The sequence below is a fragment of the Sphingobium sp. VMM genome, from assembly GCF_056790315.1.
Genome location: NZ_JBXGSI010000001.1, coordinates 281,585 through 506,579, shown reverse-complemented (window position 1 = coordinate 506,579; position 224,995 = coordinate 281,585). Strand labels below are relative to the sequence as shown.

General features: G+C 63.7%; 226 protein-coding genes and 5 tRNA genes (2 of these 231 cut by a window edge). 108 read left to right on the top strand and 123 right to left on the bottom strand.

Going from position 1 to position 224,995, the window contains the following annotated elements; all coding sequences use genetic code 11:
* From ahcY to ACUCV3_RS02525, 3 genes are all read right to left on the bottom strand, one after another.
* Positions 1–7 carry the start of an adenosylhomocysteinase gene (gene ahcY / locus ACUCV3_RS02535; protein ID WP_482240366.1) on the bottom strand. It extends 1,412 nt beyond the left edge of the window, so the window shows 7 of its 1,419 coding nt (coding positions 1–7); it begins with the start codon at positions 5–7; the stop codon falls past the left edge of the window.
* 119 nt (positions 8–126) lie between these two features.
* Positions 127–717, bottom strand: coding sequence for a hypothetical protein (locus tag ACUCV3_RS02530; RefSeq protein ID WP_235654749.1), 591 nt, complete (start codon positions 715–717; stop codon positions 127–129).
* 185 nt (positions 718–902) lie between these two features.
* Positions 903–1,463 carry a YqgE/AlgH family protein gene (locus ACUCV3_RS02525; protein WP_482240365.1) on the bottom strand — a complete coding sequence of 187 codons (561 nt, stop codon included), beginning with the start codon at positions 1,461–1,463 and terminating at the stop codon, positions 903–905.
* Between the two features lie 144 nt (positions 1,464–1,607).
* Between ACUCV3_RS02525 and ACUCV3_RS02520 the strand changes: the two genes are divergently transcribed.
* A complete protein-coding gene (locus ACUCV3_RS02520; protein WP_482240364.1) occupies positions 1,608–2,090 on the top strand; it encodes a redoxin family protein in 483 nt (160 codons plus the stop codon).
* A 93-nt stretch (positions 2,091–2,183) separates the two neighbouring features.
* Positions 2,184–3,638 carry an AMP nucleosidase gene (locus ACUCV3_RS02515; protein ID WP_010338771.1) on the top strand — a complete coding sequence of 485 codons (1,455 nt, stop codon included), beginning with the start codon at positions 2,184–2,186 and terminating at the stop codon, positions 3,636–3,638.
* Positions 3,639–3,675: 37 nt separating this feature from the next.
* Here ACUCV3_RS02515 and ACUCV3_RS02510 read toward each other — a convergent pair whose 3' ends face one another.
* From ACUCV3_RS02510 to ACUCV3_RS02445, 14 genes are all read right to left on the bottom strand, one after another.
* Entirely contained in the window at positions 3,676–4,824 is a 1,149-nt protein-coding gene (locus tag ACUCV3_RS02510) for a GGDEF domain-containing protein (RefSeq protein WP_482240363.1), read from the bottom strand.
* A 31-nt stretch (positions 4,825–4,855) separates the two neighbouring features.
* Positions 4,856–6,679, bottom strand: coding sequence for a M2 family metallopeptidase (locus tag ACUCV3_RS02505; RefSeq protein WP_482240362.1), 1,824 nt, complete (start codon positions 6,677–6,679; stop codon positions 4,856–4,858).
* A gap of 58 nt (positions 6,680–6,737) precedes the next feature.
* Complete coding sequence (locus ACUCV3_RS02500) at positions 6,738–7,499, bottom strand: alpha/beta fold hydrolase (protein ID WP_010338774.1); 762 nt, start codon at positions 7,497–7,499, stop codon at positions 6,738–6,740.
* Complete coding sequence (locus ACUCV3_RS02495) at positions 7,496–8,179, bottom strand: DUF2238 domain-containing protein (protein WP_279728892.1); 684 nt, start codon at positions 8,177–8,179, stop codon at positions 7,496–7,498. The genes ACUCV3_RS02500 and ACUCV3_RS02495 overlap by 4 nt, the downstream gene beginning before the upstream one ends.
* 8 nt (positions 8,180–8,187) lie before the next feature.
* Complete coding sequence (locus ACUCV3_RS02490; protein ID WP_004207185.1) at positions 8,188–9,213, bottom strand: aspartate-semialdehyde dehydrogenase; 1,026 nt, start codon at positions 9,211–9,213, stop codon at positions 8,188–8,190.
* 157 nt (positions 9,214–9,370) lie between these two features.
* Complete coding sequence (locus tag ACUCV3_RS02485; protein ID WP_482240361.1) at positions 9,371–11,590, bottom strand: S9 family peptidase; 2,220 nt, start codon at positions 11,588–11,590, stop codon at positions 9,371–9,373.
* A gap of 122 nt (positions 11,591–11,712) precedes the next feature.
* Complete coding sequence (locus tag ACUCV3_RS02480) at positions 11,713–12,669, bottom strand: alpha/beta hydrolase (RefSeq protein WP_279728894.1); 957 nt, start codon at positions 12,667–12,669, stop codon at positions 11,713–11,715.
* A gap of 12 nt (positions 12,670–12,681) precedes the next feature.
* Entirely contained in the window at positions 12,682–14,103 is a 1,422-nt protein-coding gene (locus tag ACUCV3_RS02475) for a BNR-4 repeat-containing protein (protein WP_279728895.1), read from the bottom strand.
* A 19-nt stretch (positions 14,104–14,122) separates the two neighbouring features.
* Complete coding sequence (locus ACUCV3_RS02470) at positions 14,123–15,358, bottom strand: MFS transporter (RefSeq protein WP_279728896.1); 1,236 nt, start codon at positions 15,356–15,358, stop codon at positions 14,123–14,125.
* Complete coding sequence (locus tag ACUCV3_RS02465; RefSeq protein WP_482240360.1) at positions 15,355–16,305, bottom strand: 2-dehydro-3-deoxygalactonokinase; 951 nt, start codon at positions 16,303–16,305, stop codon at positions 15,355–15,357. Before ACUCV3_RS02465 ends, ACUCV3_RS02470 begins: the two co-directional genes overlap by 4 nt.
* Positions 16,306–16,312: 7 nt before the next feature.
* Positions 16,313–18,958 carry a TonB-dependent receptor gene (locus tag ACUCV3_RS02460; protein WP_279728898.1) on the bottom strand — a complete coding sequence of 882 codons (2,646 nt, stop codon included), beginning with the start codon at positions 18,956–18,958 and terminating at the stop codon, positions 16,313–16,315.
* 169 nt (positions 18,959–19,127) lie between these two features.
* Positions 19,128–19,850 (bottom strand): IclR family transcriptional regulator, encoded by a 723-nt coding sequence (locus ACUCV3_RS02455; protein WP_004207194.1) that lies wholly within the window; start codon positions 19,848–19,850, stop codon positions 19,128–19,130.
* A 46-nt stretch (positions 19,851–19,896) separates the two neighbouring features.
* Positions 19,897–21,072 carry a mandelate racemase/muconate lactonizing enzyme family protein gene (locus ACUCV3_RS02450; protein ID WP_279728899.1) on the bottom strand — a complete coding sequence of 392 codons (1,176 nt, stop codon included), beginning with the start codon at positions 21,070–21,072 and terminating at the stop codon, positions 19,897–19,899.
* Between the two features lie 14 nt (positions 21,073–21,086).
* Entirely contained in the window at positions 21,087–21,992 is a 906-nt protein-coding gene (locus ACUCV3_RS02445) for a dihydrodipicolinate synthase family protein (RefSeq protein WP_279728900.1), read from the bottom strand.
* 136 nt (positions 21,993–22,128) lie between these two features.
* On the opposite strand from ACUCV3_RS02445, the gene ACUCV3_RS02440 reads away from it, so the two are divergent.
* Complete coding sequence (locus ACUCV3_RS02440) at positions 22,129–22,863, top strand: SDR family NAD(P)-dependent oxidoreductase (RefSeq protein WP_279728901.1); 735 nt, start codon at positions 22,129–22,131, stop codon at positions 22,861–22,863.
* Between the two features lie 57 nt (positions 22,864–22,920).
* On the opposite strand, the gene mqo is transcribed toward ACUCV3_RS02440, so the two are convergent.
* From mqo to ACUCV3_RS02425, 3 genes are all read right to left on the bottom strand, one after another.
* A complete protein-coding gene (mqo, locus tag ACUCV3_RS02435) occupies positions 22,921–24,645 on the bottom strand; it encodes a malate dehydrogenase (quinone) (protein ID WP_279728902.1) in 1,725 nt (574 codons plus the stop codon).
* Between the two features lie 97 nt (positions 24,646–24,742).
* Complete coding sequence (locus tag ACUCV3_RS02430; protein ID WP_482240359.1) at positions 24,743–26,224, bottom strand: alginate export family protein; 1,482 nt, start codon at positions 26,222–26,224, stop codon at positions 24,743–24,745.
* Between the two features lie 12 nt (positions 26,225–26,236).
* The gene (locus ACUCV3_RS02425) at positions 26,237–27,577 is read right to left on the bottom strand and encodes a dicarboxylate/amino acid:cation symporter (RefSeq protein WP_482240358.1); all 1,341 of its coding nucleotides are present in this window, start codon (positions 27,575–27,577) and stop codon (positions 26,237–26,239) included.
* Positions 27,578–27,833: 256 nt separating this feature from the next.
* On the opposite strand from ACUCV3_RS02425, the gene ACUCV3_RS02420 reads away from it, so the two are divergent.
* The 4 genes from ACUCV3_RS02420 to ACUCV3_RS02405 all read left to right on the top strand — a co-directional run bounded on the left by ACUCV3_RS02420 (position 27,834) and on the right by ACUCV3_RS02405 (position 33,649).
* Positions 27,834–29,591: a sensor histidine kinase gene (locus ACUCV3_RS02420; protein ID WP_482240357.1), complete on the top strand. Its 1,758-nt coding sequence runs from the start codon at positions 27,834–27,836 to the stop codon at positions 29,589–29,591.
* Positions 29,588–30,904 (top strand): sigma-54-dependent transcriptional regulator, encoded by a 1,317-nt coding sequence (locus ACUCV3_RS02415; RefSeq protein ID WP_482240356.1) that lies wholly within the window; start codon positions 29,588–29,590, stop codon positions 30,902–30,904. Before ACUCV3_RS02420 ends, ACUCV3_RS02415 begins: the two co-directional genes overlap by 4 nt.
* Positions 30,905–31,053: 149 nt before the next feature.
* Complete coding sequence (locus tag ACUCV3_RS02410) at positions 31,054–33,174, top strand: TonB-dependent receptor (RefSeq protein WP_482240355.1); 2,121 nt, start codon at positions 31,054–31,056, stop codon at positions 33,172–33,174.
* 19 nt (positions 33,175–33,193) lie between these two features.
* The gene (locus tag ACUCV3_RS02405; RefSeq protein ID WP_482240354.1) at positions 33,194–33,649 is read left to right on the top strand and encodes a hypothetical protein; all 456 of its coding nucleotides are present in this window, start codon (positions 33,194–33,196) and stop codon (positions 33,647–33,649) included.
* Here the strand turns inward: ACUCV3_RS02405 and ACUCV3_RS02400 are convergent.
* The gene (locus ACUCV3_RS02400; protein ID WP_279728910.1) at positions 33,636–35,444 is read right to left on the bottom strand and encodes a M14 family metallopeptidase; all 1,809 of its coding nucleotides are present in this window, start codon (positions 35,442–35,444) and stop codon (positions 33,636–33,638) included. The two genes, ACUCV3_RS02405 and ACUCV3_RS02400, sit on opposite strands and share 14 nt — an antisense overlap.
* A 17-nt stretch (positions 35,445–35,461) precedes the next feature.
* Positions 35,462–37,666, bottom strand: a complete 2,205-nt coding sequence (locus ACUCV3_RS02395) for a TonB-dependent siderophore receptor (RefSeq protein WP_279728911.1) — start codon at positions 37,664–37,666, stop codon at positions 35,462–35,464.
* A 153-nt stretch (positions 37,667–37,819) separates the two neighbouring features.
* Here ACUCV3_RS02395 and ACUCV3_RS02390 point away from each other — a divergent pair, with 153 nt between their 5' ends.
* From ACUCV3_RS02390 to ACUCV3_RS02380, 3 genes are read left to right on the top strand one after another with little or no spacing between them, the layout of a single operon-like run.
* Positions 37,820–38,557: an ABC transporter ATP-binding protein gene (locus ACUCV3_RS02390; protein ID WP_279728912.1), complete on the top strand. Its 738-nt coding sequence runs from the start codon at positions 37,820–37,822 to the stop codon at positions 38,555–38,557.
* Complete coding sequence (locus ACUCV3_RS02385; protein ID WP_482240353.1) at positions 38,554–39,996, top strand: ABC transporter permease; 1,443 nt, start codon at positions 38,554–38,556, stop codon at positions 39,994–39,996. The genes ACUCV3_RS02390 and ACUCV3_RS02385 overlap by 4 nt, the downstream gene beginning before the upstream one ends.
* Positions 39,993–41,246 carry a DUF3526 domain-containing protein gene (locus ACUCV3_RS02380; RefSeq protein WP_279728914.1) on the top strand — a complete coding sequence of 418 codons (1,254 nt, stop codon included), beginning with the start codon at positions 39,993–39,995 and terminating at the stop codon, positions 41,244–41,246. The genes ACUCV3_RS02385 and ACUCV3_RS02380 overlap by 4 nt, the downstream gene beginning before the upstream one ends.
* A gap of 173 nt (positions 41,247–41,419) precedes the next feature.
* Here the strand turns inward: ACUCV3_RS02380 and ACUCV3_RS02375 are convergent.
* Positions 41,420–41,494: transfer RNA gene (locus ACUCV3_RS02375), tRNA-Val, on the bottom strand.
* Positions 41,495–41,636: 142 nt separating this feature from the next.
* Here ACUCV3_RS02375 and ACUCV3_RS02370 point away from each other — a divergent pair.
* On the top strand, positions 41,637–41,765 hold the full coding sequence (locus tag ACUCV3_RS02370) for an entericidin A/B family lipoprotein (RefSeq protein WP_004207212.1): 129 nt from the start codon (positions 41,637–41,639) through the stop codon (positions 41,763–41,765).
* 34 nt (positions 41,766–41,799) lie between these two features.
* On the opposite strand, the gene ACUCV3_RS02365 is transcribed toward ACUCV3_RS02370, so the two are convergent.
* The gene (locus ACUCV3_RS02365; protein ID WP_004207213.1) at positions 41,800–41,985 is read right to left on the bottom strand and encodes a hypothetical protein; all 186 of its coding nucleotides are present in this window, start codon (positions 41,983–41,985) and stop codon (positions 41,800–41,802) included.
* Positions 41,986–42,168: 183 nt separating this feature from the next.
* On the opposite strand from ACUCV3_RS02365, the gene hslV reads away from it, so the two are divergent.
* The 4 genes from hslV to ACUCV3_RS02345 all read left to right on the top strand — a co-directional run bounded on the left by hslV (position 42,169) and on the right by ACUCV3_RS02345 (position 46,826).
* Positions 42,169–42,735: an ATP-dependent protease subunit HslV gene (gene hslV, locus ACUCV3_RS02360; RefSeq protein ID WP_004207214.1), complete on the top strand. Its 567-nt coding sequence runs from the start codon at positions 42,169–42,171 to the stop codon at positions 42,733–42,735.
* Between the two features lie 17 nt (positions 42,736–42,752).
* Positions 42,753–44,054, top strand: coding sequence for an ATP-dependent protease ATPase subunit HslU (gene hslU / locus ACUCV3_RS02355; RefSeq protein ID WP_037519699.1), 1,302 nt, complete (start codon positions 42,753–42,755; stop codon positions 44,052–44,054).
* A 112-nt stretch (positions 44,055–44,166) separates the two neighbouring features.
* Complete coding sequence (locus tag ACUCV3_RS02350) at positions 44,167–46,293, top strand: S9 family peptidase (protein WP_279728917.1); 2,127 nt, start codon at positions 44,167–44,169, stop codon at positions 46,291–46,293.
* Positions 46,290–46,826: a GIY-YIG nuclease family protein gene (locus tag ACUCV3_RS02345; protein WP_279728918.1), complete on the top strand. Its 537-nt coding sequence runs from the start codon at positions 46,290–46,292 to the stop codon at positions 46,824–46,826. Before ACUCV3_RS02350 ends, ACUCV3_RS02345 begins: the two co-directional genes overlap by 4 nt.
* A 30-nt stretch (positions 46,827–46,856) precedes the next feature.
* On the opposite strand, the gene proS is transcribed toward ACUCV3_RS02345, so the two are convergent.
* From proS to phaR, 3 genes are all read right to left on the bottom strand, one after another.
* Positions 46,857–48,383 carry a proline--tRNA ligase gene (proS, locus tag ACUCV3_RS02340; protein ID WP_279728919.1) on the bottom strand — a complete coding sequence of 509 codons (1,527 nt, stop codon included), beginning with the start codon at positions 48,381–48,383 and terminating at the stop codon, positions 46,857–46,859.
* Positions 48,384–48,472: 89 nt separating this feature from the next.
* Complete coding sequence (locus ACUCV3_RS02335) at positions 48,473–48,817, bottom strand: hypothetical protein (RefSeq protein ID WP_279728920.1); 345 nt, start codon at positions 48,815–48,817, stop codon at positions 48,473–48,475.
* Positions 48,818–48,823: 6 nt separating this feature from the next.
* On the bottom strand, positions 48,824–49,402 hold the full coding sequence (gene phaR, locus ACUCV3_RS02330; RefSeq protein ID WP_017502180.1) for a polyhydroxyalkanoate synthesis repressor PhaR: 579 nt from the start codon (positions 49,400–49,402) through the stop codon (positions 48,824–48,826).
* A gap of 124 nt (positions 49,403–49,526) precedes the next feature.
* On the opposite strand from phaR, the gene ACUCV3_RS02325 reads away from it, so the two are divergent.
* Together ACUCV3_RS02325 and ACUCV3_RS02320 are read left to right on the top strand one after the other, a co-directional pair.
* Positions 49,527–50,501, top strand: a complete 975-nt coding sequence (locus ACUCV3_RS02325) for an alpha/beta fold hydrolase (protein ID WP_279728921.1) — start codon at positions 49,527–49,529, stop codon at positions 50,499–50,501.
* Positions 50,502–50,551: 50 nt separating this feature from the next.
* Positions 50,552–51,724: an acetyl-CoA C-acetyltransferase gene (locus ACUCV3_RS02320; protein ID WP_004207221.1), complete on the top strand. Its 1,173-nt coding sequence runs from the start codon at positions 50,552–50,554 to the stop codon at positions 51,722–51,724.
* Between the two features lie 167 nt (positions 51,725–51,891).
* On the opposite strand, the gene alr is transcribed toward ACUCV3_RS02320, so the two are convergent.
* The 11 genes from alr to ACUCV3_RS02265 form a co-directional block, all read right to left on the bottom strand.
* Positions 51,892–52,935 (bottom strand): alanine racemase, encoded by a 1,044-nt coding sequence (alr, locus tag ACUCV3_RS02315; protein WP_279728922.1) that lies wholly within the window; start codon positions 52,933–52,935, stop codon positions 51,892–51,894.
* A 27-nt stretch (positions 52,936–52,962) separates the two neighbouring features.
* The gene (locus ACUCV3_RS02310; RefSeq protein ID WP_279728923.1) at positions 52,963–54,552 is read right to left on the bottom strand and encodes an MFS transporter; all 1,590 of its coding nucleotides are present in this window, start codon (positions 54,550–54,552) and stop codon (positions 52,963–52,965) included.
* A 134-nt stretch (positions 54,553–54,686) separates the two neighbouring features.
* On the bottom strand, positions 54,687–55,058 hold the full coding sequence (locus ACUCV3_RS02305) for a tRNA-binding protein (RefSeq protein ID WP_279728925.1): 372 nt from the start codon (positions 55,056–55,058) through the stop codon (positions 54,687–54,689).
* 117 nt (positions 55,059–55,175) lie between these two features.
* Positions 55,176–57,176 carry an ATP-binding protein gene (locus ACUCV3_RS02300; protein WP_279728926.1) on the bottom strand — a complete coding sequence of 667 codons (2,001 nt, stop codon included), beginning with the start codon at positions 57,174–57,176 and terminating at the stop codon, positions 55,176–55,178.
* Positions 57,177–57,713, bottom strand: coding sequence for a hypothetical protein (locus ACUCV3_RS02295; protein ID WP_097383353.1), 537 nt, complete (start codon positions 57,711–57,713; stop codon positions 57,177–57,179). It lies immediately after the preceding gene.
* On the bottom strand, positions 57,710–57,850 hold the full coding sequence (locus tag ACUCV3_RS02290; RefSeq protein ID WP_159078593.1) for a hypothetical protein: 141 nt from the start codon (positions 57,848–57,850) through the stop codon (positions 57,710–57,712). The genes ACUCV3_RS02295 and ACUCV3_RS02290 overlap by 4 nt, the downstream gene beginning before the upstream one ends.
* Positions 57,847–58,083, bottom strand: coding sequence for a hypothetical protein (locus tag ACUCV3_RS02285; protein ID WP_048937123.1), 237 nt, complete (start codon positions 58,081–58,083; stop codon positions 57,847–57,849). The genes ACUCV3_RS02290 and ACUCV3_RS02285 overlap by 4 nt, the downstream gene beginning before the upstream one ends.
* A complete protein-coding gene (gene bioB / locus ACUCV3_RS02280) occupies positions 58,080–59,093 on the bottom strand; it encodes a biotin synthase BioB (protein WP_279728929.1) in 1,014 nt (337 codons plus the stop codon). The genes ACUCV3_RS02285 and bioB overlap by 4 nt, the downstream gene beginning before the upstream one ends.
* A complete protein-coding gene (gene scpA / locus ACUCV3_RS02275) occupies positions 59,094–61,247 on the bottom strand; it encodes a methylmalonyl-CoA mutase (RefSeq protein WP_482240352.1) in 2,154 nt (717 codons plus the stop codon).
* A gap of 166 nt (positions 61,248–61,413) precedes the next feature.
* A complete protein-coding gene (mce, locus tag ACUCV3_RS02270; RefSeq protein WP_048937125.1) occupies positions 61,414–61,854 on the bottom strand; it encodes a methylmalonyl-CoA epimerase in 441 nt (146 codons plus the stop codon).
* 114 nt (positions 61,855–61,968) lie between these two features.
* Complete coding sequence (locus ACUCV3_RS02265; protein ID WP_279727974.1) at positions 61,969–63,501, bottom strand: acyl-CoA carboxylase subunit beta; 1,533 nt, start codon at positions 63,499–63,501, stop codon at positions 61,969–61,971.
* 140 nt (positions 63,502–63,641) lie between these two features.
* Between ACUCV3_RS02265 and ACUCV3_RS02260 the strand changes: the two genes are divergently transcribed.
* Both ACUCV3_RS02260 and ACUCV3_RS02255 read left to right on the top strand, forming a co-directional pair.
* Positions 63,642–65,057 carry a helix-turn-helix domain-containing protein gene (locus tag ACUCV3_RS02260; RefSeq protein WP_010338815.1) on the top strand — a complete coding sequence of 472 codons (1,416 nt, stop codon included), beginning with the start codon at positions 63,642–63,644 and terminating at the stop codon, positions 65,055–65,057.
* A gap of 245 nt (positions 65,058–65,302) precedes the next feature.
* Complete coding sequence (locus tag ACUCV3_RS02255; protein WP_482240351.1) at positions 65,303–67,759, top strand: TonB-dependent receptor; 2,457 nt, start codon at positions 65,303–65,305, stop codon at positions 67,757–67,759.
* Between the two features lie 36 nt (positions 67,760–67,795).
* Here the strand turns inward: ACUCV3_RS02255 and ACUCV3_RS02250 are convergent, their stop codons facing one another.
* Positions 67,796–68,692, bottom strand: a complete 897-nt coding sequence (locus ACUCV3_RS02250; protein WP_279727972.1) for a LysR family transcriptional regulator — start codon at positions 68,690–68,692, stop codon at positions 67,796–67,798.
* 101 nt (positions 68,693–68,793) lie between these two features.
* Here ACUCV3_RS02250 and ACUCV3_RS02245 point away from each other — a divergent pair, with 101 nt between their 5' ends.
* Positions 68,794–69,579, top strand: a complete 786-nt coding sequence (locus tag ACUCV3_RS02245; RefSeq protein WP_482240350.1) for an SDR family NAD(P)-dependent oxidoreductase — start codon at positions 68,794–68,796, stop codon at positions 69,577–69,579.
* A 167-nt stretch (positions 69,580–69,746) separates the two neighbouring features.
* On the top strand, positions 69,747–70,481 hold the full coding sequence (locus ACUCV3_RS02240) for a 2OG-Fe dioxygenase family protein (protein ID WP_279727970.1): 735 nt from the start codon (positions 69,747–69,749) through the stop codon (positions 70,479–70,481).
* Between the two features lie 83 nt (positions 70,482–70,564).
* Here the strand turns inward: ACUCV3_RS02240 and gor are convergent, their stop codons facing one another.
* The gene (gor, locus tag ACUCV3_RS02235; protein WP_010337904.1) at positions 70,565–71,911 is read right to left on the bottom strand and encodes a glutathione-disulfide reductase; all 1,347 of its coding nucleotides are present in this window, start codon (positions 71,909–71,911) and stop codon (positions 70,565–70,567) included.
* Positions 71,912–72,062: 151 nt separating this feature from the next.
* Entirely contained in the window at positions 72,063–73,562 is a 1,500-nt protein-coding gene (gene pgi, locus ACUCV3_RS02230) for a glucose-6-phosphate isomerase (RefSeq protein ID WP_279727968.1), read from the bottom strand.
* A gap of 189 nt (positions 73,563–73,751) precedes the next feature.
* On the opposite strand from pgi, the gene lepB reads away from it, so the two are divergent.
* The 4 genes from lepB to ACUCV3_RS02210 all read left to right on the top strand — a co-directional run bounded on the left by lepB (position 73,752) and on the right by ACUCV3_RS02210 (position 77,791).
* Positions 73,752–74,576, top strand: coding sequence for a signal peptidase I (lepB, locus tag ACUCV3_RS02225; protein ID WP_125985982.1), 825 nt, complete (start codon positions 73,752–73,754; stop codon positions 74,574–74,576).
* Entirely contained in the window at positions 74,576–75,256 is a 681-nt protein-coding gene (gene rnc, locus ACUCV3_RS02220; protein ID WP_279727967.1) for a ribonuclease III, read from the top strand. Before lepB ends, rnc begins: the two co-directional genes overlap by 1 nt.
* 73 nt (positions 75,257–75,329) lie before the next feature.
* Positions 75,330–76,238 (top strand): GTPase Era, encoded by a 909-nt coding sequence (era, locus tag ACUCV3_RS02215; RefSeq protein WP_017499591.1) that lies wholly within the window; start codon positions 75,330–75,332, stop codon positions 76,236–76,238.
* A 53-nt stretch (positions 76,239–76,291) separates the two neighbouring features.
* A complete protein-coding gene (locus ACUCV3_RS02210) occupies positions 76,292–77,791 on the top strand; it encodes an ABC1 kinase family protein (RefSeq protein WP_482240349.1) in 1,500 nt (499 codons plus the stop codon).
* A 31-nt stretch (positions 77,792–77,822) separates the two neighbouring features.
* Here the strand turns inward: ACUCV3_RS02210 and topA are convergent, their stop codons facing one another.
* The 5 genes from topA to ACUCV3_RS02185 form a co-directional block, all read right to left on the bottom strand.
* Complete coding sequence (topA, locus tag ACUCV3_RS02205; RefSeq protein ID WP_482240348.1) at positions 77,823–80,405, bottom strand: type I DNA topoisomerase; 2,583 nt, start codon at positions 80,403–80,405, stop codon at positions 77,823–77,825.
* 64 nt (positions 80,406–80,469) lie between these two features.
* Positions 80,470–81,114: a YoaK family protein gene (locus ACUCV3_RS02200; RefSeq protein ID WP_279727964.1), complete on the bottom strand. Its 645-nt coding sequence runs from the start codon at positions 81,112–81,114 to the stop codon at positions 80,470–80,472.
* 16 nt (positions 81,115–81,130) lie between these two features.
* The gene (gene dprA / locus ACUCV3_RS02195; RefSeq protein WP_482240347.1) at positions 81,131–82,213 is read right to left on the bottom strand and encodes a DNA-processing protein DprA; all 1,083 of its coding nucleotides are present in this window, start codon (positions 82,211–82,213) and stop codon (positions 81,131–81,133) included.
* Positions 82,210–82,824 (bottom strand): glycerol-3-phosphate 1-O-acyltransferase PlsY, encoded by a 615-nt coding sequence (gene plsY / locus ACUCV3_RS02190; protein ID WP_017499586.1) that lies wholly within the window; start codon positions 82,822–82,824, stop codon positions 82,210–82,212. The genes dprA and plsY overlap by 4 nt, the downstream gene beginning before the upstream one ends.
* Positions 82,825–82,992: 168 nt before the next feature.
* Positions 82,993–83,535 carry a sugar O-acetyltransferase gene (locus ACUCV3_RS02185; protein ID WP_482240346.1) on the bottom strand — a complete coding sequence of 181 codons (543 nt, stop codon included), beginning with the start codon at positions 83,533–83,535 and terminating at the stop codon, positions 82,993–82,995.
* A 99-nt stretch (positions 83,536–83,634) separates the two neighbouring features.
* Here ACUCV3_RS02185 and murI point away from each other — a divergent pair, with 99 nt between their 5' ends.
* A complete protein-coding gene (gene murI, locus ACUCV3_RS02180) occupies positions 83,635–84,438 on the top strand; it encodes a glutamate racemase (RefSeq protein WP_482240345.1) in 804 nt (267 codons plus the stop codon).
* Between the two features lie 182 nt (positions 84,439–84,620).
* Positions 84,621–85,847: a 5-aminolevulinate synthase gene (gene hemA, locus ACUCV3_RS02175; protein WP_004207255.1), complete on the top strand. Its 1,227-nt coding sequence runs from the start codon at positions 84,621–84,623 to the stop codon at positions 85,845–85,847.
* 191 nt (positions 85,848–86,038) lie between these two features.
* On the opposite strand, the gene ACUCV3_RS02170 is transcribed toward hemA, so the two are convergent.
* Positions 86,039–86,683 (bottom strand): class I SAM-dependent methyltransferase, encoded by a 645-nt coding sequence (locus ACUCV3_RS02170; protein WP_482240344.1) that lies wholly within the window; start codon positions 86,681–86,683, stop codon positions 86,039–86,041.
* Positions 86,680–87,903, bottom strand: coding sequence for a BtaA family protein (locus ACUCV3_RS02165; RefSeq protein ID WP_482240343.1), 1,224 nt, complete (start codon positions 87,901–87,903; stop codon positions 86,680–86,682). The genes ACUCV3_RS02170 and ACUCV3_RS02165 overlap by 4 nt, the downstream gene beginning before the upstream one ends.
* A gap of 132 nt (positions 87,904–88,035) precedes the next feature.
* Between ACUCV3_RS02165 and ACUCV3_RS02160 the strand changes: the two genes are divergently transcribed.
* The 7 genes from ACUCV3_RS02160 to ACUCV3_RS02130 all read left to right on the top strand — a co-directional run bounded on the left by ACUCV3_RS02160 (position 88,036) and on the right by ACUCV3_RS02130 (position 96,265).
* Positions 88,036–89,028, top strand: coding sequence for a ligase-associated DNA damage response exonuclease (locus tag ACUCV3_RS02160; RefSeq protein WP_482240342.1), 993 nt, complete (start codon positions 88,036–88,038; stop codon positions 89,026–89,028).
* A 124-nt stretch (positions 89,029–89,152) separates the two neighbouring features.
* On the top strand, positions 89,153–90,775 hold the full coding sequence (locus ACUCV3_RS02155; RefSeq protein ID WP_279727958.1) for a cisplatin damage response ATP-dependent DNA ligase: 1,623 nt from the start codon (positions 89,153–89,155) through the stop codon (positions 90,773–90,775).
* A gap of 27 nt (positions 90,776–90,802) precedes the next feature.
* Complete coding sequence (locus ACUCV3_RS02150) at positions 90,803–91,150, top strand: GFA family protein (RefSeq protein WP_279727957.1); 348 nt, start codon at positions 90,803–90,805, stop codon at positions 91,148–91,150.
* Between the two features lie 82 nt (positions 91,151–91,232).
* Positions 91,233–92,438 (top strand): saccharopine dehydrogenase family protein, encoded by a 1,206-nt coding sequence (locus ACUCV3_RS02145; protein ID WP_279727956.1) that lies wholly within the window; start codon positions 91,233–91,235, stop codon positions 92,436–92,438.
* 101 nt (positions 92,439–92,539) lie between these two features.
* Positions 92,540–93,631 carry an alpha/beta fold hydrolase gene (locus ACUCV3_RS02140; RefSeq protein ID WP_279727955.1) on the top strand — a complete coding sequence of 364 codons (1,092 nt, stop codon included), beginning with the start codon at positions 92,540–92,542 and terminating at the stop codon, positions 93,629–93,631.
* Positions 93,632–93,638: 7 nt separating this feature from the next.
* Complete coding sequence (locus tag ACUCV3_RS02135; RefSeq protein ID WP_279727954.1) at positions 93,639–94,811, top strand: carboxynorspermidine decarboxylase; 1,173 nt, start codon at positions 93,639–93,641, stop codon at positions 94,809–94,811.
* A gap of 260 nt (positions 94,812–95,071) precedes the next feature.
* Complete coding sequence (locus tag ACUCV3_RS02130; protein WP_004207266.1) at positions 95,072–96,265, top strand: type III PLP-dependent enzyme; 1,194 nt, start codon at positions 95,072–95,074, stop codon at positions 96,263–96,265.
* A gap of 163 nt (positions 96,266–96,428) precedes the next feature.
* Here ACUCV3_RS02130 and ACUCV3_RS02125 read toward each other — a convergent pair whose 3' ends face one another.
* Genes ACUCV3_RS02125 through ACUCV3_RS02095 form a run of 7 tightly spaced genes read right to left on the bottom strand, consistent with a single transcriptional unit; the run spans position 96,429 to position 104,316 of the window.
* Complete coding sequence (locus ACUCV3_RS02125) at positions 96,429–97,634, bottom strand: class I SAM-dependent RNA methyltransferase (protein WP_279727953.1); 1,206 nt, start codon at positions 97,632–97,634, stop codon at positions 96,429–96,431.
* The gene (locus ACUCV3_RS02120) at positions 97,631–99,022 is read right to left on the bottom strand and encodes an NAD(P)H-hydrate dehydratase (protein ID WP_279727952.1); all 1,392 of its coding nucleotides are present in this window, start codon (positions 99,020–99,022) and stop codon (positions 97,631–97,633) included. Before ACUCV3_RS02120 ends, ACUCV3_RS02125 begins: the two co-directional genes overlap by 4 nt.
* Positions 99,022–99,378: a hypothetical protein gene (locus ACUCV3_RS02115; RefSeq protein WP_279727951.1), complete on the bottom strand. Its 357-nt coding sequence runs from the start codon at positions 99,376–99,378 to the stop codon at positions 99,022–99,024. The genes ACUCV3_RS02120 and ACUCV3_RS02115 overlap by 1 nt, the downstream gene beginning before the upstream one ends.
* 52 nt (positions 99,379–99,430) lie before the next feature.
* Positions 99,431–100,147: an N-formylglutamate amidohydrolase gene (locus ACUCV3_RS02110; protein WP_279727950.1), complete on the bottom strand. Its 717-nt coding sequence runs from the start codon at positions 100,145–100,147 to the stop codon at positions 99,431–99,433.
* Entirely contained in the window at positions 100,144–101,022 is an 879-nt protein-coding gene (locus tag ACUCV3_RS02105; protein WP_482240378.1) for a 4-(cytidine 5'-diphospho)-2-C-methyl-D-erythritol kinase, read from the bottom strand. The genes ACUCV3_RS02110 and ACUCV3_RS02105 overlap by 4 nt, the downstream gene beginning before the upstream one ends.
* Positions 101,022–102,638 (bottom strand): tetratricopeptide repeat protein, encoded by a 1,617-nt coding sequence (locus ACUCV3_RS02100; protein ID WP_482240341.1) that lies wholly within the window; start codon positions 102,636–102,638, stop codon positions 101,022–101,024. Before ACUCV3_RS02100 ends, ACUCV3_RS02105 begins: the two co-directional genes overlap by 1 nt.
* 25 nt (positions 102,639–102,663) lie before the next feature.
* Positions 102,664–104,316: an electron transfer flavoprotein-ubiquinone oxidoreductase gene (locus ACUCV3_RS02095; protein WP_279727948.1), complete on the bottom strand. Its 1,653-nt coding sequence runs from the start codon at positions 104,314–104,316 to the stop codon at positions 102,664–102,666.
* An 81-nt stretch (positions 104,317–104,397) separates the two neighbouring features.
* Here ACUCV3_RS02095 and ACUCV3_RS02090 point away from each other — a divergent pair, with 81 nt between their 5' ends.
* The 3 genes from ACUCV3_RS02090 to moaB are packed head-to-tail and all read left to right on the top strand — an operon-like array spanning position 104,398 to position 107,491.
* A complete protein-coding gene (locus tag ACUCV3_RS02090; RefSeq protein WP_279727947.1) occupies positions 104,398–105,180 on the top strand; it encodes a uracil-DNA glycosylase family protein in 783 nt (260 codons plus the stop codon).
* A complete protein-coding gene (locus ACUCV3_RS02085; protein ID WP_279727946.1) occupies positions 105,177–106,964 on the top strand; it encodes a lytic transglycosylase domain-containing protein in 1,788 nt (595 codons plus the stop codon). The genes ACUCV3_RS02090 and ACUCV3_RS02085 overlap by 4 nt, the downstream gene beginning before the upstream one ends.
* The gene (moaB, locus tag ACUCV3_RS02080) at positions 106,964–107,491 is read left to right on the top strand and encodes a molybdenum cofactor biosynthesis protein B (protein WP_004207276.1); all 528 of its coding nucleotides are present in this window, start codon (positions 106,964–106,966) and stop codon (positions 107,489–107,491) included. The genes ACUCV3_RS02085 and moaB overlap by 1 nt, the downstream gene beginning before the upstream one ends.
* A 6-nt stretch (positions 107,492–107,497) precedes the next feature.
* On the opposite strand, the gene ACUCV3_RS02075 is transcribed toward moaB, so the two are convergent.
* Positions 107,498–108,007: a YbjN domain-containing protein gene (locus ACUCV3_RS02075; protein WP_279727945.1), complete on the bottom strand. Its 510-nt coding sequence runs from the start codon at positions 108,005–108,007 to the stop codon at positions 107,498–107,500.
* Between the two features lie 86 nt (positions 108,008–108,093).
* Between ACUCV3_RS02075 and ACUCV3_RS02070 the strand changes: the two genes are divergently transcribed.
* Positions 108,094–109,161: a PA0069 family radical SAM protein gene (locus ACUCV3_RS02070; protein ID WP_482240340.1), complete on the top strand. Its 1,068-nt coding sequence runs from the start codon at positions 108,094–108,096 to the stop codon at positions 109,159–109,161.
* 7 nt (positions 109,162–109,168) lie between these two features.
* Here ACUCV3_RS02070 and ACUCV3_RS02065 read toward each other — a convergent pair whose 3' ends face one another.
* The 8 genes from ACUCV3_RS02065 to ccmC all read right to left on the bottom strand — a co-directional run bounded on the left by ACUCV3_RS02065 (position 109,169) and on the right by ccmC (position 116,018).
* Positions 109,169–111,091 carry a potassium transporter Kup gene (locus tag ACUCV3_RS02065; protein WP_125985953.1) on the bottom strand — a complete coding sequence of 641 codons (1,923 nt, stop codon included), beginning with the start codon at positions 111,089–111,091 and terminating at the stop codon, positions 109,169–109,171.
* A gap of 133 nt (positions 111,092–111,224) precedes the next feature.
* Positions 111,225–111,866 carry a tetratricopeptide repeat protein gene (locus ACUCV3_RS02060; RefSeq protein ID WP_037506642.1) on the bottom strand — a complete coding sequence of 214 codons (642 nt, stop codon included), beginning with the start codon at positions 111,864–111,866 and terminating at the stop codon, positions 111,225–111,227.
* Positions 111,863–112,273 (bottom strand): cytochrome c-type biogenesis protein, encoded by a 411-nt coding sequence (locus tag ACUCV3_RS02055; protein ID WP_279727943.1) that lies wholly within the window; start codon positions 112,271–112,273, stop codon positions 111,863–111,865. The genes ACUCV3_RS02060 and ACUCV3_RS02055 overlap by 4 nt, the downstream gene beginning before the upstream one ends.
* A complete protein-coding gene (locus tag ACUCV3_RS02050; protein WP_279727942.1) occupies positions 112,270–112,797 on the bottom strand; it encodes a redoxin family protein in 528 nt (175 codons plus the stop codon). The genes ACUCV3_RS02055 and ACUCV3_RS02050 overlap by 4 nt, the downstream gene beginning before the upstream one ends.
* Positions 112,794–114,722 carry a heme lyase CcmF/NrfE family subunit gene (locus ACUCV3_RS02045; RefSeq protein WP_279727941.1) on the bottom strand — a complete coding sequence of 643 codons (1,929 nt, stop codon included), beginning with the start codon at positions 114,720–114,722 and terminating at the stop codon, positions 112,794–112,796. Before ACUCV3_RS02045 ends, ACUCV3_RS02050 begins: the two co-directional genes overlap by 4 nt.
* The gene (gene ccmE, locus ACUCV3_RS02040) at positions 114,719–115,165 is read right to left on the bottom strand and encodes a cytochrome c maturation protein CcmE (RefSeq protein ID WP_279727940.1); all 447 of its coding nucleotides are present in this window, start codon (positions 115,163–115,165) and stop codon (positions 114,719–114,721) included. The genes ACUCV3_RS02045 and ccmE overlap by 4 nt, the downstream gene beginning before the upstream one ends.
* Positions 115,162–115,293, bottom strand: a complete 132-nt coding sequence (ccmD, locus tag ACUCV3_RS02035) for a heme exporter protein CcmD (RefSeq protein WP_004207286.1) — start codon at positions 115,291–115,293, stop codon at positions 115,162–115,164. The genes ccmE and ccmD overlap by 4 nt, the downstream gene beginning before the upstream one ends.
* Positions 115,294–115,295: 2 nt before the next feature.
* Positions 115,296–116,018 carry a heme ABC transporter permease CcmC gene (ccmC, locus tag ACUCV3_RS02030; protein WP_279727939.1) on the bottom strand — a complete coding sequence of 241 codons (723 nt, stop codon included), beginning with the start codon at positions 116,016–116,018 and terminating at the stop codon, positions 115,296–115,298.
* Between the two features lie 202 nt (positions 116,019–116,220).
* Between ccmC and purF the strand changes: the two genes are divergently transcribed.
* Both purF and ACUCV3_RS02020 read left to right on the top strand, forming a co-directional pair.
* Entirely contained in the window at positions 116,221–117,681 is a 1,461-nt protein-coding gene (gene purF, locus ACUCV3_RS02025; RefSeq protein WP_017499557.1) for an amidophosphoribosyltransferase, read from the top strand.
* A 96-nt stretch (positions 117,682–117,777) separates the two neighbouring features.
* The gene (locus tag ACUCV3_RS02020) at positions 117,778–118,494 is read left to right on the top strand and encodes an SDR family NAD(P)-dependent oxidoreductase (RefSeq protein WP_037506635.1); all 717 of its coding nucleotides are present in this window, start codon (positions 117,778–117,780) and stop codon (positions 118,492–118,494) included.
* Here the strand turns inward: ACUCV3_RS02020 and ACUCV3_RS02015 are convergent.
* Together ACUCV3_RS02015 and ACUCV3_RS02010 are read right to left on the bottom strand one after the other, a co-directional pair.
* Complete coding sequence (locus ACUCV3_RS02015; protein ID WP_279727938.1) at positions 118,491–119,759, bottom strand: class I SAM-dependent methyltransferase; 1,269 nt, start codon at positions 119,757–119,759, stop codon at positions 118,491–118,493. The genes ACUCV3_RS02020 and ACUCV3_RS02015 overlap by 4 nt on opposite strands.
* 37 nt (positions 119,760–119,796) lie before the next feature.
* The gene (locus ACUCV3_RS02010; RefSeq protein ID WP_279727937.1) at positions 119,797–121,173 is read right to left on the bottom strand and encodes a cryptochrome/photolyase family protein; all 1,377 of its coding nucleotides are present in this window, start codon (positions 121,171–121,173) and stop codon (positions 119,797–119,799) included.
* Between the two features lie 189 nt (positions 121,174–121,362).
* On the opposite strand from ACUCV3_RS02010, the gene ACUCV3_RS02005 reads away from it, so the two are divergent.
* The 10 genes from ACUCV3_RS02005 to ACUCV3_RS01960 all read left to right on the top strand — a co-directional run bounded on the left by ACUCV3_RS02005 (position 121,363) and on the right by ACUCV3_RS01960 (position 131,372).
* Positions 121,363–121,848: an RNA pyrophosphohydrolase gene (locus tag ACUCV3_RS02005; RefSeq protein ID WP_026108839.1), complete on the top strand. Its 486-nt coding sequence runs from the start codon at positions 121,363–121,365 to the stop codon at positions 121,846–121,848.
* Between the two features lie 41 nt (positions 121,849–121,889).
* On the top strand, positions 121,890–122,789 hold the full coding sequence (locus ACUCV3_RS02000) for a DUF481 domain-containing protein (protein ID WP_279727936.1): 900 nt from the start codon (positions 121,890–121,892) through the stop codon (positions 122,787–122,789).
* Between the two features lie 41 nt (positions 122,790–122,830).
* A complete protein-coding gene (locus ACUCV3_RS01995) occupies positions 122,831–124,048 on the top strand; it encodes a hydrolase (RefSeq protein WP_279727935.1) in 1,218 nt (405 codons plus the stop codon).
* Between the two features lie 16 nt (positions 124,049–124,064).
* A complete protein-coding gene (locus tag ACUCV3_RS01990; protein WP_279727934.1) occupies positions 124,065–125,084 on the top strand; it encodes an arginine N-succinyltransferase in 1,020 nt (339 codons plus the stop codon).
* The gene (locus tag ACUCV3_RS01985; protein WP_279727933.1) at positions 125,081–126,340 is read left to right on the top strand and encodes an N-succinylarginine dihydrolase; all 1,260 of its coding nucleotides are present in this window, start codon (positions 125,081–125,083) and stop codon (positions 126,338–126,340) included. The genes ACUCV3_RS01990 and ACUCV3_RS01985 overlap by 4 nt, the downstream gene beginning before the upstream one ends.
* A 29-nt stretch (positions 126,341–126,369) precedes the next feature.
* Entirely contained in the window at positions 126,370–126,591 is a 222-nt protein-coding gene (locus tag ACUCV3_RS01980) for a hypothetical protein (RefSeq protein WP_029547748.1), read from the top strand.
* 123 nt (positions 126,592–126,714) lie between these two features.
* Complete coding sequence (locus tag ACUCV3_RS01975; protein WP_010337851.1) at positions 126,715–127,623, top strand: histidine kinase; 909 nt, start codon at positions 126,715–126,717, stop codon at positions 127,621–127,623.
* A gap of 166 nt (positions 127,624–127,789) precedes the next feature.
* Positions 127,790–128,236, top strand: a complete 447-nt coding sequence (locus ACUCV3_RS01970; RefSeq protein WP_279727932.1) for a TadE/TadG family type IV pilus assembly protein — start codon at positions 127,790–127,792, stop codon at positions 128,234–128,236.
* Complete coding sequence (locus ACUCV3_RS01965) at positions 128,233–129,876, top strand: TadG family pilus assembly protein (protein ID WP_122928063.1); 1,644 nt, start codon at positions 128,233–128,235, stop codon at positions 129,874–129,876. The genes ACUCV3_RS01970 and ACUCV3_RS01965 overlap by 4 nt, the downstream gene beginning before the upstream one ends.
* Positions 129,877–129,923: 47 nt before the next feature.
* Positions 129,924–131,372 (top strand): cobyric acid synthase, encoded by a 1,449-nt coding sequence (locus ACUCV3_RS01960; protein WP_279727931.1) that lies wholly within the window; start codon positions 129,924–129,926, stop codon positions 131,370–131,372.
* Between the two features lie 72 nt (positions 131,373–131,444).
* On the opposite strand, the gene ACUCV3_RS01955 is transcribed toward ACUCV3_RS01960, so the two are convergent.
* From ACUCV3_RS01955 to ACUCV3_RS01945, 3 genes are all read right to left on the bottom strand, one after another.
* Positions 131,445–131,521: transfer RNA gene (locus tag ACUCV3_RS01955), tRNA-Arg, on the bottom strand.
* A gap of 120 nt (positions 131,522–131,641) precedes the next feature.
* Positions 131,642–131,824, bottom strand: coding sequence for a hypothetical protein (locus ACUCV3_RS01950; RefSeq protein WP_099233491.1), 183 nt, complete (start codon positions 131,822–131,824; stop codon positions 131,642–131,644).
* Positions 131,825–132,202: 378 nt separating this feature from the next.
* Positions 132,203–132,279, bottom strand: a tRNA-Arg gene (locus tag ACUCV3_RS01945).
* 138 nt (positions 132,280–132,417) lie between these two features.
* Between ACUCV3_RS01945 and ACUCV3_RS01940 the strand changes: the two genes are divergently transcribed.
* Positions 132,418–132,909, top strand: coding sequence for a hypothetical protein (locus ACUCV3_RS01940; protein WP_037506625.1), 492 nt, complete (start codon positions 132,418–132,420; stop codon positions 132,907–132,909).
* 46 nt (positions 132,910–132,955) lie between these two features.
* On the opposite strand, the gene ppdK is transcribed toward ACUCV3_RS01940, so the two are convergent.
* The 3 genes from ppdK to ACUCV3_RS01925 all read right to left on the bottom strand — a co-directional run bounded on the left by ppdK (position 132,956) and on the right by ACUCV3_RS01925 (position 138,669).
* Positions 132,956–135,655: a pyruvate, phosphate dikinase gene (ppdK, locus tag ACUCV3_RS01935; protein WP_482240339.1), complete on the bottom strand. Its 2,700-nt coding sequence runs from the start codon at positions 135,653–135,655 to the stop codon at positions 132,956–132,958.
* Between the two features lie 138 nt (positions 135,656–135,793).
* Positions 135,794–137,797 carry a glycine--tRNA ligase subunit beta gene (gene glyS, locus ACUCV3_RS01930; RefSeq protein ID WP_482240338.1) on the bottom strand — a complete coding sequence of 668 codons (2,004 nt, stop codon included), beginning with the start codon at positions 137,795–137,797 and terminating at the stop codon, positions 135,794–135,796.
* Positions 137,797–138,669: a glycine--tRNA ligase subunit alpha gene (locus ACUCV3_RS01925; protein ID WP_004207307.1), complete on the bottom strand. Its 873-nt coding sequence runs from the start codon at positions 138,667–138,669 to the stop codon at positions 137,797–137,799. The genes glyS and ACUCV3_RS01925 overlap by 1 nt, the downstream gene beginning before the upstream one ends.
* A gap of 134 nt (positions 138,670–138,803) precedes the next feature.
* Between ACUCV3_RS01925 and ACUCV3_RS01920 the strand changes: the two genes are divergently transcribed.
* The 4 genes from ACUCV3_RS01920 to pth all read left to right on the top strand — a co-directional run bounded on the left by ACUCV3_RS01920 (position 138,804) and on the right by pth (position 142,009).
* On the top strand, positions 138,804–139,730 hold the full coding sequence (locus ACUCV3_RS01920) for a TraB/GumN family protein (protein WP_482240337.1): 927 nt from the start codon (positions 138,804–138,806) through the stop codon (positions 139,728–139,730).
* A 4-nt stretch (positions 139,731–139,734) separates the two neighbouring features.
* Positions 139,735–140,625 (top strand): TraB/GumN family protein, encoded by an 891-nt coding sequence (locus ACUCV3_RS01915; RefSeq protein ID WP_482240336.1) that lies wholly within the window; start codon positions 139,735–139,737, stop codon positions 140,623–140,625.
* A 115-nt stretch (positions 140,626–140,740) separates the two neighbouring features.
* Positions 140,741–141,352, top strand: a complete 612-nt coding sequence (locus ACUCV3_RS01910; protein WP_004207310.1) for a 50S ribosomal protein L25/general stress protein Ctc — start codon at positions 140,741–140,743, stop codon at positions 141,350–141,352.
* A gap of 87 nt (positions 141,353–141,439) precedes the next feature.
* Positions 141,440–142,009 carry an aminoacyl-tRNA hydrolase gene (gene pth / locus ACUCV3_RS01905; protein WP_279727926.1) on the top strand — a complete coding sequence of 190 codons (570 nt, stop codon included), beginning with the start codon at positions 141,440–141,442 and terminating at the stop codon, positions 142,007–142,009.
* 6 nt (positions 142,010–142,015) lie between these two features.
* Here pth and ACUCV3_RS01900 read toward each other — a convergent pair whose 3' ends face one another.
* Both ACUCV3_RS01900 and ACUCV3_RS01895 read right to left on the bottom strand, forming a co-directional pair.
* A complete protein-coding gene (locus tag ACUCV3_RS01900) occupies positions 142,016–142,822 on the bottom strand; it encodes a porin family protein (protein ID WP_279727925.1) in 807 nt (268 codons plus the stop codon).
* An 18-nt stretch (positions 142,823–142,840) separates the two neighbouring features.
* Complete coding sequence (locus ACUCV3_RS01895) at positions 142,841–143,896, bottom strand: linear amide C-N hydrolase (protein WP_099233473.1); 1,056 nt, start codon at positions 143,894–143,896, stop codon at positions 142,841–142,843.
* A 225-nt stretch (positions 143,897–144,121) separates the two neighbouring features.
* Here ACUCV3_RS01895 and ACUCV3_RS01890 point away from each other — a divergent pair, with 225 nt between their 5' ends.
* Together ACUCV3_RS01890 and ACUCV3_RS01885 are read left to right on the top strand one after the other, a co-directional pair.
* Positions 144,122–145,750, top strand: coding sequence for an alpha-D-glucose phosphate-specific phosphoglucomutase (locus tag ACUCV3_RS01890; RefSeq protein WP_482240335.1), 1,629 nt, complete (start codon positions 144,122–144,124; stop codon positions 145,748–145,750).
* Between the two features lie 66 nt (positions 145,751–145,816).
* Positions 145,817–146,542 carry a DUF2490 domain-containing protein gene (locus ACUCV3_RS01885; RefSeq protein ID WP_279727922.1) on the top strand — a complete coding sequence of 242 codons (726 nt, stop codon included), beginning with the start codon at positions 145,817–145,819 and terminating at the stop codon, positions 146,540–146,542.
* A gap of 9 nt (positions 146,543–146,551) precedes the next feature.
* Here ACUCV3_RS01885 and ACUCV3_RS01880 read toward each other — a convergent pair whose 3' ends face one another.
* Positions 146,552–147,787, bottom strand: a complete 1,236-nt coding sequence (locus ACUCV3_RS01880) for a hypothetical protein (RefSeq protein WP_279727921.1) — start codon at positions 147,785–147,787, stop codon at positions 146,552–146,554.
* Here ACUCV3_RS01880 and ACUCV3_RS01875 point away from each other — a divergent pair.
* Both ACUCV3_RS01875 and ychF read left to right on the top strand, forming a co-directional pair.
* Positions 147,782–148,141 (top strand): hypothetical protein, encoded by a 360-nt coding sequence (locus ACUCV3_RS01875; RefSeq protein ID WP_279727920.1) that lies wholly within the window; start codon positions 147,782–147,784, stop codon positions 148,139–148,141. The genes ACUCV3_RS01880 and ACUCV3_RS01875 overlap by 6 nt on opposite strands.
* Before the next feature lie 39 nt (positions 148,142–148,180).
* Positions 148,181–149,281: a redox-regulated ATPase YchF gene (gene ychF, locus ACUCV3_RS01870; RefSeq protein WP_007704566.1), complete on the top strand. Its 1,101-nt coding sequence runs from the start codon at positions 148,181–148,183 to the stop codon at positions 149,279–149,281.
* A 60-nt stretch (positions 149,282–149,341) separates the two neighbouring features.
* Here ychF and ACUCV3_RS01865 read toward each other — a convergent pair whose 3' ends face one another.
* Positions 149,342–150,349: a DUF2167 domain-containing protein gene (locus ACUCV3_RS01865; protein WP_279727919.1), complete on the bottom strand. Its 1,008-nt coding sequence runs from the start codon at positions 150,347–150,349 to the stop codon at positions 149,342–149,344.
* 51 nt (positions 150,350–150,400) lie between these two features.
* Here ACUCV3_RS01865 and ACUCV3_RS01860 point away from each other — a divergent pair, with 51 nt between their 5' ends.
* From ACUCV3_RS01860 to ACUCV3_RS01840, 5 genes are all read left to right on the top strand, one after another.
* On the top strand, positions 150,401–150,928 hold the full coding sequence (locus ACUCV3_RS01860; protein WP_482240334.1) for a DNA-deoxyinosine glycosylase: 528 nt from the start codon (positions 150,401–150,403) through the stop codon (positions 150,926–150,928).
* 74 nt (positions 150,929–151,002) lie between these two features.
* The gene (locus ACUCV3_RS01855; RefSeq protein ID WP_279727976.1) at positions 151,003–152,283 is read left to right on the top strand and encodes an alkaline phosphatase family protein; all 1,281 of its coding nucleotides are present in this window, start codon (positions 151,003–151,005) and stop codon (positions 152,281–152,283) included.
* 45 nt (positions 152,284–152,328) lie between these two features.
* Positions 152,329–153,879, top strand: coding sequence for an alkaline phosphatase D family protein (locus ACUCV3_RS01850; protein WP_482240333.1), 1,551 nt, complete (start codon positions 152,329–152,331; stop codon positions 153,877–153,879).
* Positions 153,880–153,995: 116 nt separating this feature from the next.
* Complete coding sequence (locus tag ACUCV3_RS01845; RefSeq protein ID WP_017499528.1) at positions 153,996–154,460, top strand: MaoC family dehydratase; 465 nt, start codon at positions 153,996–153,998, stop codon at positions 154,458–154,460.
* Between the two features lie 100 nt (positions 154,461–154,560).
* Positions 154,561–155,103 carry a LysE family translocator gene (locus ACUCV3_RS01840; protein WP_482240332.1) on the top strand — a complete coding sequence of 181 codons (543 nt, stop codon included), beginning with the start codon at positions 154,561–154,563 and terminating at the stop codon, positions 155,101–155,103.
* 13 nt (positions 155,104–155,116) lie between these two features.
* On the opposite strand, the gene ACUCV3_RS01835 is transcribed toward ACUCV3_RS01840, so the two are convergent.
* The gene (locus ACUCV3_RS01835) at positions 155,117–155,770 is read right to left on the bottom strand and encodes an MOSC domain-containing protein (protein ID WP_482240331.1); all 654 of its coding nucleotides are present in this window, start codon (positions 155,768–155,770) and stop codon (positions 155,117–155,119) included.
* 73 nt (positions 155,771–155,843) lie between these two features.
* A complete protein-coding gene (locus ACUCV3_RS01830; RefSeq protein WP_482240330.1) occupies positions 155,844–156,062 on the bottom strand; it encodes a hypervirulence associated TUDOR domain-containing protein in 219 nt (72 codons plus the stop codon).
* Positions 156,063–156,185: 123 nt separating this feature from the next.
* On the opposite strand from ACUCV3_RS01830, the gene ACUCV3_RS01825 reads away from it, so the two are divergent.
* The 7 genes from ACUCV3_RS01825 (at position 156,186) to ACUCV3_RS01795 (ending at position 160,761) form a co-directional block, all read left to right on the top strand.
* Positions 156,186–157,364 carry a glycosyltransferase family 4 protein gene (locus ACUCV3_RS01825; RefSeq protein ID WP_279727915.1) on the top strand — a complete coding sequence of 393 codons (1,179 nt, stop codon included), beginning with the start codon at positions 156,186–156,188 and terminating at the stop codon, positions 157,362–157,364.
* A 28-nt stretch (positions 157,365–157,392) separates the two neighbouring features.
* Positions 157,393–158,706, top strand: coding sequence for a replication-associated recombination protein A (locus ACUCV3_RS01820; RefSeq protein ID WP_279727914.1), 1,314 nt, complete (start codon positions 157,393–157,395; stop codon positions 158,704–158,706).
* A complete protein-coding gene (locus ACUCV3_RS01815; RefSeq protein WP_482240329.1) occupies positions 158,703–159,560 on the top strand; it encodes a hypothetical protein in 858 nt (285 codons plus the stop codon). The genes ACUCV3_RS01820 and ACUCV3_RS01815 overlap by 4 nt, the downstream gene beginning before the upstream one ends.
* Before the next feature lie 28 nt (positions 159,561–159,588).
* A tRNA-Thr gene (locus ACUCV3_RS01810) sits at positions 159,589–159,663 on the top strand.
* Positions 159,664–159,853: 190 nt separating this feature from the next.
* On the top strand, positions 159,854–160,231 hold the full coding sequence (locus tag ACUCV3_RS01805; protein ID WP_423300459.1) for a hypothetical protein: 378 nt from the start codon (positions 159,854–159,856) through the stop codon (positions 160,229–160,231).
* Positions 160,232–160,310: 79 nt separating this feature from the next.
* Complete coding sequence (locus ACUCV3_RS01800; protein ID WP_017502130.1) at positions 160,311–160,472, top strand: hypothetical protein; 162 nt, start codon at positions 160,311–160,313, stop codon at positions 160,470–160,472.
* Positions 160,473–160,632: 160 nt separating this feature from the next.
* Complete coding sequence (locus ACUCV3_RS01795) at positions 160,633–160,761, top strand: hypothetical protein (protein ID WP_268932917.1); 129 nt, start codon at positions 160,633–160,635, stop codon at positions 160,759–160,761.
* Between the two features lie 402 nt (positions 160,762–161,163).
* Here the strand turns inward: ACUCV3_RS01795 and ACUCV3_RS01790 are convergent, their stop codons facing one another.
* Genes ACUCV3_RS01790 through ACUCV3_RS01780 form a run of 3 tightly spaced genes read right to left on the bottom strand, consistent with a single transcriptional unit; the run spans position 161,164 to position 162,453 of the window.
* On the bottom strand, positions 161,164–161,493 hold the full coding sequence (locus tag ACUCV3_RS01790; RefSeq protein WP_482240328.1) for a hypothetical protein: 330 nt from the start codon (positions 161,491–161,493) through the stop codon (positions 161,164–161,166).
* Entirely contained in the window at positions 161,490–162,077 is a 588-nt protein-coding gene (locus ACUCV3_RS01785; protein ID WP_482240327.1) for a hypothetical protein, read from the bottom strand. Before ACUCV3_RS01785 ends, ACUCV3_RS01790 begins: the two co-directional genes overlap by 4 nt.
* 31 nt (positions 162,078–162,108) lie before the next feature.
* Positions 162,109–162,453 carry a lysozyme gene (locus ACUCV3_RS01780; protein WP_482240326.1) on the bottom strand — a complete coding sequence of 115 codons (345 nt, stop codon included), beginning with the start codon at positions 162,451–162,453 and terminating at the stop codon, positions 162,109–162,111.
* Between the two features lie 166 nt (positions 162,454–162,619).
* Between ACUCV3_RS01780 and ACUCV3_RS01775 the strand changes: the two genes are divergently transcribed.
* Positions 162,620–162,928 (top strand): hypothetical protein, encoded by a 309-nt coding sequence (locus ACUCV3_RS01775; RefSeq protein ID WP_482240325.1) that lies wholly within the window; start codon positions 162,620–162,622, stop codon positions 162,926–162,928.
* A 2-nt stretch (positions 162,929–162,930) separates the two neighbouring features.
* On the opposite strand, the gene ACUCV3_RS01770 is transcribed toward ACUCV3_RS01775, so the two are convergent.
* The 19 genes from ACUCV3_RS01770 to ACUCV3_RS01680 form a co-directional block, all read right to left on the bottom strand.
* Positions 162,931–163,173, bottom strand: a complete 243-nt coding sequence (locus tag ACUCV3_RS01770; RefSeq protein ID WP_482240324.1) for a hypothetical protein — start codon at positions 163,171–163,173, stop codon at positions 162,931–162,933.
* Complete coding sequence (locus ACUCV3_RS01765) at positions 163,170–163,346, bottom strand: hypothetical protein (RefSeq protein WP_482240323.1); 177 nt, start codon at positions 163,344–163,346, stop codon at positions 163,170–163,172. Before ACUCV3_RS01765 ends, ACUCV3_RS01770 begins: the two co-directional genes overlap by 4 nt.
* A complete protein-coding gene (locus ACUCV3_RS01760; protein ID WP_482240322.1) occupies positions 163,346–163,642 on the bottom strand; it encodes a hypothetical protein in 297 nt (98 codons plus the stop codon). The genes ACUCV3_RS01765 and ACUCV3_RS01760 overlap by 1 nt, the downstream gene beginning before the upstream one ends.
* An 11-nt stretch (positions 163,643–163,653) precedes the next feature.
* Entirely contained in the window at positions 163,654–170,328 is a 6,675-nt protein-coding gene (locus tag ACUCV3_RS01755) for a phage tail protein (RefSeq protein ID WP_482240321.1), read from the bottom strand.
* Positions 170,316–170,774 carry a DUF6950 family protein gene (locus tag ACUCV3_RS01750; protein WP_482240320.1) on the bottom strand — a complete coding sequence of 153 codons (459 nt, stop codon included), beginning with the start codon at positions 170,772–170,774 and terminating at the stop codon, positions 170,316–170,318. Before ACUCV3_RS01750 ends, ACUCV3_RS01755 begins: the two co-directional genes overlap by 13 nt.
* 21 nt (positions 170,775–170,795) lie before the next feature.
* Positions 170,796–171,449 carry a hypothetical protein gene (locus ACUCV3_RS01745; protein WP_278394867.1) on the bottom strand — a complete coding sequence of 218 codons (654 nt, stop codon included), beginning with the start codon at positions 171,447–171,449 and terminating at the stop codon, positions 170,796–170,798.
* Positions 171,446–172,066: a hypothetical protein gene (locus ACUCV3_RS01740; RefSeq protein WP_482240319.1), complete on the bottom strand. Its 621-nt coding sequence runs from the start codon at positions 172,064–172,066 to the stop codon at positions 171,446–171,448. The genes ACUCV3_RS01745 and ACUCV3_RS01740 overlap by 4 nt, the downstream gene beginning before the upstream one ends.
* A gap of 25 nt (positions 172,067–172,091) precedes the next feature.
* A complete protein-coding gene (locus tag ACUCV3_RS01735) occupies positions 172,092–174,455 on the bottom strand; it encodes a hypothetical protein (RefSeq protein ID WP_278394869.1) in 2,364 nt (787 codons plus the stop codon).
* 7 nt (positions 174,456–174,462) lie between these two features.
* Positions 174,463–174,720, bottom strand: coding sequence for a phage tail assembly protein T (locus ACUCV3_RS01730; RefSeq protein WP_278394871.1), 258 nt, complete (start codon positions 174,718–174,720; stop codon positions 174,463–174,465).
* 71 nt (positions 174,721–174,791) lie between these two features.
* Positions 174,792–175,199, bottom strand: coding sequence for a phage tail assembly chaperone (locus ACUCV3_RS01725; protein WP_278394873.1), 408 nt, complete (start codon positions 175,197–175,199; stop codon positions 174,792–174,794).
* Positions 175,199–175,615, bottom strand: coding sequence for a phage tail tube protein (locus ACUCV3_RS01720; protein ID WP_125988785.1), 417 nt, complete (start codon positions 175,613–175,615; stop codon positions 175,199–175,201). Before ACUCV3_RS01720 ends, ACUCV3_RS01725 begins: the two co-directional genes overlap by 1 nt.
* A gap of 85 nt (positions 175,616–175,700) precedes the next feature.
* On the bottom strand, positions 175,701–176,060 hold the full coding sequence (gene gp17, locus ACUCV3_RS01715) for a tail completion protein gp17 (protein WP_278394876.1): 360 nt from the start codon (positions 176,058–176,060) through the stop codon (positions 175,701–175,703).
* Positions 176,060–176,509: an HK97-gp10 family putative phage morphogenesis protein gene (locus tag ACUCV3_RS01710; protein ID WP_278394877.1), complete on the bottom strand. Its 450-nt coding sequence runs from the start codon at positions 176,507–176,509 to the stop codon at positions 176,060–176,062. The genes gp17 and ACUCV3_RS01710 overlap by 1 nt, the downstream gene beginning before the upstream one ends.
* Positions 176,506–176,829, bottom strand: coding sequence for a phage head closure protein (locus tag ACUCV3_RS01705; protein WP_278394879.1), 324 nt, complete (start codon positions 176,827–176,829; stop codon positions 176,506–176,508). Before ACUCV3_RS01705 ends, ACUCV3_RS01710 begins: the two co-directional genes overlap by 4 nt.
* 2 nt (positions 176,830–176,831) lie before the next feature.
* Positions 176,832–177,341 carry a head-tail connector protein gene (locus ACUCV3_RS01700; protein WP_278394881.1) on the bottom strand — a complete coding sequence of 170 codons (510 nt, stop codon included), beginning with the start codon at positions 177,339–177,341 and terminating at the stop codon, positions 176,832–176,834.
* A 74-nt stretch (positions 177,342–177,415) separates the two neighbouring features.
* Entirely contained in the window at positions 177,416–178,495 is a 1,080-nt protein-coding gene (locus tag ACUCV3_RS01695; RefSeq protein WP_482240318.1) for a phage major capsid protein, read from the bottom strand.
* On the bottom strand, positions 178,485–179,291 hold the full coding sequence (locus ACUCV3_RS01690; RefSeq protein WP_482240317.1) for an HK97 family phage prohead protease: 807 nt from the start codon (positions 179,289–179,291) through the stop codon (positions 178,485–178,487). Before ACUCV3_RS01690 ends, ACUCV3_RS01695 begins: the two co-directional genes overlap by 11 nt.
* Positions 179,292–179,299: 8 nt before the next feature.
* Entirely contained in the window at positions 179,300–180,523 is a 1,224-nt protein-coding gene (locus ACUCV3_RS01685; protein WP_482240316.1) for a phage portal protein, read from the bottom strand.
* Positions 180,524–180,534: 11 nt separating this feature from the next.
* Complete coding sequence (locus ACUCV3_RS01680; protein ID WP_482240315.1) at positions 180,535–182,211, bottom strand: terminase large subunit; 1,677 nt, start codon at positions 182,209–182,211, stop codon at positions 180,535–180,537.
* A 21-nt stretch (positions 182,212–182,232) separates the two neighbouring features.
* On the opposite strand from ACUCV3_RS01680, the gene ACUCV3_RS01675 reads away from it, so the two are divergent.
* Positions 182,233–182,607 (top strand): hypothetical protein, encoded by a 375-nt coding sequence (locus ACUCV3_RS01675; protein WP_125985901.1) that lies wholly within the window; start codon positions 182,233–182,235, stop codon positions 182,605–182,607.
* Here the strand turns inward: ACUCV3_RS01675 and ACUCV3_RS01670 are convergent.
* Both ACUCV3_RS01670 and ACUCV3_RS01665 read right to left on the bottom strand, forming a co-directional pair.
* Positions 182,591–182,998, bottom strand: coding sequence for a hypothetical protein (locus tag ACUCV3_RS01670; RefSeq protein WP_482240314.1), 408 nt, complete (start codon positions 182,996–182,998; stop codon positions 182,591–182,593). The two genes, ACUCV3_RS01675 and ACUCV3_RS01670, sit on opposite strands and share 17 nt — an antisense overlap.
* 15 nt (positions 182,999–183,013) lie before the next feature.
* Positions 183,014–183,403, bottom strand: coding sequence for a hypothetical protein (locus tag ACUCV3_RS01665; RefSeq protein WP_482240313.1), 390 nt, complete (start codon positions 183,401–183,403; stop codon positions 183,014–183,016).
* A gap of 332 nt (positions 183,404–183,735) precedes the next feature.
* On the opposite strand from ACUCV3_RS01665, the gene ACUCV3_RS01660 reads away from it, so the two are divergent.
* Positions 183,736–184,086: a hypothetical protein gene (locus ACUCV3_RS01660; protein ID WP_482240312.1), complete on the top strand. Its 351-nt coding sequence runs from the start codon at positions 183,736–183,738 to the stop codon at positions 184,084–184,086.
* Here ACUCV3_RS01660 and ACUCV3_RS01655 read toward each other — a convergent pair.
* The 4 genes from ACUCV3_RS01655 to ACUCV3_RS01640 all read right to left on the bottom strand — a co-directional run bounded on the left by ACUCV3_RS01655 (position 184,055) and on the right by ACUCV3_RS01640 (position 186,356).
* Complete coding sequence (locus ACUCV3_RS01655; protein ID WP_482240311.1) at positions 184,055–184,426, bottom strand: HNH endonuclease; 372 nt, start codon at positions 184,424–184,426, stop codon at positions 184,055–184,057. The genes ACUCV3_RS01660 and ACUCV3_RS01655 overlap by 32 nt on opposite strands.
* 399 nt (positions 184,427–184,825) lie before the next feature.
* Positions 184,826–185,125 (bottom strand): helix-turn-helix domain-containing protein, encoded by a 300-nt coding sequence (locus ACUCV3_RS01650; RefSeq protein WP_278394895.1) that lies wholly within the window; start codon positions 185,123–185,125, stop codon positions 184,826–184,828.
* 2 nt (positions 185,126–185,127) lie between these two features.
* Entirely contained in the window at positions 185,128–185,457 is a 330-nt protein-coding gene (locus ACUCV3_RS01645; RefSeq protein ID WP_278394897.1) for a type II toxin-antitoxin system RelE/ParE family toxin, read from the bottom strand.
* A 149-nt stretch (positions 185,458–185,606) separates the two neighbouring features.
* Complete coding sequence (locus tag ACUCV3_RS01640) at positions 185,607–186,356, bottom strand: Mom family adenine methylcarbamoylation protein (protein WP_482240310.1); 750 nt, start codon at positions 186,354–186,356, stop codon at positions 185,607–185,609.
* Positions 186,357–186,359: 3 nt separating this feature from the next.
* Between ACUCV3_RS01640 and ACUCV3_RS01635 the strand changes: the two genes are divergently transcribed.
* Together ACUCV3_RS01635 and ACUCV3_RS01630 are read left to right on the top strand one after the other, a co-directional pair.
* A complete protein-coding gene (locus ACUCV3_RS01635) occupies positions 186,360–186,533 on the top strand; it encodes a hypothetical protein (RefSeq protein ID WP_312250996.1) in 174 nt (57 codons plus the stop codon).
* Between the two features lie 2 nt (positions 186,534–186,535).
* Complete coding sequence (locus ACUCV3_RS01630; protein WP_278395082.1) at positions 186,536–187,294, top strand: hypothetical protein; 759 nt, start codon at positions 186,536–186,538, stop codon at positions 187,292–187,294.
* A 66-nt stretch (positions 187,295–187,360) separates the two neighbouring features.
* On the opposite strand, the gene ACUCV3_RS01625 is transcribed toward ACUCV3_RS01630, so the two are convergent.
* Complete coding sequence (locus tag ACUCV3_RS01625; protein WP_278395084.1) at positions 187,361–188,191, bottom strand: hypothetical protein; 831 nt, start codon at positions 188,189–188,191, stop codon at positions 187,361–187,363.
* 355 nt (positions 188,192–188,546) lie between these two features.
* Between ACUCV3_RS01625 and ACUCV3_RS01620 the strand changes: the two genes are divergently transcribed.
* The 13 genes from ACUCV3_RS01620 to ACUCV3_RS01560 all read left to right on the top strand — a co-directional run bounded on the left by ACUCV3_RS01620 (position 188,547) and on the right by ACUCV3_RS01560 (position 195,174).
* A complete protein-coding gene (locus ACUCV3_RS01620) occupies positions 188,547–189,014 on the top strand; it encodes a hypothetical protein (protein ID WP_482240309.1) in 468 nt (155 codons plus the stop codon).
* A 453-nt stretch (positions 189,015–189,467) separates the two neighbouring features.
* Positions 189,468–190,037, top strand: coding sequence for a hypothetical protein (locus ACUCV3_RS01615; RefSeq protein ID WP_137405488.1), 570 nt, complete (start codon positions 189,468–189,470; stop codon positions 190,035–190,037).
* Between the two features lie 99 nt (positions 190,038–190,136).
* A complete protein-coding gene (locus ACUCV3_RS01610) occupies positions 190,137–190,502 on the top strand; it encodes a hypothetical protein (protein WP_482240308.1) in 366 nt (121 codons plus the stop codon).
* Positions 190,492–190,716, top strand: coding sequence for a hypothetical protein (locus ACUCV3_RS01605; RefSeq protein WP_482240307.1), 225 nt, complete (start codon positions 190,492–190,494; stop codon positions 190,714–190,716). Before ACUCV3_RS01610 ends, ACUCV3_RS01605 begins: the two co-directional genes overlap by 11 nt.
* 137 nt (positions 190,717–190,853) lie before the next feature.
* Positions 190,854–191,051 carry a hypothetical protein gene (locus ACUCV3_RS01600; RefSeq protein WP_482240306.1) on the top strand — a complete coding sequence of 66 codons (198 nt, stop codon included), beginning with the start codon at positions 190,854–190,856 and terminating at the stop codon, positions 191,049–191,051.
* Positions 191,052–191,270: 219 nt separating this feature from the next.
* Entirely contained in the window at positions 191,271–192,809 is a 1,539-nt protein-coding gene (locus ACUCV3_RS01595; protein ID WP_482240305.1) for a hypothetical protein, read from the top strand.
* Positions 192,806–193,177, top strand: a complete 372-nt coding sequence (locus tag ACUCV3_RS01590) for a hypothetical protein (RefSeq protein ID WP_278395093.1) — start codon at positions 192,806–192,808, stop codon at positions 193,175–193,177. The genes ACUCV3_RS01595 and ACUCV3_RS01590 overlap by 4 nt, the downstream gene beginning before the upstream one ends.
* 156 nt (positions 193,178–193,333) lie before the next feature.
* Positions 193,334–193,735: an HNH endonuclease gene (locus ACUCV3_RS01585; protein ID WP_482240377.1), complete on the top strand. Its 402-nt coding sequence runs from the start codon at positions 193,334–193,336 to the stop codon at positions 193,733–193,735.
* A 13-nt stretch (positions 193,736–193,748) separates the two neighbouring features.
* On the top strand, positions 193,749–194,018 hold the full coding sequence (locus ACUCV3_RS01580) for a hypothetical protein (RefSeq protein ID WP_482240304.1): 270 nt from the start codon (positions 193,749–193,751) through the stop codon (positions 194,016–194,018).
* Positions 194,015–194,215, top strand: a complete 201-nt coding sequence (locus ACUCV3_RS01575) for a hypothetical protein (protein WP_482240303.1) — start codon at positions 194,015–194,017, stop codon at positions 194,213–194,215. The genes ACUCV3_RS01580 and ACUCV3_RS01575 overlap by 4 nt, the downstream gene beginning before the upstream one ends.
* Positions 194,212–194,577, top strand: a complete 366-nt coding sequence (locus tag ACUCV3_RS01570) for a hypothetical protein (RefSeq protein WP_482240302.1) — start codon at positions 194,212–194,214, stop codon at positions 194,575–194,577. Before ACUCV3_RS01575 ends, ACUCV3_RS01570 begins: the two co-directional genes overlap by 4 nt.
* Positions 194,574–194,879, top strand: a complete 306-nt coding sequence (locus tag ACUCV3_RS01565) for a hypothetical protein (protein ID WP_482240301.1) — start codon at positions 194,574–194,576, stop codon at positions 194,877–194,879. The genes ACUCV3_RS01570 and ACUCV3_RS01565 overlap by 4 nt, the downstream gene beginning before the upstream one ends.
* A gap of 115 nt (positions 194,880–194,994) precedes the next feature.
* The gene (locus ACUCV3_RS01560) at positions 194,995–195,174 is read left to right on the top strand and encodes a helix-turn-helix transcriptional regulator (RefSeq protein WP_081331813.1); all 180 of its coding nucleotides are present in this window, start codon (positions 194,995–194,997) and stop codon (positions 195,172–195,174) included.
* Here the strand turns inward: ACUCV3_RS01560 and ACUCV3_RS01555 are convergent.
* Positions 195,158–196,486 (bottom strand): tyrosine-type recombinase/integrase, encoded by a 1,329-nt coding sequence (locus tag ACUCV3_RS01555; protein ID WP_482240300.1) that lies wholly within the window; start codon positions 196,484–196,486, stop codon positions 195,158–195,160. The genes ACUCV3_RS01560 and ACUCV3_RS01555 overlap by 17 nt on opposite strands.
* Before the next feature lie 169 nt (positions 196,487–196,655).
* Here ACUCV3_RS01555 and ACUCV3_RS01550 point away from each other — a divergent pair.
* Both ACUCV3_RS01550 and ACUCV3_RS01545 read left to right on the top strand, forming a co-directional pair.
* Positions 196,656–196,735 (top strand) — tRNA-Thr (locus ACUCV3_RS01550).
* A 40-nt stretch (positions 196,736–196,775) separates the two neighbouring features.
* Complete coding sequence (locus ACUCV3_RS01545; protein WP_423283609.1) at positions 196,776–197,081, top strand: hypothetical protein; 306 nt, start codon at positions 196,776–196,778, stop codon at positions 197,079–197,081.
* 173 nt (positions 197,082–197,254) lie between these two features.
* On the opposite strand, the gene ACUCV3_RS01540 is transcribed toward ACUCV3_RS01545, so the two are convergent.
* Positions 197,255–197,692 (bottom strand): cupin domain-containing protein, encoded by a 438-nt coding sequence (locus ACUCV3_RS01540; RefSeq protein WP_482240299.1) that lies wholly within the window; start codon positions 197,690–197,692, stop codon positions 197,255–197,257.
* A gap of 121 nt (positions 197,693–197,813) precedes the next feature.
* Here ACUCV3_RS01540 and ACUCV3_RS01535 point away from each other — a divergent pair, with 121 nt between their 5' ends.
* Positions 197,814–198,116, top strand: a complete 303-nt coding sequence (locus tag ACUCV3_RS01535; protein WP_004207333.1) for a glycine zipper 2TM domain-containing protein — start codon at positions 197,814–197,816, stop codon at positions 198,114–198,116.
* Between the two features lie 77 nt (positions 198,117–198,193).
* Here the strand turns inward: ACUCV3_RS01535 and ACUCV3_RS01530 are convergent, their stop codons facing one another.
* Positions 198,194–198,484 carry a hypothetical protein gene (locus tag ACUCV3_RS01530; protein WP_010337758.1) on the bottom strand — a complete coding sequence of 97 codons (291 nt, stop codon included), beginning with the start codon at positions 198,482–198,484 and terminating at the stop codon, positions 198,194–198,196.
* A 149-nt stretch (positions 198,485–198,633) separates the two neighbouring features.
* A complete protein-coding gene (locus ACUCV3_RS01525; RefSeq protein WP_004207335.1) occupies positions 198,634–199,041 on the bottom strand; it encodes an EVE domain-containing protein in 408 nt (135 codons plus the stop codon).
* 98 nt (positions 199,042–199,139) lie between these two features.
* Here ACUCV3_RS01525 and ACUCV3_RS01520 point away from each other — a divergent pair, with 98 nt between their 5' ends.
* On the top strand, positions 199,140–200,087 hold the full coding sequence (locus ACUCV3_RS01520; protein WP_279776151.1) for an isopenicillin N synthase family dioxygenase: 948 nt from the start codon (positions 199,140–199,142) through the stop codon (positions 200,085–200,087).
* 62 nt (positions 200,088–200,149) lie between these two features.
* Here ACUCV3_RS01520 and ACUCV3_RS01515 read toward each other — a convergent pair whose 3' ends face one another.
* Positions 200,150–200,533 carry a dihydroneopterin aldolase gene (locus ACUCV3_RS01515; protein ID WP_004207337.1) on the bottom strand — a complete coding sequence of 128 codons (384 nt, stop codon included), beginning with the start codon at positions 200,531–200,533 and terminating at the stop codon, positions 200,150–200,152.
* 125 nt (positions 200,534–200,658) lie between these two features.
* Between ACUCV3_RS01515 and ACUCV3_RS01510 the strand changes: the two genes are divergently transcribed.
* From ACUCV3_RS01510 to ACUCV3_RS01495, 4 genes are read left to right on the top strand one after another with little or no spacing between them, the layout of a single operon-like run.
* Positions 200,659–201,177 (top strand): GNAT family N-acetyltransferase, encoded by a 519-nt coding sequence (locus ACUCV3_RS01510; RefSeq protein WP_482240298.1) that lies wholly within the window; start codon positions 200,659–200,661, stop codon positions 201,175–201,177.
* Between the two features lie 51 nt (positions 201,178–201,228).
* Positions 201,229–201,795, top strand: a complete 567-nt coding sequence (locus ACUCV3_RS01505) for a DUF1285 domain-containing protein (protein WP_279729143.1) — start codon at positions 201,229–201,231, stop codon at positions 201,793–201,795.
* Positions 201,792–202,403, top strand: a complete 612-nt coding sequence (locus tag ACUCV3_RS01500) for a CoA pyrophosphatase (protein WP_004207340.1) — start codon at positions 201,792–201,794, stop codon at positions 202,401–202,403. Before ACUCV3_RS01505 ends, ACUCV3_RS01500 begins: the two co-directional genes overlap by 4 nt.
* Positions 202,384–203,595, top strand: a complete 1,212-nt coding sequence (locus tag ACUCV3_RS01495; RefSeq protein ID WP_279729144.1) for a CCA tRNA nucleotidyltransferase — start codon at positions 202,384–202,386, stop codon at positions 203,593–203,595. Before ACUCV3_RS01500 ends, ACUCV3_RS01495 begins: the two co-directional genes overlap by 20 nt.
* Here ACUCV3_RS01495 and ACUCV3_RS01490 read toward each other — a convergent pair.
* From ACUCV3_RS01490 to ACUCV3_RS01470, 5 genes are all read right to left on the bottom strand, one after another.
* Positions 203,559–205,313 (bottom strand): putative bifunctional diguanylate cyclase/phosphodiesterase, encoded by a 1,755-nt coding sequence (locus ACUCV3_RS01490; protein ID WP_482240297.1) that lies wholly within the window; start codon positions 205,311–205,313, stop codon positions 203,559–203,561. The genes ACUCV3_RS01495 and ACUCV3_RS01490 overlap by 37 nt on opposite strands.
* A gap of 68 nt (positions 205,314–205,381) precedes the next feature.
* Positions 205,382–207,709, bottom strand: coding sequence for a DNA topoisomerase IV subunit A (gene parC, locus ACUCV3_RS01485; protein WP_279729146.1), 2,328 nt, complete (start codon positions 207,707–207,709; stop codon positions 205,382–205,384).
* Between the two features lie 45 nt (positions 207,710–207,754).
* Positions 207,755–208,054, bottom strand: a complete 300-nt coding sequence (locus ACUCV3_RS01480) for a CcdB family protein (RefSeq protein WP_279729147.1) — start codon at positions 208,052–208,054, stop codon at positions 207,755–207,757.
* A complete protein-coding gene (locus ACUCV3_RS01475) occupies positions 208,054–208,296 on the bottom strand; it encodes a type II toxin-antitoxin system CcdA family antitoxin (protein ID WP_279729148.1) in 243 nt (80 codons plus the stop codon). Before ACUCV3_RS01475 ends, ACUCV3_RS01480 begins: the two co-directional genes overlap by 1 nt.
* A gap of 47 nt (positions 208,297–208,343) precedes the next feature.
* Complete coding sequence (locus ACUCV3_RS01470; protein WP_482240296.1) at positions 208,344–209,264, bottom strand: LysR substrate-binding domain-containing protein; 921 nt, start codon at positions 209,262–209,264, stop codon at positions 208,344–208,346.
* Between the two features lie 131 nt (positions 209,265–209,395).
* On the opposite strand from ACUCV3_RS01470, the gene ACUCV3_RS01465 reads away from it, so the two are divergent.
* The 7 genes from ACUCV3_RS01465 (at position 209,396) to purC (ending at position 216,110) form a co-directional block, all read left to right on the top strand.
* Entirely contained in the window at positions 209,396–209,566 is a 171-nt protein-coding gene (locus ACUCV3_RS01465; RefSeq protein ID WP_004207346.1) for a hypothetical protein, read from the top strand.
* A gap of 61 nt (positions 209,567–209,627) precedes the next feature.
* Positions 209,628–210,392, top strand: coding sequence for a trehalose-phosphatase (gene otsB / locus ACUCV3_RS01460; RefSeq protein WP_279729150.1), 765 nt, complete (start codon positions 209,628–209,630; stop codon positions 210,390–210,392).
* 98 nt (positions 210,393–210,490) lie between these two features.
* Positions 210,491–212,260 carry a glycoside hydrolase family 15 protein gene (locus ACUCV3_RS01455; protein WP_268812420.1) on the top strand — a complete coding sequence of 590 codons (1,770 nt, stop codon included), beginning with the start codon at positions 210,491–210,493 and terminating at the stop codon, positions 212,258–212,260.
* Entirely contained in the window at positions 212,257–213,663 is a 1,407-nt protein-coding gene (gene otsA, locus ACUCV3_RS01450; protein WP_004207349.1) for an alpha,alpha-trehalose-phosphate synthase (UDP-forming), read from the top strand. The genes ACUCV3_RS01455 and otsA overlap by 4 nt, the downstream gene beginning before the upstream one ends.
* Positions 213,664–213,698: 35 nt before the next feature.
* Positions 213,699–213,833, top strand: coding sequence for a hypothetical protein (locus ACUCV3_RS01445; RefSeq protein WP_482240295.1), 135 nt, complete (start codon positions 213,699–213,701; stop codon positions 213,831–213,833).
* Between the two features lie 92 nt (positions 213,834–213,925).
* Complete coding sequence (locus ACUCV3_RS01440; RefSeq protein ID WP_482240294.1) at positions 213,926–215,200, top strand: aminotransferase class V-fold PLP-dependent enzyme; 1,275 nt, start codon at positions 213,926–213,928, stop codon at positions 215,198–215,200.
* A gap of 127 nt (positions 215,201–215,327) precedes the next feature.
* The gene (purC, locus tag ACUCV3_RS01435) at positions 215,328–216,110 is read left to right on the top strand and encodes a phosphoribosylaminoimidazolesuccinocarboxamide synthase (protein WP_004207352.1); all 783 of its coding nucleotides are present in this window, start codon (positions 215,328–215,330) and stop codon (positions 216,108–216,110) included.
* A 45-nt stretch (positions 216,111–216,155) separates the two neighbouring features.
* Here purC and ACUCV3_RS01430 read toward each other — a convergent pair whose 3' ends face one another.
* Positions 216,156–216,908 carry a sulfite exporter TauE/SafE family protein gene (locus tag ACUCV3_RS01430; protein WP_279729152.1) on the bottom strand — a complete coding sequence of 251 codons (753 nt, stop codon included), beginning with the start codon at positions 216,906–216,908 and terminating at the stop codon, positions 216,156–216,158.
* A 71-nt stretch (positions 216,909–216,979) separates the two neighbouring features.
* Positions 216,980–218,194, bottom strand: a complete 1,215-nt coding sequence (locus ACUCV3_RS01425) for an MFS transporter (protein ID WP_279729153.1) — start codon at positions 218,192–218,194, stop codon at positions 216,980–216,982.
* Between the two features lie 92 nt (positions 218,195–218,286).
* On the opposite strand from ACUCV3_RS01425, the gene ACUCV3_RS01420 reads away from it, so the two are divergent.
* Positions 218,287–219,057: an AraC family transcriptional regulator gene (locus ACUCV3_RS01420; protein WP_482240376.1), complete on the top strand. Its 771-nt coding sequence runs from the start codon at positions 218,287–218,289 to the stop codon at positions 219,055–219,057.
* A gap of 3 nt (positions 219,058–219,060) precedes the next feature.
* Here the strand turns inward: ACUCV3_RS01420 and ACUCV3_RS01415 are convergent, their stop codons facing one another.
* Entirely contained in the window at positions 219,061–219,213 is a 153-nt protein-coding gene (locus tag ACUCV3_RS01415; RefSeq protein ID WP_004207357.1) for a hypothetical protein, read from the bottom strand.
* 154 nt (positions 219,214–219,367) lie between these two features.
* Between ACUCV3_RS01415 and purS the strand changes: the two genes are divergently transcribed.
* The 3 genes from purS (at position 219,368) to ACUCV3_RS01400 (ending at position 220,959) form a co-directional block, all read left to right on the top strand.
* Complete coding sequence (purS, locus tag ACUCV3_RS01410; protein WP_004207358.1) at positions 219,368–219,601, top strand: phosphoribosylformylglycinamidine synthase subunit PurS; 234 nt, start codon at positions 219,368–219,370, stop codon at positions 219,599–219,601.
* A gap of 3 nt (positions 219,602–219,604) precedes the next feature.
* On the top strand, positions 219,605–220,279 hold the full coding sequence (gene purQ / locus ACUCV3_RS01405; RefSeq protein ID WP_279729155.1) for a phosphoribosylformylglycinamidine synthase subunit PurQ: 675 nt from the start codon (positions 219,605–219,607) through the stop codon (positions 220,277–220,279).
* Positions 220,280–220,428: 149 nt separating this feature from the next.
* Positions 220,429–220,959, top strand: a complete 531-nt coding sequence (locus tag ACUCV3_RS01400) for a hypothetical protein (protein WP_279729156.1) — start codon at positions 220,429–220,431, stop codon at positions 220,957–220,959.
* Positions 220,960–220,970: 11 nt separating this feature from the next.
* On the opposite strand, the gene ACUCV3_RS01395 is transcribed toward ACUCV3_RS01400, so the two are convergent.
* From ACUCV3_RS01395 to wecC, 3 genes are all read right to left on the bottom strand, one after another.
* Complete coding sequence (locus ACUCV3_RS01395; protein WP_279729157.1) at positions 220,971–223,115, bottom strand: GumC family protein; 2,145 nt, start codon at positions 223,113–223,115, stop codon at positions 220,971–220,973.
* A complete protein-coding gene (locus ACUCV3_RS01390) occupies positions 223,115–223,843 on the bottom strand; it encodes a polysaccharide biosynthesis/export family protein (RefSeq protein ID WP_010337739.1) in 729 nt (242 codons plus the stop codon). The genes ACUCV3_RS01395 and ACUCV3_RS01390 overlap by 1 nt, the downstream gene beginning before the upstream one ends.
* A gap of 117 nt (positions 223,844–223,960) precedes the next feature.
* Positions 223,961–224,995 carry the 3' portion of a UDP-N-acetyl-D-mannosamine dehydrogenase gene (wecC, locus tag ACUCV3_RS01385; protein WP_482240293.1) on the bottom strand. Its footprint extends 261 nt past the window's final position, so 1,035 of the gene's 1,296 nt are visible here — the last part of the coding sequence; its start codon lies off the right edge, out of view; its stop codon occupies positions 223,961–223,963.

The following is a 224,995-nucleotide window of genomic DNA, read 5'->3' as shown; positions in this document are numbered from 1 at the left end:
TGGCCACGAGCCTGTCTCCATCATTAGAAATTGACCGGCCGCCGGCATAAGGAAGGCGGCGGCGATGGTCGGGCTTTACCAATCGCCGCCAAGCATGGCAACTCAATATAAAGTTTTCTTTATGTGTTAATTGGCCGGACCCCGAACCTGTGCGGACGGCAGGCGCGCTGCCCCTTCGGCCATGGCGATGGATCGACCCGTCGAGCCGCCACTCACGCCTTCGTCGGCCAGCAGATCATTGGCGAGGGCGATCGCCATGTCGCACTGGGGCGCATCGATCCGCGGCGCGATGCCGGCAGATTCCGACAATTTCCAGATCGCAGCCCGATTGGCCGGGACCGCATTGGCCGCCGCCTGGATCGCCTGAAGATCCCGGCATTCCAGCCCGCCGGCACCCGCGCCATAGCTGTTCGCCAGCATGATCACATAATCATCATAGGCGTCGAGGCCGCCCTCCAGACCCGCAACGTCCGCGAAGTGGCTGCGCAGCGCGTCATTCACCTCGACCAGAGCCGTCCGCTTTTCACGCACGAACTGGTTATAGGCCGGCAGGAAATCATAGGCGCTGGTGTTGCAGCGAAGCGCCGACACCATCAGCATCATCTCGAAATTGCGGACCTGTGCCGCCTCGACATGATCCTTCTTCCAGCAGGTCGCTGCCGACGCCGGCGCGAGCGGCATCGCGGCGGCAAGCGCCGCACAGATAATCTTCTTCATGAAATAACCCCGCATATTCCCCAGAGATGGAGAATGGGCGGAACCAATTGCTGCAATCTATCGCGCTATGGTTAAGGCGAATTTACCCTAAACGGTTCAGTTACGATGTCAGAACAAGCGGCCAATGGCTGTTGTTGTTCTGCCCCTGAAACGGCCGAAAATCGACAGCGCAACGGATCGAAAAGTCAGGCCGACCCGCCGCCGCTCACCAGATGGGCCGAATCGACCCCCGCAGCCGCATAGGCGTCGCGCCATTTGCGGTGCGCAGGCGTGTCGAACAGCAGGGCGGCATCGCCCTCGGCCAGGAACCAGCTTTCGCCGGCCATTTCCCGTTCCAACTGGCCTGCGCCCCAGCCCGCATAGCCCAGCGCGACAAGATAGCGGCTTGGACCGCGCCCTTCGGCAATCGCCTTCAATATGTCGAGCGAGCCGGAAAGACCCCAGTCCGGCCCGGACTGCACCATATCCTTCCCGGCCCAATCGAGCGAATGCAGCACAAAGCCGCGCCGCGGCTCCACCGGTCCGCCTTTCAGGACGGGCTGGTCAGGAATGGCCGAAGCGTCGATATCGAAACTCTGGAGCAGGTCGCGCAAGCCGACCCCCTCGACCTCCTCGCTCAGGGAAATACCCAGCGCCCCATCCTCGTCATGCACGCATAGCGCAATCACGGAATGGTCGAAGCGCTCATCTTCCATGCCCGGCAATGCCAGTAGGAAGCGGCCGCCATAGAAGCACGGATCGGTCATGCTGCGGAATATAGGCAGAAACGCGCCAATGCCAATCGGCGACCGTCGCGACAAAGGGGCATCGTGCCATATTCCGCGCCCGCACCCTTGACAGCGAAGGCGCGAGCAACGAACTCCGCGACGCCACAGGCCAGGAGACAAGATATGACCATCGCCAAGGGTGACCGCCTTCCCAGCACGACCTTCACGAAGATGACCGAAAATGGACCCGAACAGGTTGTTTCGGACGAATATTTCGCGGGCCGCACCGTCGCCCTCTTCTCGGTGCCTGGCGCCTTCACGCCGACCTGCTCGGCCAAGCACCTGCCCGGCTTCATCGAAAAGGCCGACGCGCTCAAGGGCAAGGGCGTCGATGAGGTCGCCTGCACCGCCGTCAATGACGCCTTCGTCATGGGCGCATGGGGCAAGTCGGCCGGCGCCGATGACAAGGTGACGATGCTGGCAGACGGCAATGGCAGCTTCGCGCAGGCCGTGGGCCTGACCATGGACGGCAGCAAGTTCGGCCTTGGCGAGCGCGGCCAGCGCTTCTCGATGATCGTCAAGGACGGCGTCGTCGAGGAACTGAACGTCGAAGCACCGGGCGACTTCAAGGTCTCCTCGGCTGACTTCATGCTCGAACAGCTCTGAATTTTCTGGTCGCGCGCCCGGCCCGGTCGGTCGGGCGCGCGATTGTTTCGCTGGCATCTTCCTTCCGTCACACAAGTGCGGTAGCAAGAGGTGATGACACAGAGCATCGGCACAGCGATCGTCGCGCAACTCGACGCCATCTATCAGACATCCATCGAAAATCTGCGGGAGGCCATGCGTGCCTATGCCCGCGATGGCAGCATCCCGCCGCCCGAGGCTCGGGCCGATCGGCGCTTCTGCTACCCCGAACTGCGGGTCACCTATCAGGATGACAGCCAGGCGCCGCCGCCGGGCCGTTCGTTCGCGCGCCTGTCGAAGCCCGGCCGCTATGTGACCACGGTCACCCGGCCCGCCATGTTCGCCGATTATCTCGCCGAACAGATCGACCTTCTGGTCCGCGACTATGGCGTGGAGGTCGAAACCGGCCTGTCGGATCAGCAGATCCCCTTCCCCTATGTCCTCGACGGACTCGACATCAACGCGCTCGACGGCACGCCGCCGACCGAGTTGGCGCGCCACTTCCCGGCAACGGAACTGGCCGAGATCGGCGACGAGATCGCCGACGGACTGTTCACGCCGGATGCCGAAGGCGACCGCCCGCTCGCCCTGTTCGACGGGCTGCGAACCGACTTCTCGCTGGCGCGCCTGAAGCACTATACCGGCACCCCGGCCGAGCATGTGCAGCGCTATATCCTGTTCACCAACTATCATCGTTATGTCGACGAGTTCGTGGACTGGGCCTGCAAGGAACTGCAACGCCCCGACAGCCGCTTCACCGCGCTATCGGGTGCGGGTGGCGTCTTTGTTACGCCCGAAACCGCCGATCCCGCGCAGATGATCGCCGACAGCGCCTGGCGCAAGCACCAGATGCCGGCCTATCATCTGATCGCACCGGATCGCAGTGGCATCACGCTGGTGAACATCGGCGTCGGCCCGTCCAATGCGAAGACGATCTGCGACCATCTGGCGGTAGTGCGTCCCGAAGCCTGGCTAATGATCGGCCATTGCGGCGGCCTGCGCCCCAGCCAGCGGATCGGCGACTATGTGCTGGCCCACGCCTATCTGCGCGACGACCATGTCCTCGACGAGATGCTGCCGCCGGAAATCCCGGTGCCGGCGATCGCCGAGGTCCAGGTCGCGATGGCAAGCGCCGCCGAGGCGATATTGGGCGGCGGCAATCCGGAGGATTTCAAGCGCCGCCTGCGCACCGGCACGGTCGTCACCACCGACGATCGCAACTGGGAATTGCGCTATTCCAGTTCCGCCCTGCGCTTCAGCCTGTCGCGCGCGGTCGGCATCGACATGGAATCCGCCACCATCGCGGCGCAGGGTTATCGCTTCCGCGTCCCCTATGGGACGTTGCTCTGCGTATCGGACAAACCGATCCATGGCGAACTGAAGCTGCCCGGCCAGGCCAACCGCTTCTATGAGGAAGCCATTGCCGGCCATCTGCGCGTCGGCCTGATGGCCTGCGAACTGCTGCGTCAGGAAGGACCAAAGCTGCACAGCCGCAAGCTGCGCGCCTTCAACGAGCCGCCCTTCCGGTAAGGCCGGAATCTCCGCGTCGTTGCCCGATCCCGCTGGATCAGGCGGCGGCGCGGGCCACCGTGACCCGGTTCTTGCCCTCGCGCTTCGCGGCATAAAGCGCCGCATCCGCCCGCGCGACCAGATCGTCCAGTTCCCGATCATCCGGCCGCAAATCGGTAACGCCAAAGCTGGCGCGCAACAGCGCCTGGGGCGCCTCACCAAGGCGCAGGCAGCTGATTTCCGCCCGCACGCGCTCCATCGCATCGGCCGCGACCTCTGCACCGGTATCCACCATCAGCAGGCCGAACTCGTCGCCACCCAGGCGGCCGACCACATCACCGCGCCGCACCGCGTTGGTCAGCAGATGGGCAAAGCCGCGCAGCGCGGCGTCGCCCGCCATATGGCCATAGCCGTCATTCAGCCCCTTGAAGCCATCCAGGTCACAGATGACCAGCGCAACCGGTCGCCCCTGGCGCCGGGCGTTGGCGATCGCCCTTTCGGCGGCCTCCTCGATACCGCGACGGTTGAGGATGTTGGTCAGCGGATCATGCATCATCTGCTGCCGAAGCTGCTGGGCCAGGTCGCCCGCCACCACCAGCACGGCCGTGACCGCCGTGCCGACATAGACGGTCGGCATGAACAGTCCCAGGATCGCCCGATAGAGTTCCTTGCCCTCCTCCGGGCCGCGGATCAGGCCTGCGGATGTGGCCAGCGCCAGCTGGCCAAGGGCAAAGGCGAGCAGCGCGGCAAAGAAGGCCAGTTCTGGTGGCGTGAAGGAGCGATTGCGCGGCCAGAGCGACAGCGCACTGACCGCCATGAGCAGACCGACATAGGCGGGAATGATCATCCCCTGCATGATCTGACTGCCCACCGGCCCGATCGCAATCGCCATTGCCAGGCTCACCAGGACAGCCGGGACGGCAAAGGCAAGCAATTGCAAGGGGCGGCCCGACCGCTGACGGATGCCGATCCCCAGTAGCGACGCGCTGACAATGAGGCCGATGCCGGTCAGGATGAACAGCCAGCGGCTATGCAGGAAATAGCCACCTGCATTGGCGATCCATTGGAGGATGGCGACCGCATAGGATGCGGTCCAGGTCAGCACATGCCTCTGGCGGCCGAAATGCAGCCATGAAACACCCATGGCGATGGTCGTCACCAGGGCAGTACCGAAAAGCAGGGAAAGAATAACGGCCGGCGCGCTCATGCGCCGGCCATTTACCAATTTTTACGGCGACTTACCAGCCGCAGGACTTGCCCTTATTCTGCGTCTTCAACCATGTCTGAAGCGGCGCGAAATAATTGACCAGCGCCTTGCCCGACATCTCGCGGCTGCCGGTGAAGGCCTGCAGCGCATCGGGCCAGGGCTTGGATGCACCCATCTTCAACATGGCATCAAGTTTCTCGCCTACTGCCTTGTTTCCATAGAATGAGCAACGATGGAGCGGCCCCTTCCAGCCGGACTGGCGGCAGGCAGCCTCATAGAATTGGAACTGCAGCACGCGCGCCAGGAAATAGCGGGTATAGGGCGTATTGCCGGGGATATGGAATTTCGCGCCGGCATCGAATTTCGTCTCGTCACGGGACACCGGCGGGACGATGCCCTGATACTGACGGCGCAGGTCGGTCCAGGCCGACTCATATTTGGATTCCGGGATCGATCCGTCGAACACGCCCCAGCGCCATTTGTCGATCAGCAGGCCGAACGGAAGGAAGGCGACCTTGTCCATCGCCTGGCGCAGCAACAGGCCCAGATCCTTGTCGGTGCCCGGCACCTTGGCAGGATCGAGCAGGCCGATCTTCACCAGATAGTCCGGCGTGATCGACAGCGCGATGAAATCGCCGATCGCCTCGTGGAAGCCGTCATTGGCGCCGTCCAGATAAAGCGGCTTCTGGATATTATAGGCGCGCTGGTAATAATTATGGCCCAGTTCATGATGGATGGTGACGAAATCATCGCCATTCACCTTGGTACACATCTTGATCCGGATATCGTCCTTGTTATCCAGATCCCAGGCGGAAGCGTGGCAGATCACTTCGCGGTCGCGCGGCTTCACAATCTGCGAACGGTCCCAGAAGGTCTGCGGCAGCGGCGCAAAGCCGAGCGAGCTGTAGAAGCCCTCCCCCGTCTTCACCATCTTGATGGGATCGTAATTCTTGGCCGTCAGCAGGTCGGTGATGTCATAGCCCAGGTCGCCGGCACCGGCGGGCGCGACGATGTCATAGATATTGCCCCATTCCTGTGCCCACATATTGCCGAGCAGGTCCGCGCGGATCGGCCCGGTCTTGGACTGGACCGCATCGCCATATTTCTCGTTGAGCTTGGTACGAGTGTAGCAGTGCAGATCATCGTAGAGCGGTTTTACTTCGGCCCAGATCTTGTCGGTCAGCTTGGCGAAGTCATCGGCCGGCATGTCATATTTCGACCGCCACATCGCGCCGGTGTCGGCAAAGCCCAGTTCCTTGGCCCCCTGGTTGGCGATCGTCACCAGCTTGGCATAGTCGCCGCGCATCGGGGCGCCGACATTATCGTGCCAGCTGACCCACATTTCCTTGAGTTCGTCCGGATTGCGGTCCGTGCCCATCTTCTCTTCAATGTCGCTGCCGTTGATCGGCTGGCCGTTCAGCGTGCCCTTGCCCTTGCCATAGGTGGACTGGAGCTTGGTCGCGAGGTCATTCAGTTCCTGCGAGGCGCCCGGCGTGGTCGGCGCAGGCAGGGTCAGCGCGGTGCGCAACAGCGTCAGGCGACGCTTGGTCTCTTCGGTCAGGCCCGGCGCGGTAGCGAACTTGGCCGCCTCCAGCGCATAGTCGACCCGCATCGTCGTATCGATCGCGCCGAAATAGGAAGCGAGCGCGTCGGTATCGTCGGTGATGTAGGTTGCGTTGATCCAGGCGGCCCGGCTGCTGATCAGCGACTGATCGAACAGCGCCTTCTCCGCCTTGGTCAGGAAGGCTTCGGCCTCGGCCGCGGTCGGCTGCTGCGTGGTCGGCGTCTGCTGCGCCAGCACCGGCGACGCAACAAGGGCAGCCGCAAGCGCGGCGATCGAAATGGCGATTTTCATGGAACTTGGCCCCTCAGGTCTTCTTATGGAGCCAAGGTGGATTAGGCGGACGAGACAGTCAAGCGGTCAGGAAATCGACCATCGCCTGGCCCAGCTCCTTGCGGGTCACCGCGTTCATATGATTGCCCGGAATCTCGACATAGCGGCCATTGGGCAGCGCATCGACCAGCTCCTGCGCAATGCCGTTATCCTGATCGTCGGCGCCGCAAATCACCTCGGTCGGCTGCTGGAAGCCGGCAATCGTCGCCTCGTCCGTATCGACGAAGGTATTGAGGATGTGCAGCATTGCCACCGGATCGCCCTTGGTGGTCTTGAGGAACGCCTCGGTCATCCATTCCGACGTGCCGCGCTCGAACGTGCCGAGATTGGTCAGCACCTTCTTGTAATAGCCGCCCTTGTCGAGCGTCTTCGTGAGGCCGCGCAGGCCCATGCCGGCCAGGATCACCCGGCGCGGGGTCGCGCCGCGCGCCAGCATCCGCACGGTCGTGCGCGCGCCTAGCGAATAGCCGCCCAGATCATAATCGGTCAGCCCCATCTGCTCGACCAGCGCCAGATTGTCGTCGGTCAGCGCATCGGCCGGATAGGCCGCTGCGTCATGAGGCTTGCCGCTTTCGCCATGACCGCGCAGGTCCGGCATGATCAGGCGGAAACCCGCCTCCACCAGCTTGGCGGCATGACCGTAGCGGATCCAGTTGGTCCAGGCGTTGGAGAAATAGCCGTGGATCAGCACCAAATCGCGTCCCTGTCCCACGACATGCACCGCGATCGGCAGGCCGCCCAGGCCCTTGATATCATGGCGTTCGATCTGCAGGTCGGTCATTGTGCTGGTCCTTCGGGGCTTGGGGCCTCGCCGATAGGATCTCCGCCGCGCCCGCGCAAGAGCGCGATCAGGGCAAGGGCGCTGCCGATCTGGGCGGCGGCCATGTCCTTCTGCGGATCCCAGACATCGCCCTGCTGGCCGTTATAATAGTCCGCCGTCTCGCCGACGGCGATCACTGTCAGCAGCCATTCGAATATCTCGTAGAGCGCACTGCCGAGGCCGATCGCGGTAAAGGCGAAGGCCAGGCTCCAGCCATGGCATAGGCCGCCCCTGCGTCGCGCAATCTCCGCCACCGGTGCGGTCAGCAAAGCCCCAAAGGCGAAATGGACGAGCCGGTCATAAGCATTGCGCTGCAGCCCGAGGAGGCTGGAAATATCATGACCGCTGAGCATCCGAGCCCAGTCATCATAGGGCACATAGGAATAGATCCAGCGCGCGCCGAAGGTGTGGAGCAGCAGGAACAGCCAGATGCAGCCGACCGATCCGGTCGAGAGCGGCCAGCGCCGCAGCAGCCAGGGCGCCGTGAGCGTCAGCAGCAATGTCGGCCCATGCTGCAACGGGGCAAGGTCGGGAAAGGGCTGCGTGACATTGGCCAGCCCGATTGCCACCAGCAAGGCGGCGATCATCCGGCGCTGCGCGACAGGAAGAGCCTTCCACGTCGCGACAGCGCCGGAGATCATGTGCGGGCTCAGCCCTTCTTGAGGTGACGACGGCCCAGCAGTTCGGCGATCTGCACCGCGTTCAGCGCCGCGCCCTTGCGCAGATTGTCGCTGACGCACCACAGGTTGATGCCGTTCTCGATGGTCGAATCCTCGCGCACGCGGCTGATGAAGGTCGCGAAATCGCCGACGCATTCAATCGGCGTGATGTAGCCGCCATCCTCGCGCTTATCGACCAGCATGATGCCCGGCGCCTCACGCAGGATGTCCTGCGCTTCCTTGGCCGAAATCTCATTCTCGAACTCGATGTTGATCGCTTCGCTATGGCCGACGAACACTGGCACGCGCACGCAGGTCGCGGTCAGCTTGATCTTGGGATCCAGGATCTTCTTGGTTTCCGCGACCATCTTCCATTCTTCCTTGGTCGAACCATCGTCCAGGAAGACGTCGATGTGCGGAATCACGTTGAAGGCGATCTGCTTGGTGAACTTCTTCGGCTCGGCCGGATCGCCAACGAAGATGTTGCGCGACTGCTCGAACAGCTCGTCCATGCCTTCCTTGCCGGCGCCCGACACCGACTGGTAGGTGGCGACGACGACGCGCTTGATCTTGGCGGCATCATGCAGCGGCTTCAGCGCCACGACCATCTGCGCGGTCGAGCAGTTGGGGTTGGCGATGATGTTCTTCTTAACATAGCCGTCGATCGCGTCCGGGTTCACTTCGGGCACGATCAGCGGCACGTCCGGGTCCATGCGATAGAGCGACGAATTGTCGATCACGACGCAGCCGGCCGCCGCCGCCTTGGGCGCATATTCGGCGGTCGGACCGGAGCCTGCCGCGAACAGGGCGATGTCCCAGCCGGTGAAATCGAAATGTTCAATATTTTTGCATTTGAGTGTCTTGCCGGTGTCACCGAAATCAATTTCGGTGCCCTGCGACCGGGGCGATGCAACCGCCGCGATCTCGTCAATCGGGAATTCGCGTTCGGCGAGAATGGTCAGCATCTCGCGGCCCACATTACCGGTGGCACCAACGACGACGACCTTATAACCCATGACTTAACACTCCACTCCATGCAGTATTGCGGGGTGGCGCATAGCGCAGTGGCGCGATTTGTCCAGAAAGAAGGGCTATTGCCAGCGATAGTCACGGGGTGGGAGGTGGCGTCAGCACGGCCGACACCACCCATCCGTTACTCTCTACCCCCGGCCTTCACTTGGCCGGATCGACACCTTGATCGCGCAGGAAATTCTCAATCGTGGTCCAGAGGTGAACGCTGATCTTGGGACCGCCGACGCGGTGCGTCTGCCCCGGATAGACCATCAGTTCGAACGGCACGGCCGCCCCCTGCATCTTGGCCATCAGCGCGGTGGAATTGTCGAACACGACATTGTCGTCAGACATGCCGTGGATCAGCAGCAGCGGATCCTTGATCTTCACCGCATCATCGACCGCGTCCGAGCCGGGATAGGCGCTGGGCTTGTCCTGCGGCTGGCCCAGATAGCGTTCGGTGTAATGGGTGTCGTAAAACTCCCATTTCGTCACCGGCGCGCCCGAGACGATCGCGGCGAAGGTGCCCGGCGCCTTTTCCGCCAGCTTGAGCGACATATAGCCGCCATAGGACCAGCCATAGGTGGCGATCCGCTCGGGATCGACGAAGGGCTGGGCCTTCAGCCATTCGACGCCCATCAGCTGATCGTCGACCTCGACGGTGCCCATGGCGCGATGGATCTGGTCCTCGAACGCCTTGCCGCGATCGGGCGTGCCGCGATTGTCGATCGAGAAGACGATCCAGCCCTGGTCGACCAGATATTGGTTCAGCGCGCCACTCCATGTGTTGGTCACCTGGCGCCCGGCACCCGGACCGCCATAATGGATCATGAACACCGGATAGCGCTTGCCCGGCTGCATCGGCGGGGTCAGCATCTTGGTGTAGAGGGTGCTTCCATCGGCCGCCTTGACGGTGCCGAACACGGTCCTGGCGTGGCTCGCCAGATAGGGCGCGTAGGGATGATCGCCCTTCAGCGCATTTTCCGAAATCCACTGCAGCTGCTTGCCGCTGCTATCAGCCAGATAGACCTGCTTGGGCTGGTCGGCATTCTGGCGCGAGACGACGATCCGGCTCGCCGCACCATCCATCACCGCATCGTTCCACCAGCCTTTGGCAGTCAGCGCCTTGAGTGGACCGGCCTTGGCAAGCGACGCGACATAGAGCTGCTGTTCCAGCGGCGTGTCGCGATTGCCGGTGAAATAGACCAGGCCCTTACCCTCATCCACGCCGACAATGTCGCGCACCTCCCATTCCCCGCTGGTCAGCGCAGTCCATTTGCCGTCGCGCACATGATAGAGATGACCATGGCCGGTCTTTTCCGACCACCACAGGAAGCTGCCGTCGCTCAGCGGCGTGAAATTATTGCTGAGGTTGATCCAGCTTTTCGACGTTTCGGTGAGGACGATCTTTGCCTTGCCGGTCGCCGGATCGACCGCAAGCAGGTCAAGCCGCTGCTGGTCCCGGCTTTCGCGCTGGACATAGAGGGTCTTGCCATCCTTCGACCAGTCGACACGGGCGAGATAGACATTCTTGTCGGCGCCAAGGTCAACCTGCACCTGGCCGGAGCCGTCCGCCTTCATCACGAAGAGATCGACGATGGCGTTGGGCGTGCCGGCGGCGGGATAGCGCTGCTGATAGACCTTGGTGCCCTCCCCGCCAATCGCGGTGCGGGTGACGATCCCGACCGGACTTTCATCGACCCGCGCGACCGCGATCATCGCGTCGGTCGGCGACCACCAGTAACCGGTGCGCCGGTCCATTTCCTCCTGCGCGACGAATTCCGACACGCCCCAGCTGACCGTATCGCTGGCCCCCTGGGTCAATTGCTTCTCGCGGCCGTTCATCGGCTGCACGAACAGGTTACCGCCGCGCACGAAGGACACGAAGCCGCCCTTGGGGCTGACCACGCCGTTGAGCTCGCCGTCGGGCGTGTCGGTAAGCCGCGTGACCTTGCCGTCCAGTGCGGCGAGATACAGGTCGCCATCGACCGGCACCAGGATGGTCTTGCCATCAGGGGACCAGTCATAGCTGGTGATGCCGGTGCTGCCGGCGACCGAACGGTCGCGCTCGCGCTGCATCTTTTCCGCTTCGCTCAGTTCCGCGCCGCTGCCGGTCTTTTTCGAATCGACCAGCATGCGCTCGGCGCCGGTCGCGGTGTCGATCGCCCAGAGGTCGAGCCGCTCCTTCTCGTCAGCACGCGGCTTGAGCAGGGTCACCAGCTTGCCGTCGGGCGAGAGCTTGAGCGCACGCGGCTGCGGGCCGGCGAGGTCGGGGCTTGCGAACACGCGTTCCAGCGTCAGCTTTTCCTGCGCCTGCGCGGTGGTGACAGGAAGCAGCAGCAAGGCGCCCAACGCAGCGCCGGCCTTCAGATATGGGGACATGCTCATCCTTTCCGGGCAGCACCCGATCGGGCGCCACAATATCGGCCGGGCTTAGCGCGATGCGACGGAAAAGATCAATCGGTTGGAAGAATATGTCCTCCTCCCACGGGAACCCCTGACACTCAGACCAGCCCATTCCGCACCTGCCATTTGCGCGCGATCACCGGCCAGTCGGCAAAGGGCTGGGCCGGGTCGCCGCGCAGGCCGACGCCATGACTGCCTTCGTCGAACAGATGCATGTCGATCGCCCCCTGCGCCGCGCGCACCGCGCCGAACAGGGTGAGCGACTGGTCGACCGGCACGGTGCGGTCATGGACCGAATGGAACAGGATCATCGGCGGCGTGGTCGACGCCACGATCCTGTCCAGCGAATAGGCAGCTATTTGCGCGTCGGTCGGATTGTCGCCGATCAACGACCTTCGGCTGCCACCATTGGTGGCGCCGGCCATCGTCACCACCGGATAGAGCAGGATCGCCCCGTCCGGCCGGGCCGACAGATGGTCCGCGCTCTCCGCCATCGGATAGATGCGGTCATTGGGCCGCATGCACAGGCTGCCGGCCAGATGGCCGCCGGCCGATCCGCCCAGCACCAGCACGCGCTGCGGATCGACGGTCCAGCCGCCGCTGCGCCCGGCCCGGATCAGCCGCATCGCCCGCTGCGCATCCTGCAGCGCGACATCGGCCCCCGCCGCCCAGCGATCGGCCGGCAGGCGATAGCGCAGGACGAAGGCATGAATACCCATGTCAGCCATCCAGCGCGCGCATTCATAGCCTTCCCGATCGATGCCGACCCGCGAATAGCCGCCACCTGGTATGATCAGTACCGCCGCGCCCGTCGGCTTGGCCGCCGCGAACCAGGACAGGGTCGGCCGCGTCACATGGATGCCGACGCGGTAGCGATAGCCCAGCGTGTCGATCTGGTCGTCCACCACTTCGGTGATGGCCGGTATCTTGCCGCCCGGCACGCCATCGGGCCAGAGCGGGATGATCTGCGTCGGCTCGTCGGTGGCCGCGGAAAAGCGGCCGAACAACGGTGAACTTGCCACCGCCGCCAGAAATTCGCGTCGACTGCCGATCATCCCGTCTCCCTTTCAGTTCGTGACCTGCGTCAGATAGACGCTGCCGGTGGTGCTGTTCACATCGGTCGGCGCGGCGCCATAGATGATGTCGGTGTCGGCCGACAGCGGCACCGTGGCAAGCCGGGTTATCGCCTTGCCGGGCGCGAGGTCCGTGATGGTCCAGCCCGACGCCGTCGATGTCTTCAGCCCCTGGCGCAGCCCTTCGCCGGTGGTGGCGAAATAGACGCGGACCTGCGCCGCCGTGCGCGATATGCCCAGCGCCGCGGGCACATTGTTGCTGGCGGCGTAGATTTTTTCCCGGCTGGTCCAGCCGGTGCCGCTCCAGCGCACGCGCCACACATCGAAATTGGCGTCCCCGCTGCCATCGGTCGGGCGATAGCGATAGGCGATGGTCGGCTGGTTATAATCGTCGAGCGCCAGCTTGGCGCTCTGCAGCCCCTTGAGCGTCTGGTCGGTGGTGAAGACCTCGCCCGACTGGAGCGGCAGGAAGAAGAGCTTGGCATTGGCGAGGCCCACCGGCAGCATCGCCGCCGTGCCATCGGCATAGCTCCAGCCGCCGCCGGTCGGCGAGTAGCGCAGATAGCTGCCATAATGACGCAGCGACCGGGGCAGCGACTTGGCCCATTCCCACAGTAGATGGACGCTGCCGTCGCTGCCGAAATTCATGTCGTCGGGATAGACGACCGCATCATTGGCGGCGGCAAAGGTGCCAACATGGCTCCAACTGCCGCTGCTGCCAGACATAGCCCAGCGGAACAGCTCCCCCTCGCCATCATAGGTCGCCGCATCATAGCTGCGGATCATCAGATAGACGTCACCATTGGGCGCCCGCTTGGCGACCGGATAGGTATAGAGGCCGGTAGCGGGGATATCGGTCTGGCGGGTAAAGCTCATGCCACCGGGCGCATCGGCGCGGAAATAGCGCATGCCATCCGACAGATTATGCATGTCGGCCCAGACATGCAGCACGCCCGCGCCGTCGACCGCGATGGTTGGCTGCTTGTGGCCGATATCGTCCGCCTCGGTCCAGACCGTGCCATCGGGATTGCGCAGCACGGCGAAGGTCCAGATGCCGCTCGTGTCGCGCTTGCCGATCTTGATCTCGTGACTGCCGGCCGCGCCGGAGGCTGGCGGACTGTCGAAGGCGACATAGAGCGTGCCGTCGGGGGCCAGCGCGATCGGCACCCACCAGGCGGCCTGGTTGGAGGAGTCCGCGTCGCGCGGCACCCGTTCGACACTGATGCTGGCGGCGAGCGCGGCGGCCATGGGTTCTTCCGCCGTCGCCTGGAGCGGGCTGCCCAGGCTGACCCAGTTGGCGATAGCGCTGGTCGCTGCCGTACCCGTGCCCGTCGTTGTCGCATCGCTCAGCAGCAGCGCGGCCGACGCCGTTCCGGCAAGGGCCAGGCCCCCTGCCAGTCCATAGAAACGCTTCATCTTCCTCTCCCACTTGTTGTTATGCGTGGACGAGTTGGCCTTCCCCATTGGATCGGCGCGCACTGCGCAGCGCCAGGAAGGCAAGCAGAAAGGCGATCGGATGAAGCAGCGCCATCAGCAGGAAGCTGCGTTCGAACGCGCCGCCCGCGACAAGCTGGCCGACCAATTGGGTCGAGAGCAGCCCGCCAAGCCCGCTGCCCGCCGCGACCACGCCGAACACGGTGGCGACGATACGGGTGGGATAGAGATCGACGATCAGCGTGCTGATATTGATTTGGAATACCAGATGGGCGAAGGCCACGGCAGAGGCGAGCGCGAACAGGATCGGCAGGGCCGGATGGCTGGCCGCGATCGCGCCGAGCGGCGCCACCAGCGCAGCCGCACCCATCACGATGATGCGGCTGGTTGCCGGCGCCACACCGCGCGCGATCAACCGGCTGGAGAAGAAGCCCCCGCCGATGCTGCCAAGGTCGGCTGCGAGATAGACGATCCACGCCATGGAGGCGACCGCGATCAGGGTCAGGCCATAGATATCGGTCAGATATTTGGGAAACCAGAAGAGGTAGAAATACCAGACCGGATCGGCGACCGCGCGGGCACCGGCGAGCAGCCAGACCGACCGGTCGCGCAGGATACGGCCCCATAGCGCGCCCTCGCTGATCCGCTCCTCTTTCGGCTCCGGCGCGCTGCGCGGATAGACCATCAGCCAGACGACCAGCCAGACGAGGCCCGCCGCGCCAGTGGTGATGAACGCCGCGCGCCAGCCGAAATGCAGCGCGATGCCGGCGATCAGCGGCGGCGCCAGCGTCGCGCCGATCATCGCGCCGGCCGTATAGATGCCAAGCGCAATGCCGCGTTCCTTGGGCGGAAAATGTTCCGATACCGCCTTGGGGCCGGCGGTGTAGTTGCCGGCCTCCCCCAGCCCCAGCGCGAAGCGCGCCGCGCCCAGCTCCCCTGCCGACCGGACGAAGCCGGTCAGCAGGTTCGCCAGCGACCACCAGCCCACGAACAGCGCCAACGACAGACGCGTGCCCAGCCAGTCGGTCACCCGGCCGGCCATCAGATAGGCGAAGGTATAGGCAATGAGGAAAGCCTGGACGACGCGCGCATAGGCTATGTCGTCCATATGCAGGTCTTGCTGCACCGTCGTTGCCAGGATCGAGAGCGCCTGCCGGTCGAGATAGTTGATCACGGTCGAGGCGAACAGCATCGCCAGGATCGCCCATCTGATCTTGCGGGCCTTCCCCTCGATCATGCGGCGGCAGCCTCCATGCGCGCGGCGATCGCCGACAGACCGGCCAGCGCGGTGCCATCGCCCGCCGCCGTTTCGGTCGCGATCCCCAGCCGATCGCAGACCCGGCCATAGAGATCGACCAGCAGTTCCGCGCCGACCAGGACGATCGTTTCCACCGCCATGCCGCGCGCGCGATGGGCGGCGACCGCGTCGCGGACCTCCGCACCGATCATCAATCCGGACAGGAAGGATGGCGCGGCGTCGCTGGTCAGTTCGCCCATCAGGATGCGACTGCGCAGCGCGAACAATCCATGCTCGATCGCCAAGGTCGGATCATCGATCACCAGCCCGGCTCCGACATCGAAGGCGGCGATGTCGGTCGGCGCGGCCGGATCATAGGGTTTTGCCAACGACCGGCCGAGCAGGCCATGGGCGAGCAGCAGCTCGCGCATTTCCCCCTGCATAGAGGTGACGAAACCCAACACCGTCCGTCCCCGTGTCCGCACCCATTTGGCGTGCGTGCCCGGCAGGCAGATCAGCCGTTCGGCATCATCGTCCGCCACGCCAGCCAGCCAGCCGAACAATTGCACTTCCTCGCCGCGCATCACGTCGGGCTGGCCGAAGATGTTGCGACAGGACAGGCCCGGCACGATCGCGATAGGGCATCGCGCCGCCTCGAACCGCAACAGCGCGCCGGCCATCGCCTCCGGTCCGGCCGGGCAAGGCAGATAGGCCGCCTCGCGCCAACCGATGGTCGACCCGATCATGCCGGACAGTAGCACCGGCATCGGACCAAGACGATCGATCCAGTCCCCTGCCGCCGCGTGGAAGGCGGCTTCATGATCGGACACATCCTTGGCGCCCTTGCCACGCACCGTCTCGACCGGGATCAGCCGCCCCTCCTCCACCCGGCACAGGTGGAGGCGCATGTTGCTCGATCCCCAATCGCCCGCGATCAGCATAGTCATCCTGTCCTCAGAACTTGAAGTTGGCGCCGATGGCGAAGCGGCGGCCCTGCTCGGCATAGAGGGCGATCGCTTCGGGCGCGCCGGTATAGCGGATCTGCTTCTCGTTGGTCAGGTTGCCGGCCTCGGCATAGATACCAAAGGCGCCAAAATCATAACGGATCGATGCGTCGATCGTCTCATAGGGCTTGAAGAAGGAGCCTTCGCCACCCGCCGTCACACTGTCGAGATAGCCCGAGCGATAATTATAGGCGACGCGCAGGCCGAACCCATCCTTTTCATAATAGCCGACCAGATTGGCATTATGCTTGGACAGCCCTTCCAGTGGCAGGGTAGCGCCGGTGCGGGCATTCACGAACGGCGTGCTGCTGTCGATATAGCTGTAGTTCGCCAGAATGCCGAAGCCGCTGGCAAAGCCGTCCAGGAAGTTGAACGGCAGCTGCAACATCACTTCCGCGCCCTTGAGCTTGCCGCCCTCGCCATTGACCTTGCGCGTGACCAGGAATTGCTGGGTCTCGCCCGGCACATCCTCGAAGGTCGAGCGGGTGGTCAGGAAGGAGCCGATATCCTTGTAGAAAAGGCCGACCGTCAGCGCCGAACCCTGGCGGAAATACCATTCCAGCGACACGTCATACTGGTCCGCGCGGAAGGGCTTGAGGTTCGGATTGCCGCCGGTCCCGGTATAGACGATGCGGTTGAGCAGCAAGCCGGGGCTCAGATCCTGCGAGTCCGGCAGGCCGACGACCTTGGCCGCACCGACACGGGCCACCAGCTTGTCGGTCAGGTCGAACTTCAACACCGCGCTCGGCAACCAGTCCTCATAGGAGGGCGATGCGGTGACCGGCTGGAACGTGCCGTCGGCGCGGCGCAGCGCGGATACCGCATCGCGATCGGTGCGGGTGTAGCGCAGGCCGATATTGCCGGAGAAGGGAATGCTGCCCAGATCGCCCTTCAGATTGAGCTTCACATAGCCCGCCTTGGTGACTTCATCGAGCTTGTAGGAGGCGGTGGGGTCCAGCACGCGCGGCGTGCAACTGCCCAATATCGCCTCGCAGGCGAAGTCCGCGCCGGTGCCGAACGGATTGCCGACCAGATAGGATTGGGCGAAGGGCGCCTTGCCACCCAGCAGATCGGGAAAGCTGCCGACCTCATAGAGCGCCGCATCCCGATCGGTCAGGCGGACCGAGGAGGTGAGCTGCGACAACAGCGAATTGCGCGCGGTCTTGAGCTTGGCGATACGGCCGCCGACCTCGAAGGAGTCCAGCACGCCGCTTTCGATCGCATAGCGCAGATCGACCCGGCCGGCATATTCCTTCGCATTGGATTCAAAGCGGTTATCGAAGAAGTTGGAATAATTGTAGAGCGACGGATCGAGCAGGTCGACGCCCGACGGCAGCGTCAGTTGCGGCACGCCGCCGCCGGTGAAATCGAACGAGGTCAGGTAGGATGTCCGCGTTTGGGTGCGGACATAGGTCTGGTTGTAATTGAGCTGGGCGTCCGAATAGCTGCCCTCTGCCTTGATCGTCCACGGCCCCTTCTCATAACGCAGGTTGAGCGCGCTGGAGAGCGAGTCATCCTTGATCGTCAGCCGCTCGTCATTGCCCTGCAGCGGCCGGCGGACCGTGCCCGCGACCAGCACCTCATTGGGCGAGAAGCTGTAGTCGACATAGTCCGCGCCATTGCTGGTCAGCGCGACGGCGAACCAGTTGCGGCGGCGCTTGGCCTTGCCGGCGGCATAGACGGTGTCCAGCGACAGCTCCCATTCGTCGGTCGGTCGCCATTGCAGCACGACATTGGCGCCCAGCCGCTTGCGGCGTTCGCGCAGCCGCTGATAGCGAAGGTCGGCGATATAGGTGCCGGCCAAACCGTCGCCATTAGGATCATTGTCGGCCACGCCATCGCCATTGGGGTCGAACGCGCCGGTCAGCGGCAGGAAGCCGGCGAAGCTGTTGAAACTGTCTTCCTGGATCGGCCGGTCGGACGCGGTCACATTGACCAGTATGCCGAACCGGTCACCGAAATTGCGCGAATAGAGCAGCGAACCGCTGACACCCTTGCGGTCGAGCATGTCGGCATAGCTGCCCTCGATCCGGCCGGCGACCATCGTGTTCGGCGCGTCGAGCGGCTTGCGCGTGATGATGTTGACCGTGCCGCCCAGCGACCCGTCAATCTGGTCGGCCGACAGCAGCTTGGTGACTTCCAGGCGGCTGATCAGTTCGGCGGGATAAAGCGACAGCGGATTGAAATCGGCATCGGCCGGTACGCCGGGACCACGACCAAAGGGGCTGACCAGCGACCGGCCATTCACCTCGGTCCGGTTCTGACGCAGGCCGCGGATCGACACGCTGGTGCCATCGCCCAGCGAGCGGCGGATCTGCACGCCCGACACGCGCTGGAGCGATTCCGCGATATTCTGGTCGGGCAGCTTGCCGACATCCTCGGCCACGATCGAGTCAACGAAGGTGACAGCCTGGCGCTTGGTCTCGATGCCCTTGCTCAGGCTCTGACGAATGCCGGTGACGACGATATCGGCGACCGCGCCGTCCGCCGCCTGGGCGGGCTGCGGCTCTGCGGTGTCCTGGGCGGCTACGATCGTCGGAAACGCAGCCGTGGTGGCCAGTACCAACAGGCTCGCGCATTTTGCTACCTTGCGCATCTTCATCCCCTCCTGTGCGAGCATTGTGCTTCTGAGAGAGAAATTGTTGCACAATTAGCGACGTGTCAATCCCGAAATCTAAAATTTGTTGCTTTTATATCGATCCAATTGGCCAATTTTGCGGAATAAAATCGATGGCACGCCATATTTGTATCACATGAAGCAACATCTACTCCCCGATGCGCTGCGCCGCCTCACGCAGGGCCTCGACCAGCGGCGCCGTCGCTCCCTCGGGAATCCAGCCCGACATGGCAATGCCGGCATGGACCGGATCGCCCATCGACACGGACACGATATGATGGTCGCGCTCATCCGCCACATGGACGCGCGCATAGCCCAGCGCACGAACCTCGCTCAGCTTGGCGAGCAGGCTGTCGATGCCGTCGGGGAACATCGGAATGTCGCGCCCTTCATACAGTTCGCGCACATCGGCATCCTCCAGTTCCGCGAGCAGGGCGATGCCGATGCCGCTGGTCGTCGCCGGCAACAGGCCGATACGGCCTAGGCCGCGCGACGCCTCGATCCCCGGCGGGGCGTGGAAGAGATAGGAGACGCTGTCGTTCCACAGCACGCCCATCGCCACCGTATGACCGTAGCGACGCAGTTGCTCCAGTTCCGGCAGGGCGCGGCGGATCAGGCCGGACGCAAACAGGCTTTGCGCGGCCAGCACATGCATGCCCGGCCCGGCGGTATATTTGCGGTTCGCGGTCTGGCGCGCGATGCCCAGATAGGCCAGCGTCTTGAGCAGGCGGTTGATCTTGGTCGGATCGGAATCCAGCTGTCGCGCCAGTTCGCGGCAGCCGATCGGCTCGGGCGAGGAAGCGAGCGCCTGAAGCGTGGTGATCCCATCGATCAGGCTCTGGTTGGGCTGGGCGTTGATTTTCGTGCGCATGGCCGTTTCTAGCGTCCGACCATGGCGTTTAGCCAGCCCAGATATCTCATTGCCGCCCCCGCGTCACATGGTTCCAGAAGGCCGCGTTCGGCGCCACCCCCAGCCCCGGCCCTTCGGGCAAGGCAAAGGCGCCGGCCGTGCAGGACAGGCGCCCGTCGAGCAATTGCGCCGAACGCGGCAGGATCGAATGCTGATATTCATGATAGGGCAGGTCGCGCACCGCTGCGGCGGCATGCAGGCTGGCCGCCGCGAAGATGCCGACGCCGATGGTCGCATGCGGCATCACCCGGACATGATGGGCCTCGGCCAGACGAGCGATGCGCATGAACTGGGTGATGCCGGTATGGCCCATTTCGGGCTGCACGATCGATACCGCGCGCGATTCCAGTCTTGGCCGGGCATCGAACACGCTGCGCCATTCCTCGCCCGCCGCGATCGGCGTCGCGACGCGGGCGGCAACATCGGCCAGCCCCGCCACATCCTCGGGCTTGACCGGCGCCTCGGCGAAATAAAGGTCATGCGGTTCCAGCCGGCGGATGAGCGCCACTGCCTCGGCCGCCGAATACATCCAGTGAAGATCCACCATCAGCTTGACGTCCGGGCCGATCGCCGCGCGCAAGGCCCGCGCCTCCGCCTCGATCCCGTCGAAGCTGACCACGCCGGCGAACTTGATCGCGTCGAACCCCTGGTCGACGAAGCGCTTCGCCAGCGCGCAGCGCGCCTCCAATGTCGGTTCGGGCAGGCCGGAGACATAGGCTGGAATGGTCTCGCGCCGCTGGCCGCCCAGCATGCGGCAGAGCGGCAGGTCGACGGCGCGGGCATGAATGTCCCACAGGGCGATGTCGACCGCAGCCATCGCGTCCAGCCAGAAACCGCCCTGATAGCCGCGCACCCGCATCAGGTCGTAAAGATCTTCCCAGATCACCTCGACATCATGGGCCGATCGGCCGACCAGGATCGGCGCGATGACATCGTCGACCAGTTCGTGGATCGCCCCCGGCGCGACCAGGCCATAGGTCTCGCCCCAGCCGACCAGTCCCGACCGACTGGTGACACGCACCACCACCGATCGGTCGACCGTCGGATAGATGGTGCCATTGCGGCGCCGGACGATATAGCCGGCCGCGTTGACTTCTTCGCCCGGCCCCAATGCGCCCAGATAGGGCACATCGCGAGGTATGGTGACGGTGAAGACGTCCAGCCGCTCGATCACATCATCCATCGCGCCCATATCCTTCAGCCCTGCACCACGCCGATACCGGTCCAATCGTCGATCCGCGCAAGGATGCGGTCAAGCTCGCGCTGGTCGCCCTCGTCCAGTTCCGGGCCGGGCGCGCGGGTGAAGGCGTCTACGATCAGGCCGCGGCGGCGCAACACTTCCTTGGTCAGGCGCCAGCGGAACACTGCCTGCATCATCAGCAGCGGCAGCATCCGTTCATAATGGGTGCGTACCGCGTCGCCGTCGCCGGCCAGATGGGCGGCCATCAGCGCGACATGCGCTTCGGGCAGTTCGGCCGCCGGCATGGTGCCGATCGCGCCGCGCGCCAGTTCGTCGGTGATGTAACGTCCACCGGCACCGCCGAACACGCCCAGCAGATGATCGGGCGCGGCGGCGCGGATCGCACTGATCCGCTGGCCGCAGGGCATATTCTCTTCCTTGACCCAGTGGATGGCGGGGACGGCACCGACGACGGCGATGACATCCTCGGCGCTCAGGCCCGCCCCCATCGGTCGGGGCGCATTTTGCAGCATCAACGGCAGGCCAGCCTCGCCAAGTTTGCGATAATGGGCGGCCAGCGCGTCATTGTCGCCGGCCAGCGCGCCCGGCGTCATCACCATCGCGCCGGCGGCACCCGCCGCCTTGCCCGCACGGATCAGCGCCAGGCTTTCTTCGACGTCCGGGCTGGACCCGCCGATGATGAAGCCGATGCGGCCATCGATACGCGCGGAGATCCGGCCGATCAGGTCGATCCGCTCGTCGAGCGAGAGCATGTCATATTCGCTGGCGAGGCCCGGAAAGACTGCGCCATCGACACCGCAATCGACGACGAAATCGACAATCGCATCCATGCCGCTATCGTCGATAGCGCCCGACGCATCGAACGGCGTGGGCAGAACCGGATATACGCCACTGACCTTCATGGAACCCCTTCCTCTCCTGTTTCCGCTTCAATTATCGCTCATTTAGCAACACGTCAATCTGGCATTGTCAGAATTATGCCATTGCGAGCGCATCACCAGATGATATGTTGCTTTTATAAATACGAATGGAGAAGATATGCACCGCCTGTCTGGTAAGATCGCCCTCGTCACCGGTGCCGCCGGCGGCATCGGCGCGGCCATTTGCGTCCGCTTCAAGGCGGAGGGCGCCCATGTCGTCGCGATGGACCGGATCGCCTCCGATGCGGGGGACGAGGCATGGGTCTGCGACTTGGCCGACGACGCCGGCATTGCGCAGGGCGCGGACGACTTGCTGGCACGGCTTGGGCCGCCGGACATCATCGTCCATGCCGGCGCCGCAACCGAACAGGCGGACATCTTCGCCTCCTCACCGCAAGCCTTCAATGCGATCTATGACGTGAATGTCGGTGGCGCGGTCCGCCTGGTCCAGGCTTTCGCACCCGCCATGCAGGACGCGGGCCGGGGCAGTTTCGTCTTCATTTCCTCGATCAATGCCCGCATGGGCGCGCCCAGCCTTGCCGCCTATGCCGCATCGAAGGGCGGCCTCGAAACCTTCATGAAGGGCTTTGCGCTGGACGTCGCGGCCGACGGCCTGCGCGCCAATTGCGTCGCCCCGGCCTCGATCGACACGGCAATGCTGCGCGCCTCCTTCGACCGACAGCCCGATCCGGCCGCCGCGCTGGCCGCCAATATCCTGCGCCATCCGCTCGGCCGGCTCGGCACAGTCGAGGATGTGGCGAACGTGGTGCTGTTCCTCGCGTCCGATGAAGCCGCCTGGATCACCGGTGGCGTATTCCCGGTGGACGGCGGCGCCGGCATCACCCGCCGATAGGCTGAGGGACAGGGAACAGGCTGGCGATCGCGCGCCAGCCCCTCCCCTGTCCGGTCGTTACAGCGCCTGCTGTTCCGAATTGAGGTTGCGCTTCGCCGGCAATTTGGCGCCGGCATCGGGCATCGCACCATTCAGGCCCGCCGGCACCTCTATATAGGGCAGGCCCAGCGTCTGGCTGGTCATGCGACGGATGCGGTTGGTGAGGTCCGGGCTGGCGTTGAGCTTCTGTCCATATGAGGGCACCATCGCCGCAACCTTGGGCTTCCAGCTGGTCGCCATCTGCTGCGGGAAGGCGCGGCGCATCACTTCCAGCATGATCGCCGGCGAGGTGGAAGCGCCGGGCGAAGCGCCCAGCAGCGCGGCGATGCTGGCATCCTTGTCGGTGACGATTTCGGTCCCGAACTGCAGCACCGTGCCCTTCTTGGGATCATATTTGATCACCTGCACGCGCTGGCCCGCGGTGATCAGCTTCCAGTCGCCGCGCTTGGCATTGGGATAATATTTGACCAGTTCGGCCTGACGCTGGGCATCGGTCAAAGTCGCCTGCTGCGCCAGATAGCGGACCAGATCCAGATTTTCCGCGCCAACCTTCATCATGCCGCCGACATTATTCTTGTAGATGGAAGCGAACAGATCGAGCGACGAGCCATTTTTCAGGAATTTCGTGCTCTGGAGTGCGAAGGGACCGAACAGGGTCACCGACTTGCCATCAAGCTTGCGCGCATCGAGATGCGGCACCGACATGGGCGGCGATCCGGCCTCCGCCTTGCCATAGACCTTCACATTGTGACGGCTGGTCGCGGCCGGACCCTCGAACGCCAGGAACTGGCCGCCGACCGGGAAGCCGGCATAGTTTTTCGATTCCGGAATGCCCGACATCTGCAACAGCTTGAGCGAGGCACCGCCCGCGCCGATGAAGACGAACTTCGCCTTCACCACGGCATCGCTGTTCTTCTTGAGGTCATGGACGGTGACGTTCCACGTCTTGTCCGCATTCTGATGCAGGCCGCGCACCTCATGGCCAAGCTGCAGGTTGAAATTGGGATTGCGGGTCAGCGCCTGGGTCAGCTGGGTGGTGATGACACCGAAATTGACATCGGTGCCGAGCGGCATGAACGTCGCCGCCACCTTCTGCTTCGGGTCACGTCCTTCCATCACCAGCGGCGCCCAGCGACGGATTTGCGCGGGGTCCTGCGAATATTGCATGCCGTAGAAGAGCGGGTTCTTGACCAGCGCATCGCGGCGCTTGTGCAGATAGGCGATGTTATCGTCGCCCCAGACGAAGCTCATATGCGGGGTCGCGTTGATGAAGTCGGTCGGCTTGGGCAGGCGACCCTGCTTGACCTCATGCGACCAGAACTGGCGCGAAATTTCGAACTGTTCGGCGATATCGACGGCCTTTTCGGTCGCGATCGATCCGTCGTCCTTCTCCGGCGTATAGTTCAGCTCGGCAAAGCCCGAATGGCCGGTGCCCGCATTGTTCCAGCCATTGGAGCTTTCCTGCGCGACCTTGTCCATCCGCTCATAGATGTCGATCCGCCAGTCCGGCTCCATCTCCTGGAGATAGGTGGCCAGCGTCACGCCCATGATGCCGCCGCCGATCACCAGCACATCGACCGGCTGGTCATTGGCGGCCGCCTTGCCAGCGGGCGAGGCCATGGGACGGAACAGGAATGCGGCGGCGGCGATCGCCAGCACCAGGAGGAGGATGGCGAGGGTAAGGAGGATCTTCTTGAACAGGGGCCGGCGGCGCGGTGCCGCCGGACTGGAGGAGGATGTCATGATCGTGGATTCCAAATCTGCGTGGAAAGGGGCCGGGCGGCCGGATGCGCGTTCGCCAATCTTGTCCGTCAGGTCATGCGCACCACCCCATCCACCTTCAGAAACGGAAGCTCAGCCAGCCGGCCAGATAATCGCTGTTGCCATAGCCGGCGCGGCTGAGCACCGGGCCTGCATCCAGATGCTCGTAGCGCCCGACAAAGGACAGGCGCGGCGTGATCGACCATGTGATCTGTGCGCGGATGGATTCACCGATCTTGTGGCCGGGGACCGATTGGGTGCCGGCGAAGATCGACTTGTTGGCGCGATAGACCGCATCATTTTCATCGGCGCGCCAGGCGAACTGATATTCCATCGTCGCCTTCACCCTCTTGAACGGCGACAGGGTCAGGCTGGGCGCCAGCGTCTTGAGGTTGGTCGGCGTCATGCACAGCTGGTAGCTGTAATAGATATTGTTGCCGAAGGGGGCGTAGGCGGCCTTCAGCGTGCCACCCTCGAACGTGCCGCCGCCACTGGCATAATCGGCGTGGAAGCCGATGCGCGGCCCCATCGGCAGATCGCCGGGCAGCTTGTAGCTCTGGTTGAAGAAGAGCTGCCAGGCGCTGATGTCGCGCCCGTCGAAATCGCCGAACTGGTGGTTGACGGTCCAGTCGAGATTGACCGGGCCAACCTCCCCCCACAGGCGCGCGCCAGCGTAGAAGCGCTCGACCCGGCCGGTGATGCCACCCCACAGCGCTTCGCTGGTGCGCAACCGCCAGAAAAAGGGATCGAGATAGAGCTCCGATCCGCCCAGCGCCTTTTCGGGAATGCGGATTCCGGCGGTGAAGCCGGAAAAGCGCCGGCCCTGTTCGACCTTGTCGTCGCTCGTCCCGCCATTGCCCAGCGCGGTCGGCTTGAAATCGAAGGCATCGATGCGGAGCGACCCCGTCCGTGCCCAGGCCCGCACGCCGTTCAGCGCATAGCGGATCGTGTTGTTGTCGCGCTGCGACGTCAGCAGATTGGGGCCGTCGGTAAATTCCTGCCGCCCATAGCGCAGGCCCAGGTCCATGCCCGCGACCCGGCCCTTCAGTTCGGCGAAGGACTGGAGCAGCACCAGATCATTGCGCAGCGATCCCGACGGCGTGCCGATATTGTCACCGGACATGCCGCCATGGGCGATCTCGCCATAGAAGCGCAGATGCGGTCCAACATGCAGATCGGCACCGCCGACCAGCCGGTTGATGTCCTGCCGCTGGCTGCCGGCGTTCCGCAGGTTGAGGTTGGTGGTGTAGTTGACCCGCACCCGCGCCTCGCCGCTGAGCGTCAGATAGATGTCGCCATCCGCATCCAGCGGCAGATATTTGAGGCGATCGAACAGGTCGTCGCGCTGCGCGGGATCGGCCTTGCTGCGCCAGTCCTCCGCCCAGCGCGACAGGGCATAGCCGCCCGATACCGATCCTTCGCCGACGGCATCGGCGGGATAGAGGCTGGCGGGCTCAGCGGGCATGTCGTCCGCCCATGCGGGACTGGCGAACAGGGTTGCTAGGGTGAGAGCGGAGACGGCGACGGGGCGGCGCACGGCCGCGCAGGAGAAACGAACCATGGTGGCTGCGCCTCATTCCGCCGGGACGGCGTTGGCGAGCGCCGGCTCAGCCGGGGATGGCTCTCTGCCATCACCCCGCATCGCGGCCTGCAACCGCGCCTGGTCCAGCTGCCCTTCCCAGCGCGAGACGACGACCGTCGCCACCGCATTGCCGATGAAGTTGGTGAGGCTGCGGCATTCGCTCATGAAGCGGTCGACGCCCAGGATCAGGGCCATGCCGGCGACAGGCACGGAGGGGACGATGGAAAGGGTCGCCGCCAGCGTGATGAAGCCCGCGCCGGTCACGCCCGCTGCGCCCTTGGACGAGAGCATGGCGACGCCCAGCAACAGGATCTGGTCGCCGATCGACAGGTCGACACCGGTAGCCTGCGCGATGAACAGCGCGGCCAGCGTCATGTAGATATTGGTGCCGTCGAGGTTGAAGCTGTAGCCGGTCGGCACGACCAGGCCGACGATCGACTTGGGGCAGCCCGCCCGCTCCATCTTCTCGATCAGCGCCGGCAGCGCGCTTTCCGACGAGGAGGTGCCCAGCACCAGCAGCAATTCGGTCTTCAGGTAGCGGATCAGGCCGAAGATCGAAAAACCGGCGGCACAGGCAACGAGGCCCAGGATCACGACCACGAACAGCGCCGAAGTGAGGTAGAAGGTGCCGACCAGGAAGGCGAGATTGGCGAGCGTGCCGACGCCATATTTGCCGATGGTGAAGGCCATGGCGCCGAACGCACCCACGGGCGCGGCCTTCATGACAATGGCGACCAGCTTGAACACGGCGGTCGAGACATCTTCGAGCAGATCGAGCACGCGCGCGCCGCGATCGCCGATCAGTGCCAGCGCGACCCCGAACAGGATCGCGACGAACAGCACCTGAAGGATATTGCCGCTGACGAAGGCAGACAGGAAACTGTCGGGGATGACGCCGGTCAGAAAGCCGGTCAGCGTGCTGTCATGCGCCTTTTCCGCATATTCGCTGACCTTGCTGGCGTCGAGCGTGGCGGGATCGATGTTGAGGCCCGCGCCCGGCCGCACCACATTGGCGACGATCATGCCGACGACCAGCGCCAGGGTGGAGAAGAAGAGGAAATAGGCGAAGGCCTTGCCCGCGACCCGGCCGACGCTGGCAATGTCGCGCATGCCGGCAATGCCGGTGACGATCGTCAGGAAGATGACCGGGGCGATGACCATCTTCACCGCCTTGATGAAGGCGTCGCCGACCGGCTTCATCGCCTCCCCCAGATGCGGCGCGAAATGGCCGAGCGCCACGCCGGCGATGATCGCCAGCAGCACCTGCGCATAGAGATGAAGATACCAGGGACGCCGGGCGACCGGCATGTCGGAGAAATCGGAAATCTGCATGACAGTTGTCTTTCTGGCCCTCGCCAAAAGCCTTCCCGCCTTCTTGGTTGGGCGGGTCGGGAATTGAGGGGGCCAGTATCCAGCCGTCAGCCACGCGCGACAAATTGTAGGATGAATGATATTAAGTTGTTATAGTTCAATATGTTGCCAAATTTTCTACGTTAACCGACAGCTTGCCTAGTGCATATATTTGCCCACCAATTTCATGACATGTGCAGAAATTTGCACATAGGCGGCCGACGCGATATGCAGGGCTATGGACGGCGCCCGCTTCCCGAATCGCATCCTGTGGATCGCCCTGTTCCTGGGCGTGGCTAGCAGCCTGCTCTGGCTGTCGGGCGAGGTTGCCGAGCGCAATGCCATTGCCCGGCTGAGCGCGGAGACGCGCGGCGCCGCGATCCTGCGCCAGGCCTATCTCAAGAGCGAGATCGAGCGGTTCCGGCTGTTGCCCATCGCCCTGTCCGATGACAGCGACCTGGTCGCCGGCCTCACCGGATCACAGGCCGCGCTGCGCGCGCTGGACCGCAAGCTGCAGGCGCTTGCCCGCACCACCGGCGCGGCGCAAATCTATGTGCTCGACGCATCCGGGCGCACCGTCGCATCGAGCAACTGGGGCAGCGAGCGCAGCTTCGTCGGCCAGGACTATTCCTTCCGCAATTATTTCAAGCTCGCCGCCGCCCATGGATCGGGCGCGCAATTCGCCCTCGGCACGATCAGCGAGCGGCCCGGCATGTATCTGTCGCGGCGATCGCGCGGCGGCGGCTATGTCGTGGTGAAGCTGGAATTTGACGGGATCGAGCAGCAATGGGCGCGGCTGGGCGAGATCACCTTCATTACCAGTCGCGAGGGCATCATCCTGATCACCAGCCGCCCCGACTGGCGTTTCACCACCATCCATCCATTGTCGGCGCAGGCCAAGCAGCGCTTTCGCGCCGAATTGCAGTCCGGCCGCGGCTCGCTGCTGCCAGTGCCGCTCAAGGGCATGGGCGATGCCGATGGCCGGCAGATCGTCAGCCCCGCCGACGAACCGCGCCGCCGCCTGCTGTGGCAATCGGTCGCGGCCGGCGAACCGGGCTGGCAGCTCAACATGCTGACGCCGCTGCATGGCGTGGAGAGCTTCGTGCGCACGGTGCGGCTGGCGACCCTGCTGCTGCTGCTGCTGCTCGCCGGCGGCATCTGGATATTGCGCGAGCGCAGCCATCGTCGCGCCGAACGTGCTGCCATGGTCGCCGCCCGCACCAGCGAACTGGAGGCGATGGTGACGGCCCGCACCCGCGAACTGCGCCGGGAGATGGAAGAACGTGCCGCCAGCGAAACGCGCGCCGATACGCTGCGCGAAGGGCTGCGCCAGGCCAATCGCCTAGCTTCGCTGGGCCAGATCACCGCCGGCATCGCCCATGAAACCGCCCAGCCGGTCGCTGCAATCCGCAGCTATGCCGCCAATGGCCGGCTGTTGATCGCGCGCGGCGATAGCGAGGCGGCCGCCGAGAATATGGCGGCGATCGAGCGGCTGACCGACCGGATCGGCAAGGTCACCGCCGAACTGCGCGGCTTTTCGCGCAAGGCGACCGGCGCCATCGACGCCATTCTGCTCGGCGGGCCGATCGAGGGCAGCGTGCTGATCCTCAAATCGCGGCTCGCGCGGGTCGACCTGCACCTGCCGGACCTGCCGGACGATCTGCGTGTCATGGCCGACATGATCCGGCTGGAACAGGTGCTGGTCAATCTGCTGCAAAATGCGCTGGAAGCACTGGAGGGCGTGGCCGCGCCCGCCATCCGCCTGTCGGTCGCGCTCGATGCGGAGACGGTGCTGCTGTCGGTGATCGACAATGGGCCGGGCATCGATCCTTCGGTGCAGGGCCAGCTTTTCACGCCCTTCGTCACCAGCCGCCCGTCGGGCCTGGGGCTCGGCCTCGTCATCGCCAGCGACATCATGGCCGACATGGGCGGATCTCTGCGCCTGCTGCCCAGTGAAGTCGGCGCCCATTTCCAGCTGAGTTTGAAACGCGCATGACCGACATGCCCCCGCGTCCGATCGCCCTGGTCGACGATGATGATGATTTGCGCGCGGCCATAGCGCAGACGCTGAGACTGGCAGGCCATGATGTTCGCGCCTTCGCCCGCGCTGCCGACGCGCTGGCGGCGATCGATGCGGACTTTCCCGGCGTGGTGGTCAGCGACGTGCGGATGCCGCACATGTCGGGCACCGACCTGTTCCGGGCGCTCCACGCCCGTGACGCGGAACTGCCGGTGATCCTAGTCACCGGCCATGGCGATGTGCCGATGGCGGTGGATGCGCTCAAGGCCGGCGCCTGGGACTTCCTGACCAAGCCGTTCAATCCCGACGCGCTGCTGGCATCAGTCGCGCGGGCGAGCGAGAAGAGGCTGCTAGTGATCGAGAACCGCCGCCTGCGCGCGATGGTCGACACCGCCGTCGCCTCCCCGCTGATCGGCCATTCCCCGGCGATCGAGCGGTTGCGCGACATGGTGGCAACCCTGGCCGACACCAATATCGACATTTTGGTCGAGGGCGAGACCGGCACCGGTAAGGAACTGGTTGCGCGCATGGTCCATCAGCGCAGCCGCCGCGCCAGCGCCCAGTTCGTCAGCATCGCCTGCGCCGCGGTGCCGGATTCGATCGCCGAGACCAGCCTGCATGGCGAAAGCCTGGCCGGACGCGCGCCGCTCGAAGGGCGGCTGGCCCGCGCGCATCAGGGCACCTTGTTCCTGGACGATGTCGACCAGTCGGGGCCGGCGCTGCAGGCGCATTTGATCCAGTTTCTGGAAGATCGGCTGGTTCGCCCGGTCGGAGCGCGCGAACCCCAGCCGGTGGACCTGCGCGTGATCGGCTGCATGACGCAGCAGGGCCAGGCGGCGACGATCCAGCCGGCCCTGCTCTATCGGCTGGCGGCGGTGCGGCTGCACATCCCGCCGCTGCGCGAACGGCGCGAGGATATTCCGCTGATCTTCGCCCATCTGCTCGATGCCGCCGCCCGCCGCTTTCGCCGCGCGGTGCCGCCGGTCAGCCGGGCGGTACTGGCCCATCTGCTGGACCATGACTGGCCCGGCAATGTCCATGAACTGGGGCGACTGGCCGAACGGCTGGCGCTGGGTCTGGAGCAGGAACCCGCCAGCGACGGCGCGACGCTGCCGCTCGACGTGCGCATGGATGCGTTCGAGCGCATGGCGATCATCGAGGCGATCCAGGCGACCGGCGGCGACATGGGCCAGGCGATCGAGCGCCTCGGCCTGCCGCGCAAGACCTTCTATTATCGGGTCCGGCGGCTGGGCATCGATTTGCGGAAGCTTCGCGGGCTGGATGGATAGGGCGCCAGCCACATGACAGAAATGTAATGTTTGATATGTTGTAACATCATGGACATGTTTTTACAGAGGCGGGGCAGCCTCCAGCGCGACCGAGCAGGGCCTGGAGGTCAGAATAATGTCGCTCCATCCACCTCGGGGGATCCAAGTCCATGCAATTCCAGTTTCTCGCCGGCTGTGCGCTTGCCGTTCTCGGCGTTTCGACGGCCGCCCATGCGCAAACCGCATCGGATGACGCCGCCGACGGCTATCATCAGGCGGCCCGCACCGACATCATCGTCACCGGTATATTGCCGACCCGCCGCCAGGACATGCTGTCCAGCGTCGCCGTGGTCGAGGGCAAGGATCTGACCCAGGCGATCCGCCCGTCGATCGGCGAGACGCTGGAACATCAGCCGGGCGTATCCGCCACCTCCTTCGGCCCCAGCGCATCGCGCCCGGTGCTGCGCGGCCTGCAGGGCGAACGCGTCAAGATGCTGACCAACAGTCTGTCGACCGTCGATGTATCCAACACCTCGGTCGATCATGCGGTGGTCGTCAATCCGCTGCTTGCCGAACGGATCGAGGTGCTGCGTGGGCCGCAGTCGCTGCTCTATGGATCTTCAGCGATCGGTGGCGTGGTCAACGTCATCGACAAGCGCATCCCGAATGCAATCCCGGATGAGCCGGTCCATGTCGATGCGATCGGCACCTATGGTTCGGCCGCGGACGAGCGTTCGGGCGCGGCCTCGGTCGATGTCCCGCTATCGGGCGGCTGGGTCGCCCATGCCGATGGCAGCTATCTGAAAAGCGACGATGTCCGCATCGGCGGCCATGCCCTCACCCCTGCCCTGCGCGATCAGGCGCTGGCATCGAGCCTGCTCCCCGCCGAACCGGCGGAAGAAGGCGAGGAAGCGATCGACTTTGCCGGCAATGCCGCGGTCAAGGGCAAGCTGCCCAATTCGGCGGCCAAGACCTGGACCGCCGGCGGGGGCATCGCCTATATCGGCGACACCGGCAATATCGGTATTTCCTACGACCATTATGACAGCCTCTATGGCGTGCCGATCCGCTTCGCGACCCAGCCGGGCGACGAGCAGGAAGCCCCGCGCCTCAGCATGAAGCAGGACAGCGTCAACCTGCGCGCCGAAGTGAATGGCGACGGCAATGTGCTGGACAAGGTTTCGCTGCGTCTGGGCTATGCGGACTATACCCATGCCGAACTGGAGGAAGATGGCTCGGTCGGCACCGCCTTCTTCAGCAAGGGCATGGAAGCCAGGCTGGAACTGACCCAGGCCAAGCATGGCGCCTGGCGCGGCGCGACCGGCGTGCAACTGTTCAACCGCGACTTCAACGTGATCGGCGAGGAAGCCTTCCTGCCGAAGAATTCGACCACGCAGGTCGGCGTCTTCACCTTGCAGCAGCTCGATTATGGCGCGCTCAAGTTCGAGCTTGGCGGCCGCTACGAACATACCAGCCTGACCGCCAATCCGCTGGAGGATCAGGAGCAGTTCTTCGCCGGCCAGCGCAGCTTCGACGCCTTCTCCGGCTCGGCCGGCGCCTCCTATGGCCTAACCGACAGCTGGCGCATCGGCCTCAACCTGTCGCACACCGAACGCGCGCCGGCGGCTGAAGAATTGTTCGCCAACGGTCCCCATGCCGGCACGCAGGCCTATGAGGTCGGCAATCCCGACTTCAATCTGGAAAAGGCCAACAGCGTCGAGGCGATCCTGCGCGGCAGCGGCGACAATTACAGCTTCGAGGCCTCGGCCTATCACACCTGGTTCTCGAACTTCATCTATGAGGATCTGACCGGCGAGGAAGAAGATGGCCTGCCCGTCTACGCCTTCAACCAGGCAGATGCCCGCTATTATGGCTTCGAGGTGCAGGGATCGCTGACCCTGGCCAAGCTGGGCGACGGCAAGATCGTCGCTGATGGCCTGGCCGACTATGTCCATGCCAATGTGAAGAGCGTCGGGCCGGCGCCGCGCATTCCCCCGCTCCGTCTGCTCGGTGGCCTGGCCTATCAGGCGACCAAGTTCGACCTGCGCGGCGAAGTCGAGCGCGTCAGCAAGCAGGACCGGGTCGCCGAGTTCGAGACCACGACACCCGGCTACACCATGGTCAATGCCGAGTTGAATGTTCGCCCCTGGGGCAAGGAACGTCCGCTCAGCTTCGCCCTGTCGGCCAACAACATCTTCGATGTGGTCGCCCGCCGGGCCTCGTCCTTCCTCAAGGACTATGCCCCGCTCACCGGCCGCGACATCCGCGTGACCGCGCGGGTCAGCTTCTGATCCGGAATGCCGGGGCGGCTTGGTCGCCCCGGCATCTGCCACGATGCGCAATACAGGCAAATCCGTCAGGCCAACCCGTCGCCCCGGCGAAGTGCGGCGCCTGGTGGCTACGCTGCTGGAACAGGCCCGCGCCCCCCTGCCGGCCTATGACCTGCGAAGCCTGTCCGCCGAGCGGCATGAGCGGCTCTACGCACCCCAGGTCTATCGCGCACTCAATGAACTGATCGCCCAGGGCAAAGTCCTGCGGATTGAGACGTTGAACGCTTTCTGCGCCATTCGGCAAGGCCCTGCTGCCGTCGGCATCTGCCAGCATTGTGGTCAGGTCGAACAGATCGATATGGGCGACATCAAATCGGCCCTTGGCCACTTGTTCGCGCAGCGGGGCTTCCTAATCGACCGGCTGGTGGTGGAAGGAAGCGGCCATTGTTGCCAATGCCCACTTCCTTCCGACAAGGGTGCGATCAGCGCTCCCTGAGCACCGGATAGAGATGATGATAGGGGCTACGATCGGGCAGCCGGGCCGATAGCCAGTCGAGCCGCGCGTCGCCATCGGCCGCAAATGTGGCATCAGCGGCCAATTTCGCCTCGAACTCTGCGCGAAGCTGCGCATCAGCGGCGAGGAGCGCCTCGGCGATCGGCGCCCGGACGAAGTCCTCCGCCCCAGAAGGCGCCGCCAATATCTCCGGGAAGAAGCCCCAGGCAAGGAAACTGTCCTGGCTTTCCGGCTCCAGCAGCGCTGCCGCCAAAAGGCCCAGCGGCTGATCGGCAGGCACGCGCACCGTGCCGGCTGGCAGCGTTTCAGTCACGGTCTCGTGCCGCAACTTCGTGTCCAGCGGGATGCGCGCGTCGCGCACCGACATCGATTGCGGGTCGACCAGCCGCGCCCGATCGAGCGTCAGCGTGCGCGGCGCGTCCAGCACATCATACTGAATGCCGTGCAGCGTCAGCCGATCGATCACCTCGGCCTGACCGGCCGGTATCCACCAGGCCCTCGGCAGACGCACCGTTTCGACCGGTTCCTGGCCGATGATCGGCATCCGCCAGTCGACCGGGCGGCCCAGCCATTTCTGTTCCCTGCGCCCGCTCGCCGGCGAGACATAGGTGTCGAAGGCAATGCCCTTGAACCGTTCGACCCAGCCGATCGGCTGCGCAGCGAGTTTCCACCGGGTCAGCATTTCGGCGGGGCGCGATGCCCGGTCGCTGGCCTTCGCCTGCGCGATCGCTCCGGCATCCTGCCCGGCCAGCTTCAGCGCCGCCTCCAGCAGGACATAAGTGCCCAGCACCCGTTGGCGATAGGGCTTCATCATATGGTTTTCGACCAGCACGGTCGGAACGCCGATGAAATCGCCATAGCCGGTCGAATAGCGCGGTCCTTCGGGCGCCTGACGGATGCCCTTTGTCGGCTCCCGCGTGTCGATCGGGCTGGGATAGATGGTGGGGATATGGCCAGCCTTTTCCAGTGCTGACGTCACGCTCGGTCCGAAACGGCCCTGCAGCCAGTCTGCGGTGGCGCGATGGTAGGCATAGCGGCCCCAGCCGGCATAGGTGAATGTGATGTCATATTGCATGTCGAAGCCGTCGCTGACATGGCAATCGACATAGAGGATCGGGTCCAGCCGACGCAGCAGGCCGATCATCGCCCGGCTTTCGGGCGCGTCCGCTTTGGAATAGTCGCGGTTCAGGTTGATGTTGCGGCTGTTGCCGACATAGCCTTTTTCCGCCGGGCCGCGCAGCGCCGGGAAGTTCCAGCGGCTCATCTTCTCATGCCCGTCGATATTATAGACCGGCACGAACACCAGATCGACCTTGTCGAGCAGCCCGTCCTTGCCGCGCAGCGCGATGTCGCGCAGCAGCATCAGCCCGGCATCCTTGCCGTCGATCTCGCCCGCATGGATGCCCGCCTGCACCAGCACGACCGGCTTGCCCGCGCCGCCCTTACTGGCGCGGACCAGCAGCATGTCGCGGCCTTCGCCGGTGCGGCCGAAGGTTTCGAGGCTGATGAGGGGAGATGCTGCGTCCAGACGCTTCAACCACGCCTCGACCTCGGCATAGCGCGGCGTGGTGGAAAAACCGGCCTGCTCGGCCGGCGTGATCCAGGGATCATCCTTGCCGACGACCAGCTTTTCACTTGCCCCCGACCAGGGCAGCGTTGGCGGTAGCACCGAAGCGGGCAGCCCCGGCAGCAGCGCCTGGGTCGGCTGCTGCGCAATGGCGGTGCCAGCAACACACAAAGCGGCGGCGCCCAGAAGGCGCGTCATGCTCTTGCTCATGTCTCTATCCTTCCGGCTCAGAAGCGGGCGCGCACGCCGACGGTGGCGGTGCGCGGCGTGCCCGGCTGCACCCAGACCGAGCTATAGCTGCTGGCATACCATGTCTCGTCGAACAGGTTGCTGATCGTCCCGAACAGCTCGACACCCTCGATCACATCGACGCTGCCGAACAGGCGGAACAGGGTGTGCGATGGCAGGGTGAAGTCCGTGCCCGTTTCGCCCAGCCGTTCACCGACATATTGCATGCCCGCGCCCAGTTGTGCCCCGCGCCCGGCCAGTTCGAAATGCTTGGCGACCTGGATGTTGAGATTATGGTCGGGAATGTTGATCAGCCTGTCCCCCGGCAGGATCTGGGTGGCGAAATTGGGGTCGTTCACCGCCTCCCGCGCTTCGGCATCGGTATAGGCGTAGCTCAGCAGGATATCGATGTCGCCGGGCAGATGGCCGTTCACGTCCAGTTCGATACCGCGGCTCCGCGCCTTTCCGATCGCGACGGAAAAGCCGGGATTATTATTGTCGCTGGCCAGCACATTGTCCTTGGTCAGCTGATAGACGGACAGGGTGCCGGTCAAAGCGCCGCCGAGCGCGGTCAGCTTGACACCCGCCTCAATCGACTCGCTCGTTTCCGGGTCGAAGATATTGTTGAAGAAATCCGCGCCGACATTGGCACGATAGCCCTGGCCATAAGCGGCATAGAGGGTGATCGGATCGCTGAGGTCATAGACGATGCCGACCTGCGGACTGAACCGCTCATATTTGCGGCTATTGTAACGGTTGGCCTCCGGAAGGGTGCGGTTATCGACCTTCAGCGTCAGATTGTCATAACGACCGCCGATGCGGATCTGCAGTCGATCGGTCAGTTCGATCTGGTCCTGCACATAGAAGCCGAAGCTGCGCTGGGTATCCAGACGATTCGTCAGCACCGACGTCGCAGGCAGCGGATATTGGCCATAGACCGGATTGTCGATGTCGATGACATAGCCCGCTTGATCGCTCGGATTGCTGCTCAGCGCCGGCGGGCGATAGCGGGTGAAATAATTATCATATTCGAACTGGTCGAAATCGCCGCCGATCAGCACGCGATGACGTAGCGATCCGGTCTCGAACTTGCCGGCGACCTCGGCGCGAACCACGCTATGTTCCGCATCATAGCGGCGCGAGCGGCGCTGGCGCGACAGGGAGCGGCCATCGACATAGAGTTTCTGACGCGACGCGGTCTGCTCGGCGTCGGAGGAGAAACCGGTCAGCAGCGTGTCGCGATGGCTGGCCCCGACCAGCAGGCTCCAGTCGTCATTGAACTGATGGTCGAGCCGCAACTGGTGGCCGGTGGCGCGCGCCACCGTGTCGCCATCGCCCGGCTCGCCCAGGAAGCGCGAGCGCGGCACGGTGTTGAAATCATTGTTCAGGACGACGATGCCGCGATCAAACGGCACTTCCACGCGTGTCCATTCGAAGTCATAGGTGAGGCGTGTCCGGTCGCCCAGCGCAACGCCGATCGAGGGCAGGAAGCCCCAGCGTTTCTGCGACACATAGTCGCGGAACGTGTCGCCCTTCTCATAATAGCCGATCAGCCGCGCGGTGATGCCGTCGGTCAGCGCCAGATTGGCGTCGGCGTCAGCGCGGAACCGGTCATAGCTGCCATATTGCAGCGTGCCCGTGCCGAAGGTCCGGCCGATTTCCGCCTGCTTGGTGACGAGGTTGATCGTGCCGCCCGGCTCGCCGCGCCCGATCAGCGCCGCCGCCGGCCCCTTGAGCACCTCGACCCGTTCGATCCCGGCCACGTCGCGCTGGCCGCCAAAGCCGCGCCCGGCGTTGAAGCCGTTGACCAGATAGCCGCTCGGCAGATTTTCATCGCCGGCAAAGCCGCGAATGGCGAAACTGTCCCACAGCCCGCCCAACGTATTCTGGCGCGCGACCGAGGCATTCATGTCCAGCGCGTCGGTCAGACGCAGGATATTATTCTGCTGCAGAGTCTCCGCGTCGATCTCTGTGATGGCCTGGGGAATTTCCTTCACGGAGAAATCGCCACGATAGGCCTGGCGCACGCCGTCGACCGTGATGGCACCCTCGCCCTCCGGCACATGATGAACCGCGTCGCCGGTCTGCGCCTGGGCTGGAAGCCAGGCCAGGACGGCGGCCAGCGGCAGCGCGCGGGCGATGCGACGGAAGCGACGGGAACGGACGGGCGCAGCGCAGGCGCGCGGCAGGAACTGGATCGACATATTTTCCCCTGAATCAAATGAGACGCAATCTCATTCACTGCTGCCCCTAGGGTAGGCCTGTCGCGCCCGTCAATGGAAATGTTATATTATTTCATTGACAGATTGCTGCATCGCCGAAATGGTCCGGCGCAACAGCCAAGGAGCCTTGCCCCCATGTCCCTGACCGCCACCGGCCAGCCCATCCTATTGTCCGACGTCAACCTGTCCTATGGCAGCCATCATGTGCTGCGCGGCCTGACCCTGCATGTCGATGCCGGCGAAATCTATGCGCTGCTCGGCGGCAATGGGGCGGGCAAATCGACCACCATGTCGACCCTACTGGGTTTTGCCCGGCCCGACAGCGGCACGGTGCTGGTGGCCGGCCATGACCCGGCGGCGCAACCCGACAAGGCGCGCGAGCAGATCGCCTATGTCCCCGAAAATGTCGCCCTTTACGAGCATCTGACAGCGCGGGAAAATGCCGCCTATCTGCTGGCGCTGGCCGGCCGCCACCCGGCCCCGCAGGAGATTGACGGCGCGTTCGACGCCACGGGCCTGCAGGCATCGGCCTGGGACAAGCGGCTCGGCGGCTTTTCCAAGGGGATGCGGCAGAAGGTGGCGATCGCCATCGCCTTGCTGCGCGAAGTGCCGGTATTGCTGCTCGACGAGCCCTCTTCCGGCCTTGACCCGCGCGCGACCGCCGATTTCAACCGACTGGTCCATGATGTCGCGCGCAAGGGCGCGGCCGTGCTGATGGTCACCCATGACCTGCTGTCGGCCGCCGACATTGCCGACCGGATCGGCTTTCTCGAATCCGGCCGGATCGTCGACGAGGCATCGGCGCAGGGCACGGACCGCTTCGACGTGCGAGACCTGCATCGCAAGTTCGCGCGGGAGGCCGTTGCCGCATGAGCGCCATCACCCTGATCGCGCGCGACGAATTGCGGCTGATGCGGCGCAACCGCGTCGCCGTCATCGCCTTCGCGCTGCTCGTCCTGTTGACGCTCGCTGCCGCGCTCATCAGTTGGTCGCACCAGAGCGGCATTGCCGAAACCCGCGCCCGGTTCCAGGCCCAGGCCGCCGAGGCGTTCGAGGCGCAGCCCGACCGCCACCCCCATCGCATGGTCCATTTCGGCAATTTCATCTTCCGCCCGCTGCCACCGCTCGCTGCCTTCGATCCCGGCGTCGATGCGTTCACCGGCAACAGCATCTTCCTGGAAGGGCATCGCCAGAACAGCGCCAATTTCGGCGATGTCCGCCAATCCTCGCTGCTGGTCCGCTTCGGCCAGCTGACCCCGGCCTTCGTGTTGCAGGTGATTGCGCCGCTGCTGCTGATCTTCCTTGGCTATGGCGCGGTCGCGCGTGAACGCGAACGCGGCACGCTGCGCCAGATGCTGGTGCAGGGCGTGTCCGCCCGCGCACTGGTCATGGGCAAGCTGCTGGCGCTAGCCGTGGTCGCCGCGCTGGTCGGTCTGCCCGCGCTCATCGCCTTCCTGTTGATCGCGGGTCAGCCGGGCGCGCTGGCCGGGCCGATGGCGGTGATCGCGCTTGGCTATGGCGCCTATCTGGCACTGTGGTCGATCATCGTGATCCTTGTCTCCGCGCTGGTAAGGCGCGGCCGCGACGCGCTGCTCGCGCTGCTCGCGCTCTGGGCGGTGCTGGTGATCCTGCTGCCGCGCGTGGCACCCGATATTGCGGCGCAGGCCCATGGCCTGCCCACCCGCCTGGAAACCGACATTGCCATCCAGCAGGATCTGCATCGCCTTGGCGACGCGCATAACCCTGACGATCCTTTCTTCAACGCCTTCAAGCAGAAGGTGCTGCGCCGCTATGGCGTCGACAAGGTGGAGGATCTGCCGGTCAATTATAACGGCCTGCTCGCGGTCGAGGGCGAGAAGCTGACGTCGGGTCTGTTCGACGCCTATGCCGATCGCAGCTTCGCAATCCAGCAGGCGCAGCGCCGCCTGACCGACGGTTTCGGCATCGTCAGCCCAGCCATCGCGCTGCGTCGCTTGTCAATGGCCGCGGCGGGCACCGATCTGGCCGGCCATCGCCGCTTCCTCGCCCAGGCCGAAGCCTATCGCTACGCCATGGTCCAGCATCTCAACCAATTGCAGGCGGATGCCGTCAGCTATGCCGACGACAAGGCCAAGGATGCCGGCGCCGATCAGCGCAAGCGCATCTCCGCCGACCATTGGCAGGCGATCCCGCAATTCCGCTTCATCGCGCCGACGGCCGGCGACCTGGTGACGGCCAGCCTGCCCGGCCTGGGCCTGCTGCTCGCCTGGCTGGCACTCGCGCTGCTGGCGCTGCTGCCCGTCGCCCGCCATCTTCAGAAAGCCCGTCCATGACCCTCCTCACCCATGAACTGCGCCTGCTGCTGCGCTCGCGCATGGCGCTGCTGGCGCTACTGCTGGTCGCCCTGCTCGCCATCGCCTCGGTCGCTGCCGGCATGGCCGAAGTCGCCCGACAGCGCGCCGTCATCGCCCGCATCCAGCCGAAACAGGCACAGGATATCGCGGCCGTCGCGCAATGGGCCGGCAAGACGCAGGATCCCGGCAATGCCGCCTATTACAGCTTCCATGCCACCTGGGATGCGCCCGCGCCGCTCGCCTTCGTGGCGCTCGGCTTGCGGGACGTCGCACCTTACATCCTGCGTGTCCGCGCGCTGGGGCTGGAAGCACAGCTTTACGATGGCGAGGCGTTCAATCCCGAACTGGCGCTGCCCGGTCGTTTCGATTTCGCCTTCGTGCTGGTCTATCTGACGCCCCTGTTCGTGATCGCCCTGTTCCACGACCTGGTCTCAGGCGAGCGGGAAGCCGGGCGGCTGCGCATGCTCGATGCGCTCGCAGGATCGGGACGGCATCTCTGGGCGCGGCGCGTGCTGCTGCGCGGCGGACTTCTGTTCCTCGCCCTCGCCGTGCCGCTGGCGATCGGCGCAACCCTGTCGCATGTGCCGCTGCTGCCGCTGCTCGCGGTGCTGGGCCTCGTCGCCCTCTATCTCGCCTTCTGGATTGGCGTCACGCTGCTGGTAGGACGGCTGCGCTGGAGTTCGGTCACCAATGCCGCGACGCTTGCCGGCCTGTGGCTGCTGCTTACCCTGCTGCTGCCGACCATCGCCCATTTCGCGATCAATCGCGCCATCCCGGTCGGCCAGGGCGTGGAACTGACGCTCGCCCAACGCGAGGCGGTCAACCGTGCCTGGGACATTCCGCGCGAACAGACGATGCGGGCTTTCTATGCCGGCCACCCCGAATGGAAGGACAGCCCGCCGCTAGGCCACGCATTCCACTGGAAATGGTATTTCGCCTTCCACCAGGTCGGCGATGAAAGCGTCGCGCCCAAGGCGAACGCCTACCGCCACGGGATCGAGGCGCGCGACGCCGCCGCCCGTTCGGTCGGCTGGCTGCTGCCCTCGGTCGGTGTGCAGGCGCTGCTCGCCCGCCTCGCCGACACCGACATGCAGGCGCAGTTCGCCTATCAGGATCGCATCCGCGCCTTCCATGCCAGGCTGCGCAATTATTATTATGGCTATCTCTTCACCGACAAGCCGTTCGGGCAGGCGGATTTCGAAAGCGCTCCGCGCTTCGACGATATGTGAGAGACTGTGATGGCCGGGGATGAGGGCGAAATTGCTCGCTTCGCTTCATCCTCGGCGGCAACCATCGACTTGCCGAGGGCACATAGAAGCACCGGTGCTGGTCTGTGCCTGCAACGGTCAACTACCGATGTTGGATATCTCCAGCCATGCTTCAACGCAAATCGTTGAAATCATGGTGGGCGCGACAGGGATTGAACCTGTGACCCCACCCGTGTGAAGGGTGTGCTCTACCGCTGAGCTACGCGCCCCCTGTAAGGAGGAGGCGGCCTTTCGCATCCGATGCCGGGCCTGTCAAGCGCCGCCTTGCAGCTTTTTGGAAATTATCTCTGTCCAGCGCGTTTGGCCGCATTATACAGGCCCGACCAACATAGATCAGAAAGTGCATCATCCATGCGTCAGACCGTCGCTCTCGTCCTTGCCTCCATGCTCCTGTCCGCGCTCGCCGCCTGCAACACGGTGCAGGGCGTCGGCCGCGACATCGAATCGGTCGGCACTGCCGGCAAGGAAGTCATTCACTGATAACGGGGACAGGGCGGCATCCTGCCGCCCTGCATCACTGCAGGATGCGCGGAAAGGCCGACTTCTTGCGCAAACGCACACCGTCGCAATCCGGCTCGCCGCATTCGCACGCCTCGATCGCATAGCGTACGCCACACATTACCAGAACATCCTGGTCGAACGAATAGTTGGCAATACCCGCGCGCTCGACCTTTTCTTGTGCTCTGGCCTTGAGAGTCATGAGTAGCTTCCCTCCATTTGGGACGACCGACAATGATTGCTGCGTTGCACAATGTCAATTCATCGACATTGGTTCCTTAACCGACAGTCAGAAATCGTCCCGCAAATCGCACGTTTCGGCGGCGGACTCGTGTTTCTACATAGACGCTTGCAGCGCTTGACTGCCGCTCCCATATGCGCGGTCATGAATGACCATAACCGCTCGTCCATGCCGGTCTGGCATGGCACCACCATCATGTCGGTCCGCAAGAATGGAAAGGTCGTCGTCGCCGGCGATGGCCAGGTTTCGATGGGCCAGACGGTGATGAAGCCCAATGCGCGCAAGGTACGCCGCCTGCATGACGGCAGCGTCATCGGCGGCTTTGCCGGCGCCACCGCCGACGCCTTCACCCTGTTCGAGCGGCTCGAAGCCAAGCTGGAACGCCATAATGGCCAATTGATGCGCGCCGCCGTCGAACTCGCCAAGGACTGGCGCACCGACAAATATCTGCGCAACCTGGAAGCGATGATGATCGTCGCGGATAAGGACGTCACCCTGATCCTGACCGGCAATGGCGACGTGCTGGAGCCGCTCGGCGGCGTCGCCGCGATCGGCTCGGGCGGCAATTATGCCCTCGCCGCCGCCCGTGCGCTGGTGGAATATGAGGAAGATGCCGAAACCCTCGCCCGCAAGGCGATGGGTGTGGCGGCGGATATCTGCGTCTACACCAACGACCAGCTCACCATCGAAACGCTCGACAGCGCAGCCTGAGATTTCAAGAAAAGACCATGAACGACAATCTGACCCCCAAAGCCATCGTTGCCGCGCTCGACGCGCATATTATCGGCCAGCATGATGCCAAGCGCGCCGTCGCCGTCGCGCTGCGCAACCGCTGGCGCCGCCAGCACCTGCCCGCCGACCTGCGCGACGAGGTGACGCCCAAGAATATCCTGATGATCGGGCCGACGGGCTGCGGCAAGACCGAGATCAGCCGCCGTTTGGCGAAGCTGGCCGACGCGCCCTTCGTCAAAGTCGAAGCCACCAAGTTCACCGAGGTCGGCTATGTCGGTCGCGACGTGGAGCAGATCGTTCGCGATCTGGTCGAGGAAGCGGTGCGCCTGGAAAAGGACCGCCGCCGCGAAGCCGTGCGCGAAGCCGCGTCGGAAGCCGCCATGGCCCGCCTGCTCGATGCGCTGACCGGCAAGGATGCGAGCGAGGCCACCCGCCTCTCCTTCCGCCAGAAGATCGAGGGCAACCAGATGAACGATGTCGAGGTGGAGGTGGAAGTCGCCGACACCCCGTCGATGCCGATGGAAATTCCCGGCATGGGCGGCCAGGTCGGCATGATCAACCTCAGCGACATGATGTCCAAGGCCTTTGGCCAGCAGCAGAAGAAGCGTCGCAAGATGCGCGTCGCCGACGCCTGGGACAAGCTGGTCGAGGAAGAGCAGGACAAGCGCCTCGATCAGGATGATGTCGCCCGCGTCGCCATCACCAGCGCCGAGCAGAATGGCATCGTCTTCCTCGACGAGATCGACAAGATCGCCGTCAGCGACGTGCGCGGCGGCTCGGTCAGCCGTGAAGGCGTGCAGCGCGATCTGCTGCCGCTGATCGAGGGCACGACCGTCTCGACCAAATATGGCCCGCTCAAGACCGACCATATCCTCTTCATCGCCTCAGGCGCCTTCCATGTCGCCAAGCCCAGCGACCTGTTGCCCGAGCTTCAGGGCCGCCTGCCGATCCGCGTGGAGCTGAAGGCGCTGACCGAGGAGGATTTCGTCGCGATCCTGTCCGACACCAAGGCCAGCCTTGTTGCGCAATATCGCGCGCTGCTGGCGACCGAGGAAGTGACGATCGACCTGACGCCCGAAGGCATCCGCGCGGTCGCGAAGATCGCGGCCGAGGTGAACAGCGAGGTCGAGAATATCGGCGCCCGTCGCCTGCAGACGGTGATGGAAAAGCTGCTGGAGGATGTGAGCTTCGAGGCGGAGGACCGGCGCGGCGAGACGCTGGTGATCGATCGGGCCTATGTCGACAAGCAATTGTCGGCGGTGGCCCATGACACCGACCTCAGCAAATATGTGCTGTAACTGAGCGCATAGCTTCAGTACGGGCCTGCCGTCTCTTATGGCAGGCCCGGATCATCTTCCCCCCTGCCCGCCATCATGTCAGCCTCCGCCATGCGATTCGCAGGGAGGGAATATGATCCGCACTTCGGCCTGGCTCATGGCGAGCCTCAGCATTGCCGCACTGTCCACCACCGCCGAGGCGCAGACCGCCCCCAAACCACCTGTCGCGGCAAAGAAGCCGCATGAGGTGAAGGCGCCCTTCGGCGCGACGCGGCAGGATCCCTATTATTGGCTGCGCGACGACAGCCGCAAGAACCCCGAGATGCTCGCCTATCTGGCGGCCGAAAATGCCTATGCCGACACACTGCTGGCGCCGACCAAGCCGTTGCAGGACAAGCTCTACGCCGAGATCACCGGCCGCATAAAGCAGGACGACAGCAGCGTCCCCTATCGCAAGAAGGGATACTGGTATTACAGCCGCTTCGAGACCGGCGGCGACTATCCGATCGTCGCCCGGCGCAAGGGCAACATGGACGCGCCCGAGCAGATATTGCTCGACGAGCCCAGGATGGGCGCGGGCAAGGGCTATTTCGCGGTCGGCGGCAAGGACGTCAGCCCCGACGACAGGTTGCTCGCCTATGCCGAGGATCTGGTCGGCCGCCGCCAATATGTGATCCGGGTAAAAACGATCGCAGATGGCAAGCTGCTGGCCGATGAAATCCCCAATGCCGAACCCGATTTCGCCTGGGCCGACGACAGCAAGACCCTCTTCTATGTCGAGAAAGATCCCACCACCCTGCTCGGCAAGCGGGTGAAGGCGCATGTTCTGGGAACGCCTGTCGGCGCCGATCGGCTGGTCTATGAGGAGAAGGACGATAGCTTCTACATGGGCCTCAAGACGACGACGTCGGACAAGTTCATCTGCATCGTCCTGCAATCGACCGTCAGCAATGAGGAGCGCTGCGCGCCTTCTGCCAATCCGGCAAGCTTCACGCCGCTCGCGCCGCGGGAACGCGACTTCCTCTACAGCAGCGACAATGTCGGTGGGCAATGGACGATCCGCACCAACTGGCAGGCCCCCAATTACCGGCTGATGACCATATCGGACGCCGATGCCGCCAAGGGCCGCGCCGCATGGAAGGACATCGTGCCGACCAGCGCCAGCGTCTTCATCGAGAATTTCCAGCCATTCGACAGCTTCCTTGCGATCGAGGAACGCTCGGAAGGGAATAAGCGCCTGCGCCTGCTGACCAGGAACGGCAAGAGCAGCTTCGTCAACGCCGATGAGGCCGCCTATGCCATGGCGCTGGACGTCAATGCCGAAAGCGGCACGCCCTGGGTCCGCTACACCTATGACAGCCTGCGTACGCCCGAAACCACCTATGAGGTGAATGTCGACACGGGCGAACGCAAGATACTGAAGGTCCAGGAGGTTAAGGGCTATGACCCCACCAAATATGTGACCGAACGGGTCTGGGCGACTGCGCGCGACGGGACGAAGGTGCCGGTCTCGCTCATCTACGCCAAGGGCTTCCAGAAGAACGGCAGCGCCCCGCTCTACCAATATGCCTATGGCAGCTACGGCTATTCGACCGATCCGGCCTTCTCCCCCCTGCTCCCCAGCCTGCTTGATCGCGGCGTCGTCTATGCCATCGCCCATATTCGCGGCGGCCAGGAAATGGGCCGCCAATGGTATGATGACGGCCACCTCAAGAACAAGATGAACAGCTTCGCCGACTTCATCGACGTGACGCGCGCGCTGGTGGATCAGGGCTATGCGAAGAAGGGCCGGGTCGCCGCGATGGGCGGCAGTGCCGGCGGCCTGCTGATGGGCGCGGTCGCGAACATGGCGCCGCAGGATTATAAGGTCATCATCGCACAGGTGCCGTTCGTCGATGTCGTCACGACCATGCTCGACCCGACCATTCCGCTCACCACCGGTGAATATGACGAATGGGGCAATCCCGAACAGCAGCCATGGTATGATGTGATGCTGGCCTATTCGCCCTACGACCATGTCGAGGCGAAAGCCTATCCCAGCCTGTTCGTCGGCACCGGCCTATGGGACAGCCAGGTCCAATATTATGAGCCGACCAAATGGGTAGCCAAGCTGCGCGCGACCAAGACAGACAGCAATCCGCTAGTCTTCCGCATCAATATGGAGGCCGGCCATGGCGGCAAGTCGGGCCGCTTCCGCCGCTATCGCGACCAGGCCGAATATAGCGCCTTTGCGCTGGAGCAATTGGGCGTCGCGAATTGACCGCCCTGCCCTCGGCTGACCGCCGACCTGTTTCGGACCTGCCCGAACTGCATGGCGCAGGCCTATATGCGTTTTACCTGAATGATCCCGAGCAACTTGCGCCCATCGAAACTGGGGAGAATGGGCTGGTCTATATCGGAATGACGCAGGATGATCTGCATGTGCGCAATCATCTTCTTCACCAGATCAGCGGCTTCTCGACCCTGCGCCGCAGTTTCGGCGCGTTGCTGAAAACCAGGCTCAACCTCGTCGCAATTGCGCGCGGGCGAGGTTCGTCTGAAAGCAATTTTCGTAACTATTGCTTCACCCCCGACGGCGAGCAGCGTCTTTCCCAATGGATGGCAGACCATCTACTGGCGGTGCAATGGACTGCTGATCGGGATGCAGTCAAGGCGATGGAAACCATGCTCATCCAGCGCCACTGCCCGCCGCTCAACCTGATGGAGAACCCTGCCAATCGCTGGCGCAGGCATGTCATGGACCGGCGCGCCTTGTGCGCCGCAGAAGCAAGGGCGGGCTATCGCGCAGCGTGAGGGAGGGCGCGCCCTCCCTCGCCACCAACGTCAGTAGCTGCGGCCCACCAGCACGCGCTCAACCGCAGTGCCGCCGCTGAAGATGCAGGCGCCGTCCGCCGCTTCCGCATCGGTCGGCACGTTGCGCAGGGTGAGCTTCTCGCCCTTCAGCCACTGCACAACCTTCTCCAGTTCCGCGCCGGTCGGCTTGGCCCACTGGACCAGCGCCCAGCCGGGGTTCTTGCTGGCTTTGAAATAGGCCTTGAGCGCGTCGAGATCGGTGATCGACTTGTCGATATTGCCATCGAGCCGCGCCTTGGCATCGGCGAACAGCGACGCCTGGATATCCTCCAGCATCGCAGTGGCGCCGGCGACGAAGTCGCCCTTGGCGACGATCTGGCTGTCGAGCTTGCCATCCTCTCGATAGAGGCGATCGCGGCGGATGACCGAGACATTGCCACCGGCAACGTCACGACCGCCAACCTCGATCACGATCGGCGCGCCCTTCTTGACCCAGCCCCAACGCTTGGTCGCGGCCTTGGACGGGCGCTTGTCGAGCAGCGCGCGGACCGGCTCGCGGAACACGTCCAGGCCGTTCAGCTGGTTCACCAGATCGGTGCAATAATCGACGATCGCGGCGTCTTCCTCACTATCGCGCAGCATCGGCACGACCACGACCTGATAGGGCGCGACGCGCGGCGGCACGCGCAGGCCGTCGTCGTCGCCATGCACCATGATCAGGCCGCCGATCATGCGGGTCGACATGCCCCAACTGGTGGTCTGGGCCAGTTCCTGCTGCCCTTCGGCATTCTGGAACTTGATGTTCTGCGCCTGGCTGAAGGTCGTGCCCAGGAAATGCGAAGTGCCGGCTTGCAGCGCCTTGCCGTCCTGCATCATCGCCTCGATCGAATAGGTCGCGACGGCGCCGGGGAAACGCTCATTCTCCGGCTTCTCACCCGCGACCACCGGCAGGCCGACACATTCTTCGGCGAAGCTGCGATAGACTTCGAGCATCTTCATCGTCTCTTCCATCGCCTCCTCGACGGTCGAGTGCGCAGTATGCCCTTCCTGCCACAGGAATTCGCTGGTGCGCAGGAACATGCGGGTGCGCATTTCCCAGCGGACGACGTTCGCCCACTGGTTGATCAGCACCGGGAGGTCGCGCCAGCTCTGCACCCAGCGGCTGAAGGCAGCGCCGATCACGGTTTCCGACGTCGGGCGCACGACCAGCGGCTCTTCCAGCTTCGCTTCGGGATCGGGCACCATCTTGCCGTCCTTCTGGATCAGGCGATGATGGGTGACGACCGCCATTTCCTTGGCGAAGCCGTCGACATGCTCGGCCTCCTTCTCGAAATAGGAAAGCGGGATGAACAGCGGGAAATAGCAATTCTCGTGGCCGGTCTGCTTGATGCGCGCATCGAGCAGGGTCTGGATCCGTTCCCAGATGCCATAGCCCCAGGGACGGATCACCATGCAGCCGCGCACGCCGCTTTCCTCGGCCATGTCGGCTTCGGTGATGACGGCCTGATACCAGGCAGCGAAATCCTGTTCGCGGGTAACGTTAAGGGCGTGTTTCACGGGGTCTGTCGCCTGTCTAAAAGTGGATGGGGCGCCATAGGCCAGACCCGCCACCCCTGTCGACCCCCAAGCATCGCGCCGGGCGGCGTTCAGTTGGCGTCGGCGCCCAGTCGCTCAAGCCAGGCCTTGGCCTGCTTGGGTTCGCCCACCGCATCGGCCGCCGGCTTGCCCCGCGCCGCCAGAAACTCTCGGTGCAAGTCAAAGCCTTCGAGACCCAACTGCTCTCGCAGCCGATCTATATCAGCTGCCAGCTCTTCCAGTTGGTCCACCATGGACCTGGCGTTTTCACGCGTCCATCGGTCACTGTTATGGCCAAACAGGCCCCAGCGCCCGGCAGCGGTCACGCGCAGCGCCGCAATCAGCGCCGCGCGATATTCCTCTTCCAGCTCCGCCCGGCGGATATCCAGGCGCTCCAGTCTATCCGCCTTGGCCATGTTGGATCAGCTCAGCTTGTCGATCTTCGCATTGAGCGCAGCCAGTTGCGCCTTGAGGACGGCGATTTCGTCATCCTTGCTTTCTTCGGTTGCGGCTGGGGTCGGGCTGGGCGTGGCGCCCGGCATGCCCGGAACGCCATTGCCGAACGCGCTCGCCGCGGCCTCGAACATCTGCATGTTGCGCTTGGCGATCTCGGCCAGCGGGCCGCCACCAAAGGCGCCCTTCATGGCTTCCTGGAACTGCTGCTGGTTCTTGCGGAAGGCGTCCATCGACGCTTCGAGATATTGCGGCACCATCGACTGCATGGAATCGCCATACATGGCGATCAGCTGGCGCAGGAAGTTGACCGGCAGCATGTTCTTGCCACGCTGTTCTTCTTCCATGATGATCTGGGTCAGGACATTATGGGTGATGTCCTCGCCGGTCTTTGCGTCGACGACGACGAACTCGCGCCCCTCGCGGGTCATCTGCGACAAAAGGTCCAGCGTGATATAACTTGAAGTTTCGGTGTTATAGAGCCGCCTGTTAGCGTACTTCTTGATAACCACCGGTTCGGATTCATTAGCAGCCTTCGATTTGGCCATGCCTGTCTCTCCCTCACCTGCTCATCCCGCATTAGCACAGGGCGATGCCGCGCCGCAACATGGCCCGCGTCCTTTACCCCTTTTTCTCAACATTTTATGGCGCGAAACGGAGCATGATCCTGATTTGCGTCGCCGCGCCTTCATCGGCCTACGTCGCTATCAGGAGGCGCAGCGTCCGTCCCCACCACCACCATGCCCCATCGCCGCAACGGCGGGCAGTGCCCGGCTGCTGCGGTATCAGGCTGATTTGGCACCGGAAAGCGATCGGGCGCCGGTCGTCTTCATCCCCTCCCTGATCAACCCGCCACAGGTGCTGGACCTGTCGGAAAGCCGCTCCATGCTGCGCCACATGGTCGCAGCGGGCCATGATGCCTATCTGGTCGACTGGGGCGCGCCGACGGCCGCCGACCGCAGCCTGGGGCTGGACGGGCATATCATCGACCGGCTGATCCCGATGCTCGCTGCATTGCGGCGCCCGCCGATCCTGGTCGGCTATTGCCTGGGGGGAACGCTGGCCATCGCGGCTGCAGCATTGCACCCGGTGGCAGCGTTGGCGACGATCGCTTCGCCCTGGAACTTTGCCGGCTTCCCGCCCGCCGACCTTGCCGAGATCGCCGCCCTGTGGCGCGGTGCGAAGCCGGTGTGCGACCGGCTCGGCTATGTGCCGATGGAGGCGCTGCAATCGGGCTTCTGGGCGCTCGATCCGCAGCGCACCGTGCAGAAATATGCAGCCTTCGCCGACATGACACCCGGCTCCGACGAGGAGCGCGCCTTCCTCGCGGTCGAGGACTGGGCCAATGAGGGCGCGCCGCTCACCTATGCCGCCGGGCAGCAATTGTTCGAGATGCTCTATGCGGCAAATGCGAGCGGGCAAAACGAATGGCACATCGATGGGACCGTCATAGACCCGGCTTCGCTCCCCTGCCCTAGCTTGTCGATCGCTTCCGCAACCGATCGAATCGTGCCCGCCACGGCCGCCCCGTCCCTTACGGAAAGCCGGATATTGAACCTTGGCCATGTCGGCATGATATTGAGCCAGCGGGCACCCGACATGCTGTGGCATCCGCTGTCCCTTTGGCTTTCCCGCCATGGCGGATGATGTTATGTGCGCCTGCGAAAACAACATTACCACTAGTGAGGATCGAGCCTTTGTCAGACATCGTCATTACCGCCGCCAAGCGTACCGCCGTGGGCAGTTTCATGGGCGCCTTCGGCACGACTCCGGCACATGAACTGGGCCGCCAGGCCATCCTCGCCGCGCTGGCACAGGCCGCCGTCGCGCCCGAGGAAGTAGACGAAGTGATCCTGGGCCAGATCCTCACCGCCGGCCAGGGCCAGAACCCCGCCCGCCAGGCCGCCGTCAACGCCGGCATCCCGGTCGAGCGCACCGCGATCGGCCTCAACCAGCTGTGCGGATCGGGCCTGCGCGCCGTCGCGCTCGCGGCACAGGCGATCAAGGCCGGCGACGCCCGCATCATGGTTGCCGGCGGCCAGGAAAGCATGTCGCTGGCCCCTCATGCCCAGATGCTGCGCGGCGGCACCAAGATGGGCCCGGTCAGCTTTGTCGACACGATGATCCATGACGGCCTGACCGACGCGTTCCAGGGCTATCATATGGGCATCACCGCCGAGAACCTGGCGGAGAAATATCAGATCAGCCGCGAGGCGCAGGACGAGTTCGCCGTCGCCAGCCAGAACAAGGCGGAAGCCGCGCGCGCGTCGGGCCGCTTCGCCGACGAAATCCTGCCCGTGACGATCAAGGGCCGCAAGGGCGACACCATCGTCGACCAGGACGAATATATCCGCGCCGGCGCCACGATCGAAGCGCTGCAGGGCCTGCGCCCCGCCTTCAAGAAGGACGGCACCGTGACCGCCGGCAATGCCAGCGGCATCAATGACGGCGCCGCCGCGCTGGTGGTGATGAGCGCCGATGAAGCCGCCAAGCGCGGCGCCACCATCCTCGGCCGCATCGCCAGCTTCGCCACCTGCGGCGTCGATCCGTCGATCATGGGTATCGGCCCGGCCCCGGCCAGCCGCAAGGCGCTGGAAAAGGCCGGCTGGTCGGTCGCCGACCTCGACCTCATCGAAGCGAACGAAGCCTTTGCCGCGCAGGCTCTGGCCGTGGGCCAGGAACTGGGCTGGGATCCGGCCAAGGTCAACGTCAATGGCGGCGCGATCGCGATCGGCCATCCGGTCGGCGCATCGGGCGCGCGCGTGCTGACCACGCTGCTGTATGAAATGGCGAAGCGCGACGCGAAGAAGGGTCTTGCCACCCTGTGCGTCGGCGGCGGCATGGGCGTGTCGATGTGCATCGAGCGCTGAGCGCCATCCATTAGATAGTGAAGGGGCGCCGGTCTTGTGATCGGCGCCCTTTTTGCTGTTAGAGCCCGTACTAGCCCGCTCCCCCGCCCAACCACCCGACAGGATGACACTGGATCGGGCGGTTGGGCGGGGGAGCGGGCCGGAACCGGTTTTTCTAAAACAGACTCTCAGGCCCAGATGCGGTCGAACCGTTTGCCCAGGCCCGTTAGCAGCTCATATTGCGACAGTCCCGACGCCTGCGCCGCCTGGGGCAGATCATAGTCGATCGTCAGCCAGTTGCCCTCCGCGACATCCGGGCGCGCGCCAACGTCGACGGCCAGCAGGTCCATCGACACCCGGCCCAGCACCGGCAAGCGGATGCCATCGACCAGCGCCGCGCCGCGCCCCGAAAAGCCACGCAGATAGCCGTCGGCATAGCCGATGTTGAGGATCGCGATCTCTAGATCGCGCTCGGCCCGATGGGTCGCGTTATAGCCGATCGTGTCGCCGGCAATCACCGAGCGACGCTGCAATATCTGGGCCTGTGGCTGCGCGACCGGGCGGAGATGCGGCGCTGCATCGGGATGCGGCACGCCGCCATAGAGCGCAATGCCAGGCCGGGTCAGGTCGAAGCCATAGTCCGCGCCCATGCAGATGCCTGCACTGTTCGCGAGGCTGTAGCGCTGCGCGGGCACTGCGGCCTGGACATCCCGGAACCGCGCCAGTTGCGTCGGATTGAGATCGCTATCCTCATCGGCAGACGCGAGATGGCTTAGCAGCGTGACAATCTCCAGCCCATCGACCAGTTCGCCAAGGTCGGCGCGCCAGTCGAGGCCCAGCCGATTCATGCCGGTATCGATCATCAGGTCGCAGGCGCCACCGCCCGCCGCCTTCCAGCGCGCCACCTGTCCGGGCGTACAGAGCACCGGCCGCGCCCGCGAGGCCAGCGCCTGCGCCATATCCTCGTCGCGCACGCCGTGCAGGACGGCGAAGTTCACATCGTCCATCTGCGCTTCGAGCGCCGCCGCTTCGCCCCAGTTGGAGACGAAGAAATCGCGGCAGCCCGCGCTTTTCAGCCGCTGCATGACGCCGGCCGAACCCAGGCCATAGCCATCGGCCTTGATCGCAGCGCCACAGGCCGGGGCGCCGCCCTGCCGCGCCAGCCAGCGCCAGTTGGAAAGCAGCGCATCGCCATCGAGGCGCAGGCGGAGCGGAGCGATATAGCCAGTCATTGCCCGCAGCCGATAGCGCGCCGGGGCTCAGGCGTCGAGGGGGCGTCCCCTGGTTTCCGGCAAGGCGACGAGGCAGGTGACCAGTGCCAGCGCCACCACGACGATCGTGTACCATAGGCCGGCATAGGGATCACCGGTCCGCGCGACGATATATTGGCTGACCAGCGGCAGGAAACCGCCGAAATAGCCGGTGCCGATATGATAGGGGATGGAGAGCGAACTGTAGCGGATGCGGGCCGGGAAATATTCCGACAGAAGCGCCGCGACCGGGCCATAGGTCGCACCCGACAGGGTCCAGAGCAGCAGCAGCGCGGCGAACAGCATCAGCGCACGCGGCCAGTCGGGGCGGACGACACCGAAATCATAGCCCTGCGCCGTCAGCGCGGCATCGATCCCCTCCCTGCTGAGGTCCGCCACGGCCACGCCGCCGATGCTGACCGCCGGGGCCGCGCCGCTGCGCTTGTCATAGGGGATGCCGCGCTTGGAAAAATGATCGAGCAGCTTGCCGCAGGCGGTCGGCTGTATCTTGGCAAAGGGATCGAAACGGCAATCTGGACCGCTCACCACCACCGGCGCCCGTGCTGCCGCCTGCGTCAGCGCCGGGTTCGCGGTCGCGCCCATATACTGGTAGAGCGGCATGATCAGCAGCAGCACCAGCGCATAGCCGATGACGATCGGCTTCTTGCGCCCGACCCGGTCGGAGAGCCAGCCGAAGAAGATGAAGCTCGCCATGCCGGCAAAGGCGCTGCCGCCGACCAGCAGTTGCGCGATGCCCGGCGCGACATGCAGGCCGCTCTGCAGGAAATAGAGCGCCTGGAACATCACCGTATAGGCAATCACGGTGAAGCCCGCCGCGATGCCGATCATCGCCACCAGCATCCGCTTCCTGTTGCCCGGCGCGGTAAAGGCTTCCTTTAGCGGGTTCTTCGCCTGTTGCCCTGCCTTCTTCATCGCCGTGAAGACCGGGCTTTCGCGCAGCATCAGCCGCATCCACAGCGAAATGGCGAGCAGCGCCAGCGAGAAGATGAAGGGAATACGCCATCCCCAGGCGTCCCAGACCTCCATGCTGACGATCCATTGCGTGCCGACCACGACGATCAGCGACAGGATGAAGCCGCCAATCACCCCGGCCTGGATGAAGCTGGTATAGAAGCCGCGCTTTCCGGCCGGCGCATGTTCGGCGACATAGATGGCCGCGCCGCCATATTCGCCGCCCAGCGCCAGCCCCTGCGCGATGCGCAACGCGATCAGGATGACCGGTGCGGCGACACCGATGCTGGCCGCCGACGGGGTCAACCCGACGCCCGCCGTTGCCAGCCCCATCAGGACGATAGTGGCCAGAAACGTATATTTGCGCCCCAGCCGATCGCCCAGATAGCCGAACAGCATCGCGCCCAGCGGTCGGAAGCCGAAGCCGATCGCGAAGCCGGCGAGCGAATAGAGCAGTTCCACGGTCGGATTGTCGGTCGGAAAGAAGGTACGGCCGATGATCGGCGCCAGCACGCCATAGATGTAGAAATCATACCATTCGAACACCGTGCCGAGTGCCGAAGCGGTGATGACCAACCGGTCCCGCTTCGCATCCATCACATAGTCGCCCCCGACCGCCTGCGTCATCCCGCCCCCTTAACCTCGCATATTTCCCGTATATTTTGACATCTTCATGCGCCAACGGGAAAGGAAATTTCCAACAGCACGCGCATAGCCGCCATGCCGACTGCCTAACATGGCTCGGCCCTTGTAGGACAGGTTCAGAACAGTCGCGAACCGTTCGGCACGGGCCTGTCGGGCGCGAACAGCATGACGGCGCCGGCCGCGTCGGCGAAGCCCAGGGTCAGCACTTCCGACATGAACTTGCCGATCTGGCGCGGCGGGAAATTGACCACGGCGGCGACCTGGCGGCCGGGCAGGTCTTTCAGCGCGTGGTTTTCGGTGATCTGGGCGCTCGATTTCTTTTGGCCGATCGTCGGGCCGAAATCGATCAGCAGCTTGTAGGCGGGCTTGCGCGCCTCGGGATAGGGTTCGGCCGAGATGATCGTGCCGACGCGGATATCCACTTTCAGGAAATCGTCGAAGCCGATCGGGTCGGCGGCGGGGGCGCTAGGGTCGTGGGTCAGGTGCATGGCACCATCAAACCATTCCCGTCATTCCAGCGAAAGCTGGAATCCCACTTTTCTTACAACGCCATCGCAAAAAGAAGTGAGATCCGGCTATCGCTGGGATGACGGTTGAAGCGCGCCTTATTCCAGTTCCAGGATCACCGCGTCGACCGGCAGGCTCTCGCCCTGTGCCGCCGACACACTCTTGACCGTGCCCGCCTTGCCGGCGCGCAGGATATTTTCCATCTTCATCGCCTCGATCACGGCGAGCGGCTGGCCGATCTCGACCTTGTCGCCCTGCTTGACGTTCAAAGCGACCAGCAGGCCGGGCATCGGGCAGATCAGATATTTCGACAGATCGGGCGGGATCTTCTCGATCATGTGCGCGGCATAGGGCGCGGCGTGGGCCGGCAGGATGCGCAGCTTGTGGCTGGCGCCATGGGCCGTCAGCACGAAGCCCGACCGCACCGGCGCAATCCGCACCGCCAGTTGTTCCTCGCCAAACTCCGCCTCAATCAGGCGATCGCCCGGCGTATATTCCAGCGCCATGTCGAGGCTCTCGCCATCGACCGTCACTTCGTCGCCGTCGATCACGACATCATGGATGGCGTCGCCGATCTTCACCTGCCAGCCAGTCGGGGGGCTAAGGCGCTTGCCAAGCTGCCCGTCGATGCGACGGGCGCGGTCGGCCTGTGCCATGGCGGCGAAGGCGCCGATCGCCGACAGGCGCTGGAGCAATTCCGGCGAAGCCGGCGCACCAGTGAAGCCCTCGGGATATTCCTCGGCGATGAAACCGGTGGTGATGTTGCCGGAGCGGAAGCGCTCATGCTGCATCAGCGCGGACACGAAATCGATATTATGGCCCGGCCCTTCGATCTCGAACTTGTCGAGCGCCTCGATCTGCTTGTCGATGGCTTCCAGACGCGTGGGCGCCCAGGTGATCAGCTTGGCGATCATCGGATCGTAGAAGATCGATACCTCGCCGCCTTCCTGCACGCCATCATCCACGCGGATCAGAGCGCCGCTCTCATCCGTGCCGGTTTCGGGCGGATTATAGCGGATCAGGCGCCCAGTCGACGGCAGGAAGCCGCGATACGGGTCTTCGGCATAAACGCGGTTCTCGATCGACCAGCCGTTGATCTTCACGTCCGCCTGGCCGAAGCTCAGCTTCTCGCCATTGGCGACGCGGATCATCTGTTCGACCAGGTCGACGCCGGTGATTTCCTCGGTGACGGGATGTTCCACCTGCAAACGGGTGTTCATTTCGAGGAAGTAGAAGCCGTCGCCGGTCTTGTCCTCGCCGCTGACGATCAGTTCGACCGTGCCGGCGCTGAAGTATCCGACCGCGCGGGCCAGGGCGACGCACTGTTCGCCCATCTTCCTGCGCATTTCGGGGCTGACGAAGGGCGACGGCGCTTCCTCGACGACCTTCTGATGGCGGCGCTGGATCGAGCATTCGCGTTCGTTTAGGTAAACGATATTGCCATGCTGGTCGCCCAGTATCTGAATTTCGATATGGCGCGGGCTTTCGATGAACTTCTCGATGAAGACGCGGTCGTCGCCAAAGCTGTTGAGGCCCTCGCGCTTGGTCGCCTCAAAGCCTTCGCGGACATCCTGTTCGCTATAGGCGAGGCGCATACCCTTGCCGCCGCCGCCGGCCGATGCCTTCATCATCACCGGATAGCCGATCTCGTTGGAGATCTTCACCGCATGTTCGGTGTCGTCGATCACGCCAACGAAACCGGGCACGACATTGACGCCCGCTTCCATCGCCAGCTTCTTGGATTCGATCTTGTCGCCCATGGCGGCAATGGCGTTGGCGGGCGGGCCGACGAAGATGATGCCCTCGGCGTCGAGCGCCTTGCGGAAGCTCTCGCGCTCGGAGAGGAAGCCATAGCCGGGATGCACCGCATCAGCGCCGGTGGCCTTGCACGCCTCGATGATCTTGTCGGCCAGCAGATAGGACTGGGCGGCGGGCGGCGGGCCGATATGGACGGCTTCATCCGCCATCAGCACATGCGGCGCGCGGGCATCGGCATCGGAATAGACCGCGACGGTCTTGATGCCCATCTTCTTGGCCGTCCGCATGACACGGCACGCAATTTCGCCACGGTTCGCGATCAGGATCTTGGTGATTGCCATTTAGGTTTCGCTCTCTCGCCTATATATAAACCATGTAAAAGTGAGCAGCGTCGCCGAAACGATCGCGTTGATCGTTGGGAGAGCCAGCATGAAGAAGTTGGCGCCGTTCACGTCACAATTGTCCGGTCCGGGTGTTTCCACACCAAGGCAAAGCGGATCGCTCATCGGCCGCATTTGCCCACCAAACCCCATCGAAAAATAGAGAATGCCAAAAAGGGCGAACCAAATTGCCAGAGTAAGAAACGCGCTCATTCTAAGCGACCTAGTTTCACCGTCTGGTTTGCGCAGGAGCGCGATGCAGGCGATTGGAACGGCAACTATGGCAGTCGAAACTACAGAGCCCAGTGCCCAGTATCCTCCCCAAGTGCGCGAATTGCGGAAAATAGGCTCCATCTCATTCAAGCGCCAGTTCAAAGGATCAAAAGCGCGCTCGGCGAAAACAGCAATGGCTGGACCACCATTTGCCAAAGCCCAAACCAGCAGCAGAAAAGTCAAAGCCCATCTGGCATTTACAGCGGTAGACGACTGATAGCTCATTTCGTCACCGCAACCTCACCCACACCCGTCATGCCGGACTTGATCCGGCATCCCGCTTTCTTCCCGCGCGACGGCAAAGAAGAAGCGGGACCCCGGCTCAAGGCCGGGGTGACGAAGGTGGGCGAACGCGCGATCATTCATCCACTCCCGACAACCGCGCCTTGAAGAAAAGCATCGACAAGCCAGCAAACAAGGCAAAGGCGATTGCCATCACAATGGCGATCGACGTCGTATCGCAGGCTTCAGCCGCATCCGGCGTTATGCCACACACTCGAATGGCGGCCATCGCGATCATGATCGACGCGATGGCCCAGTATGCGATACTGAGCACCACGAAGAGCATGATCTTGCGGCCGCCGGGTTTCGTCACTCAGCCGCCTCCAGCTCGACCTTCACTTCGGCCTGCATCGGCACGACGCCGAGCTTGGCGAACAGCGCCGCGTCGGCATTGTCGCCGGCGTTGGCGGTGGTCAGCAGCTTGTCGCCGGTGAAGATGCTGTTCGCGCCGGCCATGAAGCAGAGCGCCTGGCAGCTATCCGACATGCTCTCCCGGCCCGCAGACAGGCGCACCATGCTCTCCGGCATCACGATCCGCGCGACCGCGACAGTGCGGACGAACTCGATCTCGTCGATCTTGGCGAGCGGGGTGTCGGCCAGCATATTGCCCAGCACCGTGCCCTTCACCGGCACCAGCGCGTTGATCGGCACGCTCTGCGGATGGACCGGCAGCACGGCCAGCGCATGGAGGAAGCCGACACGGTCCTCCCGCGCCTCGCCCATGCCGACAATCCCGCCGCTGCACACGTTGATGCCCGAATTGCGAACATTTTCCAGCGTCACCAGACGATCGTCGAAGGTCCGGGTCGTGATGACCTTCTCATAATGTTCGGGCGAGGTGTCGATATTATGGTTGTAATAATCGAGGCCCGCCTCCGCAAGCATGTCCGCCTGGCTTTCGTTGAGCATCCCCAGCGTCATGCAGGTTTCCATGCCCATCTGGCGCACGCCCTTCACCATCTCGACGATGGCGGGCATGTCGCGATCCTTGGGGTTGCGCCAGGCCGCGCCCATGCAGAAACGCGAGGAGCCTGCGTCCTTCGCCTGCGCCGCCGCCTGCATCACCGCCTGCACGCTCATCAGCTTTTCGGCTTTCAGGCCGCTTTCCGCCGAGGCAGACTGGTTGCAGTAACCGCAATCCTCCGGGCAGCCGCCGGTCTTGATCGACAAGAGGGTGGACAGCTGCACCTCGTTGCGGGGGAAGTTGGCGCGGTGGATCGACTGCGCTTCGAACATCAGGTCGCCAAAGGGCAGGTCGAACAGCGCGGCGATTTCCTCGCGCGTCCAGTCGTTGCGGGCGGTCAGGGTGCAGGGGGTATTCATTTACGCAGCTTCCTCTAGCCCCGCCGGGGGCATGTTGTGGCCGAGCAGGCGCAGCACATCGGCGGCGCACTCCACGACATTGGAACCCGGCCCATAAATGCCCTGAACCCCTGCGTCACGAAGATAGTCATAATCCTGTGGCGGGATGACCCCGCCGGCGATCACCTTGATGTCGCTACGACCATGGTCGCGCAGCCGGTTGATCAGTTCCGGGATCAGCGTCTTGTGCCCGGCGGCGAGCGACGAGGCGCCGACCACATCGACGCCGTTGTCGAGCGCCAGCACCACCGTCTCCTCCGGCGTCTGGAACAACGGGCCGGATACGACATCGAAGCCCATGTCGCCAAAGGCCGACGCGATGATGTTGGCGCCCCGGTCGTGCCCGTCCTGCCCCATCTTGGCGACGAGGAGTTTGGGCTTGCGGCCGAGGCGCCGTTCGACGGCCTGCACCCCGTCGAGAACCTGTTTCCAGCGGCTGTCATCCTTGTAGGGCGCGCCATAGACGCCCTTCACCGGCGTCGGCTGGGTGCCATAGCGGTTGAAGCTGTCTTCCATGGCGGCCGAGATTTCGCCCAGCGTGGCGCGCGCACGGGCGCACTCGACGGCATGGGCGAGGAGATTGGTCTCGATCGACTGCGGTGCGGCGGCGGCCTCGCGCAGCGACTGGAGCGCGGCCTGGCAGGCGTCTTCGTCCCGTTCGGCTTTCACGCGGTTGATGCGGGCGATCTGCGCCTCGCGGACCTTGGTGTTGTCGACTTCGAGGGTTTCGAGCAGGTCTTCGTTCGCCAGGCGATATTTGTTGACGCCGACGATGACATCCTCGCCCCGGTCGACGCGGGCCTGACGGGCGGCCGCCGCAGTCTCGATCATCGCCTTGGGCCAGCCCGCGCCCACGGCCTTCGCCATGCCGCCTTCGGCTTCCACGCGGTCGATGATTTCCTGCGCGGCGTCGACCAGCTGCTGGGTCAGCGCCTCGATATAGTAACTGCCGCCCAGCGGATCGACGACATTGCACATGCCGGTCTCTTCCTGGATCACGATCTGCGTGTTGCGCGCGATGCGGGCGGAAAAGTCCGTCGGCAGCGCAATCGCTTCGTCCAGCGCGTTGGTGTGGAGCGACTGGGTGCCGCCCAGCATCGCTGCCATCGCCTCGATCGTGGTGCGCATGACGTTGTTGTAAGGGTCCTGCTCGGTCAGCGACACGCCCGACGTCTGGCAATGGGTGCGCAGCATCTTGCTGCGCTCGTCCTGCGCGCCCAGCTTCGTCATGACGCGGTGCCACAGCACGCGGGCGGCGCGCAGCTTGGCGATCTCCATGAAGAAGTTCATGCCGATGGCGAAGAAGAAGCTGAGGCGTCCGGCGAACTTGTCGATGTCGAGGCCGCTGGCGACGCCATAGCGGACATATTCCGCGCCGTCGGCGATGGTGAAGGCCAGTTCCTGCACCTGCGTCGCGCCGGCTTCCTGCATATGATAGCCGGAAATGGAGATGCTGTTGAACTTGGGCATCTCGCGCGAGGTGTAGCCGAAAATGTCGCTGATGATCCGCATCGAGGGTTCGGGCGGGTAGATATAGGTGTTGCGGACCATGAACTCCTTGAGGATGTCGTTCTGGATGGTCCCGTCGAGCAACTTGCGCTCGACCCCTTGCTCTTCGCCCGCGACGATGAAGAAGGCGAGGATCGGGATCACCGCGCCGTTCATCGTCATCGACACGCTCATCTTGTCGAGCGGAATGCCGTCGAACAGGATCTTCATGTCCTCGATCGTGTCGATCGCCACGCCGGCCTTGCCGACATCGCCGACGACGCGGGGATGGTCGCTGTCATAGCCGCGATGGGTGGCGAGGTCGAAGGCGACGCTGAGGCCCTTCTGCCCAGCGGCCAGGTTGCGGCGATAGAAGGCGTTGGATTCCTCGGCGGTCGAGAAGCCCGCATATTGGCGGATGGTCCAGGGCCGCCCCGCATACATGGACGCACGCACGCCGCGGGTGAAGGGCGCGAAGCCGGGCAGGCCGGGATCGACGCTGACGTCATCGGCCGTGTAAAGCGGCTTCACCGTGATACCTTCGGGGGTATCCCAGTTCAGATCCTTGCCCTTCACTTCCTTGGCGGCAGCGGCTGCCCACTGGTCCAATGTCGGCTTCTCGGTCATCCTAGTCCCTACCTTATTCCTCTCCCGCAGGCGGGAGAGGATACGCAGGCTTGCCAACTTGTTGGCTAGCCGAAGTTGGAGTGGGCTGTCCCGTGCCCACCCCGCTGCGACTAGGCGGCAAAGCCGCCAAGTCTCGCTGCCCCTCCCGCTTGCGGGAGGGGAGATGTCAGTGCGCGCCGTCCTTCGGCGTCTCCATGATCTCGGTCAGCACCCCGTTCATGTCCTTGGGGTGGACGAAGAAGATCGGCGTGCCATGCGCCCCGATGCGCGGTTCGCCGAGTACCTTCTTGCCCAGCCCCTCGAACCAGGCCTTGGCCTCGTGGATGTCGGGCACTTCATAGCACATATGATGCTGCCCGCCGGCCGGGTTCTTGGCGATGAAGCCATGGATCGGGCTGTTCTCGCCCAGCGGCTCGATCAGCTCGATCTGCGTGCCCGCTGTGCCGCCCTCGCCCGGCGTGTCGACGAAGCACACCTTCACCCCCTGCGCCGGCAGGTCGAACGGTTCGTGCGTCAGCGTCGCGCCCATGATGTCGCGATAATAGGCCAGGCTCGCCGCCAGCGAAGGCGTCGCGATGCCGATATGGTTGAGACGGCCGAGTTTCATAACATCATTCCCAATATCGTCATTCCCGCGAAAGCGGGAACCCATCTCCCAACCCATCCCCAAGAAGCAATGTCGGGGGATGGATCCCCGCTTTCGCGGGGGTGACGTCGTTATTTAGAGCGGAATATTATCGTGCTTCTTCCAGGGGTTCTCCAGCGCCTTGTTGCGCAGCTTGCGCAGGCCCAGCGCGATCCGCTTGCGGGTCGAGTGAGGCTGGATCACCTCGTCGATGAAGCCCTTGCTCGCCGCCACGAAGGGGTTGGCGAAGCGGTCTTCATATTCCTTGGTCTTCTCGGCAATCTCCTCGGGCGTCTTGCCGCGGAAGATGATCTCGACCGCGCCCTTGGCACCCATCACCGCGATCTCGGCGGTCGGCCAGGCATAGTTGAGGTCGCCGCGCAGATGCTTGGAACTCATTACGTCATAGGCGCCGCCATAGGCCTTGCGGGTGATGACGGTGATCTTCGGCACGGTCGCCTCGGCATAGGCGAACAGCAGTTTCGCGCCATGCTTGATGATGCCGCTATGCTCCTGCGCGGTGCCCGGCAGGAAGCCCGGCACGTCGACGAAGGTGACGATCGGGATCTCGAACGCATCGCAGAAGCGCACGAAGCGGCCGGCCTTCTTGGACGAATTGATGTCGAGCACGCCGGCCAACACCATCGGCTGGTTGGCGATGATGCCCACCGTCTTGCCCTCGATCCGGCCGAAGCCGCACAGGATATTGCCCGCATGGGCCGGCTGCACCTCGAAGAAGTCGCCTTCGTCCACCACCTTGCGGATCAGTTCGTGCATGTCATAGGGCTGGTTGGCGTTGGCCGGGATCAGCGTGTCGAGACTGTCCTCGATGCGGTCCCACGGGTCCGCGCTCGGGCGCTCCGGCACTGGTTCCTTGTTGGACGCCGGCAGGAAGTCGACGAAATCGCGCACCGCCAGCAGCGCTTCGATGTCGTTCTCGAACGCCACGTCCGCCACGCCCGACTTGGTCGTGTGGGTGATCGCGCCGCCCAGTTCCTCCTGGGTCACGACTTCGTTGGTGACGGTCTTGACCACGTCAGGCCCGGTCACGAACATGAAGCTGCTGTCCTTCACCATGAAGATGAAGTCGGTCATTGCCGGCGAATAGACCGCGCCGCCCGCGCACGGCCCCATGATGACGCTGATCTGCGGCACCACGCCCGACGCCAGCACATTGCGCTGGAAAATCTCGGCATAGCCGGCGAGCGAGGCGACGCCCTCCTGGATGCGCGCGCCGCCGCTGTCGTTGAGGCCGATCACCGGCGCACCGACCTTCATCGCGATGTCCATGATCTTGCAGATCTTCATCGCGTGCCGTTCCGACACCGCGCCGCCATAGACGGTGAAATCCTGGCTGAAGACATAGACGAGGCGGCCGTTGATCGTGCCCGATCCGGTGACGACGCCGTCGCCCGGAATATGCTGTTCGTCCATGCCGAAATCGATGCAATTATGCTCGACATACATGTCCAGCTCTTCAAAGCTGTCCTCGTCCAGCAGCACTTCGATCCGCTCCCGCGCGGTCAGCTTGCCCTTGCCATGCTGCGCGTCGATGCGGCGCTGGCCGCCGCCCATGCGGGCGCCCTCGCGCTTGGCTTCCAGCTGTTCGATGATGGCGAGCTTCGACATGAAAGGCTTCTCTCCAAATTCGTGGCGTCAATAGCTTGGCCGACGCCGCCTTGCCCTTCCCCTACCCAGCCGCACACGAAGTTCGCAAATGTAAATTTGCCAATTTGCAAATCGCGACTTCGCAAATTAGGGTAAGGATTATGGCACGCGGCAATCGTATATTCGCAGGTCCACGCCTGCGCCAGCTGCGCCTGGACCATCGCATGGACCAGGCGACGATGGCGCAGGCACTGGGCATATCCGTATCCTATCTGAGCCAAATGGAAAATGACGACCGCCCGTTGACCGCCAAGGTCAAGGCCGCGCTCGCCAACGCCTTTCCCACCGACTGGGCCAGTTTCGACAGCCGCGAGGACGAGCAGCTGCTGGGCGCCTTCGCCTTTGCCCTGTCCCATCCCGAACTGCCCGGCCCGGCGCTGGAACCGGAACGGATCGAGAAGCTGCATCTGCAATTTCCCGAGTTCGCGGCTCGCTATGTCGATCTCTACAACGCCCATATGCGCGCCAATGAGCGGATCAACATGATCGAGGAGGCGATCGCCAACGATCATGAGGTGCAGGCCCGCCTGCCCTGGGAAGCGGCGCGCGACTGGTTTCATGAGGCCGGCAATTATGTCCATAGCCTCGACTGCCTGGCCGAGGAGATGGCCGAAAGCTTTGCCCAGGGCCAGGTGCTGGACGAAGGGATGCTGGTCGAGGCGCTGGCCCGCCGCCACGGCATCGAGACGCTGATCGCCGAAACGCCCGACAGCGCGCTGCGCGCCTATCGTGCCGCCGACCGGCAATTGTTCATCAACGCCGCCCTGCCGACCGAAAGCCGCAAGTTCATGCTGGCGCACCAGTTGATGATGCTGGAGGGACAGGCGGTGATCGCCGATGTGGTGCGCAAGGCCGGCCTGCCCGTGACCGGCGCCGACCGGCTACTCGCGATCGGACTTGGCAATTATGCCGCCGGCGCGCTGCTGATGCCCTACGCCCCCTTCCGCGAGGCGGCGCGGACGATGCGCCATGATATCGACCGACTGGCCCGCACCTTCGGCGTCAGCTTCGAACAGGCTTGCCACCGCCTGTCCACGCTGCAGCGGCCGGGCCTGCGCGGCATCCCCTTCTTCTTCTGCCGGGTCGACATGGCCGGCAACATCACCAAGCGCCACAGCGCTACCCGCCTGCAATTCGCCCGCTTCGGCGGCGCCTGCCCGCTGTGGAACGTGCATGAGGCCGTCGCCGTGCCCGACCGCATCAATGTGCAGCTTGGCGAGACCCCAGACGGCGTGCGCTATGTCTCGATGGCCAAGGGGCTGGTGAAGCCGTCCGGCAGCTACAAGCGCACCCCGCGCCGCTTCGCCGTGGTGCTGGGCTGCGAGGTCGCCCATGCGGCCAATTTCGTCTATGCCGACGGCCTGCATCTGCAGGAGGAAGGCGCCGCGACGCCGATCGGCATCACCTGCCGTCTCTGCTCGCGCCAGAGCTGCGACCAGCGCGCCTTCCCGCCCGCCGACCGTCCGATCCATGTCGACCCCGACAATCGCCAGATCGTGCCCTACTGGATCGGCTGACACGAAGTAATAACGACACTAAAATACGAAACGAAATTCATAGTTACTTTTACATTTCAATATTCATCTTCAATGATGAAGATCATGCAGCATATTGAAATATAATTCACTTATATGTCGTGTCACTTTTAACAAAATTGTCATAGCGAAATCCCAGTTGCAGGGCGAGACTGTCACGGACAGCTCGGTGCCAGAACAGATAATCGGCACCCTTGTCGCACATGGTAAAAAGGGATTTCGGGTCAATGAAACAGCTATTGATGTGCAGCGCCGCGCTGGTCGTGGCGGCTGCGCCGGCGATCGCGCTTGCGCAATCGACCGGCTCGCAGGATTTCGAGGACAGCATCATCGTCACCGGCGCGCAGGGCGACCAGAGCGTCGGCGGCGTCAAGATCCCGGAGACGCCCAAGGCCAAGGTCACGCTCGACCAGGAAATCATCGCCCGCCAGCGCCCCGGCCAGGCGATCAACGAAACGCTGAACCTGGTGCCCGGCGTCAGCTTCTCCAACCAGGACCCGTGGGGATCGCTGGGCGGCAGCTTCACCGTGCGCGGCTTCAGTTCCGACCGCGTGTCGCAGACGATCGACGGCATTCCGCTCAATGACTCGGGCAATTATGCGCTCTACACCAACCAGCAGCTCGATCCGGAAATCATCGAAGCGGCGACCGTCAGCCTGGGCTCGACCGATGTCGACAGCCCGACCGCCTCGGCCGCCGGCGGCACGATCAACATCCGCTCGCTGATGCCATCAGACGAGATGGGCGCGATGATCAGCGCCAGCTATGGCAATATCGTCGCCCGCGGCAATGACGATGATCGCGCCTATCACCGCATCTTCGGCATGTTCCAGACCGGCGTCTTCACGCCCTTCGGCACCAAGGCCTGGTTCTCCGCCTCGCGCGCGACCAACAAGTCGACCTACACCAATTATGGCGGCGTCGATAAGCAGCAATATAATGGCAAGCTCTACCAGCCGATCGGCAGCAATGGCGACTTCATCGCGCTGGCGGGCCATTACAACCAGAACCGCAACACCTTCAACGGTTCGACCTATACCACCGCGACCTTCCCCGGCACGACCGACGGCCGCTTCTACGACACCGCGACCTGCACCGTGGACACGCCGCAGACCGGCGTCACGGATTATGCCAATAGCTGCGGTTCGGCGTTCGAGCGGCGCTACAACCCGTCCAACACCGGCAATGTCCGGCTCAATTCGCGCTTCACCCTGGCGAACGGCCTCACGCTGACGGTCGATCCCAGCTTCCAATATACCAAGGCCAATGGCGGCGGCACATCCTATGCCTATGAAGGCGCCAGCGCCGACGGCAATACGGGCGGCTATTATCTCAAGGACAGCCGCAACACCGCCACCAGCAGCTCGACCCAATATTATTATGTCGGCGGCGTGGACCTGAATGGCGATGGCGACACGCAGGATTTCGTCCGCGTCCTCTCACCCAGCCAGACCGTGACCAAGCGCTATGGCGTGATTGCCAACCTGTCCTACGATATCGACCCCGACAACCGCCTGCGCCTGTCCTACACCTATGACCGCGCCCGCCATCGCCAGACCGGCGAGGCCGGCTATCTGGAGGCCAATGGCGATCCGGTCGACGTCTTCCCGATCAACAATCCGATCGTCGATGCCGACGGCAATGTCGTACAGAAGCGCAACCGGCTATCCTATGCGACGCTGAACCAGATTTCGGGCGAATATCGCGGTTCCTATCTCGACGATCAGGTCATCCTGCTGCTGGGCGCGCGCATGCCCTTCTTCAGCCGCGACCTCAATCAATATTGCGTCACCACCGACGCATCGGGCAACGTCAACTGCCCGACGACCCAAGCCGGCATCGATGCCCAGCTTGCCGCCAACAGCGCCTATGCCGCGCCGCAGTCGCGCAAGTTCGACTATAACAAGCTGCTGCCGAACCTTGGCGTCACCTACAAGTTCACCAGCAAGGCCAGCGTTTTCACCAGCTATGCCAAGAACCTGTCCGTGCCCGGCACCGACGCCCTCTATGGGGCGCTTTATTTCGACGAAGGCTCCAGCTCGGGCAATCCCAAGCCGGAAACCTCCGACGCATTCGACCTTGGCGTGCGCTATCAGTCGGGCATCGTCCAGGCGCAGCTGTCGGGGTGGTACACCCGCTACAACAACCGCCTGGCGACCGCCTATGACGCCGATTGCGATTGCAGCGTGACCCGCAACCTCGGCCGCGTCGACAAATATGGCGTCGATGGCAGCGTCGCGGTGCGCCCCGTCAAGGATCTGATGCTCTACGTCTTCGGCTCCTACCTCAAGTCGGAGATCAAGGACGACGTCCAGACCGGCGCGACCACCTATGCCGCGACCGCCGGCAAGCGCGAGGCCGGCGCGCCTGTCTACACGCTGGGCAGCCGCATCCAGGGCACGCTCGGCCCGGTCGACCTCGGCCTTCAGATCAAGCGGACCGGCGAACGCTATGTCAACGACATCAACACGGTGAAGCTTCCCGGCTATACGCTGGTCGATCTCGACGCCCGCTTCTCGCTGGAGCAATGGGGCCTCAAGAAGACCTTCTTCCAGCTCAACGTCACCAACCTGTTCGACAAGGTCTATATCGGCTATTCGGGCACCGGCCTCACCAGCACCGCCACCACCGCCTATCTCGGCTCGCCCCGCGCGATCAGCGGGTCGATGGTCGTGGCCTTCTGACCGGACGAAGGGGCGCCGGCATCGGCGGGTGCCCCTTCAGCCCACCACGGGCATCGCCCCGTCCAGATAGTCGAGAAAAGCGCGCACCCGCGCCGCCGTGCGATCTTCTGCGGCATAGAGGGCGTGAATGTCCTCGCCATCGCCGGGATTATAGTCGGCCAGCACTTCGACCAGGCGTCCCGCCCTGATGTCGCTCGCGACATGGAAATGGCCGTGCCGGGCGATGCCGCCGCCAGCGACCGCCATCTGGCGCACCACCTCCCCGGAATTGCCGTAGAAGCTGCCCTGCACCGGTCGCTGGACCAGCTTTCCGCCGATGCGGAACGGCCAGCCGTCGATCGAGCGGCGGAAGCTGAAGCGCAGGCAGTCATGATCGTCCAGATCGTCCGGCGTCTGCGGCGTTCCGCGCCGGGCGAGATAGGCCGGGCTCGCCACCAGCACCATCGCGCTATGGCCCAGCTTCTTCGCCCGCAGGCTGGTATCGCGCAGCGGGCCGATGCGGATGGCGATATCGGCCCGCTCCTCGACCAGATCGACGATCGTGTCGGACAGGGTCAGGTCCACCGTCACCGCCGGATAGAGGTCACGGAAGCCGGGCAGGATCGGGATCAGACATTCGATGCCGAAGGAGGGCGAAGCGTTGATCCGCAGCAGCCCGCGCGGCCCGGTCCGATCCTCGCCCAGTCCTGCCTCCAGCGCCATCATGTCGCCCAGCAGCACTGCCATCCGGTCGCGATAGGTAACGCCTTCCGGCGTGAGCGCCAGCGCGCGGGTGGTTCTCCGCAACAATGTGACGCCCAGCCGCTGCTCCAGCCGGGCGATCGACCGGCTGACCGCCGATGGCGTCAGACGCAGCGCCTTGGCAGCGGCCGCCAGACTGCCCTCGCCCGCCACCATCAGAAAGGTTTCGATATCGCCAAACCGGTTATCCATGATTTTGAATCACTTCTGAAATGCGAAAGTGCAATCTAATCATCAATGATAAACAGTCTATCTTGATGTCAACTTCGCTGTCACTTTCAGAGGAATTCATCATGGATCTTCAGCTTTCGGGCAAGACCGCCCTCGTCACCGGATCGACCGCCGGCATCGGCTTCGCCATCGCCAAGCGCCTGGCTGAGGAAGGGGTCGAGGTCGTCATCACCGGCCGCAACCAGGCCAAGCTGGACGCTGCCGCCGCCGAGCTTTCGCAGGCCGGCGCCATCCGCCCGGTCCTGGCCGATCCCGCCACCGCCGCGGGCGCCGACGCGCTGATCGCCGCCGTCCCGGACATCGACATCCTCGTCAATAATCTCGGCATCTACGAGGCCAAGGATTTCACCGACATCACGGACGCGGACTGGCATCATCTGTTCGAGGTCAATGTGGTGAGCGGCGCCCGCCTCGCCCGCCATTATTTCCCGAAGATGCTGGCCAAGAACTGGGGCCGCATCCTGTTCATCGCTAGCGAAAGCGGCCTGCTGCCGCCCGCCGAGATGATCCATTATGGCATGACCAAGTCGGCCCAGCTCGCCATTTCGCGGGGCCTGGCCGAACATACGCGCGGCACCGGCGTCACCGTCAATTCGGTGCTGCCCGGCCCGACGCGGTCGGAAGGGATCGTCGAGTTCATCCGCTCGGTGGTCGAGAACAAGGAAGCGTCCGAAGCCGAGCGCGAAGCCGAATTCTTCACCAAGCTGCGCCCGCTCTCGCTGATCAAGCGGCTGATCGAAGCCGATGAGGTCGGCGCGATGACCGCCTATCTCGCCAGCCCGCTGGCCGCCGCCACCAACGGCGCAGCGGTCAAGGTCGAGGGGGGCATGGTGCCCACCATCTACTGACCGTCAAGCACCTGGCCCCGTTCGCTTCGAGCCCAGTCGAGAAGCGTAGAGCATGACGTTTCTCGACACGCTCGAAACGAACGGAGGTTTGTGGCCGGCGTCATCACAATCCTGCTTGTGGCAACTGGCCCTGTCGCTTGTTTCCTCCTCTGCCTATGAGGATGGAAATGAGCGATACGGACTGCCTGCCCACCATCGACCAGGCGCTGGAACAGGATGGCTATGCCCGCCTGGCCGGCGCCGGCCTGCTGCGCCAGCTGGAAATCGGCGCGGCCGAATGGGCGCCCTTTGCCCGCAGCTGGGACGATCTTGGCCCCGACCTCTTCATGGCCGATGGCGGCCGCTATCGCCGCCGCCGCCACGCCACCTTTCGCTGCGCCGCTGGACAGTTCAGCCGCCAGCCGCACCAGCCCCATTATCAGAGCCGCGACTATAATCCGCTGAACGGCGACGTGCAGCGCTGGTTCGATCCGGTCGAGGACGCGACGATCGCGCTGCCGGTGACGCAGGCGCTGCTAGCCTTTTGCGCTGGCCATTTCGATCCGGCATCATCGGGCGACTGGCATGTCGAGATGCACCAATTCCGCATTGAGGCGAAGCCGGGGGAGCTTGGCCGCCCCACGCCCGAGGGCATGCACCGCGACGGCGTCGATCGGGTCTTCGTGATGCTGGTCGAGCGCCGCAACGTGCGCGAGGGAGTCACCCGCATCGGCGCCGCCGATGGCACGCCGATGGGCGAATTCACCCTGGCCCAGCCGGGCGACGCGATGCTGATCGACGATCATCGCATCTTCCACGGCGTAACCGAAATCCACGCCGTCGATCCCGCCCAGCCTGCCTGGCGCGACGCGCTGGTGATTACCTTTCAATCCTCCCCGGCACGGGGAGGTGGCATCGCGTAGCGATGACGGAGGGGGCTGGCCGACGGCACGCCCCCTCCACCCCTGGCTTCGCCAGCGGTCCCCCTCCCCGCAAGCGGGGAGGATTATTTCAGCAGCACCAGCTCTTCAGCCATGCTGGGGTGCAGCGCCACGGTATCGTCGAAATCCTGCTTGGTGAGGCCCGCCTTCACCGCGACGGCAGCTGCCTGCAGGATTTCCGGCGCATCCGGGCCGATCATGTGCAGGCCCACCACCTTGTTGGTGGTCGCGTCGACGACCATCTTGTAGAGCGCCCGCTCGTCGCGCCCGGCCAGCACATTCTTCATCGGCCGGAAGTCGGAGGTGTAGACCTTCACGGTGCCATATTTATTCTTGGCCTGCGCTTCGGTCAGGCCGACGCCAGCCAGCGGCGGATGGCTGAACACGGCCGACGGCACGCAGCTATAGTCGACGGTGCGCGGATTGTTGCCGAACACGGTGTCGGCAAAGGCATGGCCCTCGCGGATCGCCACCGGGGTCAGTTGCAGCCGGTCGGTGACGTCGCCCACCGCATAGATGCTCTCGCAACTGGTGCGGCTATATTCGTCGACCTTGATCGCGCCCTTGTCGTCGATCTCGACGCCGGCATTCTCCAGCCCCAGACCATCGGTGTGCGGGCGGCGGCCGGTGGCGAACAGCACGATATCGGCCGCGACCGGATCGCCATTCTTGAAGTGGACGCACAAGGTGCCATCCTCCTTCTTCTCGATCTTCTCCATCTGCGCATTGAAGCGGAAATTAATCCCCTTCATCGTCGAAATCTGGAGCAGGCGGTCGCGGATCTGCTCGTCATAGCCGCGCAGCAGCGTGCCGCCCCGGTTGACCATCGTCACATGGCTGCCGAACTGGTGGAATATGCCAGCAAATTCATTGGCGATATAGCCGCCGCCGACGATGACGATGCGCTTGGGGCATTCGTCCAGATGGAACACCTCGTTGGAAGTGATGCCATGTTCGGCGCCCTCCACCTCGGGGATCAGCGGCCAGGCGCCGGTCGCGACCAGGATGACCTTGGCCGTCACCTCGCGTCCGCTGGCGAGCTTCACGCTGTGCGGCCCGGTCACCGTCACCCGCTCGGCGATCAGCTCGACCTTATGGCTGTTGAGGGTGTTGGTGTAGAGTCCTTCGAGCCGGTCGACATCGGCCAGCACATTGTCGCGCAGCGTCGCCCATTCAAAGCCGCAGTCCGGCACATTCCAGCCGAAGCGGCGGGCGTCTTTCAGATCCTCGGCGAAATGTGCGCCATAGATGAGCAGCTTCTTGGGCACACAGCCGCGGATGACGCAGGTGCCGCCGACGCGAAATTCCTCGGCCACCGCGACCTTGGCGCCATGCGCGGCAGCGACGCGCGACGCGCGCACCCCGCCCGATCCTGCGCCGATGACGAAAAGGTCGAAATCATAATCGCTCATGCCAGTCTCCGCTCGGCGCACCATCTTGGCGGCGGATATGGCGGCTGGACGGCGCAGTTACAAATGGGAATTTTGGCTGCAACTTCCGTTCGCTTTGAGCCTGTCGAGAAGCATTTCCCGACATCGCCCGAAACGAACGGTCGTTATTGCCTTATTCGCCCAAAGCGATCTCGATCAGCGCCATGGTCGAGGGGTCGAAGCCGGTCGGGCCATTGGCCTCGATCGACTTGGCGATCTCCTTGCCCAGCTCGACGCCGAACTGATCATAGGGATTGATCCCCATCAGCACGGCATTGGCGAAGGTGCGATGCTCGTAGAAGGCGATCAGCGCGCCCAGCGCCTCCGGGTTCACATCATCCATCAGGATGGTGGTCGACGGGCGGTTGCCGGCATAGGCGCGGGCGGGATCTTCATTGTCCTTGCCGCGCATCAGCGCCGCGCCCTGGGCGAAGCAATTGACCAGCAGCGCGCGATGATGCGCCGGGTCGAGCGCATTGCCCGGCTCGATCGAGGCGATGAACTCGACCGGGGTCAGGATCGTGCCCTGGTGCAGCAGCTGGAACACCGCATGCTGCGCATCGGTGCCCACGCCGCCCCAGGTGATCGGCGCGGTCGGCCCATCGACCGGCGAGCCGTCCAGCTTCACCGACTTGCCATTGCTCTCCATCTCCAGCTGCTGGAGATAGGAGGGCAGCAGCGCCAGCCGCTCGTCATAGGCGAACAGGGCGCGGGTCTCGCAGCCCAGCACGCGGGCATAATATTGATCGACGAAGGCGGCGATCAGCGGGGTATTTTCGCGCGGATCAGTGAGCTGGAAATGGCGGTCCATCGCCGCCGCGCCTTCCAGCAGGCTTTCGAACGCGTCCCAGCCCAGCGCCAGTGCGGCGGGGAAGCCGATCGACGACCAGAGGGAATAGCGGCCGCCCACGCTTTCGGGGAAGGGCAGGATGCGGGTCTCGTCGACGCCCCATTCCATCGCCTTTTCCGGCGCGGCGGTCAGCGCGATGATCTTGCCATAAGGGTCATCGACACCCGCCTCGACCATCCAGTTGATCGCGCTCGCCGCGTTCAGCATGGTTTCGCTGGTGGTGAAGGTCTTGGACGCGATCGCGATCAGCGTGGCGTCGGGGTCGAAGGCGTCCATCGCCTTTTCGAGCGCCGTGCCATCGACATTGGAGACGATCGCGACATCATAGCGCATGCCGTCGCCGCCCAGCGCATCGACGATCAGGTCGGGGCCGAGCGCCGACCCGCCGATGCCGATATGCAGGATGTGGCGGATCGGGCCGAGCGCCTCCGCCTCGATCGCGTCAATCAGCGCGCGGGTGCGATTGTGCAGCACCTTGGCCAGCGCCACGCTGTCGGCATTGCCGACGCCGCGCTGGGCCATGTGCTCGGCGGCGCGCCCTTCGGTATTGTTGACCGCCTCGCCGGCGAACAGCGCCTCGCGCCGGCCGGTGAAATCCTGTTCCTGCGCCAGCTTCAGGAAGCCGTCGACCAGATCGTCGGTCAGATGCGTCTTGGACCAGTCGAAGCGCAGCGGCCCATGGCTCAGCACCAGCTTGGACAGGCGGTCGGGATCACTCTCGAAGATGGTCTTGAGTTCAGCTTGAGGCAGGGCGGCAAGGGCCGCCAGTGCGGGACTGGACATGCGGGAGATCCTCTTGGTCGTTGGTCGATATCGACGCTGCACCGGTCGATTCTTCCTCTCCTTATCCAAAAGCGGCACGCATTGCATCGTCCACGCGCTTGACGCGGCGCGGGCGACCCCGCAAAAGCCGCGACAGGCCGCAGTGACACGTCGCAGCGCGGCACGATCTTGAAGGAACATTAGGCAGACATGAGCGCAAAATCGGAAACGCGGGACTTCATCTGGTTCCTCGCCAAGCTGGCGGTGTTCGTCTTCGTCCTGCGCAGCTTCATCGTCTCGCCCTTCAACATCCCCTCGGAATCGATGCAGCCGCGGCTGCTGATCGGCGACTATCTGCTGGTTGCCAAATGGCCCTATGGCTATTCGCGCTATTCGCTGCCCTTTTCGGTGCCGCTGATCCCCGGCCGCATCTTCGCCTCGACGCCGCAGCGCGGCGACGTGGTGGTGTTCAAGGCGCCGCCCAGCCAGAAGAACGACTATATCAAGCGGGTGATCGGCCTGCCGGGCGACATGATCTCGGTTCGGGGCGGCACCGTCTATTTGAATGGCCAGGCGATCCCGAAGCAGAAGGTCGCCGACCTCGTCATTCCGGTGACGCCCAACATGGAAGATGCCGCACAGAAGGAAGGCAGCCCCTCCCCCTGCTATCGCCCCGAATTCGAACAGGCCGCGCCGGGCGGTGGCAAGCAGTGCCGCTATCCGCAATATCGTGAGACGCTGCCGGGTGGCAAAAGCTACAATGTCCTCGACCTGGTGCCCGATGGCGCCGCCGATGACCGTGACACCGTGCTGGTACCGCAAGGCCATCTCTTCATGATGGGCGACAATCGCGATCGCAGCGCTGACAGCCGCTTCCCTGCGGTCGAAGGCGGCGGCATCGGCCTCGTCCCCGAGGAAAATCTGGTCGGCAAGGCACTTGTTTCCGTCTTCTCGACCGACGGCAGCGCCAACTGGCTGCTGCCCTGGACCTGGTTCACCGCCGCGCGCTGGAGCCGGATCGGGGAAGGCTTTTGATGGTGGCTTCGCACAGGCCTGATACCGCAGCCTGGCTGGTCGCACTGATCGGCCGCGCGCCGATCAACCCCGCTGCCTTCGAACAGGCGCTGACCCATGGCAGCGCCAAGGCGGAAAATTACGAGCGGCTGGAATTTCTAGGCGACCGCATCCTGGGGCTGCTGATCGCCGAATGGCTCTATGCCCGCTTCCCGGCCGAACCGGAAGGCAAGCTGTCGCGTCGTTTCAACGCGCTGGTCTCGGGCGAAACCTGTGCGCAGGTCGCGCGCGCCGCCGGCGTGCCCACCCATCTGGTGCTGGGCAAGCAGGCCCGCGACGATGGCGCCGCCGACAGCGACAATGTGCTGGGCGACGTGATGGAGGCGCTGATCGGCGCCCTCTATCTGGAGGCCGGACTGGACGAGGCGCGCACATTGGTCCGCCGCCTGTGGGGCGACCGGGTCGATACCCAGACCGCCGCGCCGCGTCACCCCAAGTCGGCGCTGCAGGAATGGGCCGCGTCGAACAAGCGCAAGCCGCCCGAATATGTGATGACGGACCGGTCGGGGCCGCACCATGCGCTGCGCTTCACCGTCACCGTCTCGATCAAGGGCGCGGGCGAGGCGAGCGCCACCGGCGGCTCCAAGCAGGAAGCCGAAACCGCCGCCGCGAAAGCCCTGCTGGAGCAATTGGCGGGCTAAGCCTGTCCCCAACATTCATTTTGGTTTAGGAAGACGTCTCCGCGCATTGGCGTGGAGCGAACGGAGCATGTGATTGACCATCGAGTTTGAAAATCAGCGCTGTGGCGTCATCGCCATCGTCGGCGCCCCCAATGCCGGCAAGTCGACGCTGGTAAATGCGCTTGTCGGGCAGAAGGTGGCGATCACCAGCCCCAAGGCGCAGACCACCCGCACCCGCGTCATGGGCGTCGCGATCGAGGGCGACGCGCAGATGGTGCTGGTCGACACGCCCGGCATCTTCGCGCCGCGTCGCCGCCTCGATCGCGCGATGGTGCAGGCCGCCTGGGGCGGCGCGCAGGGCGCCGACCTGATCGTCCTGCTGGTCGATGGTAAGGCGGGCCTTGGCGCCAAGATGGAGCCGATCATCGCTGCGCTGAAAGCCCGGCCGGAACGCAAATGGCTGGTGCTCAACAAGGTCGACATCGCGGTCAAGGAGAAGCTGCTGGTCCATACCCAGCGCCTCTATGAGGAACTGGAGTTCGAGGAGACCTTCTTCGTCTCTGCCGCGACTGGCGACGGCCTGCCCGAACTCAAGACCGCCTTTGCGAACGCCATGCCCGAAGGGCCGTGGCATTTCCCCGAGGATCAGGTGTCGGATGCGACCGATCGCATGCTGGCGGCCGAAATCACCCGCGAACAGCTGTATCACCAGCTCCACGCCGAACTTCCCTATGCCGCGGCGGTCGATACCGAGCAGTATAAGGAGCGCGATGACGGTTCGGTCGAAATCCACCAGCAGATCCTGGTCGGCCGCTCCAGCCAGCGCGCGATCGTGCTGGGCAAGGGTGGCCAGCGCCTCAAGGAAATCGGGTCCAAGGCGCGCGCCGAACTGGCCAACCTCCTGGGCGTCAAGGTCCACCTCTACCTCCATGTCAAGGTGAAGGAAGACTGGGAAGAAGACCGCTTCATCTATCGCGATATCGGCCTCGACTGGGTCGACTGATCCACGTCGCTGCACAAGCGAAACATAATCGCCACCCCAGTCGTTGAGCGATCATGCTCAGGACCATCATGGTGGCCACGCGGGATCGCGCACGACTGGCCGAGATTACCAGCGTCGCGACCCGCTTCGGCCTCGACATGCTGCTGGCCCGGCTGGGGCTGGCGAAAGGCGATGACAGCGCCGCCGCCGATCCTCCCGACCTGCCCCGCCGCACCCGGCAGGCGATGGAAGCGCTCGGCCCGACCTATGTGAAGCTCGGCCAGATCCTCGCCACCCGGCAGGATCTGCTGCCCGAGGCGTGGATCGCCGAATTCGGCAAGCTGCACAGCGACGCGCCGACCCTGCCCTTCGACCAGCTTCGCCCGCGCCTCGAAGCGGTGCTTGGTGAGCCCGTCGAGACAGCCTTTGCCCGCTTCGACACGGCCCCGCTCGCCGCCGCCTCCATGGCACAGGTCCATCGCGCCACGCTGACCGACGGGCAGGAGGTGGTAGTCAAGATCCGTCGCCCTGGCATCCGCAAGGCGATGGAGGCGGATCTGCGCCTCATCACCCATCTGGCCGGCATCGTCGAAGCGAGCAGCCGCGAGGCGCGCCGTTTCCAGCCGCAGGCACTGGTGCAGCAATTGCTCGATACCGTGCTGGAGGAACTGGATTTCACCCAGGAAGGCCGCAATGCGGACCGGCTGCGCGACGATCTGGCCGACAACCCGGCCGTGGTCATCCCGGCGATCCACTGGACCTATTGCGCGGAAACCGTGCTGGTGATGGACTATATCGACGGGGTGCCGCCGCGCGACGGCGACGCCTTGCGCACAGCCGGCATCGATCCGGTCGCGATCGCCGACCTCGGTGCCGCGCTGGTGCTCGACATGGTGCTGGTCCATGGCCGTTTCCATGGCGATCCGCACCCCGGCAACCTGCTCTGCCTGCCCGGCGACCGGCTCGCCTTGCTCGATCTTGGCCTGATCGGCCATGTCAGCGCGCGGCGGCGGCAGGAATTCCTCTCCTTCATCCTCTCGCTGCGCTCCGGCGACGCCCGCACCCTGGCCGAAACGCTGCTGCTTTGGTCAAAGGCCAGCGCGCCCGATCCCGGCCGGGTGCTGGACGCCGCCGAGCAACTGGTCGCGCGCCATGGCAGCGGCCCGCTGGTCCTCACCCGCATGGTCGCCGACTTCTTCCCGCTGCTGCGCAAGGAGGGGCTGGTGCTGCCGCCCGACCTCGCCCTCATCTTCAAGGCGCTGATCACGATGGACGGGGTGCTGGGCGCGATCCAGCCCGGCTTCGACCTGTCGCTGGCACTGCAGAAGGCGCGCGGCCGGCTGGTGATGAACCAGGTCGCGGCCGCCCATGCCCCGGAAAAGACCGTTGCCCTGCTGCTCGAACTCTCGCGCATCGCCGACGACGCCCCGCGCCTGCTGCGCGCGCTGACGCGCCGGCTGGAGGCAGGCACGACGCCCGCCACGCCATCACCGCCCGACAATGGCGCGAAATGGATCGCCGCCGCCATCCTGGCCGCCGGCACCCTGATCGCTGCCGCCCATCATTGGGGCTAGCCCCGCAGCAAGCGACCAGGGCGATGGCGTATTATTCCGCCGCCGCCTTCTTCTTGGCCGGGGCTTTCTTGGCGGCGGGCTTCTTTTCGCCCGCTTCCTTCTTTGCCGCCGGTTTCTTGGCGGCCGCCTTCTTCGCCGGCGCCTTCTTGCCCTTCTTGGCCGGGGCCGCCGCTGCGCGCGCGTCGATCAGCTGGGCCGCTTCCTCCAGGGTCAGCGCGTCCTGCTCGATCGTCTTGGGCAGGGTCGCGTTGGTGGTGCCGTCGGTGACATAGGGGCCATAGCGGCCCGCCATCAGCTTGATCTCCGCGTCGGTGCGCGGATGCTTGCCCAGCACCTTCAAGGGTTCGCGCGACGAACCGCCACGACCGCCCTTGTTCGCCGCATCGGCAAGCTTGGCGACGGCCATGTTCATGCCCACCTCGAAAATCTCGGCGGTCGAGGACAGGCGGCCATATTTGCCGTCATGCAGCAGATAGGGACCGAAACGGCCGATATTGGCAACGATCGGCAGCCCGGTTTCTGGGTGCAGGCCGACTTCGCGCGGCAGGCTCAGCAGCTTGATCGCCCAATCGAGCGTCATCTCACCATCGGGCAGATCCTTGGGGATCGATCCGCGCTTCGCCTCCTTGCCCTCGCCCATCTCGATATAGGGGCCGAAACGGCCGGACTTCTTGACGATGTCCTGCCCGGTCTCGGGATGCTGTCCCAGGATTTCGGGGCCGGTATCGGCGCCATCACTGCCGCCGGGCTGGCCGAACTTGCGGGTATATTTGCACTCGGGATAGTTGGAGCAGGCGATGAACGCACCAAAGCGGCCGCCGCGCAGCGACAGCTGACCATCAGCGCAGAGCGGGCAGGCGCGCGGATTGCTGCCGTCCGCCTTGGGCGGGAACAGCATTGGCTCCAGGAACTTGTCCAGTTCGGCCGTGATGTCCGACGGCTTCTGCTCCATGATCTCGGCGGTCTTGGGCTTGAAATCCTTCCAAAAGGCTTCAAGCACTTCCTGCCACTGGGCACGGCCGCCGCTGATCTCGTCCAGCTCGTCTTCCAGGCCGGCGGTGAAATCATAGGAAACATAGCGCTCGAAGAAGCGCTCCAGGAAGGCCGTCACCAGCCGCCCGCTTTCCTCGGCGAAGAAGCGGTTCTTCTCGACGCGGACATAGTCGCGGTCCTTCAGAACCTGCAGCGTCGAGGCATAGGTGGACGGGCGACCGATGCCCAGCTCTTCCAACCGCTTCACCAGCGACGCTTCGGAATAGCGCGGCGGCGGCTGGGTGAAATGCTGCTCGGCGCTCACCTTCTTCTTGGCTGGCGCGTCGCCTTCGCTCAGGCGCGGCAGCAGCTTGCTGTCGTCGTCTTCCGCATCGTCGCGACCTTCTTCGTAAAGGGCGAGGAAACCGGGGAAGATCACCACCTGCCCGGTGGCGCGCAGCGTGTGGCTGCCGCTGCCGTCGACCATGTCGATGGTGGTGCGTTCCAGCCGAGCCGAGGCCATCTGGCTCGCCAGCGCGCGCTTGAAGATCAGGTCATAGAGGCGCGCATGATCGCCGCCGCCGACCTTGTCGCGATGGAATTCGGTCGGACGAATGGCTTCGTGCGCTTCCTGCGCATTCTTCGCCTTGGTCTGATATTGGCGCGGCTTTTCGGGCAGATAACCGCCGTCATAGCGTTCCGCGATCGCCTTGCGCGCGGCCGAGATGGCGCTGCCGTCCATCTGCACGCCGTCGGTACGCATATAGGTGATCGCGCCGTCCTCGTAGAGCTGCTGCGCGATCCGCATCGTGTGACTGGCCGAAAAGCCGAGCTTGCGCGCGGCTTCCTGCTGCAGGGTCGAGGTGGTGAAGGGCGGCGGGGGATTGCGGGTGAGCGGCTTGGTCTCGACCTTGTCGACGGTGAAGCGCCCGGCCTCCACGTCCGCCTTCGCGGCCATGGCATCGCCTTCCTTGCCGATGGTCAGGCGGTCGATCTTCTCGCCCTTCCAGCGGACGAGGCGCGCGGTGAAGCCCTGCCCGCCCTGCTCCATCTCGGCCGAGATCGACCAATATTCCTGCGGCACGAAGCTTTCGATCTCGCGCTCGCGCTCCACCACCAGGCGCAGCGCGACCGACTGGACGCGGCCGGCCGACTTGGCGCCGGGCAGCTTGCGCCACAGCACCGGCGACAGGGTGAAGCCGACCAGATAGTCGAGCGCGCGGCGCGCCCGATAGGCGTCGATCAGATCCTCGTCCAGCGCGCGTGGCTTCGCCATCGCGTCCAGCACCGCCGCCTTGGTGATGGCGTTGAACGTCACCCGGTCGACCGTCTGCGGCAGCGCCTTCTTGGCGCGCAGCACTTCCTGCACATGCCAGCTGATCGCTTCCCCTTCGCGATCAGGGTCAGTCGCCAGGATCAATCGCGTGGCCTTCTTCGCCTCGTCGGCGATGGCCTTGAGCTGCTTGCCCTTGTCGCCATAATTTTCCCAGGACATGGCAAAGCCATTGTCGGGATCGACCGACCCATCCTTGGGCGGCAGGTCGCGGATATGGCCGTAGCTGGCCAGGACATGGAAATCCCCGCCCAGATATTTCTCGATGGTCTTCGCCTTGGCCGGCGATTCGACAATGACAAGTTGCATTCAGGCCCCGGTTTGGAAGTCTCTCACGTATACGCGCGAGTCTGTAGGGTAGTGGTGGAGGGCGTCAAGCGCCCTGCGCATCTCGTCTCATGACCGCGATCAGCAAGGCCATGACCAGCGCCACCCCGCTCCCCAGCCATATCGCATCCTGCTGGAGCATCGGAAACAGCCATGCGCCGGTCACCGCGCCCACGACGAGCCCCAGCCAGAGCAGCGCATAGCTGCCCCAGCCGGGATAGCGCCGCCCCGTGACCAGTCCGGCAAGGCCAAAGCCGATGCGCACCAGACTGCCGGTCATATAGGTCAGCCCGAGCGGCGCTTCCCCTTCGCGTTCGAACACGGTGTTTTCGGCACCCATCGCCAGCGCCAGCAGGCCCGCAGCCCCGAGTGCCGACTGCCCGACCATGAGCGCCGCCACAGCCAGCTGCATCGCGACGAGGATCAATATGGCGCTGCTTTGTCGCCGCCCCGCAATCGCGCCGACGATCGCGCCACCGCCAACACCCGCGACAAAGCACAGGATCAGGATAGCCGCCGCCGTCGCATCACTGCTGTCGCTCGCAATGCCGACGGCCAGCCGGGTCGAATTGCCGCTCATGAACGAGACGAAGAAACCCGATGTCGTCAGGAAACCGAGTGCATCGACATAGCCTGCCAGAAAGGCGAGGGCGATGGCGAAGCCCTGCATCGGCCGATCGAACCGGATCATCGCGCGCGCCGCCCCCTCATATCAGGCTGACCCGGCCACCCGCCTGCCGTTCCAGCCCGCCCGCCAGTTCCAGTTCCAGCAGCACCGTCTGCACGATAGCGGGCGACAGGCCGGACAGGCGGATGATCTCATCCACCGCCACGGCGACTGGCCCCAACAGCGCGATCACCGCCGCGCGATCGGCATCGGCCACATCGCTCGACACCGGCTGGCCGATGAAATCGAAGCTGCCCTGCCGCACCATGCGGGGATCAAGCCCGCCGACCGCCTCCAAAATGTCGTCGGCATTCTGCACCAATGTCGCGCCCTCGCGGATCAGCAGGTTGCAGCCCTGGGCGCGCGGGTCGAGCGGCGATCCGGGCACTGCCATCACCTCGCGCCCCGCCTCGGTCGCCAGCCTTGCGGTGATCAGCGATCCGGACTTGGGCGCCGCCTCCACCACGACCGTGCCCAGCGCTAGGCCGGCGATGATCCGGTTGCGCGCCGGGAAATGCCGGGCGAGCGGCTGGGTGCCGGGCGGATGCTCAGTCACCAGCAGGCCGCGCTGCGCCACATCCTCCTGCAAGGCGGCATTTTCGGGCGGGAAGCCGATGTCGATGCCGCTGGCGATCACGCCGATCGTGCCGCTGTCGATCGATCCGCGATGCGCTTCGGTATCGATGCCGCGGGCTAGGCCGGACACGACCACCGCGCCGCGATCGCCCAGTTGCTGCGCCAATATCCGGGCAAAGCGGCAGGCGGCGGCCGAGGCGTTACGCGCCCCGACCATGGCAATGCAGGGCCGCGCTGCGATTGCGGCATCGCCGCGCACGATCAACGCCGGCGGCGCGCCCTCCATTTCGGCCAGCAGCGCGGGATAATCGGCATCGCCCATCAGCAGATAGCGGGCGCCGATCGCGCGGGTGGCGGCAATCTCCCGCTCGATCGCGGCAGCATCGGCCACCCGCGCCTCGCCCCCGCCGCGCGCGGCGAGCATGGGAATGGCGCGCAGCGCTTCAGCCGCGCTGCCGAAGCGCGTGAGCAACTGGCGGTAGCTGACGGGGCCGATCCGCGGGGATCGGATCAGGCGGAGACGGTCGAACCGCTCCTGCCCGCTCACTCGGTGGCGGCTTTCTGCTTGGAACTGCCGACCTTGGGCTCCTCGCCCTTCATCAGCCGGGCGATGTTGGCGCGGTGCCGCCACAGCACGATCAACGCGAGCGCCAGACTGACCGGCACCAGATCGATCCGGCCAAAGGCAAACATGGCGATCGGCGCGCTGACTGCGGCCGACATGCCGCCGACCGACGACCATTTGGTGCCGAACAGCGCCCCCAGCCACACGACGGCAAAGACGATACCGGCCGGCCAGTACATGGCCGTCACCACGCCCATCATCGTCGCCACGCCCTTGCCGCCGGCAAAGCGCAGCCAGACCGGGTAGCAATGGCCGATGAACGCCATGGCGCCGGCCATCGGCCCGCCACCATCCACCAGCGCTGCGCCGATCAGCACCGCCGCCGCCCCCTTGAGCAGGTCGAGCAGCAGGGTCGCCGCCGCCAGCCCCTTGCGCCCGGTGCGCAGCACATTGGTCGCGCCGATATTGCCCGACCCGATCTGGCGCAGGTCGCCCGCGCCGGTAAAGCGCGTCAGCAGCAGGCCAAAGGGGATCGAGCCGAGCAGATAGCCCAGCACCAGGACAAAAGCGGGAAGCAGCCAGGGAGGTGTCATGAAATTCGCCGATAAAGCGTTTTCAAAGCAGATGGAACAACTGCTGGCTCGGAAAACGCGGTACATCAAAAGACCAGAACAGGACAGCCGATGCAATCGGCCGGCCTGTTCTGATTGTTGCGCGCGACCATAGCGTGACAGGCGCGCGGGGCAATGGGCAGTATCGGTTTACCGCATCCGCGCAGGATTGCCGACCACGGTTGCACCGGCCGGCACGTCGCGCGTCACCACGCTGCCCGTACCGATCAGCGCATCGTCGCCGATCGTCACGCCGGGCAGGATGATCGCGCCACCACCGATCCAAACATTGCGGCCGATGGTGATCGGCACGCCCCATTCGATGCCGGTGGCGCGCTCGGCCGGATCGCGCGGATGGTCGGCGGTCAATATCTGCACCCCGGTGCCGATCTGCGTGCCGTCGCCGATCGTCACCGGCACCACGTCCAGGATGACGCAGTTGAAGTTCAGGAACACGCCCGCGCCCAGGAAGATGTTGAAGCCATAGTCGCAGTGGAAGGGTGGCCGGATCGTCGATCCCGCGCCCAGCGCGCCCAGCCGCTCGCGCAGCAGTTCCTCGCGCTCGGGCGGCAGGGTCGCGTTGAAACGCTGCATCCATGCTGCTGCGGCCAGCTGGTCCTCAATGATTTCCGGGTCGCTCGCATGATAGGGCTCACCCGCGATCATCTTCTGCTTCATGCTGGGCTGGGTCATCCTGTTCTCCTTCGATCGGCCCGCGAGGTGGCAGCGACCGGCCCGTTTTGCAAGCACCGGACGTTGACACTCCCGCCCCATGCCGCGACACAGGCGCGCATGACGGTCGCACCAGACGCTCCCATCCTTTTCTTCGATTCCGGCGTGGGGGGGCTGTCCATCCTCGCCCCGGCCCGCGCCGCCTTGCCGAACGCCCCGGTCGTCTATGCGGCCGACAGCGCCGGCTTCCCCTATGGCACCAAGAGCGAGGCGGAGATCGCGGCGCGCGTGCCCGCCCTGCTCGGTCGGCTGGTGGAGCGCTATCGCCCGCGCCTCGCCGTCGTCGCCTGCAACACCGCCTCGACCATCGCGCTCCCCCATGTCCGCGCCGCGCTCGACATTCCGGTGGTCGGCACCGTCCCGGCGATCAAGCCGGCGGCGCTATTGTCCAAAGGCCGGGTGTTCGGCGTGCTGGGCACCAATGCCACCGTGCGCCAGCCCTATGTCGACCGGCTTGCCGCCGAACATGGCGCCGACTGCACCGTGCTGCGCCATGGCAGCGCAGCGCTGGTGCAACTGGCCGAGGCGAAGCTGCGCGGCGAAACGCTTGATCCCGCCATCGCCCGCGACGCTCTGGCGGGGCTTCTCGATCAGCCGGGTGGCGATCGGATGGACATGGTCGTCCTCGCCTGCACCCATTTTCCGCTAGTGGAACAAGAACTTGCCGCCGCCGCGCCGCATCCGATGGGCTTCGTCCATGGCGGCGAAGGGATAGCCCGGCGCATCGCCTTCCTGACCGAAGGACAGCCCTGGCCGGATGCGCCCTCGCCCGGCATCGCCGTCTTCACCCGCGTCGATGACCAGGTCGAGGCGCTGCGTGACGCGCTTGCCGGCTATGGCCTTGATCGCATCGACGCGCTCTGACCGCAGGGGTAGGCCATTTGTTCAATGGCAAAGCGTCTCGATCACACTGATAGGGAATCTGCGTATCGTTGCGAGCGGTTATCGCTGGCAATGGCAGGCGCGCGCAGGTAAATGCACTCCTCAGGCAGAGGATGGCGCGACCATAGAAGAACCGGCGCGCGAGCAACGGGAAGAACGGCGTAGTGAATTACAAGCATATCTTTTCGCAGGCGATCGACCGGCTCCACAGCGAGGGCCGCTATCGCGTGTTCATCGACATCCTGCGCAACAAGGGCGCATTCCCCAACGCCCGCTGCTTCCACGGCCATAACGGCCCGAAGCCGATCACCGTCTGGTGCTCGAACGATTATCTCGCCATGGGCCAGCATCCCAAGGTGGTCGCCGCCATGGAGGAAGCGCTCCATGATGTTGGCGCTGGATCGGGCGGCACCCGCAATATCGGCGGCAACACCCATTATCATGTCGACCTGGAGGCGGAACTCGCCGATCTGCATGGCAAGGAAGCGGCCCTGCTCTTCACCTCGGGCTATGTCTCGAACGAAGCGACGCTCTCGACCCTCGCCAAGATCCTGCCGGGCTGCATCATCTTTTCGGACGAGCTGAACCACGCCTCGATGATCGCGGGCATCCGCAATTCGGGCTGCGAAAAGCGCGTCTTCCGTCACAATGATCTCGATCATCTGCGTGAACTTCTCGCCGCCGAGGATCCCGAGGCGCCCAAGCTGATCGCCTTCGAAAGCGTCTACTCGATGGACGGCGACGTCGCGCCGATCGCGGAAATCTGCGACCTGGCCGACGAGTTCAACGCGCTCACCTATCTTGACGAAGTCCATGCCGTGGGCATGTATGGTGCGCGCGGCGGCGGCATTTCGGAGCGCGACGACGTCGCCGATCGCCTGACCATCATCGAAGGCACGCTGGGCAAGGCGTTCGGCGTGATGGGCGGCTATATCGCCGCCGACCAGATGATCGTCGACGTGATCCGCAGCTATGCGCCCGGCTTCATCTTCACCACCTCGCTCTCGCCCGTGCTGGTCGCCGGCGTGCTGGCGAGCGTGCGGCACCTGAAGGGCTCCAGCGCCGAGCGCGAAGGCCAGCAGGCCTCCGCCGCCAAACTCAAGCAGCTGATGCGCGACGCGGGCCTGCCGGTGATGAACTCGGTCACCCATATCGTGCCGCTGATGGTTGGCGATCCGGTCAAGGCCAAGCGGATCAGCGACATCCTTCTCGCCGAATATGGCGCCTATGTGCAGCCGATCAACTATCCCACCGTGCCGCGCGGCACGGAGCGACTGCGCTTCACCCCCGGCCCGGCCCATAATGAAGAGATGATGCGCGACCTGGTGTCGGCACTGGTCGAAATCTGGGATCGGCTGGAACTGGAATTGCTGGAACGCCAGGCCGCCTGAGCGGACAGGAACGGGGTGGCTGATCGTAGCGCCGCCCTGTCCTATCCGCGCAAAAGCCGCTATGACGAGGCAGGTCGAAGCCATCCGCCCCGACGCCTGTCCCGCAACAAGATTTCCTACATTGGATATCAAATGTCACAATGTGCGGGAAATGTGCGAAGTTAAGCGCGCCCTTTCCTACAAATCCAACATCAGACCCGGATCAGCCCGCCCCTGACCGCATAGCCGCGATAGAGCGTCCGGACATGGGGAAAGCCGCCCATATCCCGTGCTAGTCGGTTGATCGCGCCGTTGAGTTCGCGTCGAGGCGAGACGTGGAACCGCTCCAGCCAGCCGAATAGCGCCCGTTTCCAGAGCGCAGGCAGTTCGTCCTGCTGGCCAAAATCCACGATCTCCAGCTTGCCTCCCGGCGCCACGCAGCGCGCCGCCTGGACCAGCGCCATTTCCCATTCGGGGATCATCGACAGCGCATAGCTGATGAACACCCGCTCGAAGCTCGCCCGGCCAAACAGCACCTGCGGATCGAAGCCACAGGCATCGCCCTGCGCCAATGTCACCCGATCCGCCATGCCCGCCCTGATGACCGAGGCACGCGCCGTATCCAGCATCGCATCGCTGATATCGACGCCATAGAGCCGCGCCTTGGGCCAGGCCTTGCCCACCGCGATCAGGTTGCGGCCGGTGCCGCAGCCAATCTCCAGCACAGCGCCGCCGGCCGGCGGATCGAGATCGGCGATCAGCCCGTCGCGGCCGAGCAGATAATATTTGCGGGTCAGGTCATAAATGTGCCGCTGGTAGCGATAGACCCCGTCCATCAGCTGCCCATGGCCACTCATGCGTCGGTGCCCTTCAGCACGTAGAGATGCACGCCGCCATAGATGGCCGAGCGGTCGCGCGCGGTATAGTCGCGCGAGGCTTCGGCCCGATAGTCCCAATGGGCCAGCACATCGTCGGCGACCCGGCCGGGCAGGATGCTCGGTTCGCCGGCAGTGCGGAACAGCACGCGGGCGCCCGGCTTGGCCGTCCGCGTGATCTGCGCCCAGAGCGCATTCAGCTGCTCGTCATCCATCCAGTCCTGCGCATCGAGCAGGATATAGCGGTCGCACGATGCCGCCGGCTGACTGGCCAGGAAGTCGGTGAAGTTGACATGCCGGACATCGACCCGCTCTGCCCTGTCGCGCACTGCGCGATGATTGGCTGCCTGCAGATAGGGCGGCAACGGCCCTTCGCCGCCTGCATAGCCGCGACCGAACGCCTGCACAGCGAAATAATTGTCCTGAAGATCGAAGTCGCAGGCCAGTTTCTTGAGCCGCGCCTTCAGCACATTGTCCATCCGGTCGTCGCCCGCCAGCGCCTCGAACTGCGCGGGCGGGATGCCGAGGCCGAACAGCGAGGCGGGTTGGCTGGTCAGCCAGCGGACGAAGCCCTTGTCGAAGATCGGCGCCAGCTCGCGCTCGAAGATCGCCAGTTGCTCCTCGCGGCTCTGCGCGTCCAGCATCCGCTTGGGGTTCACGCCATGCAGCCGGGCGAGCAGATGGGCTGCGCCGATGAAGCGGCCGAGCAGGCCATGCCTGTAGATGCCCCGCGCAAAGCCACCGATACGGCGGCGACCGGTCATGTCGCGGCCTTCCCAATAGCGGCGCGTCGCCTCATCCAGGTGCGGCGCCACGACCGCGCGATAGGCGGCGATATTCGCCTTGTCGTCGGCCCGCGCAAAGAAACGGTGGAAGGCGGCATGATCGGGCAGGGTTTGCGCCGCCATCAGCTTCAGCCGGTTGAGTGCGATATGGGCGGTGTTGAGGTCGACCGCGGTGATTTTCGCCGGATCGGCGGTCAGATAGGAGAGGACATTGCAGCCGCCCGACGCGATCGTCACCACATGACTGTCGGGCGTGATCGCCAGCGCTTCCATGTCGACCGCTGGATCTTCCCAGATCTGGGCATAGACCAGGCCGCGGAAGGCGAAGGTGAAGGCGCGTTCCAGCAGCCCCTGCTTCGACAGATGGCGGTGACGATGCACCGCATTGGTGACTTTCTTGTGGGCCGATGCGGCCATGGGCGCACTCCTCGCTGCCGGGTCGTTCGGTCGGCCGATAGGGCAGGCGCGTGTCGTGCGCATGACCGCTGGATGACGCGACGATGACGCCTCTTGCGGAACCGGGACCGCCGCTCCCATCTTCTGCATCTGATGGCGCACTGGATCGAACCCCACCCCACCGGCATCTATGTCCGCCCCGCCGATGCGTGGATCGACCCGTCGCAGCCGAAGGAACGCGCGCTCGTCACCCATGGCCATGCCGACCATGCGCGCGGCGGCCACGGCCATGTCTGGGCGACACGGGAAACGCTGGCGATCATGGCGCTGCGCTATGGCACGGCCAGCGGCACGGCGGTCGGCTATGGCGAGGAGATCAGGCTGGGCGGCGTCACCATCCGCTATGTCCCCGCCGGCCATGTGCTGGGATCGGCGCAGATCATCCTGGATCATGCCGGCGAACGGGTGGTAGTGACCGGCGACTATAAACGCCGCCCCGACCCCACCTGTCTGCCGTTCGAGCCGGTCCCTTGCGACATCTTCGTGACCGAGGCGACCTTCGGCCTGCCCGTCTTCCGTCATCCCGACACCGGCAGCGAGATGGACCGGCTGCTCCATGCCCTCCATGCCAATCCCGATCGCTGTGTGCTGGTCGGCGCCTATGCGCTGGGCAAGGCACAGCGGGTGATCTGCGAATTGCGGGCCCGCGGCCATCATGACCCCATCTATATCCATGGCGCGCTCGAACGCATGTGCGCGCTTTACCAGGATTTCGGCGTCGACATGGGGAAGTTGCGCGGCGCGACTGGCGTGGCGGCCAAGGATATGCGCGGCGCCATCGTGCTGGCGCCGCCCTCCGCGCTCAACGATCGCTGGAGTCGTCGCCTGCCCGACCCGATTGCCGCCATGGCGTCAGGCTGGATGCGGGTGCGCCAGCGCGCCCGGCAGCGCAATGTCGAACTGCCTTTGGTCATTTCCGACCATGCCGACTGGGATGAACTGACCGACACCATCCGCGAGGTCGCGCCGAGCGAGACCTGGATCACCCATGGCCGCGAGGAAGCCCTGCTCCACTGGTGCATGACCCACCAATATCGAGCCCGCGCGCTGGCGCTGGTGGGCAGAGAAGATGAGGAGGAAGGGTGATGCTATCTAACCCGTTCGCCCTGAGCCTGTCGAAGGGCCTGGCTGAGCGAAGTCGAAGCCACTTCGCTTCGCTCTGTGCTGGGCTTCGACTTCGCTCAGCCCGAACGGCCATTCGGATTGATCCATGAGGCAATTTTCCCAACTGCTCGACGGCCTTGTCTACACCCGCTCGCGCAACGGCAAACTGGCGCTGATCGCCGCCTACATGCGCGAAGCCCCCGATCCCGACCGGGGCTGGGCGCTGGCCGCGCTGACCGGCAATCTCGACCTCAAGGCGGTGAAGGCCTCGGCCATCGGCGAAATGATCCGCGCTCGCACCGATCCGGTCCTGTTCGAGATGAGCCGCGACTATGTCGGCGACCTGGCCGAGACCGTAGCCCTGCTCTGGCCCCGCCCCAGCAATGAGCCGGCCGAACTGGACGACGGCGCGCTCAGCCTGTCCGCCATCATCGACCGGCTGCACAGCGTCAGCCGCGCCGCCGCGCCCGATGCGCTGGCGCAGATGATGGATCATCTCGACGCATCGGGCCGCTTCGCTTTGCTGAAACTCGCCACCGGCGGGCTTCGGGTGGGTATTTCCGCCCGCCTCGCCAAGACCGGCTTCGCCCAGGCCTTCGGGCTCGACGTCGATGATGTCGAACAGGTCTGGCACGCCCTCGCCCCGCCCTATGCCGCGCTGTTCGACTGGGCGGAGGGCCGCAGCGCCCGTCCCGATCCCGAAGGCACGCCCTATTTCCGCCCCTTCATGCTCGCCCATCCGCTGGAGGCCGACAGCGTGGACCTCGCCGATTATGCGGCCGAATGGAAATGGGACGGGATCCGCATCCAGATCGTCGGCAGCGGCCCAAAAAATGGGGGCGAAACCAGGCTCTACAGTCGCGCGGGCGACGACATCACGGGCAGCTTCCCCGAAATCGTGCAGGCCTTCACCGGCCATGCCGTGCTCGACGGCGAATTGCTGGTGAAGGGGGAGTTTCAGGGCGCCAAAGAACATGGAGGCGCTGCGGCCAGCTTCAATGCCCTGCAACAGCGGCTCGGCCGCAAGGCGGTCAGCGCCAGGATGATGGCTGACTATCCCGCCTTCGTCCGCCTCTATGACCTGCTGATAGAGGGCGACGACGACCTGCGCGCCCTGCCCTGGACCGACCGCCGCGCGCGCCTCGAAGCCTATATGGCGCAGCTATCCTCCGACCGCTTCGATCTGTCCGCTGTCATCGACGCGCCCGATTTCGCGGCGCTGGCCGACATCCGCGCCGGTGCACGCGACGCCGCGATCGAAGGCGTGATGCTCAAGCGCCGCGACAGCCCCTATGTCGCCGGGCGCAAGGCAGCGCTCTGGTACAAGTGGAAGCGCGATCCGCTGACCGCCGACTGCGTCATGATGTATGCGCAGCGCGGCCATGGCAAACGCTCCTCCTTCTATTCGGATTACACATTCGGCTGCTGGACGGGTGATCCGGAAAATGGGGGCGAATTGCTGCCGGTGGGCAAGGCCTATAGCGGGTTCACTGACGAGGAACTCAAATGGCTCGATCGCTTCGTCCGCCAGAATACGCTGAACCGCTTCGGCCCGGTCCGCGAAGTCGAAAAGACGCTGGTGCTGGAAGTCGCGTTCGACTCCATCCATGACAGCAAGCGCCACAAATCGGGCCTCGCCATGCGCTTCCCCCGCATCGCCCGCATCCGCAAGGACAAGCCGGCGGCCGAGGCGGATACGATCGAGGGATTGAAGCGGCTGGTGAGTTGATTCATAAGGATCAAAAGAAGAACGAGGATGTCCTATAGCGGAAGCTGCCATTGCGGTGCCGTCACCTTCACGGTCGATGCCGATCCGCCCAGCGAGGCGATGACCTGCAACTGCTCCCATTGCGGCCGCAAGGGCTTCGTCCTGACCTTCGTGCCGGTCGACCAGTTCCGCCTCGACAGCGGCGCCGATCAACTGACCGACTATCTCTTCTACAAGCACGCCATCACGCATCAATTCTGCAAGACCTGCGGCACCGAGGCGTTCGCCCGCGGCAAGTCGCCCCAGGGCGAAATGCGCGCGATCAACCTGCGCTGCGTGCCTGCGATCGATATCGATGCGCTGACCATCACCAAAGTCGACGGGGCCAGTTTCTAAGTCTGACTTTGCGCTGTCACGCGACACCCCTATATGGGCGCTTTCGCGCGTCCGGCGCGACCACAGTTATGGAGCAGTTGAATTGAGCAAGGTTCTGGTCATCGGCGCAGGCGGCGTCGGGTCTGTCGCGGTCCACAAGATGGCGATGAACCCTGATATTTTCAGCCACATCACGCTGGCCAGCCGCCGCATCGTCAGCTGCGAGAAGGTCGCCGAATCGGTCAAGAATCTGGTCGGCGTCGATATCGACGTGGCCCAGGTCGACGCCGACAATGTCGAAGAGACCATCGCCCTCATCCAGAAGGTCCAGCCCAAGCTGGTCGTGAACCTGGCGCTGCCCTATCAGGATCTGGCGATCATGGACGCGTGCCTCGCGACCAAGACCGACTATCTCGACACCGCCAATTACGAGCCGCGCGACACCGCCAAGTTCGAATATAGCTGGCAGTGGGCCTATCAGGAACGCTTCAAGGAAGCCGGCATCATGGCGCTGCTGGGTTCGGGCTTCGATCCGGGCGTCACCAGCGTCTTCGCCAGCTATATCAAGAAGCATCTGCTCGACACGATCGACACGCTCGACATTCTCGACTGCAATGGCGGCGACCATGGCCAGCATTTCGCCACCAACTTCAATCCGGAAATCAACATCCGCGAAGTGACCGCCCCGTCGCGTCACTGGCTGAACGGCGAATGGGTCGAAGGCCCTGCGCTCAGCCACAAGCAGGTGTTCGACTTCGATCAGGTCGGCGAAAAGAACATGTACCTCATGTATCATGAGGAACTGGAAAGCCTCGCCACCCACTATCCCGAAATCAAGCGCATCCGCTTCTGGATGACCTTCGGCGACGCCTATCTCAAGCATCTCGAAGTGCTGCAGAATGTCGGCATGACCCGGATCGATCCGGTCATCTATAATGGCCAGGAAATCATTCCGCTCCAGTTCCTGAAAGCCGTTCTGCCCGAACCGTCGAGCCTGGGTTCGACCACCAAGGGCAAGACCAATATCGGCGACATCGCGACCGGCCAGAAGGATGGTCAGGAAAAGACCGTCTATATCTATCAGGTCTGCGACCATGAGGACGCCTATGCCGAAACCGGCAACCAGGCGGTCAGCTACACCACCGGCGTGCCGGCGATGATCGGCGCCGCCATGATGCTGACCGGCACCTGGAAGGGTGAAGGTGTGTTCAACATCGAGCAGTTCGATCCCGATCCCTTCATGGATATGCTGAACAAGCATGGCCTGCCCTGGCAGGTGAAGGAACTGGACGCGCCGCTGGCCTTCTAAGCGACACGCGATATCACATGCCGCTCCACTCATTGGACCTCGTGTTCATAGGAGCGGGGCGGCATGTTGATCCGTGACAGCGGGATGATGGAGGGGATGGAATGCGAAAGCTGACAAGCGCCATTCTGGCGCTTTCTCTTTTTGGAGCGCCGGTTTCTGCGCAGCAGCCCGCCGATCCCTACGCCCCGGCCAAGGCCATCGTCGCCGACGTCAACCGCATCGTGACGCCGAACGGCGTGCAGGAAAATCTGGTCGTGACCTTGGGTGGCGCGCGGCAGGCGATCAATGTGCGCGGCGCCGACCGGGCCAACCCGATCCTCCTATACGTCCATGGCGGCCCCGGCGCGGTGGAAATGCCCTTCGCCTGGTCGTTCCAGCGGCCATGGGAGGATTTCTTCACCGTCGTCCAGTGGGACCAGCGCGGCGCGGGCAAAAGCTATGCGCTGAACGATCCCAAGGCGATCGCGCCGACCATGACGCTGGATCGCTATCGTGACGACGCGATCGAACTGATCGACTATCTCAAGGCCCGCTATGGCAAGCGCAAGGTCTTCCTGCTCGGCCATAGCTGGGGCTCCGCCGTCGGCCTCTCGGTAGCGATCAAGCGGCCCGACCTGCTCTATGCCTATGTCGGCATGGGCCAGGCGATCGACTTCCGCGCCGGCGAACGCATGGGCATGGACTGGACCATCGCGCAGGCCAGGAAGGCCGGCAACACCGATGCCGTAAAGGCGATCGAGGCGCTTGCCCCCTATCCTGACAGCGGCCCCTTCACGATTGATAAGGCCGATGGCTGGCGCCGCCATGCCATTCCCTATGGCTCGCTGATGGCCGACCGGCCCGACCCGACGCTCTATTTCCAGACGCCGCGCCTGTCGCCCGACTACACACCCGAAGACCGAAAAGCCTGGGGCGTGGGCAGCGAATTTTCGACCATCACCCTGTGGCCACGCGTCGCCGATGTCAGCTTCGCCAAGGTCCGCGAAATGAAGCTGCCGGTCATCATGCTGCTCGGCCGCACCGACTATACCGTGCCCTCGCCGCTCGCCGCGCAGTGGATGGACCGGTTGAAAGCCCCCGCCAAGAAGACCATCTGGTTCGAGCATTCGGCCCATATGCCGATGGTCGAGGAACCCGGCCTGGTCCTCAAGGCCCTGATCAACGATGTCCGCCCGCTGGCGGATCAGGAGTAATAATTTCATGGAAACCAAGGCTGGCGATCCCGCCGCTTTCGCCCATTTCGACCTGTATCGCGTCCCCTCGCCTGCCTTCGTCGTCGATGAAGCGGCGGTGCGACGGAACCTGTCGGTGCTGCGCGATATCGGCGACCGCGCGGGTATCAAAGTGCTGGGCGCGCTCAAGGCCTTTTCCATGTGGTCGCTGGGCAGCGTGCTGGGCGAATATCTCGACGGCGTCTGCGCGTCGGGCATCTATGAAGCGCGCCTTGGTCGGGAGGAATATCAGGGCGAGGTCGCGACCTATTGCGCTGCCTACAAGCCCGACGATCTCGCCGAAATCCTCAAGATTTCCGACCATGTGATCTTCAACAGCCCCGGCCAGATCGCCCGCATGAAGCCGGTGATCGATGCCGCCCGCGCGGAAGACCGCATCTTCGACATCGGTCTGCGCATCAACCCCCTCCACCCGGAGGGCGAGGTGCCCAAATATGACCCCTCGCAGCCGCACAGCCGCCTGGGCTTCCCGATCGATCAGTTGCGCGCAGAGCATCTGGAGGAGGTGGATGGCCTTCACGTCCATAATCTGTGCGAACAGGATTTCCTGCCGCTCGAACGCACCTGGGCGGCGATCGAGCCGCATGTCATGCCACATGTCGCCGGCCTCAAATGGCTGAACTTCGGCGGTGGCCACCATGTCACCCGCGCCGACTACCAGATCGACGAGCTGATCGCCTTCCTTCAGGCGATCAAGGCGCAGACGGGCCTTGAACTCTATATCGAACCCGGCGAGGCGATGGCGCTCGATGCCGGCATCCTGGTCGGCGAGATCCTCGACGTGATCGACAATGGCATGCCCGTCGCGATCACCGACATCAGCGCCACCTGCCACATGCCCGACGTGATTGAGGCGCCCTATCGCCCCGCCATGCTGCATGAGCAGGACGAAGGCCCGGTCACGCGCCTGGGCGGTCCATCCTGCCTGGCGGGCGATATCATTGGCGATTATCGGGTGCCTGGCGGCGCCGAACCGGGCGCCCGCATCGCCTTCCTCGACCAGGCCCATTATTCGATGGTGAAGACCAACACCTTCAACGGCGTGCCCCTGCCGGCCATCTGGCTATGGAATTCCCAGAGCGATGAACTCCGGGAAATCCGCAGCTTTTCCTACGCGGATTTCAAGGGCCGCCTGTCCTGATTCCATTCCTGATTTTGCCCGGCCGGGCGTGTGAAATTCCGCGTTAATTCCGTGGAAACTATCTTTCGCCCGGTCGAAATATCCTGTCTTTTCAACGATCCATCCAGCATGGCGCACGTTTCATAGCAGGCTGCGCAACAAAATTTTCATATGCGCTTTACAGGGGGGACCCCACCGCATATATCGGCCGCTCGCTGCCCCATGGGACTTCCACCGCAAGGCAGCTTTTTCGCCCTGAACTACACTGGAGGTCCCTTGAGTTGCACAAGCATCATAGCGCGCTGGGGGTAGCGACCGCCCTCACACCGGCAGCACCGGTAACGCTGATCCGTCCCGAAGCCGCAGCTCGGGCCGCCCGTTTCTTCACTGAGAAGTTTCCGGGTCGCTCGCTCTATGCAGTCAAGGCGAATCCGTCTCCTGATCTGATCCGTACGCTTTTCGATTCGGGCATCACGCATTTCGATGTGGCCTCGATTGCCGAAGTGCGGCTCGTTGCCGAAACGCTCGAAGGCAAGGCCAAGCTCTGCTTCATGCACCCGGTCAAGGCCGAGGAAGCGATCGCGGAAGCTTACCATGTCCACGGCGTGCGCACCTTCTCGCTCGACACGATCGACGAGCTGGAAAAGATCATGCGCGCCACCGGTGATGCGACCGATCTGGAGCTGTGCGTGCGTCTGCGCGTCTCGTCCGAACATTCGGAACTCAGCCTGGCGTCGAAGTTCGGCGCGGAGCTGGGCGAGACCCGCGAACTGCTGATGGCAACCCGTCAGGCCGCCGATGCGCTGGGCATCTGCTTCCATGTCGGTAGCCAGGCGATGAGCCCCCAGGCCTATAGCGATGCGATCGAGCGCGTGCGCGCCGCGATCGTGGACGCAGCCGTCACGGTCGACATCATCGATGTTGGCGGCGGCTTCCCGTCCATCTATCCGGGCATGGAGCCGGTCGCGCTCGAAAATTATTTCGAGGCGATCCATCGCGGCTTTGAAAGCCTGCCGGTCAGCTACTCGTCGGAACTGTGGTGCGAGCCCGGCCGCGCGCTGTCGGCGGAATATAGCTCGATCATCGTGCGCGTCGAACGCCGCCGTGGCCAGGAACTCTACATCAACGACGGCGCCTATGGCGCGCTGTTCGATGCCGCCCATATCGGCTGGCGCTTCCCCGTCGCCCTTCTGCGCGAGGATGAGAGCGAGGAAGAGCTGGAAGGCTTCTCCTTCTATGGCCCGACCTGCGATGACATGGACCATATGGTCGGCCCGTTCATGCTCCCGGCGGACGTGAAGGTCGGCGACTATATCGAGATCGGCATGCTCGGCGCCTATGGCGCGGCAATGCGCACCGGCTTCAACGGCTTCACGTCGGAATCGACGATCGAAGTGTCGGACGAGCCGATGGCCAGCCTCTATGCCGAAACGCTGCCCGCCCGTCGTCGCGCAACTGTCATCAAGCTCGGTTAAGACGGGCACCGCTCCCCTTTAGGAGAGGATGCCCGTCCAACGGCCCGCATAGGCCGAGGATCGAACGAAAGACTATATCCCTCGCTGCCGCCCCCTCGCAGCGAGGGATTTTCTTTGGGGCATTTTACCCCTCCACGACGGTGTGAACTTCGTAGGAAATCGCTCAGGGGCGCCGGAAAATCCCGACCAGTTCGACATGGGTGGACCAGCGGAACTGGCCGACCGGCATGACGCTGTCGAGCACATAGCCACCCGCCACCAGATGCGCGGCGTCGCGGGCGAAGCTGCCCGGATTGCACGAGACATAGGCGATCAGCGGCACCGTCGACTGCGCCAGTTGCATCGCCTGTTCGCGCGCACCCGCACGGGGCGGATCGATCACCACGGCGGCAAAGCGGTTCAGTTCCTCAGGCGTCAGCGGCCGACGGAACAGGTCGCGATGATCCGCCACCATGCGCCGCTGCGCGCGATGGCCGGCGAGTTTGAGCGACAGCACCAGATCGCGCGCACCCTCCGCCGCATAGACCGGTCGATTGGCGCCGATCGCCAACGCAAAGGTGCCAAGGCCGCAGAAAAGGTCGGCGACAGCGCCGGTCGCGGGCAGCGCGTCCTGCACTGCCTTCACCAAGGCAGCCTCGCCATCGGGCGTCGCCTGCAGGAAGGAATAGGGCGGGAAGCCGACCGCCACGCCGCCGAAGCTGACTGTCACCGGCTCCGGCTCCCAGCGCGTCTCCGGACCGTCACCCTGATCGATGGTCAGCCGCGCCAAGGCGTGTTCGCGGGCGAAATCACCCAGCGCCTCGTCCGCCGCCAGCCCCTCGACCTTCACGCCTTCCAGCAGCAGGTCGACGCCCTGGTCGGTCAGCGACATGCGCACATGCGCGGCGCGCTTGTCGGGCAGACAGGTCAGCAGCATCGTCCGCAGCGGCGCGATCAGCGCGAACAGGCGCGGATCCAGGACCTCGCACATCGTCAGGTCGACCAGCACATGGCTTCCCTGCTCGGCAAAGCCGATGGTGATCCGCTTGCCCTGCCGCGCGGCGCGCAGCGAAGCACGGCGACGCGTGCGTGGCGGCGAGACATGGGCCGGCAGCACCGTCTGCGGCACCACGCCCTGCCCGGCCAGCGCACCGGTCACGCGGGCACTGACGAAATCAGCGAGGCTCGGCTCGTCGACCTGCTGCAGCTCGCAGCCACCGCAGCCGGGAAAATGGACGCAGGGCGCATCGACATGGTGCGGGCCGGCGATGATGCTGCCGTCGGCAGCGATCCGGTCGCCCGGTGCTACCAGCGCGAAATGCCGCCCGTCGGCGGTGACGCCATCGCCCTTGGCGGCGATGCGGAGGATGAGATCATTATCTTGGGTCACAGCCGCGAGCCGATAGCGGCTGGAAGCACAGCAAGCAAATCATCCGCGACAAAAGCCGGGCCAGCCCGGCGCGCAGCCTCCCCATGCAACCACACCGCCTCGCACGCTGCACGAAACGGATCGCCGGTCACAGCCAGTCGCCCGGCGGCTAGCCCCGCCAGCACATCGCCCGTGCCGGCGGTGGACAACCAGGTCGAAGCGCTCCGCCCCACGGCTACCCGGCCATCCGGCGCGGCGATCACGCTGTCCGCGCCCTTGTAGACCACAACCGACCTCGTCATATGGGCGCCAGCCAGCGCCCGGTCGATCTTGCTGCCCGGCAGATCGCCGAACAGCCGGACGAATTCGCCCTCATGCGGGGTCAGGATCGATCCGGCCGGGACATGGGTCTTAGCTTTGCCGGCCACCAACGTCAGTGCATCGGCGTCCAGCACCAGCGGCCGCCCGCATGCCAGCGCAGCATCAAGCCGCACCTGCGCCCCATCCTCCCGGCCCAATCCCGGACCGACCAGCACGGCCGCCAGTCGAGGGTCGGAAAGAGCATCGCTGAGGACAGTTTCGTCCTCAATCTGCTGATGAACGATGGCATGTGGCCCGGCCTCACAAGGCAAAGCGTCATAGCGTCTCACCATGCCGGCACCGGAATGGGCCGCCGCGGCTGCTGCCAGCGCTGCCGCGCCCGGCATAAGACCACCGACAACCCCGACCAGACCTCGGCTATATTTATGCGCAGCGGCGACAGGGGCGCGAAGCTGCGGCGCTGCAAGCACATGCACATCCTGCGGCATGGCTAGGCCAATGTCCGCCCGCACCAGCTTTCCCATGAGGCTGGCCGCTGGCTGCAACAGATGCGCGGGCTTGAACGCGCCCAATGCGATCGTCACGTCGAACTTCGGCACCGCCGACAATAGCAGGCCATCATCTGTCCCCACCCCGCTCGGCAGGTCGATCGCATAGCTATGATTGGCATGCGTCACCAATTCGCCCAACCGGTCCGCCACCGCCGCATTCAGGCCGCGCGTCAGCCCGGTGCCGAACAGCGCATCGACCAGTTGTGCCGCCGGCGCGGCGTCCGCCAGCAACTCTACCGGGCCGTCCCATAACGCCCTGGCCCGCTGGGCGGACTCAGTACGGTTGTCACCCAGGGAGGAGACCCGCACCGGCACGCCTATTTCGCGCAATATACGTGCAATAACAAAGCCATCACCGCCGTTATTGCCAGGACCACAGAGGATCAATGCGTCCCGTCGATGCCCGGCACGCCAGATGATCTGCGCCGCCGCCGCACCGGCTCGTTCCATCAGTTCATAGGGATCGACGCCAGCATCAAACGCCGCCTGCTCGGCCGCGCGCATGGCTGCTGCCGTCAATATCGGGTCGGGCGCCATCAATTCGGCTTGGCTGCCACGGTAGCCGGCAGCCGATACTGGTCCGCACCGATCGCCACTTCGACAAGCCCCGTGTCGATGATGGTGAGCTTTGCCTCCTCGGCGCCATCGGCCGAAACCAGGCCACGCCCGTCCTGCACGATCCTTAGCCGCCGGAACCCGCCATCGGGATGGCGCAGGGTCAGCATGTCGCCCTCGCGTTCGACGCCGCACGCCCGTGACCAATCGCCCTTGCCGATCGCGCAGTCGATCAAGCTTTCGTCATCGGCGATCGCCCCGCTCCCGCCGCCCTTGTCGTCACATCCCGCCAGGGCCAGCCCCGCCAGCATCAGTGCGCCAGACAATCGCAGCCCCATCAGAATATCCCCTTTCGACATCCTCTATGGCCCGGCGCGCCGGGCCCGACCATCAACTCAGTCGGTTACGGCATTCCAGCACGATCGGCCCGAGCAGATCGGCAAAGCGGCGCTGCCCCGCAGCATCGCCCACCAGATCCTGCCGCATCTCGATCCCCAGATAGGGGATGCCATTGGCTTCGGCATGGCGGTTCATGGTCGCGTTGAGCAATTGCCCCGAATAGGGCAGTTGATCGCCGACATTCAGCCCCGCCGCCTCCAGCATCGGAATGGCGATCCGCGCCGCCCGATCATCCTGATTATAGAGAATGCCGATGTCCCAGGGCCGCTGCTGCGCCGGATCGGTCGCCAGGCGCGGTGTGAAGCTATGCACGGACAGGATGAAGGGTGACGTCATGCCGTCAAGCATGGCCGCCACCTGCTGATGATAGGGATGATGGAAGCGGCGCATTCGTTCGGCCAGATCAGCGCCCCGATTACCCGGAATGGCATGGCCGTCACTCATCACCGGCAGCAGGCCGGGCGCATCCTCTTCCCTGTTGAGATCGATGACCAGGCGGGAGATGCCAGCCAGGATCGCCGAGCAACCGAGTTGCGCCGCGAGCAACTGGCTGACCTCCGCCACGCCGATGTCGATCGCGATATGTTCGCGAAGCAGCGCCGGATCGATGCCCAGGTCGATATCGTCGGGGACACGGGCCGAGGCATGATCGACGATGATCAGCAGGTCGAGATCGCCCTCGCGCACGGTGATGAAGGCTTCGCTCATAATGTCCTGATCCTCGTTTCCATCACCCACCAATCCGGATGATCGCGGCGCAGTGCGTCCGCCGCCTGCCCCCTTCCCTGCTCGTGATCGAACAGCGCGAAACAAGTCGCACCCGACCCGGACATGCGCGCCAGCCGGGGAGTTTGCGCCTGCAACGCCTGCAGCACATCACCGATCACCGGCGCCAGCAGCAGAGCCGGCGCCTCCAGATCATTGCGGCCTGCGCAGGCAAGCCCGTCAATATCGAGCGCATCGAGCGCACCGCGATCGATCCTGTCCCAGCCGGCAAAGACCGATGCCGTCGAGACGCCGACCCGCGGATTGACCAGCAGCATCGGCCGGCTCGACAGATCATCCAGCGCCTGCGCCTCCAGCAGTTCGCCACGGCCGCGGACAAGTTGCGTGATGCTGGCCAGGCAGGCCGGCACGTCCGACCCCAGCGACAGCGATAATTGCTGTAATACAGCATCTTCCACGACAATATTCCAAAGACGCATCAGTAGGCGCAGCGTCGCGGCCGCATCCGCCGAGCCACCACCGATGCCCGACGCAACCGGCAGCCGCTTGTCGAGCCGGATATCGGCGCCGGCCGTTATCCCGGTGGCCGCCTGAAGACTTCTCGCCGCCCGCATAACCAGATTGTCATCGTCACCGTTCAGGCCTGCGCCGCAAGTGCCTTCCACGGCGAGCGTGATGACGCCATCGTCGCGGTGCCGGGCATGGAGAATATCCCCATCCTCGGCAAAGACGAACAGGCTTTCCAGCGCATGATAGCCATCCGCGCGGCGCTCGCGCACATGTAAGGCCAGATTGACCTTTGCGTAAGCAATTTCAGTTAGTTGTTGAGATATATTCACAATATTTCGATACAATATCAGGGCGCTGCATATTCGGGTTTCAACCCTTCGCGGGCCTTGGCGTCAAGCCGATTGGCGACATCCCCCTCCGCGAAGACCGCCGCTGCGCGCCAGGCGTAGCGCGCTTCATAGCGGCGACCGGCGGTCCACAATGCGTCGCCCAGATGTTCGTTGATCGTGGCATCGCCGGGCGCTCCGGCTGCGGCGCGTTCCAGCACCGGAACAGCGCCCTTGACGTCCCCGGTCACGAACTTGGCCCAGCCGAGCGAGTCCGTGATCGACGCATCCTGCGGCTTGAGCGCGCTCGCCTTTTTCAGCAGGTCGAGCGCCACATCGACATTCTGGCGCCGTTCAATCTGGGCATAGCCGAGATAATTGAGGATAACCGGTTCATTCGGGGCCATGACAGCGGCCTTTTCGAGCACCGCACGGGCCTCGTCCCACCGCTTGCCCTGCTCCAGCGCGCTGCCTTCGAACAGCAGCAATGCCCAAGGCAGGCTGTCAGCCGAATAGCCTGCCTGCGCACGATGGAAAGCGGATGCAGCGCCGTCAAAATCTCCCGAATCCGCCAACAATCGTCCAAGTCTTACAAGACGTTCCGGCTCAGCGTTAGGAGCCGATGCCAGACTTTGCGCCAGTGCAATCGCACCGTCGCGATCCCCCGAGGCCGCCAGTGCCTCGACCAGCTCCGCCTGGGCGAGCGCGCCGTACCAGCCAGTCATCGGCACCTTGCGCGCTTCCGCCGCCGCATAATTGGCGAGATCGCCCGCCACCAACAGCTTCGCCGCCACCAGATGCGGCTCGGCCGCGGCCGGATCCGCAAAGGTCGCGATCCGCGCCAGGCGAATACCCAGCGCCGTGCCCGTTTCATCGGACGCAATGTCGACCGCCAGACGGGCCAACAATTGGGCAAAGCCCTGCCTGGGCGTGAAGGGCGCGGCAATCGCCCCCGGTACCTTGCCGCGGGCAACGTCCGCGCGGGCCTTGGCGAAACTCGCTTCATCTGCGGGCAGCAGGGCCAGGGCATCCGCCTTCGCCCGGCGCCCGGCCAGTTGCGCGGCGAAGGTCAGGCGCAGCGCTTCGTCGTCCGTCAGGCGCAAGGCCAAGGCACGGCGCATCGCACCAATGGCCCCTTCCTTGTCGCCCCGCGCCACGGCCTGCAACGCCAGATGCTCGTCGAGATAGCGGGCGCCCAGCGCCCCGAACTTGTCCTTGCTATCGATGACCGGCGCCACATAGCGGCGCTGGCCCAGCGATATCCAGCTCTGCACAATCGGGGCGAGGAAGGAGAAATTGCCCTCCTCCACCAGCCGGTCGGTGAAGGTCTGAGCCGCCGCCCAATCCTTGCGCCCCAATGCGTCGCAAATCCGCAGCAAGGTGCCGTCGCGCGGCAGCATGCCCCCCTCATCCAGCAACGCGGCCGATTGCAGCGCCAGCGGCATGTCGCCGCTTTCCAGTGCCTGGACATAGGAACGACGGGCAATGGCAAGGCTGGTCGGATCGCCGGCGAGGGCCACACGATAGCTGTCGACCGCAACGCCCAGCGCGCCTTCACCATCGGCGAGGCGCGCACGGGCATAGGCATGCAAGGCCATATCGGGATCAACCGATGCGCCGGCCGCTGCCGGCAGCATCAGCAACAGTCCTGGAATCAGGCCCTTACATGTTCGGATAATTCGGTCCTCCACCGCCCTCGGGCACGACCCAGTTGATATTCTGGGTCGGGTCCTTGATGTCGCATGTCTTGCAGTGGACGCAATTTTGCGCGTTGATCTGGAAGCGAGGTTCCCCTTCATCCAGACCGACCACCTCATAGACACCGGCAGGACAATAACGCTGAGCCGGCTCGTCATAAAGGGGCAGATTGTAGGAAATCGGGACCGACGGATCCTTCAACTGCAGATGGACCGGCTGGTCCTCCTCATGATTGGTGTTCGACAGGAATACAGAGGACAGACGGTCGAAGCTGATCACGCCATCGGGCTTGGGATAGGCGATCTTCTCGCACTGGTCCTTGCGCCACAATTTCTCGCAATCGGGCTTGTGCTTCATGGTGAAGGGCAGGCCGATCTTGAGCGTGCGCATCCACATGTCGATGCCGGCCAGCAGCGTGCCAATGGTGTTGCCGAACTTGGCCAGCAGCGGCTCGGCATTCTTCACCAGTTTCAGTTCGTCCGCGATCCAGCTGGAACGCAGGCGATCCTCATAATCGTGCAGCACGTCGCGCGCGCGTTCGTTCTGGATCGCCTCGAACGCGGCCTCGGCGGCCAGCATGCCCGACTTCATGGCGGTATGGCTGCCCTTGATGCGCGGCACGTTGACGAAGCCGGCCGAGCAACCGATCAGCGCGCCACCGGGGAAGACCAGCTTGGGTATCGACTGCCAGCCGCCCTCGTTGATCGCCCGCGCGCCATAGGAAACGCGGCGGCCGCCTTCCAGGAACTTGCGGATTTCCGGATGCTGCTTCCAGCGCTGGAATTCCTCGAACGGATAGAGGTGCGGGTTGCGATAGCCCAGGCCCACGACGAAACCGAGCGCAACCTGGCCATTGGCCTGATGATAGAGAAAACCACCGCCATATGCGTCGGTTAGCGGCCATCCCTGCGTATGAATGACAAGACCCGGCTGATGCTTGGCCGGATCGATGTCCCACAATTCCTTCATCCCCAGGCCATAGACCTGCGGCTCGCAATCGGCCTCCAGGTCAAACTGGCGCTTGAGGATCTTGGTCAGGTGGCCGCGCGCGCCCTCCGCAAAGAAGGTATATTTGGCGTGCAGTTCCAGGCCTGGCTGATAGTCCGCCTTGCGCTCGCCATCACGGGCAATGCCCATGTCGCCGGTCGCGACGCCCTTCACGCTGCCATCCTCATTGTAGAGGATTTCGGCGGCGGCGAAGCCGGGGAAGATTTCGACGCCCAGCCCCTCGGCCTGCTCCGCAAGCCACCGGCACAAATTGCCCAGCGATCCGGTATAGGTGCCCTTGTTGTGCATCCAGCCCGGCGTCATGATGTGCGGTATCGCCATCTTGCCGGCCTTGGTCAGCATCCAGTGCTGATTGTCGGTCACCGGAACGTCGGCCATCGGGCAGCCCTGTTCCTTCCAGTCGGGGATCAGTTCATCCAGCGCCTTGGGATCGACCACCGCGCCCGACAGGATATGGGCGCCGATTTCCGACCCCTTTTCCAGCACGCAGACGGCCAGTTCCTGCCCGGCGGCATTGGCCAATTGCTTCAGCCGGATTGCTGCAGACAGGCCAGCCGGTCCCCCACCGACGATGACGATGTCATAGGGCATCGAATCCCGTTCGCTCATAATCCCTCCATAAAGGCGCCCGCCAGCACATGTCCGGCCATCCGGTCGCCTTATTACTCCAACGTTTTGACATTCCACGCGATGAAGATTCTTGACCCTCGCGTCAACCTCTGGCCCAAGGGCATCGTGATGCGGGGATTAGAGCGGGACTTTGGAGCCGCAGCGCCTGACGCCTATCTGGCGTGGTGGTCGCTGGCGGGGGTGGACGGCGCCGTAGCGGAAGCTCCAGTCAACTGGTTGCGGCCGCAACCGACGCGCGCGCAGCTGGCCGAGCAGGCTGCGAAGGCCTTTGCTCCGCCGCCACCCGAAAAACCCAAGACTCTCGACGCCTATCTCGAATGGCTTGCCAGTGATTCGGCCCAGCCCGAACGCAAATGGCCCGGCACCCCGATCCTGCCGACCGGCCCGGCCGAAGCGTCCCTGATGGTCATCACCGACATGCCCGACATGGCAGATGCCGGCGCGGGCCATTTGTTCGCCGATCGCGCAGGCACTCTGTTCGACGCCATGATGCGGGCCATCGGCCTGCGCCGTGACGATATCTGCTTGGCCTCGCTGTTCACCGTCCGCCCCGCCGGCGGCATGGTGGAGGCAAGCGATCTGGCGCATGTCGCCGATCGCATCAGGCTCCATGTCCATCTCGCCGCGCCGCGCCGCCTGCTCCTGCTGGGCGATCGGACGGTCCGTGCGCTGCTTCCGACCGATGGCGCCGACCGGCCCGCCGGTTTACGCCCCTTTAACCATGATGGCGGCACTGTGCCCGCCATTGCCACATTCCATCCGCGCCTGCTGCTCAGCCAGCCCGCGGCCAAGGCGGAATGCTGGCGCGCCCTGCAAAGCCTGATTGAGGAAGATCGCCCGTGATTCGCGTTGCAACCCGCATTTCCAGCCTTGCGCTGCTCAGCATGAGCGCGGCGCTGGCGATCCCGGCCGGCGCCAAGGCGGCCGAAACCCTCCCCACCTTGCCGACCAGTTCCACCGCCAACACGCCGCTGCAGCTGTCCGATGGCAACAAGGCGCGTTACAATGCCATCTTCGCCGCCCTGCGCGACCAGAAATGGTCGGATGCCAAGGCGATGATCCTGGCGCTCGATCCACAGGATGCGGTTCGTCCGCTCGCCCTGTCGGAGCTTTATCTTGCCAAGGGGTCGCCGCGTGTCGAGCTGTTCGACCTGCTCGACCTCGTCAACAAGGCAGCCTGGCTGCCCAAGGCGGACCAGCTTTCCCGCCTGGCGCAGAAGCGCGGCGCGACCATCCTGCCCGATCTGCCGCAGGTCCAGAAGCTGGTATGGCTCGGCTCGGCACCCCGCCGCCAATATGTCAGCGGCAGCAAGACGGACGTTCTGGCCCAGAGCCTGTCGGCCCAGATCCTGACCTTCATCAAGAATGACGATCCGGCCGGCGCGGAAGGGCTGCTTGCCGCCGGCGAAGCCGGGCTGACGCCCGAAGGCCTGACCGAGGTGCGCCAGCGTGTCGCCTGGGCCTATTATATCGAAAGCGACGATCTCAACGCGCGCCGTATGGCCGCGCGCGCGCTCGAAACCCGTACCGGCGGCGACTGGACCGTGCAGGCCCACTGGACGACGGGCCTGGCCGCCTGGCGCCAGAATGATTGCCGCGCCGCCGCTCCGGCCTTCGCCAATGTCGCGGCGCTAGCGGGCGACGCGGACATGCGGGCAGCCGGCGCCTATTGGGCATCGCGCGCCTATATGGTCTGCGGCGAGGCCGAGAAGGTCGAGAATATGCTGAAGCTCGCGGCGCGATCCGACGAGACCTTCTATGGCCTGCTCGCCCGCGAAAGCCTGGGCATGCCGCTGGGCGGCGCGACCATGAACGCGCGTTTCAGCGACAATGACTGGCGCCAGCTCAAGGACAGCCCCAATGTCCGCAGCGCGATCGCGCTGGCCGATATTGGCGAGAATGGCCGCGCCGACGAGATTTTGCGCTATCAGGCGAAGCTGGGCGGCACCGCCCAATATGATGCGCTGCTGCGGCTCGCCAGCGCGCTCAACCTACCCGCAACCCAGCTTTGGCTCGCCCATAATGGCCCGGCCGGCAAGCAGCCCGACAGCTTCGCCCGCTTCCCGGCGCCGGCCTGGCGACCCGACGGCGGCTGGCGCGTCGACCCGTCGCTGATCTACGCCCATACGCTGCAGGAATCCGGCTTCCGTTCGGACGTCGTCTCCAGCGCCGGCGCCCGCGGCCTGATGCAGGTCCGCCCCGGCACCGCCGGCGATGTCGGCCTGTCCAACGCATCGCAATTGTTCGTGCCGTCCACCAACATGGAATATGGCCAGCGCTACCTGGAATCGCTGCGCGACATGAGCGCGACCGGCGGCCTGCTGCCCAAGGTGATGGCCGCCTATAATGCCGGCCCGCTGCCGGTCGAACGCTGGAACAGCGAGGTGAAGGACAAGGGCGATCCCCTGCTCTTCATCGAATCCCTGCCCTATTATGAAACCCGCGCCTATGTGAACATCGTCATGCGCAACTATTGGATGTACCAGATCCAGGCAAAGGGCGAGGCGGATTGCCTGACCGGTATGGCGCAGGGCATGTGGCCAACCTTCCCCAATGCCAAGGGCGTGAAGCTGGTGCGCCTCAGCAAGGCCGATGGCCGGGCGATGCTCGCCGGCGGATCGGACTGATGCCGATCGATGAGGGCCGGACCTTCCTGCCCGTCCGCATTGCCGTCCTGACCGTTTCCGACACCCGTACCTTGGCCGACGACCGGTCCGGCGACACGCTGGTCGATCGCCTGACCGGCGCGGGCCATGTCCTGGCCGACCGACTGATCGTCACCGATGATCGCAGCGCCATCGTCGCGCGCCTTCACGCCTGGATCGACGATCCGCAGGTCGATGTTATCCTGACTACTGGTGGCACCGGCGTCACCGGCCGGGATGTCACACCCGAAGCACTGGCCCAGGTGCAGGACAAGGAAATTCCCGGTTTCGGCGAACTGTTCCGGTGGCTCAGCTATCAGTCGATCGGCACATCGACCATCCAGTCGCGCGCCACCGCCTGCGTCGCGCGCGGCACCTATATCTTCGCCCTGCCCGGCTCGACCGGCGCGGTGCGGGATGCATGGGACGGCATTCTCGCCAGCCAACTCGACAGCCGGTTCCGCCCCTGCAATTTCGTCGAGCTGATGCCGCGCCTCACCGAGCGCTAAACGCCCTCACTTCTTGAGCGTGGGCGCCGGGTTCTCCTTGAAGAATTTGCTGAGTTCGCCGAGCATCACTGACCACCAGTCGACCACGTCGGCGAAATTCTCCTGGTTGAGACCGCCGATCGTGCTGACGTCATAGGACACGTCCAGCGTCTTGTCGTCGGCCAGCGACATCTGGATGAAGCGCTTGGACTGGTTCCACTTGTTCGCCAGCTCGACCGTGTTGCCACCATCATCCGCGAAATTGATACCGAACTGCAACGAGTTGCAGTCCTTCATTTCTTCGCAGCCATAGAAATAGATGGTGAAATTATAGCCGCTGGCAGCGCTCTCGATCATCGGGTTACCGGTCGACTTGCTCTTGGTCAGCGCCGCCTTGTAGCCCGCTGCCTGTAGCGCATCGACCACCGACTGTGGGCGGCTCGCACAGACCATATTGGCCGCACAATCCGTCGTCGGCGTCGCGGCATCGGCCGCGCCTGCCATCATCAGAGCCGGAACAAGCCACCAGGCACGCATGATATTTCCCCCTGCTTTCAAGGGGGCAGCCATGACGCGTCGGAAGCGACCTTGTCAATAAGTTCATGATATGTTCTTATTTCAGCATGGCAAACATTCCCGGACGCGGCGCAACGCACAATCAGGCCAGCAACCGGTTCAACCTGGCCGCGCGCGAGGCGGACGGCGACTGGCTCGACGCCGTGGAAGCGATCGACGGACCGGCCCAGAAACTGCGCACCAGCGTTTCGCTGATTACGCCGCGCACGATCATCTCACGCAACGCGTCGCCCGACATCGCCTTCTCCCAGTCGATCAACGCCTATGCCGGCTGCGAGCATGGCTGCATCTATTGCTTTGCCCGCCCGAGCCACGCCTATCATGATCTGTCGCCGGGGCTGGATTTCGAAACACGCCTGTTCGCCAAGCCGGACGCTGCGGCGCTGCTGCGCAAGGAACTGGCGCGCGGTAATTACAGCGTCTCGCCGATCGCCATGGGCACGAATACCGATCCCTATCAGCCGATCGAGAAGGATTGGGGGATCACCCGCCAATTGCTGGAGGTGATGGTGGAATGCCGCCATCCGGTCTTCATCACCACCAAGTCCGACCGCATCCTGCGCGACATCGACCTGCTTGCCGATCTAGCGCGCGACAATCTGGTGGCGGTGATGATTTCGGTCACCTCGCTCGATCTCAAGGTCGCGCGCACGCTGGAGCCGCGCGCGCCCCATCCCGAACGGCGGATTGCCGCAATCTCTCGCCTGGCCGAAGCCGGCGTGCCGGTATCGGCCAACATGTCGCCGATCATCCCGGCGATCAACGATCATGAGATCGAACAGGTGGTGGCGCGGCTTGCCATGGCCGGCGCGCAGGACGTCAACTACATCCTGGTCCGCCTGCCGCATGAGGTCGCACCGTTGTTCCGCGCCTGGCTGGAAACCCATTATCCCGATCGCGCCGCCAAGGTGATGGCGATGATCCGGGACATTCGCGGCGGGCGCGACAATGATCCCGATTTCGGCAGCCGGATGCGCGGCCAGGGCGTCTGGGCCGACCTGACCCGCACCCGCTTCACCAAGGCCCGGCGCAAGGCCAATCTGGGGCAGGCGCGGATCAGCGTCCGCACCGATCTGTTCCGGCCGCCCGAAGGCGCGCAGATGCGGCTTTTCTAAAGGCCGGTCAAATCTCGACCTGGCTGCCCAGTTCGACCACGCGATTGGTCGGCAGGCGGAAGAACTCCATCGCGCTTTCCGCGTTGCGAAGCATCCAGGCAAAGATCTTCTCGCGCCACAGGGGCATGCCGGGATTGGCCGAAGGCAGCAGCGTCTGGCGCGCCAGGAAGAAGCTGGTGTCCATCATCTTGAACGCCTGGCCACAACCGGTGACATTCTTGAGCGCGGCCGGAACATCCGGCTCCTGCATGAAGCCATATTGCAGCACCAGACGGAAGAAGCCGCGCCCCAGATCCTCCAGCTTGCACCGGCCGTCATCCTCGACCACCGGCACATCCTTGATCTTGACCGTCAACAGGATCACCCTCTCATGCAGCACCTTGTTGTGCTTGAGATTATGCAGCAGCGCATGCGGCACGCCATCGGGCGTCGAGGTCATGAAGACAGCGGTGCCCGGCACGCGCACCGCGCTGTTGGCGGCCGAAGCCACGAATACCGGGATCGGCATCGCTGCCTCGCGCAGCCGTTCCTGCACCAGCCGGCGCCCACGAGACCAGGTGGTCAGCAAGGTGAAGACGACGAAGCCGATCAGCAGCGGGAACCAGCCGCCGTCGGGCACCTTGGTCAGATTGGCCGCCAGATAGGCGCCATCGACCAGGTAGAAGACGGCAAGCAGCGGCGCGGCATAATACCATTTCCAGTGCCACAGGCGGTAAAGCACCACGGTCAGCAGCACATTGTCGATGAACATCGCACCGGTGACGGCAATGCCATAAGCCGCGGTCAGGTTGGACGAGGTCTTGAACACCAGCACCAGCAGGATCACCATGACCATCAACCCCCAGTTGATCAGGGGAATGTAGATCTGGCCGGCTGTCGAGGCGCTGGTATGCTCGATCCGCAGACGCGGCATGAAGCCGAGCTGGATCGCCTGCTGCGTGACCGAGAAAGCGCCGGATATCACCGCCTGCGACGCGATGATCGCCGCCAGCGTGGCAAGGCCGATCAGCGGCAACTGCATCCATTGCGGCGCGAGATTGTAGAAGGGACTGTGCAGCGCCGCGGCACCCTCCCGGAAGAGCAGCGCCCCCTGCCCCATATAGTTGAGCATCAGCGCCGGCAGGACGAAGATCAGCCAGGACACACGGATCGGGCTGCGGCCGAAATGGCCCATATCGGCATAGAGCGCTTCGGCGCCCGTCACCGCCAGCACCACCGAGCCCAGCGCCAGGAAGGCGGGCAGCGGATCGGTGGCAAAGAACATCACCGCCCAATAGGGATTGAAGGCATAGAGAATGCCCGGCGTCTTGACGATGCTGAGCACGCCGAGCGATGCGATCGTCACGAAATAGATCAGCATGATCGGGCCGAACAGGGTCGCAACCTTGTTGGTCCCCAACCCTTGGATCCAGAACAGGCCGAGCAGGATCAGCACCGCAACCGGCAGAATCGCCGGCGCCAGATTGGCGTTGTAGACCGCCAGACCTTCCACCGCCGACAGCACGGAAACCGCCGGCGTGATCATCGAATCGCCGTAGAAGAGGGCGGTCGCGAACACGCCCAGCAGCACGATGCCGCGCGACCAGCGCTGCGTCTTGGTCTGGCCGTTGATCAGCGCCAGCAGCGCCAGGCTGCCACCCTCGCCCTTGTTGTCGGCGCGCATGATGATGCTGACATATTTGAGCGTCACGACCAGCATCATCGACCAGAACATCAGGCTGATGACGCCCAATATATGGTCGGGATCGAGGTCGAGATGATGGTGCCCCGCAAAGGTCTCGCGGAAAGCGTAGAGCGGGCTGGTGCCGATATCGCCGAAGACGATACCGATCGCGCCGACGACCAGCTTGGCCGTGGCTTTCTGGCGGGCATGGCCATGCCCATCCTGCTCGCCGTCTTCGGGGACGGCGACCGCGCTGTCATCAGCCATGAAGGAAATGCTCGATCATCAATATCATGTCGCAACCCTTGCCAGGGCAATTCTCATTCCAAGGACGGAGCCCAGCAAACCGCCGGCCCCTACCATGGGCACAGGGTTCACGCAATGATCGCCCCGATGCGGATCATCGCGAAGCCGCATCCATCGCCAGCATGGCATCGATACGCGCGATATTGGCCTGCAGTTCCGCTTTGATCTTGCTGCCTTCGGGCGCCGATTGCGCCAGCGGCAACCATTGTTTGCGCGCGGCGTCCAATTGCCCCGCCTGGGCCAAAGCAAGGCCATAGAAATAGCGCGGCGCCGGTCCTTCCGGGTCCAGCCGCAGCGCCTGGCGATAGGCATAGTCCGCCGCCGGCGCGACCACGCCATCGGCATGCGCGACCAGCGCATTCCCCATGCCGAGCCACAGATTGGCGTCTTCCGGCGTCTGCTTGAGGCCGGAGAGCAGGATATTGGCCGCCTCCTTGGTCAGGCCGCGCCGCCCGTAGGAATCCGACATGATCAGCCATTGGCCGGCCGGGCCATAGCGCTCCGCCAGGCTGCGGCGTCGCTCCGCCAGCTTCTCGTCGAACTGCGCTTCCTTCTCGGCCGCGACCTGTCGCGGCGCGCCGGCTAGGCCGGGATGCCCCTGCCAGGCATAGCCCGCGAGGCCGACCAGCAAAGCCGCTGCAACAATCTCCCGCGTCACGCGCGGGATACGCCCGATGAAACAGAGCACCGCCATGGCGAGGATGGCGAGGCCGAAAGCAATGATCCAGCCCGTCATGCCCGTGGCCTCCGCTTGATCCGTCCGCGCATCAACAACAGCCCCAATGCGAGCAGCACGATCGGTGCCGCCCAGAGCGGCCAGAGGATCGGCGCAGCCGTCGGCTCATAGCTGACCCAGTCGCCATAGCGCTCGATCAGCCAGCGCCTGATATGCTCAGGCTCCTCCCCCGCCCTGATCCGCTCGCGTATCTCGGAGCGCATATCGCCCGCCATGCTGGCGTTCGAATCGGCGATCGACTGGCTCTGGCAGGTGAGGCAGCGGATGGTTTCCATCAGCGCCTTCGCCTTGCGCTCCAGCGCCGGGTCATCAAGCTGCCGGTCGGCATAGGGCGCGGGCGGCAGGGCGGTCTGCGCCTGAACCGGCGCCGCCAGCATCAGCAGGAGAATAGAAATCAACGCCTTCATTGCGCGTCCTTCAGCCGTTGCAGCAGCATCGGCACGTCATCGGCGCGGATGTCACCAATATGCTGATAGGCGATCCTGCCCTTGCCATCGATCACGAAGGTTTCCGGCACGCCCGACGACCCCAATGCGATCTGCACGCCACTGCGCGCATCCAGGCCGATCCGGCTATAGGGATTGCCATTCCGCATAAGGAAGGCGTCGACATCGAGCCGGGCATCGCGGATCGCGATCGCGTCGATTTCTACCCCGGCCTGCTTAAGCGTCATCAGTTGCGGCGCCTCCGCCGCGCAGGGAATGCACCAGCTGGCAAAGATGTTGAGCAGGCGCGGCTTGCCATCCGCCAATTGCGTGCTGGCAAGCGCGGGCCGATCGCTGGCGGCAGCCGGCAGGCTGAAGGCCGGCAAAGCCTGGCCAATCAGCTTGGAGGTGATGACACGGTCATCCGGCTTGAACAGGCCGCTGGCGAACAGGGCGAAGAAGCCGAGGAACAGGACAAGCGGCAGCCAGATCAGCAGCTTCCTCATGCCATTGCCCTCCGCGCCCGCCATTTCATCAGCCAACCGCGCCGTTCCCGCCCGACCAGCGCCAGCAGACCGCCCAGCGCGATCATGATGCCGCCCAGCCAGATCAGCGTCACGAACGGCTTCCACCAGATCCGCATCTGCCAGCGGCCGGCATCGGCTTCCTGCCCCAGCACGACATAGAGCTGGCCATTCCACCGGGTCAGCAGGGCCGCCTCGGTCGTGGTCGTCGGCGGCGAGGCGAAGAAGCGTGACTGCGGATGGATCACGACCGCGCGGCCGCTGCGCTCCGCAATGACGTCCGCCTGCAACGCCGTCCAATTGTCGCCAGCAAGCGGCAGGATGCGCTGGAAGCGCAGCGTCCAGCCAGCCGTCTCGATGCTGTCGCCCGGTCGGACGGCCACCAGCTTCTCGACCGTGAACGCCGAATCGCAGGCCATGCCGGCCAGGCTGACGGCACAGCCCAGATGGGCGATCACCATACCATAGGTGAAGAGCGGCGTGCGGCGCAGGTTGCGCTTCCACAGCGGCGCGAGCGATCCCACGCCGACGGCCAGTGCCACTGCCAGCCCGCAATAGGGCAACAGCCCGATCCGCCCCCAGGCGAGCGCGCCGACCAGCACCACGGCCGCCAGTGCGACCGCAGCCGGAACAAGCATGCGCCCGGCCACGGCGCGCGCCTGATCCCGGCGCCAGCGGGTGAGCGGCCCTGCCGCCATGACGATCAGCAGGATGAGCGCGATCGGCCCGGCAATGCGATCGAAATAGGGCGCGCCGACCGACACCTTGTGCCCGAATGCTTCGGTCATCAGTGGGTAAAGCGTGCCGATCAGCACCAGCCCGAGGATCACGGAGAGCAACAGGTTGTTGACCACCAGGAAGGTCTCGCGGCTGACCAGTTCGAACGGCGCGCCCTCGCGCACCGTGCCGATCCGCCAGCCGAACAGGGCCAAAGCGCCGCCAATATAGAGCGCCAGCAAGGCCAGGATGAAGCTGCCCCGCTCGGGATCGACGGCGAAGGCATGGACGCTGGTCAATATGCCCGACCGGACCAGGAAGGTGCCGACCATCGACATGGAGAAGGCAACGACGGCCAGCATCACCGTCCAGGCGCGCAGCGCGTCGCGGGTCGCGAGCACGGTCACGCTGTGCAGCAACGCGGTCGCCGCCAGCCAGGGCATCAGCGACGCATTTTCGACCGGATCCCAGAACCACCAGCCGCCCCAACCCAGCTCATAATAGGCCCAATAGCTGCCCGCCGTGATGCCGAGTGTCAGCATGACCCAGGCGGCCAGCACCCAGGGCCGCATGGCCCGAGCAAAGGCGGCATCCACCTGCCGCGTCAGCAAGGCGCCGACCGCAAAGGAGAAGGCGACCGAAAGGCCGACATAGCCGAGATAGAGCGTCGGCGGATGGAAGGCGAGGCCGGGATCCTGCAGCAGCGGGTTGAGCCCCTGCCCGTCCGCCGGTGCCGGGGAAATGCGGGCGAAGGGATTGGAGGAGAAGAGCAGGAAAGCGTAGAAGCCCAGGCTGATCGCCGCCTGCGCCCCAAGCGTCGCCATGTGCGCGTCGCGCTTCAAGGCACGCTCGAACAGCGCAACCGCCGCGCCGGCGACGCCCATCACCGTTACCCAAAGCAGCATCGACCCTTCATGATTGCCCCAGGTTCCGGCGAATTTGTAGAGCCAGGGCTTGGCCGAATGGCTGTTGGTCGCCACCAGCAGCACCGACATGTCGGACCGCAGGAACAGGCTGATCAGCGCGACAAAGGCAGCTGCCGTCAGCACGCCCTGCAAAACAGCGACAGGACGAACGGCGCCCAGCACCTCGCCCTTGCCGCCCGCCAGCCCCATGCCGACCAGAAACAGCTGGAGCAGCGCGAGGACGGCGGCAAACCACAGGGCGGCGAGACCGGCTTCGGCGATCATGGCGCGGCCTTCATCTCATGCGTGGTTTCATTATAGGTCATGCCGTCCAGTTCGCGCGGCATGTAGCGCTCGTCATGCTTGGCCAGCAAATTGGTGGCGACGAAGCGCCCCTGCCGGTCGAAAGCGCCTTCCGCCACGACACCGCTGCCTTCCTTGAACAGGTCGGGCGCGATGCCGCTGAAGGTCGCTGGCACGGTCGCCTTGCCGTCGGTCACGTCGAAATCGATCGTCACACCGTCGGCCGCGCGCTCGAGGCTACCCTTCACCACCATGCCGCCCAGACGGATCGCCTTGCCGGGTTCCACGCCCTTGGCCTTCACATCGTTGGGCGCATAGAAATAGGCCGCTTCGTCCTTCAGCGCCGATACGGCGAGCAGCCCGGCTCCGATGATCGCCACCAGCGCTGCGAGCGCCAGGATCAGCCGTTGATGCTTGGCCTTCATGTCCGGTCAGACAGTCGTTCGGCCTGACGTTCCGCCGATCGCATCGCGCGCCAGCTGGCGATGGTGACGATCGCCGTGCCCACCGCCGTAACGGCGTAGGCAGCGATCACGAAAGCCCATTGGTTCATCTCTACCCTCTCGTCAGGCGCTGCATCCGCGCCTCGACCTTATTTTGTGCCAATATTGCCCGCATCCGCATCAGTACGATCGCGGCGAACAACAAGGTGAAACCGAACAGCGTCAGGCCAAGCGGCCAGAGCATCGATCCGTCGATGCTCGATCCCCGCATCGTGATGCTCGGCCCCTGGTGCAGGCTGTTCCACCAGACCACCGACCGATTGATGATCGGGATGTTGATCGCGCCGACCAGGCCGAAGATCGCCGTCACCGGGCTGACCCCGCCTTGCCCCTGCCGCGCCGATGCGTTGGCCAGAGCAATATAGCCGAGATAAAGGAAGAGCAGGACCAGCATGGACGTCATGCGCCCGTCCCATTCCCACCAGGTGCCCCAGGTCGGCCGGCCCCAGATCGAACCGGTCATCAGGCAGATGGCGGTGAACAACGCACCCGGCGCCGCAATCGCGCGTCCGGCCACGGAAGCCAGCGGATGGCGCCACACCAGTTGCATCAGCCCGGACACGGCAATGCCGGCCCAGCCCGCCATGCCCAGCCACGCGGCCGGCACATGTATATAGAGTATGCGCACCGTATCGCCCTGCAGATAGTCCGCCGGCGTCAGAAACAGACCCGAAGCGCAGCCGGCCAGCAGCAGCACGAGGCCGGGCCAGAACAGCCAGCCCGTCATCGGACGGGCGATCTTCAGGAAGCGGGCGGGATTGGCAAAACGGTGCATGAGTACAGGTTTCTTAGCGACACCCGAACGTCAACGCCAGTGGCCGTTTAGCCCATGGAAAAGCCAGCAAAACGCAGCGTTGCCACGATTGGCCACGCTTTTTTGTTACAGGCAGGCGACAAATCGAGCGGGAGGGACTATATGCGCGCGAAAGGTCGCCCCAGAGGGGTGGTCAGGAACGGCAATGGACCCGCTCACACCCATGATTACGACGAATCCTTTCGACGACGACAAGTTGCGCGAAGAATGCGGCATTTTTGGCGTATCTGGCGCAGAAACCGCGTCCGCGATGGTAGCGCTCGGCCTTCACGCCCTGCAGCATCGCGGCCAGGAAGCGGCAGGCATCACCAGCTGGGACGGGCATGATTTCCATACCCATCGCGCCATGGGTCATGTCGCCGGTAATTTCGACCGCGACGAGGTGATTCGGGGTCTTCCCGGCGACACGGCCTGCGGCCATGTCCGTTACTCGACCACCGGCGAAACCTCGCTGCGCAATGTCCAGCCGCTCTATGCCGAACTCAATTCCGGCGGTTTCGCGGTTGCCCATAACGGCAACATCTCCAACGCGATGAAGGTCCGCCGCGAACTGATCCGCCGCGGCTCCATCTTCCAGTCGACCTCGGACACCGAAGTCATCATCCATCTGGTCGCGACGTCCAATTATCGCACCCTGCTCGACAAGTTCATCGATGCGCTCAAGCAGATCGAAGGCGCCTATTCGCTGATCGTGATGACCCCCGAGGGCATGATCGCCTGCCGCGATCCGCTCGGCATCCGCCCGCTGGTGATGGGCAAGTTGGGCGATTCGACCATCTTCGCTTCGGAAACCGTCGCGCTCGACGTGGTCGGCGCCGACTATGTCCGCTCGATCGATCCGGGCGAACTCGTCATCGTCACCAAGGATGGCGAAATGCGCTCGATCCGCCCGTTCGGCGAAGTGCATCCGCGCCCCTGCATCTTTGAGCATGTCTATTTCAGCCGCCCCGATTCGATCATCGACAATTCCAGCGTCTATTCGGTCCGCAAGGCGATCGGCGCGCAGCTGGCGATCGAAAATCCGGTCGAGGCCGACTATGTCATCCCGGTGCCCGACAGCGGTGTGCCGGCCGCCATCGGCTATGCGCAGGAATCGGGCATCCCGTTCGAACTGGGCATCATCCGTTCGCACTATATCGGCCGCACCTTCATTCAGCCGGGCGACAAGGTCCGCCACCTGGGCGTCAAGCTGAAGCATAATGCCAACCGTGCCCTCATCCAGGGCAAGCGCATCGTGCTGATCGACGACTCGATCGTGCGCGGCACCACCTCGCTGAAGATCGTGCAGATGATGCGCGAAGCGGGCGCCGCCGAAGTGCATATGCGCATCGCCTCGCCGCCGACCAAGCATAGCTGCTTCTATGGCGTCGATACGCCCGAACGCACGAAGCTGCTGGCGCACAAGCTGGACATTGGCGGCATGCAGGACTTCATACACGCCGACAGCCTGGCCTTCATCTCGATCGACGGCCTGTACAAGGCGCTGGGCGAGGCGAAGCGCGCCGACATTCGTCCGCAATATTGCGACGCCTGTTTCACCGGCGACTATCCGACCAAGCTCACCGACCAGGATGAAGCCGTGGTCGAAAACCAGTTCGAACTGCTGGCAGAACGGGTCTCCTGATCCACGGGCAAGGCCCGACCGGGCGGGGTCGCACGACCCCGCCCTTTCCTTTTCCCACGACGACACCCGGCATCGGTCGGGGCGAACGGAGAGCCGATGTCTGATACCTTGCCGCTGTTCGGAAAACTTGCGCTCGTCACTGGCGCCAGCCGGGGGATCGGCGCCGCGACGGCGGAGGCACTGGCCGCAGCCGGTGCCCATGTGATCCTGACCGCACGCACCAGCGGCGGACTGGAAGAGGTGGAAGACCGCATTCATCAGGCCGGTGGCAGCGCCACCATCGCGCCGCTCGACCTGATCGACGGCGAAAGCATCGGCCGCCTGGCCCAGGCCATTTCGGGCCGCTGGAAGGCACTCGACATCCTCGTCCTCAACGCGGCGACGCTCGGGTCGCTGGCATCGGTTCCGGCGATCGATGCCAAGGAATTTGCCCGGCTGCTGATGCTCAACATCGCTGCGCCCCAGGCGCTGATCGCCGCTTTCGATCCGATGCTGCGCGCCAGCGCCGACGCGCGGGTAATTGCCCTGACATCCTCGGTCGGCGCCACCCCGCGCGCCTATTGGGGCGCCTATGGCGCGTCCAAGGCCGCACTCGAAACGCTGGTCGGCGCCTATGGCGAGGAGATGAAGAACATCTCCGCCATTCGCACCCATATCGTCGATCCCGGCGCCACCCGCACCGCAATGCGCGCCCGCGCCTTCCCCGGCGAAGACCCCGCAACGCTCAAGGGACCGGAAACGGTCGCCAGGGCCATCCATGATCTGGTGCTGAGCGATGCCCCGAACGGCCATCGCCTGCGCGTAGAGGGTTAAGCGGCCGGCTTTGCCAGCGTGACCTGGGCGACATCAATGGTGCCGCCCCGGAAACCGCCTTCGCAATACATCAGATAATAGCGCCACAAGCCGACGAAATGCTGGTCAAAACTGGCCGGTAATCGTCCTTCGTCGATCGCCCGATCGAACCGCTCGCGCCAGCGGCGCAGTGTTTCGGCATAATGGTCGCCAAAGCGGCGCACGTCGCGCCATTCCAGCCCGCGTTCCTGCGCCAAGGCCCGAAAACGACTTTCGGATATCAACATGCCGCCGGGGAAGATGTAGGTCTGGATGAAATCGGCACCCCGCGCATAATGATCGAAGATCGCATCGTCGATCAAAATATACTGGATCGCGGCGCGCCCGCCGGGCTTCAGCAGGCGTGCGACCGCATCCAGATAGTCGGGCCAATAATGTTGGCCGACGGCCTCCACCATTTCCACGCTGGCGATGGCGTCATATTGCCCCTGTGCGTCGCGATAGTCGGTCAGGTGGATTTGCGCGCCGGACCCCAGCCGATCGCGCGCATAATCAGCCTGCTCGACCGACAGGGTCAGCCCGTCATATCGGACGGCGCAGCGTTCCATCGCCTGTTCGGCGAGACCACCCCAGCCGCATCCGATTTCCAGCAGCGCCTGCCCGTCGCGCAGGTCCAGCCGTTCCAGCAGGGCGTCCACCTTGCGCTGCTGCGCTCGTTCCAGGCTTTCGATTCGATCCTCAGGACTGAGGAACAAGGCACTGGAATAATGCATATTCCTGTCCAGCCATAGGCTGTAGAAATCATTGCCCAGATCATAATGGAAGGCGATGTTCCGGCGCGAGCCGTTACGGTTGTTCCGCCGCGCCCAGTGCAGCAATCGACCTGCCCAGCGTGCCGGTCCATGGGGTCGCGCGACGCGCCCCAGCGATACCGCATTGGCCATGAACAGCGCGAACAGCGGCACCGGATCGGCACTGCGCCAATCGCCCGCTGCCCAGGCCCGATACCAGCCCGCCGAGCCGCCCATCGCCAGTCGCACCAAGGCGCGCCAATCGACGAGGTCCACGGCACAGTCGAACCCTGGTGCCCGTCCGCCCAGCATCCGGCGCGTGCCGTCCGGCAAAGTCGCGTCCAACGAGCCCTGCTCCAATCCCTGGTCGATACGATCGAGCATGCGATGGAAAAGCGGCGCGAACAGGCGCGCCCGCCATCCTGGAGTCCGGTCTGCCGGCGGTCGCCGGATCGACAATGCGGCCTTGCCGCGACGGGGGTCGACTGCATTCATCGGGCCTCTTTCTGCCCCATGCCGCGCGTCACTGCAATCACCCCTTCATCTGGCGATAGGCCGCCAGCGCGCGCTCGCGACCTTCACGATGGCCGATCCGCTTTTCGGGATAGGATGATGGCCTAACCCCATGAAAATCCGGATCATGGATGACGCGGTCGTCCAGATCGGCCAATTCCGGCACCCATTGGCGGATATAGTCGGCGGCATCGAATTTATCCGACTGGGTCAGCGGCGCCATGATCCGGGTGAAGAGATTGGCATCGACGCCGCTGCCCGCCACCCACTGCCAGTTGACGCTGTTATTGGCATAATCCGCGTCGACCAGCGTGTCCCAGAACCAGCGCGCGCCATGGCGCCAGTCGATCAGCAGATGCTTGATGAGGAAACTGGCCGCGATCATCCGCACCCGATTGTGCATCCAGCCCGTCTGCCAGAGCTGGCGCATGCCGGCATCGACGATCGGATAGCCGGTTTGCCCCTGTTTCCACGCCGTCCAGTCGCCTCGCGCCTCGCGCAGATCGCGCCAGTGCATCGCATCGAAGGCCGGCTGGGCATTTTCCGATCCATAGGCCGGCAAGGCCCAGACCTGATTATGCGCGTAATCACGCCAGATCAGTTCCTTAAGATAGACGGTCGCGTCGCCCGGCGCCTTCGCCACTCGATGCCAGACCTTGGCCGGCGAAATCTCCCCGAAATGGAGATGCGGGGACAGGCGGGACGTTCCCTCCTGCGACGGCAGATCGCGCGCGACCGCATAGTCACCGACTTCTCCTAGAAAACTGTCGAGATAGCGCTTTGCCCCCTCTTCGCCCGGCGACCAGTCGGCAGGGAAACCGCTCGCCCAGTCCGGATCGCGCGGCAGCAGCGTCCAGTCTTCCAGCCTGTCGCTGACCGGCCAGTGCAATGGCGCCTCGATCCGCTGCGGCGCTGGCTGTGGTGGCGCGGGTGGCATGTGCAGCATCACCGCACGGGAAAAGGGCGTGTAGATGCGATAGGGCGTCCCGCCACCCGTCCGCACCGCCTCCACCGGCAATAGCAGTCCGCCGTCATGAAGCCGCAGGTCGATCTGCCTTGCCACCGCCTTTTCGGCGTTGCGCCACCAGGGTTCATGATGGCGGATCGCATGCACCACCTGCGCGCCACATTCCTTGGCCACCTGCGCCAGCACATCGGCACAGCGCCCACGCCGCAGGATCAATCGCGATCCCTTCGCCCTCAATCGCTCGTCCAGGCTGGCAAGGCTGTGATGCAGCCACCAGCGCGACGCACCACCCATCGCCCATTGGCGCGGGCTTTCATCATCAAGGATATAGAGCGGAATGACCGGGCCGGCCTGCGCGGCGGCGGCGAGCGCCGCCTGATCCGAGAGGCGGAGATCCTGGCGGAACCAGATTATGATGGGGGAAGGCATGACCGCCCAATGCCTGCCTAGCACCCCGGTTCCAAATGAATTTTCCGCGCCCTTCCGGGAGATGCCCGGCAAATCCGATGAATGTCGATTCGGCCAATGGACGCGCGCAGCGCCGCCGCCTATTCTGGAACCCAATACACTAGCCATGGGTCGTCAACCGGCCATGGCTGCAGCGATGCAGGGGAAGACATGGCGTCGATGCCAGATAATGCAGAACTGAACTACCGGCCGTGCGTCGGGATCATGCTGGTCAACATGGCGGGCAAGGTCTTCGTCGGCCAGCGCCTCGATAATGTCGTGGAAGCCTGGCAGATGCCGCAGGGCGGGATCGACGACGGCGAAGACGCCAAGACGGCCGCGCTGCGTGAGCTGGGCGAAGAGACCGGGATCACACCCGAACATGTCGAGATCATCGCCAAGAGCCGCGACGAGCATTTCTATGATCTGCCGCCCGAGCTGATCGGCAAGCTGTGGGGCGGCAAATATCGTGGCCAGCGCCAGATCTGGTTCCTCGCCCGCTTCCTGGGCAAGGACAGCCATATCGACATCCAGACCAAGCATCCCGAATTTCGGGAATGGAAATGGGCTGCGCCCGAAACGCTGCCGGAACTGATCGTGCCGTTCAAGCGCAAGCTTTACCGCGACATATTGCAGGAATTCCACGACTTGATCTGATGGGGGCTTAAAATCCCCGGTCGGTTCGCTATGACAGCGGCATGCGTCACTGTCTGGCTATCCTACCCTTTTTCTTTGCCACCCAGGCCTGGGCCAATGCGCCCGCGCTGCTGCCGCCGTCCGTTCGCGAGATGCTGGAGGCGGCGATTGCCAATGGCAATGAGACCGAAATTGCGACCGTCGCCAAGATCGCCAAGCAGACCAATCCGCAATCGGCCGACCAGATCCAGCAGATGGTCAACAGTTGGAAGGAACGGACCAAGGCGACCCATGACACGGTGATTCGCGAGGCGCGCTTCACCGAATTATGGACCGGCAAGCTGGAGGCCGGCGGCTTCCGCTCGACCGGTTCGACCAGTGAAATCGGCATCAGCGCCGCCGCGCAGGTCAAGCGCGAAGGGCTGGAATGGAGCCATAAGCTGAGCGCCACGGTGGATTATCGCCGCGCCAATGGCGTCACCTCGCGCGAACGCTACACCGCCAGCTATGAACCGCGCTATCAGTTCGACCCGCGCGGTTTCGCCTATGGCCTGACCCAGTTCGAACGCGATCCCTCGATCGGCTATGACGAGCGCTACACCGCCTCGGCCGGTATCGGTTACAAGGTGATCGTCAGCAAGCCGATCGACCTGTCGCTAGACTTGGGCCCGTCCGTCCGTCATGCCAAATATGTGATCGGGCCGCGCGAAACCAAGCTGGGCGCGCGTGCATCTATGGACCTGGCCTGGCGTCTGGCGCCCAATGTCACCTTCAAGCAGACCGCTGCAGGTTACGCAGAAACTGACGTATTTTCAGTCAATTCTCTGACACAGTTGCAAACCAAGGTGAGCACCCGCCTGTCCGCTGGCCTGTCCTATACGGTGCAGTATGAGTCGGAGACCCTGCTGTCCGCGCGCGACTTCGACACGCTCAGCCGCCTGACCCTCAGCTACGATTTCTGATCGGGGTGGAGCAGGCGCCCGCGCTCTGATAGACCTCCGGGATGAACGGCACCCACCCGCCCGTAACAGCCCCTGAAACCGCCCTGCTGGAACAGGCCGCCGCCGCGCCGATGCTGGCACAGGTCGAGGCATGGGCCAGCATCAACAGCGGATCGCGCAACCTGACCGGGCTCGCCACCATGGCCACCACGCTCGCCGACGCCTTTTCGGTGCTGCCGGGCGAGGTAGACCTGATCGACCCTGATCCGGTCGAAACCGTGGCGCCCGATGGCCGGATATCGGTGATCCGCCATGGCCAGCATCTTCGCCTGACCGTCCGTCCCAATGCGCCGGTCCAGCTGCTGCTGACGGGCCATATGGATACGGTTTTCCCGATCGATCATCCATTTCAGACGCTTCGCTGGCTGGAACCCGGCATTCTCAACGGCCCCGGCGTCGCCGACATGAAGGGCGGCATCGCCGTCATGCTCGCCGCCCTGACGGCAATCGAGCATAGCGAGGCGACCCGGACGCTTGGCTATCAAGTGGTGATCAACAGCGACGAGGAGGTCGGCAGCCCCTCCTCCGCTGCCTTGCTCCGTCGGGCCGCCGCCGGCAAGCGCGCGGCCTTCACCTATGAACCGGCCCTGCCCGATGGCACACTGGCCGGCGCGCGGGCGGGCAGCGGCAATTTCTCGATCATCGTCACCGGCCTCAGCGCCCATGCCGGCCGGAATCCCGACGATGGCCGCAATGCCCTGCTCGCGGCCGCCGATCTCGCGCTGCGGCTGAAGACCGGCAGCGGCAGCGGCTTTTCCTGCAATCCCGCCAAGATCGACGGCGGCAGCCCGAATAATGTCGTGCCCGACCATGCCGTGCTGCGGGTCAATTTCCGCCCGCGCACGCCGGACGACGAAATCGCGGCCCGCGGCCTGCTGGATCGGGCCATGACCGATGTCGCCCGCGACCATGGCGTCAGCCTGCATCTCCATGGCGGCTTCGGTCGCCCGCCAAAGCCCATGGATGCCAAGGCCGAGCGCCTGTTCGGCCTGGTCAGGCGTTGCGGCGCGGACCTCGGCCTCGACATTGGCTGGCGCGACACCGGCGGCGTGTGCGACGGCAACAATATCGCGGCCTGCGGCGTCCCGGTGGTCGACACCATGGGCGTGCGCGGCGGCAGCATCCACAGCGACGCCGAATTTCTGATCAGCGACAGCCTGGCCGAGCGCGCGCAACTGTCCGCGCTGGCGCTGCTGCGGATCGCCCAAGGACAATATTGAGAGAGAGGACCGCCTTTTGAGTTTCTACATGCGCGCCGCGCGAGCGGACGACCTGCAGACCCTGTATGAAATGGCGAAGCTGACCGGCGGCGGCTTCACCAACCTGCCACCCGATCGCGCCGCGCTGACCGCCAAGCTGGAGCGCACCGACCAGGCGCTCGGCCGGCAGGATGGCGGGATCAAGGATGATCTGATCGTCCTGGTTCTAGTCAATGCGCAGACCGGCCAGGTGCGCGGCACCTGCCAGATTTTCAGCACGGTTGGGCAGAGCTGGCCCTTCTATTCCTATCGGTTGGGTGTCCTCACCCAGCATAGCCGCGAACTGGCCCGCACCTTCCGCGCGCAGATGCTCTCGCTCACGACCGATCTGGAAGGATCGACCGAGGTTGGCGGCCTCTTCCTCCACCCGCGCGAACGGGCCGAAGGGCTTGGCCTGCTGCTCGCGCGCAGCCGCTATCTCTATATCCGCAACCATCGCGATCGCTTCGGCGACCGGGTGATTGCCGAATTGCGCGGCGTGATCGACGAAGCGGGCGGCTCGCCCTTCTGGGACGGCCTTGCCGGCCGCTTCTTCGGCATGAATTTCCAGGAAGCCGACGAGTTCAACGCCGTCAACGGCAACCAGTTCATCGCCGACCTGATGCCCAAGACGCCGATCTACACCGCCATGCTGACCGACAGCGCCCGCGCGGTGATCGGCCTGCCCCATCCCAATGGCCGGGCGGCGATGCGGATGCTGGAGACCGAGGGCTTCACCAATGCCGGCTATGTCGACATTTTCGACGGCGGTCCGACCATGGTGGGCCAGATCGACCAGCTCCGCACCGTGGCCCAGGCACGCGACGTGACGCTGGCGGCCACTCATGACAAGGGCGGCGACAAGATGCTGGTGTCGACCGGCCTGCTCGCCGATTATCGCTGCACCTATGGCTATGTGCAGGAGGGCGAGGATGGCAGCATCTCGCTCGACGCGGCCAGCGCGGCGCTGCTGCAACTGAACGTTGGACAGGCATTCACCATGGCGGGGCGGGCATGAGCGTGCGCGAGATCAATTTCGACGGACTGGTCGGCCCGAGCCATAATTATGCCGGCCTCAGCCTTGGCAATCTGGCCTCGTCCCGCAATGCCGGCGCGGTGTCGCACCCCCGCGCGGCAGCCCTGCAGGGGATAGAGAAGATGCGCGGCAATCTGCGCCTCGGCCTTTCCCAGGGTATTTTCCTGCCGCAATGGCGTCCTGACGGCGCCTGGCTCGCGACCTTGGGCACCGACATCAGCAATGCCGATCCGCACATCCGCGCCGCCGCCATGTCGGCCTCGTCCATGTGGGCCGCCAATGCCGCGACCGTCTCACCGGCCGCTGACACCGCCGATGGACGCACCCACCTGACCGTCGCCAATCTCGTCACCATGGCGCATCGCAGCCATGAATGGCCCCAGACGCTGGCGCAATTGCGCATCGCCTTTTCCGACGAACGCGCCTTTGCCGTGCATGGCCCGATCCCCGCGCCCTTTGGCGACGAAGGCGCGGCCAACCATATGCGCCTGTGCGACAGCCATGGCGCGCCGGGCGTCGAGGTCTTCGTCTATGGCCAGTCGGGCGGCCCCTTCCCCGCCCGCCAGCATGTCGAGGCAAGCAAGGCCGTCGCTCGCATCCACGGACTCGATCCGGCCCGAACCCTATTCGTGCAGCAGTCGCTGGAGGCGATTGCCGCCGGCGCCTTCCACAATGACGTCGTCGCCGTCGCCAATGAGCGCGTTCTCTTCACGCATGAACAGGCCTTTGCCGACAAGCAGGCCTTCTACGCCTCGCTGCGCACGCTGTTGCCGTCGGTGGAGATCGTCGAAGTGCCCGCCAGCGCCGTCAGCCTGACCGATGCGATCAAAAGCTATTTGTTCAACGCGCAGCTCGTCACGCTTCCTGACGGCACCATGGCGCTGATCCTGCCAAGCGAAGCGCAGGCGGTCCCGGCCGTATGGTCCTGGCTGGAACAGATGATCGCCGGCAATGGCCCGATCCGTCGCCTCATTCCCGTCGATGTGCGTCAGTCGATGGCCAATGGCGGCGGCCCCGCCTGCCTGCGCCTGCGCGTGGTCGCGGATCCAAAGGATATCGACCCGCGTTTCCTGGTCGATGAGCCGCGCCTGGATGAAATCGCCCGCATCGTCTCGGACTATTGGCCCGAAACCATCGCGCCCGACGACCTGTCCGACACACGTCTTATTGCCCGGATCGAACAATCATGGTTAAGCCTTGTTGACCATTTGCAACTTTCGGGCGACTTAATGCCTTAGAAGATGGACGAAAGCCTCGGATGAGTCTGATGGAACGGATCAAACGCCTCTTCACGATCAAGACCAAGTTCGAGGCTTTCCTCGTGATCTACGCGCTCGCGCTGGGCGCCAGCGAGCGGGGCGTCGTCTATATGCATCAATATCCCGGCGTCGGCGGCCAGTTGCTCGCCCTCGCCTGCTCCGGTGCCGTCTTCATGGCGGGCGGAAAAATGCTCGATGCCCTGGAACTCCAGCGCAGTTACGGCTCTTGATACTGCCTGAACACCATTGCTCGCAAAGCAACACCAGTTCGCCGCACATAAGGGATATTACGTAGTCGCCGCCCGTTGGTGAGGGTCTTTGTGCCTGCACCCAGATTTGGGAGAGGGTCAATCATGCCGGACGACATAAGCGACAGGAGTGTCACCGCTGCGGAACTGGTCCGCAACTTTGCCCATTGGCGCGAGATCGGCGCGCGACACCCCCTGCTGATCACTCATCATGGCCGCGAAACCCATGTCTTCATGGGGCTGGACCGCTTCAAGGCGCTCGCCAGCCAGGACGAGTTCGACCAGAATCCGGATCGACTACGCGAACTGGCGGTGCGCATGGCCCAGGGGCTGATCCTGTGCCGCGCCGATTTTCGCATCGACTTGATCAATCCGGTCGCGTTGGCCATGGCACGGCGCTGGGACCGCCGGCTGGAAGGGCAGATGCTTTGGGATGCGCTGCCAGAACTGGTCGGCACGCTGACCGAGGCCCATGCCCGGCACAGCCAGGTGTCCGGCGAAATCAGCGCTGCGGATATTCCATCCCCCTTCCGCGACGATAGCTGGCTCCACGTCGAAACCTTTCCCTTCGCAGACGGGATCGGCCTGCTGCTGCGCGACATCACGTCGGACGTGCAACGCCATCGGCTGGCCGACGTCAAATCGGCCATTCTCAAGGCGATGGGCATCCATGGCGGCGTCGGCTATGCCCGCCTCTCCAACCGGGGTTTCATCGAATATGTCGATGCCACCATCTGCACCCTGGTCGGGCTGCCCGAAGCCCGCCTGATCAATGCCTATATGACCGACCTCATCGCCCTGCCACAGCGGCCGCATTTCCGCCAGGAACTGGAAGCGGTATTGCGCGGCGAGGGCGACCGCCGCGTCCAGGCCCATCTGCTCACCAATGGTGGCGCCTTGCTCCCGATGGAAGGCGCGCTGGTCCAGTTGCGCGGCACCTACGGAACGGAGGGCGTTGTGCTGGTCATGACTCCGCCCTGCTTGAGCGAAAACGACCAAGCCGGATCCCAATGATGTAAAATCCAGCGGTCGTAGCGGATTTGTCCGTGTAGACCGTTCAGTATCACCCCAAAATGTCCGAAAAGCCCCGAAAATGCTGCCTCGGATTTACGCAATTCGCACAAAAGGTGCGTGAATTTCGCATACCGCTTTTTGAATGTTGCGCCTTTATTGGAGTGACATGCGGAACCTTCCTCTCCATGCGGTGCTTCGCCTCGCCCGACTGGGCCAGGCCATGTCCCGTCATGAGCGTGGCAGCGTGCTTGTCGAAGCCGCCTTCGCCCTTCCCCTAATGATCGTCCTGTTGCTCGGCATCCTGCTCTATGGCGGCTGGTTGATGACCGCCCATAGCCTGCAGCAGGCAGCCAATGACGCGGCACGCGCGGCCGTGGCCGGTATGACCGCCACCGAGCGTCGGGCGCTGGTCGACGAAAGCGTCAATGCCAGTCGCCCATCCTTTCCGCTGCCGGGGGCGCAGACGATCGGCGTCGCCGCCAATGCGAACAGCGGCTATTATACAGTCACGCTGACCTATAATCTCAGCAACGCACCGTTCTTCTCCGCTGCCATCTTCCCGATGCCCGCTGCCCAGATCCAGCGGAGCGCCGTCGTGCGGATCGCGTCATGACCCGGACACGCAACCGCATGGCCCGCCTGCTCACCGACAAGCGCGGCGGCATCAGCGTCCTGCTGGCGGGATCGCTATTCATGCTCGCCGGCGCCGCAACGGTCGCCGTCGACCTGGGATCGGTCTATCTCGCCAAGCGCCAGTTGCAGGGCGTGGCCGATGCGGCTGCGCTGGCAGCCAGCAGTGGCGGACGATCGGCCGCCGAAGCGCTACTGACCAAGAGCGGCGTGCCTGGCGTGTCCCTGGTGGCGGTCCAGACCGGCTATTATGACCAGAATAGCGCAGTCGCGGTCGGCAATCGCTTCGTGTCGGGCGACCCACGCGCCAGCGCGATCCAGGTCCAGGTCCAGCGCCGCACCCCCCTATTCTTCGGCCGCCTGCTGGTCGGCAAGGATGGCGTCGATGTGCGCGCCCATGCCACTGCCGCGCGCTCCGATGCAGCGGCCTTCTCCATCGGCACCGGCCTTGCCTCACTCAGCGGCGGCCTACCAAACATGCTGCTGTCCGCCCTGGCCGGAACGGAACTCAATCTGTCGGTCATGGACTATCAGGGGCTGGCCAACCTAAACGTCGACCTGCTCCATTTCGCCGATGCGCTCAAGGTGCGCACCGGGCGCAATGATGCCGCCTATGGCGAGTTGTTCGGCGCCAATATTCCATTGTCCGACGTTATCGGCGCCATTGCCGACACTGCGGACAATAGTGGCACGGCCGCCCTGCTCCGCAATATCGGCGGCAAGCTGCCGGGCAAGAGCGTCCGCCTCAGCGATGTCATCGATCTGGGACCGATGAAGGGGACCGGCAGTTCGACCGGCCAGCCCAGCCTGCTGCTCGACTCCTTCTCGATGCTGCGCATGGTGCTGAGCCCGCCATCCTCGACCGCCGTGCCGCTGGACCTGACCCTGAACGTTCCGGGCCTCACCAGCACGCGGCTGAAGCTCATCACCGGCACCGGCCAGGCCAGCACACCCCTGATCAGCATCACCAACGACAAGAATTTCATTCTGCGCACGGCACAGACCCGCATCTTCCTGGAGAGCCGGGTCGCAACCTTGCTGACCGGGATCGCGACGATCCGCATCCCGCTCTATGTCGAACTGGCATCGGCCGAAGCGCAATTGTCAAATATCGTCTGCGATCAAGGGGCCATCAACAATGGCGTGACGCTGGCGGTCAAGCCGTCGATCGGCACGGCGGTGATCGGTGACGTCGATGAAGCCGCGCTCACCAATTTCTCGACGCCCGCCAATCCGCGTACCGCGACTCTGGCGTCGGTCCTCGGATCGCTGACCCAGGTCCATGCCTATGCCAATGTCGCGCTGGGCGGCGTGACTCAGCAGAATGTGCTGTTCACGCCCAGCGATATTTCGGGGCAGCAAAGCAAGACCGTCAGCACCCAGGATCTGACCCAGGGCGTCGCCTCCAGCCTGGCCAACCAGACCAAGGTCACGGTGACGCTCGCCGGCCTGCAACTGCCGCTCAGCCCCCTGATCTCGCCCGTCATGAGCCTTCTGGGTGAAACGGCGCAGATTCTCGACGGCTTGCTGAACAACCTCACCGCGATCCTTGGCGTGAAGCTGGGCACCGCGACGGTCAAGGTCCACCAGATGCGGTGCGGGATGCCGACGCTCGTCGCATGATGCGCTAAGCGCTTGCCATCATTGCCGCCGGCTTGCAGGAACAGGCCATGGGCGCAATCATGCTGCAGGGAACCGGATCGGACGTCGGCAAATCGGTGCTGGTGGCGGGGCTATGCCGCGCCCTCCTCCGCCGGGGTTATCGCGTCCGGCCATTCAAGCCACAGAATATGTCGAACAATGCAGCCGTCACCGTGGACGGCGGCGAGATCGGCCGCGCACAGGCGCTGCAGGCGATCGCCTGCGGGGTCGAGGCACATACGGACATGAACCCGGTGCTGATGAAGCCCCAGGCCGACCGGACATCCCAGTTGATCGTCCATGGTCAGGTGCGCGGCACATTGGGCAGCGGTAATTTCCGCAGTGCCCGCGGGCAGTTGCTGGGCGCCGTGCTGGAAAGCTATGAGCGGCTGAAAGCGCAATGCGACATCGTCGTCGTCGAAGGCGCCGGATCACCGGCCGAGATCAACCTGCGCGCCGGCGACATTGCGAACATGGGCTTTGCCCGTGCCGCCGACGTGCCGGTGCTGCTGGTCGGCGATATCGATCGGGGCGGCGTCATCGCGGCGATCGTCGGTACCAGGGCCGTCATCGATCCGGACGATGCCGCGATGATCCGCGGCTTCCTGATCAACAAGTTCCGCGGCGACCCCGCGCTGTTCGAGGATGGTTATCGCCAGATCGAAGCGCTGTCGGGGTGGCGCGGCTTTGGCGTCGTCCCTTGGCTGGATGCTACGGCCCGTCTGCCCAGCGAGGATGCGGTGGCGCTGGAGCGGACAGCACAGCCCGGAACCGAGCGCACCGTCATCGCCTGCCCCATCCTACCCCGCATTTCCAATTTCGACGATCTCGACCCTTTCAAGCTCGATCCTGGCGTGGAATTGCGCATGGTGCCGCCCGGCCAGCCAATACCGGCCGAGGCCGCGCTGATCGTCCTGCCCGGCTCCAAGGCGACGATCGCCGACATGGCGGCTATGCGCGCGCAGGGCTGGGACATCGACATATTGGCGCATCATCGCCGCGGTGGCGCGATCCTGGGCATTTGCGGCGGATATCAGATGCTGGGACGCCATATCGCCGATCCTGACGGCATCGAGGGACCAGCGGGTACGGTCGCGGGCCTGGGGCTGCTCGACGTCGAGACGCGACTGTCGGCGGGCAAGCGACTGGAACGGGTCGAAGGCGTGGCGCTGGGCGCCGTCTTTGGCGGCTATGAGATGCATATCGGCGAAACGACCGGCCCCGACAGCGACCGGCCCTTCGCACGCCTTGGTGGCGATGCAGATGGCGCGATCAGCGCCGATGGCCGGGTGATGGGCACCTATGTCCATGGCCTGTTCGCCAGCAGCCCGCTGCGCGCGGCCCTGCTTGCCCGGCTGGGCGTCGATGGCGGCGTGGCGGATTATGATAAGTCGGTCGACATGGCGCTGGATGCGATCGCCGCCCGGCTGGAAGAGCATCTGGATATCGACGCGATCGTCGCCTTGGCGCTCGGCTGAGCGCGCATTTCTCAAACGCCAAATGGGCCGGAAACCTTGCGGTTTCCGGCCCATTTTATTCCTGTGAAGGAATGGTGCACCCGGAACGATTCGAACGTCCGACCCTCAGATTCGTAGTCTGATGCTCTATCCAGCTGAGCTACGGGTGCGTTGTGGAGGCGCAGATATAAGGGCCCGGCTGATCTGGCAACCCCCAAAAACCATCAATGTGAAATTTATGCGAAAATCGCCGACAAAAGCCCGCATTTCCGGGACTTGCCCCTCGCCGCCTATTGCTTGCGGCGCGGCCAGGGATGGAGAATCGGGATGTAGATGGCGGCAATGATGCCCAGCGCCAGGAAAGTGAGGCCGATCGCCAGCGCAATCACCCAGTAGCGCGGGTCTTCCTGCGACACGAACCAGCCCGCCACGAGCGACGGGATGAACAGAAGGAGGCGTGCGATCCAGACCATGGATATTCCCCGCATGTCGTAACGATGCGTCGATCCTAGCATGCTGACTTCGGCAGGGAAAATAATCTGGGAGCCGCTTTCGCCTCTGATCGGTCATTCCCGATAGGGTGGCCGCAGCCGCATGCCCTTGGTCCGACTGGTCAGATGATATTGGCGACACAGCGCACAGCGATAAGGCCGCAGGACGATATCGGCCCGATGGACGACCGCCCAGGCCTCCTCTTCCGTGGCATAGCGTGCCTTGCGGGTGCAAATGCCCAATGTCGTGCGAATAGAGGGATGCTTCGCCAGATCGCGCCCGGCGTCAATGCCGATTGACGCGGCAAATCTCAAGCAACCACAGTGAGTTGCGTTCGATCGTTCAGCGATGAAGGAAAATGGTGCACCCGGAACGATTCGAACGTCCGACCCTCAGATTCGTAGTCTGATGCTCTATCCAGCTGAGCTACGGGTGCGTTGGAGTGGCGCTGTTAGAAGCGTCCGACGGTGCTGGCAAGCACTTTCTTTCACTTTTTTCGACAATGCCCGAACGGCGGGCGTTTTCGGCAACTTCCCGGCGGGCTGATCGTTTCGACGCTGGAAAGGATGCCGACATGAGCTTCACACCCAATGAGATTGCGCTGCTGTTGGTGGCGCTGCTGGCCGGCCTGGTGCTTGGCCTGATGATGAGCGGCCGGGGCAAATATAAGCGCCTGTGGCGCGAGGAGCAAAGCGCCCACCACCATGCCATCCGGGATCGCGATGCGCGGCTGAATGCCGCCAATGAACGGATCGCCGAACTGGAGCGCCAGTCCGCCCCGATCGGCCCCGGCACGGCCACCGCCGTGGCCGGCGGCGTGCAGGGCCGCGATGACCTCAGCCGCATCAACGGCATCAGCCAGACGCAGGAGGTCGCGCTCAACGAGGCGGGCTATCATCGCTATGGCCAGATCGCGGCCCTGAATGGCGAGCAGGAGGCGACGCTGGAAGCCCGCCTGGGGCTCAAGCCCGGCACGATCGCCCATGAGGACTGGCGCGGCCAGGCGCATGATCTGGAACGGGGCGAGAAGCCGGGCCTGCTGAGCCGCCTCACCGGCCAGGCCTGACCCCCTGAAACGAAGAAGGGCGGGAGTTGCCTCCCGCCCTTTCCTCTTACTTCTTCGCCAGAGCAGCTTGCGCCGCGGCGAGGCGGGCGATTGGCACGCGATAGGGCGAGGCCGAGACATAATCGAGGCCGGTCGCCTCGCAGAAGGCAATCGAGGCCGGATCACCACCATGCTCGCCGCAGATGCCCAGCTTGATGTCGGGACGGGTCGCCCGGCCGCGCTCGGCCGCCAGTTCGATGAGTTGGCCCACGCCCTCCACATCGATGCTGACGAACGGATCGCGGGCGAAGATGCCCTTGTCGACATATTGCGTCAGGAAGCGGCCGGCGTCGTCACGGCTGATGCCGATCGTCGTCTGGGTGAGGTCATTGGTGCCGAAGGAGAAGAATTCGCCGACTTCGGCGATTTCACCAGCCTTCAGCGCCGCGCGCGGCAGTTCGATCATCGTACCGACCAGATAGTCGACCGACGCGCCCTGCTCGGCGAACACGTCCTTGGCGACCTGATCGACGATCGCCTTCATCAGTTCCAGCTCCTTCTTCGTCGCGACGAGCGGGATCATGACTTCGGGGATCGGCGCTTCGCCGCTCCGTTCCTTCACGATCAGCGCGGCTTCGAAGATGGCGCGGGCCTGCATCTCGTAGATTTCGGGATAGGTCACGCCCAGGCGGCAACCACGATGGCCCAGCATCGGGTTGAATTCATGCAGTTCAGCGGCGCGACGCTTGAGCGCCTCGACACCGACGCCCGCCGCCTTGGCCACTTCCTCGAACTCCGCTTCGCCATGCGGCAGGAATTCGTGCAGCGGCGGATCGAGCAGGCGGATGGTCACGGGCAGGCCGGCCATCACCATGAAGATCTGCGCGAAATCGTCCCGCTGTTCGGGCAGCAGCTTGTCGAGCGCGACGCGGCGCCCCTTCTCGCTATCGGCCAGGATCATCTCGCGCACGGCAGTGATACGGGCCGCGTCGAAGAACATATGCTCGGTCCGGCACAGGCCCACGCCTTCGGCGCCGAAGTCGCGTGCGGTCTGGCAGTCGAGCGGGGTTTCCGCATTGGCGCGCACCTTCAGGCGACGGACCTTGTCGGCCCAGGCCATCAGGATGCCGAAGTCGCCGGCCAGTTCGGGCTGCACGGTCGGCACTTCACCCGCCATGACTTCGCCGGTGGCGCCGTCGATGGTCAGGATATCGCCTTCCTTCAGCTCGCGGCTGCCGATGCGCAGGATCTTGTTGGCGTTGTCGATCGACAGGCTGCCCGCGCCCGAGACGCAGGGACGGCCCATGCCGCGCGCCACCACGGCGGCGTGGCTGGTCATGCCGCCACGCGCGGTCAGGATGCCCTTGGCCGCGTGCATGCCGTGAATATCTTCCGGGCTGGTTTCGACGCGGACCAGGATGACGGCGTCGCCCAATTCGTTGCGACGCTCGGCGGTGTCGGCATCGAACACGATCGCGCCGCTGGCTGCGCCCGGCGAGGCGGGCAGGCCCTTGGTCAGCACATCGCGCGGCGCCTTGGGATCGAGGGTCGGGTGCAGAAGCTGGTCGAGCGCGGCGGGATCGACGCGGGCGACGGCTTCCTCTTCCGAGATCAGGCCTTCATTGGCCATTTCAACCGCGATCTTGAGCGCAGCCTTCGCCGTGCGCTTGCCCGAACGGGTCTGGAGCATCCAGAGCTTGCCCTGCTGCACCGTGAACTCGATGTCCTGCATGTCGCGATAATGGGTTTCGAGGATGTCGAACACCCGTGCCAGTTCGGCATAGGTTTCGGGCATCGCCTCTTCCATCGACAGCGGCTTGGCCCCTGCCCGCTCGCGCGCCTGCTTGGTGAGGTACTGCGGCGTGCGGATGCCGGCAACGACGTCCTCGCCCTGGGCGTTGATCAGATATTCGCCATAATAAGCGTTCTCGCCGGTCGCGGGATCGCGGGTGAAGGCGACGCCGGTGGCCGATGTGTCGCCCATATTGCCGAACACCATCGCCTGCACATTGACGGCCGTGCCCCAGTCGCCGGGGATCGAGTTCAGGCGACGATAGACCTTGGCGCGGTCCGCCTGCCAGCTGCCGAACACGGCCGAGATCGCGCCCCAGAGCTGGTCGGCGACGTCCTGCGGGAAAGGCTTGTTCCAGAGCTTGGCGACCAGCGCCTTATATTCCGAAACCAGCGCCTTCCAGTCTTCGGCTGTCATTTCGGTATCGAGCGTGTAGCCCTGATCTTCCTTGGCGATTTCAAGGGCTTCCTCGAATGCGCCATGATCGAGTTCGAGTACCACGTCCGAATACATCTGGATGAAGCGACGATAGCTGTCCCAGGCGAAACGCTCGTCGCCCGATGCGGCGGCCAGGCCCAGCACGGTCTCGTCATTGAGGCCGAGGTTGAGGACCGTGTCCATCATGCCCGGCATCGAGATGCGCGCGCCCGAGCGGACCGAAACCAGCAGCGGATCGGCCGCGTCGCCGAACTTCTTGCCGGTGACCGCCTCGATATGGGCGATGCCATTGGCGACTTCTGCCTTCAGGCTTTCGGGATAGACGCCGCCATCGGTATAATAGCGGGTGCACATTTCGGTGGTGATGGTGAAGCCCGGCGGCACCGGCAGGCCGATCGCGGCCATGCCGTCAAGGTTCGCGCCCTTGCCGCCCAGCAGATTCTTGTCGCCCTTGCCCCCGTCGTTCACGCCACCGCCGAAACGATAAACATAGCGCGTCGAAGTGGTGCTCATCTGGGCCTCTTCCGTCATAACCATATACCGGCTCTCCCTGCACTGATTGCCGAGTTGTGCGTTGCAATAATAATGCCGCAATTAGCGGCTCAAGCCATTAGGGGATAGGACTTATCCCGCTTAACTTCGCATATTTCCCGCAAATTTTGGAATTTCGTTTCCTTATCCTGTAATCTTCGAAAAGTCGGCGACATTGTGCACTGCATCACGGACCCGCGCCAGCAGCGCGAGGCGAGTCGTGCGCTTCGCCGGATCAGCATCATTCACCGTCACGGTCTCAAAGAAGGCGTCGATCGGCGCACGGAGCGTCGCGAGCGCAGCCATGGCGCCTTCGAACTCCTCGGCCGCGACAGCCTGTGCCGCCTGCGGTTCCGCCGCGTCGAGCGCAGCGATCAGATCAGCTTCCGCCTTTTCGGGTTCATAGGAAAGCGAAATCGCCTCTGCCTGCTCCACGCCTTCCTTCTTGAGGATATTGGCGGCGCGCTTGTAGCCCGCGAGCAGATTGGCGCCGTCATCGGTCGCGACGAAGGACTGGAGCGCCTTCACGCGAGCGAGCAGGCGAACAAGGTCGTCCTCGCCACCCAGCGCGAACACTGCGTCGATCAGGTCATGACGAACGCCGGCTTCCTTCTGCTGGACCTTGAGGCGGTCGGCGAAGAAGTCGAGCAGGTCGCCCTCTGCAACAGGCATACGCAGACCATTGGCGGTCACGATCTGGATCACGCCAAGCGCCGCACGGCGCAGCGCGAACGGGTCACGCGAACCAGTCGGCTTTTCATCGATACCGAAGAAGGAGCGCAGCGTATCCAGCTTGTCCGCCAGGCTGACCGCCACCGTCACCGGCGCGGTGGGGACGTCATCGCCCTGCCCGACCGGCTTGTAATGGTCGCGGATCGCATCGGCGACGGCATCGGGCAGGCCTTCGGCGCGGGCATAATAGCCGCCCATCACCCCCTGCAATTCGGGGAATTCGCCGACCATTTCGGTGACGAGGTCCGCCTTGCACAGTTCCGCTGCCTGGCGCGCCAGCGCCGGGTCACAGTTCGGCACGATGCCTTCGCTCGCCAGCCATTCGGCCAGCTTCGCGACGCGCTCGACCTTGTCGGCGACGGTGCCCAGCTTCTCATGGAAGGTGATACGACCGAGTTTCTTCGCCTGCTCGGCGAGCGGAGTCTTGCGGTCCTGCTGCCAGAAGAAGCGGGCATCGCTGAGGCGCGCGGCCAGCACCTTGCGGTTGCCCGCGACGATCGCCACGCCGCCATCCTTCGCCTCGATATTGGCGGTGCAGATGAAGGCCGGAGCCAGCTTACCGGCCGCATCACGCAGAACGAAATATTTCTGGTTGATACGCAGGGTTAGCTGAATGACTTCAGGCGGAACCTCAAGAAATTCCGGATCGAAATCGCCCAGCAAGGGCACCGGCCATTCGGTCAGGCCGGCATTTTCCGCGACCAGGCCCTTGTCCTCGATCACGCTATAGCCCTTGGCCGCGGCGGCCTCGCTGGCCTTCGCCTCGATGATCGCCTGACGCTCCTGATGCGAGACGATGACATAGGCGGCGCGCAGCTTGTCAGCATAATCGTCGGCACCATCGATGCGGATCGCGCCAGTGGAATGGAAGCGATGGCCCACCGTCTCGCGGCCAGCCTCGATCCCTTCGATCGACAGCGGCACGATCTCGCCGCCGAGCAGCGCGATGATGCCCTGCAGCGGGCGGACCCAGCGCAGGCTTTCGGTGGTGGCGCTGGCCGCGCCCCAGCGCATCGACTTGGGCCAGGGGAAGGCGCGGATGACCGCCGGCACGGCTTCGGCCAGCACGTCGGTGGTGGCGCGGCCGGGCTTGTTCACCACGGCGAACCAGACGCCGTCGCGATCCTCAAGCTGATCCTGGGTCAGGCCGGTCTTGCGCAGGAAGCCTTCGAGCGCCTGTGCCGGGGCGCTGGTGCGGGGGCCCTTGAACTCCTCGCTGACCGCCGCAGTTTCCAGCGGCAGGTCGCGGGCGATCAGCGCCAGGCGGCGCGGCGTGACGAAGCTGTCGATCGACGCGGGCTTGAGCCCGGCCTTCGCCAGTTCCTCGGTGAAGAGGCGGGCCAGATCATCGGACGCCTTCAATTGCATGCGCGCGGGAATTTCCTCGCAGCGCAGTTCAAGGAGGAAATCGGTCATCAGGCGGTCCATCCGTTGGTCTTCATCCACGCTTCGCAGCTACCCTTCGCCATGTCGCGGACCTGGCCCATATAGCTGGCACGCTCCTGCACGGAGATCACGCCGCGCGCCTGCAGCAGATTGAAGGTGTGGCTGGCCTTGATCGCCTGCTCGAAGGCCGCGAGCGGCACATCATTGGCGATGCACTGGTCGTACTCGGCCTTGCAGTCCTTGAACCAGCGGAACAGTTTTTCGGTGTCGGCGACCTCGAAATTCCATTTCGACATCTGCCGCTCATTTTCCAGGAACACGTCGCCATAGGTGACGCCCTGGTCGTTGAACTTCAGGTCATAGACGCTGTCCACGCCCTGAATATACATGGCGAGGCGTTCAAGGCCGTAGGTCAGCTCGCCCGCGACCGGCTTGCAATCATAGCCACCCATCTGCTGGAAATAGGTGAACTGGGTGACTTCCATGCCATCGCACCAGACTTCCCAGCCCAGGCCCCAGGCGCCGAGCGTCGGGCTTTCCCAGTCATCCTCGACAAAGCGGATATCGTGGACCAGCGGATCGATGCCGATTTCCCGAAGGCTGCCCAGATACAGTTCCTGCAGGTTCGCAGGGCTGGGCTTCATGATCACCTGATATTGGTAATAATGCTGCAGCCGGTTCGGATTCTCGCCATAGCGGCCGTCGGTCGGACGACGGCTAGGCTGGACATAGGCCGCGTTCCAGGGCTTGGGCCCCAGGCTGCGCAGCGTGGTTGCCGGGTGGAATGTACCCGCCCCCACTTCCATATCGTAGGGCTGAAGAATGACACAACCCTGCTTGCCCCAATAGGCGTGCAGGGTGAGAATGAGGTCCTGGAAGGAAAGCGCTTTGCCCTCGGCCACCGGTGGTCCTTGCAATAATGACAGATTATGGTCGGCCGCGCCTTGGCGCAGCGCGGGCCAAGGGTCAAGGAAAAGCCGCGTCGAACAGGGTTAAGCCGCTTGCCCTGCGCGCCCGGCGCCCGCATGGAAGGGATATGAGACTGACCGCTTTCCCGTCCCGCTGGCTTTCCGCGGGACTTTTGCTGCTCGGCGCCTGGGGCCAGGCCCAGCCCCTCGCCGCCCGCGAACCCGTCAACATCGCTGTCAACGTCGCCCCTGCCCTGTGGCAGGTGAAGGACGCCGACACGACCATCTATCTGTTCGGCACCGTCCATGTGCTGAAACCGGGGATCGACTGGTTCAAGGGCGGGGTGAAGCAGGCGTTCGACGCGTCGGACGAACTGGTGCTGGAAATCATCGAGCCCGAAAACCCCAGCGAGATGGCGCAGATGATGGCGGGCAAGGCGATGGCGACCGATCGGGTCGCCCTGTCCACCCGGCTCGCGCCCGACGCCGCGCAGAAATATCGCGCGGCGATGGTGGCGGCCGGCGTGCCCTGGCAGTCGTTCGAGGCGTTCAATCCGTGGATGGCCGGCATGATCCTGTCGGTCGCGCCGCTGCAGAAGCTGGGCTACCAGTCCGACATCGGCGCGGAAAAGATCTTGCGCGCCGCTGCCGAGAAGGCCGGCAAGAAGGTCGGCGCGCTGGAAACGGTGGAGCAGCAGCTCAATTTCTTCGCCGACCTGCCGATGGCGCAGCAGGTCCAGTTCCTCAACGCCACGGTCGAGGGCATGGACGGGATGGAAGGCGAGTTCGCCGCCCTGCTCAACCATTGGCAAACCGGCCAGCCGGAAAAACTGGCGGACGAAATGAACGATTCGCTCAAGGCCACGCCGGAACTGGCGCAGGTGCTGCTGATCAACCGCAACGCCAATTGGGCCAAGTGGATCAAGGCGCGACTGGATCAGCCGGGCACCGTGTTCGTCGCGGTCGGCGCGGGCCATCTGGCCGGCAAGGGCAGCGTGCAGGATCAGTTGAAGACACTGGGCATCGCCAGCGCGCGCGTGAAGCAGGGGGAATAGGGCCATGAAAAGCTGGACAATCCGTTTTCTGGCCCTCTGCGGCCTCGCCCTGATCGCCGCTTGCGGCAGCGAGCAGAAGGCCCCTGCCCCCAAGGTCGAGGCCGGCCAGGGCCCCGCGCTGTGGCGCGTCGAGCGCGCGGGGCTGGATGGCTGGATCTTCGGCACCATCCATGTCCTGCCCGAAGGGGTCGACTGGCAGACGCCGACGATCAAGCAGGCGTGGAAGGATGCCGACCAGCTGGTGCTGGAGGCCGCCGACCTGCAGGACCAGCAGAAGACGCTGGGCCTGTTCGAGAGCATGGGCCGCAGCCCCAACCTGCCCGCGCTCGACGCGCGCGTGCCGGCGGGCGAGCGCCCCGAACTCGACCGGATCGTGAAGGAAGGCGGCACCAGCGCACAGGCGCTGTCGGGCTATGAAAGCTGGGCGGCGGCCATGCTGCTGTCCGCCGCGTCGCAGGAAAACCTGAACGTCAGCCAGGCCAATGGCGTCGAGCCGGTGCTGATCGCCGCCTTCAAGGGCCGGCCGATCGGTGGCCTCGAAACCGTCGAGCGCCAGTTCGGCGCCTTTGACGGCCTGCCCGAAGCGGCGCAGCGCAAGCTGCTGATCCAGACCATCCATGAAGCCAAGGACATGAAGGCGCTCTATAATCGCATCCTGACCGCCTGGGCCAAGGGCGACATGGAGGCGATCGAGAAAGAGGACCAGAATGGCGAGCAGCCCGATCCGGTGGTCGAGGACGCGATCCTGACCGCGCGCAACCGCGACTGGGTCGGCGCGGTCGACAAGTTGAAGGGCCGCCCCTTCATCGCGGTGGGCGCCGGCCACCTGACCGGCAAGGACAATCTCGTCGACCTGCTCAAGGCCAAGGGCTACAAGGTCACGCGCGTGCAATAAGCCAACGCTAAACTTGCTTTATCGCCGCTTTCTGCTACAGGGCCGCCTTCCCGCGATGGTCATCCCTGGAGGCGTGGCGGGAAAATTGTATCAAATTTGCTTTTGGAGACACGCAATGAGCGAGCAGCTTACGCTGTCGGCCGAGGCACGCGATCGGGCAGGCAAGGGAGCCTCCCGCGCCCTCCGCCGTGAGGGCCGCGTACCCGCCGTCATCTATGGTATGAACGAAGAACCCCTGTCGATCCACGTCGAGGAAAAGCTCCTCAACAAGCAGCTCGGCACCGGTCACTTCTTCAATTCGGTCATCATGGTCGAAGTCGGCGGCAAGACCGTCCGCACCCTCGCCAAGGATGTGGCCTTCCACCCCGTGACCGATCGTCCGCTGCACGCCGACTTCCTGCGCGTTTCGGAACATGCCACCGTGACCGTCGCTGTCCCGGTGCGCTTCGAGAATGAAGACGCCTCGCCCGGCCTCAAGAAGGGTGGCGTGCTGAACGTCGTCCGTCACGACGTCGAACTGGTCGTCGATGCCGCCGAGATCCCCGATGACGTCGTCGTCGACCTCAAGGGCTTCGAAGTCGGCGATTCGATCCACATCAGCGCCGTGACCCTGCCCAAGGGCGCGAAGGCTGCGATCGAAGACCGCGACTTCACCATCGCCACCATCGTCGCTCCCTCGGCTCTGAAGAGCGCCGAAGGCGAAGCCGCCGAGGGCGAAGGCGAGTAATCGCCTTACAGCTTGCTTGCAGGCTGGAAATTCCGATCCCGTCCGCCTAACCGGCGGGCGGGATTTTCATTTTATGCGGGATAGACGATGCAGATCTGGGCCGGCCTCGGCAATCCGGGGCAGCAATATGCGATGCACCGGCACAATGTCGGCTTCATGGCCGTGGACCTGATCGCCGACATGTATCGCTTTTCGCCGCCCAAGAAGCAGTTCCAGGGCTGGGTGCAGGAAGGGCGGATCGGGCCGGAGAAGATCATCCTGCTCAAGCCCGCCACCTTCATGAACGAAAGCGGCCGCGCGATCGGCGAGGCGATGCGCTTCTACAAGCTGACGCCGCAGGACGTGACCGTCTTCCACGACGAACTCGACCTCGCCCCGATGAAGGTCAAGGTGAAGCGCGGCGGCGGCAATGCCGGCCATAACGGCCTGCGGTCGACCGACGCCCATATCGGCAATGATTTCCGCCGCGTGCGCCTGGGCATCGGCCATCCAGGCCACAAGGATAAGGTCCATGGCTATGTGCTGGGCAATTACCACAAGAGCGAGATGGACGCGCTGGCCGACATGCTGGGCGCGATCGGTGCCGAGGCGGAATGGCTGGCGAAGAATGACGACGCCCGCTTCATGAACGAAGTGGCGCTGCGGCTGGCCGACTGAGGCGGATCAGAAGCGCGCCGACAGACCCAATAGCGGCCCTTCCTGCGATACGTTCCAACGAAATTGCTGGCCGGTAAAGTCGCGCATCCGATATTGCTGGTGAACGAAGCGATAGCCGGCACGCACGGTCAGCGGCAGGCCGGCGAGGCGCAGCCGATAACCGATCGTCCCCTCACCATCCATGCTGGATTTGCTGTCGGTGAAGCCGCCGACATTCAGGCGCGCGTCGATCACCCAGTGACGGTCGATATCGCCCGCCGTGCGGATGCCGGCCAACACCTCCGTCCAGTCGGCCTTGCGATTGGCCGTCAAGCCCAGCGCCGCGACATCGGCCGACAGTTTCGACCAGCGCAAACCGACGACCGGCGCGAAGGTGAAGCGGCGCCGAACCCCATGGACGGTCCGCTCCGCCATGCGATGGTCGATGACATTATAGAAGAGGCCGCCCGATACATGGGTCTTCCTGATGCCCAGTCCCACCTGCTGATGATAGACGGATGCGTCCTGGCTGGTCTTCACATATTGGCCGTCGACATAGGCGCCGACCTTGCCATTGCTCAGGACGATTTCGCCCATGGTGACGAAGTCGAGATGATCGAATATCTCCGAGAAGGGCATGTCGACCCTGGTGCGGAACCCCGCCAGTTCCGCATTACCGTGCAGCGACGCCGCCCAGACATAGGGCGAGACGGTGAGATGCCAGCCCTGATCGGGCGTGTCATCGGACAGGTGCGCCGGCACCTCCTGCGCCAAGGCCGGTCCGGCATAGACAACGACATTGGCGAGCAGGCAGCATAGAGGAAGATATCGCATGGCGGCGCCCCCAGCCGATCAGGACAGTCCCAGGAATTTGAAGGCCGGCGCATCCTTGAACTGGCCGCTGACCTCGCCCGAAAAGGTTTTCGTCTGGTTCGGGCCAAGATCGAGCTTCTTCACCTTGGCAGAAGGCGCAAAGTCGATCGTCTTCAGATCGACCCAGAAGCTGTTCGGCGTCAACGCGGACTCGAAGAAATAGAGCTTGCGCTTGTGATCCGCGACCGTGCGCCAGCGGGTCGAGGAGATATTGGGCTGGTCCGGGGTCGAGATGCCGAATGGCACCGAGACATTGCGGATCACGCTGAACACGCTGGCCAGCGCCGTCACCGGGTCTTCGCTCTTGGGAATGGCCTTCACATAGAAGGAGGCGCGGGCGAAGCGATCGGCCGAGCGGTTGGTGCCCGGCAACATGGTGGTGCCGCCAATATCCTTCCAATAGGCGTTGAGCGCCAGTTGCTCGTCGAAGATCGGCGAATTGGTCATCACCGGATATTGCGGGCCGTGATGGATCACCAGCTTGCCCTTGATATATTCGAAGATGGCACTGTCGCCCGACGCATCCGAAATCGCGAGGTGGAGCGTGCCGAGCCGTTCCTCGCCCGGAATATTGTCGGTGACGACGACAAAGCTTTCCTTGGACAGTTCGTCGACCGCCGCCTTCACGGTGGCGAAATTGTCGAGCACATATTGGGTCCAGATGGCGATGCTCATGCCCGGCTGCTTGCCATCGAAATGGGGATATTCGGATTCGACCAGCCACAGGAGATTGGCGGTCAGCCCCGCCTCGTTCATCCCGTCGGTGGTGGAAATGTCGTAACCGGTGGCGATCACGCTGCCATAGCGGGACGTCCATTTGACCGAATTGGGGCCAGCCTCCCCACTGCGCGCGATGCCGCGCGGAAAGATCCAGAGGTTGGTGCCGACATCAACCTTCCAGTCCATCGACCGGGCGGTGATCACATCGTCATTGGCGCCATGATAGACCAGGCGCGTGCAGGCATCGGCCGATACCGAAGCCAGTTGCGCCGAGAGCAGCGCAAGACCGGACAGGAAAGCAGGCAGACGAGACATGGAACCTCCTACAAAGGTCACGATACTGTCACTGAAAATGCCGATTTTCTGAATAGTTGCCATGGGTGATAACCCGCATGACGGCTTTGGCCAACCCGTCTCTTGCGCAGTAATCGCATGCGATCACGGCCGCCCGCACCTTCGGCGCGACAAAGCGCATTGCGCAGTGCAGCATGAACAAGCCATAGAGGCGTAACGACTTATTAGGCAAAGCAGGGGACAGAGGTGATCCAGACCGTCGCGACCACGCCTTTCGACGACCAGAAGCCCGGCACATCGGGCCTGCGCAAGAAGGTTCGGGTCTTCCAGCAGCCCCATTATGCGGAAAATTTCATCCAGTCGGTGTTCGACAGCCTGGACGGCTTTGCGGGCCAGACCCTGGTGATCGGCGGCGATGGCCGCTATCTCAACCGGGAAGTCATCCAGATCGCGCTCAGGATGGCGGCAGCGAACGGCTTTGGCCGGGTGCTGGTCGGCCAAGGCGGCATATTGTCCACCCCTGCCGCGTCGCACCTGATCCGATCGTCCGGCGCCTTTGGCGGCCTTGTTCTGTCGGCCAGCCATAATCCGGGCGGGCCGGACGAGGATTTCGGCATCAAATATAATGTGTCGAACGGCGGGCCAGCCCCAGAGAAGGTGACCGACGCGATCCACGCGCGGACCCTGACGATCGACAGCTATCGCATCCTCGATGCCGCTGACGTCGATATCGACACGCTGGGGACCAGCCAGTTGGGCGCCATGACCGTCGAAGTGGTCGATCCAGTCGCCGGCTATGCCGCGCTCATGGAAAGCCTGTTCGATTTCCCTGCAATTCGGGCGATGATCGCCGGCGGCTTCACCCTCGCCTTCGACTCGATGAGCGCGGTGACCGGCCCCTATGCGACCGAGATTTTCGAAAAGCGCCTGGGCGCACCGGCCGGCACGGTGATGAACGGCACCCCCCTGCCCGACTTCGGCCATCACCATCCCGACCCCAATCTGGTCCATGCCAAGGCCCTCTATGACCGGATGATGGCCGCCGACGCGCCCGACTTCGGGGCGGCGTCGGACGGTGACGGCGATCGCAACCTGATCATCGGCCGCCATTGCTATGTGACGCCCTCGGACTCGCTCGCAGTGCTGGCCGCCAATGCCCATCTGGCGCCCGGCTATGCCGGTGGTCTCAAGGGCATTGCCCGCTCCATGCCGACCAGCGGCGCGGCCGACCGGGTGGCGCAGAATCTGGGCATTCCGCTCTACGAGACGCCGACCGGCTGGAAATTCTTCGGTAACCTGCTCGATGCCGGCATGGCGACGATCTGCGGCGAGGAAAGCGCCGGCACCGGGTCCGACCATGTGCGCGAGAAGGACGGCATCTGGGCCGTGCTGTTGTGGCTCAACATCCTCGCCGCGCGCCAGCAGAGCGTGGCCGACATCATGGCCGATCATTGGGCAACCTATGGCCGCAACTATTATGCCCGCCACGACTATGAAGCGATCGCCAAGGACAAGGCCGACGCGTTGATGGCGGCGCTGCGCGACACGCTCGCCAGCCTGCCCGGCACTGGCAACAGCGGCGGCACGGTGAAGGCGGCGGACGATTTCGCCTATACCGACCCGACCGACCGGTCGGTGAGCCGGAACCAGGGCGTGCGCATATTGTTCGAGGATGGATCGCGCGTCGTCTTCCGCCTGTCGGGCACCGGCACCGAGGGCGCGACCCTGCGCGTCTATATCGAACGCTATGTCGGGCCGGACGGCGATCTGGCGCTGGCCACCGGCGATGCGCTGGCGCCGCTGGTGGCGGCGGCGCAGGAACTGGCCGACATTGCCGGCTATACCGGCATGGACCAGCCCAGCGTCATCACCTGATCCGGTTCACCATCGCTTACCCCGCAGCAATGGGCCAGCAATGACAGCAACCTAAAGGCGGTAGGAATGTCGCTTTCCACCGCCAGAGGTTTCATGCGTTTCCCGTCTCTTGCTGTCGCCCTGCCCCTTGCCACCCTGTCCCTTGCCGCCCTCACCCTGCCCGCCCAGGCCGCGACGAGCGAGGACGAGCAGCTATGGGTCAATGTGACGGCGATGGGGTCGATCAAGGATGAACTGGTCTATTTCGCCGAAATCCAGCCGCGCGTCGGCGACGGCGTGTCGCGGATCGACCAGGCGCTGTTCCGCGGCGCGCTGGGCGTCAAATTGTCGCGCGACATCACCCTCTATCAGGGCTACGCCCATGTCGTCGTCCCGATCGAGGGTGGCAAGGACGTCAATGAGGAACGCAGTTTCCAGCAACTGAGTTGGACGCTGGCGCGGCCCAAGGATGCCGAGATTTCCTCACGCACCCGGCTGGAGCAGCGCTGGCGTTCGAACGGCAGCGACATCGGCTGGCGCCTGCGCGAGATGCTGCGGGTGGAACATGCGCTCAAACCCGGCAGCGACGCGGTCAATGCGCTCGCCTATGGCGAGGTCTTCTTTGCCCTCAACGATACCGACTGGGGCGCCCGCAAGGGTTTCGACCAGTTGCGCAGCTTCGCCGGGGTAGAAATCGGCCTGCCCGGCGCCTCCACCATGGAAGTCGGCTATCTCAACCAACTGAACGACCAGGGCGGCAGCCGCCAGCGGGTCAACCATGTCGCATCGGTGACGCTGTTCTTCCGCCACTGATCCTCCGGGTCAGACAAATTCGTTGGTGGCGGCGGAATAATGTTTCTGCCCCAGCCGCCCCTGGTCCTTGGCGACCTTGATTGCCGCGCGCAGCCGATTGTTACGCCCGCTCCAGGCGGCATCATTGACCTTCAGCAGCGCCTCGACCGGATTGGCGCTGCTGAGCAGCGGCTTGACGGCGGCAAAGGTCGATCGCCCCTGATGGAAAATATCCGCCACGATTGCGCAGATGACGTCGGACTTGCCGTCCAGCGGCAGCTTTCGGGCGTAGCGCGCGGACATCTTACGCTGCAGGATATCGGCGGCGGTCCGCACCTGGGCCAGCCGGGCAGCCGGATCATGCTGCGTCCAGTGGATCAGCCGCGCCGCCTGCAAGACCTCCTGGCGGTCGATCGGCACCCGCTGGGGGTTCAGGTAGTTCATGAACAACATGATCTGCCGTTCGCCGTTGCTGGCGGTGAATTCCTGCTCCAGATCCGTAGCTCCGCCATCGGAATCGACCCGGAACAGGCGCCCGCCCCGCAGTTCGAGCTCGGGAAAATAGCCATTGAAATCGGGCAATTCGGCCAGCCGGTGGAACATCAGGATCAGATTGTCCTGCGGCGTATGCGCGGCCAGTTGATAGAAGCCGAAGGTGAATTTCGCTCGGTCATAGGTGTTGACCAGATTGAAGTGATTTTCGCTCTCGCAGGCCCCCGTCACTTCCAGCAGCGTCGCCCAGGTCCGCAAGCTGGGGCGATACTCCTCCGCCCGATAAATCTCGCCCCAATAGCTGGCGCCCGGCATGAAGATGCCGTGATATTTGCGGGCAGCGTCATTGACCTCCTTCCCCACCAGGAAGAAATCCGGTTCGCCGACCAGTCGCGCCTTCCAGCGGCCATCGACGGGATCGGGCAGTTCGAACTTCTTGTCGGCGCTGACCGATCGCGGCTCGGCCTGCACGTCGAGCAGCAGATTTTCGCCCGGTATCCAGCCATAGAATAGCCCCTGATTACCGGCATAGAGCGCCTGGAACTTGGCAAGGAAGCTCTCGGGCGATTCCGATGTCACCTGATCGGCGGTGTTGCTGTAATGATAGACCTTTCCGCTATGATAGACGCCGATATGCTTTTGCGGAATGTTGACCATCTCCTTGCGGGTAAGGTCGACATTGCTGGCCAGCGTCACGAAAATCAGCTGGGTCTTGGCGAGATCGGCATCGTCCCAGCGCCCCACACGCGGGCATTGGGCGAATATCTCATGCACCCGGACATTGGCGCCAGGCTTGCTTCCACCAGCGAACTGCTTGCAGTTAAAGGAAAATGTCAGATCACATATATGCGAAACGAAATGCGCACAGTGATTCGCAACCGGATCGTGAAATTTATTTTCGCATATCTTGTTGATATTCTTGCCAAGAGCAGCATCAAGCCTTGTCGCGATGGTCATAATCGTCTCCCGATTGCCAGCGCGACCCGCTTATTTTTCGGCCATAGTAGAAAAAGCCCAACTCCCCACAATAAGGGCCACCCCGGAGGAATGCCCGAAACAGCAGCCGCATCCACTGTTTTCCGCCCCCGCATCGTGGAAATGCTGGCCTTGCAGGCGGGAAGGCGCTAGCGGGCAGAGCATCAATCTGCGTCTTCAAAGGTTTCGATAATGGGTTTTCGTTGCGGTATCGTCGGGCTTCCCAATGTGGGCAAGTCCACCCTGTTCAATGCGCTGACCGAGACGCAGGCGGCGCAGGCGGCGAATTATCCCTTCTGCACGATCGAGCCCAATGAGGGCCGCGTAGCCGTGCCCGACGATCGGCTGCAGACCATCGCCAAGATCGGCGGTAGCGCCAAGATCATCGAGACGCAGCTCGCCTTCGTCGACATTGCCGGCCTGGTCCGCGGCGCGTCGAAGGGCGAAGGGCTGGGCAACCAGTTCCTGGCCAACATCCGCGAGACCGACGCCATCGTCCACGTGCTGCGCTGTTTCGAGGATGACGACATCACCCATGTCGAGGGCAAGGTCGATCCGATCGCCGACGCCGAGACGGTGGAAACCGAACTGATGCTCGCCGACCTCGAAAGCCTCGAGAAGCGGGTTCCCAACCTGCTCAAGAAGGGCGCGCAGGGCGACAAGGAAGCCAAGGCCGCCGCATCGGTGCTGGGCCAGACGCTGGAACTGTTGCGCGACGGCAAGCCCGCCCGCCTGACCCAGCCGCGCGACGAGGAAGAAGCCCGCCTGTTCGCCCAGGCGCAACTGCTGACCGCCAAGCCGGTTCTCTATGTCTGCAATGTCGAGGAAGGCGCTGCCGCCGAAGGCAACGCATTTTCCGCCCGCGTGTTCGAGAAGGCGGCGGCCGAAAATGCCAGCGCGGTGATCGTGTCGGCAGCGATCGAGGCCGAACTCATCACCATGCCGGTCGAGGAACGCGGCGAATATCTCGAAGCGCTGGGCCTGACCGAAGCCGGTCTCGCCCGCATCATCCGCGCTGGCTATGAGCTGCTGGGCCTCATCACTTTCTTCACCGTCGGCCCCAAGGAAGCCCGCGCCTGGACCGTCGCCAAGGGCAGCAAGGCCCCGCAGGCCGCCGGCGCCATCCACTCGGACTTCGAAAAGGGCTTCATCCGCGCCGAAACCATGGCCTATGCCGACTATGTCCAGTTCAACGGCGAAGCCGGTGCCAAGGAAGCGGGCAAGTGGCGCTCGGAAGGCAAGGATTATGTGACGCAGGACGGCGACATCATGCTGTTCCGCTTCAACGTCTGACAGCAAAAGATACACTGACATGGAAAGGGCCGGAGGAGCGATCCCCCGGCCCTTCTTCGTTCAGCGCGGGGCGCTTTCCTCCTCCGGGGCGTCAGCGGCTACTGGCTCCGGCTCTAGCGGAGCAACCTCCTCCTCCTCGCCCTTGCCCAGGCGGCGCTTGATCCAGCGCCAGCCGCCACCAAAGACCAGGACGATCGGGATCAGCAGTTTCTTGCCGAAGGCCAGGATCAGCGCGATCAGGCCCAGCTTCTTGGCCGCCAGCAGGCCGGCACCCGCCGCGATCATCCCGCCAATGCCATATTCGGCGACCTTGTCGACATTGGGCACATAGTCAGCATAGCGCGCGCCTGCATCATAGCTGACCGAAGCACCGAACTTGGCTGCCGCCGCCTTCACCGATGGCAGTTGCGACATGGTCGACACCATGTTGAGGCTGAGCACGCCATAGCGCCCGAGCAGGCGGACGTCATAGTTCAGCGTATCCTCCTGCGCATTGCCAAAGCGCATGTCGCGCGCCCAGATGACGCTGTGATGCGCCTTGTCATAGGCGGGCCGCTCGGCCCAGCCGACCAGCTGGATCGCGGGATATCCAGCATCGGCGCGCTCCTTGTTGCGCTCCTCCTCACCCGACTTCATGTCGGCCATCAGCGCGTCATAATCGGTCGAGGCGGCGTCATCGTCCTTCACATAGCCGCTCTGCTCATAGGTGATGACCGCGCCCCAGGCATCGTCATCGACGAAGGTCTTGCCGGCCGGAAAGACCAGGCCCAGCACACCATCGGCCTGGGCCGACGGATTGCCCCACATGTCGACGATCACCTCGCGCGCCTGCGCCGCGTCGAGATAATAATAATCCTGGCCCAGATGCAGCACGGCCTTGGCTTCGGTCAGGGTGATGTCGCCATTTTGCGGGCGCTGCTTCGCCAGCACCGCCTTCACCTTGGCCTCATAGGCGCGCTGTTCCGCGCTCGCCGCCGGACCGGCAGGCTGGTCCGACTGGGCAAAAACCGCTACCGGCATGGCGCCGATCAGCAACATGGCGCCAATGGCGCTCCACATCTTCTTCATCAGATCCCCCTTGTGACGCGCAATCTTTTAGAAACAAAAGCTTGGAAGGCAATGACCCAACCGCCCCGCATCATGCCCGTCCGCCGCAAGATCGCCTTTCCGCCCAGCGTGGACGCGGAAACGCGGCTGCTGATCCTGGGCAGCCTGCCCGGCGACGCCTCGATCAAGCAGGGCGAATATTATGCCCATCGCGGCAATGCCTTCTGGGCATTGATGAGCGACGTTCTGGGCGAGGATCTGCGCAGCGCGCCCTATGCGATGAAGCTCAAGCGACTGCGCGCACGGGGCGTCGGCCTGTGGGACGTGATCGAGAGCGCCGATCGCGACGGCAGCTTGGACAGCAGCATCCGGGGTGCGGAACTGCGCGACCTCAGCGCCTTCCTGTCCCGCCTGCCCAATCTCTGCGCGATCGCCTTCAACGGCAAGACCGCCGCCCAGCATGGCCGTCGCCAATTGGGCGAAAGGTCCGATCTGGTGATGATCGATCTGCCCTCCTCCAGCGGCGCCTATGCCAGCCTGTCGCGTGATTCCAAGCGCCAAGCCTGGAGCATATTGGCGCGCTATGTCGATCCGACATGAACCATTCGTCACTTTACCGACTTGGTTGGACTGCTAAGCAGCGGTCAAATCTTCCTTTTTGCCATGAGGCCATGATGTCCGCCCGTCGCCTGTCGCTCGCATTTGCCCTATCCGTTTCCACCCTGCTCGGCGCCTGCGCCCCGGCGCAGCAGCATCCAGCGAGCGTCGCAGCCGCCCCGGCCGAACAGCGCGCGCCGGTGACGATCCTGGTTTCGATCGACGGCTTCCGCCCCGATTATCTGACCCGTGGCGTCTCGCCCAACCTCAATGCACTGGCGGCCGGCGGCACCGAAGCATCGATGCGCCCGTCCTTCCCGACCAAAACCTTTCCCAATCATTGGGCGATCGTGACCGGCGACCGGCCCGACCGCAGCGGCATCGTCGCCAATAATATGGAAGATGACAGCCGGCCCAACGACAAGTTCACCATGGCCAGCGACGATCCCTATTGGTGGAACGAGGCCGAGCCGATCTGGATCACCGCCGAAAAGCAGGGCGTGCGCACCGCCACCATGTTCTGGCCCGGCTCCAACGTCGCCTGGGGCGGCAACAAGGCGGCCGAATGGCCCTACAGGATCAGCGGCGGATCGCGCCCGAGCGACTGGGCGCAATTCAACGAGGCGATCAGCCCGACCCAGCGCGTCAATGGCGTGCTGGACGTGTTGCGCCGCCCGGCCGACATCCGCCCCCGCTTCGTCACCCTCTATTTCGATGAGGTCGACACCGCCGGCCATGTGAACGGCCCGGCCGCGCCGGAAACCACCCAGGCAGTAGCAGACGTCGACGCCCATATCGGCGAACTGATCGGCGGCCTCAAGGCGCTGGGCCAGCCAGCCAATATCGTCATCGTCTCCGACCATGGCATGGCCGCCAAGGCGAACGACCGGGTGCTGCCGATCGACAAGATCGCCGACCCGGTCGACTATCGCGTGGTGGAGGCCGGCCCCTATGCCAGCCTGGTCGCCAATCCCGGCCGCGAAAAGGCGCTGGAGGCCGCGCTGTTCAAGCCGCGCGACCATATGCAGTGCTGGCGCAAGAGCGACATCCCGGCGCGCTTCCACTATGGCACCCATCGCCGCATCCCGCCCTATTTCTGCCTGGCCGAAACCGGCTGGGTGTTCCAGAATACGACCCCGACCAAGCCGGTCACCGGCGGCGACCATGGCTGGGACGATCGGGCGCCCGAAATGCAGGCTTTGTTCATCGCCAATGGCCCCGCCTTCGTCAGCGGCTTCCATCCCTCGGCCGATTTCACCAATGTCGATGTCTATCCGCTGCTCGCCCGCCTGCTGGGCGTGACGCCGGTGGCGAGCGATGGCAACCCGGCGGTGCTGCAGGGACTGGTGAAGCCCTGATCGGGCGACATGTATTTGTCATAAAGCGGTTCTAGGCGGCGCGTCATGTTCACGCGCCGCTCGCTCCTCTCCGCCGCCGCCATCGCCCCGATCGCCGGCGCGCCCGCCATCCTGCACGCCCAGAGCTGGTTCGCCGGCTATCCCTTCGCGCTGGGTGTGACATCGGGCGATCCGGCGCCCGACGGCTTCGTCATCTGGACCAAGCTGGCGCCGCGCCCGTTCGAGCCGCATGGCGGCATGCCGATGACGCCGATCCCGGTGAAATGGGAGGTAGCGGCCGACGATCGCTTCAGGACCATCGTGGCCGGCGGCGAAGCGATCGCCCGGCCGGAATTGGGCCACAGCGTCCATGTCGAGGTAACCGGCCTTCAGCCCGACCGGCCCTATTGGTATCGCTTTGCGCTCGGCAATGACCAGTCGACGCGTGGCCGGGCCCGCACCCTGCCGCTGGCATCGGCCAGCCCCAAGCTGCTCAAATTCGGCGTCGCGGGTTGCCAGAATTATCAGGACGGCCTGTTCACTGCCTTCCGCCATCTGGCGCGCGAGGACGATCTCGCCTTCGTCTATCATTATGGCGACTTCATCTATGAATATAGCCAGCGCGGGCCGGACTATGACAAGGACGGCCTGCCCGGACCGCAAGTGCGCGACCATATCGGCCAGGATTGCTACGACCTGGCCGACTATCGGCTGCGCTACGCCCAATATCTGAGCGATTATGACCTGCAGGCGGCACGCTGCCGCCATAGCTGGTTCCCGACCTTCGACGATCATGAGGTCGCCAATAACTGGGTCGGCGACATCGATGCCAAGGGCGCGCCTGCCGACACCTTCCGCATGCGTCGCGCCGCCGGCATGCAGGCCTGGTATGAATATATGCCGGTCCGCGCGGCGATGGCGCCGCGCAGCGAGATGATCGGCACCATGTATCGCCAGGCCCGCTTCGGCGACCTGTTGTCGATCGACTTCCTCGACACCCGGACGTTCCGCACCGATCAGCCCTGTGGCGACAATTTCAAGCCGGCCTGCACCGAAATGGCCGCCACCCAGGCACAGGTCATTTCCGCCGAGGAGGAAGGCTGGCTGGCTCGCAACCTTGCCCGCCGCGACGCCAAGTGGAACTGCCTGGCGCAGCAGGTGATGATGATGGCGCTCGACCGCCGCAACAGTGCGGACGCGGCAGAGCCGATCTACAATATGGACACCTGGGCCGGCTACAAGGTGCAGCGCCAGCGGCTGCTCGGCCGGATGAAGGGGTTGGACAATGTCGTGGTTCTAACCGGCGACGAGCATCAGAATCTCGCCGGCCTGTTGGATGACGGCACAAAGCCGGTCGCGGTCGAGTTCGTGTCGACCTCCATCTCCTCGGGCGGCGACGGATCGGACCTGCGGCCCGGCAGCGACATCATCCTGAAGAACAACCCGCAGCTCAAATTCATCAACGACCAGCGCGGCTATCTGACCTGCGAAGTGACGGCCGACGCCTGGACGACGCGGGCGATGGTGATGGATCAGGTATCGGCGCCGGGCGGCCAGATCCGCACCCGCGCGACCATGACCGTTCCGCGCGGCACGCCGGGGCTGACCATTAGCTGACAGTTGACGTAAACGGAAAGCTCACCTACCTTTTTATCCGTTGAAGAATGATGGCGCGATTTCCGAGCCGGCAGATGTGCCATCTGCCTCGAAATCGCTTCGAGGAGACGGATGATATGGACGACATTCTCTATTTCGAGGATATCGTGGTGGGCGACAGCGTGGCGTTCGGGCCGCTGACCCTGTCGCGCGAGGAAACGATCGCTTTTGCCGCGGAGTTCGATCCCCAGCCCTTCCATCTGTCCGACGAGGCAGCGGCGACCACCCATTTTCGCACCATCTCGGCCAGCGGATGGCACACCACAGCGCTGTTCATGAAGATGTTCGTCGCCGAAATGCAGAAGCAACCCGGACGCCAGGCGGCCAGCCTGGGCGCGATGGGCGTCGATGAACTGCGCTGGCTGCGCCCGGTCCGCCCCGGCGACACACTGCGCGGCACCAATGAAGTGATCGACAAGAAAATTTCGCAGAGCCGCCCGGAAATGGGCATCGTCCGCAACAAGGTGACGCTCTACAATCAGAAAGACGAACCCGTGCTGACCATGTGCCCGATCGCCATGTGGCGCACCCGCCCGGCATAAGGCCACCCCATTCGGGGTGGCCAATTACAGTCTCCCGGACCTGTCGGCGCGGATCATTCCCCCCTAGGCGAGGCCAAACGCTCATCCGGGGAACCCAGCCATGCCCAGCGCCGCGCATCTTGCCGCATTCGCCCTCATCTCGCTCGGCATGGTGCTGACGCCGGGTCCGAACATGATCTATCTGATTTCGCGCTCGATCAGCCAGGGCCGCGCCGCCGGCATGGTCTCGCTGCTCGGCGTCGCCTGCGGCTTCCTCTTCTACATGGTCGCTGCCGCCTTCGGCATCACCGCGCTGCTGATGGCGGTGCCCTTCGCCTATGACGTGCTGCGCCTGGGCGGCGCGCTCTATCTGCTGTGGCTCGCCTGGAATGCGGTGCGACCCGGCGGCCGTTCGCCCTTTCAGGTGAAGCAATTGCCCCTCGACGGCCAGCGCAGGCTGTTCGCCATGGGACTGCTCACCGACCTGCTCAATCCCAAGGTAGCGATGATCTATCTTTCGTTGTTGCCCCAGTTCGTCGATCCGGCGCGCGGCCATGTCCTTGGCCAGTCGCTGACCCTGGGCGCGACCCAGATCGCGATCCAGCGCTGGCTGATGGGCACGGTGCTGGGCGGCCTCGCCGTGCGGATGGCGGTGGAACGCTAGGCGACCTCAGCCATCACGCCGCCAACTTGCGCGCCCGTTCGCACCAGGCTTCGGCCAGTTGCGGCATGTCGGCCAGCGCACGCACCGCATCGGGATCGGCCTTGTGGCCGCCGCCGATCAGCAGGCGAAACACCCGATCGATGCTCCAGTCGGGCAAGGGCCGCTCCAGTAACCCCATCTGCGTGCCCGCTTCCGCCTCGCCTTCGCGGATCACCCGGAAATAGATGCCGCAGCGCGCGGTCTTGACGATCGTCGCCATCACGTCGCGGGCACCGAAACGATGGTCGAGTTTCCAACAAGGCTGGCGGCCATGGCTCACCTCCACCACCGCACTGCCCAGTCTGAACCGATCACCGAGGCAGATGTCGCTTTCGGTCATCCCGCGGCTGGCGATATTCTCGCCAAAGGCGCCGGGCGCGTCGAGCAGCGGATGATCGGGCTTGCGATCCCGCCACCAGCTATAATGATCCTGCGGATAGAGATGGATCGCCTTGTCCCAGCCGCCATGATGAACGGTATCGGCCACCCCGTCGCCCGCAAACCCCAGCCAGTTGATACGGATCGGGCCGGCAACCGGCTGCTTGCCGATGGCGCTATGCTCATCGCCGCGAAAGGGCCGGGGCATGCCAATCAGCAGCGCATCGATGGTCATGAAAGGCTGGGTCATGCCGCTCCATGCCATGGTTGCAGCGCGATGACGATGGCCAGTTGCGGCCAGCTTGCCCCGTCCGTCCCTAAGATCAGGCGGCGCTCAGTTCCGATCCCAGCTTGAGCACGAGGTCGCCCTTGTCGGTCTGGACCAGATAGGCGGGATCGCGGGTAGACCCGTTGCGACGGATCAGGGAGCCGGCGATCATCCGCTCCACATACCGCTCGAACCGCTCAGCTATGCGTCCCCGGCCGACACCCTGCCCCCAATTCCACCTGACCCGTGTTCCCTTGCGGAATCTCTCGGCCATCAGCAGACATCCTCTCCTTCAGGGGCAATCATGCCGGCCGGCTTTCCCGGTCAGCCTCAGCAAAATTCCCGAGACCCGCTCTGGTTCCTTGGGTTTTTCGCCGGTCTGGTCTAAGGGGCCGCGATGGATGTTACCGGACTTCGTGTCGCGCTGTTCAGCGGCAATTATAATTATGTGCGCGATGGCGCGAACCAGGCGCTCAATCGCTTCGTCGGCTATCTGCTGCGTCAGGGTGCGCAGGTGCGCGTCTATGCCCCGACCACCGATACGCCCGCCTTTCCGCCGACCGGCGACCTGGTCAGCGCGCCGTCCATTCCCGTGCCCGGCCGCCCGGAATATCGCATCCCTACTCGCCTGTCGCGCGCGCTGCGCCGTGACCTGAAGGCGTTCGCGCCCAACATGATCCATCTGTCGAGCCCCGATCCGCTCGGCCATCGGGCGCTGACCTGGGCGCGCGATCATGACCTGCCCGCCGTCGCTTCGGTCCACACCCGGTTCGAAACCTATCCGCGCTATTATGGCCTCGCCTTCCTGGAACCCGCGATCGAGGGCATTTTGCGCCGCTTCTACCGCCGCTGCGACGCCATCGTCGCCCCGTCGGAATCGATGGCCCAGTTGCTGCGCGAGCAGCGAATGAGCTATGATGTTGGCATCTGGACCCGTGGCATCGACCGCGAGATCTTCACCCCTCAGCGCCGCGATCTCGACTGGCGCCGCTCGCTCGGCTTTGCCGACGATATGCCGGTGATCGGCTTCATTGGCCGTCAGGTAATGGAAAAGGGGCTGGACGTCTTTTCCGACACGATCGACCAGCTGACCGCACGCAAGGTGCCGCACAAGGTGCTGGTGGTTGGCGAAGGGCCGGCCCGCGAATGGTTCCAGAACCGCTTGCCCGATGCCGTCTTCACCGGCTTCCAGGGCGGGGCCGACCTGGGCCGCGCCGTCGCCAGCATGGACATGCTGTTCAACCCGTCGGTCACCGAGACGTTCGGCAATGTCACGCTGGAGGCGATGGCCTGCCGCCTGCCGACCGTCGCCGCCCGCGCCACCGGCAGCGAAAATCTGGTGCAGGAAGGCGTTACCGGCCGGCTGATCCGCCCCGGCGCCATCGGCAAGTTCGCCGACGCATTGCAAATCTACTGCACCGATGGTGCTGCCCGCGCCAGCGCAGGCGCCGCCGCCGAGGCGCAGGCTGAACATTTCGGCTGGGATCAGGTAAACCAGGCGCTGGTCGACACCTATTTGCGGATCATCCGCCAGCGCGCCCAGGGTGCCAAGATCCGTTCCAGCCCTGTTCCCTGATCGGGCCGGCCGACCTATATCGGGGACGATGGCTGATCTTTTCTCTTCCGACGATGTCCTTCCCGCCGGCATCGACCATGCCCCGCTCGCCGATCGCTTGCGCCCGGCAGTGCTCGCCGATGTGGTCGGCCAGGAACATCTGACCGGCCCGGACGGCGCCATCGGCCGGATGGTGGCCGCCGGCCGCCTGTCATCTATCCTCTTCTGGGGACCGCCCGGCACCGGCAAGACGACGATATCGCGGCTGCTCGCCGATGCCGTCGGCATGCGGTTCGAGCCTATCTCGGCCGTCTTTTCCGGCGTCGCCGACCTCAAGAAGGTGTTCGCCGCTGCGAAGGACCATGGCCGTCGCGGCGAGAAGACCCTGCTCTTCGTGGACGAGATCCATCGTTTCAACCGCGCGCAGCAGGACAGCTTCCTGCCTTTCGTCGAGGATGGCACGGTCACGCTGGTTGGCGCCACGACGGAAAACCCGAGCTTCGAACTGAACGCTGCACTCCTGTCCCGCGCGCAGGTGCTGATCCTGCGCCGGCTCGATGCCGCCGCGCTCGAACAATTGCTGGACCGGGCCGAAGCGCTGATCGGCCGCCCGTTGCCGTTGGATATGGCCGCGCGCGAAGCGCTGCTGGCCAGCGCGGACGGCGACGGCCGCTTCCTGCTCAATCAGGTCGAAACGCTCTATTCGATCGACATTCCCGCGCCGCTCGATCCGGCGGCCCTATCCGCCCTGCTTCACCGCCGCGTCGCGGTCTATGACAAGGATCGCGAGGGCCATTACAACCTCATCTCCGCGCTTCACAAATCACTGCGCGGCTCTGATCCGCAAGCGGCGCTCTATTATCTTGCCCGCATGCTGACCGCTGGCGAGGAGCCGCTTTATGTGCTGCGCCGGCTCGTCCGTTTCGCCACCGAGGATATCGGCCTCGCCGACCCGCAGGCAGTGGTCCAGTGCCTTGCCGCCAAGGATGCCTATGAATTTCTCGGTTCGCCCGAAGGCGAACTGGCGATCGTTCAGGCCTGCATCTATTGCGCCACCGCGCCCAAGTCGAACGCCGGCTATATGGCGATGAAGACGGCATTCCGCACTGCGCGCGAAACCGGATCGCTGATGCCGCCGATGAACATCGTCAATGCCCCGACCAAGCTGATGAAGCAGGTCGGCTATGGCAAGAATTACCAATATGACCATGATGCCGAGGGCGGTTTTTCCGGCGCCAATTACTGGCCGGAAGAGATGAGCCCGCAGACCTTCTACACGCCGACCGAGCGCGGGTTCGAGGCGCGGATCGCCGAGCGCATTGCCTATTGGAACAAGCTGCGCGCCGAACGCGGCGCGGCGTGACATCCCGGTTCGCGCGCTTCGCGGCGATCGACTGGTCGGGCGCCAAGGGCGCGCGGCACAAGGGGATAGCGGTCGCCACCTGTGGCATCGGTCAGGATGCGCCAGAACTGGTCGAGGCGCCCGGCGGCATCTGGTCGCGCCAGGCGGTCGCTGACTGGCTGATCGCAACGGCGTGCGAGGCACCGACCCTGTTCGGCTTCGACTTCAGCTTCGCCCCACCCTTCGTCGCACGCGGCGCCTATCTGCCCGGCGATCCGACGCCGACCGACGCACCGGCGTTCTGGGCCTATGTCGATGCGGTCTGCGACGATCCCGATCTGGGCGCCGCCAGCCTGCTGGAAACCACTCATCGTCGCCATTTCTATTTCGGTAAGGCCGACGGGATGAAGGCCGGATTCCTGCACAACCGCGCCTGCGAAGCCCATTATAATGCCGGGGGCGGCGGCAAGCCCTCGACCATCTATGACGCGATCGGCGCGGCGCAGGTGGCCAAGGCCAGCTTTGCCGGCATGCGCCTGCTCCACCATATCCGCCCGCATGTGCCGGTCTGGCCGTTCGATCCGCTGCCCGCCACCGGATCGCTGGTCGTCGAAATCTATACCAGCATCGCTGCGCGCGCCGCCGGACGACCCAAGGGCCGGACCAAGATGCGCGATCTCGCCGCCCTCAACAACGCGCTGACCATGTTCGCAACCACCCCTTACGCCGGCCCGCTTGCCGCCGACCATCAGGCCGATGCCTTGCTGACCGCCGCCTGGATGCGCGAAAGGGCCGAAAATCCGGCGCTTTGGACACCTTTACCCCTGACCGGCGAAATTGCGCGCACAGAGGGCTGGACGTTTGGCGTGATCTGATAGTAAGGGCGTCCGACCCGTCGGGTGCGCCGGCTTAGCACAGCGGTAGTGCAGCGGTTTTGTAAACCGAAGGTCGGGGGTTCGATCCCCTCAGTCGGCACCATTCAACCCCCTGAAATTGTTAGGTTTTATCATTCCCCTCGGGGACGTGCGGACGTGACCAGATTTGCCGGGGGAAACTCTGGGGGAAACTTTTCCAATTTCGCGATGTCGATCTAGGTCGATGGGAAATGACAGGGCGCCGGGGGAAACTCCAGGGGAAACCGAATCACCCGTCGATCGATAAATACGTCATGCGCGACAATGACGAATCACCCGCCCCCACCCTCCGACACGACATCATGAACTTGTTCGACAGTCCCCCAGCACCGCTCGACCACCTAAGCTTTCAGGTCGATGCCATGGGCTTCCCATTGCTTATCGCGACCCTTCATCCGGAGGATCGCGCCGACCTTGGCCTGGACCGTCCCCTCCCCATGTATCCCACCCCTGATCCCAGCCCATCGGCTGTCCTGGAAAGGGTTGCTCGGAGGATGCTACGGAGCATGAACCTGCGCCGGTCGAAGGACGATCAACTGGACGATGACGCGCGGGTCTTCCCGGACCTTCATCAGCCCGAACTGCTGCGATCGGTGAATGATTTCCGCGAGGCCATCAGCGAGATTTTCTAACCCAGCGCAAACTGGAGGCGGTTGAAAAATCTTGACCGATCGATTTTATTTGCCGCCTGCGTAATGATCGGAGGCGCGGATGGAAGACCACTTGAAGGCCGCTGCGGTTGCGGCCGATATGTCAGACGACGAACTGATGAAGGCCTGGACTGCGGTCACCGACCGAGAGAACCTCTCCTACGAGCAGCAGGCGGTCATGGATGAAATGATCATCCGAAGGCTGATGCCTGATGAAACGTGACCGCCATCCGTCCTGACCATTGAAGCCGTCGCCCTGGGCGGGATGATGTTCGTCGAGGCGATCAGCACCGATCCGCCCCAGCGCATTGATCCCTCTCGACCATTTCAATGGCGACCGCTGCACGGATCGATGCTATCGCTTCGACGCAGGGAGAGAACGGATGGACGATCATCACGACGATGGCGACCAAAGTCGAAGCGGCGACGATCAGTCGGATATCGAGGCGTTCGTCTTGGCTGCGACGATCCTGGTCGCGGCTATCAGCGCGATCGTCATCCTGATCATCTAGCGCGCAACCATCGACGAAAACGGTCGTTTCGTCCCGACCCGCCCATGTTGGAGATACACTCGTTGCGCCGCCCCGACACCGATGCCACTAACCGAACGCGATCGATCGCCGATACAATCCTCGCGCTGGCAGTGCTTTGCGCATATGCGGCAGCCGCCATGCTGGGCTTGATGCGATAGGCGCGGAACAGACGCGAGCAGAAAGCGTTTGTCGGTCTCCTCTCTGGCTTGACTATGCCCCGCCGACTTTGGCGGGGTATTTTTTTGAAGGCGAACGTTTGAATCATCACCAATATGATCGCGACCGATCGTCGCTGGTCCTCAAGGTCCAGGCGATCTTTCTCGCTGCGATGATGATCGGATCGTCGGCCGCAGGCCTTTACAGCCTGCTCTAACACCCGCGTCAGGCCGGACCTTGGCGCCAGGCGATCCCATTTCGATCGCACCAGGCCGCATACGTCGTCGAACTGTTCGGCGAGATTTTCAGCCGAGGGTTCTGAAACCACATCTCGATCGTCCAACCAGGGTTCTGGTCGCGAACAGCCAACATTTTAGCTCTGCAAGCTGCGTCCATTACGCCCTTCGCCTCGATTATCCGCCGACCTTCGACATCGACGAAATCGGGCAGATAGGTGTGGGCGATGGTGTAGGGCAGCTTGATCGCTTCATGCGCGAATTCGGCCGGGACGAGCGCGGCACAACGGGCTTCGAATTTCGACCGATAGCGCGTCACGCGAGGACGCCCCACTGGGCCGCCATAGCGTTCGCGATCCCCGAATAGGTAACGCTGCGGGCCGCCCAACGGTCGGAAGACGGTCCCAGGCGATTTTGACCGCTGTCGCACTGATTGGCCCAGCGCTCCTTCCCGCCGACGATGCGACCGGCGATCCGCTTCGAACGGTCAGCGACCAGCTTTGGCAGACCTTTCAACCAAAGACCGGTGCGCTTGCTGGCATCGTCGCCGAAATCGTAGGGTTGGACATATTGATCGGCGGGTCGAATTCGTGTGCTGATGCAGCCGACCGGGTTTTCGATGGCGATCCTATCGACTGGCGCTTCCATCAGCCGCCGCACGAAATCGAGCGCCTCTTCGGTCAGCGCCGCCCGCCCTTCGACCCGCTTGTTCCAGTGAAGACCTGACGAGCAGAGATAGGTGCAAGGCGGATGCGCGATCAGGATGTCCCAATCGCGATCCAGGAAATCGAAGATGTCGCCTTGGAGATGCTGGCCCGATGATGGCAGGAGATCGCAGGACCAAGCGTCGTGGCCGCGCGCGGCGAAAGCGTCCCGGACGGTGCCGCTGAATTCGCAGGCCACCAAGACGCGAAGAGGAGTGTCATTCCTTTATTTAGGCGAGGTAGAGCGCTGCTTCGGCCGCCCGACGCTCCACCAAGCCAGGCAGCACCTTCCCGCCGCCACGGTTCCACCGGCCGAATTCCTTCGCGGCCCCGGCATGGTCGCCCGCGCGATGCTTCCGCAACAGCGTCGATTTCGCCAGCGCCCCTTCCCCGACGTTGAAGGCAAAGCTGACCAAAGCGTCGAACTGACCTTGGGACATCCGCCCGGCCAAACGATTGACCGTAGCTTCAAATCGGCGAAGGTCAGCGGCCAGCAGCTTTTGTGATTCCTGTCGGGTGATGGTCTGGCCGCGACGGACATCGGGACCGGTATGGCCGACGCCGATCGTCCACACGCCAGCCGGACAGAGGTAGGCGACGAGGCGATCGCCTTCAAAGGTGGTGATAAGCGCCCGACCAGCGGGCGACGTTTTCAGAGGTTCATTCTGTTATTTATGTGGTGGTCGCCTACGGCGATTGTCGCTAACTAACGTTGGGACATCATCGACAGTTGGGTGCGAAATGGGTGAACTTGCCACGCTATTTGTCGAAGCGCGAAGCTTGCGCGCCGACAAAGTTACCGCTCGGATCACGATCTTAGACCTCGCGAACGAGGTGGAAGCTTACGTTGTCCTCCTAGCCCATCCGCGCACTCAGGCTGGCCTTACTCCAGAAACCCCGTTGATTGCTCTGCACGTCGGCGGCGATCAGACCCACTTCCAGTTGGGGCAACTAATCGCTGTTGAACGTGGTCGGCCTTGGCCGACACCTTATAGTCGCGACTTGGAAGAACACCTCGCTAATCAGAAGGCGATGGGGGCATCTGTCTAACATCACCCCTTGGGGTGCAGGCCCTCCAGGCGTCCAGCGAGGTTCTCCAGGCGCATCACCACTTCCAGCATGCGGTCTGACAGCGTCCGGATTTCAGCATCGACACGAGTTTCCAATTCCTCGACCCGGCGCTCCAAGGCCTCGACCCTGAAATCGAATCGGGCACGCGTGTGAAGGAAGCCAAGCAGAGCGGCCGCGCCGCCCAACATGGCCATTACCGCTTCGATCGTCATACCGGCGATCACGAAACCGCCACCTGAACGATTGCTACAGCAAGCGAGATCAGCCCGGCGACCAGTTCGGGATCGACGGTGTTAAGACCGGCCAGCCCCAGCGCGGCGACAACGATCGCAGATACAACCTTCCGCGCGGTCGTAGCACCCAGAATGCCCGCGATTGCCTTGACCTTGCGCTTCATCACGCGGGCGTCACCGGCAGCGTCGGCGTGAAGGTGCCAGCGCCCGACAGCGGCTCTTCACCGTCCCATTCGCGACGTTTATTCTCCAGGGTGACCCGGCGCGTCTCAAGCTGCATCCGGATGCCCGCCAAGCTCGAAAGAGCCTGGCCCACCACCTGGGCGGTCGGATAGTCCTGCTCCAGCGTGGCGGCCTGGCCGCTGGCACGGAGGGCATCGATGTCGGCGATCAGCGCTTCAAGCGTGGCGATCGAAAATGCGTTGACCTCGCGAAGGGTCGTTTCTGCTGTGATATCCATGCGCATATTTATCATTCGACGCACACGACGCTGACCCGCTGGCTCGGATTGTTGCCGGTAGACAGGTTTCGCACGATGTCGGCGCTGAACGTGCGGGCAGCGGTCGAGCGTTCGTCATCGACGTGCGTGAAGCTGCTGCTGTGGCTATACGTCCAGGTGATGCGGCCACCGCTGTCGCCGATCGTCGGACGCACACCGTCGAGCGAAACGATCTTCGAACCGCCGCCCTGCGAGGCGACCAGGCCACCGTTTTTCCGCAAGTTCAGGACGATTTCGGCCGCCGACATGGTTTCCGTCTTCGATCCCTGATGGGTCAAACCACCGTCGCCCGACCCTGCCGAACCAAACGCCGCCAGGGCCGCGTCGTATTGCTGCCGCCCCTGCGTTGTGGCCGGATAAGTAGAGGTCACATCATAGCTGTAGACCCAGCTTGTGTTGACGGTGACCTGACCGCCATTGCTGCCAAACGCGCCGGTCGTCGTCGAAGCGTTCGCAGCCGTAGCGCTCGACGCGCCGCTGTTTCGAAGCGTGCCAGCCAACAGAGCGCCGCCGAAATATGCGGTGCCATCGACGCGAAGATATTCCTTCGCGTTGCCCTCGTTGCAATTGTTCAGGTCGCTGAAATATGGGCCAGTCCAGCGCATGAACCGGTTCCCGCTACCAAACGCCCCGCCCCAAATGGACATCCAGGAAGAGCCGTCGGTCACGATCCAAAGACCGTTTCGATACTCGGTGCGCGGACCACCACCCGGCCGGACGATCTGAAAACGATCGGCCGACACGGTGAAATCGGACGACTGGCCGTTATTGCTGGTCTCCCAGCCGCTGACGTAACCGTTCACGTCAAGCTGGACAGCGGCACGGGCCAGCGCCTGATTGGCTTTTCCATCAACCGAAGTCACGGTTTCGCTGATCGTAGTGACCGCCGCTTCGTTCGAATAAGCCGTCATCACAGACCCTTGTTCGAATTTCACCTGGCGCCAACCGATGACATTCACCGACGATCCGTCCGCTTTGTAGTGGACCAGGCGCGCCACCGCCTGGGTGGCGTTCGCGGGAGCAGTTGCGGTCAGCTTATGGACCTTGCGACCGGCGTCGGTCGTGTTGAAATCGTGCCCCGCGTAATTCGGACTACCCGACGTTTGCGAAATCCAGTTTCCGCCACCGTCAAGCCAGACGATCTCGGTGTAACAGTGGCCCGATCCAGAAAAGAGGACGTAGAGACTGTCTGCGGAAAGCGTGTAAGGTGTGTTTCCAAACACCGGCACGCGCTCGCTGTCGATATAGGTGTGCTGACCAGACCAGTCGCCAGCACGATCCGTGATCTGACCCCACCCGCCAGATACGTGCGGACTCCAGCCGCCATGGGTAGCTGACCAATAGTTCATCCCAAGCTGGAAACCGCCATTTCGCAGCAGGTTCGGCGACCCACTTTGGACGACCGTGGTCAAGTTCGCGAGCGTGGAATTCGTGGTCGCTATGGCGGTGGAATTCTGGGTGATGCTGGCTTGCTGCGCCGCCTGGGTGGCGCGGCCACTTGCGGGGGCATAGACAAGCGGACTGCTGGCCTGCTCGTATGTTTCCCTGAACATCGGACGGCAAACGAACATGTGGCTGTCGCCATTGCCGGGGGTCGTGCCATGCTTGAAAAACACAAGGGTGGCGCGGGTGGCATTGTCCGGCGCGCGACGTTTCAGCCAGCGTTTCGGCCAGTCTCGGATGAACCGACCGCCCTGCGCTCCACCTTGGCGACCTTCCCAATCGTCAGCGAGCCGGTTGCCGTTAGCATCATTCCACTCGATTTTGAGTTCGGTATCGCAACGATGGCCCGCCACCAAGGCGCTGAACTCATACCACTTACCGCCTTCGACGTTGACGCTATCGGGGTAGATTGTCGCGTAGTCGTTCTGCGCGCCGTTGATCTGATTGATACCGACGACATGCTCTTGCGGCGGACGCCAATCGTCGCCCGCGTGATCGCGAAGCGGGATGTTCGCCGAAAATGACCCCGGCGTGGGTGACCAGAAATACCAACCTGGAGTGCCGGTTTCGAAGCTACTCTCGACGAGCAGGTTGCCGCCGCCAGTGCTGTATGTTGCGACTAGGCTCAAAGTGTTGGCAACGGAAGCCGCGTCACGATTTGCGTCTGCCGCCGATCCTTGCGCCGCCCGCGCCGCCGCCTGGCTGTCGCCATTCGCAGCTTCTGCGCGATCCGCCGAACCCGACGAAGCATTCGCCGAATTTCCAGCCTTTCCAGCCTCTATCTGGGCGTTGCTGTAAGCGCTAGACGCTGCGTCCGCGCTATCTCTCGCCGTTTTCTCGGCCGTGATGTCTTCGACCGTCAGGCCCGTCATGTGCCAAAGGCCGTTGGGTGCGCCGCCAGTCGTGGCGAACTCGAAAATCGGTTTCCAGAACGGCCGCCAGGCGTCGGTGACCGTGAATTCGGCGGCGACTTCGGTAAAGCCCGGCGCATTGATCGCGACGTTGTTGACGGTGCCAGCGGGCGAGGCTTCGCTGCCATAGCCTACCGCCGAACCATCCCAGACGTTGTTGTTGGTGCCTAGCGCCCAGAGGCCAACGGTCTGGCAATTGGTGGCATTGCTGTAGAACCACGCACGCACGCGATATCGACGACCGACCGATTTCGGGATCGACTCTTTGAAGGAAATTCGATTGTAGCGGCCACCACGGCCACCGGCCTGCGCGGTGATATACGGCTGCGGCCACCCCGCGCCGGGACCATAGTCGAACTGGAAACCTGTGCCGTCGTCGCCGAGATAGACATAGGCCTTCTGTCCGGTCGGGCCGACATAGTTCGGGAAGCTGTTGGCGAAGGTCTTATCGACGCCATCGGCAATAGTGGTCGCGCGGACTTCACTGGACTGGCTTGCGCTGGCGTGCTGACCGGCCTCGTCCGCCTTCGCGGTCGCGATGGAAGCACTGTCGGCGGACGCCTGGGCGCTATCCTGGCTTGCCTTCTCCGACGTGATGTCTTCGATGCGGATGCTGCGCCAGTTGACACCGTGACCGGCACCACCGTGCGGACCATCACTGACCAGAAGGCCTCGTGCCGACTTGACGTTCGCGGGAAGCGTAGTTTCGAAACTGAACGGCGTATAGAACTGACCAGCGGGCACAGCGGTTTGCAAAAACCAGCCGTTGGTCCCCTCGTTCATCACGCAATGGATGCCAACCTGTGCGGCATAGCTACCCCAGGTCTGGGCCTCGCCGCTGATTCGGAAGCGCCGGTTCGACCAGTTTCCGGCGATCGGTTCGCCATCGTAACTGTCGCGGTCGTTCTGGCTCAGGATGTATTGACCAAGGTCGTTCGAATAGTAGACGCCGACAGCGCCGGTCCAATCACCCTTCCCGCTATCCGCGCTCCACTCGCCACGACTGACGATATTTCCGGTGGCACGGTTCTGGGCCGTCTTCGCAGCAGACGCAGAAATTCCGGCCTGTTGGGTGGCCGTGGACAGGGCCTGATTGACGTTGCTTTCGGAAGCGGCCGTTTGGTTGCGGAAACCTTCGGCGTCAGCCCTGGCGGTTTCCGCACGGACACGGTTCTGTTCGACCGCACCAGCTTTTTGCGAAACGTCGGTCTGAATCGCGACGACCTCGCGTTCGCTTTCCGCCGCAGCGTCGGCGTGGCCCTTGGCGGTGACTTCGCCGGTGACATCGCGCATTTCGAGCGATTTCAGGCGGAAGACACCTTGTCGATCGATACGGAAGAGAGGCCGACCCCACACGAATCCAGCGTCGAGAAGCGCGTTCGCCGACAGGTCCATGGTGTGAACGGCCCAGCCGCTACCCCAACCCGTCTGGTTCGGCGCGATGGTGCAATTGTAGCCGCCCATGCCGCTGGCGCTTTCGTCACCCTTCACCGCCGCCAAATAGAGCGCGCCGTTAACCGGTGTTTCGTCGGCCTGCTGACCGACCAACTTCCAGGTGATCGTGACGCGGTATGTGTGGTCGCGGATTAGAAGGGCGCGTCCCTTCGACGTGATATGCGGCGAGAAATGCGGGTTGTTGGCGACCTGGACGACGCGGCCAGTGCTGGCGTCACTGTAGGACGTGAAGCGGCCATCGTCGGCGAGCGAACCACTGGCACCGACCCATTCGGCCGACCAGTTCGTGAAGTCGCCGAAATCAGCAGGCATCATCGACTGTGCCGCCGTGCTGGCGCTCAAGCGCGCATTTTCGGACGTGACGGCGCTGCGTTGCGCGTCGTTTGCGAAGGTGGCCGCGTTGGTTTCGTGCTGGCCTGCTGCGCTGGCTGACTGTCCAGACTGATCGCGGGCGATGGAGGTCAGGCGTTCTGATTCCGCCGCCCGCGCCGCCGCGCCTTCCGTCGTTTCAGCCGCCTGGACAGTCTGGTCACGATAGCCCCGTGCCTGGCTGTTCGCGGTCTGCGCGTCCGTCCGGGCGATGATGACTTCGTCGCGGATCGTGCCGGTCTGGGCGAGGATGTTGGCGGCATCGTCGCGGACCTGTTCGGTCAGGGCGAGCGTCGCGGTCGAATTCTGGTCCGCCGCCTGCGCGTTCGAAGCGTGCTGGGCTGCCGCGTCGGCGTTGGCTTTCGAGGTCGCGGTATTGCCATAAGTGGCCTGGAGGTCGGCCGCCGTTGATTTCGCCGTCGCGACATCGGCATCAAGCTGGGCAAGCTGCTGGTTCAGAATCGATGTCTGGCTGACGGCCGAATTCGCGGTTTCCTGCGCCTGCTGCGCGGTGTCGATTGCGGTGGTGGCGTTTTCGCGCGCCTGGCCATCGACGATCTCGATCGCTGCCGACACGACATCAGCGCCGACCCACTCGCTGTAAACGCCGGTGTCCATACGAAAGCGGGCACGCACGGCGAGATCGACACCGCCGACGTTCGACCCGAAACGGAAAACACCGGACACGGGATCATGGATTGCGGCCTGTTCGGTCCAAGCGATGGCGCCTGTCGGTCGGCTCTCGATCTGGATACCGACGACGCGCGCGGACGGTGCGGGAAGCCAAGTGACCTCGACTTCGCTGACTTGCTGGCCGCCAGCCCCTTCGATGACCGAACTGCTAACCGTGAGATTTCCCGGCGCGATCGTGTCGCGCGGATTATAGCCGTCCGGGCGGATCGTGGCGGGAAGCGGCTTCTCCTCGCGGTCCCACGCGTAGACTTCGCTGGACTCTTCGCGAAGCGCCATGGTGAAGAGAAGATCGTGGGTCTCGACCTGCTCGATCACGCGGAACAGTTTCCGGTTCCAGCCACGCTCGGGAAGCGACATGGTGATCAGCGAGCCGACCTGGACGCGGAAGGCTTTCGGGCCAAAGGTCGCCGAAAAGACGCCAGGCGTCTTGGCCTCGCGGAGCAGCCACTGTTTTGCGATACGCTGGCAAGTCTCTGCGCGGGTAACCAGACCAAGATCGAGGGACAGCGTGCGCGGGATCGCGTCGGGTAGCGGATCGGTCTCGACCACACCCCAATCGACAAGCTGATAGAGGCTGCTGGGATCGGCAAAGCGACCACGCACGATGTTGTGCAATTCGCGGGTCGGCGGCGCCGGTTTCCACAGATACGGGGATGCCGAACCTGCGGCCGCGACCAGGTCGTTCGCGTCGAAATCGACCTTGGGGCCGAGCGTATCGTCGAAACCGCCGACTAGCTGATAGACGCCGGACGTATCGACCAGCTTGCACGAACCCATGGCCGCCGAAAGACCATTAATGACGGTTTCGTGCGGGTCAGCGGTCGAAAAGGTGCCATCACTGGTGTAGCGCTGAACCGTGGCGCCGGACTGGGTCAGGACGCGCTCTTCGCAGACGTTCGCGTAGGCGCGGAAATTGTCGAAGTCGATGCGATGGGCCGGGATGCCCATGCCCCACACCAGCTTGTTATTGATCCGGTAACCGAGCAGATAGGTCAGCAGCGCCAGCGCGGGATTGCGGCCGATTTCGACCGCGCCTTCCCGGAATGTCCAGGTCGCCTGGTCCGCGATGCGGTGGGAACCGCTGCCCCCATTCGTGCTGTCGCGGCGGGGATCGTAAAGCGGGCAACCCTCGACGATCGTGGTGTAACGAGATGGGATGCCGCTGGGCCAAACCTTCGAATCCAGCTTGTATCGGGTCGCGAGGTAGGCACAGCCGGTGAAGGTCGATTGCGGGGTCCAATATTTCCCCGATCCCCAGGAAAATCCGTTTCCGGGCTTGCCTTCGAAGCAGGTCTGGACGGCCAGAACGCCACCATCGTGGCTATCGACGATCGCGCCGTTCGCCCAAGTCCGGGTCTCTTCGAGATACCATTCCTTGACCGCATTGATCCGATGGCTCGCGAGCGCGATGATCTGCGCGTAACCGTCCTTTTTGGACCCGGCACGATCGAACGTTTCTGCAAAGCGCACGTCCGCACCGGCCGCTGTGGTGCCAAACACGATCTTTCGCGGGGCGCTGGGAACGACGCTGGTGTGAAGACGATCGACCAGCGACTGCGACATTGAAGGCGCCTTGCGCAGCACCGACGCGGCCGCAGCCATGCCAAGCGAAACGCCAAGGCCGACCAGCGACGACGTGATCGTGGCAAGGGTCGCGGCGGTGACGGTCGCGCCGAAAATACCCGATGCGCCGATGGCCGCAGCGATCTGCGGGGCAAAGACGACGATCGCCACCGCAACGGCGACGACCAGGACGGTCGTTACTACTTTGCCCAAGTTTCGCCCTCCGACGCTTCGAAGGGCACGCTGAAGGCGTATTTCAGACTAGCGGTCGGGACCGGGATCAGCCCGACCTGGCCAGGGCCTTCCCCGACAAAATAGCTGTAGGGGCCGACGCAGACTCCACAGGCCAGGTCCGCGTTCATGACGATGTCGCCGCGTTGAGCGAGATGGATCGACTTGGATTTTCCAAGCCACGACACCACTGTCCGAAGGAGCGTCCCTGCACCGAATTCGCGCAGCGCTTCAGCCGCGCCGGTCTTGGTGTCGTATCGTCCGCGAAACGCTTCACCGGGATCGAACCCGGTCATCGCCCGGATACAATCGGCGGCAAACAGGGCGCAATCGTGGCGGCCCCATTTGAAGGGTTCGTCGTTTACGCGGTCGAGGTAGGTGCGGAGGCGATCTTCCCAATCGCCATATCTGTGGGACGCAAGCTGCATCCCATATTTAGCTTAACCCGATTATCGCTGCTGCCAGTTGTTGATCGTGGACTGGACCGCCGCCCAGCCCGTCGGGGCCGCCTTCATCAGGTCGTCGCCATTTGCGATTGCCGACACATAGTCCTGCGACCGATCGTTAGGATCGAATTTCGGCTGGTCGAGATAGGTGCCCTGGGTGGCGTTGCTGATCATGCCCGCATGGCCTTCGATCGACAGTTTGAACGTCCGCGACAGTCCATCACCGGAGACTTCGACCGTATCCATCGTGCCCGATCGAATTCGACGAAAGACCCAATGCGGTTCAGCGATCAGGCCAGGCTGGATCAAAAGCGCGCGCCAAATCGTGGCCGTTCGGCCCTGGTATTCGGTCGGCTCGACCGCCGCAGCTTCAAGCGCGAGTGGAATCGAAGACGGTAGGCCGAGCGCGATTTCCAACGCTTCGGAGCCGCTATAGGAAAAGCTGTTGTCGCCGATATCGACGATCACACCCTGTTCGAGGGGGTGGAAGGTCTGATCGTTCAAGAGGCTGTCGGCCCAACCGGTCACCTTGATCGAATGGCCGCCAGTCCAAGCGCAGACCGTGCCGGTTTTGAAATCCAGGCGTGCCAACAGAGCCGTCGTAATGCCTGCTTCCGCAAGGGCAGCAGTGATTTCGGGCGTGGTGCCGGGTCTCATGCGCCCACCGCCTCCACAGCGGTCAGTGTGCCGAATTCGGCGAGATTCCCGCGCTGGCCGCCAGGTGTCAGCGTATAGGTCTGGCCTTCGCTCGAATTCAGCCGAAACAGACCGCTGGGCCGGAAAAATTCGACATCGGTATCGACCGCATAGGTCTGGCGAAGCGCCGGTTCGAACTGAACCAGGCACTGGCCATTGCTATCGGCGTTCGCTGGTGCGTCAGTGACTTCGAACAGTTGCGACCCGATGCTGAAAAGCTGGCCGATCCGAAGCTGGCTGGCCTGCCCGGCGACCCATCCGCCCATCGCGACGGCGGAAAGATAGGCATAGGCGGTTTCGGCGACTTTCCGACCCGTCAGCGTCGAAGTGACGGTTTGACGGGGGTAATAACGAAAATAACCGACCTGTCCGCGCAGGCTATTGAGCCAGGCGCGCAGGCGTTCGGCGACATTCTGGCGCATCGGCGGCCAGGTCCAGGTCAGCGTCCACTGGCTGGCGGTGTTGATCGTCTGCTGGACCAAGGAAAAATTGGACGCGATAGCGGCCTGGCGACGATTGACCGCCAGGCGCTCTGAATTCGGGGTGACGGCGGGAAAGGACAATGGATAGGTCGGCATCCATTATTTAGGCGGATGCCGTTCATCACATCGTCGGCCGCTGGAACCGGCCCAGCGTTCGATCACTCGCCTGTTTCGACAAGAGAGGCGCCGCCTGGGCGATCCCCTCGTAGACCATGGCGCGCACCATCGCGGGGTCGTTGCTGGTGATGTTGCCAATCGTGACGGCGGGACCGGCCTGGCCCGCGCCGCGAATGGATTTCAAGGCATGGTTCGGGACCGTCGATGCGGTGTTGCCGATCTTCACAATTTCCGGGCCGCGTTCGCCGACCACATAGGTGCCAGCGCGGGTCAGGCCACCATTAGCGCGCGCGCCGATTTTGAGAGCCGCGCCGCCCAGCACGATATCACCGCCACCGCCACCCGCGAGGCTGGTGCCAATCGACCCTAGCACTGATCCAAACAGCGATCCCAGCGGCTTCAAAATCGCTTGCTGGAGGGCGATGTCGATCAGTTTGTCGATGATCCGGTCACCGACCGCCTCGAACGCATCGCCCAGATTTCCGGCACCCCGGATCGCTTCGCGCAGACCGTCGTTGAACGATCCCAAACCTTCCGCCGCAGCGCTGCCCAGCGCATCCTGGATTTCCCCGACCGTGCGGGGAATGCCGTCGAGATACTGAGCCAACGGCCCCATCGTATCGTGGTTGACCGCCGCCGTGTCGTTGGCCTGGAGACGATCCAGCACACCAAGCCTCGCTTCCGCGATTGCCTTTTCGGCGGCGGTGGACTGTTTCGACGCAAGGATCGCGTCGATCGCAAGCCGCTCTTGCTGATACTGGAGATCGACCAGGCGCAGGCTGATGGCGCGCCGGTCAGCGGACGATCGCGCGAGTGCCATTTCCGACCCCAAAATGTCGCGGCTATTATCGAGATAAGAGTGCTGAACATCGAGTGCCTGCCGGGCCAGTTCTTCGTTTTCGCGCAGGTTGATCTCGTCCGCCCGCGTATATGCGATCTTGTCTTCGAGCAGCTTGAGCGCGTCGCCTTGTGCCACCGTCAGCTTCTTGTCGGCCACATCCTGGTCGATCGCCGCCTTTCGACGATCCGTTTCGATCGACAGGATTTCACGCTGGTTCGCCGACTGTTCGACGATATCGGACAGCAGCGCCTGTTTCGCCGACAGCAACTCCATATCGCCGGAAGCCATGTCGGCGGTGAAGCGGGCAGACTGTTCGGCTGCGATTTCAGCGGCGGTCTTGCCGGTCGATTTCTTGCCGCCGCCTGCAACGGGTGGAAGAGTGCCACCGCCGCCGCCGCCGTTTCCACCAGCAAGCAGTTTGGCCGCCGCCTCTTCTTCTTCTGCGGTCATTCGCGCCAGGCGGGCGTCGATGGCTTTGATGCGGGCTTCGTTTTTCTTCCACTGCGGCGATCCCTTTCCGATCGCGTCGGCGTCGATGCCGACCGCAGCAAGGAGCGGATTCTTCCCGCTATTCTGAGCGACTAGGGACGCGCGTTCGTCGGTCAGCGTTTTGCGTTCGCCGCGACTATTATAGCCCAGCACGGCGCCACCGATGCCGCCCGCGACTGCGCCGCCGACCATTCCAGGCAAGCCGCCCACAAGCCCGCCACCAATGCCACCAGCCAGCGCGCCCATAATCGCCATGGCCGCTGTCGGATTTTGGCTCCAGAACTGCGCTATGGCGGTCGCGATCTTGACGACCTGGTCGGCCAGGTTCCCGATGGCGTCGGCGTTCTGGACGATCGCGGATGCGAACCGCGCGTCGAGTGTCATCTTGAGCGTGTCGAGCCTATCGTTGATCTGACCAGCGTTGCGGAGCAGGTCGTCACCCAGCACGATGCCAAGATCGTCGGCCGCGTCAGCGAATTCGTCGAAGCCCTTGGCGCCTTCACCCATCAGCGCCGTTAATGTGCCCGCCGACTTGCCAAAAACCTGCAACGCCGCCGCATTTCGCTGGGAAACGGTCGGCAGCTTGCTGATACCTTCGATGGTTTCGCGCAGCGCGGTGTCGAAATCGCTAGACGTGACGCCGAGGCCTTTGAAGACTTCGCCCATCGCCTTGCCGCCAGATTGTGCGGTGCCAAGATTTTTGGCGAATTTCTCAAGCGCCCCGTCGGCCGACGCAAAGTCGCTACCGGTCATCTGCGCGGCGTATCGGAGTTCCTGGATGGATTTGGTGGTCGCGCCGGTGCGATCCGCGAGGTCAACGATCGAATCCGCGTAGTCAAATGCGGCGCGTGCGGCCGACACGAATGCATCGACCGACATCACAGCCAGGAGGCCAGTGACGGCCGTCTTCGCGCCGTCCATCGCGCGGGAGATTGCTTTGTTGGTTGCCTCTGATTGGGCCGCTGCTTTTTTCATCCCGTTGATGAATTGCGCGGATTCCAATCCGAGATTTACGAAAAGAGAACCTAGATCAGCCATCGATTATTTAGGTCGATGGTGCCTTCTGAGCGGCGATCCGTGCTTCGAAATAGGCTTCGATCGCGTCGTCGAGAGGCGGTCGTGCCAGGTCACGCAGGTGTGCCGACCATTCGGGATCACGGTCCAGCCAGTGAATTTCTTCTTTGCCGCCAAGGCCGGAATATTGCAGGGCGAGAAGGTTACGGAAGCGATCGTCTTCGACCGGCGAACCAAATGGTTCGACCTCGTAATATGCCTGCCACTCGTGGTATTCGTCCATCGACATAGTCGAAGACAGTTCCTCGACCGTCCGGCCCATTTGAAGAGCCAGGCGGAAGAGAAACCGCCGATTAGGGTTCAGTCTGAACTTTTTTTTAGCGCAGCCTGGTCCGGCACCGTGTTGATCTGCCGGATCGCGATCAGGATCGCTTGCAGCGAGGTGTAGGACAGCGCTCGAATGCGGTCGTGATCGGCCAGATCGAACAGGCGGGCGCCGGTGTCATCGACGCAGCTATGGATGATCTCCAGGACAGCGGCGTCGAACCGCTTCACCTCGGCAAGGCCTTCCCGGTTTTCTTCGTCCAGTGCCTGATCGCGCTGGAAGAGTTCGACGGCGTGGTCGTTTTCGGTCGCGACATCCATCAGCGCGATACGGTCGATCAGGCTGTAGGCGCGGACCATGACCGAGCCGCCCCATTCGGGAATCTGGACTTCAATGGTGGCGGGGGCGGCCGCGAAGATCGCCCCCTTTGAAAGGATCGCCATTAGGCGGCGGTGCCCTTCACGACCAGGCCCGACACTTCAAGCGCGACCGAACCGGCGATAACCGCGTCAACACCGCCCGACTTTTCGAACGACAGCACGGCGGCGGAAAAGGTGTAGGTCGCACCGCTCCGAAGGGTGATGACGAATTCGGAAAGTTCGCCCGACAGACGCGCTTCTTCGAGGGCGACCTGACCGGGATCGGCGGGCATATAGTTGAGCGACAGGGTGACCTGACCTTCGTCGGCCAGACCGATCATCTTTTCTTTTGCGTCACTGTCGAGATCGGTCACGTCGATGACGGAAGCGGAACCACCGCCCAGACCAGAAAATCCGGTAAGGCCCTTGATCTGGACCTTGGTCGAACCGTCGGTGATTTCAATTTTCGTTTTGCGGCTATGAACTGCGCCAGATGCCATAATTTATTTGCGTCTCCGTATGATTTTCGACGCAAAGGCGCGCCGGACGCAATTATTTAGCCAACGGCGCGCATTAACCTGTCGATCAGAGGGTGGCGTAAAGACGGAATTGCAGCATCGTCCTAAACAGGCTGATATCGGTGGTTTCGTCGATCATGTCGGTCTCGCCGATCCAGGTCACCGATTGGACCGTTTCGTCGTCCCATTCGATCATGCGATCGCGGATGTCGGCCGCCAGTTCCTTCGCGACCAGGTAGGCGGGATCGTAAACGTCGATCTGGAACGTCAGCCAGCCTTCGCCGGTCCAACCGGACAGGTCATCGCTGGGGTCGGTTGTGATCCGATTGTAGACGACGGCGGGCGTCGAATAGTCGAGCGGAGCGGCGCCGGGATACATGGGCGGCGCAAGGTCCGCGAGATGGGCGACAAGCTGGGCCTCGATCATCACACGCCTGCCTTGTCGAGGCGACGGGCCAAGACCTTTTTGACCTGATCGACGGCATCTTCGCTCGCGAGCGCAAAGCCGGTGCGGAAAAACGGGTTCGGGGCATTATGGATGCTGCCAAATTCAACAAACGAAGCGTGATACGCATCTTTGCCGACCACGATCGCATTGACGACCCGGCCAGCTTCCGCCCTGACTTTTCGCACCTTGACGTTGTTGATGATCTTGGTGTGCTTTTCCTGGACGACTTTGCCCGATTTCCGGGTGCGATTGCGGATCGACCCTTCCGCGTGCGGGCCGATTGGGACGCCTTCTTTGATCTTTTTTTGGATCACGACCGCACCAGCACGGTTAGCCGACTGGCCGACCTTGGTGGCGATGTCGTTCGACAGCGATTTCATGCGGGTATCGAGCGCGGCGAACCCGGTCGTGGTGACGGTGACGGTCATTGCGCGACCCCCTCGACCGTGACGACCAGCGTCGTGCGACGATCCGGTTCGTCGATCGCAACAATGGAATAAGTCTGACCGTCCACTCGAATTCGGTGCGCGACCGTCAGGCCGGGCCGGTAGCGGATCAGATAGCGGGCCGCAGGAACGGCTTGGCGACCGGCTCCGCGCGCTATGTCCGACGTGCGCAGTTCCAGACGCTGGCCATAGACGGTCGCGGCGACGGTCCAGGTCGATCGTTCCTGGCCGACCGCGTCGCGAACCTTCGTTTGAACCATGATTTCGATGCGGCGATCCAGCGCCCCGGCGTCGATCTTCATGGTCAAATGACGATCCGGCGAAAGGGCTGGCACAGGGCCGCGACCGTGCGAAGCGTAGCGTCGTCGATGGCGTGGCGGCTGTCGTATGCGGCCCCGACATAGACGGCGATGGCGTGGCGCAATGATGCGGGAACCGCCTTTTCGGTCGTCCAGCCAGCCGTCACGCGGACGGTGACCGGGCCAAGGTCGGGCGGAACCACTTCGACGAAAACAAGATCGCCATGAACGCTGGCTTCGACGATATCGATGTCGGTGATCGGGTCACCAGCTTGGTCGAACAGCGCGACGGCCGTTGCGTTGCTGATGGTGATGACATGGCAACCAGGGCCGCGAAGAACCGTCGCGTAATCGGCCGACACGACGATCTGGCCGGTCAGGGCCTGGACGTGATCAACCGCAGAACCGAGCAGCAGGTCGAGGGTGTCGGCATCGACATCAGGGTCAAGGCGCAGCCATTCGCGCAACTGGACGGCAGAAACGGCGGGGAATGCGGGGGCGGAAATTCTCTTCACGCCGGTATTTATCTTGGCACGAAAAAGGGCCGGGTTTCCCCGGCCCCTCTTTTGGTTTCGATCGTCGAAGCCGATTAGGCCGCGATCTTCAGAATCTTGACCGCGTCGGTGTCGGTCGGCGTGCCGCCCACGCGGGCGCGGGTCTGATACGCGACATAGGGGGCAAAGGCGTAGGGGTTATACTGCATCGAAATGCCGACGCGATCCGCGATGGTATAGCCGCGACGGAAATCGCCGAACATGATCGGGGTAGCGCCCGCCGCAATGTTGGGCATGTCTTCCATTTCGACCACTTCATAGCCCATGAAACGACCCGGCTGACCAGCTTCGAGGCCGTCCTGCCACAGATAGCGGCCGGTCGAATCCTTGAACGACATCAGGGTGCCGATGGTGTCGCGGTTGGCGATCCACTTGGCGTTTGCGCGGAATTCGGCCTTCAGGCTGTAAACCAGCTTTCGCAGCGGATCGGCGCTCGTCAGGTTCGACGCTGCGCCGCTGGTGACGTGCTGAAGCGTGCCAAACGCGCGGGCCTTGTCGGCGGTCGCGGCAGTAGCAACGGTCAGGATGCCCTTGGGCTGACCGATACCGGTGCCGTTCAGGAAGGCGGCGCCCTCCATCTGGGCGAACTTGATCGCGACCTGGTTCACCAGGAAACCTTCGATATCGTAGGCCGAATCCTCCAGAAGGGTCGGCGTGACGAACGGCGAAGCATACTGTTCGCCAAACGACGGCGTCAGTTCGATGATCTTGGGTGCGGAAGTTTCGGGACGTGCGTCCTTTTCACCAACCCAGACAGCATCGGCGCCCGTGGTGGCGAACGGAATGCGGTAGTCGGGGGTGGAAACGGTGACGACTTCGGCAACACTGCGGAACGGCGAGATTTCCTGCACGCGGGCACGGATGCTTGCGGCCATCTGCTTGGGGATGGTCACACCGCCTTCGTCGGTGCCAGTGGCGGACATAGCCTTGAATTCGGCCTGGTTGCCACGCAGGAAGGCGTTAAACGCCGACTTGAGTTCGGGATTTTCCGCGCCGTCGATGGTCGGTCGGTTACCCGCCTTTTCGAGAGCCTTCATTTTGCCTTCGATGTCGTCGAAGCGCGAGGTAACAGCAGTAGCGAGATTGTTGATCTCGTCGAGGAATTTATCGGCCATGGTTCTCCAGGTTTTTCACAGCAAGGGTTAGGTTACGCACGGCCTCAATTCGTGCCGTCAAATTATATTTAGCTTCGCCTTCGATCTCTTCGTCGGACAGTGCCTCGACTTCATCTTCCGACTCCGGGTCATCCGATGAATTTTCTTCGCCTTCGATACTTTCTTCGTCTTCGGCCTGATCATCGACCTCAGACTTTTCTTCGTCGGCTTCGGCTACGAGACCGTCGATCAGGTCTTTCGCTTCGCCGAATAGTTCGGCCAGGCGTTCGAGCGACTTGCGCTGCAATTTCATTTCTTCTGTCTCCATGTGGGATTTTACGTCGTTGACGCAGGCCAGATCATTGGCCGGAAAGGTCACCAGGCTGACTTCGATCAGCTTCACCTCGGTGATGACGCGGACGGTCTTGCCATCGCGCTTTTCGATCTCAGACGCGGTGACGAAGTAACCGATCGATAGTCCGGTGACGGCGCCCGCCTTGGCGATCGTGTGGGCATCACGGCCCGCCACGGTGTCCAAGAACACACCGGACATCTTGAGGCCGTAGTCATCCTCGTCGAAGCTGGTCCACAAGCCGATCGGCATCGCCATCGCGTCGTGGTTCCACAGCATCACCGGCATGGTCCCGGCCGCTTTATGTTCGGCGATCGACGCCGCAAAAGCGCCAGGCGCTATGATATCGTCGTAAGAATCAACATTGCCGAAAACCGCGCCGTATCCGCTGAATTCGCGGACGGACGTGTCGTCAGTAGGTGGTGCGAACTTTACTTCGCGCAGTGCCAGGGATTTCTTTTCCATGCCGATATTTATGCTGCGGCGGGCTGGGCCTGGTCGGGACCGAACAGGTTCGCGGCGGGCGTCAGACGGTCGGCCGACGGATCATCCGAACGGTCGAACCCTTCCATCTCCCTGGCCTCGTTACGGGTGATGATCCCGGCCGCGATGCCAGCGTTATAGTAGGTCATCCGTTCGACGGCGGTTCCGCGCAAAAAGTCACGATTGTCGAGACTGATGGTGTAACCGGCCGCGCGCTCTGCCGCCGTCAGAAGATGAACGGACGCAGACTGGACGAACCGGGCGTGCCAATGGGCGTCCGTATCCTGGTCATGCGCGATATGCGCCTGCTCGACGCTGGCATAGGACTGTGATCCACCGCTCTGGAAAACCTTAGTGGGCGACACGCGGAAGAACCGGCAAATCTCTTCGATCTGGTAACGCCGCGCCTCGATCATCTGGGCATCGGTCGCGGTGGCGGACATCGGCGTATAAGCGAGGTCGGCGGGAAGAAAGGCAGTCTTGTGCTGTTTTCCTGGGCCGGAATAGGCGCGCGACCATGCCTCGCGAAGCTGTCGAACCTGGTCGTCGGTCATCGGCGTCTTGGCGCTGATCAAGCCGGAGAGTTTGCCCCCATTTACGAACAGGTCAGACGCGAATTTCTCGGCGTGACGTGCGAGGCCGATCGCCTGGCGGGCTGTGTTGACCGCCGACATGCCTTCGTATGACCGCCAGGCCGGACCCTTCAAATGCCAAATCTGGTCGGAGGGGACTTCCTGACCATAGAGGAAGTAACGGACAGGCGCGCCGATCACGGACGGATCGACCAGCACGGTCACCGAACCGGGGTCCATCGGCAGCATTTCGAGAATTTCATTGGTTGCACGGCTGCGGTTGACCCACACGAAGGCGTTGCCATTCAACGCAAGGTGGAGGCCGATCTGTTCGCGAAATTCGTATGAAGTCTGCCGGTCGTTCGGCGCCAGGTGGAGCAACCGATACAGCGGATGGCGGGTCGCCAGCTTCTTGCCGCGATTGTCCGTCTGATGAAGATAGCAAGGCGGCAGCGCCAAGCCCTCCGCAATGACGCGCGCGCAGGCGAACACGGCCGAAATCGCAATCGCGGACGTGCCGAATTCCTGCTCGTCGCGTAGCTGTCGCTCGATCGTTTCGGGCGAATGAACCGGGACGGCGGACTTGGTGGCGAACGACTGCTCGACCGGATGACCGAACAGAAAGTCGATGATTTTTCCCATCGACTATTTAGTCAGTCCCAGAATTCCAGGGCGATGTCAGCGCGCGCCGGTGGCGGTTCGACGGATGAAATCGCGTGGGCCATCAGCGCAGCCACCATGCCATCGATCTTGAGGTGATCCTGGCCGGTCGGACGGCATGGCGACATCATAGCGCCGCGCCGGGTGACGCTAATGTTCGACGCCATCCAGTTCAGGCAGGCATTGTCGGGGTGGACGATCTGGCCGTTCAACAGGTCGGCCTCAAAATCGACCATTGCCGGATGCATCGTGGCCGCCTTCTGCGGAAATTCGACCACGCTGATCCCGTCGGCCGCGAGCGATTGGCTGATCGTCGCGGATTGCCAGGCGTCGAATGCAACTTGCTGGACATTGTAGGTCCGGCACAATTCGCGGATTTTCGCCTCGACCGCTGCGTGATCGGATGCACTGCCTTCGGTTTGATGGACGACACCAGATGCGCCCCAATCGGTGTAGGCCTCCCGGTTCGGCGAGCGATCCAGTGCGCCGGTCGGCAAAAAGAGATATGGCACGACAGCTTTCCGGCCGTCGGCGAGCAGGCACACGGCAACGATCGCGGTCAGGTCAGTCTTCGTCGAAAGGTCAACGCCAAGCCAGGCGGGTGTCCCAGGCGGGATGTCGAGCGCGGGATCGGCCGCCTTCGCCCAATCGACCGAATTCAACCAGCCGGACGCGCTGTTGCACCAGACGTTGAGATACTTGGTCAGCATCTCCGTTTGCGATCGGGGCGACTGAAGCGCCTTTTCATATTCGCGACGAAGATGATCTTCATCGACGCTGACGCCGTATCCCGGATTCGCCTTTTGCCAGACCCGAAAATCCCGCCAATCATCGTCGGCGTCGATCGTGTAGATCATGGCAAACTTGCTGTCGTCGCGGATCGTCCCAGTCAGCACGGCCTCGAAATATAGCTGCTCCTGGCGACACACCCCGGCGAGATTGAACCCGGCCGTCGTGATAATCAGCAAGAGGGGATCGGAACCGCGACGCTTGCCCATCCCAGTCCTGAAGGCCGCAAGCTGGGTGCCGTCTATGGCCTGGTGCAACTCGTCACAGATGCTGATCCACGGGATGCCGCCGTCTTTGGTCTTGGCGATAACTGGCTTGAAACTGCTGCCGGTGTGAGACTGGAAAATGGCGCGGGCCGACACTTCCAAGCCAAGGGCGTCAGCCAGGTCCGGGGTCATCTCGACCATCTTTTTCGCAGGGTCGAACACAGCAGCGGCCTGGTCCATCGACGTGGCACCGCTAAACCCTTGCGCGCCCTGTTCGCCGAGCGCGAAGTTCATGTAGACGCCAATGGCGGCGCCGATCAGAGACTTGCCGGTTCCGCGCGGAAACAGCCCCAGCGCTTCGCGAAAGCGGCGCAGGCCGGTCGCCTTCACAATCCATCCGAAGATGTTCGCGATGAAGAAAACCTGGAACGGCTCCAGCTTGATCGGCTGGCCTGCCAGCGCGCCGGTCACATGCGGAAGAGCCTCGATAAATTCGCAGGCGTGATCGACATATTCAGTGTTGAACTCGATGTCAGTGCGGTCGTGGTCGTCGAGATAGCGCTGACACGCGGCGCGGATTTGCCAACACGCTTCGATCTTGCCGTTGACGACTTTCTTCGCGTAATCGGTGGCAACCCAAGCATATGAATTTCGAGGATAACGGGGTAATGGCACCGTATATTTAGGGGGAAAGCAATGAAATTCGGACTTGCACTGGCCGCGATGGTAATGGTCATTCCGTCGATCGGATCGACCGCGACCGTTGAGCAATGGAGGAAGCGCCCGCCCCGTTGGGAAGGCCAGTCTTCGGTCCCGATGGACAAGCTGTTGGGATGTTTGGGTTCGCGCTGGGTCGGGACACTTTCGGCGTCAATGCGCGCAATGCCGATCGAAAACGGAATGTCCTATACGAACGACGGCATCCAACGTGACATTCTGGTCGATGTGATCGACGAAGGAAATCGGCGAGTGGTGAAGCTGTGGCTTCGGAATTTCATGGGCATCACGGCTGGCGCGAAGGAGCAAATCGAGAAACTAAGCGCCTGCGCCGAACCTATCGCCGAACGCTGAACGGACTGGCCTTCACCGGTTCGGCCGACGCGATCCGCGCCAGACGCGACTTGGCGCCCGCAATACCGAGCAACTCGGCTTGCTTACGAAGTTCCGATCGAAAGGCGGCGTTGACCGGCTCGCTCGCGCGAACGGAAGCGACGAAGACCGCCATGGTCTCGCAATAGAGGGCGACGGCGCTGCTATCGACGGCGGTCGCACCCATCGCGGCAATCCGCTCGATGTCAGTGGCCCATACTTCACGGGCTCCAGGCGAGAGCCATTCCGGCATGACCGGCACGTCGCGCACGATGTCGGGGCTGATCGAAACGACGTTGTTATCGGCGCTTTTCTTGTGGGTGCCAGCTAGCTTTTTGCGGGCTGGATCGGATAGCTTTTTTCCGGGACGCATCGTGTATTTATGGTTCTAGCCGTTCATGCTGATTTCATACCATCGATGCTTGTCGTCGATAGTTGCAAGTTCCAGGTGCCACAGGCGCATTAGCTTGCTCTGTTGCGCCAACAACCGATCCCATTCTTGGGTGTAGATCGATGGAGGACCATCCGGCTCCCACTGTTCAAGTTCCTGGATGCTTTCGATGTATTGGTCGCTCATGTGAACCCAAAGATGCTTCCAGACCTGTTCGCGCTGGTATGCCCGCCAAACCGCATTCGAACTATAACCAGCAATCGCCGCGAACAGATACGCAAGCCAGTGATTGTGACCGACCGCCGACAACAACAGAGGCGGGACTATTGAAAAGGTCAGCGAGGTTAAAATCATTTGACCAATCGAGGGCGCTTTAATGGGGTGCATGTCGATCCCGCGTTAGTTTGTCGCGGCACCGATTGCCGGTCAGGCGTTGGCAGGGCAATAGCGACCCCAAATTTTAATTCGGACGCGTGAAAAAAAACCTGGGCTGCGGTAGTCCCAATATATGGTATATTATGATTTTACCCGCCCCACTATAAGGGACGATTGTGCTGCCGGATCGTTGGTCGTCACCGCGATCCGACAGCACGGGAGCAACGTCTCTATTTAGCGTTCGGGCCTCGACAGCCTGCTAAATATCTGCCTCCTCGACCGGTTTCAAACGGAGGCAAACCATCATGCGCATACCACCATCGGCGGCACTCGGCGCCGCGACATTGATCGGCACCATCGGCTATACGATCGGCGACAACATCATCAACGTCGGCCCGGTCCAAGCTGCTTTCGGCGACCTGGCTGGACCATTCATCATCGCGCTGGTCGCGTTCTTCCTCGTTCCCGCGCTGGCGTTGCTGGGACGATCGCGGATCGCACGCGGATGGCTGTCTCTTGCGATCCTGGCCGGGGCGGCTTTCATGGGATGGGCCGCACAGTTCTTTTACGCCGACGACGTGATCCGCGAATTTCCGATCGCATCGACCGTCACGCAAATCGCTGGCGTCATCGCGCTTTGGCTCCCGCGTGCTGACGACTGGTTCAACCGTCGGGACGACGCCTGCCGCGCTTGATCCAGTCCGTCAGTTCCTGGTCAGCCATGATATCCGCGATATCATGGCCACGGCGAACGAACCGCGCTTCAACCCTCCCTTTCGCATCATTGCAGTCACGACATGCGGGGGCCAGGTTGCCCCCGTCATTGTTTCCCCCCAGCGCCAGCGCGACGACGTGATCGACCACCCTAGCAGCCGTGATCCGGCCGTCGTGTCGGCAGTATCGACACAGGGGTTCCTGGGCCAATATGCGGGCACACAGGCGTCGATAGCCGCTGGAATGGTCACGCAGATGGGTCGATCCACCGAGGCGCTGGGCGGGCTTCTTTCGGCCGAATATCGGCGGCTTGTCGGGCATCACGTATTTAACGCAATGTGGTTGGACGGCCCCAACCGCTGAACGACGCAGTCGGGGGAGATTGACCGCGTCTGCGGGACCGCCCAACTTCGACGCTACGCAAAGCGAGCTTTCGAGTCAAAAAAATTGGCCCGACCAGGGAGACGATCGGGCCAGACTTTGCTGCTGCTGAATTCGGAACGCCGGGAAATGGCGGTCTCTTGTGCAACGCGGTATGCACTACAGTTGCGAAGATAGGGTTAACCGTCGCGGAAAAAGAAACGGCCCACCCGATAGGTCGGATGGGCCAAGTTTATTCGAAGACGCGTTACCGTCTCCGGGTCGCGATCAATGCATGCGCCGCTCCAGTGTGGTTGGCAAGCGTCATTAATCTGACGTTCATTTTCTGAACGTCCCAATTTAGGCCGGTTGCGCGATCCGCTCGATCATCTTCGCGACGCCGGTCGGGTCTGTGGCGATCATCTGCAACAGGACGCGGGCAGGCTGATCCGGGGCGCGGCGGTTCTGTTCCCACCCCTTCACCGTCGGCAGCGGAAGATGATAGACCTCGGCAAATCTGGCCTGGGACAGCTTCGTCACCGCACGGACGGCCTTCACGTCAACCGGTTCGTGGACCACGTATCCTTCGCGCTTGCCCTCGTAATAATCCTTCACATCGTTTAGGCCGGACATGATCCCGGCGAAATCTTCGTCATCCACGATCATTCTCCTTTCTTAATCTCTTTCGCCGCAGCCCTGGCTTTCTTCTTCTGATCGTCCGTCAGGTTGTCCTGCTTGGACTTCGACAGGACGGTGATCAAAAAGACCGGTTCGTCAGCGTTCTGGTAATAGGTTATCACGCGGTAACCGCCGCTCTTACCCTTTCCTTCGCGTGGCACCCGGACCTTGCGAACCCCGCCGCCGCCTTCGATGATGTCGCCGATCGTCGGGTTAGCGGCAATGTGATCCACGATAGCTGTGCGCTCGTCATCGCTGATGCCCGCCGCTTTGGCAGCGCTGATATAGGTAGGAGTTTCGACGACCGTCTGCATATCTTCCCTCTACGCCAATGACGCCCAGGAGGCAAACGAAAAATGGGCGTCAATGACGCCTAGATGGTGATGTAGTTGGAGCGTTCGGGTCGGGATCGCACCGCCGCGCGACAGAGGGCTTCTGTCGTCCGCCTACTTTCGAACGCCCGTTATTTAGCTTCGCCACGGACCATCCGCGCACCAGCGTCGTCGATGGCACTGTTTGGCAGGATCGGCACAGTCAGGCGGTCGCGGACAGCCTGGTCGCGGAAAGTCATATAGCGAAGCTGGTAACCAGGAAGCGGCCGGGCCAGCCCCATTTTGCACCAGGTCGTGCGAGTTCGATATTCGTGCGGAACGCCAAGATCGGCGCATAGCTGTCGAACTGTCTCGCCCGACCAATGGGCCTCCAGGGTCATGGCTGCGTATCGACGGCCAATGGTCGGGAACTCGTAGATGGTCCGGTTCGGCCTGACCTGTGTCAGATCGAAGCCTGCTGCCTGATAAATCGTGCCGTGGCCCGACTGCGTCCCGTCGCTATATGACAGCAGCCATTCAATCTGCGGATAGTGGGCGAAAATCAGCCGACGCGCCATCGCAAGACATCGGCTTTCCGCATTTTTCGGCAGCACGTCGTCGAAGGCCATACGCGCCAGTTCCAACATCCCAGACCATGGCGTTTCGCGCACCAGCGGTAATACCTTGCTCTTGTCCATCGGCGGCCCGAACGACATCACGCCATGGCACTGGTCACCAATGAACGCGCCCAGGTGAAGCTGGGCGTTCCTGGTGTAGGTGCCGGAATAGTGGAGACGCTGGATCAACGGATTTGCGTCCCGGCTGGCGATCGGCATCAGCCGAATGTCTTTCGCGGAAATGGTCATTTCGTGGGGCGCGGGCCGTCCGGCAGGATCGGCCATTCTATGGGAGTGATCATCAGCCTATTTACTCTCGCGCGCTGCCCAGGACTGCCGGAGCCCAGCGCGCTGAAAGTCAGCTATGGTGCTGATTCGCTTGACCTTTCTGATACCGTTTATAAGAAGCCACTTGATTTTCTTAAGTTTCTTACAGACTTGACGCAGTTAGGAGACGCATAAACGTGATAATGTCTTTTGAGGATATTCGAGTAGCCTCAGCGCAACTGCTTGCCACCGAAAAGCGAACAGCAGAAACTGTCCAAGAGACAACTCCTGACGTAATAACGGCCGACATAATTAATTTCGCACAACGCTTGGGATCGGAACCGCCTCGGTTTCTTCCCGTCATAGACGATCCTTACGGTTGCTATGGCTGGTGCAGCGACGGCGTAGATGCAAAAGTCCGGGTAGCCGGAGGATCGCCTGTATTTGGTTGGACGATTTGGGAATGGCCGGAAGCATTGCTCACAGCCGAATTTCACAGTGTATGGAAATCTCCAACCAACGATCTCTTCGACATTACCCCAAAACCAAAAGGCGAAGATCGCATCATCTTCGTTCCTGATCCGAGTTACCCGCAGAACTTTAATTTCGACAATCGACCACGTAACCAGCGCATGCGTATCTGGGCTGACATTGACAAAGGCAAGGAAGCTCAAGTCCTTCTGACGCAGTTGTCGCAGAGCCAACACGCGTATGAAAGCCGCAGAGCAGAACAGGCTGGAGTTTCGCTAACAAAGTGGCTGGAACGGAAGGTTCCAAGCGATCCCATTGCCGCCGCCATTGACGAAGTCATCGCGGCAAGCGACGTTTTCGAGGCGCACTATGACTCTTTAGGCGTCGGCGGCAGCCAAATTCGGGCCGATGCTCGACTCCTTGCCCTTATGAAGAGAAAGGAATTGGCGCTTGCCGGGTTTAAGGCGCTCTGGGCGTCTCGATAGAGATTAAATCCACCATGGGCAGCCTTGCAGCCTCGACTATCGATGATGGTCGGGGCCATTTTCGTTTCAGGCCGCCATTTTCCTGTTCGATCGACGGACTTCGATCATCTCCGCGACGACCGCATCCCAATCGATCAGCGGGATCGGGAGATGATTGCCGACCGCAGGGCGACAAATGCTGTTCAGCTTGGATTCCAGCGCATTCGGAGTCAGGATGGTCATCCACTCTGCGATGTTGCAAAGGGTGCGGGCGGACAGCAATTCGATTTCATTGATATGGGTGGTGAACCAGGACAGCGCTCGTGCAGTCGTCGCAGCGCTGATCGTCCGACCTCTCGGCGTCCAACGCAGCATGTCGGTCGAAAGCGCAAGGTAGCATGCGTATTCGTAGTTCGCGAGACGGTCGAAGCTGATCGTCACAGGTGGCACCCGGTTGAACAGCGCTTCGATATGGGGGCGCAACTTCTTATCCCACTGCGTCAGGTCATGCAGCGGCGCGTTCGTCGCGATGATCAGCGGCGCGGTCACCCGAACATTATCGTAGAAGCCGGTGCCTTTTCGATCGGTCGCGATTTTGAGAATGTTCAGGCACTTGTCGCTTCGGAAAATCGTGTCGGCTTCTTCCATAATGACCGGACGTTTTCCCTTCGCGGTCTTCAGAGCGGCAAGCAATTCGCGGGAATTGGCAGGATTGGTGAAGACAGGCTCCAGGCCTTTCTCCTGCCACGTTTTGATGGCGGTCTTCGTGATCACCGTCTTGCCGATGCCGCCAGGCCCGCTCAACCAGGCGACCGGCCAATCACCAGCGACGACCAGCCCGACACTTTCGCGGGCAAGGCGGAATCCTGCGGCGACCGCATTTCGTTCGGGCACAGTCATCCAATCGGCAAAATTCATGCGTTCGCTTCCTTCAAAAATTATAAAAATGGCGCGCCATTATTGGCGATGACCGGAGTCAAAGTTTGTGGTGATTACGTCACCAGCGATCGACGATCCTGGCAGCGGACTGGCGCGGATCATGATGTGCGCCGCGACACATATGGACCGGGGTCCGATAGTGTCCCCCAGGCGGGAGGGGAAAGGAACGAAAGGACCGGGGTCCAGTCGATCATCAAAGGGTGGCCACCGCGTTTGACCCGGCCGTAATAGGCGCGACCGATGGACCTGAATACGCGAATTCAATCGTGCAAGGGCTGACACGATTGAAAGTGATGGTTAGACGGCCGTCGAACCAGATCGACCAGGGCCACCGATGGGCAGCGCACAAGAAGAATCGAGTTACGCGAAACAGAAGGCGAAGCTGCATTTTGCGATGACGATGATGACCCACATTCGTCAGGCGCGTCGGGAGATACGCACTGCTGGTGCGCGGGATAGTGATAGCGCCGTCGCGCGGTGGCTCACCGATTATAACGTTCGCCATCCTGAAAGCCCGATCAAGACTGCTCGCGGGAAGACCAAGTGGACAGCGCAGCAGGTCAATGACGTTTGCACTCCGGAGCCGACGGCGCGAGCCATGTCGGACTATCTTCAGAAAGCGGCAGACGACGCAGCCAAAGGATACGAACACGTATCACGACTCGCCGGGATCGTGCCGGACTCGGCCGATATAGAACGACTGCGGAATAAGCATCGCTTAGGTCAGGACGAAATGCTGGAGGTCGGGACCAAGCTGGGTAGGATTCTGCGACTGGAGGAACGGCCAGGCGATTTGCCTTGATCGGCACCGGCGCTGACCTGCTGAATTAATTTGTGCGTATACCACTTTCGATTTTGACTTTTGAATTGAAAGAGGTATACGGGAACAATCCCGGAGATTTTTCTCCAAAATCAATGATTTCTGTTGCGCGATCGATTCGGCGACGCTAGAGGCGTCTCCGTCAGCGCAATTCCGCGCCTTCGACATACAGAAAGCGCCACGCCATGATCATCCGCCCTTCCGGCTAACAAGCCGCATCCCGCCCCTGAAAACCTGCGCAGCAGGCAGCGGGCACCCCCGACATTCTGACTTACAGCAACCCGCCAGACGTTCTGGCGGGGAAAAGGAAATATTGCCGAATGAACAAGATGCGTGAAATTCTGAACACCCTGAAAACCCGAGGGATTTGGCCTCGGGCAAACCCGAAACAGCCCACACAACCGGCGAAAAAGACTCGTAAGGGAGAATCGTAATATGACCACTTTTGCATATGGCGAGATTGCAGCCGCAGTGCTGCGCGATGCACTCGCCAAGCTCCCGCGAAACAAATCTCTCCGGGGTGATGTTGATTGGGATTACACGAACGGTAGCTGGCGCCATTGTTCATACGCCACAGGCAAAGAAGCTTTGCAGCGCGGGGGCGAGCAGTATGGCCTCCGATTGAACCGGGTCGGTGCCAACATGCTTGTGTATGACCCCGAAGATTTGGCCGCAGCAAAGAAGCGCATGCATAAGCACGTGATCACGCACGGTGATCCCCGCAGCCCGCAAATGAAATTCTTCGTTCATAATCCTTCCCGCGAAGTGGTTCGCCGCGTCCTGGAAATGGACCCGGAAACGGCGGGCATCACGATGGGTTTCAACGGCACGATCGGCTCCGCTTGCTTCATCGTGAAACCCACTTGGCTCGATGACACCGCTCTCTCGACGATGATGGCAACCAGAGCGCACAGTGGCCGAAATTATCGCACGCACTGCATGGATTCTTGTTTCGATCGGCTGAACGCAAAAACGGTAGAAAGCCGCACGTCTAAAGCCGCCTAACCAGGCCGCCCTTCGGGTCGCACCGAACCTTTCCAACATCGTTGAAAACCACATTCCGGGGCGCGCGGGGCGCTCCGGTCGTCGGGGGAGCTATATCTGATGAACAGCACGACAAAGACCATCATCGGCGAAATTCACGCCATCGCCGCGTCCATCTTCCGGGGCCGGGTGGACGGCCACCATCATCTCGACGGCGCTTCGGTGACCGTCGCAGAACGGGACGCGATCACCGTCCAGACGATCGCCCATCCATCGTTCAACGTCACGCACGTCCACATCGGCCCCCACAGCGCCACTCGCATGTTCAGCGGAGACCGCCTGGCATTTGTGGCTTGGTCGATCCTGCTGGACGCCAATGCGTCGGACGATCCGCCCGCGCACTGGCTCGACCTGGTCGAATTCCCCGCCGCCTATCTGGCGCTGCGACCTGCTTCGCTCGCGGGAGTGCCGACCCATGACTGTTGAATTCGATCTTCCCGCCTGCCTGCGCGTGCGCGGTGGATGTCGAAGCGCGCCGGGCGGCGGTTACGAGACGATCAAGGCGCGGCTCAAAGACGACGTGGCCGATTGGCTCCGCGAGAACGTGACCGGCCGGTGGGAAGCGCGCGTCGGAACCCGATCGACGATTGTCTTCGACGACTTCGCCGACGCCGCCCTGTTCAAATTTCGGTGGCTTTGACGACCCGCGCCGACGATGTCCCCGGCGCTAGTATCCGCCCCGGCTTCGCCGGGTCAAAATAAGGGTCAGGGGCGTCGAGGAAGCCGAAAGGCGAAATCTCGGGTTGTTCCCGTCGAAGACGGGGATCGACCCGACCCGTGACCGACGCGCAGCGTTGGGCGCGCCGCATCATGTTCGTGCGAATGATCCCAGCCCGCCCAAGCGGGCAATCATCCGTCCGCCAGGCAATCCGTAATTTCGAAATTCGCGAAGCCCAGATAACCGGCGATTTCGAGATGGTGGATCATCCGCGAAGACGCTGGTGCGTTCGAACGCCAGATGATCGGGCGCCGTGATCGCAAGCGACCACGCCACCGGCGCCTTCATCGAGACCTACGGCCTCGATTTCGACGCGTTTAGATAAATATAGGTGAAACCAGCAAATCGATGTATTCTTCGCCTTGTCGTCGAATATATCAACAGATGTCACACATAAATCCCTATAGTATTAGGAGTTATTTTGTGACAGATATTAGCGCCGGTGACACGTAAACATTAATAATTTGAAAGGAAACATGACCAATACCATCCATTATTCGGCCGAGCGGTGCGCCGCTGGCAAGAGCTATTCGCAGCGTGAACGTATCGTCACCACTCCCGGCCTCCACATTCTGGCCGTCGATCGCCGCGAGATGATCGAGCAGACCATCCGCAATCTCCGCGACCAGGCCGACAAGGCAGGCACCACCCCCTTTATCCGCGCGATCTTTTCGTCCGAAGGCAAGTTCGCTGGCGGATCGGCGAACGTCCGCGTCGATATCGAGGCCCTGCCGACGATCTATTCGACCGGCCACGTCGTGATCGTGACCACCCACACGGCGCTGCAAATCTCGGACCTGTCGAAGTTCGCCGGTTGGCGCTGTTATATCGATGAGACGCCTTCTGCCTTCCTTCGCGAGACGTTGAAGACCCCTGCGCTTGGATCGGCTTGGTTCGCCGCTCGATACGACCTGATCCCCGATCCGGCCGGACGTGCATTCTCGACTGTTCGGCCGCGCGAAGGCGCCCCGACGAATAAATCCGTCCGTAGCGACACCGCCATTCGCTCGCTGGAAAATTTCCACAGCCGCGTCACCGCTTATGTCGAAGCCGACGAAAAGAAAGGTCGAAAGGAAGCCGACCACAACCCGGTTTACGTCGATCTGACGACCTGGGACGACATGGACACCGACGGCCTCGAATGGACGTGGCATAGCCTTTGGCTTCCGACCGCGCTGTCTGCGTTCGATAGGATCGAAGTGGTCGGCAACGCTTTCCTGGAGTCGATCACATATATGATCTGGCTGAACCGGTGCGGGATCGCGGAAGACGGGCAGGCGCCGAAGGTCGTGTTTACGCCGCTGCCCGTGTTGCCTGCGCGGCCGTTTGCCGTCCGTCCGGTCGAAATTCGATATTTCGCCGAAGGCCACACCTGCTCGACCACCTTCCTCGACAGCGATCAGGGGCGCGCCAATCTCGCACGGGCGGTCGATTACCTGTGCGAGACGGATGACACCGGCCAGTTCGTCAACGTCGATCCGTCGGCGCACATTTGGATGACCAATACGAAGCGTCAATCGAGCTTGGCGGCGATCCCTGGCCTGATGTTGCAGCCACAACAGTCGGGCTCGAATAGCTACGCGTCGTTCACCCACGCCACGATGCTCTACAGCGCGAAGCCGTCACCGTCTGAAATTTCGATTTTCGAGTCCATGAACATCACCGCCGACCAGGCGACCCGCGCCCGCGAAACGGAAACGCTGATCCAGTTCGCCAACCGTATCGGACGCCAAGCCGACGACACGCGCAAGCTGACCATTACTGTTTACGACAGACGCCAGGCCGAAGACCTCCAGGCCTATTTCGACAGCGTCGGTCATTTCTCGACTGGCCTGGTGCTGATCGATCTTGGCTTCGCCGATGTCGTGCGCCGGAAGCCTGGTCGTCCGAAAAAGGTCAAGCCGGTCCTGACACCCGCGCAGCTTGAACAAGCGGCAATCGAGAAGCGGGAAAAGGATCGGATTCGGCAGCAGAAGAGCCGGGCGAACCGGGCGAAGGAGGCGGAACCGGCATGATCGACGAGAACCTTCGCCTCAAAATTCCCGCCGAACTGTTGTGGTGGGAAACGATCCCACAGGGACCGTTTGACTTCGCCGTATACGCGGACGAGCCGGACCCCGACGAGGGCGATGACCTTCCGAACGGGGAACTGCGACTTCCCGCGAAGATGCACGATTGGCTGATCGACCATCGCGAAAGCGTGAGGATCGATCGGGAATCACCCTGCGAAGCGCTGATCTTCGCGGACAGGGAAACGGCGGCCGTCTTCTGGCTGATGTTCGGCGATGATTTTTGCGAGGTCGTGCGGGAGAGAGAGCGCAGACAGCGGGCTGCGTCGGTTACGATGGCGGCATTGCTCGGACGAATCAAACGGACGCCCTGAACAACAAAGAATGCCCCGGACCATTTGTTTGATCCGGGGCAAGTCGTAGTTTGAAAAGAAACAATCTAAAAGACCTTCCTCTTATATCATCTTTCCAAATCAAGTCCAAATATAACTATCCATTGTCGATGATAAATAAAAGTATCAATCATTTTGGTGCTTTTAATTATGATTACCGTTACTGCATTCGGCCAGGCAAACCGGCCGACCACTTCCCCCGAAACTTTCAAACCGATCCCTGGCTTCACCCGCTACCGCGTTTCCGACCAGGGCCGCATCGCTACCGCTTCCGGCGCGATCATGGCCGACTACGACAGCGGCAAGGGTTACCGCCAGATCGTCCTGATCGACGACAACGGCAAGGCCCGTCACATGTATGTCCATCGCCTGGTGCTGATGGCGCACGACAGCCCTCCTCCCTTCGAAGGCGCACAAGCCGCCCATTGGCCGAACGCTGATCGCAGCGACAATCGCTTGGCAAATCTTCGCTGGGCCACGCCTCGCGAAAATGCCGCCGACAAGCGTCGCGCCGCCACCACCCCGACCACCCTGCATTGAGAGTTCCAAACCCGTGATCACATTCGACCTTTCCGCCCTCCTCGACTTCCCGTCGATCGTCACCGAATTCGCGGAGGATTTCTGTTGCGACTATGACATCGACGATGTCCACGATTTCATCGCCCGCGCTTCGAAGCGCATCGGACCTGACCTCGACGCCGCCATTTACGCCACCGTCCAAGTCATCGACGGCCGCTTGGTTCTGCAAGCGTCACCGCATCGTCGCGCCCTTGGTCATTTCGTCCAGGCGCACCGAGACATGATCGCGGAGGGCGCAGCATGATCGACCGAACCATCACCCACCGGCTGATCACCATCGAGAACCGGCTGGACCGCGTCGAGACCAAGCTGGACCGGCTGCTCGACATGCTCGACCCGAACGGTCCCGACCAGCAGGCGATGCACCACGATCTCGAAGCGATCTTGTCATCGATTGGCCAGGCCGTGCTGACCCCTGCGGCCAGGGAGGTGAAGGGATGACAACTACGACTTTCACACTGCCGCGATCCCTCTTGCAAACCCGCGACCTGACCTTTCGTGAATGGTCCCAGGGGAAGCGTGGCGAACGCCTGGTCGGCCGCTTGGGTGTTTGGATAGAAGAGAACGCCCACGCCGATCATCGCATCGACGGCCGGAAGCTGACGTTCACTGATGAAGTCGATGCTGTCTTTTTCGCCCTTATGTGGCGAGACACAATCTCGGCCGAACTATCGGCCGAAGAAGAACAGATGGCCGCCGTTCGAAAAGCCTTTGGATGGACACCCCACCACCTTTACGCGGCCGTGACCTATTCATCGCTGATCGGTTTTGCGCGGTGCTATGCTGGGGGACAGTCGGAATGACCGACCATCTGGCCCGCCTGATAGCCCTTGCGGACGCTGCCGATCGTGGCCTGGTCAAAACGGTGGACGTGACGGGCTGGCCCGACGATCGGGTGATGGCCGCCCTGACCGACCTCGATGTCGTCGTCCTGGTCGAACCGATCACCGAAGATCGGGTCAGCCCGAACGGCGCCGTCGAGACCCGAACCGTCCCGGCCGGAACAATCGGCACCGTCGTCTCCGTATATGGTGACGGATCGCTGGAGGTGGAATTTCCGGCGACGACGGTGCGGGTGACGGCTGGCCAGATACGGCCGGAATGACGGGGCGCGACGACGATAGCGCCAATCCGAAAATCTGTCGATTTAATTGATTTATCGGCGAAACGCGGTGACCCGGCTATGATCAGGCTTCAACAGTTTGAAACCATCTAACACCATGTCTGACTACTATCTGTCCCAGGCCGAAGCCATCCGTCTGACCGGTTTGTCGCGCACCACTATTTTCCGCATGCGAAGGGCGGGGGAATTTCCCCCGCCCCGACAGTTGACCAAAAACAGGATCGGCTATCTGGCCAGCGATATCACCGCCTGGCAGACCTCTAGGCCGCCTGCTTGATTGCTTCGGCTCGCTGGACGCTTTCCTGTCGGATCGCGTCCAGTTCGGCTTCCCAGACCAGTAGCGCGCGCTTCTTCTGTGCCCTGTAGGCCGCCCGGTTATAGACGCCTGCCACGTCTGATTTGACGCCACTGATGTGGTTCAGCGTCGCTTCGACGATGGCCGGTTGGATCAGCGGGTTACCGTCCTCGTCCGCCAGGTCGTTCATCATGGTGGCAACGGTGCGCCGCAAATCATGCGCCGTCCAATTCTCCAGCCGAACCCCCTCCGCTGTTGCAATTTCGACCGTGCGTCCGAAAACCATGTCTTTCGCCTTGCTAAATCCCGACATCGGCACTGTAGGCTTCGACACCGAATTGAAGACATATTCGCTGCGGTTAGGTGTTTTCAATCCGCTCAAATATTCCAGCGTGTTCGGCGTCAAATCGAGTAAGAGCGGCAGGCCATTTTTCGTTCGCTCGCCAGGGATGAGCCAGCTTCCCCCATCAAGATCGAATTCATGCCAAGGCGCTTCTGCTGCTTCATCTCGACGAACGCCTGTGGCAACGATCAGGCGCAAACTCCTCGCATAGGGTCCGTAGAACTCTTGGCTGTCGATCATTTCGTCGATGACGCGTAGGACGATTCCAAATTCGTCGCGGCGAAGCACCCGATCGCGCGAGACTTCTTTGGTCGGCGCCATGACATATTCGGCCGGATTGGTCGTCATCAGCGTTTGACTGCGGTAAAAGCTCAATGCGCGTTTGAAGATCGTCTTCGTCATCGAGAGAACGCGATTGGCCCTGACCGGCGCGCGCTGGCGCACTTTCTCGACCATGCGTTCGACATCTTCGTGCCTGATGTCGGCCATTACCAGGGCGCCCAGCGCAGGCTGTATGTCGTTCCGCCACATTCCCCGCGAATTGGCTGCGTCGTCCAACACGTCGATAAAGCGCGGCTCGTAAATCGTCCAAAACCAATCGAGCGTCCGGCTGGCGCGATCAGAAGCCGCAGCGGCCGCCGCCGCCGCCTTTGCCTCTTCCTCCCGTCGAACCGCGTCGAGATCGATCCCAGCTTCGCGCGCAGCAGTCAGCTTGTCGGCCCAATCACGCGCTTCTGCCAAGCTGTGCGCGGGATACGATCCCAGCGTCTTCTTCTGGACCGCCGAAGCCCCTTTCGCCTTCCCGCGCCAAGCCCACGACTTTTTCCCGCCAGGCGCAGGCTGCACGATCAGATAAAGGCCGCGACAGCCAGGGTCTGAAATTTCCTGCCGCTTATCGGTCGCCTTGACTGCCTCGACCCAACGGTCGGTGAATGCCTTTTTCGCTGCCATACTTCCCTCCGAATGTTTCCCCCGATACCGAAGGTCAGAATCCAGAGCAACACAAATCCGGGGGAAACTTGGGGGAAACTTTTGTCGAAACAGCGCAAAACCGCCTGGTTCGACCTGAAACAAAGAGCGTGGAATAGACCGTTGTATTTTATAGAATTTTCAGGTTACAGGCAGTTTCGCTCGGTTTCACCGAGAACACGGCTTTTCGGTTTTGTAAACCGAAGGTCGGGGGTTCGATCCCCTCAGCCGGCACCGACGGACTCTTGAACGGTGCGCTCATGCGCACTCGATGGCACTCGGCATCCCGGAAACAAAATGGGGGCCGACATCGCTGCCGGCCCCCACTAACGTCGGTTCCTTTCGGCCACATGCCCTTGCGGGTTGCGCCTTCCGGTCCGGCGATGTGATGTGTTGCCACATCTTCGCGCGGGAGAACGAGCCCGAAGGCCTGTTCACCCATGCTGACCTTTCATCCGAAGCCCGACGTTCACTTTCGCGCGTACCCGGCATCATCCTGAAAGGCTTGGATCCGATCGTCCCTGCCATCCTCGCGCATGGCAGCTTCCAACGGACCATCAGGGCAAAAAATCCTTGATTTCTCTTGGATTTTCCGGCTTTGGATCGCTCCGTTCCGCCTGTCCCGATAAGAGGATGCTGTCACGATCCGCGAGTCGGACAAAGCGGATTCCGACAATTTGAAGACAGGTCGCGCCACAAATCTGTGGATAACTTTGGATAAGTCTGAAAATCGGCGGAAATCCGCGCGCTTCAGGCGGGCACCCAATCGGGCGGCGCGAGCGTGAAGCCGGCAAAGTCGAAGCCTGGCGTGACCGTGCAGCTGACGAGCGCCCATCCGCCAACCGGCCGTGCCGCCTGCCAATGATGCGCCGGGAACAGGCGCTGCGGCATCTGTCCCGCGGCGATATCCGGGCCGAGGTGATGATCGACGCCAAGCCCCTGCGGCGGAGCTATGCCCAGGACGATCGGCGCCCCCGCATGCCAGAACCACATCTCGTCAGCATCGACCCTATGCCAGTGTGATCCCTGATGCGCCTCCAACAGGAACAGGATCGCCGTGCCGGCCGCCCTCTGGCCCACAGCCGCCTGTGCGCGCCAGGTTTCGCGATACCAGCCGCCTTCGGGATGCGGGGCCAGGTCGAGCGCCCGGATCAGTCCGGCAGCATCCTGCCCGTCGCCTGCGTTCATCGCTTCACCTCAAATTTAATTTCTGCTGAAACAAAAACTTATGCCGTTGTCAGAGGTTCATGCAACCTAGGTCAATAGGCAGGGGTTCAATCGGCTGACAACGCAATTCGGAGGAGATATTATGCGTAACGCCCTGATGGCCATGGCCGCCCTGTCGCTGGCCATTCCCGTGTCGATGGCCGTTCCCACGGACGGCGCACAGGCCCGCAAACATTATCGCTACAAGGAATGGCGCGGTCGCGACGGGCGCACCTATTGCCGCAAGTCCGACGGCACGACCGGCCTGATCATCGGCGGCGTCGGCGGCGCGCTGGTCGGCCGCGCGATCGACACCCGTGGCGACCGTGCGACCGGCACCATCCTGGGCGCTGCTGGCGGCGCACTGCTCGGCAAGGAAATCGACAGCAAGCGCCGCTGCCGCTGATCCCGTCGTCAAGGACAACGAAAAAGGGCGGCTTCCCATTGGGAAGCCGCCCTTTTTGATGGCCGAGGCCAAATGGCTTAGTTGGTCGCGCCCGAAGCCGCGCCGCGCGCGTCATCGACCTTGAACGACACGGTCTGGCCGCCCGAGACGCCCGAAACCTTGTCACCCTTGACCTGCAGGTTGAAGGCGACGGCGTCCGGGTAACGACGGCCCGAGATCACCTTGCCGGTCTTGGTATCCTTGACGTCATAGACGTAGGTGTAGCCTTCGTGGGTGAAGCGCTGCTTGGCGGCGTCCTGCGCATTGGCGGGGGCAGCGACGGCAACGATGGCGCTCAGGGCGCCGGCGACAACAAACTTGGACAGCATTCGCATGGGTGTGCTCCTTGTGAATGCCCTCAAACACCTCTTGGACATTCTGTTCTGTTGCCACCCATATGTTGCAGCGCAAAAACTCATACAATCGCAAAAAACGGCGTTCCAGTTGCGCGGAACGCAATCGAGATCATCTCGTTTTTCTAAGCCTTTGACAAGGCGACGATATGCTCGAACTGCTGCGGCGTCAGCGGCGCGACGGACAGGCGCGATTGCCGTAACATCACCATGTCGGCCAATGCCGGGTCCGCCTTCATCGTCTTCAGCGTCACCGGGCGATCCAGTTTCTTGTGCGGCGCAACATGTACCGCGATCCATTTGCCGGTCTCGTCGGTGCTGTCCGGCGCCGCTTCCTCGACAATCTCCATGATGCCGACCGCCTCGACGCCGATATTGCTGTGATAGAAGAAGGCCAGGTCGCCCTTGCGCATCGCCTTCATATGCAGTTGGGCGGCATGGTTGCGCACCCCGTCCCATTCCGCCTTCCCCTTCTTGACCAGGTCGGCATAGGAAAAGACGTCGGGTTCCGATTTCATCAGCCAGTAGTTCATGCCGCATCCTTGCATCAGGCGCCAAGGACGATCAAGGATGGGAACCATGGCGGCTGATCGCTATATCATCCGCAAGCAAATCGATCTGGAGAATATACGTGTCGCAATCCGTGCTGGACCAGGTGCCCGTCCTGTCCATGGCAGAGATGAGCAAGGGCGATTTCGCCGCCGCCTTCGGTGGTTCCTTCCAACGCTTCGGCTTCGCCATGGTCAAGGACCATGGCATGGACCAGGCGCTGGTCGACAAGGGATGGGCGCTGGCACGCGAATTTTTCGCCCAGCCGGTCGAGATGAAGCGCGCCTATGATGCCAATTTCAATGGCGGCCAGCGCGGCTACACCGCTTTCGGCGTGGAGATCGCCAAGGGCGCGAGCGAGAATGACCTCAAGGAATTCTGGCATGTCGGCCGCGACCTTGCGCCCGGCGATCCGCTCGCCGAAACCATGCCGCCCAATGTCTGGCCGACCGAGATGCCGGCGTTCCGCGACGTGTTCGCGCCGCTCTATGCCGAGTTCGACCGGGTCGGCGCCGAACTGCTGTCGGCGATCGCCCTCTATCTGGGCCTGCCCGAACGCTGGTTCGACGGCCCGATCAAGGATGGCAACTCGATCCTGCGCCTGCTCCATTATCCGCCGGTGTCGCCCGAGGCTCCGGGCATCCGCGCCGGCGCGCATGAGGATATCAACCTCATCACCCTGTTGCTGGGCGCCGAAGAAGGCGGGCTGGAGTTGAAGGATCGCGACGGCAACTGGCTGCCGGTCGTGCCGCCGCCGGGCGCGCTCGCGATCAATGTCGGCGACATGCTGCAGCGGCTGACCAACCATGTACTGCCCTCGACCAGCCACCGCGTCGTCAATCCGCCGCCCGAACGGCGCGGCCATTCGCGCTATTCCATGCCCTTCTTCCTGCATCTGCGCCCGGACTTCATGATCGACGCGTTGCCGCAGTGCGTGACGCCGGACAATCCGCGCCGCGAGGAACCGATCAGTGCGCATGACTATCTGACCGAGCGACTGATCGAGATCGGCCTCATCAAGAAGGCGTAAGAAAAGGCCCGCCGCTGCGTCCGGCAGCGGCGGGCCTTTTCTATATGCGTCGCTAGCAGCGCTTATTTCCGGCCGCGGCCCAGGGTAATGCCGATTTCCTCGCCCCGCTCGCTCAGCGCCAGCTTGACGATCTTCACCTCGACATGGCGGACCTTGTCGTCCTGCAGGAAGATGGTCTCGATGATATGGTCGGCCACCCCCTCGATCAGGGTGAAGTGCAGCCCCTCGGGCAGCGCGGTCGACGCGGCATGCTTGAGGTCCATGTAGTTTTTCGACTCGCTGAGCGGCGTATCGGGATCATAATGGTCCGCAATCCGCAGCTTGGCCCGGATCGAGATGCGCAGCGGCTGGGGCAGATGCGTCTCTTCCGAATAGATGCCGGTCAATACGTCGACGTGCAGGTTGTTGACCTCCAGCGTCAGATAATCGTCAAAAATGCTGTCCATAGCTCGCCATGTCCGGTCGCGCGAAGGGCGCGGGTCCAGTTTGATCTTTCCTTTTGCGGCATGGACGCTATAGGCCCGCCGCTTCCGGCGCGGTCCATGCGCCATTGATGGCGGATCGGCAAGACATGTCAGCAATTCTTCCCCTCGACAGCCAGCCCGCCGACGCGATCGAGGGCCTGCTGGACGCCGCCTTCGGTTCTGACCGGCACGGCCGCACCGCCTATCTGATCCGCGATGGCATGCCCTGGCTGCCCGCCCTGTCCTTCGCGGTGCTGGACGAAAAGGGCGAATTGATCGGATCGCTGCAAAGCTGGCCGGTGGCGCTAACCCACGAGGATGGCAGCCAATTGCCGTTGATCATGGTCGGCCCGGTCGCGGTTGCGCCGGCGCATCAGAAGGGCGGCCACGGCCGCGCGATGATGAATGCGGTGGTCGCCGCCGCCCGCGCACAGGCGTGCGAACCGCTGATGATGATCGGCGATCCGGAATATTATGGCCGCTTCTGGGGCTTCACCGCCGACGGCACCACCGGCTGGGATTGCCCCGGCCCGTTCGAGCCCCGGCGCCTGCTCGCCTTGTCGGTCGATGGCCGCCCGGTCGGCGGAACCGGCATGCTGTCGCCGCGAATCACCGTTACCGCCTGACCCAACCGAAAGACCTTTACCAAGCGGGCCGGCCGCTCCTATCTGCTTTCCATGCCGATGGAGCCCCTGCCCGACCTCGCCGAGCTGTCGCTCGCCGACATTGCCCGCCTAGCCGCCGAAAAGCGGCTACCGCCGGTCGAGAAATGGAATCCCGACCATTGTGGCGACAGCGAGATGCGGATCGCGCGCGACGGCACCTGGTTCCATCAGGGATCGCCGATCGGGCGCGAAGCGATGGTCCGGCTCTTTTCCACCATATTGCGGCGTGAGGGCGACGGCTCCTATGTGCTCGTCACCCCGGTCGAGAAACTGAGCATCGCGGTCGAGGATGCCCCCTTCGTTGCGGTCGAACTCAAGAGCGAGGGCGAAGGCAGCAGCCGCAAGCTCGCCTTCCGGCTCAACACTGGCGAACTGGTGCCGGCCGGCCCCGACCATGCCCTGACCCTGCGCGAGAAGGAGGATGGCCCCCATCCCTATCTCCACGTCCGTGCCGGGCTCGACGCGCTGATCGTGCGCAGCGTCTATTATGAGCTGATGAACCTGGCCCTGGATGAAGGGGGCGAGCGGGTCGGCCTGTGGAGCGAAGGCCGCTTCTTTCCGCTGGATGGCGCGGCATGACGCTGGCCGAGCGGCTGCGCGCCGCACTGATCGACGGGCATAGCCGCGATATCCAGTTGCTTCCGTCCGAAACCCGCGATCCGCGCATCGTCGGCGACATGGCACTAGCCCCCGCCGCCGTGCTGGTCGCGATCACCGACCGGGCCAATCCCGGCCTGATCCTGACCCAGCGCTCCGAGAAGCTGCGCAAACATGCGGGGCAAGTCGCCTTCCCCGGCGGCCGGGTCGATCCCGACGATGCCGACGAGATTGCCGGCGCCCTGCGCGAGGCCCGCGAGGAAATCGCCCTGCCCTCCGACAGGGTCGACATCATCGGCACCTCTGACCGCTATCATACCTTCACAGGCTTCGACATCGTGCCGGTGCTGGGCGTCATCCCGCCCGACCTGCCGCTGCGCGCCCAACCCGGCGAAGTGGCCGACTGGTTCGAACTGCCGCTTGACTATGCGCTCGATCCGGCCAATCGGGTGCGCCGCAGCCTGATGTTCGAAGGCATCGAGCGGCAATATTATGAAATCGACTGGCAGGGCCGCCGCATCTGGGGCGTGACCGCTGCCATCCTCGCCAATCTTTCCCGCAGGCTCGGCCATGACCCGCATTCTTCCTGACGCCCCGTGGCGCCACCGCTCCGGCCTTTCCGGCCTTCTCGCCGCGCTCGACGCCGACCAGGGCCGTGCCCGCTATGTCGGTGGCGCGGTGCGCGACGGGCTGCTCGGCCTGCCGGTCAATGATCTCGACATCGCCACCAGCCTGATGCCGCAGGATGTGGTCGATCGGCTGAAGGCGGCCGGGATCAAGGCGGTGCCGACCGGGATCGAGCATGGCACGATCACCGCCGTGTTGCCCGACGGGCCGGTCGAGATCACCACGCTGCGCCGCGACGTCAGCACCGACGGCCGCCGCGCCACCATCGCCTATACCGACGACTGGCAGCAGGACGCCGCCCGCCGCGACTTCACCTTCAACGCCCTCTATGCCGATCCCCTGACCGGCGCGATCAGCGACTATTTCGGCGGCGTGGCCGATCTCGACGCCCGGTACCTGCGCTTCATCGGCGACGCCAGCGCGCGGATCGCCGAGGATCATCTGCGCATCCTGCGCTATTTCCGTTTTCTGGCCCGCTATGGTGACAACGAAGTTGACGCATCGGCCTATGATGCCTGCGTCGCCGCCGCCAACAGCCTGATGGCGCTGTCGCGCGAGCGAATCGCCGACGAACTGCTCAAATTGCTGGTGGTGAGTGATCCCGTGCCGGCGCTGCGGCTGATGGTGGACGGCGGGATCTGGCTGCCGGTTCTGCCCGAAATCACGCACGGAGGCATCGACCGACTGGCAAAGTTGATTGCGCGGGAAGAGGAGGCGAGCATAGCGCCGTCGGCACTGCGCCGGCTGGCCGCGCTGGTGCCGGCCGACGCGGCGCTGGCGGACCAGATCGGCGCGCGGCTCAAACTCTCCAACAAGGCGCGCAAGCGGCTGATCACCGCGCTCGAAACCGCCTCCGCACCCGAAGGGCCGCGCGCGCTGGCGCACCGGGTCGGCGTGGAAGGCGCGATCGACCGCATCCTGCTCGATCCTGCCGCCCCCTTGTCGGCACTGGCCCCGCTCGACGGCTGGACGCCGCCCAGCCTGCCGATCGGCGGCGGCGCGCTGATCGCGCGCGGCCTTCAGCCCGGCCCGGACATTGCCCGCGCCTTACAGGAAGTGCAGAAATCATGGGTGGCGGAGGATTTCCCCGACGCCGACCGGGTCGGCGAAATCGCCGATCAGATCGTTTCGAAATTCCAGCGCACGCGCCAATAGTCGAAGGCATCGGCTTCGCACATAGGGCGGGCAAAATAATAGCCCTGCCCCTGCCAGCAGCCCATCTTCTGCAGCATGTCGGCCAGTTCCTGGGTTTCGATACCCTCGGCCGTGACCCGCAGGTTGAGCGATTCCGCCAGTGACAATATGGTGCGGACGATCACGGCTTTATCGTGATCTTCCAGCATGTTGGACACGAAACTTCGATCAATTTTGAGGATATCGATCGGCAGGCTGTGCAGGCTCGCCAGGTTGGAGAAGCCGGTGCCGAAATCGTCCATCGCGATCGGCATCTGCAGATCCTTGAGCGCGAACAGCAATTTGCGCGCCTTGTCCGGATCGGCGATGATCGCGCTTTCGGTCAGTTCGGCGGTCAGGCGATGGCCGCCAATGCCCGAATAGCGCAGCGCTTCCTCGAACATCGATGCGACATCGTCGCGCGCCATCTGGATCGGCGACAGGTTGACGTTGACGCCGACCGGCAGGGCCTGGCCAAATTTCGCGTCCCAGCGGCTCAGCGCCTGCGCGGCTTCATAGGCGGCCCAGCGACCGAGCGGGGTGATGAGACCGCTCTCTTCCGCGACCGGCACGAACTCCACCGGCGAGACATGGCCCAGTTCCGGGTCATCCCAACGCGCCAGCGCCTCGAAACCGGTAATTTCGCCGGTCTGGAGATGGATCAGCGGCTGATAGGCCAGGGTCAACCCGCCATGGGCCAGCGCATCGCGCAGCCGGCTCTCGATCGAGAAGCGGCGCTGCGCTTCCTTGAGCACGCCATTGCGGTAAATCTCGACTTTGCCGGTGCGCTTGGCGATCTTGACCGCCGCCTGCGCCTTGCGGACGACATCGTCCGGATCATCCTCCAGATGCGTCGACAGGGCGCAGCCGATCGCGCAATCGACGCGGATCTGCAGGTCAGACAGGCGGATCGGCGAACTCAGCGCCTCCCTGATCCTCTGAACGATCTGAAGAGAGTCAGACAAGCCATTGTTCAAGCGTGCAAAAATGGCAAAGTCATTGCCGCCGATGCGGGCCAGCACATCGCCCTGACGCAGGCAGGATTTGAGCCGCTTGGCGACCGTGATCAACAGTTCGTCACCCGCCATCGGACCCAGCGATTCATTCACCCGGCTGAAGCGGCTGAGATCGATCGCGATGATACCGAACTGGGCATTGTCCGGCCAACTGCCATTGGCCAGCCGATCATCGATTTCCTCACCAAAGCCGGTGCGGTTGGGCAGCGCGGTCAGGCCATCGGAAAGCAGCTCGCGCCGCAAATTCTTCTCTATCGTCCGCTCGCTGGTGCGATCGATCGCGGTGAAGAGAAATTGTTCGGCGCGCGCGCCGGTGGCCCGCAGCCGTCCGAGCGTGCAGAGAAAATATTCAGGGCCAAGCTTGCCGTCGCGGCGGATTTCGAAACTTTCCGAATCGCGATCCGACTGGGCAAAACCGGTGACGCGCGCGCGCCATTCGGCCGATGCCTGCGCCGTTGCGGCCGTCCGTTCGCGATGTTCCCGGAACGCCTTGAGGAACGGTTCATTCGCCTCAACAATGTTTATGACATTGTTTTCACATGATAAAATTGCCGCAGCCTGCGACAGGGCGGTGAGCCATTCGCTCGCTCCGATCATGTGCGGCAGATGCGAGTCATCACCCCCGGGCAAGGGGAGGCCACTGGTCTGTTCAGGGGGCCAGCTACGCACCGACATGGCTTTCATGCCTCTGCCTTATCCGCCAAGGGTAAATATTCGGGAAACGAACATCTGCCGATGGTGCTGAATTTGCGTCAGAACTTGTTGTCGCGCGGGAAGCCTGTCGGTGGCATGCGACCGGCGGCGCCGCGTGCGACCCGCCATGGCGTCATGTCCGCCTCGGTCCGGGTCCGGCCGGTCTCGCCACCCATCGCCCAGCTGATCCCGTCGCTCAAGCGGAAGGCGATCGCGTCGGACAGGCCGCCGTCGCGATAGCGCTGCATCTGCACCCCCTGCCCGCGCGCCATCTTGGGCATTTCGATGATCGAATAGACCAGCAGCTTCCGGTTCTCGCCGATGACGGCAATGCTGTCCGCCTCCGGATCGACCGCATGCACCACGGCAAGCTTCGCGCCCGTGCGGACATTGACCACCTGCTTGCCCTTGCGCGTCTCCGCCAGGATATCCGCCACATCGGCAAGGAAGCCGCGTCCGTCAGACGAAGCCAGCAGCAATTGCCCGCCCGTCCTGGCCGGCATCAGCGCGACGATGCCGCCCTGATCGTCCATGTCGACCATCATCCGCACCGGATCGCCAAAGCCGCGCCCGCCCGGCAGCTTGTCCGCCCCCAGCGTGTAGATGCGCCCGCTCGACGTCGCCATCAGCAGCTTGTCGGTGGTGTATGCGTGGAACGCGAATTGCGGCCCGTCGCCTTCCTTGAACTTCAGCGTATCGGCGGCGGCCAGGTCGCGATGTCCGCTCATCGCACGGATCCAGCCGCGTTCGGACAGGATCACCGTCACCGGCTCGCGCTCGATCATCGCTTCCAGCGGGATTTCGCGCGCCGGGCCGGCTTCCTCGACCAGCGTGCGGCGCCGGCCGATCACCGTATCGGGGCCATAGCGCTTGCGCAGGTCGGCAATGTCGCGCTTCAGCCGGGTGCGCTGCCGGGCCGGGCTCTCGACCAGCTTTTCCAGCTCCGCCTGTTCCTTGACCAGCTCGGCATGCTCGCGCCGCAGCTCCATTTCCTCCAGCTTGCGCAAGCTGCGCAGCCGCATGTTGAGGATCGCCTCGGCCTGACGGTCGGTCAGGCTGAATTCGTCCATCATCACCTGCTTGGGCTCATCTTCGGTGCGGATGATCTCGATCACCCGGTCGAGGTTGAGATAGGCGATGATATAGCCGTCGAGCAGTTCCAGCCGCGCGGCGATCTTCTCCAGCCGGTGCTGCGCCCGGCGGACCAGCACCTCGATCTGGTGCTTGAGCCATTCGACCAGCACCGCGCGCAGCCCCAGCACGCGCGGCGTATGGCTGGCGTCGAGCACGTTGAGGTTGAGCGGAAAGCGATTTTCCAGGTCGGTCAGCCGGAACAGGCTGTCCTTGAGTATATCGACCGGGACGTTGCGGCTCTTGGGGACGATGACGATGCGGATCGCCTCGTCGCTCTCGTCGCGCACATCCTCCAGGATCGGCAGCTTCTTGTCGTTGATCAGCGCCGCGATCTGCTCGATCAGCTTGGACTTCTGCACCTGATAGGGAATTTCGGAAATCACCAGCTGCCAGGTGCCCCCGGCCAGCTTCTCGATCCCCTCCGCTTCCCAGCTGCCATCCTCGTTGCGGCCGGTGGAGAAGCGGGCACGGGTGCGGAAGGAGCCGCGCCCGGTGCGATAGGCTTCGGAAATGATCGCCTGATTGTCGACCAGCACGCCGCCGGTCGGGAAGTCCGGCCCCTTGACGATCTCCATCAGCGCGGCGTCGTCCGCCTCCGGGCTGTCGATCAGCAGGGTGGCGGCATCCAGCAGTTCGCCGACATTGTGCGGCGGGATGCTGGTCGCCATGCCGACCGCGATGCCGCTGGCGCCATTGGCCAGCAGATTGGGGAAGAGGCCGGGGAATACCTCCGGCTCCTCATCCTCGCCATTATAGGTCGGGCGAAAATCGACTGTTCCCTCGTCCAGCCCCGCCATCAGGTCGGCCGCCGCCTGGGTCAGCCGCGCCTCGGTATAGCGCATGGCCGCCGCATTATCGCCGTCGATATTGCCGAAATTGCCCTGGCCATCGACCAGCGGCGTGCGCAGCGAGAAATCCTGCGCCAGGCGGACCATCGCGTCATAGACCGACGCGTCGCCATGCGGGTGATATTTACCGATGACGTCGCCGACGACGCGGGCGCATTTCTTGTAGGACGTGGTGTTGCGCGCCGGATTGGCGACCAGCACGTCCGGGTTCGCGCCGCCCGGCTCCATCCGCAACAGGCGCATCGCCCAGAGCAGGCGCCGGTGCACCGGCTTCAGCCCGTCGCGCAGGTCCGGCAGCGAACGCGCAGTGATGGTGGAGAGCGCATAGACCAGATAGCGCTGCGAGAGCGCCGCGTCGAAAGGATGGTCCTTGATAGCGTCGAACGGGTCGCGAAAATCGGTCATCGGGAGTGGCTTAGCAGGATGGGGGCAAAACGGAAACGGATTTGCTCAATAGCCGCTTACGAGCATGTCCAGGGCATTCATGATGGCATCCTGCTCATGCGATAAGGTCGCAACGCGACGCCCGAGCAAATGCGTCGGCACGGACGCGGCCATATGCGTTGCCATGATGTAGGGTTGCGCCTGGACATCAAATTGCGGGTGCAATCGTTTCGTGGGCGATGGGACATCCGTAGGCGACAGCAACAGCAAGGGAACGACAAAGCGCCTGTCGAAGACTTGCAGCAGATCAGCCTGACAATCCAGCACCAGCCCGCCTTCCAGCCGGTAAACGTCGAAGCGCGCCATCAGAATGACCGATATTGGTCAAGCGGCGAACCATGCTCCTCTTCATAACGGTTCCATGCGGCAATGTTTTCGGCATTCTCCGCCTGCCATAGCCGACCACGTTCTGCCACGATCTCCTGCCGCAAGGCATCTTCGCAAGCACGCGACAGGTTTATGCCCAGCGCCTTGGCTTCCTCCACCAAGGCACTGTCGAGCGACAGGTTGGTCGCCTTGCGCGCTCCGATCCGTTCCTGCTTGGTCATACCGGTGCTCCTGCACATAGCATGCGCATAGATATACGCATGAACGCTCAACGCGGCAAGAAACGCGCGTCCCGATCGGCGGCGATGGCGGCAGCAAACTCGGCGCTGATCCAGTCGCGGAAGACCTTGATCTTGGGCGTGTTGCGGGCGTGGGGCGGATAGACCAGCCAATAGCTCGCGATTTCGCGGACATAGGAGGGTACCGCCTCCACCAGTTGCCCGGCCTCCACCTCCGCCTTCCAGAGAAAATGGTTGAGGATGGCGACCCCCTGCCCGGCGATCGCGGCGCGCCCCTCCATTACCTGGCTGTCGAGCGCGATGCCGGGCGGGCCATCGGCCGGGTCGGCCTCCACGCCCATCGCCGCGAACCATTCGTGCCACCACATGTCGTCGGGCGACAGGCGCGGCAGGGCATGGAGCGCCTGCGCATCGGCGATCGGCCCGTGCCGGTCGCGCCAGGCCGGGCTGCACATCGGTACCAGCCGGTTATGGGTCAGCAGCTTCGCCTCCAGCCCCGGCCATTCCCCCTTGCCGCCGCGCACCGCCAGATCGATGCCGTCGCGCGCCAGATCGACCACCGCGTCATCCGCCATGATCCGCACGGCGAGGTTCGGATGGCGCATCTGGAAGGCGCCGATCCGCGGCGCCAGCCAGAGATGCGCGAAACTGTTGGTGCAGCTTATACTCAGCACCGCCGAATGATCCTGGGTCAGCGCGGCAAAGCCCTGCCGCATCTGGTCGAAGGCGCGGGTCAGGATCGGCGCGATCTCCCGCCCCTTCTCGGTCAGCGCCACCTTGCGCCCGGTCCGCTGGAACAGGCTGATGCCCAGCCGCTCCTCCAGCAATTTCACCTGATAGCTGACCGCCGCCTGGGTCATCCCCAGTTCCTGCGCGGCGGCCGTGAAATTCTCCAGCCGCGCAGCGGCCTCGAACACGCGAATGGCGGACAGGGGCGGCAGCGGCGACATGCGCCATTCGATAAGCCAGGCTTATCTATGCTGTCCATGCTTTTGTTGGCGCCAAGCGTGCCGTTCGGGCAGAGACAGCGGTGCCGGCGGCCCTCCGCGCCCGGCGATGATCATGGACGGAAGGAACAGTGATGCGCGATCAATATGACGCCCGGCTGTGGAACGACAGCCATGAAGAAATCAGCAAGAGTGCCGACCATTTCCTGCATCGCGTGATGCAGGCATTTCGGGTGCTTCACCGCATCGAATGGAGCGCACCCTGGGCCGATGAACGCCAATGCAAGCGCCCCTGCCAATCGTGAAAATCCCGGCAAGGGGCAAAACAGGGGTTGCGGTTTCCGGTACAGGCGCCACCTTTAGGCCGTGCCCGAAACCGCTCTTCCCCCTCTGCCCGATCTTCCCGCTCCCCCGCCCGCGCTGCTGACCGGCGCCGCCCTGTTCCTCGATTTCGACGGGACATTGGCGCCGATCGCGGACACGCCCGACGGGGTGCATGTCGATGATGATCTGCTTGCCCTGCTGGCGGCGCTACGACGCAAGCTGGACGGGCGCCTCGCCATCGTCAGCGGCCGGTCGATCGCCACGCTGCGCGATTTCGGCTTTCAGAATTTCCTGCTCGCCGGCACCCACGGCCTTGAATTTGCCGCGCCCGGCGCAGCGCCGGATGCGCCGCCCCGCCTGCCCGCCATAGACGCGGTCGAACGGGCCTTCCATATCTTTGCCGACACCCGTCCCGGCGTGCTGGTCGAACGCAAGTCGATCAGCGTCGGCCTCCATTTCCGCGGCGCGCCCGATTGTGGCGAGGCCGCCGGCCTGCTTGCCCATCAGCTTGCAGAGGAACATGGCCTGGCCGTGCAGGCCGGCAAGATGCTGTTCGAACTGCGCCCCGGCGGCGCCGACAAGGGCAGCGCGCTCACCCGCCTGATGCAGCAGGCGCCGATGGCCGGCGGCACGCCGATCTTCATCGGCGACGATGTCACGGACGAGGAAGGTTTCGCCGCCGCCGCGCAATTGGGCGGCCATGGCATATTGGTCGGGCCGGCGCGGCACACGCACGCGGCCTTCGGCTTGGAACAGGTTGCCGCCGTCAGGCATTATCTGGCGCAGGGGGTCGCCGCGATCATCTGACCGGCGGCCACCATTCGCATGAACGAAGGGGGTCGAACATCATCGATACCAGCGACCATATCCTGGCCGGAAACGAGCGTGACCTCGACCTCTGGCCGATCGGAAACTGCCAGGCATCCGCCCTGATCGACCGCGCCGGGCGCATGGTCTGGGCCTGCGTGCCGCGGGTCGACGGCGACCCCGTCTTTTCCGCCCTGCTCGACAACAAGCATTGGGACAGCAAGGAAGCCCGTGGCTTCTGGGCGATTGAGCTGGAAAATTGCGTCGCGATCGAACAGCATTACATCCGCAACACGCCGATCCTGGTCACCCGCCAGAGCGACGGTCAGGGCAATGCGATCGAGATTTTCGATTTCTGCCCGCGCCACAAGCATAAGGGCCGCATGTATCGCCCGGTCGCCTTCGCGCGCATCGTGCGCCCCGCTGCCGGCAGCCCGCGCATCCGCGTCCGCCTGCGCCCCACGACAAGCTGGGGCAAGGAAAATGTCCCGGTCACCTACGGCTCCAACCATATCCGCATGGTCCTGTCCTACATGGCGATGCGGATATCGACCAATGCACCCATTGGCCTCATTTCCCAGGAAAGCTGGTTCCGGCTGGAATCGGACATGCATTTCTTCATGGGGCCGGACGAGGGGTTTTCCGACGCGCTGCGCCCGGCGATCGAGCGGATGCTGGACGACACCATCCTGGAATGGCAGCTCTGGGTGCGTGGCCTTGCCATCCCGCCCGAATGGCAGGAGGCGGTGATCCGTTCCGCCATCACGCTCAAGCTCTGCCAGCATGAGGAAACCGGCGCGATCGTCGCCGCGCTCACCACCTCCATCCCCGAACATGCCGACAGCGGCCGCAACTGGGACTATCGCTACTGCTGGGTGCGCGACGCCTATTATACGGTCGAGGCACTGAACCGGCTCGGCGCCCTCGACGTGCTGGAAACCTATCTCGTCTATCTGCGCAACATCGTCGACGGCGCCAAGGGCGGCCATATCCAGCCGCTCTACGACGTGCGCGGCAATGCCACGCTGCATGAATGGGAGGCCGCGCATCTGCCCGGCTATCGCGGCATGGGGCCGGTACGGGTCGGCAATGCCGCCTATGAACAGATCCAGCATGACGCCTATGGCCAGATCGTCCTGTCCTCGGTCCAGGGCTTCATCGACCGGCGCCTGCTGCGCATGGCCGGCCATGCCGATTTCGAGGCGCTGGAGGCGGTGGGCGAACGCGCCTGGCAGGTCTATGACCAGCCGGACGCGGGCCTGTGGGAATTGCGCACCCGCGCCCATGTCCACAGCTACAGCGCGGTGATGTGCTGGGCCGCCTGCGATCGGCTGGCCCATGCCGCCACCGCGCTCGACCTGCCGCTGCGCGCCGCCCATTGGGAAAATCGCGCCGAAACCATGCGCGCCCGCATCATCGAATCCGCCTGGCGCGCCGACAGCAAGGCGATCTCCGCCAATTTCGAGGATGACGCGCGCGACGCGTCGCTGCTGCAACTGCTCGACCTGCGCTTCCTGACCGCCGACGACCCGATGTTCACCGGCACGCTCGAAGCACTGGAAAAGGATCTGCGCCGCGGCAACGACATGCTGCGCTACAGCGCGCCGGACGATTTCGGCGAGCCGGTCACCGCCTTCAACGTCTGCACCTTCTGGCTGATCGAGGCGCTGCATCGCACCGGCCGGACCGAAGAGGCGCGCGAACTGTTCGAGGAGATGCTGTCCCGCCGCACCGCCGCCGGCCTGCTGTCCGAAGATATCGATCCCCATAATGGGGAACTCTGGGGAAATTACCCGCAAACCTATTCGTTGGTCGGCATCATCAACTGCGCCGTCTTGCTGAGCAAACCGTGGAGCGTGATGCGATGAGCCGCCTGATAGTCATTTCCAACCGGGTCAGTCGCCCCAATGGCGCCGCCAATCAGGGTGGCCTTGCCGTGGCGCTGGCGCAGGCGCTGCGCGAAAGCCGCGGCATCTGGGTCGGCTGGTCGGGCGGCACGACCGACAATTTCACCGGCCATATCGGCTTTGCCGACGATGACGGGGTCAAGACCGCGACGATCGACCTGGAAGAGCAGGATGTCGACGAATATTATAATGGCTATGCCAACAAGACGCTGTGGCCGCTGTTCCATTATCGCATCGACCTGGCCGAATATGCCCGCGATTTCGAGGGCGGATACAACCGCGTCAACCAGCGCTTCGCCGACACCGCCAGCCCACTGATCGAACCGGAAGACATTATCTGGGTGCAGGATTATCACATGATCCCGCTGGGCCAGATGCTGCGCGACCGGGGCCATCAGAACCGGATGGGCTTCTTCCTGCACATTCCCTGGCCGCCGACCCGCCTGCTGGTCTCGCTGCCCCATCATACCAAGCTGGTCAGCACCCTCTTCGCCTATGACGTCATCGGCTTCCATACCGAGGAATGGCTGGAATCCTTCCGCCATTATGTCGAGCGCGAGATGGGCGGCACCGTCGATGGCGATTTCGTCACCGTCGGCGGTCGCACTATCCAGGCCGTCGCCTGCCCGATCGGCATCAATGCCGAGGAGTTCAAGCAGGCCGCCGCCAGCGACGCGGCGGTGGAGATGCACCGCCAGGTCCGCGCCTCGCTGCAGGATCGCTCGCTGATCGTCGGCGTCGACCGGCTCGACTATAGCAAGGGTCTGGAAGAGCGGTTCAACGGCTATGCCCGCTTCCTGAAGGATCATGCCGAACATCATCGCCGCGTCGTGCTGGCGCAGATCGCCCCGCCCTCCCGCGGCGAGGTGGAAAGCTATCAGCAGATCCGCGCCACGCTGGACTCGCTCGCCGGGCGGATCAACGGCGAATATAGCGATGTCGACTGGACCCCGATCCGCTATGTCAACCAGGGCTATCCGCGCGACAAGCTCGCCGGCATCTATCGCTCCGCCCGGATCGGGCTGGTGACGCCGCTGCGCGACGGCATGAACCTGGTCGCCAAGGAATATGTCGCGGCCCAGAACCCGGACGATCCCGGCGTCCTGATCCTGTCCCGCTTCGCCGGCGCGGCGATGCAGCTCAAGGACGCGCTGCTCATCAACCCCTATAGCCCCGAAGAGATGTCCGACGCGATCGACCGGGCGCTGGCCATGCCACTCGACGAGCGCAAGCGGCGCTGGCGGGCGATGATGGACAGCGTCGAGCAGCAGGATATCAGCTGGTGGCGCAGCGCCTTCACCGATCGGCTGGCAGCCACCCGCCAGGAGGAGCCGGAGGCGGAACCGGAACCGGCCACCGAATGATTGAGATCAGGCACCGGTCCCGCTAGGCCGGTGCCATGCATAGCGAAGATGATGACGAACCGCGCGGCCTGTGGGCCGCCATCAGCGCCAAATCCGGCGTGATCATTGGCAGCATCGGCCTGATCGCCTGGCTGGCGCTGATCTGGTTCAGGTTCGGCGACGTGCTGTAGCGCGTCCCCTGCGGATTTCCCCTTGCGCCTCGTTGAACCAGCGGCAGACATGATGCCGCTCCGGCTTCGGGAGCGCCAAATGGGGGATGTCCATGCTCGATCGCCGTTCCTTCCTCGGCAGTGCCGCTGCCGCCTCGCTCGCCGCGCCGGTCGGGGCGCAAGCGCTGACCAGCGTGCCGCTGCCAGCCGCCGATCTCCATGCGAAGAATGAAGATGCCTATTGGGCGGCGCTGCGCAAACAGTTCCTGATCCCGGCCGATGTCGTGAACCTCAATGTCGGCACGGTCGGCTCCTCGCCGCGCCCGGTATTGAAGGCGATCTTCGACGGGTTCGAGACGACCGAGCAGATGACCCAGGAGGGGTCCGAGGATTATCCGATCTGGGGCTATGGCGCCTGGGACCAGTATCGCAAGCCCTTTGCCGACTTCATGGGCGCCAAGGTCGAGCAGATGGCGATCCTGCGCAACTGTACCGAGGCGAACAGTTACATCGCCAATGGCTTCGACATGAAGCCGGGCGACGAGGTGCTGATATCCGACGAGGAACATGGATCGGGCGAAATGCCCTGGATGCTGCGGTCGCGCCGCTATGGCGTGGTGGTCAAGAAATTCGCCATGCCAAAGCCGGCGAAGAACGCAGCCGAAATCCTCAACCGCATCAGTGACGCAATCACGCCGAAGACGCGGATCATCTTCGTCAGCCATATCAGCACCTCGACCGGCGTGGTGCTGCCGGCCAAGGAGATCGCCGCGCTCGCCCGGTCGAAGGGGATCATCTCCGCCTTCGACGGCGCCCATGCGCCGGGCATGATGAAGGTCGACCTCAACGATATCGGCTGCGACCTCTATACCGGGTCGATGCACAAATGGCTGTTCGCGACCAAGGGCACCGGCTTCCTCTATCTGCGCGACAGGAGCGTGATGGACCGGGTCTGGAACACGATCGCGACCGGCGGTTATGACGACCCGACCCGCATGGCGGACCGCTATATGCAGATCGGCTCCTCCTGCATCCCGACCTTGATGGGCCTCAATGCCGCGATCAGCTTCGCCGACAGCATCTGCATGGAGCGGATCGAGGCGCGCAACCGCATGCTCGCCGACTATATCCATGCCGAGATGGTGAAGCGCGGCGCGGAGGACTGGACCTCGCCCGATCCGGCGCTGCGCTGCGCGATCGCGACCGTCAACGTGCCGCCGGTGCAGCGGATGGAATTGCAGGACTGGCTCTGGAAAAATCACAAGGTGCGCATTCGCGGCGGCAACCCCAGCAAGCTGCGCCTCGCCACCCCCTATTTCCTGAGCAGGGCGGACATCGACCGCTTCCTTGGCCTGTTCGACGAATTTCGGAAGATGAAGGGGGCATAGCCGCCACAATTGCACCCCCGCCTATATTGCTCTATGGGCCACCCCAAGCAGCCCCGGCACCCGCTGATCCTTTCCGATTCGCGTTTGCCGGGGCAAAATCTTTTGTAAGAAAAAGACAGGAACGCGCATGGCCCGTCGCCGCCAGATCTACGAAGGCAAGGCAAAGATCCTTTACGAAGGCCCCGAGCCCGGCACGATCATCCAATATTTCAAGGATGATGCGACCGCCTTCAATGCCCAGAAGAAGGGCACGATTTCGGGCAAGGGCGTGCTCAACAACCGGATTTCCGAGCATATCTTCACCCTGCTCGGCCAGATCGGCGTGCCGACCCACTTCATCCGCCGCCTCAACATGCGCGAACAGCTCGTCCGCCAGGTCGAGATCGTGCCGATCGAGGTCGTGGTGCGCAACGTCGCCGCCGGTTCGCTGTCGAAGAAGCTCGGCATCGAGGAAGGCACCCAGCTGCCCCGCACGCTGATCGAATATTGCTACAAGGATGATGCGCTGGGCGACCCGCTGATCTCCGAAGAGCATATCGCCTGCTTCGGCTGGGCCACGCAGGAAGAGATGCACGACATCGCCGACATGGCGATCCGCATCAACGACTTCATGTGCGGCCTGTTCGCCGGCATCGGCATTCGCCTGATCGACTTCAAGCTGGAATTCGGCCGCCTTTATGACGGCGACTACAGCCGCATCATCCTGGCCGACGAGATCAGCCCCGATGGTTGCCGCCTGTGGGACATGGCGACCAACGAGAAGCTGGACAAGGATCGCTTCCGTCGCGACCTCGGCGGGGAAGTCGAAGCCTATCAGGAAGTGGCCCGCCGCCTGGGCCTGCTGCCCGAGGGGCTGGACACCACCGTCCTCGACCTCGACACGCATCGCAAGAAGCGCGAGAAGGACTGATCTACGAAAAGGCCGGCCGCAACGCCGGCCCTTTTCTTTTGGGCCTCAAGCGAAGATGGCGTCCGCCATCAGCTTGAGCCCCAGCAGCACCATCAGCACATAGATGAGCGTGTAGAAGCGCGCAGCATCGACCCGCCGCACCAGCCATACGCCGGCGAAGGTCGCCACCACCGCCACCGGCACCAGCAGCGCCGTCGCCATCAGGTTGGTGCGGGTGAACTGGCCGAGCGCGGCATAGGCCGGCACCTTCATCCAGTTCATGACAGCGAAGGCGACAGCCGTGGTGCCGACCAGCATGTCGCGCGGCAGCTTCTTGGGCAGCACCCACATCAGGAAGGGCGGTGATCCGGCATGGGCGATCTGGCTGGTGAAGCCGCTCGCGACGCCCAACAGGGTGCCGACCCAGCCCGGCGAGGTCGAAGGCAGGACGATCGCCCCGCCCCGCTCGACCCAGAGCCGCTGCAGCCCGAACAAGGTGGAAATGGCGCCGAGCGCGCCCAGCACCGCGGTTTCGGAGACTTGCGCCGCGAACCAGTAGCCCAGTCCGACGCCGATCGCCATGCCGGGCAGCATCACCGCCAGGATATGCCCGTCCCAGCTGCGGCGGAAGGCCCAGACGCTGACCGCATCCTGCAGGATCAGGATCGGCAGCAGGATCGCCGCACCGCGCACCGGATCGACGCCCAGCGCCATGATCGGCATGGCCAGCGCCCCGACACCGGCAAAGCCGCCCTTGGCGAGCCCCGATATGATGACGGCGATGATGGCACAGGCGAGATAGAGAAGGTCGGGACTCATGTCCCAGCCTTATAAGCAGTTGCCGGCAAAGAGAATAAGCGGGGCGACCTGGGCCGCCCCGCCCATGACATTCAGTTCCGCTCGCGTCCCGGATTGGGCAGGAAGGCGGTGAGCAGGCCGATCGCCGGCAGGAAGGCACAGACCCGGAACACCATCTCGATGCTGCTATGGTCCGCCAGCCAGCCCAGTCCGGCCGCGCCCAGCCCGCCCATGCCGAAGGAGAAGCCGAAGAACAGGCCCGAGATCATGCCGACCTTGCCGGGCACCAGTTCCTGCGCGAAGACGACGATCGCGGGGAAGGCGGAGGCAAGGATCAGGCCGATGACCACGGTCAGCGGCCCGCTCCAGAACAGCCCCGCATAGGGCAGCGCCAGGGTGAAGGGCAGCGCCCCCAGGATCGAGAACCAGATCACATATTTGCGCCCGAACCGGTCGCCCAGCGGCCCGCCCGCGACCGTGCCGACCGCCACCGCGGCCAGGAAGGCGAACAGATGGAGCTGCGCATTCTGCACCGACAGGTCGAACCGCTGGATCAGGTAGAAGGTGTAATAGCTCGTCAGGCTGGCGAGATAGACATATTTGGAGAAGATCAGCGCCAGCAGGATGGCGATGCCCCGCGCCGCATGACCGCGCGGCAGTTCGATATGCAGCGCGCCGGCGCCACCGACCTGCAACCGGCTGAGGCCATGATGGCGATACCAGTTGGCGACGTTCCACAGCACCGCGCCCGACAGCAGCGCCAGCAGCGCAAAGAAGGCCAGGCTCGACTGGCCCCAGCGCACCACGACCAGCGCCGCCGCCAGCGGCCCCAGCGCCTGCCCCGCATTGCCGCCGACCTGGAACAGCGACTGGGCAAGGCCATGGCGACCGCCCGCCGCCATCCGTGCCACTCGCGAGGATTCGGGATGGAAGACCGAGGAGCCGACGCCCAGCAGCGCCGCGCCGACCAGCACCAGTCCATAGCTGTGCGCGATCGACAGCACGGTCAGACCCGCCAGCGAGAAGAGCGTGCCACCCGGCAGCGCCATCGGCGTCGGTCGCTTGTCGGCATAGAGGCCGATCATCGGCTGTAGGATCGACGCCGTGATCTGATAGACCAAGGTCACCATGCCGATCTGGCCGAAGCTCAGATGTAGCTCGCTCTTGAGGCCCGGATAGATGGCGGGAAGCAGCGACTGCATCATGTCGTTGAGCAGATGGCAGAAGCTGATCGCCACGATCACGCCGAACGCCGTGCCGCCCGCTGCCAATTGTGCGCCTGTCTTGTCTATCCTTATCTCTTTCATTGTCCGTTCCTTTCTGAGGCCGGACCGATTAGCGCTTCCCTTCCCGTCCCGCTTCCGCATATGGGTCAATCTCTTTTGCGATCGGGACAATGATGGACCAGCGGCACCCCGACGATCATGAGCATGTCCCCCGGCCCGTGGTCGGCATCGGCAATGATTATCCGCCCTCCTTTGAACTGGCCGAGCATCAGCATCAGCATCGGCGCGGGCAATTGCTCTATGCGGCGTCCGGCGTGGTCGCGGTCAACACGCCGCAGGGCGCCTGGGTAGCCCCACCCGAACGGGCCGTCTGGATTCCGGGCGGCACGCCCCATGCTGTGCGGATGGTCGGCGCGGTGCAGACGCGCAGCGTGCTGGTCGATCAGGCCGTCTATCCCGGCCTGGCCCGGTCCTGCCGGGTGCTCGGCGTGTCACCGCTGCTGCGCCAGTTGCTGGTGGAGGCTGCCCATGTTCCGGTCGAATATGCGGAAGCGGCGCGCGATGGCCTTGTCATGCGGCTGCTGGTGGCGGAGATCGAGCGGGCACCGCTGATCCCGCTCGCCGTGCCCTTCCCGCGCCATGCCGCGCTTGCCGCACGCTGCCACGCCTTTGTCGAACAGCCGCAGGCCCATGTGACGATCGACCAATGGGCCGACGCGCTGGCGATGAACCGGCGCCGCTTCACCCGGCTGTTCCGGCAGGAAACGGGCATGAGCTTCGCGCAATGGCGGCAACAGGCCTGCCTGTCGGCGGCCCTGCCCCGGCTGGCGGCGGGCGAACCGATCACGACGATCGCGCTGGATCTGGGCTATGACGGGCCGGCCAATTTCTCGACCATGTTCAAGCGGGCGCTGGGCGTCTCGCCCAGCCGCTATCGCCCCTGATCCTCAGGCGGACTTGGCGCGATAGCCGACCAGCAGGCCGAAGCAGAAGGTCGCGAACAGCGCCAGTTGAACCCGCCCATGCGGGTCGTCATAGCCCACAATCTGCTGCCCCCAGGCAAAAAGCCCCACAAACATTGCCAGTGCCAGACCGGACATGCCCCATATCCCCGCAAAAAACTCGGCGATCAGATTATCCTCAGCTTCCTAAGAAAGTCATAATCTCTTGCCTGCGCGCCGCGCCGCGCCTAGGGGGAGCGGCAAAGTTCATCCCCCCGCATCGGCGGGCGGCATGCCAAGGAGTTTGCACCTCATGAAAGCCCGCATCTTCGTCACTCTCAAGGGCGGCGTCCTCGATCCGCAGGGCCGTGCGATCCATCACGCGCTCGAAGGCCTGGGCTTTGGCGGCGTCAACGACGTGCGCGCCGGCAAGCTCATTGAGCTGGACCTGGCCGATGGCACCAGCGACGAGGATATCGACGCCATGTGCCGCAAGCTGCTGGCCAACACGGTCATCGAAAACTATCGCATCGAAAAGGTGGCCTGAGCCATGAAGAGCGCCGTCATCGTCTTTCCGGGCAGCAATTGCGACCGCGACCTGGCGGTGGCGTTCGAGGCTGCGACCGGTTCCAAGCCCACCATGGTGTGGCATCGCGATACCGAACTGCCCGACGACATCGACCTGATCGGCGTGCCCGGCGGCTTTTCCTATGGCGACTATCTGCGCTCCGGCGCGATGGCCGCCCGCTCGCCGGTGATGCAGGCCGTCGCCCGCGCCGCCGACCGGGGCGCCTTCGTCCTGGGCATCTGCAACGGCTTCCAGGTGCTGACCGAAAGCGGTCTGCTGCCCGGCGCGCTGCTGCGCAACGCCGGCGGCCATTTCGTCTGCCGCGACGTCGCCCTGACCGTCGAGAACGCCCAGAGCGCCTTCACCAGCCGCTATGCCGCCGGCGAAGCGATCAGCTTCCCGGTCGCCCATCATGACGGCAATTATTTCGCCGACGACGCCACCCTCGATCGGCTGGAAGGCGAAGGCCGCGTCGCGCTGCGCTACGCGCAAAACATCAACGGTTCGGCCCGCAACATCGCCGGCGTCCTCAACGAAGCCGGCAATGTGCTGGGCATGATGCCCCACCCCGAGCGCGTGATCGAGGCGGCCCATGGCAACACCGACGGCCAGCGCCTGTTCGCCGGCCTGGTCGAGGGCCTTCTCGCCCGCGCCTGATCCTCCGGATCGAGATCACAAAAAAGCCCGCCACGCATCAGCGCGGCGGGCTTTTTTTTACGTCCGGTTGCGGCGATGCCGGCATCGGTCCTGACTTGCATCATTCCCCCTTTGTTCTACACCAGATGGACAATGACCAAGAGGGATCAATGATCAGCAAATCGCGCGCGCAGCTGATGGCCTTGCTACTATTGCCGACGGCCGCTCAAGCCGCCGAACCCGGCACGATCGCAGTTCCCGAAGCGGTCCTTGCGCTAAGTGGCTGCTGGGAAGGCGAAGGCAGCGTGATGGGCAAGTCGGTCAGCGTGTCCATCCGCAGTCAGCCCATCACGCTCGACGCCATGCTCGCACTCGATGTGGAAAGCAGCGCCCTGGCCGATCCCAAGGATCGCTACGCTGCGCATCTGATCTTCGGCGGCACCGCAAAATCCCATCCGATCATCGGTTTCTGGGCCGACAGTTTCGGCGGCGCCTTCACGGCCCTTGGCGAAGGCGAAAGCCAGCCCGATGGCTTCGACATCGACTATGCCTATCCCGACGCGACCTTCGTCAACCGTTGGCGCATCAAAGGCGCGCAACTGACATGGAGCATCGTCGCGCGGGACGAGGCAAATGCCGAAAAGCCCTTCGCCAGCTACAGCCTCCACAAGGTTGCGTGCGCGCCCGCCAAGGCGCGCTAAACGATCAGGCTCTAGCCGCCCCGGTGATAGTCATAGTCATAAGCCCGGCCATGCGCCTTGGTCAGCACAGCGCCGACGATCGAGCCGCCGGCCCGGCGCAGTCGTTCCACCGCCACCCGCAGGCCGCCATGATGGTTGCGGCCCCATTCGACCACCAGCAGCGTGACCTGCACCTTGGCGGCGAGCAGCTGCGCGTCCGACATGCCCAGGATCGGCGGCGCGTCGATCAGCACCGTGTCATAGCGGTCGCGCACAGCGCCCAGCAGTGCATCGAGTGCCGGGGTGGAGAGCAGTTCCGCCGGATTGGGCGGCACCGCGCCACAGGGCAACAGAGATACGCCGGCGACACCGCTGTCGAGGATCAGATCCTCGACCTTGCCCTGGCCGGTCAGCACCTCGCTGATGCCGCGCGTCGCGGTCACCCGGAACAGGCTGTGCTGCACCGGCCGGCGCATGTCGGCGTCGATCACCAGCACCTTCTTGTCCAGCCGCGCCAGCGCGCGGGCCAACGCGTTGACGGTCAGCGACTTGCCTTCCTCCTCCTGCGCGCTGGTAACCAGGATGGAGCGCGGCAGGCCGGCAACCGACGCCAGTTGCAACGAAGCCGCGATCGGCGCGAAGATGTCGGGCGCGCTCGGCTGGTCGCCGGTGGTCGGCACTGCGCCCAGCAGCGGCAGGTCGACCCGCTCCGCCAGCGTATCGGCCGACGTCACCGCATCGTCGAACATGTGCCGCGCCGCGATCAGCAGCAGGCCCAGCAGCATGCCGCCGAGCAGCGCGACCAGCATGATCTGGCCGGCATGGGGGGCAAAGGGCGTGGTCGGCACCGCCGCCCGGTCAAGCGGCTGGATGCGGCCGGCCTGGAAGCCCGCCTGCGACGCCATGTCGCGATAACGCTGCAACAGGCTGTCATGCAGCAGGCGATAGGTTTCGACCGACCGGCTCATCATGCTCATCTGCATGTCGCGGCCGCGCTCGACCCGTGCATCGCCTTCCAGCGCGGCGATTTCCGAAGCGATCTGCTTCTCGCCATGCGCCGCCACCTCATATTCCTGGCGCAGCGACGCGCGGATCGTGTTCGCCATGCTCTCGGCCTGGTCGTCAAGCGCCGCCAGCCGCGCCCGTGCCTCGCGCATTTCGGGGTGGGCGTCCTTGCGGAACTGCCGTTCCTCGACCAGCGCCGCGCGCGCCTTCGCCCGCTCCGCCATCAACTGCTGCATGGCGCCGTTGCCCAGCACCTCGGGCAGCGTGTCGGCGCTCGCCGCCTTCGCGCTTTCCCAGCGCTTCTGCGCGGCGATACGGTCCGCGACCGCCTGCGCGCGGAAGGCATTGAGCTGCGCCAGACGCGCCGCGGTCGATCCTTCCGGCACCGGCGCGGCATCGGGCTTTGCATCCTTGCCGTCGCTCTTCTTGTCCTCGTCCGTAGCCGCCTCTGCCGGCACCGCGCCGGTGCGCGAGGCATAGACCGCCAGATCGCGCTCGGCCCGTTCCAGATCCTTGCGTGCGCCATCCAGCTCGCCCAGCAGGAAACGACGCGCCTGCACGCCGGACTCAAAGCCGCGCTTCAGGTCCGCCCGGATCAGGCTGTCGGCATAGCTATTCGCCACCCGCGCCGACAAGGCCGGATCGGCGCTGACGAAGCTGATGCGCAGCACCCGCGACTTGCCCGGCAGTTCGACCTGCAGATTGTCGCGCAACAACTTGATGACCTGCTCATGCTCGACCTGGCGCTGGGTCAGGCTGCCCTGCCCCTGTGCCGGGCGGCGCGCATCCATGCCCTGGAAGAAGACCGGGCTGCCGACCAGCGCCAGATCGCGCGCGACATCCTCGGCCAATGCCCGGCTGCGCAGCACTTCCAGCTCGGTCTGCATCATGCTTTCCGTGTCGGCCGCGCTGACCGGCTTCTGCATCGCGCCGGCGCCGGCGGCCCCCGCCGGCACATCCTCCACCTCGACCGAGGCGGTCGCGCGATAGTCCGGCGTCGACAGCAGGATATAGATGACGCCCGCCAGCACGCAGAGCGCCATGGTGACGAACAGGATCACCCTGTGCCGCCGCACCACGGTCCATGTGCCGCGCGCACTCTCGACAAAGCGGGTGGTGCGATCCTCCTCCCCGGCCTGACGCTGTTCCAGTTCGATGATCCGGGACACCATCAATTGCCTCCGTCTATGGCGATGAAGCCGGTCGCGACGGCGGGAATGGCGATCAGCGCGCCGCCAAGGATAGCCTTGGCGCGCGACAGGCCGACGATCACCAGATCGCCGGGCAATATTTCAGGATCGGGCGCTTCGCCCTTGCGGATGGCACCCAGGTCGAAAGTCGCGGCCTGGCGCTGCCCCTCGACGGTGCGGACCACCACCACCTGCCCCAGGCTCGCCAGCCGGGTTGGGCCATGGGCCAGCGCCACCGCCTGGATGAGGCCGATCCGTCCCTCGATCGGGAACAGGCCGGGCTCGCGCACCTCGCCATCGACGGTGATGCGGCGGCCGACCGCCTGCTTCACGAACACCGTGACCTGCGGCGACACGAGATAGCGCTCGCCAAGCCTACCGGCGATCACGTCCGACGCCTCGCCGGCGGTCAGCCCGCCGATCGACACATCGCCGACCAGCGGCATGCGGACCATGCCGGCCGCGCTGACCCGCGCATCCTCCAGCGACAGGTCGGGCTCATGATAGACCTGGATACGCAGCACATCGTCGGGACTGATGACATAGTCGCGGCCCACCGCGGCGGGCGCGGGCATCAGCGCATAGGCGGCCTCGCCGCGGGGGGCATCCTCAACAGTCGAGCAGCCGGCGAGCAGCATCGCCGCTGCCGCGACGGCGCCGCCCTTCATGCCCTTGCCATAGTGCCCCAAAATCTGGCGCTTCATGCGCATCAACACCCCATTGCGAACCGGGTGCGGCCCGCAAAAGGACCGCTCGGCTCGGGGGTTAGCGACGCGGCACCGTCATGGCAACCGCGCGGGGGGCAGGACGAACCGCCCGGCCGACGATCAGACCGCGATGCGCTGCGCAGCCGGCTCGGGCTGACGGCGCGGCTGGTCGGGCCAGATGCCGCGCGTGTCATAGACGGCCTTACCGGCGCGTTCGTCGACGGGAACGGATTTGAACATGTCATGATCGACAAGAATGATGAACACGCCGCATTGTTCCAGAGCCGTATCGAGATCGATCAGTTCGGCGCCGGTGCCGGCGAACTCCATCGGCAGATCCTGGGCATAGGGTTCGACCAGCTTGACCCGCTTGCCGTAGCGGCGGGCGAGCCGGCTGGCGACCTTGACCGCCGGGCTTTCACGGAAATCGTCGATGTTCGGCTTGAAGGCAAGGCCGAGGCAGGCGACATCCTCGCCGGCAAAGGCGTCGATCATGTCCGACGATTTGGCCACGACATAATCGGTCTTGCCGTCATTCACCTCGCGCGCGGTGCGGATGATGCGGGCATTTTCCGGGTCGCCATGGACGATGAACCAGGGGTCGACGGCGATGCAATGGCCGCCGACGCCCGGCCCCGGCTGCAATATGTTGACGCGCGGATGGCGGTTGGCGAGGCGGATCACCTCCCACACGTCGATGTCCATGCGGTCGGCGATCACCGACAATTCATTGGCAAAGGCGATGTTGACGTCGCGGAAGCTGTTTTCCACCAGCTTCACCATCTCGGCCGCGCGCGCGGTCGTGGTGATGCAGGCCCCGCGCACGAACTGGCGATAGAAGCCCAGCGCCTTGCGCGCGCAGCGCGGCGTGATGCCGCCGATGCAGCGATCATTGTCGATCAGCTCGACCAGGATGCGACCAGGCAGCACCCGCTCGGGGCAATAGGCGATGGCGATGTCGCCCGCCACGCCGCGCGCCGGCATCTTGAGGTCCGGGCGCAGCTCGGCAATCAGGTCGCGCATCGCCTCGGTCGTGCCGACCGGCGAGGTGGACTCCAGGATCACCGTATCGCCGTTCTTCAGCACCGGCGCGACGGTCCGCGCCGCCTGCAGCACATAGGAGATGTCGGGCGCGCGGTCCTCGGCCACCGGGGT

Excerpts from the sequence above, each read along its gene's own strand:
- ACUCV3_RS01535 (WP_004207333.1), top strand. The coding sequence starts at position 197,814 with ATGCGTAACGCCCTGATGGCCATGGCCGCCCTGTCGCTGGCCATTCCC.
- ACUCV3_RS02365 (WP_004207213.1), bottom strand. The coding sequence starts at position 41,985 with ATGACTCTCAAGGCCAGAGCACAAGAAAAGGTCGAGCGCGCGGGTATT.
- ACUCV3_RS01765 (WP_482240323.1), bottom strand. The coding sequence starts at position 163,346 with ATGAAGCGCAAGGTCAAGGCAATCGCGGGCATTCTGGGTGCTACGACC.
- ACUCV3_RS01910 (WP_004207310.1), top strand. The coding sequence starts at position 140,741 with ATGAGCGAGCAGCTTACGCTGTCGGCCGAGGCACGCGATCGGGCAGGC.
- gor (WP_010337904.1), bottom strand. The coding sequence starts at position 71,911 with ATGAGCGATTATGATTTCGACCTTTTCGTCATCGGCGCAGGATCGGGC.
- ACUCV3_RS02155 (WP_279727958.1), top strand. The coding sequence starts at position 89,153 with ATGAGGCAATTTTCCCAACTGCTCGACGGCCTTGTCTACACCCGCTCG.
- ACUCV3_RS02015 (WP_279727938.1), bottom strand. The coding sequence starts at position 119,759 with ATGAATGCAGTCGACCCCCGTCGCGGCAAGGCCGCATTGTCGATCCGG.
- ACUCV3_RS01695 (WP_482240318.1), bottom strand. The coding sequence starts at position 178,495 with ATGGCCGATAAATTCCTCGACGAGATCAACAATCTCGCTACTGCTGTT.
- ACUCV3_RS01960 (WP_279727931.1), top strand. The coding sequence starts at position 129,924 with ATGGGCGCAATCATGCTGCAGGGAACCGGATCGGACGTCGGCAAATCG.
- ACUCV3_RS02055 (WP_279727943.1), bottom strand. The coding sequence starts at position 112,273 with ATGAAGGCGTTGATTTCTATTCTCCTGCTGATGCTGGCGGCGCCGGTT.
- ACUCV3_RS01985 (WP_279727933.1), top strand. The coding sequence starts at position 125,081 with ATGAGCGTGCGCGAGATCAATTTCGACGGACTGGTCGGCCCGAGCCAT.
- ACUCV3_RS01885 (WP_279727922.1), top strand. The coding sequence starts at position 145,817 with ATGTCGCTTTCCACCGCCAGAGGTTTCATGCGTTTCCCGTCTCTTGCT.
- ACUCV3_RS01570 (WP_482240302.1), top strand. The coding sequence starts at position 194,212 with ATGACAACTACGACTTTCACACTGCCGCGATCCCTCTTGCAAACCCGC.
- ACUCV3_RS02045 (WP_279727941.1), bottom strand. The coding sequence starts at position 114,722 with ATGATCGCCGAAGCCGGTCTCGCCGCCCTGTGGTTTGCCGCCGTCCTC.
- ACUCV3_RS02460 (WP_279728898.1), bottom strand. The coding sequence starts at position 18,958 with ATGCGCAAGGTAGCAAAATGCGCGAGCCTGTTGGTACTGGCCACCACG.
- rnc (WP_279727967.1), top strand. The coding sequence starts at position 74,576 with ATGGTGGCTTCGCACAGGCCTGATACCGCAGCCTGGCTGGTCGCACTG.
- ACUCV3_RS02120 (WP_279727952.1), bottom strand. The coding sequence starts at position 99,022 with ATGGCGCCCGACCCGATATTGACGGCAGCAGCCATGCGCGCGGCCGAG.
- ACUCV3_RS01840 (WP_482240332.1), top strand. The coding sequence starts at position 154,561 with ATGCCCAGCGCCGCGCATCTTGCCGCATTCGCCCTCATCTCGCTCGGC.
- ACUCV3_RS02250 (WP_279727972.1), bottom strand. The coding sequence starts at position 68,692 with ATGGATAACCGGTTTGGCGATATCGAAACCTTTCTGATGGTGGCGGGC.
- plsY (WP_017499586.1), bottom strand. The coding sequence starts at position 82,824 with ATGACACCTCCCTGGCTGCTTCCCGCTTTTGTCCTGGTGCTGGGCTAT.
- ACUCV3_RS02135 (WP_279727954.1), top strand. The coding sequence starts at position 93,639 with ATGGAAACCAAGGCTGGCGATCCCGCCGCTTTCGCCCATTTCGACCTG.
- ACUCV3_RS02140 (WP_279727955.1), top strand. The coding sequence starts at position 92,540 with ATGCGAAAGCTGACAAGCGCCATTCTGGCGCTTTCTCTTTTTGGAGCG.
- ACUCV3_RS02425 (WP_482240358.1), bottom strand. The coding sequence starts at position 27,577 with ATGCAGATTTCCGATTTCTCCGACATGCCGGTCGCCCGGCGTCCCTGG.
- ACUCV3_RS02300 (WP_279728926.1), bottom strand. The coding sequence starts at position 57,176 with ATGGCAATCACCAAGATCCTGATCGCGAACCGTGGCGAAATTGCGTGC.
- ACUCV3_RS01900 (WP_279727925.1), bottom strand. The coding sequence starts at position 142,822 with ATGCGATATCTTCCTCTATGCTGCCTGCTCGCCAATGTCGTTGTCTAT.
- ACUCV3_RS02525 (WP_482240365.1), bottom strand. The coding sequence starts at position 1,463 with ATGACCGATCCGTGCTTCTATGGCGGCCGCTTCCTACTGGCATTGCCG.
- ACUCV3_RS01505 (WP_279729143.1), top strand. The coding sequence starts at position 201,229 with ATGCCGATGGAGCCCCTGCCCGACCTCGCCGAGCTGTCGCTCGCCGAC.
- ACUCV3_RS02295 (WP_097383353.1), bottom strand. The coding sequence starts at position 57,713 with ATGAGCTATCAGTCGTCTACCGCTGTAAATGCCAGATGGGCTTTGACT.
- ACUCV3_RS01420 (WP_482240376.1), top strand. The coding sequence starts at position 218,287 with ATGGACCAGCGGCACCCCGACGATCATGAGCATGTCCCCCGGCCCGTG.
- ACUCV3_RS01795 (WP_268932917.1), top strand. The coding sequence starts at position 160,633 with ATGGACGATCATCACGACGATGGCGACCAAAGTCGAAGCGGCGACGAT.
- ACUCV3_RS02450 (WP_279728899.1), bottom strand. The coding sequence starts at position 21,072 with ATGGATGATGTGATCGAGCGGCTGGACGTCTTCACCGTCACCATACCT.
- ACUCV3_RS01655 (WP_482240311.1), bottom strand. The coding sequence starts at position 184,426 with ATGCCCGACAAGCCGCCGATATTCGGCCGAAAGAAGCCCGCCCAGCGC.
- ppdK (WP_482240339.1), bottom strand. The coding sequence starts at position 135,655 with ATGGTTATGACGGAAGAGGCCCAGATGAGCACCACTTCGACGCGCTAT.
- ACUCV3_RS02185 (WP_482240346.1), bottom strand. The coding sequence starts at position 83,535 with ATGACCCAGCCCAGCATGAAGCAGAAGATGATCGCGGGTGAGCCCTAT.
- ACUCV3_RS01665 (WP_482240313.1), bottom strand. The coding sequence starts at position 183,403 with ATGCACCCCATTAAAGCGCCCTCGATTGGTCAAATGATTTTAACCTCG.
- ACUCV3_RS02115 (WP_279727951.1), bottom strand. The coding sequence starts at position 99,378 with ATGGGGCTGCGATTGTCTGGCGCACTGATGCTGGCGGGGCTGGCCCTG.
- ACUCV3_RS02510 (WP_482240363.1), bottom strand. The coding sequence starts at position 4,824 with ATGAGCGCGCCGGCCGTTATTCTTTCCCTGCTTTTCGGTACTGCCCTG.
- ACUCV3_RS01425 (WP_279729153.1), bottom strand. The coding sequence starts at position 218,194 with ATGAAAGAGATAAGGATAGACAAGACAGGCGCACAATTGGCAGCGGGC.
- ACUCV3_RS01685 (WP_482240316.1), bottom strand. The coding sequence starts at position 180,523 with ATGGGAAAAATCATCGACTTTCTGTTCGGTCATCCGGTCGAGCAGTCG.
- ACUCV3_RS01750 (WP_482240320.1), bottom strand. The coding sequence starts at position 170,774 with ATGCAGCTTGCGTCCCACAGATATGGCGATTGGGAAGATCGCCTCCGC.
- ACUCV3_RS01995 (WP_279727935.1), top strand. The coding sequence starts at position 122,831 with ATGAACGGCACCCACCCGCCCGTAACAGCCCCTGAAACCGCCCTGCTG.
- ACUCV3_RS01540 (WP_482240299.1), bottom strand. The coding sequence starts at position 197,692 with ATGAACGCAGGCGACGGGCAGGATGCTGCCGGACTGATCCGGGCGCTC.
- ACUCV3_RS01710 (WP_278394877.1), bottom strand. The coding sequence starts at position 176,509 with ATGACCGTCACCGTCACCACGACCGGGTTCGCCGCGCTCGATACCCGC.
- ACUCV3_RS02515 (WP_010338771.1), top strand. The coding sequence starts at position 2,184 with ATGACACAGAGCATCGGCACAGCGATCGTCGCGCAACTCGACGCCATC.
- ACUCV3_RS02335 (WP_279728920.1), bottom strand. The coding sequence starts at position 48,817 with ATGGCCAAGGCGGATAGACTGGAGCGCCTGGATATCCGCCGGGCGGAG.
- ACUCV3_RS01635 (WP_312250996.1), top strand. The coding sequence starts at position 186,360 with ATGGGAGTGATCATCAGCCTATTTACTCTCGCGCGCTGCCCAGGACTG.
- ACUCV3_RS01745 (WP_278394867.1), bottom strand. The coding sequence starts at position 171,449 with ATGAGACCCGGCACCACGCCCGAAATCACTGCTGCCCTTGCGGAAGCA.
- ccmE (WP_279727940.1), bottom strand. The coding sequence starts at position 115,165 with ATGAAGGCCAAGCATCAACGGCTGATCCTGGCGCTCGCAGCGCTGGTG.
- ACUCV3_RS01465 (WP_004207346.1), top strand. The coding sequence starts at position 209,396 with ATGCGCGATCAATATGACGCCCGGCTGTGGAACGACAGCCATGAAGAA.
- ACUCV3_RS02060 (WP_037506642.1), bottom strand. The coding sequence starts at position 111,866 with ATGACGGGCTGGATCATTGCTTTCGGCCTCGCCATCCTCGCCATGGCG.
- ACUCV3_RS01645 (WP_278394897.1), bottom strand. The coding sequence starts at position 185,457 with ATGCAGACGGTCGTCGAAACTCCTACCTATATCAGCGCTGCCAAAGCG.
- ACUCV3_RS02255 (WP_482240351.1), top strand. The coding sequence starts at position 65,303 with ATGAAACAGCTATTGATGTGCAGCGCCGCGCTGGTCGTGGCGGCTGCG.
- ACUCV3_RS01620 (WP_482240309.1), top strand. The coding sequence starts at position 188,547 with ATGGGCAGCGCACAAGAAGAATCGAGTTACGCGAAACAGAAGGCGAAG.
- ACUCV3_RS01390 (WP_010337739.1), bottom strand. The coding sequence starts at position 223,843 with ATGCGCATGAAGCGCCAGATTTTGGGGCACTATGGCAAGGGCATGAAG.
- ACUCV3_RS02430 (WP_482240359.1), bottom strand. The coding sequence starts at position 26,224 with ATGGTTCGTTTCTCCTGCGCGGCCGTGCGCCGCCCCGTCGCCGTCTCC.
- ACUCV3_RS02370 (WP_004207212.1), top strand. The coding sequence starts at position 41,637 with ATGCGTCAGACCGTCGCTCTCGTCCTTGCCTCCATGCTCCTGTCCGCG.
- ACUCV3_RS02305 (WP_279728925.1), bottom strand. The coding sequence starts at position 55,058 with ATGCACCTGACCCACGACCCTAGCGCCCCCGCCGCCGACCCGATCGGC.
- ACUCV3_RS02500 (WP_010338774.1), bottom strand. The coding sequence starts at position 7,499 with ATGACCGACCTGCAGATCGAACGCCATGATATCAAGGGCCTGGGCGGC.
- ACUCV3_RS02260 (WP_010338815.1), top strand. The coding sequence starts at position 63,642 with ATGGCACGCGGCAATCGTATATTCGCAGGTCCACGCCTGCGCCAGCTG.
- ACUCV3_RS01555 (WP_482240300.1), bottom strand. The coding sequence starts at position 196,486 with ATGGCAGCGAAAAAGGCATTCACCGACCGTTGGGTCGAGGCAGTCAAG.
- ACUCV3_RS01940 (WP_037506625.1), top strand. The coding sequence starts at position 132,418 with ATGAGCTTCACACCCAATGAGATTGCGCTGCTGTTGGTGGCGCTGCTG.
- hslV (WP_004207214.1), top strand. The coding sequence starts at position 42,169 with ATGAATGACCATAACCGCTCGTCCATGCCGGTCTGGCATGGCACCACC.
- ACUCV3_RS02265 (WP_279727974.1), bottom strand. The coding sequence starts at position 63,501 with ATGTCGAAGCTCGCCATCATCGAACAGCTGGAAGCCAAGCGCGAGGGC.
- ACUCV3_RS01820 (WP_279727914.1), top strand. The coding sequence starts at position 157,393 with ATGGCTGATCTTTTCTCTTCCGACGATGTCCTTCCCGCCGGCATCGAC.
- mqo (WP_279728902.1), bottom strand. The coding sequence starts at position 24,645 with ATGACATCCTCCTCCAGTCCGGCGGCACCGCGCCGCCGGCCCCTGTTC.
- ACUCV3_RS02415 (WP_482240356.1), top strand. The coding sequence starts at position 29,588 with ATGACCGACATGCCCCCGCGTCCGATCGCCCTGGTCGACGATGATGAT.
- ACUCV3_RS01670 (WP_482240314.1), bottom strand. The coding sequence starts at position 182,998 with ATGCGTCCCGGAAAAAAGCTATCCGATCCAGCCCGCAAAAAGCTAGCT.
- ACUCV3_RS01835 (WP_482240331.1), bottom strand. The coding sequence starts at position 155,770 with ATGACCCAGCCTTTCATGACCATCGATGCGCTGCTGATTGGCATGCCC.
- ACUCV3_RS02445 (WP_279728900.1), bottom strand. The coding sequence starts at position 21,992 with ATGAAGGTCAGTGGCGTATATCCGGTTCTGCCCACGCCGTTCGATGCG.
- ACUCV3_RS02020 (WP_037506635.1), top strand. The coding sequence starts at position 117,778 with ATGTCTGATACCTTGCCGCTGTTCGGAAAACTTGCGCTCGTCACTGGC.
- ACUCV3_RS02485 (WP_482240361.1), bottom strand. The coding sequence starts at position 11,590 with ATGTCCCCATATCTGAAGGCCGGCGCTGCGTTGGGCGCCTTGCTGCTG.
- ACUCV3_RS01730 (WP_278394871.1), bottom strand. The coding sequence starts at position 174,720 with ATGTCGATGGACGAATACCACGAGTGGCAGGCATATTACGAGGTCGAA.
- ACUCV3_RS02395 (WP_279728911.1), bottom strand. The coding sequence starts at position 37,666 with ATGTCGATCCAGTTCCTGCCGCGCGCCTGCGCTGCGCCCGTCCGTTCC.
- ACUCV3_RS02480 (WP_279728894.1), bottom strand. The coding sequence starts at position 12,669 with ATGATCGGCAGTCGACGCGAATTTCTGGCGGCGGTGGCAAGTTCACCG.
- ACUCV3_RS02050 (WP_279727942.1), bottom strand. The coding sequence starts at position 112,797 with ATGAGGAAGCTGCTGATCTGGCTGCCGCTTGTCCTGTTCCTCGGCTTC.
- ACUCV3_RS02385 (WP_482240353.1), top strand. The coding sequence starts at position 38,554 with ATGAGCGCCATCACCCTGATCGCGCGCGACGAATTGCGGCTGATGCGG.
- ACUCV3_RS01560 (WP_081331813.1), top strand. The coding sequence starts at position 194,995 with ATGTCTGACTACTATCTGTCCCAGGCCGAAGCCATCCGTCTGACCGGT.
- ACUCV3_RS02390 (WP_279728912.1), top strand. The coding sequence starts at position 37,820 with ATGTCCCTGACCGCCACCGGCCAGCCCATCCTATTGTCCGACGTCAAC.
- ACUCV3_RS01725 (WP_278394873.1), bottom strand. The coding sequence starts at position 175,199 with ATGGCGATCCTTTCAAAGGGGGCGATCTTCGCGGCCGCCCCCGCCACC.
- ACUCV3_RS02520 (WP_482240364.1), top strand. The coding sequence starts at position 1,608 with ATGACCATCGCCAAGGGTGACCGCCTTCCCAGCACGACCTTCACGAAG.
- ACUCV3_RS01640 (WP_482240310.1), bottom strand. The coding sequence starts at position 186,356 with ATGGCCGATCCTGCCGGACGGCCCGCGCCCCACGAAATGACCATTTCC.
- ACUCV3_RS01875 (WP_279727920.1), top strand. The coding sequence starts at position 147,782 with ATGCACCCGGACATTGGCGCCAGGCTTGCTTCCACCAGCGAACTGCTT.
- ACUCV3_RS01625 (WP_278395084.1), bottom strand. The coding sequence starts at position 188,191 with ATGAATTTTGCCGATTGGATGACTGTGCCCGAACGAAATGCGGTCGCC.
- ACUCV3_RS02200 (WP_279727964.1), bottom strand. The coding sequence starts at position 81,114 with ATGATCCGGTTCGATCGGCCGATGCAGGGCTTCGCCATCGCCCTCGCC.
- ACUCV3_RS02170 (WP_482240344.1), bottom strand. The coding sequence starts at position 86,683 with ATGAGTGGCCATGGGCAGCTGATGGACGGGGTCTATCGCTACCAGCGG.
- ACUCV3_RS01440 (WP_482240294.1), top strand. The coding sequence starts at position 213,926 with ATGCTCGATCGCCGTTCCTTCCTCGGCAGTGCCGCTGCCGCCTCGCTC.
- murI (WP_482240345.1), top strand. The coding sequence starts at position 83,635 with ATGACGGTCGCACCAGACGCTCCCATCCTTTTCTTCGATTCCGGCGTG.
- ACUCV3_RS01525 (WP_004207335.1), bottom strand. The coding sequence starts at position 199,041 with ATGAACTACTGGCTGATGAAATCGGAACCCGACGTCTTTTCCTATGCC.
- ACUCV3_RS02400 (WP_279728910.1), bottom strand. The coding sequence starts at position 35,444 with ATGAGCAAGAGCATGACGCGCCTTCTGGGCGCCGCCGCTTTGTGTGTT.
- ACUCV3_RS01920 (WP_482240337.1), top strand. The coding sequence starts at position 138,804 with ATGAGACTGACCGCTTTCCCGTCCCGCTGGCTTTCCGCGGGACTTTTG.
- ACUCV3_RS01510 (WP_482240298.1), top strand. The coding sequence starts at position 200,659 with ATGTCAGCAATTCTTCCCCTCGACAGCCAGCCCGCCGACGCGATCGAG.
- scpA (WP_482240352.1), bottom strand. The coding sequence starts at position 61,247 with ATGACCGAGAAGCCGACATTGGACCAGTGGGCAGCCGCTGCCGCCAAG.
- glyS (WP_482240338.1), bottom strand. The coding sequence starts at position 137,797 with ATGACCGATTTCCTCCTTGAACTGCGCTGCGAGGAAATTCCCGCGCGC.
- ACUCV3_RS01690 (WP_482240317.1), bottom strand. The coding sequence starts at position 179,291 with ATGGAAAAGAAATCCCTGGCACTGCGCGAAGTAAAGTTCGCACCACCT.
- parC (WP_279729146.1), bottom strand. The coding sequence starts at position 207,709 with ATGACCGATTTTCGCGACCCGTTCGACGCTATCAAGGACCATCCTTTC.
- ACUCV3_RS01950 (WP_099233491.1), bottom strand. The coding sequence starts at position 131,824 with ATGGTCTGGATCGCACGCCTCCTTCTGTTCATCCCGTCGCTCGTGGCG.
- ACUCV3_RS02075 (WP_279727945.1), bottom strand. The coding sequence starts at position 108,007 with ATGCGTGCCTGGTGGCTTGTTCCGGCTCTGATGATGGCAGGCGCGGCC.
- ACUCV3_RS02150 (WP_279727957.1), top strand. The coding sequence starts at position 90,803 with ATGTCCTATAGCGGAAGCTGCCATTGCGGTGCCGTCACCTTCACGGTC.
- purS (WP_004207358.1), top strand. The coding sequence starts at position 219,368 with ATGAAAGCCCGCATCTTCGTCACTCTCAAGGGCGGCGTCCTCGATCCG.
- ccmD (WP_004207286.1), bottom strand. The coding sequence starts at position 115,293 with ATGAACCAATGGGCTTTCGTGATCGCTGCCTACGCCGTTACGGCGGTG.
- ACUCV3_RS01480 (WP_279729147.1), bottom strand. The coding sequence starts at position 208,054 with ATGGCGCGCTTCGACGTTTACCGGCTGGAAGGCGGGCTGGTGCTGGAT.
- ACUCV3_RS01845 (WP_017499528.1), top strand. The coding sequence starts at position 153,996 with ATGGACGACATTCTCTATTTCGAGGATATCGTGGTGGGCGACAGCGTG.
- ACUCV3_RS01830 (WP_482240330.1), bottom strand. The coding sequence starts at position 156,062 with ATGGCCGAGAGATTCCGCAAGGGAACACGGGTCAGGTGGAATTGGGGG.
- ACUCV3_RS01850 (WP_482240333.1), top strand. The coding sequence starts at position 152,329 with ATGTTCACGCGCCGCTCGCTCCTCTCCGCCGCCGCCATCGCCCCGATC.
- ACUCV3_RS02380 (WP_279728914.1), top strand. The coding sequence starts at position 39,993 with ATGACCCTCCTCACCCATGAACTGCGCCTGCTGCTGCGCTCGCGCATG.
- ACUCV3_RS01970 (WP_279727932.1), top strand. The coding sequence starts at position 127,790 with ATGCGGAACCTTCCTCTCCATGCGGTGCTTCGCCTCGCCCGACTGGGC.
- moaB (WP_004207276.1), top strand. The coding sequence starts at position 106,964 with ATGCCGATCGATGAGGGCCGGACCTTCCTGCCCGTCCGCATTGCCGTC.
- ACUCV3_RS01975 (WP_010337851.1), top strand. The coding sequence starts at position 126,715 with ATGCCGGACGACATAAGCGACAGGAGTGTCACCGCTGCGGAACTGGTC.
- ACUCV3_RS01675 (WP_125985901.1), top strand. The coding sequence starts at position 182,233 with ATGAAATTCGGACTTGCACTGGCCGCGATGGTAATGGTCATTCCGTCG.
- ACUCV3_RS01615 (WP_137405488.1), top strand. The coding sequence starts at position 189,468 with ATGACCACTTTTGCATATGGCGAGATTGCAGCCGCAGTGCTGCGCGAT.
- ACUCV3_RS02005 (WP_026108839.1), top strand. The coding sequence starts at position 121,363 with ATGGCGTCGATGCCAGATAATGCAGAACTGAACTACCGGCCGTGCGTC.
- pth (WP_279727926.1), top strand. The coding sequence starts at position 141,440 with ATGCAGATCTGGGCCGGCCTCGGCAATCCGGGGCAGCAATATGCGATG.
- ACUCV3_RS02505 (WP_482240362.1), bottom strand. The coding sequence starts at position 6,679 with ATGAAAATCGCCATTTCGATCGCCGCGCTTGCGGCTGCCCTTGTTGCG.
- ACUCV3_RS01775 (WP_482240325.1), top strand. The coding sequence starts at position 162,620 with ATGGGTGAACTTGCCACGCTATTTGTCGAAGCGCGAAGCTTGCGCGCC.
- ccmC (WP_279727939.1), bottom strand. The coding sequence starts at position 116,018 with ATGCACCGTTTTGCCAATCCCGCCCGCTTCCTGAAGATCGCCCGTCCG.
- ACUCV3_RS01595 (WP_482240305.1), top strand. The coding sequence starts at position 191,271 with ATGACCAATACCATCCATTATTCGGCCGAGCGGTGCGCCGCTGGCAAG.
- ACUCV3_RS02090 (WP_279727947.1), top strand. The coding sequence starts at position 104,398 with ATGAAGATTCTTGACCCTCGCGTCAACCTCTGGCCCAAGGGCATCGTG.
- ACUCV3_RS01855 (WP_279727976.1), top strand. The coding sequence starts at position 151,003 with ATGTCCGCCCGTCGCCTGTCGCTCGCATTTGCCCTATCCGTTTCCACC.
- ACUCV3_RS01490 (WP_482240297.1), bottom strand. The coding sequence starts at position 205,313 with ATGAAAGCCATGTCGGTGCGTAGCTGGCCCCCTGAACAGACCAGTGGC.
- ACUCV3_RS02465 (WP_482240360.1), bottom strand. The coding sequence starts at position 16,305 with ATGACTATGCTGATCGCGGGCGATTGGGGATCGAGCAACATGCGCCTC.
- ychF (WP_007704566.1), top strand. The coding sequence starts at position 148,181 with ATGGGTTTTCGTTGCGGTATCGTCGGGCTTCCCAATGTGGGCAAGTCC.
- ACUCV3_RS02070 (WP_482240340.1), top strand. The coding sequence starts at position 108,094 with ATGGCAAACATTCCCGGACGCGGCGCAACGCACAATCAGGCCAGCAAC.
- ACUCV3_RS01865 (WP_279727919.1), bottom strand. The coding sequence starts at position 150,349 with ATGAAGAAGATGTGGAGCGCCATTGGCGCCATGTTGCTGATCGGCGCC.
- ACUCV3_RS02455 (WP_004207194.1), bottom strand. The coding sequence starts at position 19,850 with ATGCGCACGAAAATCAACGCCCAGCCCAACCAGAGCCTGATCGATGGG.
- ACUCV3_RS01895 (WP_099233473.1), bottom strand. The coding sequence starts at position 143,896 with ATGTCTCGTCTGCCTGCTTTCCTGTCCGGTCTTGCGCTGCTCTCGGCG.
- ACUCV3_RS02210 (WP_482240349.1), top strand. The coding sequence starts at position 76,292 with ATGCTCAGGACCATCATGGTGGCCACGCGGGATCGCGCACGACTGGCC.
- ACUCV3_RS01760 (WP_482240322.1), bottom strand. The coding sequence starts at position 163,642 with ATGGATATCACAGCAGAAACGACCCTTCGCGAGGTCAACGCATTTTCG.
- hslU (WP_037519699.1), top strand. The coding sequence starts at position 42,753 with ATGAACGACAATCTGACCCCCAAAGCCATCGTTGCCGCGCTCGACGCG.
- ACUCV3_RS01610 (WP_482240308.1), top strand. The coding sequence starts at position 190,137 with ATGAACAGCACGACAAAGACCATCATCGGCGAAATTCACGCCATCGCC.
- bioB (WP_279728929.1), bottom strand. The coding sequence starts at position 59,093 with ATGAATACCCCCTGCACCCTGACCGCCCGCAACGACTGGACGCGCGAG.
- ACUCV3_RS01500 (WP_004207340.1), top strand. The coding sequence starts at position 201,792 with ATGACGCTGGCCGAGCGGCTGCGCGCCGCACTGATCGACGGGCATAGC.
- ACUCV3_RS01825 (WP_279727915.1), top strand. The coding sequence starts at position 156,186 with ATGGATGTTACCGGACTTCGTGTCGCGCTGTTCAGCGGCAATTATAAT.
- ACUCV3_RS01395 (WP_279729157.1), bottom strand. The coding sequence starts at position 223,115 with ATGGTGTCCCGGATCATCGAACTGGAACAGCGTCAGGCCGGGGAGGAG.
- ACUCV3_RS01575 (WP_482240303.1), top strand. The coding sequence starts at position 194,015 with ATGATCGACCGAACCATCACCCACCGGCTGATCACCATCGAGAACCGG.
- ACUCV3_RS01430 (WP_279729152.1), bottom strand. The coding sequence starts at position 216,908 with ATGAGTCCCGACCTTCTCTATCTCGCCTGTGCCATCATCGCCGTCATC.
- ACUCV3_RS02110 (WP_279727950.1), bottom strand. The coding sequence starts at position 100,147 with ATGAGCGAAGCCTTCATCACCGTGCGCGAGGGCGATCTCGACCTGCTG.
- ACUCV3_RS02165 (WP_482240343.1), bottom strand. The coding sequence starts at position 87,903 with ATGGCCGCATCGGCCCACAAGAAAGTCACCAATGCGGTGCATCGTCAC.
- lepB (WP_125985982.1), top strand. The coding sequence starts at position 73,752 with ATGAGCGCAAAATCGGAAACGCGGGACTTCATCTGGTTCCTCGCCAAG.
- purC (WP_004207352.1), top strand. The coding sequence starts at position 215,328 with ATGGCCCGTCGCCGCCAGATCTACGAAGGCAAGGCAAAGATCCTTTAC.
- ACUCV3_RS01515 (WP_004207337.1), bottom strand. The coding sequence starts at position 200,533 with ATGGACAGCATTTTTGACGATTATCTGACGCTGGAGGTCAACAACCTG.
- ACUCV3_RS01805 (WP_423300459.1), top strand. The coding sequence starts at position 159,854 with ATGCGCGACAATGACGAATCACCCGCCCCCACCCTCCGACACGACATC.
- purF (WP_017499557.1), top strand. The coding sequence starts at position 116,221 with ATGATTACGACGAATCCTTTCGACGACGACAAGTTGCGCGAAGAATGC.
- ACUCV3_RS01530 (WP_010337758.1), bottom strand. The coding sequence starts at position 198,484 with ATGCTGTCCAAGTTTGTTGTCGCCGGCGCCCTGAGCGCCATCGTTGCC.
- ACUCV3_RS02420 (WP_482240357.1), top strand. The coding sequence starts at position 27,834 with ATGGACGGCGCCCGCTTCCCGAATCGCATCCTGTGGATCGCCCTGTTC.
- mce (WP_048937125.1), bottom strand. The coding sequence starts at position 61,854 with ATGAAACTCGGCCGTCTCAACCATATCGGCATCGCGACGCCTTCGCTG.
- purQ (WP_279729155.1), top strand. The coding sequence starts at position 219,605 with ATGAAGAGCGCCGTCATCGTCTTTCCGGGCAGCAATTGCGACCGCGAC.
- phaR (WP_017502180.1), bottom strand. The coding sequence starts at position 49,402 with ATGGCCAAATCGAAGGCTGCTAATGAATCCGAACCGGTGGTTATCAAG.
- ACUCV3_RS01445 (WP_482240295.1), top strand. The coding sequence starts at position 213,699 with ATGCATAGCGAAGATGATGACGAACCGCGCGGCCTGTGGGCCGCCATC.
- ACUCV3_RS02245 (WP_482240350.1), top strand. The coding sequence starts at position 68,794 with ATGGATCTTCAGCTTTCGGGCAAGACCGCCCTCGTCACCGGATCGACC.
- ACUCV3_RS02095 (WP_279727948.1), bottom strand. The coding sequence starts at position 104,316 with ATGAGCGAACGGGATTCGATGCCCTATGACATCGTCATCGTCGGTGGG.
- ACUCV3_RS02160 (WP_482240342.1), top strand. The coding sequence starts at position 88,036 with ATGGCGCACTGGATCGAACCCCACCCCACCGGCATCTATGTCCGCCCC.
- ACUCV3_RS01720 (WP_125988785.1), bottom strand. The coding sequence starts at position 175,615 with ATGGCATCTGGCGCAGTTCATAGCCGCAAAACGAAAATTGAAATCACC.
- ACUCV3_RS02475 (WP_279728895.1), bottom strand. The coding sequence starts at position 14,103 with ATGAAGCGTTTCTATGGACTGGCAGGGGGCCTGGCCCTTGCCGGAACG.
- ACUCV3_RS01590 (WP_278395093.1), top strand. The coding sequence starts at position 192,806 with ATGATCGACGAGAACCTTCGCCTCAAAATTCCCGCCGAACTGTTGTGG.
- ACUCV3_RS01965 (WP_122928063.1), top strand. The coding sequence starts at position 128,233 with ATGACCCGGACACGCAACCGCATGGCCCGCCTGCTCACCGACAAGCGC.
- ACUCV3_RS01495 (WP_279729144.1), top strand. The coding sequence starts at position 202,384 with ATGACCCGCATTCTTCCTGACGCCCCGTGGCGCCACCGCTCCGGCCTT.
- ACUCV3_RS01705 (WP_278394879.1), bottom strand. The coding sequence starts at position 176,829 with ATGAAGATCGACGCCGGGGCGCTGGATCGCCGCATCGAAATCATGGTT.
- ACUCV3_RS01545 (WP_423283609.1), top strand. The coding sequence starts at position 196,776 with ATGGCACTCGGCATCCCGGAAACAAAATGGGGGCCGACATCGCTGCCG.
- ACUCV3_RS02410 (WP_482240355.1), top strand. The coding sequence starts at position 31,054 with ATGCAATTCCAGTTTCTCGCCGGCTGTGCGCTTGCCGTTCTCGGCGTT.
- ACUCV3_RS01565 (WP_482240301.1), top strand. The coding sequence starts at position 194,574 with ATGACCGACCATCTGGCCCGCCTGATAGCCCTTGCGGACGCTGCCGAT.
- ACUCV3_RS01400 (WP_279729156.1), top strand. The coding sequence starts at position 220,429 with ATGATCAGCAAATCGCGCGCGCAGCTGATGGCCTTGCTACTATTGCCG.
- ACUCV3_RS01605 (WP_482240307.1), top strand. The coding sequence starts at position 190,492 with ATGACTGTTGAATTCGATCTTCCCGCCTGCCTGCGCGTGCGCGGTGGA.
- ACUCV3_RS01415 (WP_004207357.1), bottom strand. The coding sequence starts at position 219,213 with ATGTCCGGTCTGGCACTGGCAATGTTTGTGGGGCTTTTTGCCTGGGGG.
- ACUCV3_RS02350 (WP_279728917.1), top strand. The coding sequence starts at position 44,167 with ATGATCCGCACTTCGGCCTGGCTCATGGCGAGCCTCAGCATTGCCGCA.
- ACUCV3_RS01475 (WP_279729148.1), bottom strand. The coding sequence starts at position 208,296 with ATGACCAAGCAGGAACGGATCGGAGCGCGCAAGGCGACCAACCTGTCG.
- otsA (WP_004207349.1), top strand. The coding sequence starts at position 212,257 with ATGAGCCGCCTGATAGTCATTTCCAACCGGGTCAGTCGCCCCAATGGC.
- ACUCV3_RS02240 (WP_279727970.1), top strand. The coding sequence starts at position 69,747 with ATGAGCGATACGGACTGCCTGCCCACCATCGACCAGGCGCTGGAACAG.
- pgi (WP_279727968.1), bottom strand. The coding sequence starts at position 73,562 with ATGTCCAGTCCCGCACTGGCGGCCCTTGCCGCCCTGCCTCAAGCTGAA.
- ACUCV3_RS01735 (WP_278394869.1), bottom strand. The coding sequence starts at position 174,455 with ATGGCTGATCTAGGTTCTCTTTTCGTAAATCTCGGATTGGAATCCGCG.
- ACUCV3_RS02065 (WP_125985953.1), bottom strand. The coding sequence starts at position 111,091 with ATGGCTGATGACAGCGCGGTCGCCGTCCCCGAAGACGGCGAGCAGGAT.
- ACUCV3_RS01915 (WP_482240336.1), top strand. The coding sequence starts at position 139,735 with ATGAAAAGCTGGACAATCCGTTTTCTGGCCCTCTGCGGCCTCGCCCTG.
- ACUCV3_RS01800 (WP_017502130.1), top strand. The coding sequence starts at position 160,311 with ATGGAAGACCACTTGAAGGCCGCTGCGGTTGCGGCCGATATGTCAGAC.
- ACUCV3_RS01470 (WP_482240296.1), bottom strand. The coding sequence starts at position 209,264 with ATGTCGCCGCTGCCGCCCCTGTCCGCCATTCGCGTGTTCGAGGCCGCT.
- ACUCV3_RS02310 (WP_279728923.1), bottom strand. The coding sequence starts at position 54,552 with ATGACGCAGGCGGTCGGGGGCGACTATGTGATGGATGCGAAGCGGGAC.
- gp17 (WP_278394876.1), bottom strand. The coding sequence starts at position 176,060 with ATGATCGAGGCCCAGCTTGTCGCCCATCTCGCGGACCTTGCGCCGCCC.
- ACUCV3_RS02530 (WP_235654749.1), bottom strand. The coding sequence starts at position 717 with ATGAAGAAGATTATCTGTGCGGCGCTTGCCGCCGCGATGCCGCTCGCG.
- topA (WP_482240348.1), bottom strand. The coding sequence starts at position 80,405 with ATGCAACTTGTCATTGTCGAATCGCCGGCCAAGGCGAAGACCATCGAG.
- ACUCV3_RS01860 (WP_482240334.1), top strand. The coding sequence starts at position 150,401 with ATGACCCAACCGCCCCGCATCATGCCCGTCCGCCGCAAGATCGCCTTT.
- ACUCV3_RS02440 (WP_279728901.1), top strand. The coding sequence starts at position 22,129 with ATGCACCGCCTGTCTGGTAAGATCGCCCTCGTCACCGGTGCCGCCGGC.
- ACUCV3_RS02010 (WP_279727937.1), bottom strand. The coding sequence starts at position 121,173 with ATGCCTTCCCCCATCATAATCTGGTTCCGCCAGGATCTCCGCCTCTCG.
- ACUCV3_RS01740 (WP_482240319.1), bottom strand. The coding sequence starts at position 172,066 with ATGCCGACCTATCCATTGTCCTTTCCCGCCGTCACCCCGAATTCAGAG.
- ACUCV3_RS01980 (WP_029547748.1), top strand. The coding sequence starts at position 126,370 with ATGGAACGGATCAAACGCCTCTTCACGATCAAGACCAAGTTCGAGGCT.
- ACUCV3_RS02000 (WP_279727936.1), top strand. The coding sequence starts at position 121,890 with ATGCGTCACTGTCTGGCTATCCTACCCTTTTTCTTTGCCACCCAGGCC.
- ACUCV3_RS02290 (WP_159078593.1), bottom strand. The coding sequence starts at position 57,850 with ATGATCGCGCGTTCGCCCACCTTCGTCACCCCGGCCTTGAGCCGGGGT.
- ACUCV3_RS02490 (WP_004207185.1), bottom strand. The coding sequence starts at position 9,213 with ATGGGTTATAAGGTCGTCGTCGTTGGTGCCACCGGTAATGTGGGCCGC.
- ACUCV3_RS02100 (WP_482240341.1), bottom strand. The coding sequence starts at position 102,638 with ATGCTGCCGGCAGCGGCCGGCGCATCGGTTGATCCCGATATGGCCTTG.
- alr (WP_279728922.1), bottom strand. The coding sequence starts at position 52,935 with ATGACTGGCTATATCGCTCCGCTCCGCCTGCGCCTCGATGGCGATGCG.
- ACUCV3_RS02495 (WP_279728892.1), bottom strand. The coding sequence starts at position 8,179 with ATGATCTCCGGCGCTGTCGCGACGTGGAAGGCTCTTCCTGTCGCGCAG.
- ACUCV3_RS02470 (WP_279728896.1), bottom strand. The coding sequence starts at position 15,358 with ATGATCGAGGGGAAGGCCCGCAAGATCAGATGGGCGATCCTGGCGATG.